General features: G+C 66.0%; 166 protein-coding genes, 2 tRNA genes, 1 other RNA gene and 3 pseudogenes (1 of these 172 only partly in view). 88 read left to right on the top strand and 84 right to left on the bottom strand.

The features are described 5' to 3' along the window. A protein-coding gene (locus AC56LK_RS09560; RefSeq protein ID WP_497184323.1) for an O-antigen ligase family protein crosses the window boundary here: on the top strand, positions 1-925 show its 3' portion. Its footprint begins 338 nt before the window's first position; the window shows 925 of its 1,263 coding nt (coding positions 339-1,263); its start codon lies off the left edge, out of view; it ends in the stop codon at positions 923-925. Continuing rightward, positions 891-2,642, top strand: coding sequence for a lipid A export permease/ATP-binding protein MsbA (gene msbA, locus AC56LK_RS09565; protein WP_497184324.1), 1,752 nt, complete (start codon positions 891-893; stop codon positions 2,640-2,642). Before AC56LK_RS09560 ends, msbA begins: the two co-directional genes overlap by 35 nt. A 41-nt stretch (positions 2,643-2,683) precedes the next feature. Here the strand turns inward: msbA and AC56LK_RS09570 are convergent, their stop codons facing one another. Next, positions 2,684-4,948: a family 1 glycosylhydrolase gene (locus tag AC56LK_RS09570; protein WP_497184325.1), complete on the bottom strand. Its 2,265-nt coding sequence runs from the start codon at positions 4,946-4,948 to the stop codon at positions 2,684-2,686. A gap of 243 nt (positions 4,949-5,191) precedes the next feature. On the opposite strand from AC56LK_RS09570, the gene AC56LK_RS09575 reads away from it, so the two are divergent. Continuing rightward, positions 5,192-5,422 (top strand): hypothetical protein, encoded by a 231-nt coding sequence (locus AC56LK_RS09575; RefSeq protein WP_436104446.1) that lies wholly within the window; start codon positions 5,192-5,194, stop codon positions 5,420-5,422. A gap of 7 nt (positions 5,423-5,429) precedes the next feature. On the opposite strand, the gene AC56LK_RS09580 is transcribed toward AC56LK_RS09575, so the two are convergent. Together AC56LK_RS09580 and AC56LK_RS09585 are read right to left on the bottom strand one after the other, a co-directional pair. Continuing rightward, on the bottom strand, positions 5,430-6,830 hold the full coding sequence (locus AC56LK_RS09580) for a class I adenylate-forming enzyme family protein (protein ID WP_497184326.1): 1,401 nt from the start codon (positions 6,828-6,830) through the stop codon (positions 5,430-5,432). Next, positions 6,827-7,906 (bottom strand): substrate-binding domain-containing protein, encoded by a 1,080-nt coding sequence (locus AC56LK_RS09585; RefSeq protein ID WP_497184327.1) that lies wholly within the window; start codon positions 7,904-7,906, stop codon positions 6,827-6,829. Before AC56LK_RS09585 ends, AC56LK_RS09580 begins: the two co-directional genes overlap by 4 nt. A gap of 118 nt (positions 7,907-8,024) precedes the next feature. Between AC56LK_RS09585 and AC56LK_RS09590 the strand changes: the two genes are divergently transcribed. The 7 genes from AC56LK_RS09590 (at position 8,025) to AC56LK_RS09620 (ending at position 17,291) form a co-directional block, all read left to right on the top strand. After that, positions 8,025-9,665, top strand: a complete 1,641-nt coding sequence (locus AC56LK_RS09590) for an OFA family MFS transporter (protein ID WP_497184328.1) — start codon at positions 8,025-8,027, stop codon at positions 9,663-9,665. A gap of 81 nt (positions 9,666-9,746) precedes the next feature. After that, entirely contained in the window at positions 9,747-11,450 is a 1,704-nt protein-coding gene (locus tag AC56LK_RS09595; protein WP_497184329.1) for an NAD(P)H-dependent oxidoreductase subunit E, read from the top strand. Then, complete coding sequence (fdhF, locus tag AC56LK_RS09600) at positions 11,447-14,248, top strand: formate dehydrogenase subunit alpha (protein WP_497184330.1); 2,802 nt, start codon at positions 11,447-11,449, stop codon at positions 14,246-14,248. Before AC56LK_RS09595 ends, fdhF begins: the two co-directional genes overlap by 4 nt. Next, on the top strand, positions 14,245-15,114 hold the full coding sequence (locus tag AC56LK_RS09605; RefSeq protein ID WP_497184331.1) for a formate dehydrogenase accessory sulfurtransferase FdhD: 870 nt from the start codon (positions 14,245-14,247) through the stop codon (positions 15,112-15,114). The genes fdhF and AC56LK_RS09605 overlap by 4 nt, the downstream gene beginning before the upstream one ends. Continuing rightward, positions 15,111-15,818: an ABC transporter permease gene (locus AC56LK_RS09610; RefSeq protein ID WP_497184332.1), complete on the top strand. Its 708-nt coding sequence runs from the start codon at positions 15,111-15,113 to the stop codon at positions 15,816-15,818. Before AC56LK_RS09605 ends, AC56LK_RS09610 begins: the two co-directional genes overlap by 4 nt. Continuing rightward, positions 15,815-16,468, top strand: coding sequence for an energy-coupling factor ABC transporter ATP-binding protein (locus tag AC56LK_RS09615; protein ID WP_497184333.1), 654 nt, complete (start codon positions 15,815-15,817; stop codon positions 16,466-16,468). The genes AC56LK_RS09610 and AC56LK_RS09615 overlap by 4 nt, the downstream gene beginning before the upstream one ends. Positions 16,469-16,484: 16 nt before the next feature. Further along, complete coding sequence (locus AC56LK_RS09620; RefSeq protein WP_497184334.1) at positions 16,485-17,291, top strand: ABC transporter substrate-binding protein; 807 nt, start codon at positions 16,485-16,487, stop codon at positions 17,289-17,291. Between the two features lie 12 nt (positions 17,292-17,303). Here AC56LK_RS09620 and AC56LK_RS09625 read toward each other — a convergent pair whose 3' ends face one another. The 13 genes from AC56LK_RS09625 to AC56LK_RS09685 all read right to left on the bottom strand — a co-directional run bounded on the left by AC56LK_RS09625 (position 17,304) and on the right by AC56LK_RS09685 (position 29,751). Further along, positions 17,304-18,806: a CYTH and CHAD domain-containing protein gene (locus AC56LK_RS09625; protein WP_497184335.1), complete on the bottom strand. Its 1,503-nt coding sequence runs from the start codon at positions 18,804-18,806 to the stop codon at positions 17,304-17,306. A gap of 75 nt (positions 18,807-18,881) precedes the next feature. Continuing rightward, the gene (locus AC56LK_RS09630; protein WP_497184336.1) at positions 18,882-20,342 is read right to left on the bottom strand and encodes a DUF7125 family protein; all 1,461 of its coding nucleotides are present in this window, start codon (positions 20,340-20,342) and stop codon (positions 18,882-18,884) included. Positions 20,343-20,366: 24 nt separating this feature from the next. After that, on the bottom strand, positions 20,367-20,771 hold the full coding sequence (locus AC56LK_RS09635) for a hypothetical protein (RefSeq protein WP_497184337.1): 405 nt from the start codon (positions 20,769-20,771) through the stop codon (positions 20,367-20,369). A gap of 74 nt (positions 20,772-20,845) precedes the next feature. Then, positions 20,846-21,613: a sensor histidine kinase gene (locus tag AC56LK_RS09640; RefSeq protein ID WP_497184338.1), complete on the bottom strand. Its 768-nt coding sequence runs from the start codon at positions 21,611-21,613 to the stop codon at positions 20,846-20,848. A gap of 219 nt (positions 21,614-21,832) precedes the next feature. Beyond that, entirely contained in the window at positions 21,833-23,305 is a 1,473-nt protein-coding gene (gene rng / locus AC56LK_RS09645) for a ribonuclease G (protein ID WP_436104460.1), read from the bottom strand. Positions 23,306-23,383: 78 nt separating this feature from the next. After that, the gene (locus AC56LK_RS09650) at positions 23,384-24,001 is read right to left on the bottom strand and encodes a Maf family protein (protein ID WP_497184339.1); all 618 of its coding nucleotides are present in this window, start codon (positions 23,999-24,001) and stop codon (positions 23,384-23,386) included. 12 nt (positions 24,002-24,013) lie between these two features. Further along, complete coding sequence (rlmH, locus tag AC56LK_RS09655; RefSeq protein WP_436104462.1) at positions 24,014-24,484, bottom strand: 23S rRNA (pseudouridine(1915)-N(3))-methyltransferase RlmH; 471 nt, start codon at positions 24,482-24,484, stop codon at positions 24,014-24,016. A 7-nt stretch (positions 24,485-24,491) separates the two neighbouring features. Continuing rightward, positions 24,492-25,196, bottom strand: coding sequence for a ribosome silencing factor (gene rsfS, locus AC56LK_RS09660; protein WP_497184340.1), 705 nt, complete (start codon positions 25,194-25,196; stop codon positions 24,492-24,494). Further along, positions 25,196-25,855 (bottom strand): nicotinate (nicotinamide) nucleotide adenylyltransferase, encoded by a 660-nt coding sequence (gene nadD, locus AC56LK_RS09665; RefSeq protein ID WP_497184341.1) that lies wholly within the window; start codon positions 25,853-25,855, stop codon positions 25,196-25,198. The genes rsfS and nadD overlap by 1 nt, the downstream gene beginning before the upstream one ends. After that, on the bottom strand, positions 25,852-26,763 hold the full coding sequence (hemF, locus tag AC56LK_RS09670) for an oxygen-dependent coproporphyrinogen oxidase (protein ID WP_497184342.1): 912 nt from the start codon (positions 26,761-26,763) through the stop codon (positions 25,852-25,854). The genes nadD and hemF overlap by 4 nt, the downstream gene beginning before the upstream one ends. Before the next feature lie 119 nt (positions 26,764-26,882). Continuing rightward, positions 26,883-28,148, bottom strand: a complete 1,266-nt coding sequence (gene purD, locus AC56LK_RS09675) for a phosphoribosylamine--glycine ligase (protein ID WP_497184343.1) — start codon at positions 28,146-28,148, stop codon at positions 26,883-26,885. A 13-nt stretch (positions 28,149-28,161) separates the two neighbouring features. After that, entirely contained in the window at positions 28,162-28,890 is a 729-nt protein-coding gene (locus AC56LK_RS09680) for a YebC/PmpR family DNA-binding transcriptional regulator (protein WP_497184344.1), read from the bottom strand. A 90-nt stretch (positions 28,891-28,980) separates the two neighbouring features. Further along, positions 28,981-29,751, bottom strand: coding sequence for a copper chaperone (locus tag AC56LK_RS09685; RefSeq protein WP_497184345.1), 771 nt, complete (start codon positions 29,749-29,751; stop codon positions 28,981-28,983). Positions 29,752-29,952: 201 nt separating this feature from the next. On the opposite strand from AC56LK_RS09685, the gene AC56LK_RS09690 reads away from it, so the two are divergent. The 4 genes from AC56LK_RS09690 to AC56LK_RS09705 are packed head-to-tail and all read left to right on the top strand — an operon-like array spanning position 29,953 to position 32,375. Further along, on the top strand, positions 29,953-30,873 hold the full coding sequence (locus tag AC56LK_RS09690; protein WP_497184346.1) for a DMT family transporter: 921 nt from the start codon (positions 29,953-29,955) through the stop codon (positions 30,871-30,873). Continuing rightward, positions 30,870-31,268 (top strand): methylglyoxal synthase, encoded by a 399-nt coding sequence (locus tag AC56LK_RS09695; RefSeq protein WP_497184347.1) that lies wholly within the window; start codon positions 30,870-30,872, stop codon positions 31,266-31,268. The genes AC56LK_RS09690 and AC56LK_RS09695 overlap by 4 nt, the downstream gene beginning before the upstream one ends. Positions 31,269-31,281: 13 nt before the next feature. Next, positions 31,282-32,256: a quinone oxidoreductase family protein gene (locus tag AC56LK_RS09700; RefSeq protein ID WP_497184472.1), complete on the top strand. Its 975-nt coding sequence runs from the start codon at positions 31,282-31,284 to the stop codon at positions 32,254-32,256. Further along, positions 32,253-32,375, top strand: coding sequence for a hypothetical protein (locus AC56LK_RS09705; protein WP_497184348.1), 123 nt, complete (start codon positions 32,253-32,255; stop codon positions 32,373-32,375). Before AC56LK_RS09700 ends, AC56LK_RS09705 begins: the two co-directional genes overlap by 4 nt. Positions 32,376-32,391: 16 nt before the next feature. On the opposite strand, the gene AC56LK_RS09710 is transcribed toward AC56LK_RS09705, so the two are convergent. Further along, positions 32,392-33,033: a DUF4136 domain-containing protein gene (locus tag AC56LK_RS09710; protein WP_497184349.1), complete on the bottom strand. Its 642-nt coding sequence runs from the start codon at positions 33,031-33,033 to the stop codon at positions 32,392-32,394. Between the two features lie 191 nt (positions 33,034-33,224). On the opposite strand from AC56LK_RS09710, the gene pepN reads away from it, so the two are divergent. The 4 genes from pepN to AC56LK_RS09730 all read left to right on the top strand — a co-directional run bounded on the left by pepN (position 33,225) and on the right by AC56LK_RS09730 (position 39,124). Further along, entirely contained in the window at positions 33,225-35,870 is a 2,646-nt protein-coding gene (pepN, locus tag AC56LK_RS09715) for an aminopeptidase N (protein ID WP_497184350.1), read from the top strand. Between the two features lie 42 nt (positions 35,871-35,912). Then, positions 35,913-36,914, top strand: a complete 1,002-nt coding sequence (locus tag AC56LK_RS09720) for a class 1 fructose-bisphosphatase (RefSeq protein ID WP_497184351.1) — start codon at positions 35,913-35,915, stop codon at positions 36,912-36,914. 98 nt (positions 36,915-37,012) lie between these two features. After that, a tRNA-Thr gene (locus tag AC56LK_RS09725) sits at positions 37,013-37,088 on the top strand. A gap of 473 nt (positions 37,089-37,561) precedes the next feature. After that, positions 37,562-39,124, top strand: a complete 1,563-nt coding sequence (locus tag AC56LK_RS09730; RefSeq protein WP_497184352.1) for a sensor domain-containing diguanylate cyclase — start codon at positions 37,562-37,564, stop codon at positions 39,122-39,124. 105 nt (positions 39,125-39,229) lie between these two features. Here AC56LK_RS09730 and AC56LK_RS09735 read toward each other — a convergent pair. Next, positions 39,230-39,328: pseudogene (locus AC56LK_RS09735) on the bottom strand (hypothetical protein); the annotation flags it as partial. Between AC56LK_RS09735 and AC56LK_RS09740 the strand changes: the two are divergent. Then, the gene (locus AC56LK_RS09740; RefSeq protein WP_497184479.1) at positions 39,284-39,496 is read left to right on the top strand and encodes a hypothetical protein; all 213 of its coding nucleotides are present in this window, start codon (positions 39,284-39,286) and stop codon (positions 39,494-39,496) included. The pseudogene AC56LK_RS09735 and the gene AC56LK_RS09740 sit on opposite strands and share 45 nt — an antisense overlap. A 4-nt stretch (positions 39,497-39,500) precedes the next feature. Here AC56LK_RS09740 and AC56LK_RS09745 read toward each other — a convergent pair whose 3' ends face one another. Beyond that, positions 39,501-40,682 (bottom strand): DUF2325 domain-containing protein, encoded by a 1,182-nt coding sequence (locus AC56LK_RS09745; protein ID WP_497184353.1) that lies wholly within the window; start codon positions 40,680-40,682, stop codon positions 39,501-39,503. Positions 40,683-41,122: 440 nt separating this feature from the next. On the opposite strand from AC56LK_RS09745, the gene AC56LK_RS09750 reads away from it, so the two are divergent. Next, positions 41,123-41,953 carry a hypothetical protein gene (locus tag AC56LK_RS09750; protein WP_497184354.1) on the top strand — a complete coding sequence of 277 codons (831 nt, stop codon included), beginning with the start codon at positions 41,123-41,125 and terminating at the stop codon, positions 41,951-41,953. A gap of 147 nt (positions 41,954-42,100) precedes the next feature. On the opposite strand, the gene AC56LK_RS09755 is transcribed toward AC56LK_RS09750, so the two are convergent. Further along, positions 42,101-45,223 (bottom strand): efflux RND transporter permease subunit, encoded by a 3,123-nt coding sequence (locus AC56LK_RS09755; protein WP_497184355.1) that lies wholly within the window; start codon positions 45,221-45,223, stop codon positions 42,101-42,103. A 13-nt stretch (positions 45,224-45,236) separates the two neighbouring features. Then, positions 45,237-46,412, bottom strand: coding sequence for an efflux RND transporter periplasmic adaptor subunit (locus tag AC56LK_RS09760; RefSeq protein WP_497184356.1), 1,176 nt, complete (start codon positions 46,410-46,412; stop codon positions 45,237-45,239). Positions 46,413-46,542: 130 nt separating this feature from the next. Here AC56LK_RS09760 and AC56LK_RS09765 point away from each other — a divergent pair, with 130 nt between their 5' ends. Further along, positions 46,543-47,589 carry a DUF1800 family protein gene (locus AC56LK_RS09765; protein WP_497184357.1) on the top strand — a complete coding sequence of 349 codons (1,047 nt, stop codon included), beginning with the start codon at positions 46,543-46,545 and terminating at the stop codon, positions 47,587-47,589. A 204-nt stretch (positions 47,590-47,793) separates the two neighbouring features. Here the strand turns inward: AC56LK_RS09765 and AC56LK_RS09770 are convergent, their stop codons facing one another. From AC56LK_RS09770 to AC56LK_RS09810, 9 genes are all read right to left on the bottom strand, one after another. Further along, a complete protein-coding gene (locus AC56LK_RS09770) occupies positions 47,794-48,546 on the bottom strand; it encodes a 2OG-Fe dioxygenase family protein (protein ID WP_497184358.1) in 753 nt (250 codons plus the stop codon). 51 nt (positions 48,547-48,597) lie between these two features. Beyond that, positions 48,598-50,640: a TonB-dependent receptor gene (locus AC56LK_RS09775; protein WP_497184359.1), complete on the bottom strand. Its 2,043-nt coding sequence runs from the start codon at positions 50,638-50,640 to the stop codon at positions 48,598-48,600. After that, complete coding sequence (locus AC56LK_RS09780) at positions 50,637-51,143, bottom strand: DUF6702 family protein (protein WP_497184360.1); 507 nt, start codon at positions 51,141-51,143, stop codon at positions 50,637-50,639. Before AC56LK_RS09780 ends, AC56LK_RS09775 begins: the two co-directional genes overlap by 4 nt. After that, the gene (locus AC56LK_RS09785) at positions 51,140-53,518 is read right to left on the bottom strand and encodes a M1 family metallopeptidase (RefSeq protein ID WP_497184361.1); all 2,379 of its coding nucleotides are present in this window, start codon (positions 53,516-53,518) and stop codon (positions 51,140-51,142) included. The genes AC56LK_RS09780 and AC56LK_RS09785 overlap by 4 nt, the downstream gene beginning before the upstream one ends. Before the next feature lie 84 nt (positions 53,519-53,602). Continuing rightward, positions 53,603-55,969, bottom strand: coding sequence for a M1 family metallopeptidase (locus AC56LK_RS09790; protein ID WP_497184473.1), 2,367 nt, complete (start codon positions 55,967-55,969; stop codon positions 53,603-53,605). 115 nt (positions 55,970-56,084) lie between these two features. Continuing rightward, the gene (locus tag AC56LK_RS09795; protein ID WP_497184362.1) at positions 56,085-57,245 is read right to left on the bottom strand and encodes a HupE/UreJ family protein; all 1,161 of its coding nucleotides are present in this window, start codon (positions 57,243-57,245) and stop codon (positions 56,085-56,087) included. Next, on the bottom strand, positions 57,242-58,426 hold the full coding sequence (locus AC56LK_RS09800; RefSeq protein ID WP_497184363.1) for a hypothetical protein: 1,185 nt from the start codon (positions 58,424-58,426) through the stop codon (positions 57,242-57,244). The genes AC56LK_RS09795 and AC56LK_RS09800 overlap by 4 nt, the downstream gene beginning before the upstream one ends. Before the next feature lie 57 nt (positions 58,427-58,483). Then, positions 58,484-58,750, bottom strand: coding sequence for a hypothetical protein (locus AC56LK_RS09805; RefSeq protein ID WP_497184364.1), 267 nt, complete (start codon positions 58,748-58,750; stop codon positions 58,484-58,486). A 10-nt stretch (positions 58,751-58,760) separates the two neighbouring features. Beyond that, positions 58,761-60,257, bottom strand: a complete 1,497-nt coding sequence (locus AC56LK_RS09810; protein ID WP_497184365.1) for a DUF4331 domain-containing protein — start codon at positions 60,255-60,257, stop codon at positions 58,761-58,763. 219 nt (positions 60,258-60,476) lie between these two features. Between AC56LK_RS09810 and AC56LK_RS09815 the strand changes: the two genes are divergently transcribed. After that, positions 60,477-61,067, top strand: coding sequence for an RNA polymerase sigma factor (locus AC56LK_RS09815; RefSeq protein ID WP_497184366.1), 591 nt, complete (start codon positions 60,477-60,479; stop codon positions 61,065-61,067). Beyond that, positions 61,064-61,765 (top strand): anti-sigma factor, encoded by a 702-nt coding sequence (locus AC56LK_RS09820; protein WP_497184367.1) that lies wholly within the window; start codon positions 61,064-61,066, stop codon positions 61,763-61,765. The genes AC56LK_RS09815 and AC56LK_RS09820 overlap by 4 nt, the downstream gene beginning before the upstream one ends. A gap of 6 nt (positions 61,766-61,771) precedes the next feature. Here the strand turns inward: AC56LK_RS09820 and AC56LK_RS09825 are convergent, their stop codons facing one another. Then, positions 61,772-62,611 (bottom strand): phytanoyl-CoA dioxygenase family protein, encoded by an 840-nt coding sequence (locus AC56LK_RS09825; protein WP_497184368.1) that lies wholly within the window; start codon positions 62,609-62,611, stop codon positions 61,772-61,774. 331 nt (positions 62,612-62,942) lie between these two features. Between AC56LK_RS09825 and AC56LK_RS09830 the strand changes: the two genes are divergently transcribed. From AC56LK_RS09830 to AC56LK_RS09845, 4 genes are all read left to right on the top strand, one after another. Beyond that, entirely contained in the window at positions 62,943-64,145 is a 1,203-nt protein-coding gene (locus tag AC56LK_RS09830; RefSeq protein WP_497184369.1) for an FRG domain-containing protein, read from the top strand. 382 nt (positions 64,146-64,527) lie between these two features. Then, a complete protein-coding gene (locus tag AC56LK_RS09835; RefSeq protein ID WP_497184370.1) occupies positions 64,528-65,019 on the top strand; it encodes an Hcp family type VI secretion system effector in 492 nt (163 codons plus the stop codon). A 10-nt stretch (positions 65,020-65,029) separates the two neighbouring features. Beyond that, complete coding sequence (locus AC56LK_RS09840) at positions 65,030-65,455, top strand: hypothetical protein (protein WP_497184371.1); 426 nt, start codon at positions 65,030-65,032, stop codon at positions 65,453-65,455. Then, entirely contained in the window at positions 65,452-65,997 is a 546-nt protein-coding gene (locus AC56LK_RS09845; RefSeq protein ID WP_497184372.1) for a hypothetical protein, read from the top strand. The genes AC56LK_RS09840 and AC56LK_RS09845 overlap by 4 nt, the downstream gene beginning before the upstream one ends. Before the next feature lie 45 nt (positions 65,998-66,042). Here AC56LK_RS09845 and AC56LK_RS09850 read toward each other — a convergent pair whose 3' ends face one another. The 4 genes from AC56LK_RS09850 to AC56LK_RS09865 form a co-directional block, all read right to left on the bottom strand. Then, positions 66,043-66,360, bottom strand: a complete 318-nt coding sequence (locus AC56LK_RS09850; protein ID WP_497184373.1) for a hypothetical protein — start codon at positions 66,358-66,360, stop codon at positions 66,043-66,045. A 110-nt stretch (positions 66,361-66,470) separates the two neighbouring features. Then, positions 66,471-67,544 (bottom strand): PEP-CTERM sorting domain-containing protein, encoded by a 1,074-nt coding sequence (locus tag AC56LK_RS09855; protein WP_497184374.1) that lies wholly within the window; start codon positions 67,542-67,544, stop codon positions 66,471-66,473. A gap of 167 nt (positions 67,545-67,711) precedes the next feature. Next, a complete protein-coding gene (locus AC56LK_RS09860; RefSeq protein ID WP_497184375.1) occupies positions 67,712-68,896 on the bottom strand; it encodes a GAF domain-containing sensor histidine kinase in 1,185 nt (394 codons plus the stop codon). A gap of 58 nt (positions 68,897-68,954) precedes the next feature. Beyond that, complete coding sequence (locus AC56LK_RS09865) at positions 68,955-70,016, bottom strand: M29 family metallopeptidase (RefSeq protein ID WP_497184376.1); 1,062 nt, start codon at positions 70,014-70,016, stop codon at positions 68,955-68,957. Positions 70,017-70,240: 224 nt separating this feature from the next. Here AC56LK_RS09865 and AC56LK_RS09870 point away from each other — a divergent pair, with 224 nt between their 5' ends. The 6 genes from AC56LK_RS09870 (at position 70,241) to AC56LK_RS09895 (ending at position 78,515) form a co-directional block, all read left to right on the top strand. Beyond that, complete coding sequence (locus tag AC56LK_RS09870; RefSeq protein WP_497184377.1) at positions 70,241-71,719, top strand: hypothetical protein; 1,479 nt, start codon at positions 70,241-70,243, stop codon at positions 71,717-71,719. Further along, positions 71,716-73,206 carry a hypothetical protein gene (locus AC56LK_RS09875; RefSeq protein ID WP_497184378.1) on the top strand — a complete coding sequence of 497 codons (1,491 nt, stop codon included), beginning with the start codon at positions 71,716-71,718 and terminating at the stop codon, positions 73,204-73,206. Before AC56LK_RS09870 ends, AC56LK_RS09875 begins: the two co-directional genes overlap by 4 nt. Positions 73,207-73,229: 23 nt before the next feature. Then, entirely contained in the window at positions 73,230-73,700 is a 471-nt protein-coding gene (locus AC56LK_RS09880; protein WP_497184379.1) for a hypothetical protein, read from the top strand. 17 nt (positions 73,701-73,717) lie between these two features. Beyond that, the gene (locus tag AC56LK_RS09885; RefSeq protein WP_497184380.1) at positions 73,718-77,371 is read left to right on the top strand and encodes a tubulin-like doman-containing protein; all 3,654 of its coding nucleotides are present in this window, start codon (positions 73,718-73,720) and stop codon (positions 77,369-77,371) included. Between the two features lie 8 nt (positions 77,372-77,379). After that, positions 77,380-78,144, top strand: coding sequence for a hypothetical protein (locus tag AC56LK_RS09890; RefSeq protein ID WP_497184381.1), 765 nt, complete (start codon positions 77,380-77,382; stop codon positions 78,142-78,144). A 74-nt stretch (positions 78,145-78,218) separates the two neighbouring features. Then, positions 78,219-78,515 carry a hypothetical protein gene (locus tag AC56LK_RS09895; RefSeq protein ID WP_497184382.1) on the top strand — a complete coding sequence of 99 codons (297 nt, stop codon included), beginning with the start codon at positions 78,219-78,221 and terminating at the stop codon, positions 78,513-78,515. Positions 78,516-78,524: 9 nt separating this feature from the next. Here the strand turns inward: AC56LK_RS09895 and AC56LK_RS09900 are convergent, their stop codons facing one another. After that, on the bottom strand, positions 78,525-80,561 hold the full coding sequence (locus tag AC56LK_RS09900) for a GGDEF domain-containing protein (RefSeq protein WP_497184383.1): 2,037 nt from the start codon (positions 80,559-80,561) through the stop codon (positions 78,525-78,527). Between the two features lie 239 nt (positions 80,562-80,800). Here AC56LK_RS09900 and AC56LK_RS09905 point away from each other — a divergent pair, with 239 nt between their 5' ends. The 4 genes from AC56LK_RS09905 (at position 80,801) to AC56LK_RS09920 (ending at position 84,864) form a co-directional block, all read left to right on the top strand. Next, entirely contained in the window at positions 80,801-81,670 is an 870-nt protein-coding gene (locus tag AC56LK_RS09905; RefSeq protein WP_497184384.1) for an ABC transporter ATP-binding protein, read from the top strand. Continuing rightward, positions 81,670-83,220 carry a hypothetical protein gene (locus AC56LK_RS09910; protein WP_497184385.1) on the top strand — a complete coding sequence of 517 codons (1,551 nt, stop codon included), beginning with the start codon at positions 81,670-81,672 and terminating at the stop codon, positions 83,218-83,220. Before AC56LK_RS09905 ends, AC56LK_RS09910 begins: the two co-directional genes overlap by 1 nt. An 84-nt stretch (positions 83,221-83,304) precedes the next feature. Continuing rightward, positions 83,305-84,057, top strand: coding sequence for a DUF2243 domain-containing protein (locus AC56LK_RS09915; protein ID WP_497184386.1), 753 nt, complete (start codon positions 83,305-83,307; stop codon positions 84,055-84,057). Positions 84,058-84,069: 12 nt separating this feature from the next. Then, positions 84,070-84,864 carry a hypothetical protein gene (locus tag AC56LK_RS09920; protein ID WP_497184387.1) on the top strand — a complete coding sequence of 265 codons (795 nt, stop codon included), beginning with the start codon at positions 84,070-84,072 and terminating at the stop codon, positions 84,862-84,864. A 1-nt stretch (position 84,865) separates the two neighbouring features. Here AC56LK_RS09920 and AC56LK_RS09925 read toward each other — a convergent pair whose 3' ends face one another. From AC56LK_RS09925 to AC56LK_RS09935, 3 genes are all read right to left on the bottom strand, one after another. After that, positions 84,866-86,623: an ABC transporter ATP-binding protein gene (locus tag AC56LK_RS09925; RefSeq protein ID WP_497184474.1), complete on the bottom strand. Its 1,758-nt coding sequence runs from the start codon at positions 86,621-86,623 to the stop codon at positions 84,866-84,868. A gap of 22 nt (positions 86,624-86,645) precedes the next feature. Continuing rightward, entirely contained in the window at positions 86,646-88,397 is a 1,752-nt protein-coding gene (locus AC56LK_RS09930) for an ABC transporter ATP-binding protein (RefSeq protein ID WP_497184388.1), read from the bottom strand. Between the two features lie 120 nt (positions 88,398-88,517). Continuing rightward, a complete protein-coding gene (locus AC56LK_RS09935) occupies positions 88,518-89,192 on the bottom strand; it encodes a phasin family protein (protein WP_497184389.1) in 675 nt (224 codons plus the stop codon). Positions 89,193-89,391: 199 nt separating this feature from the next. Here AC56LK_RS09935 and AC56LK_RS09940 point away from each other — a divergent pair, with 199 nt between their 5' ends. From AC56LK_RS09940 to AC56LK_RS09955, 4 genes are all read left to right on the top strand, one after another. Beyond that, entirely contained in the window at positions 89,392-90,678 is a 1,287-nt protein-coding gene (locus AC56LK_RS09940) for an amidohydrolase family protein (protein ID WP_497184390.1), read from the top strand. Between the two features lie 108 nt (positions 90,679-90,786). Further along, the gene (locus AC56LK_RS09945; RefSeq protein ID WP_497184391.1) at positions 90,787-91,314 is read left to right on the top strand and encodes a GNAT family N-acetyltransferase; all 528 of its coding nucleotides are present in this window, start codon (positions 90,787-90,789) and stop codon (positions 91,312-91,314) included. Beyond that, positions 91,311-91,832: a GNAT family N-acetyltransferase gene (locus AC56LK_RS09950; protein WP_497184392.1), complete on the top strand. Its 522-nt coding sequence runs from the start codon at positions 91,311-91,313 to the stop codon at positions 91,830-91,832. Before AC56LK_RS09945 ends, AC56LK_RS09950 begins: the two co-directional genes overlap by 4 nt. A gap of 31 nt (positions 91,833-91,863) precedes the next feature. Next, positions 91,864-92,889, top strand: coding sequence for a diacylglycerol/lipid kinase family protein (locus AC56LK_RS09955; protein ID WP_497184393.1), 1,026 nt, complete (start codon positions 91,864-91,866; stop codon positions 92,887-92,889). Positions 92,890-92,891: 2 nt separating this feature from the next. Here the strand turns inward: AC56LK_RS09955 and AC56LK_RS09960 are convergent, their stop codons facing one another. Beyond that, entirely contained in the window at positions 92,892-95,783 is a 2,892-nt protein-coding gene (locus AC56LK_RS09960; protein ID WP_497184394.1) for an MGH1-like glycoside hydrolase domain-containing protein, read from the bottom strand. Continuing rightward, the gene (locus tag AC56LK_RS09965) at positions 95,780-97,651 is read right to left on the bottom strand and encodes a glycoside hydrolase family 13 protein (protein ID WP_497184395.1); all 1,872 of its coding nucleotides are present in this window, start codon (positions 97,649-97,651) and stop codon (positions 95,780-95,782) included. The genes AC56LK_RS09960 and AC56LK_RS09965 overlap by 4 nt, the downstream gene beginning before the upstream one ends. A 554-nt stretch (positions 97,652-98,205) precedes the next feature. On the opposite strand from AC56LK_RS09965, the gene AC56LK_RS09970 reads away from it, so the two are divergent. From AC56LK_RS09970 to AC56LK_RS09980, 3 genes are all read left to right on the top strand, one after another. Then, positions 98,206-101,103: a TonB-dependent receptor gene (locus AC56LK_RS09970; RefSeq protein ID WP_497184396.1), complete on the top strand. Its 2,898-nt coding sequence runs from the start codon at positions 98,206-98,208 to the stop codon at positions 101,101-101,103. Between the two features lie 85 nt (positions 101,104-101,188). Further along, a complete protein-coding gene (locus AC56LK_RS09975) occupies positions 101,189-102,700 on the top strand; it encodes a tryptophan halogenase family protein (RefSeq protein ID WP_497184397.1) in 1,512 nt (503 codons plus the stop codon). A gap of 161 nt (positions 102,701-102,861) precedes the next feature. After that, positions 102,862-104,661, top strand: a complete 1,800-nt coding sequence (locus AC56LK_RS09980) for a DEAD/DEAH box helicase (RefSeq protein ID WP_497184398.1) — start codon at positions 102,862-102,864, stop codon at positions 104,659-104,661. Between the two features lie 35 nt (positions 104,662-104,696). Here the strand turns inward: AC56LK_RS09980 and AC56LK_RS09985 are convergent, their stop codons facing one another. Then, positions 104,697-105,587: an alpha/beta hydrolase gene (locus tag AC56LK_RS09985; RefSeq protein ID WP_497184399.1), complete on the bottom strand. Its 891-nt coding sequence runs from the start codon at positions 105,585-105,587 to the stop codon at positions 104,697-104,699. A 212-nt stretch (positions 105,588-105,799) separates the two neighbouring features. Here AC56LK_RS09985 and AC56LK_RS09990 point away from each other — a divergent pair, with 212 nt between their 5' ends. From AC56LK_RS09990 to AC56LK_RS10030, 9 genes are all read left to right on the top strand, one after another. Beyond that, entirely contained in the window at positions 105,800-107,137 is a 1,338-nt protein-coding gene (locus AC56LK_RS09990) for an MFS transporter (protein ID WP_497184400.1), read from the top strand. Between the two features lie 93 nt (positions 107,138-107,230). Further along, the gene (locus AC56LK_RS09995) at positions 107,231-108,862 is read left to right on the top strand and encodes an alpha-D-glucose phosphate-specific phosphoglucomutase (RefSeq protein WP_497184401.1); all 1,632 of its coding nucleotides are present in this window, start codon (positions 107,231-107,233) and stop codon (positions 108,860-108,862) included. A gap of 27 nt (positions 108,863-108,889) precedes the next feature. Next, positions 108,890-110,554: an alpha-amylase family glycosyl hydrolase gene (locus tag AC56LK_RS10000; RefSeq protein WP_497184402.1), complete on the top strand. Its 1,665-nt coding sequence runs from the start codon at positions 108,890-108,892 to the stop codon at positions 110,552-110,554. 113 nt (positions 110,555-110,667) lie between these two features. Beyond that, positions 110,668-112,530, top strand: a complete 1,863-nt coding sequence (locus AC56LK_RS10005; protein ID WP_497184403.1) for a glucokinase — start codon at positions 110,668-110,670, stop codon at positions 112,528-112,530. A gap of 34 nt (positions 112,531-112,564) precedes the next feature. Beyond that, on the top strand, positions 112,565-113,590 hold the full coding sequence (locus AC56LK_RS10010) for an ABC transporter substrate-binding protein (RefSeq protein ID WP_497184404.1): 1,026 nt from the start codon (positions 112,565-112,567) through the stop codon (positions 113,588-113,590). Further along, complete coding sequence (locus AC56LK_RS10015; RefSeq protein ID WP_497184405.1) at positions 113,587-114,162, top strand: SCO family protein; 576 nt, start codon at positions 113,587-113,589, stop codon at positions 114,160-114,162. The genes AC56LK_RS10010 and AC56LK_RS10015 overlap by 4 nt, the downstream gene beginning before the upstream one ends. Continuing rightward, the gene (locus AC56LK_RS10020; RefSeq protein ID WP_497184406.1) at positions 114,163-114,585 is read left to right on the top strand and encodes a cupredoxin domain-containing protein; all 423 of its coding nucleotides are present in this window, start codon (positions 114,163-114,165) and stop codon (positions 114,583-114,585) included. A 3-nt stretch (positions 114,586-114,588) separates the two neighbouring features. Beyond that, on the top strand, positions 114,589-115,347 hold the full coding sequence (locus tag AC56LK_RS10025) for an ABC transporter permease (protein ID WP_497184407.1): 759 nt from the start codon (positions 114,589-114,591) through the stop codon (positions 115,345-115,347). Continuing rightward, complete coding sequence (locus AC56LK_RS10030) at positions 115,337-116,086, top strand: ABC transporter ATP-binding protein (RefSeq protein WP_497184408.1); 750 nt, start codon at positions 115,337-115,339, stop codon at positions 116,084-116,086. Before AC56LK_RS10025 ends, AC56LK_RS10030 begins: the two co-directional genes overlap by 11 nt. 2 nt (positions 116,087-116,088) lie before the next feature. Here AC56LK_RS10030 and AC56LK_RS10035 read toward each other — a convergent pair whose 3' ends face one another. Next, positions 116,089-116,826, bottom strand: a complete 738-nt coding sequence (locus AC56LK_RS10035; RefSeq protein WP_497184409.1) for a hypothetical protein — start codon at positions 116,824-116,826, stop codon at positions 116,089-116,091. A gap of 134 nt (positions 116,827-116,960) precedes the next feature. Here AC56LK_RS10035 and AC56LK_RS10040 point away from each other — a divergent pair, with 134 nt between their 5' ends. Together AC56LK_RS10040 and AC56LK_RS10045 are read left to right on the top strand one after the other, a co-directional pair. Further along, positions 116,961-118,079 (top strand): TonB C-terminal domain-containing protein, encoded by a 1,119-nt coding sequence (locus AC56LK_RS10040; RefSeq protein ID WP_497184410.1) that lies wholly within the window; start codon positions 116,961-116,963, stop codon positions 118,077-118,079. Between the two features lie 75 nt (positions 118,080-118,154). Further along, a complete protein-coding gene (locus tag AC56LK_RS10045) occupies positions 118,155-118,469 on the top strand; it encodes a hypothetical protein (protein ID WP_497184411.1) in 315 nt (104 codons plus the stop codon). A 4-nt stretch (positions 118,470-118,473) separates the two neighbouring features. Here AC56LK_RS10045 and AC56LK_RS10050 read toward each other — a convergent pair whose 3' ends face one another. Beyond that, positions 118,474-121,185 (bottom strand): alpha-1,6-glucosidase domain-containing protein, encoded by a 2,712-nt coding sequence (locus AC56LK_RS10050; protein WP_497184412.1) that lies wholly within the window; start codon positions 121,183-121,185, stop codon positions 118,474-118,476. Positions 121,186-121,239: 54 nt separating this feature from the next. After that, positions 121,240-122,778, bottom strand: a complete 1,539-nt coding sequence (locus tag AC56LK_RS10055) for a POT-type proton-dependent oligopeptide transporter (protein WP_497184475.1) — start codon at positions 122,776-122,778, stop codon at positions 121,240-121,242. 299 nt (positions 122,779-123,077) lie between these two features. On the opposite strand from AC56LK_RS10055, the gene AC56LK_RS10060 reads away from it, so the two are divergent. From AC56LK_RS10060 to AC56LK_RS10070, 3 genes are read left to right on the top strand one after another with little or no spacing between them, the layout of a single operon-like run. Then, positions 123,078-124,727: an alpha-glucosidase gene (locus tag AC56LK_RS10060; RefSeq protein WP_497184413.1), complete on the top strand. Its 1,650-nt coding sequence runs from the start codon at positions 123,078-123,080 to the stop codon at positions 124,725-124,727. Then, positions 124,727-126,577, top strand: a complete 1,851-nt coding sequence (locus AC56LK_RS10065; RefSeq protein ID WP_497184414.1) for a glucokinase — start codon at positions 124,727-124,729, stop codon at positions 126,575-126,577. The genes AC56LK_RS10060 and AC56LK_RS10065 overlap by 1 nt, the downstream gene beginning before the upstream one ends. Positions 126,578-126,586: 9 nt before the next feature. Then, positions 126,587-127,294 carry a 2'-5' RNA ligase family protein gene (locus AC56LK_RS10070; RefSeq protein WP_497184415.1) on the top strand — a complete coding sequence of 236 codons (708 nt, stop codon included), beginning with the start codon at positions 126,587-126,589 and terminating at the stop codon, positions 127,292-127,294. Here the strand turns inward: AC56LK_RS10070 and AC56LK_RS10075 are convergent. The 5 genes and pseudogenes from AC56LK_RS10075 to AC56LK_RS10095 all read right to left on the bottom strand — a co-directional run bounded on the left by AC56LK_RS10075 (position 127,291) and on the right by AC56LK_RS10095 (position 130,733). Further along, on the bottom strand, positions 127,291-127,755 hold the full coding sequence (locus AC56LK_RS10075; protein ID WP_497184416.1) for a hypothetical protein: 465 nt from the start codon (positions 127,753-127,755) through the stop codon (positions 127,291-127,293). The two genes, AC56LK_RS10070 and AC56LK_RS10075, sit on opposite strands and share 4 nt — an antisense overlap. 57 nt (positions 127,756-127,812) lie before the next feature. Next, positions 127,813-128,493 carry an alpha/beta hydrolase family protein gene (locus tag AC56LK_RS10080; protein WP_497184417.1) on the bottom strand — a complete coding sequence of 227 codons (681 nt, stop codon included), beginning with the start codon at positions 128,491-128,493 and terminating at the stop codon, positions 127,813-127,815. A gap of 397 nt (positions 128,494-128,890) precedes the next feature. Further along, positions 128,891-129,307: pseudogene (locus tag AC56LK_RS10085) on the bottom strand (ATP-binding cassette domain-containing protein); the annotation flags it as partial. Positions 129,308-129,315: 8 nt separating this feature from the next. Then, entirely contained in the window at positions 129,316-129,726 is a 411-nt protein-coding gene (locus AC56LK_RS10090) for a GntR family transcriptional regulator (RefSeq protein ID WP_497184418.1), read from the bottom strand. 92 nt (positions 129,727-129,818) lie between these two features. Further along, a pseudogene (locus tag AC56LK_RS10095) lies at positions 129,819-130,733 on the bottom strand (LysR family transcriptional regulator). A gap of 72 nt (positions 130,734-130,805) precedes the next feature. Between AC56LK_RS10095 and AC56LK_RS10100 the strand changes: the two are divergent. After that, positions 130,806-131,255 (top strand): DoxX family membrane protein, encoded by a 450-nt coding sequence (locus AC56LK_RS10100; protein ID WP_497184419.1) that lies wholly within the window; start codon positions 130,806-130,808, stop codon positions 131,253-131,255. Here AC56LK_RS10100 and AC56LK_RS10105 read toward each other — a convergent pair. From AC56LK_RS10105 to groES, 3 genes are all read right to left on the bottom strand, one after another. Continuing rightward, positions 131,189-131,605, bottom strand: a complete 417-nt coding sequence (locus AC56LK_RS10105) for a hypothetical protein (RefSeq protein WP_497184420.1) — start codon at positions 131,603-131,605, stop codon at positions 131,189-131,191. The two genes, AC56LK_RS10100 and AC56LK_RS10105, sit on opposite strands and share 67 nt — an antisense overlap. Positions 131,606-131,701: 96 nt before the next feature. After that, positions 131,702-133,348, bottom strand: a complete 1,647-nt coding sequence (gene groL, locus AC56LK_RS10110; protein WP_436104543.1) for a chaperonin GroEL — start codon at positions 133,346-133,348, stop codon at positions 131,702-131,704. Between the two features lie 48 nt (positions 133,349-133,396). Then, the gene (groES, locus tag AC56LK_RS10115) at positions 133,397-133,687 is read right to left on the bottom strand and encodes a co-chaperone GroES (RefSeq protein WP_281910124.1); all 291 of its coding nucleotides are present in this window, start codon (positions 133,685-133,687) and stop codon (positions 133,397-133,399) included. A gap of 310 nt (positions 133,688-133,997) precedes the next feature. Between groES and AC56LK_RS10120 the strand changes: the two genes are divergently transcribed. The 6 genes from AC56LK_RS10120 to AC56LK_RS10145 all read left to right on the top strand — a co-directional run bounded on the left by AC56LK_RS10120 (position 133,998) and on the right by AC56LK_RS10145 (position 137,349). Beyond that, the gene (locus AC56LK_RS10120; protein WP_436104544.1) at positions 133,998-134,243 is read left to right on the top strand and encodes a hypothetical protein; all 246 of its coding nucleotides are present in this window, start codon (positions 133,998-134,000) and stop codon (positions 134,241-134,243) included. Continuing rightward, positions 134,240-134,551 (top strand): cell division protein ZapA, encoded by a 312-nt coding sequence (locus AC56LK_RS10125; protein WP_436104545.1) that lies wholly within the window; start codon positions 134,240-134,242, stop codon positions 134,549-134,551. The genes AC56LK_RS10120 and AC56LK_RS10125 overlap by 4 nt, the downstream gene beginning before the upstream one ends. A 57-nt stretch (positions 134,552-134,608) precedes the next feature. Next, positions 134,609-134,789: non-coding RNA, 6S RNA (ssrS, locus tag AC56LK_RS10130), on the top strand. Positions 134,790-134,855: 66 nt separating this feature from the next. Continuing rightward, a complete protein-coding gene (locus AC56LK_RS10135) occupies positions 134,856-135,326 on the top strand; it encodes an EVE domain-containing protein (protein WP_497184421.1) in 471 nt (156 codons plus the stop codon). Continuing rightward, positions 135,326-136,129: a sulfite exporter TauE/SafE family protein gene (locus tag AC56LK_RS10140; protein ID WP_497184422.1), complete on the top strand. Its 804-nt coding sequence runs from the start codon at positions 135,326-135,328 to the stop codon at positions 136,127-136,129. The genes AC56LK_RS10135 and AC56LK_RS10140 overlap by 1 nt, the downstream gene beginning before the upstream one ends. A 56-nt stretch (positions 136,130-136,185) precedes the next feature. Further along, positions 136,186-137,349: a hypothetical protein gene (locus AC56LK_RS10145; RefSeq protein WP_497184423.1), complete on the top strand. Its 1,164-nt coding sequence runs from the start codon at positions 136,186-136,188 to the stop codon at positions 137,347-137,349. On the opposite strand, the gene AC56LK_RS10150 is transcribed toward AC56LK_RS10145, so the two are convergent. From AC56LK_RS10150 to AC56LK_RS10160, 3 genes are read right to left on the bottom strand one after another with little or no spacing between them, the layout of a single operon-like run. Beyond that, positions 137,340-139,550: a xanthine dehydrogenase family protein molybdopterin-binding subunit gene (locus AC56LK_RS10150; RefSeq protein ID WP_497184424.1), complete on the bottom strand. Its 2,211-nt coding sequence runs from the start codon at positions 139,548-139,550 to the stop codon at positions 137,340-137,342. The genes AC56LK_RS10145 and AC56LK_RS10150 overlap by 10 nt on opposite strands. Next, a complete protein-coding gene (locus AC56LK_RS10155; protein ID WP_497184425.1) occupies positions 139,550-140,038 on the bottom strand; it encodes a (2Fe-2S)-binding protein in 489 nt (162 codons plus the stop codon). The genes AC56LK_RS10150 and AC56LK_RS10155 overlap by 1 nt, the downstream gene beginning before the upstream one ends. Beyond that, complete coding sequence (locus AC56LK_RS10160) at positions 140,035-141,333, bottom strand: c-type cytochrome (protein WP_497184426.1); 1,299 nt, start codon at positions 141,331-141,333, stop codon at positions 140,035-140,037. The genes AC56LK_RS10155 and AC56LK_RS10160 overlap by 4 nt, the downstream gene beginning before the upstream one ends. 66 nt (positions 141,334-141,399) lie before the next feature. Between AC56LK_RS10160 and AC56LK_RS10165 the strand changes: the two genes are divergently transcribed. After that, complete coding sequence (locus tag AC56LK_RS10165; protein WP_497184427.1) at positions 141,400-141,615, top strand: DUF4287 domain-containing protein; 216 nt, start codon at positions 141,400-141,402, stop codon at positions 141,613-141,615. Between the two features lie 22 nt (positions 141,616-141,637). Beyond that, complete coding sequence (locus tag AC56LK_RS10170; RefSeq protein ID WP_436104552.1) at positions 141,638-141,982, top strand: hypothetical protein; 345 nt, start codon at positions 141,638-141,640, stop codon at positions 141,980-141,982. Here AC56LK_RS10170 and lgt read toward each other — a convergent pair whose 3' ends face one another. The 3 genes from lgt to AC56LK_RS10185 form a co-directional block, all read right to left on the bottom strand. Then, a complete protein-coding gene (gene lgt, locus AC56LK_RS10175; RefSeq protein ID WP_497184428.1) occupies positions 141,983-142,792 on the bottom strand; it encodes a prolipoprotein diacylglyceryl transferase in 810 nt (269 codons plus the stop codon). Positions 142,793-142,798: 6 nt separating this feature from the next. Continuing rightward, the gene (locus tag AC56LK_RS10180; protein ID WP_497184429.1) at positions 142,799-143,692 is read right to left on the bottom strand and encodes a LysR family transcriptional regulator; all 894 of its coding nucleotides are present in this window, start codon (positions 143,690-143,692) and stop codon (positions 142,799-142,801) included. A gap of 78 nt (positions 143,693-143,770) precedes the next feature. Continuing rightward, positions 143,771-144,001, bottom strand: a complete 231-nt coding sequence (locus AC56LK_RS10185) for a TIGR04438 family Trp-rich protein (RefSeq protein ID WP_497184430.1) — start codon at positions 143,999-144,001, stop codon at positions 143,771-143,773. Between the two features lie 172 nt (positions 144,002-144,173). On the opposite strand from AC56LK_RS10185, the gene AC56LK_RS10190 reads away from it, so the two are divergent. Then, on the top strand, positions 144,174-144,482 hold the full coding sequence (locus AC56LK_RS10190) for a c-type cytochrome (RefSeq protein WP_497184431.1): 309 nt from the start codon (positions 144,174-144,176) through the stop codon (positions 144,480-144,482). Positions 144,483-144,544: 62 nt separating this feature from the next. Here AC56LK_RS10190 and AC56LK_RS10195 read toward each other — a convergent pair whose 3' ends face one another. The 8 genes from AC56LK_RS10195 to folD form a co-directional block, all read right to left on the bottom strand. After that, a complete protein-coding gene (locus AC56LK_RS10195) occupies positions 144,545-145,678 on the bottom strand; it encodes a branched-chain amino acid ABC transporter substrate-binding protein (protein ID WP_497184432.1) in 1,134 nt (377 codons plus the stop codon). Between the two features lie 123 nt (positions 145,679-145,801). Then, complete coding sequence (locus tag AC56LK_RS10200) at positions 145,802-146,530, bottom strand: SIMPL domain-containing protein (RefSeq protein ID WP_497184433.1); 729 nt, start codon at positions 146,528-146,530, stop codon at positions 145,802-145,804. A 99-nt stretch (positions 146,531-146,629) separates the two neighbouring features. Continuing rightward, a complete protein-coding gene (locus AC56LK_RS10205; RefSeq protein WP_497184434.1) occupies positions 146,630-148,174 on the bottom strand; it encodes an FAD-dependent oxidoreductase in 1,545 nt (514 codons plus the stop codon). An 81-nt stretch (positions 148,175-148,255) separates the two neighbouring features. Then, on the bottom strand, positions 148,256-150,415 hold the full coding sequence (locus tag AC56LK_RS10210; RefSeq protein WP_497184435.1) for an NHL repeat-containing protein: 2,160 nt from the start codon (positions 150,413-150,415) through the stop codon (positions 148,256-148,258). A gap of 69 nt (positions 150,416-150,484) precedes the next feature. Then, positions 150,485-150,847: a DUF2486 family protein gene (locus tag AC56LK_RS10215; protein WP_497184436.1), complete on the bottom strand. Its 363-nt coding sequence runs from the start codon at positions 150,845-150,847 to the stop codon at positions 150,485-150,487. Further along, positions 150,844-151,269, bottom strand: a complete 426-nt coding sequence (locus AC56LK_RS10220) for a DNA polymerase III subunit chi (protein ID WP_497184437.1) — start codon at positions 151,267-151,269, stop codon at positions 150,844-150,846. Before AC56LK_RS10220 ends, AC56LK_RS10215 begins: the two co-directional genes overlap by 4 nt. Beyond that, the gene (locus AC56LK_RS10225) at positions 151,266-153,341 is read right to left on the bottom strand and encodes a M3 family metallopeptidase (RefSeq protein WP_497184438.1); all 2,076 of its coding nucleotides are present in this window, start codon (positions 153,339-153,341) and stop codon (positions 151,266-151,268) included. Before AC56LK_RS10225 ends, AC56LK_RS10220 begins: the two co-directional genes overlap by 4 nt. A gap of 16 nt (positions 153,342-153,357) precedes the next feature. Then, entirely contained in the window at positions 153,358-154,266 is a 909-nt protein-coding gene (gene folD, locus AC56LK_RS10230) for a bifunctional methylenetetrahydrofolate dehydrogenase/methenyltetrahydrofolate cyclohydrolase FolD (RefSeq protein WP_497184439.1), read from the bottom strand. Positions 154,267-154,555: 289 nt separating this feature from the next. Between folD and aceE the strand changes: the two genes are divergently transcribed. From aceE to lpdA, 3 genes are all read left to right on the top strand, one after another. Further along, entirely contained in the window at positions 154,556-157,255 is a 2,700-nt protein-coding gene (aceE, locus tag AC56LK_RS10235; RefSeq protein ID WP_497184440.1) for a pyruvate dehydrogenase (acetyl-transferring), homodimeric type, read from the top strand. 77 nt (positions 157,256-157,332) lie between these two features. Further along, positions 157,333-158,958 carry a dihydrolipoyllysine-residue acetyltransferase gene (aceF, locus tag AC56LK_RS10240; RefSeq protein WP_497184441.1) on the top strand — a complete coding sequence of 542 codons (1,626 nt, stop codon included), beginning with the start codon at positions 157,333-157,335 and terminating at the stop codon, positions 158,956-158,958. A 10-nt stretch (positions 158,959-158,968) separates the two neighbouring features. After that, positions 158,969-160,777 carry a dihydrolipoyl dehydrogenase gene (gene lpdA / locus AC56LK_RS10245; RefSeq protein WP_497184442.1) on the top strand — a complete coding sequence of 603 codons (1,809 nt, stop codon included), beginning with the start codon at positions 158,969-158,971 and terminating at the stop codon, positions 160,775-160,777. Positions 160,778-160,840: 63 nt separating this feature from the next. On the opposite strand, the gene AC56LK_RS10250 is transcribed toward lpdA, so the two are convergent. Genes AC56LK_RS10250 through AC56LK_RS10265 form a run of 4 tightly spaced genes read right to left on the bottom strand, consistent with a single transcriptional unit; the run spans position 160,841 to position 164,658 of the window. After that, the gene (locus AC56LK_RS10250) at positions 160,841-161,575 is read right to left on the bottom strand and encodes a LytR/AlgR family response regulator transcription factor (protein ID WP_497184476.1); all 735 of its coding nucleotides are present in this window, start codon (positions 161,573-161,575) and stop codon (positions 160,841-160,843) included. Between the two features lie 20 nt (positions 161,576-161,595). Next, positions 161,596-162,765, bottom strand: coding sequence for a sensor histidine kinase (locus AC56LK_RS10255; protein ID WP_497184443.1), 1,170 nt, complete (start codon positions 162,763-162,765; stop codon positions 161,596-161,598). Further along, positions 162,762-164,234 (bottom strand): carotenoid oxygenase family protein, encoded by a 1,473-nt coding sequence (locus AC56LK_RS10260; protein ID WP_497184444.1) that lies wholly within the window; start codon positions 164,232-164,234, stop codon positions 162,762-162,764. Before AC56LK_RS10260 ends, AC56LK_RS10255 begins: the two co-directional genes overlap by 4 nt. Positions 164,235-164,244: 10 nt before the next feature. Then, positions 164,245-164,658, bottom strand: coding sequence for a DUF2141 domain-containing protein (locus AC56LK_RS10265; RefSeq protein WP_497184445.1), 414 nt, complete (start codon positions 164,656-164,658; stop codon positions 164,245-164,247). Positions 164,659-164,887: 229 nt separating this feature from the next. Between AC56LK_RS10265 and AC56LK_RS10270 the strand changes: the two genes are divergently transcribed. Beyond that, the gene (locus AC56LK_RS10270) at positions 164,888-165,208 is read left to right on the top strand and encodes a hypothetical protein (protein WP_497184446.1); all 321 of its coding nucleotides are present in this window, start codon (positions 164,888-164,890) and stop codon (positions 165,206-165,208) included. A 74-nt stretch (positions 165,209-165,282) separates the two neighbouring features. Here the strand turns inward: AC56LK_RS10270 and AC56LK_RS10275 are convergent, their stop codons facing one another. Together AC56LK_RS10275 and AC56LK_RS10280 are read right to left on the bottom strand one after the other, a co-directional pair. Continuing rightward, positions 165,283-165,468, bottom strand: coding sequence for a hypothetical protein (locus tag AC56LK_RS10275; RefSeq protein ID WP_497184447.1), 186 nt, complete (start codon positions 165,466-165,468; stop codon positions 165,283-165,285). 134 nt (positions 165,469-165,602) lie between these two features. Beyond that, positions 165,603-166,247, bottom strand: a complete 645-nt coding sequence (locus AC56LK_RS10280; RefSeq protein WP_497184448.1) for a TetR/AcrR family transcriptional regulator — start codon at positions 166,245-166,247, stop codon at positions 165,603-165,605. Between the two features lie 113 nt (positions 166,248-166,360). On the opposite strand from AC56LK_RS10280, the gene AC56LK_RS10285 reads away from it, so the two are divergent. The 9 genes from AC56LK_RS10285 to AC56LK_RS10325 all read left to right on the top strand — a co-directional run bounded on the left by AC56LK_RS10285 (position 166,361) and on the right by AC56LK_RS10325 (position 177,648). Then, entirely contained in the window at positions 166,361-167,503 is a 1,143-nt protein-coding gene (locus AC56LK_RS10285) for an HlyD family secretion protein (RefSeq protein ID WP_497184449.1), read from the top strand. A 9-nt stretch (positions 167,504-167,512) separates the two neighbouring features. Further along, complete coding sequence (locus AC56LK_RS10290; RefSeq protein ID WP_497184450.1) at positions 167,513-169,129, top strand: DHA2 family efflux MFS transporter permease subunit; 1,617 nt, start codon at positions 167,513-167,515, stop codon at positions 169,127-169,129. Positions 169,130-169,146: 17 nt separating this feature from the next. Continuing rightward, positions 169,147-170,586 carry an efflux transporter outer membrane subunit gene (locus AC56LK_RS10295; RefSeq protein ID WP_497184451.1) on the top strand — a complete coding sequence of 480 codons (1,440 nt, stop codon included), beginning with the start codon at positions 169,147-169,149 and terminating at the stop codon, positions 170,584-170,586. Positions 170,587-170,658: 72 nt separating this feature from the next. Next, the gene (locus AC56LK_RS10300; RefSeq protein WP_497184452.1) at positions 170,659-171,696 is read left to right on the top strand and encodes a WD40/YVTN/BNR-like repeat-containing protein; all 1,038 of its coding nucleotides are present in this window, start codon (positions 170,659-170,661) and stop codon (positions 171,694-171,696) included. A 42-nt stretch (positions 171,697-171,738) separates the two neighbouring features. Further along, a complete protein-coding gene (locus AC56LK_RS10305) occupies positions 171,739-173,439 on the top strand; it encodes a DUF8614 domain-containing protein (RefSeq protein WP_497184453.1) in 1,701 nt (566 codons plus the stop codon). Between the two features lie 165 nt (positions 173,440-173,604). Beyond that, complete coding sequence (locus AC56LK_RS10310; protein WP_497184454.1) at positions 173,605-174,780, top strand: MCP four helix bundle domain-containing protein; 1,176 nt, start codon at positions 173,605-173,607, stop codon at positions 174,778-174,780. Between the two features lie 104 nt (positions 174,781-174,884). Continuing rightward, complete coding sequence (locus tag AC56LK_RS10315) at positions 174,885-175,571, top strand: hypothetical protein (RefSeq protein ID WP_497184455.1); 687 nt, start codon at positions 174,885-174,887, stop codon at positions 175,569-175,571. A gap of 142 nt (positions 175,572-175,713) precedes the next feature. Next, positions 175,714-176,727, top strand: a complete 1,014-nt coding sequence (locus AC56LK_RS10320) for a BON domain-containing protein (RefSeq protein WP_497184456.1) — start codon at positions 175,714-175,716, stop codon at positions 176,725-176,727. A gap of 93 nt (positions 176,728-176,820) precedes the next feature. Further along, entirely contained in the window at positions 176,821-177,648 is an 828-nt protein-coding gene (locus tag AC56LK_RS10325) for an HDOD domain-containing protein (RefSeq protein WP_497184457.1), read from the top strand. A 154-nt stretch (positions 177,649-177,802) separates the two neighbouring features. On the opposite strand, the gene AC56LK_RS10330 is transcribed toward AC56LK_RS10325, so the two are convergent. From AC56LK_RS10330 to AC56LK_RS10345, 4 genes are all read right to left on the bottom strand, one after another. Then, a complete protein-coding gene (locus AC56LK_RS10330; RefSeq protein ID WP_497184458.1) occupies positions 177,803-178,969 on the bottom strand; it encodes an MFS transporter in 1,167 nt (388 codons plus the stop codon). Between the two features lie 105 nt (positions 178,970-179,074). Next, a complete protein-coding gene (locus AC56LK_RS10335) occupies positions 179,075-179,668 on the bottom strand; it encodes an IMPACT family protein (RefSeq protein ID WP_497184459.1) in 594 nt (197 codons plus the stop codon). Positions 179,669-179,734: 66 nt separating this feature from the next. Beyond that, positions 179,735-181,381: a choice-of-anchor I family protein gene (locus tag AC56LK_RS10340; protein WP_497184460.1), complete on the bottom strand. Its 1,647-nt coding sequence runs from the start codon at positions 181,379-181,381 to the stop codon at positions 179,735-179,737. A gap of 117 nt (positions 181,382-181,498) precedes the next feature. Then, positions 181,499-181,574 (bottom strand) — tRNA-Lys (locus AC56LK_RS10345). Positions 181,575-181,759: 185 nt separating this feature from the next. Between AC56LK_RS10345 and AC56LK_RS10350 the strand changes: the two genes are divergently transcribed. Then, the gene (locus AC56LK_RS10350; protein WP_497184461.1) at positions 181,760-183,013 is read left to right on the top strand and encodes a hypothetical protein; all 1,254 of its coding nucleotides are present in this window, start codon (positions 181,760-181,762) and stop codon (positions 183,011-183,013) included. Between the two features lie 34 nt (positions 183,014-183,047). On the opposite strand, the gene AC56LK_RS10355 is transcribed toward AC56LK_RS10350, so the two are convergent. After that, positions 183,048-183,563 (bottom strand): hypothetical protein, encoded by a 516-nt coding sequence (locus AC56LK_RS10355; RefSeq protein WP_497184462.1) that lies wholly within the window; start codon positions 183,561-183,563, stop codon positions 183,048-183,050. Between the two features lie 165 nt (positions 183,564-183,728). Here AC56LK_RS10355 and AC56LK_RS10360 point away from each other — a divergent pair, with 165 nt between their 5' ends. From AC56LK_RS10360 to AC56LK_RS10380, 5 genes are all read left to right on the top strand, one after another. Continuing rightward, on the top strand, positions 183,729-184,787 hold the full coding sequence (locus tag AC56LK_RS10360) for a type VI secretion system Vgr family protein (RefSeq protein ID WP_497184463.1): 1,059 nt from the start codon (positions 183,729-183,731) through the stop codon (positions 184,785-184,787). Between the two features lie 451 nt (positions 184,788-185,238). Continuing rightward, the gene (locus AC56LK_RS10365; protein WP_497184477.1) at positions 185,239-186,414 is read left to right on the top strand and encodes a type VI secretion system Vgr family protein; all 1,176 of its coding nucleotides are present in this window, start codon (positions 185,239-185,241) and stop codon (positions 186,412-186,414) included. Continuing rightward, the gene (locus tag AC56LK_RS10370) at positions 186,411-186,716 is read left to right on the top strand and encodes a hypothetical protein (RefSeq protein ID WP_497184464.1); all 306 of its coding nucleotides are present in this window, start codon (positions 186,411-186,413) and stop codon (positions 186,714-186,716) included. The genes AC56LK_RS10365 and AC56LK_RS10370 overlap by 4 nt, the downstream gene beginning before the upstream one ends. A gap of 384 nt (positions 186,717-187,100) precedes the next feature. After that, positions 187,101-187,325 carry a hypothetical protein gene (locus AC56LK_RS10375; RefSeq protein ID WP_497184480.1) on the top strand — a complete coding sequence of 75 codons (225 nt, stop codon included), beginning with the start codon at positions 187,101-187,103 and terminating at the stop codon, positions 187,323-187,325. Then, positions 187,291-187,875, top strand: coding sequence for a DUF3304 domain-containing protein (locus AC56LK_RS10380; protein WP_497184465.1), 585 nt, complete (start codon positions 187,291-187,293; stop codon positions 187,873-187,875). Before AC56LK_RS10375 ends, AC56LK_RS10380 begins: the two co-directional genes overlap by 35 nt. 120 nt (positions 187,876-187,995) lie before the next feature. Here AC56LK_RS10380 and AC56LK_RS10385 read toward each other — a convergent pair whose 3' ends face one another. From AC56LK_RS10385 to AC56LK_RS10410, 6 genes are all read right to left on the bottom strand, one after another. Continuing rightward, positions 187,996-190,443, bottom strand: a complete 2,448-nt coding sequence (locus AC56LK_RS10385) for a 3'-5' exonuclease (protein WP_497184466.1) — start codon at positions 190,441-190,443, stop codon at positions 187,996-187,998. Positions 190,444-190,581: 138 nt separating this feature from the next. Further along, the gene (locus AC56LK_RS10390; RefSeq protein WP_497184467.1) at positions 190,582-190,851 is read right to left on the bottom strand and encodes a PAAR domain-containing protein; all 270 of its coding nucleotides are present in this window, start codon (positions 190,849-190,851) and stop codon (positions 190,582-190,584) included. A 53-nt stretch (positions 190,852-190,904) separates the two neighbouring features. Continuing rightward, positions 190,905-192,527, bottom strand: a complete 1,623-nt coding sequence (locus tag AC56LK_RS10395; protein ID WP_497184468.1) for a type VI lipase adapter Tla3 domain-containing protein — start codon at positions 192,525-192,527, stop codon at positions 190,905-190,907. A gap of 74 nt (positions 192,528-192,601) precedes the next feature. Then, complete coding sequence (locus AC56LK_RS10400) at positions 192,602-194,968, bottom strand: T6SS effector phospholipase Tle3 domain-containing protein (protein ID WP_497184469.1); 2,367 nt, start codon at positions 194,966-194,968, stop codon at positions 192,602-192,604. Further along, on the bottom strand, positions 194,965-197,778 hold the full coding sequence (locus AC56LK_RS10405; protein WP_497184470.1) for a type VI secretion system Vgr family protein: 2,814 nt from the start codon (positions 197,776-197,778) through the stop codon (positions 194,965-194,967). Before AC56LK_RS10405 ends, AC56LK_RS10400 begins: the two co-directional genes overlap by 4 nt. 54 nt (positions 197,779-197,832) lie before the next feature. Further along, positions 197,833-198,621 carry an AcrVA2 family anti-CRISPR protein gene (locus AC56LK_RS10410; protein WP_497184471.1) on the bottom strand — a complete coding sequence of 263 codons (789 nt, stop codon included), beginning with the start codon at positions 198,619-198,621 and terminating at the stop codon, positions 197,833-197,835. Positions 198,622-199,266: 645 nt separating this feature from the next. Here AC56LK_RS10410 and AC56LK_RS10415 point away from each other — a divergent pair. After that, positions 199,267-199,367 (top strand): transposase (locus AC56LK_RS10415; protein WP_497184478.1); only part of this gene is annotated, 101 nt, incomplete at its 3' end.

Here is a 199,367-nt window from a genome sequence, read left to right on the forward strand (position 1 = left end):
ACCGCGCGCCGCCCTGTGGTGGGGCGTGATCGCCGGCGCGCTGGCCGCGCTGCCCTTCATCGCCTGGCAGCGCATCGTGCTGGATATCCAGCGGCCGGGCGGCTGGCTTAACTCGATTACCTTCGGCGATATCGCGCTGTGCCTGGCGCTGGTGGCCCTGGCCGCGGCCATCGACTACCGCCACAGCACCCGCAAGGCGATCTTCCCGGCGCTCGGCGCGCTGGCGGGCCTTGGCGCAACCATCCTGAGCGGCACGCGCGGCGGCTGGATCGCACTGGTGCTGGCGGCCATCCTGTTCCTGACCTATGCCAGGCTGCTGCAGAGCCGGCGCGTGCGCCTGCTCCTGATCGGCAGCTTCGCGCTGTTCGCCTCGACCTTCTTCATTCCGGCCTTCGGCGTGCAGGAGCGGGTCGGCCAGGGCGTGCACGACGTGCAGACCTGGCTCGACGGCGGCAGCGCCTTTTCGAATGTCGGCATCCGCCTCGAACTGTGGAAGGGCGCGCGCACCATCATCGCGGAGCATCCGCTGTTCGGACTCGACCCGATGACCGTCCGGGCCGAGATGCGCGCGCTGACCGAGCAGGGCAAGATCCAGGACGTGGTGCTGCCCTTCGAGCACCTGCACAACGACCTGCTGCAGGCGCTGGCCACCGGCGGCGTGTTCGGCCTGCTGGCCTACCTCGGCATCCTGGCGGCGCCCTTCGCCTTCTTCGCGCGCGCGGTCGGGACCGGCGTCCGGCGGGAGATGCCGCAGTTCGCCCCAGCCTTGGCCGGCATGCTGGTGGTGCTCAGTTACTTCGGCTTCGGACTCACCGAAGTCATCTTCTGGTCCCTGAAGGGCAGCATGTTCTACGTGCTCATGGTGACCCTGCTCATGGGCTTCTGCCTGAATGCGAAAGAAATGGATACACAGCGTGGAAAATAAGGTCATCATCAAACGCCTGCTGGCGGTCGTGAAGCCCTACCAGACGCGGTCCTGGCTGGCGCTGCTGTCGATGGCGCTCACCGCCGCCACCCAGCCGCTGCTGGGCAAGGCCTTGCAGCTGCTGCTGGACAAGGGGTTTAAAGAGAAAGTGCCGTTCAGCCTGTGGTGGATCCCGGCCGTGCTGGTCTCGATCTTCATCCTGCGCGGGATCGGCACCTTCTCGACCGCCTACCTGAACAACTGGGTCACCAGCCGCGTGCTGAACGACCTGCGCGCGATGGTCTTCGACCGCGTGCTGCGCCTGCCTGTGGCGCGCTTCCATGAAGAGTCGACCGGCAAGATCATCAACACCGTGGTGGCCGACGTGCGCCAGGTGGTCGACATGCTGCAGTCGGTGTTCGTTGCCTGCGTGCGCGACACCCTGGTGGTGATCGGCCTGCTCGGCACGCTGCTCTACCTGAACTGGAAGCTGACCCTGGTCGCGATCGTGGTGATCCCGCTGACCGCCGTGATCGTGCGCACCACCACCGGCCGCCTGCGCCGCCTGAACCGCGAGAACCAGCGCGTGACGGCCGAGATGACCCAGGTGGTCGAGGAAGCCACGCGCGGACACCAGGTGATCCGGGTGTTCTCCGGCGAGCGCTACGAGCGCGCACGCTTTCACGCCCGCAGCGAGGCGCTGCGCGGCTTCTCGCAGCGCATGACGGTGGCCTTCGCCGCCACCACCCCGATCACCCAGATCGCCACGGCGATGGCGCTGTCGCTGGTGGTGGTGCTGGCGATCCAGGCCGACATGACGGTGGGCGAATTCACCCAGTTCGTGACCATGATGCTGATGCTGCTCACGCCGCTCAAGTCCCTGGCCGAAGTCAATGGCCCGATGCAGCGCGGTATCGCCGCGGCCGAGACGGTGTTCGGCCTAATCGACTCGCCGGCCGAGAACGACACCGGCACGCGCGCACTCGAACGCGCCAGCGGCCACCTGCGCTTCGAGAACGTCTCGTTCCGCTACCCCAACGCGCTGAATCCGGCTTTGCAGGACGTGACGCTGGACGTGCAGCCGGGGCAGACGGTGGCGCTGGTGGGTGTCTCGGGCGGCGGCAAGTCGACCTTCGTCAACCTGGTGACGCGCTTCTACGACCCCGAGGGTGGCCGCCTGCTGCTCGACGGCGTGCCTTACCAGGACATCCGCCTGGCCAGCCTGCGCGCCCAGCTCGCGATGGTGAGCCAGAACGTGGTGCTGTTCGACGACACCCTGGCGGCCAACATCGCCTACGGCGTCGAGAAGATCGACTACGAGCGTCTCGCGGCTGCTGTGAAGGCGGCGCACCTGACCGACGTGGTGGCCAAGCTGGAAGAGGGCGTGGAGACGCGCATCGGCGAAAACGGCATGCGCCTGTCGGGCGGCCAGCGCCAGCGCGTGGCGATCGCGCGCGCGATCTACAAGGATGCGCCGATCCTGATCCTGGACGAAGCCACCTCGGCGCTCGACAATGAATCCGAACGCGCCGTGCAGGCGGCGCTCGAAACCCTGATGGCGGGACGCACCACGATCGTCATCGCGCACCGGCTGTCGACCATCGAGCGGGCCGACCGCATCGTGGTGATGGAGCACGGGCGCATCGTCGAGCAGGGCACGCATGCGGAACTGCTCGATGCGAACGGGATGTATGCGAACCTGTACCGCCTGCAGTTCGTGGCGGCGGATCAGACGTAAAACCGCGTGGGCGGGAAACCCGCCCACGCTACCAAAGCGCTTCAGCTGGCGTAGTGCGCCGCTTCCCCCGGCACCTCCGTATCGCGCCCATGCGCGCGGTCCTGCACCGCCTCCACATAGCGCCGCAATGCATCGTCCAGCGACGGCAGCAGCGAGGCCCGTTCGCTCGACAGCGCACTGAACTCGGGCCGGCGCGCCGCCAGGCCGCAGCTCTCGCTCGACACCGCTTCCAGGCCTGAAGCATCGACCCGCGCCGCATCGCAGGCGCGCCGGGCCAGGTCGGCCCAGCTCAGCGCCTCGGCATTCGTCAGGTGCCAGACGCCGCGCTCGCGGTCGATCAGGAGGTCGAGCGACACGTTCACCAGGTCCGGCACATAGGTCGGCGAGACCACCATGTCGCCGGCCGCCCGGAAGGGCAGGCCGGCTTCCAGCGCGTTGAGCGCCAGCGTGACGAAGTTGTGCTGGTCCCAGGGCCCGAAGAAGGCGCTGGTGCGGATCACCAGGGCCTGCGGGTCGGCGTCCAGCACGCGCTGCTCGGCCTCCATCTTGCTGCGGCCGTAGACGCCCAGCGGATTGAGGACATCCGACTCGACGTAGGGCGCCCCCTTGGTGCCGTCGAACACCAGGTCGGTCGAGAAGGTCATGAAGCGCAGCTGGTGGCGGATGCAGGCCAGCGCCAGTACCGTCGGCCCCAGCGTGTTCTCGCGCATGCAGCGTTCCGCATCGCCCTCGGCCTCGTCCACGCGCACGTAGCCGCCCGCATTGATGATGGCCCACGGTTTGTAGCGCACGATGGCCGCTTCCACCGAAGCGGGATCGGTGATGTCCATCTCCTGGCGCGTCAGCACGTGGTAGGCCAGGTTGCGTTTTTCGCAGATGCGGGCATAGGCCGAGCCCAGGGTGCCGGTGGCGCCGGTGATCAGGATCGGCTGCACCACGTTCGACTTGAACTGGCTGCGGATCGCGATGTCGGCCACCGCGGTACGGGTCGCGACCGGCTTGCACAGGAAGCGGCCCGGGCGGCGCCACCAGCCTTCGCCCTGCAGCACGGGGCTGGACAGCGGGCGTCCCGTCGCCAGTTCGCGCATCAGGGTGGCCACCGCCGTCGGACGTGGCGTGCCGCCGCGCACGTCGAAGGGGCCCGGCTCGTAGTAGCCGCGGCATTCGGTCACCAGGCAGTTCCAGTCGTAGGAGCCGAGCAGGGCCCAGACCGTCACGGCGCGCACGTCCGCGCCCTGCTGTTTCGCCTTCCGGGCGGCGTTCCAGATCTCCACCAGCCAGCGCAGCTGGTCTTCGCGGTTGGCGTCGATATGGGCTTCGGTGATGGCGATCGGCAGGCGGTAGCGTTCCCAGGTTTCCATCAGCAGGGGCGCGATGCCGGGCGTCGGCGTGGCCAGCGCGCGCGGCGTCTCGATGTCGGCATGCGGGACGCCGCGGTAGACATGGCGGTGCGATGCGGGATAGCGTTCCGGCCGGTGGTCGAGCCAGCGTTCGCTGGTGATGTAATAGTTGACGCCGATGACGTCCGGCGGGCAGGGGTTGTCGCGGAACCAGAGCAGCTCCTCTTCGGTGGCCTGGGCCTCGAGCAGGTAGCCCCACAGCGCGTGGTGCTGGTCGACCATCCCGCACAGCAGGTCCCAGGCCAGCCAGCGGCGGTCGTTGAAGAAGCTGGTGATCTCCTCCATCTCGGGCGTGCCGTAGGTCTTGGACAGGTCGTCGGTCTGGACCAGCTTCGCGTCGGGATTCACCGCGCGGATCGCGCGCATCGACAGCACGATCGCACGGCACTGGTTGATGAGGGCGCGGACAAAAGTAGCCTCGTCACTGCCGTGCGGATACCACACGCCCGCCAGGCCGGAGAAGCGCGCCGTGGTCAGCGGTTCGTTGACGGGGGTGTAGTACTCGACCCAGGGATAACGCCGGGCTACCGCGCCCGCATACTCGGCGAGCTTGTCGGGGAAGGAAGGATCGACCAGGCTCGTATGGCGCGGGCCGCTGCCGTGGTGCACCAGGCCGACGATCGGCTGGACGCCCAGCTGCTGCAGGGCCGGCAGGCGCTCGTCGGGCCACGACCAGTCGGCGGACTCGATGCCGTCGGGGGCCGTGCGCTCCCACAGCACCGGGTAGCGGATCGCCTTGATGCCCAATGAGGCGAAGCGTTCGATGTCCTGCAGGCGTTCAGCGTGGCCATTGCGGTCCATCTGGCTGAAGTAGTTGTCGCGCACACGGTTGACCGTGCATTCAAGTCCCCCCCAGAGGTCGAGCTCCGGGGTTTGGTTTGACTGGGAAACCATCTGTGTGTTCATGTTCTGACCCGCTTTTTGTGAAGACAGCCCCTAGCCTAAGCGGCGCGTGCGACGGGTTGTGTGAGTTGGCCCACATATAAAGGCTTTTTCGGACAAATCCTACTTTTTGTAGGTATGTTCCTCATTTCAGGGTCTAACTTCTGCTAACTGGAAATTTCTGCAGGCATCAAACAGCGTGACCGGTGCGCCGTGCGCGGCGTGAAGCGGCGACAATACGCCTAAACAGGAGCTGATGAAATGTACATGGTGTACTGGACAATTGTCGAAGCCGACAAGTGCACGCCCCACGAAAAGCTGTTCGAGACCACGGAAATGGTGGAGGCGATGCAATACATGGAAGTGCTGCGCAAGCGCCAGCGCGAGGGTGAAGGCGTACGCTTCATCACGATGTCGTCCGAGCATCCGGACCTGGTCGGCCATCCTGGCGTGGACGTGACCGGCCCGGAATACAACTGGAAGAAGCGCCGCCGCTGAGCAGTCCTTACGGCAGGCGGCTCTTCAGTATCTTCCCGCTCGGTGCGGCGGGCAGCGCATCCATGAACACGATGCGCGACGGCCGTTTATACGGCGCCAGGCGCGCCCCCAGCCAGTCCTGCAGCGCCGCCGCATCCACTTCGCCCGCGGCCTCCACGAAGGCCACCACTTCTTCCTCGCCATCCGCCACGGGGCGGCCGACCACCGCCGACTGCAGCACGGCCGGATGGCTGTTGAGCGCCGTCTCCACTTCCAGCGGATAGACGTTGAAGCCCGAACGGATGATCAGTTCCTTCAGGCGTCCGGCGATGAAGAGCGCGCCGTCCGCGCCCAGCCTGGCGATGTCGCCGGTGGCGAGCCAGCCGCCGGGATGCAGCGCGGCGGCCGTCTGGACCGGGTCGCGGTAATAGCCCGCCATCACGTTGGGGCCGCGCACCCACAGCTCGCCGGTCGCTTCCACGATGCGCAGCTCGACGCCGGGGATGGGGTGGCCCACCGAGGTGTCGGCGCGCGGCGCGTCCAGGCGGGTCTGGGACACGGTCGGGCCGCTCTCGGTCAGGCCGTAGCCGTTGTGCAGGGGCAGCCCGAACACGCGCTCGACTTCGCGCTTGAGCAGCGGGTCGAGCGGCGAACCGCCGGCGTAGCAGAAGCGCAGGCGCGAGGCGAGCGTCTCGCCGCCGGCGAGCGCCAGCAGGCGCGCATACATGGCCGGGACACCCTGCACGATGGTGAGCACGCCGGCGCGGATCTGCGCCAGCAGCGCCTCGGCGGAGAAACGCGGCATCAGGTGCAGGCAGGCGCCCGCGTACAGCGTGCCGAGCATGACCGAGCTCAAGCCGTAGACGTGCGAGATCGGCAGCACGCCGCTGGCGTGGTCCGATGGCGCAAGGCCGCGCAGGGCGCTCGAGGTGGCGGCGACGAACAGCAGGTTCGCATGGGTCAGCATCACGCCCTTGGGCTGGCCGGTGGTGCCGGTGGTGTACACCAGCGCCGCGACCTGTGCGCCGGCTGGCCCCGGCGGTTCCGCCACGGCGCTTGCGTCAAGCGGCCCCACGCGCACGCGCACGCCCTCGCCGGTGGCGCCGAGCACGCAGCGCGCGCCGCAATGGACGCGGATCGCCGCCAGTTCGCCTTCGCTCAGGCGCGCGTTGACGGTCACGCTCCAGGCGTCGATGCTGGCGATCGCGAAGATCAGGGCCACCTGCGCCACGCAGTTTTCGCTGGCCAGCATGACGCGGTCGCCGGGGCGCACGCCCAGCTCGCGCAGCCGGCCCGCGTGGCGCGCGATCTCGCGGCGCAGTTCGCCGTAGGTCCACACGCGGCCCCCTTCGACCAGGGCGGGGGCGCCGGACGGATGGTGGAGGACGATGTCGCTGATACGCGCGGGAAGGCGGGAGGGATCGATCATGGGGTCTGCAGCGAAAAGGCGTCCGCGATCGACACCAGCTCGCCGGTGCCGCGTGCGTCGTAGCCGGGCAGGGCGTCCACCAGCTTGTGGTACGCGGGAGTGCGCATCAGCTCCAGCAGCTGGCGCATGGCGGGCTCCTCGAGGGCCTCGCGGCGCACGGCGAAATAGTAGACCTCCTTCACCAGCGGCGTGAAATCGAGCTTGAACTGGGCGCTGGCCGCGCGCATGCCGAAGCCGGCGTCGGCCATGCCGCTGGCGATATAGGCCGCCACCGCGGAATGGGTGAACTCGGCGCTGTTGAAGCCCTGGATGGCGTCGGGCGGCGGGCCGTCGGCGGCCAGCATCATCTCGAGCAGCATGCGGGTGCCGGAGCCGGCCTGGCGGTTCACGAAGCGCACGCCGGGGCGCGCCAGGTCGGCCAGCGCATGCAGGCCGAGCGGATTGCCGCGGGCCGCGATCAGGCCCTGCTCGCGTCCCGCCACCCGCACCAGGCAATGCTGCTCCGGGTCGAGCCAGCGCAGGTACCAGGCGGCGGTCGGCGCCTGGAAGCGCCCGATCGGGACGTGGAAGCCGGCCAGGTCGCATTCGCGCCGCGCCAGCGCCGTCACCGCATCGGTGCTGGTGCGGTAGCGCGAATCGAGGGGCAGGGCATCGCGGTCGACACAACTCATCAGCGCCGCCACCGCGAAACCGTGGCTGGCATCGAGCCGCAGCGGACGCAGCGCGACGCCGGTGATGCGCGCCAGTTCCACTTCCAGTTCGGAGGCCAGGGTTTGCAACGTGGGCGACAGGCGCGCGGCGATGCGGCGGTCGGCCCATACCAGTTTTTGCGCCAGCGGCGTGAGCGTGGTGCCGCGCCCGCGCCCGGTCTCCAGTAGCTGTTGGCCGAACAGTTCCTCGGCCGCGCGCAGCAGGCCCCAGGCATAGCGGTAGGACAGCTTGACCGTTTTCGCAGCCTGGGCGATCGAGCCCGTGTCCTGGATTGCCAGCAGCAGGCCAAGCAGGTCGGCGGTGTCGAGCGGGCGCGCGCCATTCAGGCTGATTTCCCAGTGTGGGCGGATAAGGATATTGAGCATTATGCTAAAAATAGCCTATTTCTTAGCAAAAAGCACCATGTTAATCTCGCCGAAATAATAAAATTTGACGAAACAATATGCTTTAAAAAGCATATTTAATCAACTCACTGGAGGGGACATGGCTGGACTACGTTTTCTGGACAAGGAACACACCATCGCAGGACCTGGTTTCAACCGCTGGTTGGTTCCGCCGGCGGCGCTCGCGATCCACTTGTGCATCGGCATGGCCTATGGCTTCTCGGTGTTCTGGCTGCCGCTGTCGAAAGCGCTGGGCATCGGCGAATCGATCGCCTGCCCAGCCGAGATGGGCTTCATGGCGCAGGTGTTCGCTACCACCTGCGACTGGAAGATCTCGATGCTGGGCTGGATGTACACCCTGTTCTTCGTCTTCCTCGGCCTGGCCGCCTGGCTCTTCGGCGGCTGGCTCGAACACGCCGGGCCGCGCAAGGCCGGCCTGGTGTCGGCACTGTGCTGGTGCGGCGGCCTGGTGATCTCAAGCGTGGGCATCTACACCCACCAGATCTGGCTGATGTGGCTCGGCTCCGGCGTCATCGGCGGCATCGGCCTGGGCCTCGGCTACATCTCGCCCGTGTCGACCCTGATCAAGTGGTTCCCCGACCGCCGCGGCATGGCGACCGGCATGGCCATCATGGGTTTCGGCGGCGGCGCCATGATCGGCGCCCCGCTGGCCGACAAGCTGATGAAGTACTTCGCCACCCCGACCTCGGTCGGCGTGTGGGAAACCTTCCTGGCCCTGGCAGCGATCTATTTCGTCTTCATGGTCGCCGGCGCGATGACCTACCGCGTGCCCGCCACCGGCTGGAAGCCGGAAGGCTGGACCCCGCCGGCCAAGTCCGCCAACACCATGATCACCGCGCGCCACGTGCACGCCAGCCGCGTATGGGGCATTCCGCAGTTCTGGCTGATCTGGGGCGTGCTGTTCCTGAACGTCTCGGCCGGCATCGGCATCCTGGGCATGGCCTCGCCGCTGCTGCAGGAAGTATTCGGCGGACGCCTGATCGGCGTCGACGCCGGTTTCAACGATCTCGACGCGGGGCAGAAGGGCCAGATCGCGGCGATCGCCGCCGGCTTCACCGGCCTGCTCTCGCTGTTCAACATCGGCGGCCGCTTCGCCTGGGCCTCGTGCTCCGACTACATCGGCCGCAAGGCGACCTATTTCGTGTTCCTGATCCTCGGCTTCTTCCTGTACGCCTCCATCCCGTCGATGGCGCACAGCGGCCAGCTGGCCCTGTTCGTCGCCTTCATCTGCATCATCCTGTCGATGTACGGCGGCGGCTTCGCGACCGTGCCTGCCTACCTGGCCGACCTGTTCGGCACCCAGATGGTCGGCGCGATCCACGGACGCCTGCTGACCGCCTGGGCCGCCGCCGGGGTGCTCGGCCCGATCCTGATCAACTACATCCGCGAATACCAGATCGCCAACGGCGTACCGAAGGCGCAGGCCTATGACGTCACCATGTACGTGCTGGCCGGCCTGATCGTCGTCGGCATCGTGCTGAACGCGATGATCCGCCCGCTGGCCGACAAGCACTTCATGACCGATGCGGAGCTGGCAGCCGAGAAGAAGCTGGCGCAGGAACGCGACATCAGCGCCTCCTCGTCCGGCATGCGGGGCGGCGCGGTCGCGGTCGCTCCGAGCAACCCGGCCCTGGCCACCTTCGCCTGGGCCGCGGTAGGTATCCCGCTGCTGATCGGCGTGTGGATCACGCTGCAGAAGGCGGTCGTGCTGTTCCAGTAAGCACGCCGGCCCAGGCGGCCATGCCGCCTGGGCTTGCAGTACCATGCGATCATCCCCACTGATTTTTCCGGGTCACCACACATGAACCATCCCGTCATCCCGATTGCCGTCGTTGGCGCCAGCCGCCAGCGCAAGCGCGAAGCCCCCAAGGGCCGCCGCGTCGATCCGCAGGCGCTGGCCGAGGTGCAGGCGCTGCTGGGCCAGGAGTCGCGCCAGCGCGACCTGCTGATCGAGCACCTGCACAAGATCCAGGACCGCTACGGCTGCCTGGCCAGCAGCCACCTGGCCGCGCTGGCGCAGGAGATGCGCCTGGCCCAGGCCGAGGTCTACGAGGTCGCCAGCTTCTACCACCACTTCGACGTGGTCAAAGAGGGCGAGGCCGCGCCCGCCGCGCTGACGGTGCGCGTGTGCGCCGGCCTGTCCTGCGAGATGGCGGGCGCCCGCGAACTGCTCGACCGGCTGCCGGCGCTGCTGGGGCGCGAGCTGAGGGTGCTCGAAGCGCCCTGCGTGGGGCGCTGCGAACAGGCGCCGGTGGCGGTGGTCGGCCAATGCCCGGTACCGCATGCAAGCGCCGAACAGGTGCTGGGCAAGGTCAGCGCCGGCGAGACGCGCGATGCGCTCACCGGCTACACCGGCTATGCTGACTATCGCCGCGACGGCGGCTATGCGCTGCTGCGCAACTGCGTCGCCGGCCGCCACGAGGTCGAGCAGGTCATCGCCACGCTGGAAACCTCGGGCCTGCGCGGCCTCGGCGGCGCCGGTTTCCCGCTGGGCCGCAAATGGCGCATCGTGCGTGCCGAGGCCGGCCCGCGCCTGATGGCGATTAACATCGACGAAGGCGAGCCCGGCACCTTCAAGGACCGGGTCTACCTCGAACGCGACCCGCACCGCTTCCTGGAAGGCGCACTGATCGCCGCCTGGGCGGTCGGCATCGAGGCCATCTACATCTACCTGCGCGATGAATACCACGGCTGCCGCGCCATGCTCGAAGCCGAGCTGGACAGGCTGCGGGCCGACCCGCCGATGCCGAACATGCCGCCGATTCACCTGCGCCGCGGCGCCGGCGCCTACATCTGCGGCGAAGAGTCCGCGATGATCGAATCGATCGAAGGCAAGCGCGGCATGCCGCGCCTGCGTCCGCCCTACGTGGCCCAGGTCGGCCTGTTCGGGCGTCCGACGCTGGAACACAATTTCGAATCGCTGCACTGGGTGCGCGAGATCCTCGAGCGCGGCGGCGACTGGTTCGCCGGACACGGACGCAACGGCCGCCGCGGCCTGCGTTCCTTCTCGGTCTCGGGCCGGGTGCGCGATCCGGGCGTGAAGCTGGCCCCGGCCGGCATCACGATCAAGGAACTCATCGAGGAATACTGCGGCGGCATGCAGGACGGCCAAGATTTCTATGCCTATCTGCCGGGCGGCGCCTCGGGCGGCATCCTGCCGGCCAGCATGGGCGACATCCCGCTCGACTTCGACACCCTGCAGCCCTACGGCTGCTTCATCGGCTCGGCCGCGGTGGTGGTGCTGTCGGATCGCGACAGCGCGGTGGCGGCTGCCCGCAACACCCTGACCTTCTTCAGGGACGAGTCCTGCGGCCAGTGCACGCCCTGCCGCAACGGCACGGCCAAGGCGCTCGACCTGATCCGCCAGCCGCAATGGGACACCGGCCTGCTGGGCGAGCTGTCGCAGGTGATGCGCGACGCCTCGATCTGCGGCCTGGGCCAGGCGGCGCCGAATCCGATCGACTGCGTCATCAAATACTTCCCGCAGGAGTTGGTGCAATCATGAACGCTTCCATCCCTACCGTTTCATTCGAACTCAATGGCCGCACAGTCCACGCGCTGGCGCATGAAAGCCTGATTGAGGTCGCCGCGCGCGAAGGCATCGAGGTGCCGCGCCTGTGCTACAAGGAAGGATTGGCGTCGGTCGGCAACTGCCGCTCCTGCATGGTCGAGATCGACGGCGAGCGTGTGCTGGCGCCATCCTGCTGCCGCCATCCGAGCGCCGGCATGAAGGTCCGTACCGACAGCCCGCGCGCCGTCGCGGCCCAGAAGATGGTGCTGGAACTGCTGCAGGCCGACATGCCGGAAGCCGAGTACACGCGCAGGAACGAAGTCGACCTGTGGGCCGGGAAGCTCGGCGTCGGCAAGCCGCGCTTCGCGGCCACGCGCCGCCAGCCGCAGCGCGACGTCTCCCATGCGGCGATCACCGTCAACCTGGATGCCTGCATCCAGTGCACGCGCTGCGTGCGCGCCTGCCGCGACGAGCAGGTCAACGACGTGATCGGCCTGGCCTTCCGCGGCCAGGAGACCAAGATCGTGTTCGACCAGGACGACCCGATGGGCGCATCCACCTGCGTAGCCTGCGGCGAGTGCGTGCAGGCCTGCCCGACCGGCGCCCTGATGCCGGCGCGCGAGGTGGCGCTGCACATTCCCGACAAGCAGGTCGATTCGGTCTGCCCCTACTGCGGCGTGGGCTGCCAGCTGACCTACAACGTGAAGGACAATAAAATCCTGTATGTGGAGGGCCGCGACGGCCCGGCCAACCAGGGCCGCCTGTGCGTCAAGGGCCGTTACGGCTTCGACTACGCGCACCACCCGCACCGCCTGACCAAGCCGCTGATCCGCCGCGCAGGCATGCCCAAGACCGGCGACTTCACGATGGACCCGACGCGCGTGCTCGAGGTCTTCCGCGAAGCGAGCTGGGAAGAAGCGCTGGCGCTGGGCGGCGGCAAGCTTGCCGCGATCCGCGATACCCACGGCGGCGCGGCCCTGGCCGGCTTCGGCTCGGCCAAGGGCAGCAATGAGGAAGCCTACCTGTTCCAGAAGCTGGTGCGCACCGGCTTCGGCACCAACAACGTCGACCACTGCACCCGCCTGTGCCATGCATCCTCGGTGTCGGCCCTGCTGGAGGGAATCGGCTCGGGCGCGGTGTCGAACCCGGTGATGGACGTGACGCGCGCCGAGGTGATCGTGATCATCGGCGCCAACCCGACCGTCAACCATCCGGTCGCCGCCACCTGGATCAAGAACGCGGTCAAGGCCGGGGCCAAGCTGGTCGTGCTCGACCCGCGCCGCTCGGAACTGGCGCGCCACGCGCACCGCTACCTGCAGTTCAAACCCGATACCGACGTCGCGCTGCTCAACGCCATGATGCACGTGATCGTCACCGAAGGCCTGGTCGATGCCGCTTTCGTGGCCAGCCGCACCATCGGCTACGAAGACCTGGAAAAGAACGTCGCCGAGTACAGTCCGGAAGCGATGGCGCCGATCTGCGGCATCGACGCCGAGACCATCCGCTACGTGGCGCGCCTGTATGCCACCTCGAAGGGCTCGATGATCCTGTGGGGCATGGGCGTGTCGCAGCACGTGCACGGCACCGACAACGCGCGCTGCCTGATCGCGCTGTCCCTGATGACGGGCCAGATCGGCCGTCCGGGCACCGGCCTGCATCCGCTGCGCGGCCAGAACAATGTGCAGGGCGCGTCCGACGCCGGCCTGATCCCGATGATGCTGCCGGACTACCAGCGCGTCGACAACCCGGCCGCACGCGCGAAATTCGAAGCCGCCTGGGGCGCCGCCCTCGACCCGAAACCGGGCCTGACGGTGGTCGAGATCATGGACGCCATCGATGCCGGCCAGGTGCGCGGCATGTACATCATGGGCGAGAACCCGGCCATGTCCGACCCCGACGCCAACCACGCGCGCGCCGCGCTGGCCGCGCTGGAGCACCTGGTGGTGCAGGACATCTTCCTGACCGAGACCGCCTACCTGGCCGACGTCATCCTGCCTGCCTCCGCCTTCCCGGAAAAGACCGGCACGTTCACCAATACCGACCGCCTGGTCCAGCTGGGCCGCCAGGCGATCGATCCGCCGGGCGAAGCGAAGCAGGACCTGTGGATCATCCAGCAGATGGCCAGGCAGCTCGGCCTGCCGTGGAACTACGCTCACGTGTCGGAGGTGTTCGACGAGATGCGCCGCACCATGGCGAGCATCGGCGGCATCACCTGGGAGCGCCTGGAGCGCGAGGGCGCGGTGGTCTATCCCTGCATGAACGAAGGCGACCAGGGCCAGCCGGTGGTGTTCACCGAGCTGTTCCCGCGCGAGGGCGGCAAGGCGCGCTTCGTCCCGGCCGACATCATCCCGGCCGACGAGCGTCCCGATGCCGACTACCCGATGGTCCTGATCACGGGCCGCCAGCTCGAACACTGGCATACCGGCAGCATGACGCGGCGCGCCACCGTGCTGGACGCGATCGAGCCCGATCCGGTCGCGCTGGTGCATCCGCTCGACCTCGAACGCATGGGCATCCAGCCCGGCCAGGCCATCACCATCGCCTCGCGCCGCGGTGAAGTGGTGCTGTATGCGCGCGCCGACGACAGCTCGCCGGTGGGGGCGATCTTCGTGCCCTTCTGTTACTACGAAGCGGCGATCAACCGCCTGACCAATGCGGCGCTCGACCCCTTCGGCAAGATTCCGGAATTCAAGTATTGCGCCATCAAAGTCACGCCGGGCGGGGAGCCCGCACCGCAGGGAAGCTACGGTGGCGGCCAAATCCTGGCCGGCATGGCACAATTGGCAACATGAACTGTCCCGACCTGCCACGCTACCGTCCGGTCCTGTCCGATGCGCGCGCACTCCTCACCCACGAGGTGCGCGCGCTGGACGAGCGTGGCCGCGCATCGGGCATCGCGATCCCGGCCGAGCGCCCGCTGACCGTCTACGTGGACAAGCGCGAGATCGTCACCCTGATGACCCTGGGCGGCGCGCCCGAGGCGCTGACCCTCGGCTACCTGCGCAACCAGCGTCTGGTGCGTACGATCGAGGACATCGTCTCGATCCAGGTCGACTGGGCGGTCGATGCGGTGGCGGTCGTCACCCGCAACGGGATTGCGGACGTGGAGGAGCGCACCGCGAAGAAGGTCGTCACCACCGGCTGCGGGCAGGGCTCGGTGTTCGGCGGACTGATGGACGAGGTGGACCGGATCGTGCTGCCTGCCGACGCGCGCCTGGCGCAGTCGGTCGTCTACCGCATCGTCGAGACCATCCGCACCCAGCAGTCGATCTACAAGCAGGCCGGCTCGGTACATGGCTGCGCGCTGTTCTCGCACGACGGGGAGCTGCTGTATTTCGTGGAAGACGTCGGCCGCCACAACGCGGTGGACGCGATCGCCGGCCTGATGTGGCTCGACGGCCTGGTGGGCGGGGACAAGCTGTTCTACACCACCGGCCGCCTGACCTCCGAAATGGTCATCAAGGGTGCCCAGATGGGCATCCCCTTCCTGCTGTCGCGTTCCGGCACCACCCAGATGGGCCACATGGTGGCGGAAAAGGTCGGCATGTCGCTGCTGGCGCGCTGCTCGGGCAAGCACTTCCTGCTGCTGGCCGGGCATGAGCGCCTGGTGTTCGAGCCCGGACTGCTGGAACCCCTGAACGCACCGCGGATGGCTTGACCGTGCTGGACGCAACGACGCACGCCTTCGCGCTGCTGTTCAGCGGTGACGGGGCGCTGTGGCGCATCGTCTGGGTGTCGCTCAAGACCAGCATCCTCGGACTGCTGCTGGCGGCGCCGCCGGCGATCTTCCTTGGCTACGTCATCGCCATGCACCGCTTCCCCGGACGCCGCATCGCCATCTGGCTGGCCCAGGCCGCGCTCTCGCTGCCGACCGTGCTGATCGGCCTGCTGCTCTACCTGCTGCTGTCGCGGCGCGGCCCGATGGGCGGGCTGGAGTGGCTGTTCACCCAGGAGGGCGTGATCCTCGGCCAGATGGTGATCGGCCTGCCGGTACTGCTGGCCTTCACGCTGGCGGCGGTGCAGGCGGCCGACCCGCGCTATGCCGAAACCGCCGTCGCCCACGGCGCATCAAGGCTGCGCGTGATGGCCACCGTATTGCACGAGGCGCGCTACGGCGTGATGGCGGCCGTGATCAGCGGCTTCGGCCGCGTGATCTCGGAAGTCGGCTGCGCGCTGATGGTGGGCGGGAATATCGAAGGCCAGACCCGCACCATCACCACCGCGATCGCGCTGGAAACCAGCAAGGGCGAGTTCGCGCAGGGCATCGCGCTGGGCATCGTGCTGGTGTCGCTGGCGCTGCTGATGAACGGCGCGCTGGTGCTGCTGCAGGGCGAAGCGCATACGGCGGGAGGACGCTGGTGAACACGCTACTGACGGTGCATGGCCTGCGCAAGCACCACGGCGAGCGCACCCTGTTCGAGATCGACACCTTGACCATCGAGGCGGCCAGGGCCTACGTGCTGACCGGCGTGAACGGCGCCGGCAAGTCGACCCTGCTGCGCACCCTCGCCGGCCTGGAACGCTGCGAGGCCTGCACGGTCGAATTCGACGGGCGCAGCATGCCCCTGCATCCGTATCCATCGGCGCTGCGCCGCGCCATCGTCTTCGTGCACCAGCACCCGATCATGTTCTCGACCAGCGTCTTCCACAACATCGCCTACGGCCTGCTGGCGCGCGGCGACAGCCGGCGCGGCGCGGAGCCGCTGGTCGAGGAAGCGATGGCCTGGGCCGGCGTGGCGCATCTGCGCGATACCGATCCGGCGCGCCTGTCGGGCGGCGAGAAGCAGCGCGTGGCGCTGGCGCGCGCCCGCGTACTGCAGCCGCGCCTGCTGCTGCTCGACGAACCCACGGCCAACCTCGACGGCCCGGCGCGCGAGCAGGTGATGGCACTGATTCCCACTTTGCTCGACCGGGGCAGCAGCGTGGTGATGGCCTGCCACGACCGCGACCTGATCGGGCTGCCCGGCATCCAGCGCCTGAAGCTGCGCGATGGGCGCCTCGAAGTCCGCTGACCACAAGGAGAAAACCATGCAACGTCGTACGTTCAGCACCCTGCTGTTGAGTGCCATCCTGGCCGCGCCGCTGGCGCAGGCGCAGGAAGTGATTCGCCTGTCCACCACCACCAGCACCGAGAACTCGGGCCTGCTCAAGGTACTGTTGCCGGCCTTCGAGGCAAAGACGGGGACCAAGGTCCATGTGATCTCGGTCGGCACCGGCAAGGCCCTCGAACTGGGCAAGAACGGTGACGTCGACGTGACCCTGGTGCATGCGCGCGCTCTCGAAGACAAGTTCGTCGCGGAGGGCTGGGGCATCGACCGCCGTGACGTGATGTACAACGATTTCATCGTGGTCGGCCCTGCCGGCGACCCGGCCGGGGTCAAGGGCAACAAGGACGTGATCGCGGCCTTCCAGAAGATCGCCGCGAGCGGCAACAGGTTCATCTCGCGCGGCGACAATTCCGGCACCGACGTGATGGAGAAGGCCTACTGGCAGCAGGCGGGAACCAAACCGGCCGGCGCCAGCTACGTGTCGGCGGGCCTGGGCATGGGCGAGGTGCTGAACATGGCGGCCGAAATGCGCGCCTACACGCTGACCGACCGCGCCACCTACGGTGCCTACCGCGCCAAGACCGGCCTGGCGGTGCTGGTCGAAGGCGACAAGCGCATGTTCAACCCCTACGGGATCATCGCCGTCAATCCGGCGAAGCACAAGGGCGTGAACTACAAGGGCGCGAAGCAGCTGATCGACTGGATCACCTCTCCTGAAGGACAGGCGAGGATCGCGGCCTTCAGGCCGGAAGGCGAGCAGCTGTTCTTCCCCACGGCGGCACGCTGATCGGGCTGTCGCTCACGCCAGCTTCAGTCGTGCGAGCTTGCCGAGCGCATCGCGCAGCCCGTGGGCGGCGGCCTGCGCCTGTCCGCCGACCCATCCGCGCGCATAGCCGCCGTCGTGCGCATGCCCGCTGTTCTCGAGCACCGGCAGCAGCCTGCCCGCCACCGCCAGGTCGTTCAGGTGGCCGAGCCGGTCCTGCAGCGTCGACAGGCACTTGATGGTGGCCCTGACCTCTTTTTTCGGCAGCAGGTCACGGAAGAATTCAGCCGCATAGCGGGCCTTCTTGGCCGCGATGCGCACCCGGTGCCGGGCCGGCGCATCGTTCTCGTCGAGCGCCTTGATGCGCTTGCGCAGGCGTTTTTGCGCCTTGCGGATGAGCGGCACCAGGCCGTCCAGCGCTGGCTGGGCCAGCGGATCGTCCTTTGGCAGTCCGGAGGCGGGACGCCATTGGCGGCCGCGCAGCCAGCCGTTCATCTGCAGCATGAGCCGGGTGGTGCGCGGCGAGTGCAGCGTGGGCAGCATGTTCCGGTGCAGGATGCGGGCCTGCTCCTTCGCCGCCGCCTGCAGGGCCCCGGTGTGGATGCCGCCGATCGCGGGCAGCGTGGTATCGGCCAGCACGTCCCAGTCCCGGGTGGCGCCCAGTTCGCCGGACAGCCAGTCGAGACCTTCCTGCAGATCGGGTGGCAGCGGCGCCAGGTCGCGGAACATGGCAAGCAGCGCGCGCAGGCGGCGCAGGCCGACCCGCATCTGGTGCAGGCTTTCCGTACTTTGCAGCAGCACGCCGGCGACATTGGATTCGATCTGCGCCATGCAGTTCAGGCCCATGCACTGCAGCGCGTCCTCCATGCGCATCTTGCGGGAAAGCCGTACCCGCCTGGCCTTGAACGGGACCGGCGCCGTATCTTGCAGCAGGGCATAGCCGCGCGCCGCCCGGCTGGCGTTCGCGACTTCCAGCGGAATGTCCTGATGCAGGGCCAGCGCCAGCGCGAACAGCTGTGTCGGGTTGCCGCGCTTGAGGTCCAGTTCGAGCTCCCCGATGTCGACGCTGCGGTCGTTGGCATCGATGCTCCCGCTGTCGATCGCGCACTCGATTAGTTGCCCGCCTGGAAGGACGACGTCCCAGGCCGTGCGCAGGCTGGTGCTGGTGAATACCGGTTGCAACTGCCCGGTGATTGCCGGCGAGCGCAAGACTTCGCTGAGCCGCTGCGGTTTGATCTGCCGCGCCAGGTCCGCCGGGTTCGGTTGCGGGCCGTCGAGCCGGGATTCCCATTCGCCCCGCGCGTGCGGCGTGGGCCATGCGTCCGTCGCCGCCTTGACGACCTGGATCCAGGCATCGCCCTCGCGCCGCACCCGCAGGCTCAGGCCGGCGCGCCACAGGTCCAGCGCCGGGGTGTCGTAATACGTCTCGCTCAGTTCGTACTCGCGGCGCGATGCGGCGGGCGGGTTCGCGAGCAGGGGATGCTCGCGCATGCGCGCCACGTCCGCTGCGGCGATCTGCAGTGTGAGTCCGGTTTCCATCGATGTTCCCTGAATGCCTGGTTCCAGGCCATCATACGGTCCAGCCCGGAAATCGAGCGCGCAGCTGACATGCGGTCAACCGGCCGGGGTGCGCATTCGGGCCGCTCCGTGCAGTATCCCGTCGAAGGGAACAGGTTCTTCTCCGATCACGACGATATCGTCCGTGATGTCGAAGCTGCGGAATTCCCTGCTGTGGCGTGAGCCGCGCACCTTGACCACCGAAATGACCGTGTGCATTGCGCTGTTTGCCTCGACGTAGCGCTGCAGGACGATGGCATCCACCAGCACGCCACTGCCGTTGTTGCCGAGCTGAAGGCTGTCATAGCGGTCCTGCACTTCGCTGGTCATGACCACGGTGATGCCCTTGGTACGCAGCACCGTGGTAAGCCGGTACAGCGCGTCGCGGAAGTCATCGCGGTATTCGAGCGCGATGGCCAGCTCGAAGCCGGTCAGTGAGTCCAGCACGACGCGGGTGGCCCCGGTCGCATCGATCTTTGCCAGAAGTTCATACAGCAGTTCGTCGATCGACAGGTCGAGCTCGCGCACATGCATGACGCTGACCTGGCCCGAGCGCACCAGGCCGTCCAGCTTCAGGTTCATCATCTGGTGCGGGCCCCGCTCGAACAGGGCCACGATGCCGTGCTCGCCGCGCGCTGCGCCGGCAGCCAGGAATTCGGTGGCGAGGATGGTCTTGCCCGACCCTGTCGGCCCGGTCAGCAGCACCGAATAGCCTGCCGGGATGCCTCCGCCAAGCATGTCGTCGAGGACAGGAACACCGCTGGAGAGCCGCGGCAGGCGCGCAGCCGGAGCGTCGCCGGTTGGCTCGACCACGGGCATCATGCGCGGGAACACGGAGATCCCGCCGCGTTCGATGCGGAAGGCGTGCAGGCCGGGACGCTGCTTCTGGCCGCGGATCTTCACCACCTGGATCTTGCGCGACATCGCACTGCGCTCCAGCTGCTGGCTGAGCCAGAAGATGCCGTCCGCCACAGTGAAGATCGGGTTGCGGTCGGCGTCGCTGGTGGTGTACTCGCCGATCAGGAAGCTGGTGGCTTTCCAGGTGCTCATGTGGGCCGCCAGTTGCTGCACGAAAGCCTGCAGCGCCGAGATCTCGCGCTGGTCGCCGCGCGCGCCTTCGATGAAGGAACGGAAGGAATCGATGAAGACCAGGGCCGGCTTGTGCGTACGCACTTCCTCCTGGATCTGGGCCATCACCGCATCGTAGTTGCCTTCCTCGACCTGGGGCGCGAGGGTGATGAAGTTGACGGAGTCGCCCACCTTGTCGAGGTCGAAGAAGCTGAATTGCTGCTGGTAGCGCAGCATCTTGACCGGTGGCTCGCCCATCGCCGTGAAGAACAGCGCCTTGCTCCCTGGACCGGCCAGGCTGAACATGATTTGTTGGGCGAACGTGGTCTTTCCGCTGCCGGGCGCACCGCCGATGATATTGAACGACAGTTCCGGCAGGCCGCCCCCAAGGATGGTGTCGAGTCCCGGTACGCCGGTGGCAAGCGTGCTCAGGTCAAGTTTGTCGGTCATTGCCACATTCTCCAGGATATTTGCTCAGGTATTGTTGTGGACGCAGTCCGGCCCGAAGGCTGTTTGCAGCAGGCGGCTGGCCAGGCTGGCGCCGATCAGGCCGGCCAGTTCGTCCGTGTAAGTTTTCAGCATGGCGCAATTGGCGGCCTCGATGTCGGCCGCCGGCCGTTCGCGCAGGACGCGCACGAAGGCGTCCAGGGCACCGGCGTCGGATTCGGCGCTCATGGCCTGTTCCAGCCACGGAAAGGCTCCCGCATTCAGGATCATGGTGCGTTCGAACAGCAGGCCGGTACTGAGTGGCCCGATCAGCGGACCGAAGCGGTCGAACAGGACGCGCCAGATGCCGGCGGCAGTGGCGGCATCGGCAGGACTCGAGTCCGGCCTGAGCCGCGCAAGAATCGTTGCGAGCAGTTCGGTCTGTATGGGCATGGTGTTCGCGCTTTCGCAGCAGGGCGCCGGCAAATCGCGCGACCGTAGTCGGTTTGGTCGATCAGATGCCGATTCTATCCGATCGCGGGGCCCTCAGGGGCGGCCAGGGGCAGCGACAGGCGGATTACGGTGCCCCGGGCAGGGATGCTGCATACCTCCAGCGTGCCGCCGGCGGCGTTGACCCGCTCCTGCAAGCCGAACAGGCCATATCCCGACCTGTACGGTGCCTCCGGGTCGAAACCGATGCCGTTATCGACGACCGCCATCGAGAGCACGCCATCGGTACTGGCCAGCCTGACGATGACCTGGCTCGCCCGCGAATGACGGGTCACATTGTCGAGGCTTTCCTGCAGCACGCGGTGGGCAGTCAGCACCGTCGCCTCGGACGGCGTCGGCTCATCCGGCACATCGCCATGGAGGACGCAGGCAATGCCGCTGGCGCGTCTGAACTTGTCCACCTCGATTTCGATGGCCGCTTGCAGACCCAGCTCGATACCGGCAGGCTGCAGCTCACCGAGCAGCTGCTTGACCGAAGACAGCGTGAGATCGAGGTTGTCGAGCACGGCGCCGAAGCGCTCGCGCAGGCGATGACGGCGCATGCCGGTGCCCTGACGCAGGGCGGCGATGTCGAGGCGAAGCGCCAGCAGGTTTTGCGCCAAGGAATCATGGAGTTCGCGCGCGATGCGCTGTCGCTCGGCTTCGCGCGCCGCACGCTGATGGGCAAGCAGCTCATGCAACTGGCGTTCGGTATCGCGCAGCGCCTCGGTGGCGCGCGCGTAGGCGAATACCCTGACGGCCAAGGCCTGGTTGACCAGCATCTGGTCCTGCATGCGTTCACGCAAGACTGCGGCGTCCTCATCCGTGGACGGACTGCGGGAGTCGGGAGGGGTAAGCTGGTGCTGGCCCGTTGTCTTGCTGCTGCGGCCTGGAGGATGTGCATGCATATCGTCAGCAGGTTGATTTACCGCAAAACGGCGGATTGCCGGAAGAGGTCGTTAGTAACTCAAAGTTAAATTCGATACCACCGCAAGTCAAGCAGAATCCGAAGCGGGCGGCGTCGGCTACATGAGGATCACGTCGTACTGTTCCTGGTGATAACCCTTCTCCACCTGCAGCGAGATGCGCTTGCCGATGAAGTCGCCCAGCATCGCGAGGTGCTGCGATTCCTCTTCCAGGAACAGGTCGATGACTTCCTGCGAGGCGACGATGCGGAATTCGCGCGGATTGAACTGCTTGGCTTCGCGCAGCAGCTCGCGCAGGATCTCGTAGCAGATCGTGCGCGAGGTTTTCACTTGTCCCTTGCCGCTGCAGGCCGGGCAGGGCTCGCACAGGATGTGGGCCAGCGATTCGCGCGTGCGCTTGCGCGTCATTTCGACCAGGCCGAGGGCCGAGAAGCCGCTCACCGAGACCTTGGTGCGGTCGCGTGCCAGGGTCTTCTTGAGTTCCGCGAGCACGGCGTTGCGGTGCTCGTTGTTCTCCATGTCGATGAAGTCGAGGATGATGATGCCGCCCAGGTTGCGCAGGCGCAGCTGGCGCGCGATGGCGTGGGCCGCTTCCAGGTTGGTCTTGAAGATGGTGTCGGCGAAGTTGCGCCCGCCGACATAGCCGCCGGTGTTGACGTCGATGGTCGTCATCGCCTCGGTCTGGTCGACGATCAGGTAGCCGCCGCTCTTCAGGTCGACGCGGCGGCCCAGTGCGCGCAGGATCTCTTCCTCGACGCCGTACAGGTCGAAGAGCGGGCGCTCGCCGGTGTAGTGCGTCAGGCGCGACAGCACGCTCGGGGTGTAGACCTGCGCGAACTCGACCAGCATATTGTAGTTCTCGCGCGAGTCCACCTGGATGGTCGCGGTCTCGTCGTGCACGAAGTCGCGCAGCACGCGCTGGGCCAGGTTCAGGTCCTGGTAGAGCAGGGAGGTCGGCGGCCGGGTGCGGGCGCCCTGGACGATGGCGGCCCAGGTCTTGCGCAGGTAGTCGACGTCGGCCGCGAGGTCGGCGTCCGAGGCTTCCTCGGCCTGGGTGCGCACGATGTAGCCGCCTTTTTCTTCCTTGGGCAGCAGGTTCTGCAGGCGGGTGCGCAGGTGTTCGCGGTCGGCTTCCTTCTCGATCTTCTGCGAGATGCCGATGTGCTGGTCCTGGGGCAGGTAGACCAGCATGCGGCCGGCGATCGAGATCTGGGTCGACAGGCGCGCACCCTTGGTGCCGATCGGGTCCTTGATGACCTGCACGGTCAGCACCTGGCCGTCGAACAGCAGCTTTTCGATCGGCGTCGGCGGAGCCGAGGCAGCGTTGCCGCCTTCGTGGCTGCGCGCTTCCCAGATGTCGGCCACGTGCAGGAAGGCTGCACGCTCCAGGCCGATGTCGATGAAGGCCGACTGCATGCCGGGCAGGACGCGCACGACCTTGCCGAGATAGACGTTCCCCGCCAACCCGCGCGTGAGGGTGCGCTCGATGTGCAGTTCCTGCACAGCGCCCTGCAGGACCAGCGCCACGCGCGTTTCCTGCGGGGTGATGTTGATGAGGATGTCTTCGTTCATGGCCGGCCGTGCAGTATTGTTCAGAGCGACATCATACACGGTGGGGTGCCACGTCGGCACATGCGGGCCGGGTGAACGCTAGACGGGATAACCGGCCTTGCGGAGAAGCTGTGCCGTCTCGAACAGCGGCAGGCCCATGATGCCGGAATGGCTGCCTTCGATATGCTCGACGAACAGCGCCGCCAGGCCCTGGATGCCGTAGCCGCCGGCCTTGTCGTAGGGTTCCGGTGTGGCGCAGTAGGCCCTGATCTGGGCCGGGGTGAGGGCGGCGAAGCGCACGTTCGACACCTGGGTGATCTGGTCCGCCACGCGCTCGGCATGGATCGCCACCGAGGTCAGCACCTGGTGGGTGCGCCCGGACAGGCGCTCGAGCATCGCGACGGCTTCCGCATTGTCGGCCGGCTTGCCGAGGATCTCGCCGTCGACGGTGACGGTGGTGTCGGCGGTGAGGATGGGGCGCAGCGGCTGGCGCCGCATCTGCAGCATGTTCCAGGCAAAGGCGCCTTTTTCCTTTGCCACCCGGGCCACATAGGTCTGCGGATCCTCGCCCGGCAGCACGTCTTCGCTGACGTCGGAACCGCGCGCCGGATCGCTGCGCAGCATCAGCAGTTCGAACTCCACGCCGACCTGGCGCAGCAGTTCGCGGCGCCGCGGGCTCTTCGAAGCGAGATAGATTTTCTTGTCGGTGAGTTTCATTGGCAGCGTGCTTCAGACGCGGTGGTACGGATGGTTCTGGGTAATCGACCAGGCACGGTACAACTGTTCCGCCAGCATGACGCGCACGATTCCGTGCGGCAGCGTCATGCTGGAGATGCGGATCAGGCCCTCGGCGCGCGCCTTCAGCCCGGGATCGAGCCCATCGGCGCCGCCGATCAGGAAGGCGGTGTCGCGCCCGTCCTGCTGCCAGCTTTCCAGCATCTGCGACAGGCCGACGCTGGTCAGGTCCTTGCCGCGCTCGTCGAGGGCGATGATGCGCACGCCCTTCGGCAGCACGGCTTCGATGCGTTCGCGCTCGAGCGCCATGGCGGTGGCGGCGGTCTTGCTGCCGGAGCGCTCGACCGGCTTGATTTCCTTGAGCACGATGCGCAGCTCGGGAGGCATGCGCTTCGTGTACTCGCCGAAGCCGGCCTCGATCCAGGCCGGCATCTTGTGCCCGACTGCGGCGATGATCAGCTGCATAAAAAGCTTACTCGGCGGCCTTCTTCACGCGGCGGATCACTTTTTTCACCGGTTCGGCATCGGCTGGAGCTGCTGCCTTCGGGGTGCGCTTCGGCGGCTTGGCCTTGGTCGCTTCGACGGCGGCGACTTCGCTCTTGCTCGGCGCCACTTTCACGGTCTTGCCGGTCGGGACCTTCTTGGCGGCCGGCTTCTTGGCGGCGGTGGACTTACCAGCCGCCGCGCTCGTCTTCGACACTGTCGAAGCTCGCTTGGCCGCCGGCTTGCGCTCGTTGATCGGCTTGGCTTCCGGCTCGTCCTTGTTGGCGGCCAGGTGCTTGGACTTGACCTTCGACTCGGCCGCTTCCGCCGCTTCCGGCGTCGACTTGCGCTTGGCCGCGCCCAGCTTGACCGGCTTGTCGCCCCAGATTTCTTCCAGGCGGTAGTACTGGCGGATGGCCGGCTGCATGATGTGCACGATCATGTCGCCGAGGTCGACCAGCACCCATTCGCCGGTGTCTTCGCCTTCGAGGCCGATCACGTCGCCGCCTGCTGCCTTGACCTTGTCGCGCACCGAAGCGGCCAGCGCCTTGGTCTGGCGGTTCGAGGTGCCCGAGACGACCGCGATGCGGTCGAACAGGCTGGTCAGGTGCGTCGTGTCGAACAGGACGATTTCCTGGCCCTTGACATCCTCGAGGGCGTCGACGACGAGCGTTTGCAGTTTCTTGATATCCATTAGCTTTTATATAAGTTGTGTTGTTGAATATAGTCTAGCACTTGCGGCGGAAGGAGCGCGCCAATGTCAGTACCGGTGTCCTTGCCTGTGCCAAGGGCGTTTCGGACTTGAGTGGCGGAAATATCAACCGCCAACGTATGTGCAAGGCATACCTTGCCGAAGGCTGCGGCGCGCACTTCCGCCGGGGTTGCGAGCCGTCCTGCGAGTTCCAGCGCCACTGCGGGCGGCAGCTTGTCCTGGTCCAGGGCATACCCCGGGCGCGCAGCCACGCCCAGGTTGGCCAGCGCGAACAGTTCCTGCCAGTCGCGCCAGGTGTCGAGCTTTTGCAGCTGGTCGGCGCCCATCAGGAACACGATCGAGGCGGCGTCGCCGAGTTCGGCGCGCAGTCCGCGCAGGGTCTCGACCGTATAGGTCGCGCTGCCGCGTTCAATCTCCCGCAGGTCGATCGTGACCTCGAACGGCTGCCCGGAAAACGCCAGTTCGAGCATGGCCACGCGCTGGGCGTCGCTGGCCTGCAGGCTGCTCTTCTGCCATGGCCGTGCAGGCAAAATGCGCAGCTGGTCCGGCTGGAGCAGTTCGGCAAACAGCGCAGCCAGCGCGACGTGGCCGTGGTGCACCGGGTCGAAGCTGCCACCCAGCAGGGCAATACACTGGCTCACAATGCCAGCCAGTCCCGGTGGACGAGGAAGTCGGCATACAGCGCCGCTTCAGGGCTGCCCGGTTCCGGGTGCCAGTCGTAGCGCCATTTCACGACCGGCGGCATCGACATCAGGATCGCTTCGGTGCGGCCGCCCGACTGCAGGCCGAACAGGGTGCCGCGGTCCCACACCAGGTTGAACTCGACGTAGCGCCCGCGGCGGTAAGCCTGGAAGTCGCGTTCGCGCTCGCCGTAGGGCAGGTCCTTGCGCGCCTTCACGATCGGCAGGTAGGCATCGAGGAAGCCGTTGCCGACCTGCTTCACCATCGCGAAGGAAGCGTCGAAGCCGGTTTCGTTGAAGTCGTCGAAGAAGATGCCGCCCACGCCGCGCGGCTCCTTGCGGTGCTTCAGGTAGAAGTACTCGTCGCACCACTTCTTGAAGCGCGGGTGCAGGTCCTCGCCATAGGGCGCCAGGGCGTCGTGGCAGACCTGGTGGAAGTGGCGCGCGTCGTCCTGGTTGCCGTAATACGGCGTCAGGTCCATGCCGCCGCCGAACCACCAGACCGGCTCTTTTCCTTCGGCGGTGGCTTCGAAGAAGCGCACGTTCATGTGCACGGTCGGGACGTAGGGATTCCGCGGGTGCAGCACCAGCGACACACCCATCGCTTCCCATGCACGGCCCGCCAGTTCCGGACGCGCGGCCATGGCTGACGGCGGCAGGCTGGAACCGGTCACGTGCGAGAAGTTCACGCCGCCGCGCTCGAACACATTGCCTTCCTCGATCAGCCGCGAGATGCCGCCACCGCCTTCCGGCCGCTCCCAGGTATCAACCAGGAAGGGTTTGCCGTCGACCGCTTCCAGCGCCTGCACGATGCGGGACTGCAGGTCGAGCAGCCAGGTCTTGATGGCGGATGGGTCGGGGGTGGTCATGCGTGTGGGGTGAGCGGTCGAAAAATGGGTGGATTGTACACCTGCATTCAGCGGTGTACTTATTATTGTGGTGGGCCCCGGCGAAGACCGGGACCAGTCAAGCAAGCCTGGCGCGAAGCTTACTTCACCCCACGCCACCCAATATCACGACGGTACTGCGCGCCGTTGAAGTGGATCTTCTCGACGGTCTCATACGCCTGCTTCTGCGCCATCTTCACGCTGTCGCCCAGGCCGACGACGCACAGCACACGCCCGCCGTTGGTCTGCAGGCTGCCGCCCACCAGCTGGGTGCCCGCGTGGAAGGTGACGCATTCCGGCGTCTCGGCCGGGATGCCGTCGATGATGTCGCCCTTGCGCGGGCTGTCCGGGTAGCCGGCGGCGGCCATCACGACGCCGACCGCGGTGCGGCGGTCCCATTCCAGTTCGACCGCGTCCAGCGTGCCGTTGCACGCGTGCTCCAGCACCGTCAGGAAATCGCTCTTCAGGCGCGCCATGATCGGCTGGGTTTCCGGATCGCCCATGCGGCAGTTGAATTCCAAGGTGCGCGGGTTGCCCTCGCCGTCGATCATCAGGCCGGCATACAGGAAGCCGGTGAAGACGATGCCGTCCTTCGCCATGCCCTGGATGGTCGGGTTGATGATCTCGCGCATCACGCGCGCGTGCATCGACGGGGTCACGATCGGGGCAGGCGAGTAGGCGCCCATGCCGCCGGTGTTCGGGCCTTCGTCGGCGTCCTTCAGGCGCTTGTGGTCCTGGCTGGTGGCCAGCGGCAGCACGCTCTTGCCGTCGCACATGACGATGAAGCTGGCTTCCTCGCCGGCCAGGAATTCCTCGATCACGATGCGCGCGCCGGCGTCGCCGAAGGCGTTATCCGACAGCATGTGGTCGACCGCAGCATGGGCCTCGTCCAGCGACATCGCCACCACCACGCCCTTGCCGGCGGCCAGGCCGTCGGCCTTGATGACGATCGGGGCGCCGTTCGCGTCCACGTAGGCGTGGGCTTGCGCGGCATCGGAGAAGCTCTGGTACTTCGCGGTCGGGATGCCGTGGCGCTCCATGAAGGCCTTGGCGAAGTCCTTCGAGCTTTCCAGCTGCGCCGCTTCCTTCGTCGGTCCGAAGATCTTCAGGCCGCGCGCGCGGAACAGGTTGACGATGCCGGCGGCCAGCGGCGCTTCCGGACCCACCAGGGTCAGGGCGATGTTTTCCGCCACCACGAAGTCGGCCAGCGCCGCGGGGTCGGTGATCTCGAGGTTCACCAGGCGCGCATCGAGCGCGGTGCCGCCGTTGCCCGGGGCGACGAAGACGGTCTGGACGCGCTCCGATTGGGCCAGTTTCCAGGACAGGGCGTGTTCACGGCCGCCAGAGCCGACTACGAGGATTTTCATACGTGCCTTCTGATTACTGCTCTTCAATGATCGCGTTGGTGTAGACATCCTGGACGTCGTCCAGGTTTTCCAGCGCGTCGAGGATCTTCTGCATCTTGATGGCGTCGTCGCCGGTGAGCACGGTCTCGTTGTCCGGCTTCATGATCACTTCCGACACCTCGGCCTTGAACCCGGCCTTTTCCAGCGCTTCCTTCACGCCCGAGTAGGCGAAGGGATCGCACAGCACTTCGAAGCCGCCTTCTTCATCGGCCACCACGTCGTCGGCGCCGGCTTCCAGCGCGGCTTCCATCAGCTTGTCCTCGTCCACGCCCGGCGCGAACTGGAACTGGCCGACGTGCTTGAACATGAAGGCCACCGAACCTTCGGTGCCCATGTTGCCGCCGTATTTGTTGAAGGCATGGCGCACTTCGGCCACGGTACGCACGCGGTTGTCGGTCAGGCAGTCGACGATGATCGCCGCGCCGCCGATGCCGTAGCCTTCGTAGCGGATCTCTTCGTAGTTGACGCCTTCGAGTTCGCCGGCGCCGCGCTGGATCGCACGGGTGACGTTATCCTTCGGCATATTCGCGTCGGCCGCTTTCTCGACCGCCAGGCGCAGGCGCGGGTTCGCGTTGACGTCGCTGCCGCCCATGCGTGCGGCCACGGTGATTTCCTTGATCAGGCGCGTCCAGATCTTGCCGCGCTTGGCGTCGGTGGCGGCCTTCTTATGCTTGATGTTGGCCCATTTGCTGTGTCCAGCCATATCTAATTCTTCCTTAGACGGTATGCAAGAGTGGCCGACATTCTAACATAGGCCCCTCTTGCCAAATCGCCCAAGGCGGTGAGCAAACTGTCACGGAAACAACAATACGGTCCCCCAGGCCACCATCGCCACGCCCGCCGCGCAGGACGCCAGCGCACCCTCCTCGAGCCGCAGTTCGGCCAGCGCCAGCAGCCCCACCGCCGCCACCATGGCCGGATTGCCCGGTCCGCCGCCGAGCAGGAGCAGCACCAGCAGCCAGCAGCAGCCGAGGCAGTTGCGGCCGTGTTCCGCGCCCTGCCACAGCGCGCCCAGGGCGCCGCCGCGCCAGTCGACCAGCACGCCGGGCAGCGGCGTGCGGCAGTGCTGCAGGCAGGCGTGCTTGGCCGGGGTCCATTGCCAGGCGCCGGCCGCGACCAGGGCCAGTCCCAGCACGGCCGGATGGCGCGCCGCCAGTCCATGGTCGAGCAGGCCGGCATCATGCAATGCCCAGTGCAGCAGGGTGGCCAGCGCCGCGAAGCCCGCCCAGGCCAGCAGGCAGCCGCACCCGAACAGGACGGTGCCCAGGCGCGGCCAGCGCTCCGCGGCCCGGCAGCGCGCGACGCGCAGGTAGATGCAGACCGCGGCCGCCGCGGCCGGCAGCATCAGGGCTACGCACAGGCCGGTCCACATCGCGAACAGCAGCACCACTTCGCCGGCCCGCAGCGGCGCCGGCAGGGGGAGGGAAACGCCGGGCGCGGGACGCGGCAGTTCGGCGCCCCGGAACATGAACCAGGCCCAGCAGGCGCAGGCGAGCAGGGCCATCCACGCCAGGCCCAGCGCGACCGGCCGCCCGAGGCGTTCGTCGATGCCGGCCAGGCTCATCGCGGTCTCCCGGCATGCGTGGTCGGGGCTGCTCCGTGCGCAAAGCTTGCGCGCGCACGGGGCTGACCGTGTCGATGGTTTGACGGCTTCGTCATTGGATCTCTCCTCGGTATGGTTGCTCTGCGCTGTTCGACAGCGTGGCGCCGGCTGCGTTCCGGGGGGCTGCCAGCAAACTCGGCAGAACCTTCGTACAATCGTCGGATGAACCCAAGCGCCCCTGCCAACCCTGCTGCTCCTTTAGCACGTGCGGCTCTCGTCGCCGGCTTGTCGATTGCCATCGCCGGTGCCGTCCTGTTTTCCACCAAGGCCGTCGTCGCCAAACTGCTGTATCGCTACCACATCGACGCAGTTACTTTGATCGCGTTCAGGATGCTGTTCTCGTTTCCGGTGTTTGCGGCCGTGGCGATCTGGAAGATGCGGACCGGACCGGCACTCTCGACACAGGACCGCTGGCGCATCGTCGGATTGGGCCTGCTCGGCTACTACCTGTCGAGCTACCTCGACTTCCTCGGCCTGCAGCACATTTCGGTCGGGCTCGAACGGCTGATCCTGTTCCTGACGCCGACCTTCGTGCTGCTGGCGAACGTGTTGGTGTTCAAGCGCCGTATCGGCAGGATGGAATGGGCGGCCCTGGGATTGGCCTATTGCGGCATCGTGCTGGTGTTCGTGCACGACCTCGCGGGCGGTTCCGGCAGCGTGGCCCTGGGCTCGCTGCTGGTGCTGGGTTCGGCCCTGGCCTATGCCGTCTACCTGCTCGGCACCGGCGAGATGGTGAAGCGCATCGGCTCGCTGCGCCTGGTGGCCTATGCCATGTGCGTGTCGAGCGTGGCCTGCATCGGCCAGTTCTTCCTGCTGCGCCCGGCCGGCATGCTGGTGCAGCCGGCCGAGGTTTACTGGCTGTCCCTGGTGAATGGGGTATTCTGTACCATCTTCCCCGTGTTCATGACCATGGCCGCGGTACAGCGCATCGGCGCCGCGACCGCCTCGCAGGCCGGGATGATCGGACCCGTGTCCACGCTGTTCCTCGGCGCGCTGATCCTGGGCGAGCCGATCACCGGCGTGCAGCTGGCCGGCACCGGTCTCGTGCTTGTGGGGATTTATTCTCTCTCGCTGAAAAAATGACGCCAACTAAAAAACCACGGATCGCGCTGATCGCGCACGACAAGAAGAAGGACGACATGATCGCTCTCGCAGGCCAGTACCTCGACTTCCTCAAGGGCTGCACGCTGTCGGCCACCGGCACCACCGGCGGGCGCCTGGCCAACGAACTGGGACTCACGGTCGAGCGCAAGCATTCGGGCCCGGTCGGCGGCGACCTGCAGATCGGCGCCCAGCTGGTGCAGGGCGAGATCGATTGCGTGATCTTCCTGCGCGACCCGATGACGCCCCAGCCGCACGAACCCGACATCAACGCCCTGGTGCGCGCCTGCGACGTGCACGACATCGCCTGCGCCACCAACGTCTCGACCGCGCGCCTGGTGCTGTCGCAGCTGATGGGCGCACAGCCGCAAGCCTGAGGAGAGTCCCATGCTGGCCAAAGCCATCCGCATCGCCGCCACTGGCGGCCCCGAGGTGCTCGACTACCTGGACGTCGAGGTCGGCGAACCGGGGTCGGGCGAGGCGCGCGTGCGCCACCACGCGATCGGCCTGAACTACATCGACACCTACTATCGCAGCGGCCTGTACAAGATGGCCCTGCCGTCCGGCCTGGGCCAGGAAGGCGCGGGCGTGGTCGAGGCGGTGGGCGAGGGCGTGACGCACGTGGCGCCGGGCGACCGCGTCGCCTATGCCGGCGGTCCGCCGGGCGCCTACAGCGAGGTGCGCGTCATGCCGGCGAATATGCTGGTGCGCCTGCCCGATTCGGTCTCCTTCGAGCTAGGGGCCGCCATGATGCTGCAGGGCCTGACGGTGCAGTACCTGTTCACCAGCACCTGCCAGCTGCAGCCGGGCCAGACCATCCTGTTCCATGCGGCGGCCGGCGGCGTCGGACTGATCGCCTGCCAGTGGGCGAAAGCGCTGGGCGTGAACCTGATCGGCACCGTCGGTTCGGACGAGAAGGCGGCGCTGGCGCGCGCCCATGGCGCGGCCCACGTCATCAACTACAACACCGAGGATGTGGTGCAGCGGGTGCTGGAGATCACCGGCGGCGCCAAGCTGCCGGTGGTGTACGACTCGGTCGGCAAGGACACCTTCATCCGCTCGCTCGACTGCCTGCAGCCGCGCGGCCTGATGGTCAGCTTCGGCAATGCCTCCGGCCCGGTGCCGCCCTTCGCGCTGAGCGAACTGGCGTCGCGCGGTTCCCTGTACATCACGCGCCCGACCCTGTTCGCCTATGCCGGCACCCGCCCCGAGCTCGAGGCGATGGCGGCCGATTTGTTCGCGATGGTAGAGAGCGGCAAGGTGAAGATCGAGGTCAAGCAGCGCTTTGCATTGCGTGATGCCGCCGAGGCGCACCGCGCCCTGGAAGGGCGCCGGACCACCGGTTCGACGGTGCTGCTGCCATGAGGGAGTCCGACAAGGAAGACAGCGGCGCCCCGAAGTTCGGGCGCCTGCTGATCGTGCTGGCCCTGGCTATCCTGTTGATCGTGGCGATCACCTTCGGATCGGAGGCGTATTTCTCGTAGGGTAGGCAAAACAGAATCAGCCGTTCTGCTGCTTCAGCTCCACCCTGCGCGCCACGCCGGACGGTCCCGGGAAGCCTTCGAAGGCGCTCTGCACCAGTGCCGGCATCAGGGCCGGGGTCGACAGCTCGCGGCTGGTATTGTGCACGGTGACGTCGAACAGGCGCTTGCCGTCGGCCGCCGCCTTGATGCCGAGCTGCAGTTCGCGGCGGTAGCGGTGCTCGATCGAGACCGAGTAGGCCGGGCTCCAGAACGGATCGTAGAACGGGCTGTACCAGCCGCCCCAGTAGCGGCGGTGGAGGCCGCCGTAGCCGAAGCGCGGCATCGGGCTGTAGAACGGGTGGTAGAACGGCGAAATCGGTTCCACCACGCGCACCGGCACGTCGGTGGTGGTGAAGCGCATCGACACCGTCAGCGCCGGCTTGCCGCTGGCGGCGGCGTCACGGAATCCCAGGCGCGCCAGCTGGCCGCGCACCAGGTCCTGGTAGGCGCGGTACTCGAGCGTATCGTCTTCAACTCTCGGGGCTTCGAACACATAGCTCTTGTCCTCGATCTGTGCCGGCCACTGGTGGAAAGTGGTGACATCGCTGCGGATCGTGGTGGCGCACCCCGTCAGCAGCATCGCGAACGCCGCTCCGGCGGCGATCATCAGGCGTTTCATTGCTTTCTCCCTCGTCAATACGGACTTTTCCGATCGTCTAGATTACTGCCTGTCCAGAAACTCCGGATATTTATTTACACGCAGTTACCGCATGCACATTCTGATACATAAGGAAACGTAACGGCCAGCCGAAAATCTTGTTGGTAAAATAAGCACCTCAGCCAGCCCAACCCGCTTTTTTCGGACTCCCTATGCGCACCGATACGCCCCAGACGATTTACCGGAGTGACTATACCCCGCCGAGCTACCTGGTGGAAACTGTAGAGCTTGGCTTCGACCTCGACCCTGCCCGTACCGTCGTCGCCAACCGCATGACGGTGCGCCGCAATCCCGACAGTGCCCAGCGCGAGATCGAGCTGTACGGGGAAGACATCGAACTGGTGGCGCTGCGCCTGAATGGCCGCCTGCTCGAGGAGCGCGACTATGCAATCAACGGCAACCTGCTGAGCATCCCGAATGCGCCGGACGAAGCCACGCTCGAGATCGAGACCGTGTGCGTGCCGGAGCAGAACACCACGCTGAGCGGCCTGTACACGTCGAACGGCAACTTCTTCACCCAGTGCGAGGCCGAGGGCTTCCGCCGCATCACCTATTTCCCGGACCGCCCGGACGTGATGGCGGTCTACACCGTGATGCTGCGCGCCGACAAGGAGCGCTATCCGGTGCTGCTGTCCAACGGTAACCTGATGGAAGAGGGCGACCTGGGCGACGGCCGCCACTACGCCAAGTGGGAAGACCCATTCAAGAAACCGTCCTACCTGTTCGCCCTGGTCGCGGCGCGGCTGGTGTGCCAGGAAGAGACTTTCCGCCTGGCGGACGGCCGCGACGCGCTGCTGCAGGTATGGGTGGAAGAGGGCAACCTCGACAAGACCGACTACGCGATGCAGTCGCTCAAACACAGCATCCGCTGGGACGAGGAGCGCTACGGCCTCGAACTCGACCTCGACCGTTTCATGATCGTCGCCACCGGCGACTTCAACATGGGCGCGATGGAGAACAAGGGCCTGAACATCTTCAACACCAAGTTCGTGCTGGCCAACCCGCGCGTCGCGACCGACATCGACTTCCAGGGCATCGAGGCGGTGGTGGCGCACGAGTACTTCCACAACTGGACCGGCAACCGCGTGACCTGCCGCGACTGGTTCCAGCTGTCGCTGAAGGAAGGCCTGACGGTGTTCCGCGACCAGGAATTCACGTCCGACATGATCGGCACCGAGCTAGGGCGCGCCATCACCCGCATCGACCAGGTGCGCACCCTGCGCCAGGCCCAGTTCCCCGAGGACGCGGGCCCGATGGCCCACCCGGTGCGCCCCGACTCCTTCGTCGAGATCAACAACTTCTACACCGTCACCGTGTACGAGAAGGGCGCCGAAGTGGTGCGCATGTACCAGACCCTGCTCGGCCGCGAAGGCTTCCGCAAGGGCATGGACCTGTACTTCCAGCGCCATGACGGCCAGGCCGTCACCTGCGACGACTTCCGCAGGGCCATGGCCGACGCCAACGGCCGCGACCTCGACCAGTTCGAGCGCTGGTACGACCAGGCCGGCACCCCGCTGCTGCGCTTCGAGGCGCGCTACGACGAAGGGGCGCAGACCTACGGCATCACCCTGTACCAGACCTGCCCGCCGACCCCGGGCCAGCCGGAGAAGCGCCCCTTCCACATCCCGGTGGCGGTCGGCCTGCTCGACCCCGAGGGCAATGACATGCGCCTGACGCTCGACGGCAAGGACGTCGGCACCACCGTCGTGCTCGAGCTGAAGGAAAGCCGGCAGACCTTCGTCTTCACGGGCGTGAAGGAGCAGCCGGTGCCCTCGGTGCTGCGCGATTTCTCGGCGCCGGTGATCCTGCAGCACGGCTACAGCGACAGCGACCTGCTGCACCTGTTCAGCCACGACAGCGACCCGGTCAACCGCTGGGAAGCCGGCCAGCGCCTGGCGATGGGACGCCTGCTGAAGCTGAGCGGCGAGGCGCCGGTCTCCAGCCGCCTGAGCCTGGACGACACCTTCATCGACGCCATGCGCAAGATGCTGACGGACGAATCGCTCGACCCGGCCTTCCGCGAGCAGGCGCTGCTGCTGCCGTCGGAAACCATGATCGCCGAGCAGCTCAGCGTCGTCGATCCGCTGGCGGTGCACATGGCGCGCCAGTTCATGCGCGCCAACATCGGCGCGCGCCTGCGTACCGAGCTGCTGGCCCAGTACGAAGCCAACCAGACCCCCGGCCCCTACAGCCCGGATGCCGCGTCCGCCGGCAAGCGCGCCCTCAAGAACCTGGCCTTGACCTACCTGAACGCGGCGCCGGACGCCGAGACCATCGCGCTGGCGCTGCGCCAGTGCCGCGAGGCCGACAACATGACCGACCGCGCAGCCAGCCTGGGCGCTCTGATCCATGCCCGCGCCCCGGAAGCGGAAGCCGAGCTGGCGCGCTTCTACGACGAGTTCCAGAGCGAAGCCCTGGTGGTCGACAAGTGGTTCGCGATGCAGGCCTCGGCGCCCACCACCGACATCGCCAAGGTGCGCGAACTGATGCGCCATCCGGCCTTCAACCTGCGCAACCCGAACCGCGCGCGCAGCCTGATCGCGACCTATTGCATGAACAACCCGGTGGAGTTCCACGCGCCGAACGGCAGCGGCTACCTGTTCTGGGCCGAGCACGTGACCCTGCTCGACGCCCTCAACCCGCAGGTCGCCGCGCGCCTGGCACGGGCCATGGACCGCTGGCGCCGTTACACGCCGGCCCTGCAGCAGCACATGAAAACGGCGCTGCAGCAGGTGGCCGGGCAGCAGCGGCTGTCGAACGACGTGCGCGAGATCGTGACCAAGGCACTGGCCAATTAAACGACGATAAAAACCGATTCAAAACCAAACCAAAGGAAGTCCATGAAACGCGTAAGTCTGACGCAGTACCTGGTCGAGGAACAGCGCCTCCACCAGACCATCAATGCCGAACTGCGCCTCCTGATCGAGGTCGTGGCGCGCGCCTGCAAGCGCATCAGCTATTCGGTCAGCAAGGGCGCGCTCGGCGAAGTGCTGGGCAGTGCCGAGACCGAGAACATCCAGGGTGAAGTGCAGAAGAAGCTCGACGTGATCTCGAACGAGATCCTGCTGGAAGCGAACGAGTGGGGCGGCCACCTGGCGGCCATGGCCTCGGAAGAGATGGAAACCATCCGCAAGATCCCGAGCCGTTATCCGAAGGGCGAATTCCTGCTGCTGTTCGACCCGCTCGACGGCTCGTCCAACATCGACGTCAACGTCTCGATCGGCACCATCTTCTCGGTGCTGAAGGCGCCGGAAGGCATGAAGGAACCGAGCGAGCAGGATTTCCTGCAGCCGGGCACCCAGCAGGTGGCGGCCGGCTACGCGGTGTATGGCCCGCAGACCATGCTGGTGCTCACCACCGGCAACGGCGTGCACTGCTTCACCCTCGACCGCGAGATGGGTTCCTGGGTGCTGACCCAGAGCGACATGCAGATCCCCGAAACCACCAAGGAATTCGCGATCAACATGTCGAACAAGCGCCACTGGCATCCGCCGGTGCAGCGCTACGTGGACGAGATGCTGGCGGGTAGCACCGGCCCGCGCGGCAAGGATTTCAACATGCGCTGGATCGCCTCGATGGTGGCCGACGTGCACCGTATCCTGAACCGCGGCGGCATCTTCATGTACCCGGCCGACTTGCGCGACCCGGGCTCGCCGGGCAAGCTGCGCCTGATGTACGAAGCCAACCCGATGGCGATGATCGTCGAGCAGGCCGGCGGCGCCGCCACCGATGGACGCGGGCGCATCATGGAGATCCCGCCGACCAAGCTGCACCAGCGCGTGCCGGTGTTCCTGGGCTCGAAGAGCGAGGTCGAACTGGTCACCCGCTATCACGCGGAGTGATTTTTTGGCAATGACGGCTTGAAATTGCCGAGTCGGACTAGCAAGTTCGTGAACTTGTTTGCTAGAATACGGCTCTTCGTCGGGATCGCCCGCGTAGAGCCGCTGTAGCTCAGTCGGTAGAGCAGCGCATTCGTAATGCGAAGGTCACCAGTTCGATTCCGGTCAGCGGCACCAAGAATTAGTAGTAGGATCAAAGGGTTACAGGCTCCGGCATGTAACCCTTTTTTCTTTTTTCAACTAATTTCGGCTTATGCAACCACTGCATGCGTCGCCTTACCCGGACTTGGCCCAGCCTGCTCTCGTGCGTTTGCGACCTCGATGCGTGCACGATCGATGCTCCACTACCTGCTTCTTCTCATCTGCGAATTTGCGGTAAAGGCGAACAAGAAGACGGACGTCTAGCACTTGGGCGACCCGCTCGACCAACGTGATGTCTGGCGGATAGTTGCGCCGCCAGGGGCAGCCTTGGCTCCACCGTAGAAGAATTCCAACATCGGCATATAGGAAAAGCATCCTTAAATGCTGAAATTGAGGATTTGCTGGACTTGTTTTTGTACCGCAACTATGATTCCACAGAGAATTGTCACTAAATCCCACAAATTCGGCATCTCATGGCTCCACTATCGATACAGCGTCAACTGCAGTCCTTGAGCGACAAGAAACGGCCTGCTGCACGTCTGGTCGCAGCCCTGCTTTTTCTCTCATGTTTTTTGGTCTGCATGCTGACGGGCTGGGAGGTATGGACGTCGCGGCGCGATATGTTGCGTGAGGCCGAGGTCTCGACCACCAACATGGCGCGCGCCCTTGCTCTTCATGCGGAGACCACAATGAAGGTCGCCGATCTTGTGCTGGAAGACATGGTTGAGCGTGCGGAACGCGATGGACTGGCGTCCGCGAGCGGGGAGCGCCTGCGCGAGCACCTCGAGCATATGGCCGGGAAGGCGCGTGAACTTCATGGCTTGTTCATCTATGACGCGCGCGGCGAGTGGATCGCGACGTCGCTAGGCCGGGTCCACAAGGGAAATAACTCTGATCGTGAGTACTTCAAGCATCATCGGCAAACCCCTGGTCGCTCGACATACATCGGGTCGCCCATCCGCAGCCGGTCGACCGGAGTCTGGATCGTTCCGATATCCCGCAGGATCGAGCATGCTGACGGTAGCTTCGCGGGTGTCGCTTTGGTGACCATGCGGGTCGACTTCTTCGAGAAGGCCTATAGCAAGCTGGACGTGGGCAACAGCGGCACGATCCTGTTTGCACTCGATACCGGCACCTTGTACTACCGCCGGCCTTTCGTTGAAAGCATCATTGGGCTGGACATATCGTCTGGCCCACTCATGCAACTGTATCGCCGGACGGGTCGAGTAGGGACGGCCATGTTCACGTCCAAGGTCGATGGCGTCAGGCGTCTCTACAGTTACAGGCACCTCGACGGCTTTCCCCTGATCGTCGCCGCAGCCTTGTCGGCCGAGGAAATCTATGCCCCGTGGTGGACTTCATTGCTGCAGTTGGCAGGTGGGCTGGTTTTCTTTATCACCGTCCTGCTCTGGCTTGGTAAGAGGCTGTTGCGGCAGCTCGCGATCCGTGAACGCCTCGAGGAGCAGCTTCATCTCGTCAGCGCCGGACTCGCCCAAGCCAACGCCGAGCTGTCCTCACTCGCCCTAGAAGACGGTTTGACCCAACTCGCGAACCGTCGTGCCTTTGACGAAGCAGTACAGCGCGAACTGGCGCGCGCACGGCGAGAAGGTACGAGCGTTTCGTTGCTGATGCTGGACGTTGACCATTTCAAGAAGTTTAACGACAACTATGGACACCCGGCGGGTGATGCTTGCCTGCGCCGGATCGCCAGTGCGATTGCCAGCCAGGTGACACGACCGGCCGACCTGTCAGCCCGCTATGGTGGGGAAGAGTTCGTCGTTTTGTTACCTGCGACTAGCCCTCACGGCGTCGCAACGGTTGCGGAGCGTATCAGGAAGGCGGTGGCGGCCCTGGCGATCCTCCATTCTTACAGCGGCGAAGGAATTGTGACAGTAAGTATTGGCGGTGCGACAGTAGACCCTGGCCCCGGTGGTGGCGGTGCCGCGAATCTGATTGCTGCCGCCGACAAGGCGCTGTATGACGCAAAGAGAGAAGGGCGTAACCGGTTCAAGTTGCAACCGGGTTTAGAAATAACCGGTATGAACATGCAGAATCAGGAAGCGCATGCTTGAGTCCAGCGTAACGCCAATAACCCGACGCAGGATCCCGTTTGCCTAGTTCACCAGTTCGATTCCGGTCAGCGGCACCAGAACAGCGGCAAAAAGGGCAGCCATCGAGCCTTCAAGCTGCTCGCCGAAGTATTCGACCATGTCGTTGCGCTCGGCTTCTCCATGCACCAGCACGTCCAGGCCCAGCGCTTCCTGCTCGCGCACGCTGCGCTGGTGACGGACTTCGCGCCCCAGCTGCGCCTGCGCACCCTGCGCCTGGGCGAGCAGGGTATCCAGAAGGACATCCACCTGGGCGCGCGCGAGTCGGAGCACGCGATCGACTACCTGGAAGCCTTCATCGCCCTGGCGCGCCAGACCGGCCGCCATCCGGAGTGAGCGCTCAGGCCGGCGTGACCGCTTCCTGCAGTCCGCGCACGAGACTCGATACGCTCGGGTTGTCGACGAAGATGCAGCGCTTGCCCGTGCGCTTGCAATGGTCCTTCACGCGCCAGTAGGCATGGTGGCTGATGCAGCCGGTCTGGCAGATGACCAGGTCGGCCGCCGCCAGGCTGGCGTCGAGCTGGCCGGCGCTGTCTTCCAGCCCGCCGTCATGGTGCGCGAACTGTGCGCCGACGCGCTCGACGACGTCACGGTAGACCGGGACGCTGCCGCTGCGTCCACCCACGCACAGCACGCTGCGGTTGAACAGGCGTACCGGCACTTCGACCGGGGCGCTCGGCGCGGCCGCGCAGGGCTGCTGCATCGTTTCCGCCACGGCCAGCGCCGCGCGCGCCGCGTCGCGTTCCGCCTTGAGTGCGGCGACATGGCCGCGCAGGGCCTGTTCGCGCGCCTCCAGTTGTGCAAGCCGGTTGGCCAGGCGCTTGCGCGTGTCCAGTTCCGGTACCTCCGCCTGCAGCTGCGCCAGTTCCGTGCGCAGGTTGTGGATGTCGGTGTCCTTCGCGATCGCCGTGGCGCGTGCCGCCATCAGCTGCTGCTCGAAGCGCTCTGCCTGCGCGGCCTTGTCCTGCATCAGGGACTGGCAGCGTCCCTGGGTCCTGGCCAGTTCGCGCACGAGGCGGGCGTTGTCGGCGACCAGCGTGTTGTACTTGTCCATGTCGGCGCGCACGCAGGCGCCTGCCTGGTGCTGCACCATATGGATGTCACGGCACATGCGCTGCTCGAGGTCGGGCGTGCAGCGCGCATGCGTCAGGCCGGCCCAGAAGGCGCCCGGCACATTCCCCGCGGCGACCGCGCGGTCCCACAGCGCGCCCACTTCCTGGGTGGTCCTGGCGGCGCGGAAGCGGGCGACATCGCCGGCATAGCGCCGCTCCAGCTCCTTCTGCAGGGCTTCCGACAGCGGATTGCGCAGGGCGCACTCGCTGACCGCGCCGACGTGGATATCGTAGTCGTCGTGCAGCAGCTTGCCGCCCGTGACCCGTTCCACCAGCTTGGGCAGGGCGTTCAGGGGCAGGGCGACGCCGATCAGCGGGCAATGGCTGGTCTGGCCGAGTTCCCAGACGCGGCGGCGGCGCGAACCCCGTTGCGCGGCGTCGGAAGCCGGCGGAGCGTGTTTGTCGCACATGCGTCCTTATCCTTTCAATTTTTGAATGAGAATCATTATCATTAATATGATAACGCAGATGAGATGGAACGCAAGCGGGAATCGCCGTGCCCGGCCGTGGATGCCTTAGCTCTGTTAGTCAACGCACGGTCCCGGAAGCAGGGACGTTATATTTTTTGTATCGCGACGCAGTTGTCCGATACTGCGCGCGATTCGGACCGCCACAGGCGACCGCCCCAGCAGCGGCGAGATGGCATCGACGCTAACGGTGGAACTTTTGCGCTCGCTTTAGGTCACGACAACGAAGGCGTGACCTAAGGTAAGTGACCGAGTTCTACCTTGATGTAGCGCAGGTCAATCTTGTCCCTTCATTCTGTTTCAGGCGGAATCGAGGAAGAATGTGGTGATAGTCGAGTTTCGGTCTACTTCGCGTTGGTCTACATTTTTACGAGGGATACATCATGGATAATCAGAAATCTACCGAGGGAAAAGGCAGCGACGCAAGCCGCGAGGGCGCAGGTTCGAGCATCGGTAAAAGCCAGAGTTCCGGCCTGAACCAGGGCAGCAGCGCTTCGAGCAGCAGCCAGAGCAGCTCGTCGGGCAGCCTCGGCAGCGCCAACGCTTCGCCGAGCACTGCCAAACCGGCCACCGGCAGCAGCAATGCCGGCAGCCAGCAGAGCGGCACGCAGGGCTCGGGCAACCTGGGTAGCAGCTCGCCGAGTTCGAGCGTGGGCGGCAGCAGCAGCCTGCAAAGCGGCAGCACCCTGGGCTCGAGCGCAGCCGGCAGCAGCGGCAGCATGAGCGGTTCCAGCAGCGGCAACAGCGCCCTGGGTTCGAGCGGCAGCACCACCGGCACCAGCTCCGGCACCACCGGCAGCATGGGCGGCGCCAGCTCGCAGTCGTCGGACATGTCGTCCTCGGGCGGCGACCAGTCGCAGTCGCAGGGCGGCATCAAGGGCGCCATGGCCAACATGTCGCCGGACAAGGTGCACCAGAAGATCGACCAGGTCGCGCAAGGTGCGCAGCCGCTGGTCGACCGCCTGGTCAGCACCGCACATGCCGGCGTCGACCGCCTGACCGGCATGCTGAGCGGCGCCTCGGAAAGCCTGGGCCAGCGCAAGGGCCAGCTGGGCGAGACCTACCAGACCTACTCGACCAAGAGCACCGAGTACGTCAAGACCAACCCGGGCACCGCCCTGCTGGTCGCAGCGGGCGTCGGCTTCCTGCTGGCCAAGCTGCTGGGCAGCTCGAACACCACCGAGCGCAAAGAGTACCGCTACTACCGCGACTGATTGACCGAGCGGTAAAACAAAACCCGGCAGGCGCGAGCCTGGCCGGGTTTTTTTGTAGTTCAACGAACGGCGAAATGGCCGATGTGCGTCAGATCACGATCGATTTGAACGCGCGGACGGCGAAGCCGTCCACCCTATGCCACACACTCACTTGACCGGATCGCTCACGCTTTCCTTCACCGGCGCATGCACCGGCTTGCGCCGCATCCTGGCCATCTGGCGCTTCATGAAATGCTCGAAGTCGTCCACGTAGGTGAACACCGCCGGCACCACCAGCAGGCTCAGCAGCGTCGACGTGATCAGGCCGCCGATCACGGCGATCGCCATCGGCGCGCGGAAGCTCGGGTCGCCCGACAGGCCGAGGGCGAGCGGCATCATGCCGGCGCCCATGGCGATGGTGGTCATCACGATCGGGCGCGAACGCTTGTGGCAGGCATCGACCAGGGCGTCGAAGCGGTTCATGCCGGCCTGGCGTGCCAGGATCGCGTAGTCCACCAGCAGGATCGAGTTCTTGGTCACGATCCCCATCAGCATGATCAGGCCGATCATGGTCGGCATCGACAGCGCGCTCTGGGTCAGCAGCAGGGCCACGAAGGCGCCGCCGATCGACAGCGGCAGTGCGGCCAGGATGGTCACCGGCTGCATGAAGTCGTTGAACAGCAGCACCAGCACGCCGTAGATGCACAGCACGCCGATCAGCATCGCCACGCCGAAGCTGGCGAACAGCGCCTGCATCTCCTGGGCGTCGCCCAGTTCCGCGATCTGCACGTTGGGCGGCAGCTTCTGGAACACGGGCAGGGCGCGCGCTTCGGTATTCACTTCACCCAGCGAGCGGCCCTGCAGCTCGACGTCGAGGGTGACGTTGCGGGTGCGGTTCAGGCGGTCGATCTGGGCCGGGCCGCTTTCCATCGTGATGCTCACGACGTTGGCCAGCAGTACCGGGCCACGCGAACCCGGCACCGTCAGGCGGCCCAGGGCGTCCAGGTCGGCGCGCACGGCGTCCGGCAGCTTGACGCGGATCGGCACCTGGCGCTCGGCCAGGTTCATCTTGGCCAGCGAGATGTCGTAGTCGCCGGCGGTGGCGACGCGCACGGTCTCGCCGATCGCCGCGGCGGTCACGCCCAGGTCGGCCGCGCGCGCGAAGTCCGGGCGCACGATGATCTCCGGACGCACCAGCGAGGCGCTCGAGCTGACGTTGCCGACGTTCTGCAGGGTGCGCAGTTCGCGTTCGGCCTGGCGGGCGATGGTGGTCAGCGCTTCCGGGTCTTCGCTGCGCAGCACCAGCTGCATCTTGGTGCCAGTGTCGTTGGCGCCGACGTTGAAGCGCGCGCCCGGGATCTGCCCCATCTTCTCGCGCAGCGCGCGTTCGATGTCGGACAGACCGACGTCGCGGTCGTGGCGGTCCACGGTGGTCACGGTCAGCACCGCACGCCGCGCTTCGGCCGCGGCGCCCGGGGCGAAGGCGTCGCCGCTGGAACCCCCGCCGATCGAGCTGAAGATGCTCTTCACGCCCGCCACCTGCATGGCGGCCAGGCGCGCCTGTTCGGCCACACGATGCGTTTCAAGCAAAGTGGAACCGGGCGGCAATTCGACGGTGATCAGGGTCTGCGAGCGGTCGGCCGGCGGCACGAAGCCGGTCGGCAGCAGCGGCACCAGGGCGATCGAGCCGATGAAGAACAGGGCGGAACCGATCGCGGTCACCATGCGGTGGCGCAGGCACCACTGCATCGCCGTCATGTAGCGGCGCATCAGCGGGCCATCCTTTTCTTCGCCATGGTGCTTGGCCGGCTTGAGGAGGTAGGCCGCCATCATCGGCGTCAGCAAACGCGCCACCACCAGCGAAGCGAGGATCGCGATCACCGCGGTCCAGCCGAACTGCTTGAAGAATTTACCCGGGATGCCGCCCATGAAGGCGGTCGGCAGGAACACCGCGACCAGGGCGAAGGTGGTGGCGATCACCGCCATCCCGATCTCGTCGGCCGCTTCCAGCGCCGCCTGCATCGGGGTCTTCCCCATGCGCAGATGGCGCGAGATGTTCTCGATCTCGACGATCGCATCGTCGACCAGCACGCCGATCACCAGGGCCAGCGACAGCAGGGTCACCATGTTCAGCGTGTAGCCGAACAGGTACTGGCCCAGGAAGGCCGGAATCGCCGACAGCGGCAGCGCGGCCGCGGCCACCAGGGTGGCGCGCCAGTCGCGCAGGAACCACCACACCACCAGCACCGCCAGCACCGCGCCTTCGTACAGCATCTCCATCGAGGCGTCGAAGTTTTCCTGCACCGGGGCCGAGTTGTCGATCACCTCGCGCAGCACCACGTTCGGGTGTTCCTTCTGCAGCGCGGCGACCGCGGCGCGCGCGCCTTCGGCCACGTCGACCTCGCCCGCGCCGCGGGTGCGGAAGACTTCGAAGCCGACCACCTTGCGGCCATCCTGCTCGGCCAGCGAGCGCGGTTCGGCCACCGTGTCGCTCACGGTGGCCACCTGCTCGAGCTTGACGTGGCGGCCGTCCGGCAGCGGGATGTCCATCTGTGCCAGTTCCTGGGCCGACTGCACGGTGGCGATGGTGCGCACCGACTGCTCGGCGCCGCTGACGTCGCCGCGTCCGCCCGGCGCCTCGCGCTGTACGTTGCGCAGCTGGCGCGACACGTCCAGCGCCGATACCTGCAGCGCGGCCATGCGCGCATCGTCGAGTTCCACCCGCACTTCGCGGGTGACGCCGCCGACCCGCTTGACCGAACCGAGGCCCGGTACGCTCAGCAGGCGCTTGGCCACGTCGTTGTCGACGAACCAGCTCAGCGCCTGGTCGTCCATGGCGCTGCCGGCCGTTTTACTCGGCTCGGCGGTGAAGGTCGCGACCACGCGGCCGGCGGTGGCGGCCTTGGTCACGCTCGGGTCGCGCATCTCGGGCGGCAGGTCGGCGCGCACGCGCGCCACGGCGTCGCGCACGTCGTTGACCGCCTCGGACAGGTCTTTCTCCAGGATGAATTCGACGGTGACGGTGGCTACGCCGTCGAGCACCTTGGTATAGATGTTCTTGACGCCCTGCAGGGTGGCGACCGAATCCTCGATCTTGCGCGCCACCTCGGTCTCCAACTGCGCCGGCGCCGCGCCTTCCAGCGTGGCGGCGACGGTCACGATCGGCAGTTCGATGTCGGGGAAGTCCTGGATCTTGTTGGCCTTGAAGGCCAGCAGCCCCGCCAGCGTGAGCAGGGCGAACAGCATGATCGCCGGGATCGGGTTACGGATCGATAAAGCGGAAAAGTTCATGGATGGGCTCCGCTCAGCGCGCCGCGGTCTGGCGCGGTGCAGCCTTGGCCGGCGCCGGGACCGGGGTTGGTACGTTTCGTACCAGATCCCCATCGTTCAGGAAGCCGGCGCCGCTGACCACGATCGGGGTGCCGGCCGCCAGTCCGCCGACGATCTCGACGCGGTCGCCGAGGCGGCGTCCGGTGCTGACCTTCAGCTGGCTCACGCGGCTGTCGCGGTTCAGGCGGAACACGTAGCTGAAGCCGTCGCGCACGGCCACGGCCTGCTGCGGCACGGTGAGGGCCGTGGTGGCGCCCAGTTCGAAGCGGCCGCTGGCGAACATGCCGGCCTTGAGCGGCGCATTCGCCGACAGCGAAGGCGGCAGGTCGACATAGACCAGCGCCAGCCGGGTCTGGGGATCGACGGTCGGCGCCACCGTGCGCACCTTGCCGGTGATCTCGCTGCCGCTGGCGGCGCGCACGGCCGCGCGCATGCCCGGCTTGATGCGGCCCAGGTCGTTCGAGGTGACTTCGGCGCGCCATTCCAGGCGGCCCTGGCGGATCATGCGGAACAGCTCCGTGCCCGGTCCTGCCACGGCGCCGACGGTGGCGCTGCGTGCCGAGATGATGCCGCTGTCCGGCGCGACCACGGTGGCCTGGCGCAGGCGCAGCTGCTGCTGGGCCAGCGTCGCCTTGGCCGCGCTCACGCGCGCCTGCGCGGTGCGCTCGGCGGTCAGGAGCTGGGTTACCTGCTGTTCGCTCAAGGCGCCGGAACTGCGCAAGGCACGGGCGCGGTCGGCATCGAGCTTGGCCGCGCTGGCATTGGCCTGCGCTTCCTGCAGCGCAGCTTTGGCCTGCTCGACGTCGGCGCCCACCGTCTCGCTGGCAAACACGGCCAGGGTCTCTCCCTTCTTGACCACGTCGCCCACGTTGACCCGGACATCGCTCAGGCGCAGGCCATTCGATTCGCTGCTGATGAGCGCTTCCTGCCAGGCGGCGACGCTGCCGTTGGCGGTCAGTCCCACCGGCAGGGAGGTGCTGGCCGGCTGGCCGGTGGTTACGGTCAGGGCCGGCGTCGGTGCCGCCAGCTTCTCGTCCTCGGCGGTGGCGCGCTTCGGCACGGCCAGGGCCAGGGCGAAGCAGAGCGTTGCGCCGGCGGCGGCGACCAGGGGGACGGGGACATTCAGGGAGAGGCGGGGGAGGGTTGGCATCTTCGTCGATAAGCGTCGGTTCAAGCTGCCAAGTGTAGCAAAATTGCAATGGTCTGCGTACGATTCGCGCGCTTACAAATATTTACCAAAAGGGTGCAGGTGGATGCCGGCGCAGGTATATAACAGGGGCATGGACGTCCTGAACCATCTGCTCCGCCGCGCCGCGCTGGCGCTGCTTGTCCTGGGGGTGGCCGCGCCCTTGCAGGCGCAGGCGCAGGCCGGCACGCCGATGGACCAACGGCAGGCGCAGCACCTGTTGAACCGGCTGGGCTACGGCCCCACGCCTGGCGAAGTCGCGCGGGTGCGCGCCATGGGCGTCCACGCCTATGTCGACAGCCAGCTTGCGCCACCGCCCCTGCCGCCCCGCCTGGAAGCACGCCTGCGCGAGTTGGCCGACCCGGGCACCCCGGCCGCCGAGGCCAGCCTGCTGCGCGCCATCGCCAGCCCGCGCCAGCTGGAAGAAGTGCTGACGGCGTTCTGGCTGGCGCACTTCATGGACGGGCAAGCTGGCGATGCGGAAGCCGGCGCGGCATTGCGTCCGCACGTGCTGGGCCACTACGCCGCACTGCGCGCGGCCGTCCGTCCAACCCTGCGCGCGCGGGGCCGGCCGCACGCCGGCGGCAGCGGCCGCGATGCCCTCGGGGCGCTGGTCCGGCATGTCGTCTCCGCGCCCTCGGCAGGTCTGTACCGGTCAATGGAGCGGGTATGGGACAAGACGGGGGGCGACCAGCGCGCGGTGCTGCGCGCCTTGCTGACCAGCCGCGAATTCCTGGCGCCGGCCCAGTGGAACAGCAAACGGAAGGATGACTTCCGCTTTGTCGTCTCGGCGGTCCGGGCATCCGGTGTGGCGGTGGAGAATGTCGCCCCGCTGGCGGAACTCCTGCGGGATCCGATGGCGCCCGGCGAGCGCGCGGCTTTCGTGGAACAGCTGGCGGGCGGGCGGCTGGCGCTGGCCCAGGCGCCGCCGCAGGCGCACCGCTACGCATCCTCGGCGCCGCCGATGCGGGCCGCCGTCGAGGGCGCGCCGCCCCAGGGGAAGGTGGCCCAGCCGGGCCCGGTGCTGATGGAAGCGCCGACGCCCTCGGCAGCCGCGATGGCGGCAGCGGCGCGCAGCCAGCCGCCTGACGCCGAGCGCCTGCGCGCACTGCTGCGCAGCGAGGATTTCCAGCGTTATTGATACAGGGAAGTGAATATTGCGCAGTGCAACATTCGGCTCCGGAGTGTCTGTTTTTGGAAACGCTTCCCTGGCAACGCAGGCACCGTAGTTCTACTGTATTGCGGTGCACAAAAAATCGCGCTATATTGGAACCGTCTCCTCCAGTTTTCTCCGAAAATTGGATTATCGCCCGCCAGCCGCAAGGTTCGCGGGCGCTTTTTTTGTTTAAACCGCGTCGGCGCCTTGGAATGAGCCGGAGCGCCAGGTCAGCACCAGGGTATCGCGGTGCCCGTGTTCGCCAAGCGGCTGGATCGGCGTCGATTCGTGGATGACGGCGGCGTCGTCGAGCAGCAGCAGGGTCCACGGTTCCAGCATCGTGAATCGCTTGCCGGCCGGTCCGTCGGCCTCGAACACCCGGGTTTCCCCGCCCTTGATGCCGCTGCGGCCGATCAGGATCACGGCGACGAAGTCGACGCCGTCGCGGTGTGCGCCTTCCGGCGTCGGGCGGCCGATGCCGTCGGCGGTGTCGATGCGGAACTGGTGCGCTTCCACATACCAGGTCCGGCGACCCCGTACCGCGGAGCAGGCGTCCCCCAGTGCGCGCAGCAGGCGCCCCCAGGCCGGGTTGGCGATGGTCGCGGTTTCGATCGGCGCGAACAGGCGGTGCATGCCGCCGTGCAGGGCGTTGTACTCGACCGGTTGCCAGTGCGGGCGGTGCGCGACCTGCACCAGGGCATGGCCGGCGGCGTCGCTCTCGTCGATGAAGCAGGAATGGCGGCGGCGCCGGTAGCGGCTGCCGTCCTTGAGGTAGTTGTCGAGTTCGAGCCGGTCCCAGCCCGGCACGAGCGATTCCAGCTCGTCGAGGCTGCAGCCCGCGAGGCGGGCCACGTCCTGGGGACGCAGCAGGGCATAGCCCTCGCTGCGTACGGCGTTCGCCAGCTGCGACGGGTCGGTGTAGGGTAATTCGCGTGTGGTCATCCGGTTAGCGTAGCATTTTTCCACGCTACCGGCGTGACCCAGGGCAATTCCTTACCAGTTCTTAGTAAAGCTGAGGCGGAAGGAACGCGGCTCGATCGGGTGGAAGTGGATGTCGTCGACGGCTTCCGCTTCGTTCGCCAGGCGCGAAGCATAATAGTAGTCGATCGCCGAATCGCGCCGGTTGCCCAGGTTGAAGCCTTCCAGCTCGATGTGCATGTCCTTGCCGATCCGGTAGGCGACGCGGCCGTTCAGGGTGATGCTGGCGCGCGAGCGCACGCTGTCGTCCTCGATCAGCGGACGCGGGCCGAAGTAGCGCAGGCGCAGCGCACCCGACCACGGACCCACGCGGTCCACCGTCAGGCCGAGCTGGGCCACGCCTTCGACGGCGCCCGGGATACGATCGCCTGCGGGATTGCCGCCGCGCGAACGCGCCCGCGCATAGGCCGCGTCGAAATCCACCGACAGCCATTTGTTGGCCTTGTAGCTGTTCGACACTTCGATACCGTAGCGCCGGCTCGGGTCTCCCGCCTCGGTGTTGCCGGCGTCGCCAATGTAGCTCAGCTCGGAATCGAAATCCAGGCGGTACAGCGCCAGCGTGGTTTCCATTTTCGGGATCGCCACCGTGCGCAGGCCCAGTTCGATGCCACGCGAGCGTACCAGGCCGGGCGTGCGGTCCACCGGATCGAGCGTTTTCGGATCGATCGCCGCCACCGTGCCGCGCGCATCGTTGCTGTGGAAGCCGTGGCCATAATTGAAGTACAACTCGCTGTGCTTCCACGGACCATAGGCGACGTTGAGCGTCGGCGTGGCCAGGGTATCGCGGGCGCGGCCCGCGTTCTCCTGGCGGTCGCTCTCGACACGGAAGCGGTAGGCGTTGGCCCGCACGCCGACGACGGTGCGCAGGGCTTCGCTCCAGCGCGTCGCGTTTTCCAGGTAGACGCCCAGGCTGGATTCGACGATATGGTCTTCGCGGGTGGTGGCCAGGCGTCGGCGCGCACGGGTGTCGTACAGGCCGTTGAAGACGTTGTCGTTCTGGACCTGCAGGCCGGCCGTGAGGTCCGAGCCCATCTCGCCCTTGCGGAAGACGTGCCAGGTATGGCTGCCGTCCAGGCCCGTGGTGACGCGCCGGTCCGGCTGGCTGAACTGGTCGCCGTTTACCGGGTCGTTCATGAAATACGTGAAGTTCGAATACAGGTCGCCCTGGTTGCGGATCACGTAGGCGCTCAGGCTCGATGCGGTGTCGGCGGCGGTCTTGCGCCAAACACCGGACAGGCTGCTGCGCTGGGCTTCGCCGCCGTCGCTCAGGTCGATCGTGTCGTAGCGGCCCAGCCGGCCGGAGGCAACCGCGCGCAGCGGCACCTGGTCGGTCGCGTTCCAGTGGCCGCGGTAGTGCATCGCGCTGACGCTCCAGCCGTTGTTGGCGAAGCCGCGGCTGTAGCGCAGCACCGCATTGATCTTGCGGTAGCCGTCCGGGCGCGTCCACGGGCCGTCATTCTTCAGCAGCTCCAGCGCGTACAGCAGGCTGCCGCCGGCCAGGTCGGGCGATCCGGCCAGTACGCCGCGTCCATAGCCACCCGGGCCCGCGGTCAGCGAAGCCAGCGGCGCTACCAGCCGGTTGGCGTAGACCAGCGAGGCCTTGCCGGCCGAGGAGAAATCGCCCTCGGCCGACGAGTAGGGGCCCTTGCGGTAATCGAGGCGGGCGACCAGTTCCGGGATGAGGAAATTCAGATCGGTCCAGCCCTGGCCGTGCGCATGGCTGCGCTGGTTGACCGGCATGCCATCCACCCAGGTGGCGAGATCGGTGCCGTGGTCGAGGTTGAAGCCGCGCAGATAGAACTGGTTGGCCTTCCCCTCGCCGCTGTGCTGGCTGGCGATCAGGCCCGGCGTGGCCTCGAGCAGCTCGCCGGGACGGTACACGATGCGCTGGGCCAGTTCCTTGCCGCTGACGCTGCCGGCGCTGGCCGAGTCGGTGAGCCCGATCTGCCTGGCGCGCGAGCCTTCGACCAGCACCCGCTGAAGGACGAAATCGTCGGCCAGGGCAGGTGCCTGGGCCAGCAGCGCGGCCAGCGCACAGGGAAGGGGGCGGAGCGTCATGGGCGGTTTCCTCGGGTCGGCTGCTCGAGCGCCGCCTGGGTGAAGGTCAGCGAGCGGACCGTGCCAGCCTCGTTCAGGTTGACGGTGTTGACCTGGTCCGGCAGGAAGTCGATCAAGACGCCCTGGTGGATCGCGGCGGTCTTCGACAGCGGCGCGTTCTCCATCTCCTGGTAGATGACCACGCTCTGCGAGTCGGCGGTCATGCCGACCCAGCGGACGGGCAGGCGCGTCTTGTCCTGGCCCATGAGCCAGAAGCGCCCTTCGACGTACTTGCGCAGCACGGCCTGGTCTTCCGGATCGCCCAGGTCGAACTGGCGCCCGTACAGGTTCATCAGGAGTGCCTCTACGTCGTGCGCCATGTAGGTGTGGACGATTTCCGTGCTCCTGGTGCGCTCGTTGTAGGCGACCTCGGTGATCCCCATGTGGAAGCGGTGTGCGCCCGCCGCCGCGCTCACGAACAGGAGCGTGGCGGCGAACAGCAGCTTGAAGCGGCGCAGGATCATTGTTCTGCCTTCTTTGCAGGTTCAGGCGCTTTCGGCGGCGCCAGTTTGGTGTTGAAGTCGCGCATCAGGTTGCCCGTGGCCGGATCACGCTCGGTCTTGAACAGCTCAAGGCGCGACGGGACCGGCTTGGCCGGCCAGCTGTTGTTGCTCACGTCGATGTCGGCGGTTTCCCAGTACGGGTCCTGGGTCAGGCCCACGATCGGCTCGTCGGTAACGAACAGCTTGGTGATCTTCCTGGGCGAGTAGCGCCATACTTCGGCCGGGATGCGCTCGATGTATTTTTTTCTGCTCTTGGTTTCGATCTCGACGATCAGCGGCATGACCAGCCCACCCTTGTTCGAGAAGTCCACCAGGTACAGGTGCTTGCCTTCCTTGAGCAGGTTCTTTTCCCAGTCTTCCAGGCCGGCCATCGTCTCGTTGAACTTGTTGCGGTCCTTGTTGGTGACGGTGAAGTCGTCGTTCTGGTTGTAGAAGTCCTTCAGCTCCGGGAAGCGGTCGACGCGACGCTCCATGCCCTTGTTGCGCTGGTCGGTGACCGAGATCGGCTCTTCCTGCTTGCGGGCTCTAGCCCAGGCCTTCTCGATTTCCGGATCCTTGCTGCTGACCGTGTACTCGGTGATGCCGTCCACGCTGATGTCGACCGCGTCGGTGGTGTAGAACCAGCCGCGCCAGAACCAGTCGAGGTCCGTTCCGGAGGCATCTTCCATGGTGCGGAAGAAGTCGGCCGGGGTCGGGCGCTTGAACTTCCAGCGCTCGGCGTATTCCTTGAAGGCGAAGTCGAACAGCTCGCGGCCCAGGATGGTTTCGCGCAGCACGTTCAGTGCGGTGGCCGGCTTGGCATAGGCATTGTTGCCGCGCTGTATGGTCGATTCGGCATTCGTCATCACGGGCACCTGGTTGGTGCTGCGCATGTAGTCGACGATGTGGCGCGCTTCGCCGCGGCGCGCCGGGTAGTTGTCTTCCCAGGCTTCCTCGGCCAGGAACTGCAGGAAGCTGTTCATGCCCTCGTCCATCCAGGTCCACTGGCGCTCGTCCGAGTTGACGATCATCGGGAAGTAGTTGTGGCCCACCTCATGGATGATCACGCTGATCAGGCCGTACTTGGTGCTCTTCGCATAGGTGAGTTCGCCGGTCTTCTTGTCCTTGACCGGACGGCCCGCGTTGAACGAGATCATCGGGTATTCCATGCCGCCGATCGACCCGTTCACCGAGATGGCAGTCGGGTAGGGATAGTCGAAGGAATACTTGTTGTACTGCTCGATGGTGTGGATCACGGCCGCCGTCGAATAGCGCTCCCACAGCGGGTTGCCTTCCTTCGGGTAGTAGGACATCGCCAGCACGTCCTTGTCGCCGCTCTTGATGCCCTGGGCGTCCCAGATGAACTTGCGGCTCGAGGCGAAGGCGAAGTCGCGCACGTCGCGCGCCTTGAAGTGCCAGGTCCTGGTCGCTTTCGAACGCGTTTTCTCGGCGGCTTCCGCTTCCGCCTGGGTGACGATGACCACCGGCTTCTGCGCGCTGCGCGCCTGGCGCAGGCGCTCGCGCTGGGCCGGGGTGAGTACCGCATCGGCGTTTTGCAGTTCGCCGGTCGAGGCGACCACGTGGTCGGCCGGGACGGTGATCTGCACGTCGTAGTCGCCGAACTCCAGCGTGAACTCGCCGTCGCCCATGTACTGCTTGTTCTGCCAGCCCTTGACGTCGTAGTAGGCCGCCATGCGCGGGAACCACTGGGCGCTCAGGTAGATATCGTTGCCGTCGTCGAACTTCTCGAAGCCCGTGCGGCGGCCGACGACGTTCGCTTCGGGGATGTTGATGGTCCAGGCCATGTTGAAGGAGGCGCGCGCGCCCGGCTTGAGCGGCTGCGGCAGGTCGATCCGCATCATGGTCTTGTTGACCGTATGGCGCAAGGCGCGGCCGTCGCTGCCGGTCACGCTGGTGACCTGGATACCGCCTTCGAAGCGCCGCTGTTCCAGCGTGGCCTTCAGGGTGTCGAACTTGACGCCGTCGTTGCCTCGCGCCTGCCAGGCTTCGCGCGAGGGCAGGGTGGCGATGCGGCGGTTGTCCGAATCCGCGCGGAACATGTTCTGGTCCAGCTGCACCCACAGGTAGGACAGCGTGTCCGGCGAATTGTTGTGATAGGTGACGGTACCCGAGCCGCTGACGGTGCGCATGTTCTCGTCCAAGGTGGCGCGCAGGCGGTAGTCGGCGCGCTGCTGCCAGTAGCGGTGGCCCGGCGCACCGGAGGCGGTGCGGGTGTCGGTGGCGGTCGGCAGCAGCTCGTCGAGCTGGCGGAACTTGTCGTCGAAAGCCGGTGCGGCCTGCGCGGCGGTGGTCAGGAACACAGCGACAATCGCCGCCTGCAGTTGTTTCATTTTCATGCTCGGTCGTCTTCAATAAAGAAACGGCAGGGCGCGCAGCCCTGCCGGTGGTGGGCGCCAGGCGCCCACGGGTAATACGAGTCCTTACTCGGCCTTCGGCGCTTCTTCCTTCTGGCCGGCCGCTTTCGGCGGCGCCAGTTTGGTGTTGAAGTCGCGCATCAGGTTGTTCATCGGTTCACGCTCGGACTTGAACAGCTCCAGGCGCGACGGGACCGGCTTGGCCGGCCAGCTGTTGTTGCTCACGTCGATGTCGGCGGTTTCCCAGTACGGGTCCTGGGTCAGGCCCACGATCGGCTCGTCGGTAACGAACAGCTTGGTGATTTTCCTGGGCGAGTAGCGCCATACTTCGGCCGGGATGCGCTCGATGTATTTTTTTCCGCTCTTGGTTTCGATCTCGACGATCAGCGGCATGACCAGCCCACCCTTGTTCGAGAAGTCCACCAGGTACAGGTGCTTGCCTTCCTTGAGCAGGTTCTTTTCCCAGTCTTCCAGGCCGGCCATCGTCTCGTTGAACTTGTTGCGGTCCTTGTTGGTGACGGTGAAGTCGTCGTTCTGGTTGTAGAAGTCCTTCAGCTCCGGGAAGCGGTCGACGCGACGCTCCATGCCCTTGTTGCGCTGATCGGTGACCGAGATCGGCTCTTCCTGCTTGCGTGCGCGTGCCCAGGCCTTCTCGATTTCCGGATCCTTGGTGCTCACCGTGTACTCGGTGATGCCGTCCACGCTGATGTCGACCGCGTCGGTGGTGTAGAACCAGCCGCGCCAGAACCAGTCGAGGTCCGTTCCGGAGGCATCTTCCATGGTGCGGAAGAAGTCGGCCGGGGTCGGGCGCTTGAACTTCCAGCGCTCGGCGTATTCCTTGAAGGCGAAGTCGAACAGCTCGCGGCCCAGGATGGTTTCGCGCAGCACGTTCAGTGCGGCGGCCGGCTTGGCATAGGCATTGTTGCCGAACTGGAGCAGCGACTCCGAGTTGGTCATGATCGGCACCTGGTTCTGGCTGCGCATGTAGCCGACGATCGAACGCGGGTGGCCGCGCATTTCATCCCAGTCTTCTTCCCAGGCTTCCTGGGCCAGCGACTGCACGAAGGAGTTCAGGCCCTCGTCCATCCAGGTCCACTGGCGCTCGTCCGAGTTGACGATCATCGGGAAGTAGTTGTGGCCGACTTCGTGGATGATCACGCCGATCAGGCCGTACTTGGTACGCTTCGAGTAGGTCAGCTCGCCGGTCTTCTTGTCCTTCACCGGACGCGGGCCGTTGAAGGTGATCATCGGGTATTCCATGCCGCCCACCGGGCCGTTCACGGAAATCGAGACCGGGTACGGGTAGTCGAACGAGTACTTGTTGTACTGCTCGATGGTGTGGACGATCGCGTGGGTCGAGTAGCGCTCCCACAGCGGGTTGCCTTCCTTCGGGTAGTAGGACATGGCCATCACGTCCTGCTTGCCCGACTTGATGCCCTGCGCATCCCAGATGAACTTGCGGCTCGACGCGAACGCGAAGTCACGCACGTTCTTGGCCTTGAAGTGCCAGGTCTTGGTGGTGGTGGCGCGCTTCTTCTCGGCCGCTTCGGCTTCGGCCTGGGTCACGATGATGACCGGCTTCTTGGCGTTGCGGGCCTGCTGCAGGCGCTCGCGCTGGGCGGCGGTGAGCACGTCGTTCGGGTTCTGCAGTTCGCCGGTGGAGGCGACGATGTGGTCGGCCGGCACGGTGATCTGCACGTCGTAGTCGCCGAACTCCAGCGTGAACTCGCCGGCGCCCAGGAACTGCTTGTGCTGCCAGCCGTAGACGTCGTAGTAGGCGGCCATGCGTGGGAACCACAGGGCGATCTCGAAAAGGTCGTTACCGTCCTCGAACTTCTCGTAGCCCGAACGGCCACCGAGCACCTTCTGCTCGTTGATGTTGTAGTTCCAGTCGAGGCTGAACGAGACGCGCGCACCCGGCTTGAGCGGCTGCGGCAGGTCGATGCGCATCATGGTGCCGTTGATGGTGTACTTCAGCTGGCCGCCGCCGCTGTCGCGCACGTTGCGGATGTTGAAGCCGCCCTGGAAGGCGTTCCCTTCCAGGACGTTGCGCAGGGCGTCGAACTTCACACCATCGGTGCCGCGCGCCTGCCAGGCTTCGCGCGAGGGCAGGACGGCAGTGCTGCGGGCAGCAGAATCCGGCTTGTAGATGTTCTCGTCCAGCTGCAGCCAGAGATACTTCAGCGTGTCAGGGGAATTGTTGTGGTACGTGATGGTGCCGGAGCCCGTGAGCGCCCGCTTGTTCTCGTCGAGCGTGGCGCGCATCTTGTAGTCGGCGCGCTGCTGCCAGTAAGCGTGGCCCGGTGCGCCCGACGCGGTGCGCACGGCGCCCGGCGTCGGCAGCAATTCGTCCAGCTGGCGGAATTTGTCGTCGAAAGGCGGCGCAGCGAAAACGGTGGCACTGAGGCATAACGCAGCCAATCCGATGGGCATACGGATCATATTTCCCCTGAAATTTGTGTGGAATAGGAAAAAGTATTTTATCTTTACCTAAAATCAATTGCTCAGAGGATTTGTAAAAAAACTGATACATGATGCATATGTATGCCTATGCCAGGCCCCAGAACGGCAGCTCCAGATCGAGCGCGCGTTCCAGCAGCCAGACGGCCGCCACCAGCGCGATCGCGGCTGAGCCGCCCAGCATCACCACGCGCCGGTAGAAGAATCCCTTGCGCAGCCACCAGGCCAGCGGCAGGAACACGGCGACGATGGCCAGCTGGCCGAGTTCGACGCCCACATTGAAGCCGACCAGGGAAAGCAGCAGCGCGTCTTTCGGCAGGCCGAGTTCGGCCAGCACGCTGGCGAAACCGAAACCGTGCAGCAGGCCGAAGCCGAAGGCGAACAGGACCCTTCCGCGCTGGTACAGGGGCCGCAGGTTGTTCAGCGCCGCCACGATGACCGAGGCGGCGATCGCCGATTCGACCAGGCGCGAGGGCAATGCCAGCACCCCCAGCGCCGCCAGAGTCAGGGTCAGCGAGTGCGCCAGCGTGAAGGCGGTGACGACCCGCACCACGTCCATCCCGGCGCTGCGGAAGCCTTCCCGGCCGACCCACTGCCGGTCGCGATAGAGCAGCACGGCCGGCAGCAGCAGCGACAGCAGGAACAGGATGTGGTCGAAGCCGATCCAGATGTGCCACACACCCTGTTTCACGTAGTCGGCGAACTGGCGCCAGTGCGCCGGCTCGGCCAGGCGCAGCTGCTGTTGTGGATTGTCCGGGCCGAGGATGGCGGTGGAGGTGGCGCTGCTGCCCGCGTCCGCACCTGCCTTGCGCAGGGCGAGCAGGCCGCGGTGTTGCGGGTCGAGTTCCGCCAGCAGCGTGTATCCCACCGCCAGCGTGTCTACCGGCGCGGCGCAGGCGCCGCGCAGCATCAACACCGTATAAGCGCCATCGGTGTGGCTGTCGACCAGCTGCTGCGTCACCTGCAACGGGCAGGCGGCGCCGCCTGAGGCCAGTTTCAGGTGGCTGAGCGCATAGGCTTCGATGGCGCCGTGGCGGGCGCGTACCTCGTCCCAGGTCAGCTGGCCGTCGCCATCGGCGTCCAGGCCGACGGCCAGTTCGAGGTCGCGCAGGGCGATGTCCCAGCGGCCTTCGATGCGCGCACCGTCGACGGCGAGGTTCAGGTAGCTGTCGCTGGCCTTGTGGGCGAATGCCGCAGGGGAGCATGACAGCGCCAGCGCGGCCAGCAGGGCAAGCAGGGTCCGCATCATGTCCTGGCTCCCGCGTTCTGCGCGACGGCGTCGAGCGTACGGTCCTCGAGCCTGCTGTGGCGCAGCCAGTCGCGTACCAGGCGCGCGGCCTCGGCGTCGCCGCTGGCGGCCGCGGCGCGCGCCAGGATGCGCAGGTCGGCCGGTTCCTTCTGCACCGCCCAGTTGAGTTTCGCAAGCCGCACCGCCTCGGCCGGATCCCGGGCAAGCTCCAGCGCGAAGCGCGCTTCCTCGCGCCGGTGGACCGTGTCGCCGCGGCGCCGCGCGGCTTCGAAGCGGGCGCGCAGCGCCGCGCTCTGGCGCGCCGCATCGGGGGCGCCAAGTCTGGAAAGCGCGAGCGCATGGCGCAGCAGCAGGGCGTCGGCCTGGGTGCGTGTCCCGAGCAGGCGCACGACTTCCTGCGCACGGCCGCGTTCGAGCAGGAAATCGGCATAGGCGGCCAGCAGATACGTGTCCTGCTGATCGATGCTCAGGGCGCTGCGGAAGTGGGTGTCGGCCGCCGCATGGTCGCCGAGCCGTTCGGCCATTTCGGCCAGCAGGGTGGCGGACCAGGCGCGCAGCGGCGCCGGGCTGTCGGCACGGGCGGCGAGGGTGCGCTCCAGCCGCAGGTAGCTGGGGCGGGCCTGGCCGTTCAGGCTGCCCACCGAGGCCAGGCAGGTCTGCACCACGAGCTCGGGTGCGCGTCCGAACAGGCGCGCGCAGCTGGCGCGTGCGCCGGCATGGTCGCCCGTCACTTGCTGAATGGTGGCGCGGGTGAGCCAGGCCTGGGCATTGCCGGCGTCGCGCCGCACCACCTCGTCGAGATCGGCGAGGGCCTCGCCGAAGGAATGGGTGCTCTGGACGAGGGTGGCGCGCAGCACCAGCACCTCGGCCGGGGCACGTTCGCGCGGCTGTTTCCACCACGGCGCCAGGGCGGCCTGGGCATAGCCGAGGTAGCGCGGGTCGCCATCGTGGCGGGCCTGCTCGATATAGCGGCGCGCCAGCGCGGCGGCGCGTGCCAGGTCGGACGGGTTGGCGGCCAGTTCGGTGCGCATGCGCGCCAGCTCGCGCCGGGTCGCGTCCATGCGGCCCGGCAGGCGCTCGAGCACCTGGGCGCCGCTGGCCGGGGTGTAAGGCGCGGCGGCGGCGGGCGCGGACAGCGCCGGCAAGCCCGCCAGCAAAAGGAGGAAGAACATCGGGTTCATCGGGGCTCCAGGCAAGGCGGGACGCGGTGGGCCGCGTCCCGCCTTGCGGTCGTGCTGTTACTGCACCGGATCGGGCTCGGTGTTCTCGGGCGCGGTGGCGGCGATGGCGTCGACCTGTACCGGTTCCTCGACGTCGGTCATCGCAAAGAAGTTCGCGCTGATCGTGTTGAAGAACGCGTCGCCGACGGGCGGCGGCGGGGTGGTAGCGACCGGCGGCGGGGTCTGCGAGCTGTCATTGTCGCTGCTGCTGCCACAGGCGCTCAGCAGCAGGGCCAGCGGCACCAGCAGCGCGCCCTGGCGCATGCGGCGGATGATGGATGTCATGGCGTCCTCCTTACTGGTTGCCCGGCAGCGGCGTGTTCAGGTAGGGGAAGGTCGGCCTGTACGCCGCCGCGTTCTTGCGCACGCCGTCGGTCAGGGCCAGGCCGCCGGCCGGCGCGTCGGCCGGCTTGCAGCCGACGCCGAGGGCGTCGCTGGCGCCAGTCAGCACGCACAGGGCGCCCATCGACACGCGCAGCGCGATGTCGGTGACGTCGTCGGCCGGACGGCGGCCGTTCGGGAAGCCGGCATTGTCGCCACCCGCCACGCCCATCGGGTTCTGCGCCGCCAGCGCGGTCGGTGCGATGCTGGTGTTCAGGCGCAGCATCTCGGAGGCGACCACGTTCTTCGGCTGGTTCACGCCCGGCAGGCCTTTCAGGAAGGCGGTGACCAGGTCGTTGCGCGGGAAGTTGGTCGGGGCCTTGGCCGACGGGAACAGGGTCTCGATCAGGGCCGGCAGCGTCGGATTGGTGACGTAGTTGATGAACTGGCCGTCATCCTTCGGCTTCGAGGTATTGAAGCGGTCCTTGTCGTCCATGCCGATGATGACTTCGTTCACCAGCGGCATGCCCAGGCGCGACACCTGGGTCCAGGCGCCGCCTTCCTTGGCGGCGTTGTTGATGCCGCTGGCCGGGGCCGGATTGAGCAGGCGGCCCTGGCGCATGCTGGCGGTTGCATAGGCGCCGATGACCGGTTCACCGGCCGCCACCACGCAGCTGATCGGCACTTCGATCGCGATCGCGCTGACGTTCTTGTTCTCGAGGTCGTTCTTGTTGCCGTTGACTTCGGCGCCCAGCGGGTTCAGGTTGACCAGGTCGAAGATCTTGCCGACCGCGATGTAGAAGGATTCCTTGCGCTGGCCGACGAAGACACGGCCGGTACCGCAGCCGGGGATGTTGACGTCGTGGATGTGCTGGTTGGCATAGGTTTCGTAGCCGGTGGCGCTGCCGAAGGTCTTGTCGCCGATGTTGTCGACCGGCTTGTCGAATTCGGTAGCGCCGCCGGTGGCCGCGGCCAGGCGGGTGCGGGTGCCGGCGCGGCGGTCGCCCTTGACCATGTCGATGGTGAAGGTTTCGCGCACGTTGAGCGCGGCCGGGTTGACGCCGCTGATCGTGTTCGAATTGATCAGGGGGATCAGGACCTGCTTGCCGCCCACATTCAGGGCGGTGCGCTTCGAAGTGCTCTTGAAGCGGAACTGGAAGGAGATGTCTTCCTTGGCGTCGCCGTTGTTGTCGACGTGGATTTCATACAGGGCGTTGTTGTCGAACTGGTAGAAGTTCGGGCCGCCCTGCGGATCCTGGAAGGGGATGAAGTTGGCGATCATGGTCACGAAGCCTTCGCGTCCCGGCGCGTAGCTGCGGAACATGTAGAAGTCGGTCCCGTCGACCTTGGGCACATTGGTCAGGAACGGGGCTTCGCGGTGGCTCGAGGCCGCGGCGGGCAAGGCCAGTGCGGCCAGGACCGCGCCCGATAGCAGGGCGACGGCCCAAGGGTGTTGCTTAACAGATTGCATGGTGATCTCCTCATTGATGTTGTGGTCCCCTTCAGGGGAGTTGGGCGAGCTTGCGGGGACGACAGGACCCTGCGCGGCACGGCTACCCAGGCATATACGCAGGCCGCACCTTATCGGATTCAAAATATTTTTTTCTTGCATTGCCATCGCGTAAATATGCTAAGTTCTTGATTTCGTGGCAAAATCGTCAAAAATATCTTCGATACGGAAGGCGCTCCCGTGCTTCAGTCGTCAAATTCGCTAAATCCATTACAACTCAATACTTGGTTACGTGGCGCCGCGCAGAAAGATGCGCTCGCTTTCCGTCAGTTATACGAGGCGAGTTCGCCGCGGCTGTACGGTTTGGCGCTGCGTATCCTGCGCCGCCGAGAGCTGGCCGAGGAAGCCTTGCAGGAAAGCTTCGTCTCGATCTGGCACCACGCCAACGATTACCAGGCCGGCCTGTCGGCGCCGATGACCTGGATGACGACCATCGTCCGCAACAAGTCCTTCGACCTGTTGCGACGCCTGCATTCGGATGTCGAGATCGATGGCGCGGATTTCGACGAGCGGGTGCTTGCCTGCCTGCGCGACCCGGCAGCCAACCCGGCCGAGGCCCTCGAGCTGAGCAGCGAAGCGAAGGCGCTGGCGACCTGCATGTCCGCGCTCGAGGAAAAACACCGGAACGTGGTCGGCCTGGCCTTTTTCCATGACCTGTCGTATAGCGATGTGGCGCAGAAGCTCGCATTGCCGATCGGGACGGTGAAGACCTGGATCCGGCGCAGCCTGGCGCGCCTGCAGGCCTGCCTGACGGGCGGGAGGACGGCATGAATCTGCGCGGCAAGGACACATTGCGCGACCGCCTCGCGGCCGAATATGTACTGGGGACGCTGCGCGGACGGGCGCGCCGCCGCTTCGAGGGCTATCTGCACGGCGACGCCGCGCTGCGCCGCACGGTGGCCGAATGGCGCGACCGGATCGGCGCCATGGCCGAATTCGTGCCTGCGGCGACTCCGCGCATGCAGGTATGGCGCGCCATCGAGGCGCGCCTCGAACTGCGTGCGCCGGCGCCGGCCTGGCAGTTCTGGCGCCACGGCACGCTCGGCTACTGGCGCACGCTTGGCGTGAGCGCGAGCATGGTGGCGGCGCTGCTGCTGGTGGCCGTGATGCAGGAACGCAGCGAGCCGACCTACAGCGACATCGCCACCCTGACCGACGAGCAGGCCCGCACCGCGCTGCTGGTGCTGGCCGACCGCGAGCGCCAGCTCCTGAGCGTGCGCCTGGTCGAGGCCCGGCCGGTCAGCGCGGCGCAGGCGCTGCAACTGTGGGCGGTGCCGCTACAGGGCAAGCCGCGTTCGCTCGGCGTGCTGGGCGCGGGACGCGAGCTGACGCTGCCGCTCACGCGCCAGGCGCTCGGCGCCGACGTGGCGCTGCTCGCGGTCAGCCTGGAGCCGAAGGGCGGCTCGCCCGATCCGAACGGGCCGACCGGGCCGATCCTCTACAAGGGGGGCTGGGTCAGGGTGATGTAGGGAGTTTTAGTCGAAGCTGCGTACGGGGAAGCCGGCATCGCGCTGGATCCAGTTGCGTGGCGAGTAGGCCGAGCGCGCATCGGTGGCATGCAGCGTGAACGCATGGCGCGACACCGGCGAGCGGTTCGGCGCGCTGTAGTGCGGCAGCAGGCCGTGGAAGCAGACCAGGGTGCCGGCTTTTGCCTCCAATGGCACGGCGGTACTGTCGTCGGGCCAGGGCGTGGCATCCAGCTTTTCCATGCTGATGCTGTCGCCGTCGCGCAGGAAGCGTTCGCGCAGCGGGCCGCGATGGCCGCCCGGTTCGGCCCACAGGCAGCCGTTGTCCACGGTCGCATCTTCCAGCGCGAACCAAAAGGTGGTCACGGTGATCGGGTCGCTGTCGAAGAAGGTGGCGTCCTGGTGCCAGCGCACCTCGCCGCCGATGCCCGGCTGCTTGAAGATGTACATCGACTGCCAGACCTGCGGCTGCTCGAGGCCGAGATCGCGCGCGACGGCGGCCAGTTTGGGGTCGCGCGTGAAGGCATTGAACACCGGATCGAGGTCGTGCATCGCGTGGCCGATCTTGTTGATCGACAGGGCCTTGGCCTGGCGCAGCTGGCCGTCTGCACCGAATGCTTCCTCTTCGAAGAAGCAGCGCACCGTGTTGTCCGAGCCAAGGAACCAGGCGTCGCTGGCGCGTTCCTGGTCTTTGGTGGTGAAGATGGCCCGGGATTCGGTGGGGTCGAAGGCGTCGACGATCTCCTCGGCGCGGCGGCGCAGCGCGGCGATCTCATCGAGGCTTTTGAAGCCGGGGATGACGAGGAAACCGTCACGCTGGTACTGGTCGCGCTGTTCTGTTGTCAGCATGGTGGAACGTCCAGGACAAAACGCCATTCTAGCGCGCCGCAGGCATCGCGGATCAGGCCAGTGCGTCGGCCGTCATCGGGAACGTAAACGAGGTAGACCCGGCTCGACCCGACCTCCGGACAAAAGCTCGGTCACAAAAGCTGGGTCAGGTTCGAGATTCGGACACACTGCGTGAAAATCATTGTACTTGAGTTGGGCTCGTGTCCAAGTGTCAGACCTGACCCTGCGCTGCCTGGATAGAGAGCTCTTCAAAGCAATCTAGAGATCAAATTCGGTCACGTTTTGATTCTTGCACTGTAAGATATTGCATTTGGCGACGACTGAGGCAACCATGGAATTGCAGTACTTCGGAACGATTCAAACTGGCGAACTTGTGCTAGACGCAATGCTGTGCAGAGATATAGACAAACCTGCAGAAGCAATGGTCCACGTCTGGTCGAATGAGATTAGAAGAGCGTTCCTCTGTGACTGCGAAATTAAACCGGGTTCATGTCTTCTGGTACCGCGCGCTTTCTTCTCGGTGAATCAACAAGGCGGTCTTTATTCATCAGAAATACCACAAGAAATAAAGTCTAACTTCTACACGACTCGCGCTACATTGGCACTTAATCCAGATGGCTGCTACTGGGGATCGTGGACAAATGGTTGTGGCGAAACTGGGGTAATTACTTTTGAACCAAGTAGGAAGGCAGAAATAGCAGCGACTGACTGCGACACATGGATGGACTTCCAAGAGTGGAGCCAAAGGATGCGCCGAGAGAAAAACGCTACGTTTTTCCGAGGACATGGGTCAAACAAGTTCCAGCTTGAGACTACTCTGCAACGGAATGGCCGACATCGACTAGAACGCTATTGTGCTGAGACGCTACAACAGTTCCACCGTCATGCTGAGGCTGCGCTAAACGTTCGCATCGATATGACCAATGGCGACGACTACTCTATGTTACTTGGTCTAGCACAGCACTATGGATTACCTACTCCGCTTCTTGATTGGTCGGCTTCACCATACGTCGCTGCCTTCTTTGCCTTTGCTGACGCCTTAGAAAACCGGAATGCTCGTAAAGAAGTTACCAAGGTACGCATCTTTGCACTTACTGCGCAGTTCGTTCAGTCACACACTACTCAGACTGTCGTGCTTCCTTACTTTAAGCCATACATTTCTCCATTAGAAATGTCTTTTCGTAATAATCCACGTCTGTATGCGCAGAAAGGATGTTTTACAGTTACAAATACATCTAATTTCGCTAGCCTCATCCAGAAAATCGAAGCGGAACAAAAGCAAGAGCACCTTTTTGCTGCGGATTTACCAGCTCGTCTTGCGGTAGAGGTATTGGAAGACTTGGCGTATATGGGTTTGTCGGGCGCTACGCTTTTCCCTGGCCTTGAAGGAGTAAGCCGTATGCTAAAGCATGAAATGGCTTTTGGGCACGCTGCGCTGGAAGTAATAAGCCAACCAGAGCATGTCAGCACAGATGGCAAAGCCCCTAGTGAAGAATGTATTGAAGCGCCATCCAGGACAAGCGATAGCAACTAAGCTACCCCATCAGTACTTGAAGGAAAAAGCTGGGGTCAGGTCCGATAGTCGGACATACTGCGTGAAAATCATTGTACTAGAGCTGGGCTCGTGTCCAAATATCAGACCTGACCCTGCTCTGCGCTGCTCTGCTCGTGACCCTGCTCTGCTCGCGGACCAGAAGGTCGTCACGGCGATGGGTGAGCCGCCCTCTCGCCCTTGATACCGTTCTGACTTGTCCGGCCTAGTCAGCAGGAAGGGCAATCTCCCGAAATTTTCTAGTAGAAGCAAATTCAGCCCTGGGACTGCTTTTTGATCTATCTCCCTTCGATTCCTGACTCTCGCCAACCTTACCCCTGTTCAGTCGGGCAAGAATCCACGTTCGACCTACAACGGGGGCAGCATGGCGAACGACGCATATTTGCAGATCGACGGGATCAAGGGTGAATCGACGGACCAGAAACACAAGGATTGGATTGAGGTTAGTAACGTCATTTATGCAGTCAACCAGCCAAGAGCCGAAACGGTATCGACTGCCGGGGGCATGACAAGCGGTCGGGCCGATCTTTTCCCAATCAGCTTTAAGAAGCTTGCCGACATCGCCAGTCCGGTTCTGCTGCAAACTTGTGCAGCCGGGAAGACGATTCCAAAGGCGGCTTTCGAGTTCATGCGGGCAGATAGCAATGGAAACCCGATTCCATACTTCAGGATCGAGCTAGAACATCTTCTGATTGCAACCATCACACCTGACAGCGGCAATAGCGGGATCATCACTGAACTGGTTCATTTGGCCTATTCACGAATCAAGTGGAACTACATCAGGCAGTCCATCAGAGGCGGGACTCAAGGTAACACATTAGGCGGCTGGGATTGCAGCGCCAACCGAGTGTGCTAAAGCAGAGGCGATGATGTCCGAACCATATGAAGGCGACATACTGGTCCAATGCCCGATCAAGCCGTTCGACTTTCAGCATACTCGTGCTGTTATCGTAACAGGCACCCCCCCCAATTTCTGCGGACACGCGCTGCTCTACACCGGTAGCGGGTGGTATTTTCATGTGGCCGGCGGTTACAAAGTTCCCAAGTTCATGCGTGAGGCCGGCTACATGCGTTATCTGAAAGAAAACGACAAGCGCGAGATTCGGCGCTGGATCGTTAAGATTCCTGACCCTGTTGGCGCTCATGCGAAACTGGTACAACTGCTATCGAAGCAATGGCTGTGGTTGGGTGTATATAACAACTGCGTATCGTTTGTAGAGGAAGTCGTGGAGGCTGGCGGTAGCAAGGCCGGGATGTACCTGAATTGCCCCGCAGTGGAGCCTTTCGCATGAAAGCGCTCATCTCCCTTGGTGTCGCCTTCTTTGTGACCGTGCTTAACTTGTTAATAGGGCACCAACTCACCCCTGCCTTGAACGTGGAAATGGCGGGTAACATTCTCTTCATAACGTTCATTAGCACGGCGGTCATCACATACCTTGCCCTAAAGTATCGGCGACGCCACACGGCGATGATTCGACTGATTCCAATCTCACTAGGGGTCGGGATGGTCGAATTCGCGTTTCTGTACGTGACCTGTGTCGTTCCCAGTCCTTGGGCGCTTGGCAAGGATGCGACCATAGATATGGGTGTTTCTTCATTTCTCGCATCGGCAGTCACATTTGTTCTTCTTTTTTTGCCGACACCACTCTCTAACGAATGGCGTAGAGCGATCATTTCGCTCAGCGTTGCCTTCTTTGCAGCCGTGCTTGTTGCGCTATCCGTCTTCGATAACGACATGGCCTACGAAACATGGATGAGCATATCTGCTGGAGTGTTCATCAGCTCGGCCATCCTCACAGCACTGGTGTTGAGGCTACGCGGCAGTCACGGCTAGTGCGGCATTAGAGGAAGTGCCTAGGGGGGCAAAGCGCCAGAAGTCCTACATCGACTGCCAGACCTGCGGCTGCTCGAGGCCGAGATCGCGCGCGACGGCGGCCAGTTTGGGGTCGCGCGTGAAGGCATTGAACACCGGATCGAGGTCGTGCATCGCGTGGCCGATCTTGTTGATCGACAGGGCCTTGGCCTGGCGCAGCTGGCCGTCTGCACCGAATGCTTCCTCTTCGAAGAAGCAGCGCACCGTGTTGTCCGAGCCAAGGAACCAGGCGTCGCTGGCGCGTTCCTGGTCTTTGGTGGTTAAGATGGCCCGGGATTCGGTGGGGTCGAAGGCGTCGACGATCTCCTCGGCGCGGCGGCGCACGCTGGTACTGGTCGCGCTGTATGTTGGAAAGCATGCGACGTATTCTAATCCAAGGCAGGGCAGGAAAAAAAGCCCGCGCGCGGCGGGCTTGGATGGTGCTGAAGCGCTGCTTACTTCCGGGATTTCCGACGGGACGAAGCGAAGCCGAGCAGGCCCAGGGCGAGCAGCGCCAGGCTTCCCGGCTCAGGCACGTCGGCCATCGCTTGCGTATTGTCGACAGCGATACCGTTCACTCCCGCCGCGGCCTTGACGGCGGAGCTGCGTGGCGTGTTGCCATCCAGGTTGAGCGAGGCGCCGGCCGCGCCGCCACTGACGTCGATGCTGAAATTCGCACCGAAATCGGCCATGCCACTGAGGAGGACATATCCACCGCCGCCACCGCCGCCACCATTGCCATATGCCGAGCCGGGGTTTGGCTGGCCGATGTAGCTGGCGCCGTTCCCGCCCGATGCGTCGATCAAGCCATTGAGGAAAAGCACGCCAGACAGCTTGACCGTGCCGCCGGCCCCGCCCCCGCCGCCGCTTGCCGGATACTGGCCGGCGACGCCCTGGAAGCCATGCATGCCGTCTGCCAGAATCGATCCAGTCAGGAACAAGGCGTTGAACGCATTCAGCGTGATGCTTCCACCGCCGGCGCCACCAGCGCCACCCCTTCCGCCACCGTTAACATTACCGCAGCATCCGTGGTTGCCAGCGCCGCCGCCGCCTGAACCCATCGCGGCCGCATTCGCGACGCCGCCGGCCGAAATGCCAGGAGAGGAGCCGAACGAGGATCCGCCGGAGCCACCCGCGCCGCGATTGCCACCGCCAGCTCCGCCGGAGGCGTGGACGGCGCCACCGTACAGGCCACCCGCGCCGGCGCCCGGGCCTGTGCCCGCCTTGCCGTCAGTGCCGTTGGCACCGCCTGCATAACCAGCGCCCCGGCCGTTCAGGATGCCATTGATGTCGATGCGCTGGGCAGAGACGGACAGGGGCGAACCACCCGCGATGTAAATGGTCGCTGCGGTGGGAATGATAAAGCTGCCAATGTTGGTGAAGCTGCCGGAAATAACGTCGCCATGTTGCAGCGACAAATTCGCGCCTGCGTAATCGGCGCCCGTGATCACGGCTGCAGAGGAAGGCTGCGCGAGCGCGAGCAGGATGGATGCTGCCAATGCATGGCGGGTAAGCTGCGAAAGTTTCATGGAATCCCTTTGGTTTGGTTTGCAAAGGGAAAAGCAATTATCGTGCCCGTAGTTGCATGAATGCATTACGTATTTATAATCAACAACTTATGTTGGGATGCCGAAAGCAGTGTTAGCGTACTGTAAATATTCTCGACAGAAAGCACCGGCGCGCCGGATGGAGGAAATCAGGCCGGCGCGTCCGCCGCCATCGTGAAGGTGAACGAGGTGGAACCGGCGCTCGACCCGATCTCGATCGCGCCGCCGTGGCCGCGCGCGATCTGGTCGACGATGTACAGGCCGAGCCCGAGGCCTTCGCTGCCGGCGCGCGAGGCAGCGCGCCAGTAGGGTTTCAGGAGCTGGTCGATGACGGCGGGGCCGAGGTCCGGTCCGCCATTGGTGACGCGCAGCGTGAAGCGGCCGTCGCGCACATGGGCGACCACGGACACGGGATGCTGCTCGCTGCCGTGCACCAGGGCGTTCTTCAATAGATTCGACAGCAGCTGCGCCAGCCGCTCCGGGTCGCAATGCAGCGACATGCCGGGCTGGATCGCGGTATCGATCACGCGCTCCGGATACAGTCCCGAGAGCTCGTCCACGACCTCGTACAGGCGCAGGTCGGCGCCCTTCACCGGCCGCAGGTCGAGCGGAATGCCGCCGCCCATGCGGCCGCGCGTGAAGTCCACCACGTCCTCGACCAGGGCCGCCATGCGCCGGGTGCTGCGCCGGATCCGTTCCACCACCTGGCGGGTGGATGGGTCCTGGTGCTTCAGCAGCAGGATCTCGGTGCCCGACAGGACGGAGCCGAGCGGGGTGCGCAGGTCGTGCCCGAGCACGGCGACGAACTGCTCGCGCAGTTCGGCCGTCTCGCGTTCGTCGAGCAGGGCGGCGCGGACTTCACCCAGCGAGCGCTCGCTCTCGAGCTGTTTGGCGATCAGTTCGGTGAACAGCTGCAGGGTCGAGACGGTGACGGCGTCGGTCAGGCGCGCCGGCTCCGGGTCGAGGCCGCACAGGGTGCCGAAATACTGGCCGTCGGGCCGGAACACGGGAATCGAGAAGTAGCTCTGGAAGCCGTAGATGCGCGGGGTGTGGTGCTCGCAGTACTGCGCACTTTCGCGTACGTGGTCGATGATCACTGCGGCGCCGGTATCACGGACTTCCTCGCACAGGGTGGTGGTGACGTCGAGCGGGTCACCCGGCTTGAGGCCGAATTCCAGCTTGTCGAGGACCGCGCAGGCGGTCCAGGAATCCCGGGTGACGTGGGCGATGCACACGAAGCGCAGGCCGGTCATGGCAGCCACGGTTTCGAGGATCTTCGGGACGGCGCCGATCGCCTGGATCTCGTCGACGCAAGTGTGTGTGCTGCCAGCCATGGACCGCCCCACGAAAATAATTATCCGGGCATGGTAGCACCTGTGAAGGCCGCACCGCTCAGCTGTTACAAATCCAGCGCCCGTCCGCGTAAACACATTCCTCGCCGAGGTAGACCGCATCAGTCACCGCGAACACGTCGATGTGGTAGCGCGCGTCCTTGCGCTTGAAGCCCGGCTTCGGGTACACCCCGTGCTTGGCGCCCAGCGACAGGTGGATGCCGCACATGCGCTCGTAGGTGCCGATGTCGTCCACGCGGCGTTCGCGCGTGAAGGCGCGGTTCATGCCGAAGCCCAGCTCGCGTACCCAGACCTCGCCCTCGTCCGCGGTGATGTTGTCCAGCACCTGCTGGAAGGCCGGCGTCGCGTTCTCGGTGCCGACCACGCGCCCGCGTTCGACGACCAGGGTGACCGGGACATCGGGGCGGTTGGAGCGGTAATTGGTGTCGCCGAAGACGTGCACCTGCACCCGGCCGTGCACCGCCTCCAGGTCGCGCGCTTCCGTGAACACCTCGCCGATCGGGAACTGGCCGCCGACGTTATGCATCTCGCTGTAGTCGCCCACGTTCAGCTTGGCCGGCTCGAGGGGCGAACTGAAATGCAGGGTTTCGCCGCCGCCGACCACGCGCGCATGCGGCGCCGCGTCGATCCGCGCCTTCAGGGCGCGCCCGGTGCCGCGGAAATAGGCCGGGTCGTAGGCCAGCGCCTCGATGTAGTGCGCCGACTGCGGGCCCGGCATGCGCGACAGGTGCACGTGCTCGATCACCTTCAGCTCCAGCTTGAACAGTTCGACCCGGATGCGGAAGCCGTCGAGGCGGAAGTTGGTGGACTGCACCAGCACCACCAGGTCCTTCGGCCCCATCGCGCGGAAGGCGGCCAGCACGGCGTCGGGCGTGGCGCTGTCGAAGTCGACGAAGCGCGCGTCCGGGAGGTTGCGGCGGTAGCCCTCGGCCAGGGCGCGCGCCAGCGCGGTGCGTTCGTCGTAGACGACCAGCGCCTGCTGTCCGGGCCCGTGTTCGAGCGCGATCGCCAGGATGTCGCGCAGGTGCGCGGTGGCGGCGTCGATGGCGGTCGCGGGCAGGTCGTCCTGCTGGGGGAGGGCGGTCGAATCTGGGGTGTGCATGTTGCGGGGAAATGGAAGGGAAATCGCCGCCATTATACGTACGTTGGAAGGAAGTTCCCCGCATCAGCCCGTTTTTGTCTCATCTATCGATCCCTGAGGGGTCAGGGCGCGCTACCCGGTGTACGGCGCGCCGCGCGGCAGTGGCCGGCGCTATGATTTGAGCAACAACAAGGGCCGCGCCAGGCCCGATGTCGATCAATGTAATCAAGGCACAAGGCGACGAGATGGCATACCGATGGGAAACGCCTGCCAGTGTCTGGCAGGAGGATGAGGGAGGGCAGTTTGCGTTGCTGGCCAGCGAAGGGCTCGGCCGCATCGATTGGCAGGCGCATGCGCCCGGCCGACTGCGTGACGTCGCCCGCCTGCTCGGCGCCTCGCTGCCTACCGGTTGCGGCTGTGCCCCCATCTACCCCGAAGGCTTTGCTTTCTGCCCCAACTGCGGCAAGCCGCTGCAGCGCCTGCCGGGCACGCCGTCGCGCCAGACCGGCTGGTGGGGCCCGGGCGGCGACGCCATGCTGCCGCGCCACGTGCCCCATGGCTTGCCGGTGACCTCGCTGCCGCTCGGCGACAGCCTGGAAGAACGCCCGGCCGCGCCGCATCCCGGCCGCAGCGAGCGCACGATGCCGGTGCCGCCGAATGCCTGCTGCGTGTTTGCTGCCGCCCACTATGGCTTTCCCGAACAGCGCCTGCTGGCGCTGGCCCACACCCGCGGCGTGCTGCAATACTGGGACCCGGTGGCCGGCCTGTGGCATGTGATGACCCCGGAAGAAGGCGCCGCCGGCCTGGCCTTCACGGTGTCCGCGTATGCATGGCTGCCGGTGCTGGAGCCGCGCCGCGGCGAAGTCGCCATCGTGCCGACCAACGGCGGCCTGCAGCGCCTGTGGATCAATCCCGTCAGCGAGACCTACCGCCTCCAACCCGTGCTGGAGGCGCCGCTCGCCGCCGCGCCGGGCGCCATGCGCCGCCACATCGCCTGCCTGCTGGCGCCGGACGGCGCGGTCCGTTTGTGGAGCACGCGCGCCGATACCGGTGAGGTCGAGGAATTCGCCTGTCCGGACGTGCCGGCACACGGCTGGTCGCGCCCGATCGGCTACGACGGCCGCCTGTTCTGGCTGCACGAAGAAGGCCAGCTCGCCTGGCGTCCGGGCGAGCCGCCGCTGTTCACGCCCTGGCCGCCGGGCTGGCAGCCGCGCCTTGCCTTCGGCGGCCCGACCCAGAGCCGCGACGGCCGGCTGTGGCACATCGGCCATGACGGGCAAGGCTACTCCTTCCTCGAACTCGGCAGCGAACGGCCCGAGGCTGCGCCGATCGACGGCGCGCGCCTGGGCTTCGCCAATTTCCTGTTCCGGCGCGGCCACCCGGTGGTCGACGAACCCTGGTCGGGCGAGCACGTCGAAGACCTCAACCAGGACGAGACCCTGGTGCTGCCGCTGCTGCGCGCCTTCAACAACAACCGCAGCCAGCCGAGCGGACTGGTGCTGCGCATGCACAAGTACACCGGCCGTGCCGAAGACGCGCTCGAGAACCGCGTGATCGCGCGCACCACGATCGAATGGATCGGCCGGCGCAACGTGATCCTCGACGAGGTGGTGCGCCTGGCGCGCCCGCTCGATTGCGTCCCCTTCGTGTATGACGGCTGCCTGTGGCTGCACCATCCTGACTGGAATGCCGTGCGCGGCTGGCGCCTGGAAGAGCAGGCATGAGGGCGCTGGCGCGGCACATCGCCATCGCGCTGGCGCTGCTGTTCGCGGCAGCCGGCGCCTGGGCCACGCCACACGTGTTCCTGGTGCAGAACTCGGGCTGGATGGAACCCTTCTACAGCGACCCGAACAGCCAGTTCAAGCCGCTCGTCGGCGCCCTCGCCGGCGCGGTCGTGCAGCCGGGCGACGCACTGGTGCTGGCCGCCTTCAACCAGTCGCTGCCGGGAGCGCCGTCCCCACGGGCGCTGGCCTCGTTCAAGGCGGACGGCAAGACCGTGCGCAGCCGCGTCGACGCGGCCCTGGCCGGCCTCGACACGGCGCGCAAGCCGAACAGCAGTGCGCTGGCCGACACCGACCTCGGCGAAGCGGTGCAGGCCGCGATTTCCACCGCGCTGGGCGGCAAGCCGGGCATCGTCTGGCTGGTGACCAACAACCGCAACAGCCCCAACAACGACCAGGCCACGGCCGTGCGCAACCGCGAATTTTATGCGTTGATCCACCGCGGCCAGGCCATCGACAAGGTGGTGGCCTTCCCGCTGCGCATGCCGGTCCAGGGCAAGCACTATGGGGCGAATGGACTGATGGTGTACGCCTTCGCCGTCGGCAGGGAAGGCAGCCGCGCCCTCGACGGCCTGCTGGCGTCCGGCCGCATTGCCCGCGTGATCACCGAACAGCCGGCGCGCCTGAAGCCGCTCGACCGCGACACCGTGCGCCTGGTGCCGGCCCAGGTCGAGGATGCGCCCGGCGTGGCCTTCTCGCAGGCCCCGGGCGGCGCCCTGCGCGCCGACGTCGACCCGGATGCGCGCACGCCGCGCGCCAGCGTGCGCTGGCAACTCGAGAACACCATGTACCCGTACACCATCGTCTCGGCCACGCTCGGCGCCCGCTCGATGCTGGCCGGCGAAGACCGCAAGATCGCCCTGGCCAGCAGCCGCGTGGAGAACCTGGCGCCAGGCAAGCCGCTGCCGCTCGGCTCGACGATGCAGCTGCCGGTGGCCCAGCTTCCCGACAAATGGTCGATGGCGGCCCTCAAGTCGGCCGGCGCGGCCTATGTGCTGCCGGGCCGGATCGAGCTGCACCTGGCGAACCAGCGCCTGGCCCTGTCGCAGGACTTCCGCCAGCGCATGGCGGCGCTGTTCCCGGGCGACCCGCTTCCCGACATCTTCACGCCGCCGCCCAGCATCCAGGCCTCGACCGCCGTGCTGCCGCTCGAAGTGCGGGTGCATTACGGCATGGGACCGCTGGCGGCGCTGGGCGGGCTGGCAGCGGCGCTGTTGGCCGCGGCGGGCGCCGTGGCCTGGGCCTATGGCAGGCCACGCGTGGCCCAGGTCACCGTGGAAGACGAACTGCGCACGATGCGGGCCCGCCCCGGCACCACGCAAGCGATTTACGACAAGGCCGGACAACAGGTGGCGATGCTCAAGACCACCCTGTTCGGCCATGAGTTGACCGACCTGCGCGAAGGCGCCCAGGTCCGGCTCGGCCGCTAACAATAACAAAGAAAGGAAACCCCATGCAAGGCACCCAGAAACCATCCGCCCCGTCCCCAGCCGATCCCGGCTTCAAGCTGCCGGAAGAATCGGCCTCCACCCAGGACACGCTGCCCCAGACCCAGCCGGAGGCTCAGCCGATGAGCGCCGGCCGTCCGGTCGAGGTAGTGCCCGGCACGGCGACTGCGCCGGTGCCGGCCACCGACACCTCGTCGCGCGACCTGGCGATCGGCGCCGCGGTGTTCGTGGTGCTGCTGGTGGTGTACTTCTTCGTGCGTAACGCCTACGTGCACCACCTGGTGGTGCGGCGGGTCGCGCCCTCGTCGGCGGGCAGCGCCGGCTGGCTGCTGTTCGTCGGTCTGGCCTTCCTGTCGGCCGCCGCGGTACTGGCCATCGTCAACGCCAGCAAATTCCTGACCTTCGCGGTCACCGGCCCCCTGGTGGCGGTGGGCGTGGTGGCGCTGGTCGCGGCCCTGTTCGTCGGCCGCCGGTAATCCATTGAAAGACTGATATGGCAGATTTCCCCAATCCCGCAGCCGTGAACGCCAAGGCAGAATTAAAAGTCGACCTGCGTCCGACCCTGTTCATCGGCGCCGGCGGCACCGGCATGGAAGTGATGATGCGCATCCGCCGCCGCATCCTGTCGGCGGTCTGGAACCGGCACAATCCGACCCGGGTCGAGTCGATCGCCGACTTCCCGGTGGCGCGCTTCCTGCACTTCGACCTCGACAACAATGCCGTCATCGACGAGGGCAAGTCGCAGCGCACCGACCCCTGGTACGAACTGGTCAAGCTGACCGACGAAGAGCGCCTGGTCGAGCCGCTCGACCTGCCGCAGTATCACGAATCCGACGACAGCCTGGCGCGCTTCCCGTTGATCGAAAGCTGGATGCCGCTGCGTCCGAAAAAACTGCGCTCGCTCGGCATCGATCCCTCGAAAGGGGCAGGGCAGATCCGCGCGCTGGCGCGGCTCTACCTGTACGACAAATACCCCAAGCTGCGCGGCCGCATCAAGGGCGCGCTGAACTTCCTGAGCAGTAATGCGGGCATCGAGCGCAAGGAGAACTACCAGCGTCTCGGCCTGCAGGTCGATACCTCGAAGTTCCGCATCGTCGTCATCGCCTCATGTGCGGGCGGCACCGGCGCCGGCAGCGTGCTGGACCTGGGCTGGCTGTCGAAAGCGATCGCGCGCCAGGAAGTCTCGGACAGCCAGGTCGACCTGGTGCTCCTGATGCCGGGCGGCTTCGCCAAGGCCAACAAGGAACGCACCGAGGCCAATGCCTACGCCACGCTGATGGAACTGGAAACGGCGATGCGCGACATGAACGCGCAAGTCCACTGGATGGACCCGGACAGCATCCAGGGACGCGGCGCGCCCTTCGACGACGTCTACTTCGTCGACACCGCCAACCTCGCCAACAAGGCCACGCTCGACGTCAAGGACGTGTACCAGATGGTGGCCGACACCCTGTTCGAAGATTTCGCCTCGGCCGATTTCGCCAACCGCAAGCGCTCGGTCGCGGTCAACCAGCAGCAGCACAAGCTGGGACCCTACAACCCGCGCGTGCCGGAGCAGCGCTTCGGCGACATGCGCCTGTCGTATTCCAAGGTCTATTCTGCCTTCGGCCAGGCCGTGCTCGACACCCAGCAGAGCCTGCGCGACGATATCCGCGCCTATGAGCTGGCCGGGCTGATGGTGAAGGCCTTCTTCGGCCTGGTCGGGACCGATGGCATGGCGGCACGCCGTGCCGGCGACGCCGAACGCGACAGCTTCATGCGCGAGCACATGGAGATGGCCGAGCGCCCCTTCGACACTTTCCCGGACTTCCGCAAGGGGACGGTGGACCTCACGCCCTTCCCGGAATACGCGCTGACCAACACCCTCCTGCTCGACAAGGACGGCCGCTCGCTGCTGGAGCGCGTCGAGAGCAAGGTGCAGCTCGAGGTCGACCGCCTGATGGCGTCCTACGACATCCGCCAGTGGCGCGAGAAGGTGGCCGAGCTGCTGCCGCAGCTCGAGCGCGACGCCATCCGCGAAGCCGGCGCCACCGCCGAGACCAGCGAAGACCGCATCAAGCGCCACACGGGAGAATTGACAGGACGCCTGAAGACCCGGGTGCGCGAGCGCCTGTACGCGCTGCTCGACGACCGCAAGCAGGGCGGCCTGGAATTCGTCTTGTCGCTGCTGGAGCAGGTCAAGGCGCGCCTGTCGCAGCGCGACCTGGCCAACGCCGAGCGCAACGGCCGCCGCTACCGCGACATCCGCGACGCGCTGCGCACCCGCCAGGTGGAGGAATCGCTGAACAACCTGTCGCAGGCCGCCGGCCGCATGTTCGGCAAGGAGCCGCAGGCGCGCGAAGTGATGAACCATCTCAAGCGCGACATCGCCGACTACCTGCGCTTCCACCTGCTGGCGGTGGCGGCCGGCCAGTCGATCGAAGTGATGCGCAACATGTCGGCCTGGCTGGGCGAGCCGCAGTCCACCGACGAACACGGGAATGCCCAGTGGAGCGGCATCGCCGGCGAATTCCAGGAAGGGCGGCGCATGGTGCAGGCGATGCTGGTGGCGGCCGACCAGCGCATCGGCCAGCTGCGCGCCGATGCGCGCCAGGAGCACGCCACCTACATCAAGCTGGCCAGCGACGTGCTGCCGCCGCCGGTGCGCCTCACCGGCGACGTCAGCGCCTGGAGCGAGGAAGTGCTGCTGGAGTTCGGCGGCTCGGCGCGCCTGTTCCCGCAACTGGGCGACGAGCGCCTGCGCGCCGACCTGCTGCTCAAGCTGTTCCGCCGCGCCCAGCTGCAGCTATCAAGCCAGGAGCTGGAGCAGCCGGAGCCGGTCGATCCGCTGCTGGAGCGCCTGTCCTCGATGACGCCGCAGGAGCGCCAGCGCGTGTTCGCCGAATGGATCCGCAGCGCCATGCCCTGGGTGAACGCACGCTTCTCGGCCGAGTTCACGCCGAATGCCGACCAGTTCAAGTGCTTCATCGGCGTCGGCGACGTCGGCGCCTGGCGCAGGATGGAAGCGGAGCTGCGCGCCGCGGTGCCGACCGGTTACTTCCACGGCGAGCTGCTCTCGGTGGTCAACACCGGCATCGCCGGCAAGGCGGTCTGCTACATCGAGCTGTCGGGCTACCCGATGACCGTGCTGCGCGGCCTGCCGACCTGGCGCGCCTCGTACCAGATCGAGAACCCGAAGATCCCGACCCACCTGCATTTCGACGCCACCCGCTTCCGCCATCCGCTGTCGCCCTCGATGGATGAACTGAACCGCCTGGCCGACGACTACGAATGGTTCCTGCAGGCGATCGCGCTCGGCGTCATCCGCCGCAAGGCCGACCTGGGCGACCGCGAGGCCAGCTTCCAGCCGCGCGGCCAGTACTTGTTCGAAGTCGAGCCGGGATCGGGCGAGTGGCTCCAGATCGGCAACGAGTATGCGATCCGCTCGAACGGCTTGCCGCCGTATTACCGCGATGGCGTGATCGGCGCGGTGCGGCACCGCCTGGCGAACGTGGGACCGCACCAGCTGGTGCTGCTGGCGGCCCTGATGCGCTACTACCAGCTGCGCGTATACGAACCGCGCCTGGAAGTCGACGAGACCGGGGCCCAGCTGCCTTCGCCCTCGCTGCCGAACATCACCGCGCGGCGCCTGTACGACGGCTGGATCCGCCGCGCCGCCGCGCTCGACCCGACCCTGTCCCCAAGCCAGATCGAGACCGCGCTGGCGGGCATCCAGGGCTGGACCGAGGCGGTCCCGGATTCCGCCGGCGACGCCTACAGCTGGGAAGTCGAGCGGCCGGTGGACAAGCGCGTGATCCTGCCCGAGGTCCTGGCCAGCGACGAGCGCGCCGCCGCGGTGCTGCAGCGCCGCCCAGCCGGCGGCGTTGAGCCGGCAAAAGCGCCGGTGCAGGTGGTTCAGCCGCGCTACAAGCTGTTCGTGCAGGGCGCCCAGCGCGGCCCGTTCACGATCGACGAGATCGCCCGCCAGGCGGCGCGCGGCGAGATCGATGCCGCAACGCGCGCCTGGAACATGGCCTGGAACCCGAAGCTCGACAAATGGAGCACGGTCGGCGCCTTGCCCGAGCTGGCGGCGGTGCTGGGCGATGCGATCCCGGATCCCGACGATGCGCCGGGCGGTGCCGGCGACGGCGTCCCTGACCCCGAATGAAGGACGGCATGGTGCAAGACGACGCGGTCTACCGCTGCATCGGCCCGCACTGCGGGCGCCTGATGCCGAGGCGGGTGAATTTCTGTCCCTGGTGCGGCACGGCCCAGCAGGCCGTGCAGCCGGCTGCCGTGCCGCCGGTGCTGGCCAAGCCGCCTGTGGAGCCGGCGCCGCCGCAGTCGCCGCCACAGTCGCCGCCACAGTCGCCGCCACAGTCGCCGCCACAAGCGCAGCAACAAGCGCAGCAACAACGCGAGCCCGGCATCCCGCCGCCGCCGGGCGTCGGCCGCGGCGCCGCGTCTGGCCCATCGCCGGCGCCACCGCCGCGCCGCGCGCCGATACGGCTGCGCTGGTGGATCGCCGCGCTGGTCGCGTTGTGGCTCATCTGGATGACCGTGCGTCCCGAAGGCACCCGGATCGAGCGGCGCATGGAGCGCGCCGTGGCCCTGGCCGTCGAATGCAAGGCCAAGCAAGCGCAGGACGAACTGATCGCCCTGCGCGATACCCGCGCCACCCCCGAGCAGCTGCGTCAGGTGCAAGCTTCGCTGAACAAGGCGGCGGCCGACTGCACCCGCGCCGAGCAGCGCGCCAGGGCCTGGCGCGAGACCACCGGCGCGGTCCAGAAGCTGCGCCGGGCGCGCACCTACGACAAGGCGCTGGCCCGGCTGGCCGTGTTCACCAGGCGCTGGGGCGAGGACGAGCAGACCCGCGCGCTGAAGCTGGAGATCAACGACGAGCGCGAACATCCGCTGGCCGACCCGACCCGGGGCGAATGAACGGGGTCAAGCGTCAGCCGCGTTTTCCGGCGCGGGTGTATGCTGGTCGGCAAGCAGACAGCCAGGAGGCGGACATGAAAACGAGCATGTTGGGCACGCTGCTGCTGCTTGCCGCGCTGGCAGGCTGCAGCCGTGAAGAAGAAGCGATGGGACCGGCCCAGCGCGCCGGCAAGGCGCTGGACGACGCCGGCGCAAAGGTCAGCCGCCAGGTGGACAACGAGCTGGCCAAGGCCGACCGCGCCGCCGAGGAAGCGCGCGAGAAGATCAAGGATGCGACCAAGGATGCCAGGCACGGCCTGGAGAAGGCCACCGAAAAGGTCGGCGAGAAAGTGGAAGATGCCGGGGAGAAGATCCAGGACGCGGCGGATTAATCCGACACCTCAGGCGCTGGCCCGCAACTCCTGCGGGCTTCCCGGCACCACGGACAGCTTCACCTGCCCCGCGCGCCATGCGCGTTCCAGGTTCTGTTCGATCTCTTCCACGCAGACCTGGGCCGGATCGCCGAAGCCCTGCACCCCGTAGGCCCGGTTGCGGCCATGCGCCTTGGCCAGGTACAGCGCCATGTCCACCATATTGACCGCGCGTTCCCACGGCAGTAGCTGCCCGCCGCAGCACAGCGGGAAGGGCGCGAAGCCGATCGACACGTTCACCGTCAGGCTGTGGCCGCCGTGCGCGATCCGCACCGCCGAGATGCCGGCCAGGATGCGCTGCGCGACTTCGTCCAGGCCCGCGCGCGGAATACTGGGAAGGAAGGCCAGGAATTCCTCGCCGCCCCAGCGCACGATCATGTCGGTCTCGCGCAGGATCTCGCGCAGGCTGGCGGAAATGGCGGTCAGCACCGCGTCGCCGGCCGCATGGCCCCAGGTATCGTTGATGTGCTTGAAGTGGTCGACGTCCAGCAGGAAGAGGGCGCCGCACTGCTCGGCGGCGGCCGCCTGCAGGCCGGGCTCGGGCATCGCGCGCATGTACTCCAGGAAGTGGCGGCGGTTGTACAGCCCGGTCAGCGGGTCGAGCACGCTCTGCTGCTTGAGTTCCCTGTTCTTTTCGAAGAGTTTGGCGTTGGCCTGGCGCACCTTGCGGTACAGGAGGCCGACCACCACCGAGGCCAGGCCGAAGACTGCCGCCAGCAGCCACCAGACGCGCTGCTGCAGGAGGTGGACTTCGTTTTCGCTGCGCAGCAGCTCGATCTGGCGCTGCTTCTTCTCGGTCTCGTACTTTTCCTGCAGGTCGAGCACCGCGCGCTGGCGGCGCTTCTCGAACAGCGCATTCGAAATCTTGCGTTCGCGGTGGTAGGCGCGCAGCGCGCCCGGCAGGTCGCCGGCGCGTTCGAGCGCCTGGCCGTATTCGACCAGTACCGCCTGCAGCTCCGGCTGGTCGCCCAGGTTTTCGTAGGCCGTCATGCCGGCTTCGATATGGCGCTTGCCCTCGGCCAGGCGGCCGGTGGCGAGATAGGCCTGCCCAAGGTTCAGGCGCGCGGTCGCCTCCAGTCCGGCGTCGTTCAGCGCACGCGCCGCCGTGACGGTCTGCTCGGCATACAGCGCGGCATTGCGGTAGTCGCGCAGCTTGAGGTAGCAATCCGACAGGTTCACCAGCGAATAGGCGGCGGTCGCGTGGGCGCCGAGCGAGCGCTCGATCGCCAGGCTCTCGAGCAGGGCCTTCAGGCCGCGCTGGTACTGGCCGGTGGCGGCCGCCAGGCCGTATTCGGCGTGCTTGAGGGTCGATACGCGTCCCGGCGAATTCGTTTTTTGGACCGCCTCGATGGCTTCGGCCAGTGCTTCGAAGCCCTTGTCGTACTCGCGCATCTGCTCGTAGAGGCCGATCAGGGCATTCAGCGACATGACGATCTGGGTCGGGTCGCCGTGCTTGCGCGCCAGCGCGGCGGCCGCCTGCAGGCGCTCGAGCGCCTTGGGGAAATTGCCTTCTTCGGTAAAGGAATCGCCCGACGAGATCGTCGCGCGCACCTGCAGGTCGATGTCGTCCGTGGCGTAGGCCAGCCGCTCGGCTTCCCAGGCCAACTGGTGCGAGGTCGCCAGTTCCGAGCGGCGGTAGGCCATGTAGGCCTTGCGCAGCAGCCCCTTGGCTAGCGCCACCTTGTTGTTCTGGCTGCGTCCGATAGCCACCAGCTCGTCGGCGACGGCGCCGGCTTCCGCGAGCTTGCCGAGGCCGTCGTAGCCGTGCGACAGCTGGTTGAGGAATTCGATGCGCTCCGGCAGCGCTGCGGCCCGCCCTTCCCGCTCCATCGCGAGCAGGACCGGCAGGGCGCGTTCAGGAACATACTTGTTGAGTTCACGGATTTCCGCCAGCCGCCTGGCCAGGGGCGTCGTCCCCTCGGCCGCCGCCACCGGGGCAAGGCAGAGCGCCGCGGCGAGTGCGAGGCACCGGGCGAGCGCTGGGAGGCGGGGGTGGATAGAGACCATGGGAAGGTGTCTGAACGCTGGCGAAATCATTCCGTTGATGTCGATCGATTATATGCCTGTTGCACAAGAGAAATTAGAATTCTCTTCAATTGTCACTAAAATGACACATCGGTTCAGGGGCAAGCGAAGGCTTCGTCCCCCGCGTTCATCCCCTTTTATTGACCGCTTGTCGCAAAGCGCTGGAGCCGGCGCCAGCCCTTTCCTATAGTCGGACCCAACAACAACACGAGGGGGAAGACATGCTGGAACTGCGCGCGGTAAGCAAACAATTCGGCAAGGACCTGAAGGCGGTGGACGACGTGACGCTGTCGCTGGGCCAGGGCGTGGTCGGCCTGATCGGCCACAACGGCGCCGGCAAGTCGACCCTGATGGGAATGATCGCCACCCTGGCGCGTCCCAGCGCAGGCCAGATCTTGTTCGACGGCATCGACATCGTGCGCAAGCCCGACGCGATCCGACGCCGCCTGGGCTACCTGCCCCAGGATTTCGGCGTCTACCCCAACCTCAGCGCGCTCGAATTCATGCAGTACTTCGCGGCCCTGAAGGGCGTGCGCGACGCGGCCCGCATCCGCCGGCTGCTGGCACTGGTCAACCTGCACGAGCAGGCGCAGCGGCCGGCCGCCTCGTTCTCGGGCGGCATGAAGCGCCGCCTCGGCATCGCCCAGGCGCTGCTGAACGATCCCGACATCCTGGTGGTGGACGAACCGACCGCCGGGCTCGACCCGGAAGAACGGCTGCGCTTCCGTAACCTGCTGGCGGAGCTCGGGCTGGGCAAGCTGGTGATCCTGTCGACCCACATCGTGTCCGACGTGGAGAGCATCGCGACCGAACTGGCGATCATGCGGGCGGGGCGGCTGGTTGCGCACGAGACGCCGGACGCGGTGCTGCGCCGCGCCCGTGGCCAGGTCTGGAGCGTCAGCGTGCTCGAAGCAGATTGTGCGGCGCTGCGCGAACGCGTGCACGTGCTGCAGGCCCAGCGCCAGGACGGCCGCATGCTGCTGCGTATCGCGCACCCCGAGCTGCCCTGCCTGGGCGCGCGCGAGGCCGACCCGAGCCTGGAAGAAGCCCTGATGGCGCAGCGCTATGCCCTGCCGGCGGAGGCGGCATGATGGCGCATCCGCTATTCCATCTGGCCGGCAGCGAAGTGCGGCTGCGCCTGCGCCGCCTGTCCACCCTGGTGGCGGTGCTGGCCGTGGTGGCGCTCACCTGGGCCATGATCGAGGACGTGTCCACCGGCCGGACCCTGATCGTGCTGAACGACGCGCGGGTGCTGTACACCAGTTCCGCGCTGGCGGTCGGCAGCGCCACCATGGCCAGCCTCCTGTTCAGCCTCGCCGGCTTCTACCTGGCGCGCGGGCGCACCGGCGAAGACCTGCGCAGCGGGATCGGCGGCGTGATCGGCGCCACGCCGGCAGGCGACGTCCTGCTGGTCGCCAGCCGCTGGCTGGGTGCCGCTGCCTGGCTGGTGCTGCTGCTCTGCGCCTTCATGCTGACCACCTTCGCCTGCCACCTGCTGCGCGGCGACGGCCCGCTGCAGCCCCTGGTCTACCTGCAGACCTACGCGCTGCTGTTGCTGCCGATGGCCTTCTTCGCCGCCAGCTGCGCGGTGCTGTGTGACAGCTGGAGCCCGCTGATGGGCAAGGGCGGCGACATCCTGTATTTCATGATCTGGGTGGCGCAGCTGTCGGTCGGGGGGGCGGTGGAGGAGGGCGGAGCGCCGGCCTGGCTCACCCTGGTCGATTTCACCGGCATGTCGAATGCGATCATGGGCCTGCGCCACCATGCCGACACGGCGGCCATGGGCGTCGGCATGATGCCCTTCAAGGCCGCGCTGCCCCCGGTCGAACTGCCGCAATGGCTGTGGAGCGGGGCCATGGCGCGCGAGCGCATGCTCTCCTGCGGGCTGGCCCTGCTGCCGTTGCTGCCGGCCGTGTTGCTGTTCCACCGCTTTTCGCCGGACCGCGTCAAGGCCGGCAAGGCGCGCCAGCGGCGCTCGCCGCTGGCGCTGCTCAACGGCTGGCTGCGTCCGCTGGCGCGGACCGTGCAGCCCCTGATGCGGCTGGCCGCGCGCCTGCCGGGGCCGGCGGGCCAGGTGCTGGCCGACGCCGGCCTGGTGCTGATGTCGGCGCCCAGCGCGATCCTGGCGCTCGCCGCCTGCCTGGCCGGCGGCCTGCTGCTGCCGGCAAGTGTCCTGCCCGGCCTGCTGGCGGGGGCGCTGGCCTTCTGGGGCATCCTGTGCAGCGACAGCAGCACCCGCGACACCAGCGCCGGCTGCGACGGCCTGAGCGCCGCCGTGCCGGGCGGAATCCGGCGCCGCTTCCTGCGCCAGTGGGCGGCCGCACTGCTGCTCGGCCTGCTGTTCATGGGAAGCGTCGGGCTGCGCTGGAGCCTCGACGAGCCGGTGCGCGCGTTCGCGCTGCTGGCCGGCATCGTGGGCCTGTCCGGCTGCGCCGCGCTGTTCGGACAACTGAGCCGCACGCCGCGGCTGTTCCTCGGCCTGTTCCTGTTCGGCTTCTACGTGATGATCCAGGCCAAGGGCATGGCGATGATGGACGTGGTCGGCTTCCACGGCGACGCCACGCTGCAGACGGCCGCCGGCTTCCTCGCGGCCGGCCTGGCGGCGGTAGCGGCGGGCACCGCCTGGAGCCGGCGCAGCTAGCGCCTTCCATGACGAATGGTGCGTCGGCCGGCATGGCGGCTTGGCTATACTCGGCCAGGTCATGTCCTGCTCGGGAGGAAGGCGATGTGGAACACACCGTGGGCGCGCTGGGGCGCCGTACTCGGTTTCGCGCTGGGCGGTTTCTTCGACGGCATCCTGCTGCACCAGATCCTGCAATGGCACCATCTGCTCAGCCTGGTGCCTGGCATCGATGACCTGCGCCTGCAGGTGCTGTGGGACGGCTGGTTCCATGCGCTGATGTACCTGATCGCGCTGGCCGGCCTGGCCGGCCTGTGGCGCTTGCACCGGCGCGGCGCGGGACAGTGGGGCTGGCCGCTGGCGGGCGCGGTGCTGCTCGGCTTCGGCCTCTGGCACCTGGTCGACGCCGTGCTCTCGCACTGGCTGCTCGGGATCCACCGTATCCGCATCGACAGCGAGGCGCCGCTGCTGTGGGACCTGCTGTGGCTGGCGCTGTTCGGCCTGCTGCCGCTGGCGCTCGGCCTGCGCCTGCGGCGCAAGGGCGGCGGTCCGGGCCTGCAGGGCGGCGCGGCGATGCTGGCGCTGGCGGCCGTCACCTCCGGCGCCGGTGCCTGGGCCCTGGTTCCACCGGCGCAGACCGGCTTCGCCACCGTGGTGTTCCAGCCCGGCGCCGGTCCGCGCGAGGTGTTCGCGGCCCTCGACGCCCTCGACGCGCGCCTGGTCTGGAGCGACCGCGCGATGGGCGTGGTCGTGGTGGCCGTGCCCGAGGAGCGGCGCTGGGGCTTCTACCGGCATGGCGCGCTGCTGGTGAGCGGGGCAGGGGTGCCGGCGGCTTGCTTCAACTGGAGCAGGGCCTGATAAGATGCCGACATGCGGATTCGTGAGATCGCCATTGGCGCCGTGCTGAGTGCAGTGCTGGCCGGCGTCGTGGTATGGACCATGCCTTCCCCGGCACCTGTCAAGCTGGCCGTGCCCGCGCCGGGCCCGGTGTCACCGCCGGCCGCGACGCCATTGCCGGCGGCCCACACTGCCGCCACAGCGCCGGCCGTCGAACAGCACCCGGCGCCATCCTGGCGCGACATGCACGCGAAACTGGTAAACGCCCGGAGCCTGCGCGTATTCTTCTACGAGGCTATGCGCAAGCCCGGTGACGGTGCCTATTTCTATGCGACGAACGTCCTCGAGACCTGCCGCCGCGCCCTGGAAAAAACAAGGTCCGACCTGCCGGCCCCGCGCCGCGCAGCCGCCGGGGAACTGCAGCGGCGCTGCGACTTCACTCCCGAAGGACTGGCGGATGCCGAACGCGAGCTCCACGCGGCCAGGCACCTGGACCTGGCCACCGACCCGCTATTGGGCAGCATGTTCGACTACCTGGCCGCCGATGGTCCGGAAGGCCGGATGCGGATGCTGCTGGTCTCCTTCGAGCAGGGCAATCCCGAGGTCATCGCTTCCCTCGTCGTCCCGGTCATCCAGGAACGCGCGCCGGTGCGCGACGAACAGGACTCGACCGCACGCGGCATTCCCTTCGGCGCCGCGCTGGTCGCCTGCCGCCTGGGCGCCGACAGCGTCCCGGCGGCCCTGCAGCAGGGCCTGGGCCCGCATTTCGCGGCGCTCGACCGGCTCGCCACCCAGGTCGTGAACGACATCCGGCGCCGGCAGGGTTAAGCTAGACCGCGATCTGCTGCAGCAGGTAGAGGCGCTGGTACAAACCGCCCTCGATCCGCATCAGCTCCTCGTGCGAACCGGCCTCGCTGATGCGGCCGTGGTTCAGCACGATGATGCGGTCGGCCGCGCGGATGGTCGACAGGCGGTGCGCGATCGCGATGATGGTCACCTTGCCGCGCAATTCCTCCAGCGCTTCCTGCACGATCTGCTCGGTGGCGCTGTCGATGCGCGAGGTCGCTTCGTCCAGCAGCAGGATGCGCGGCTCGCCCGCCAGTGCGCGCGCGATCGCCACCAGCTGTTTCTGGCCCGAGGACAGGCGCGAGCCGCCTTCGCCCAGCTGGGTCTCGTAGCCCTGTTCCAGCGCCGCGATGAAGCCGTGCGCGTGCGCGGCGCGGGCTGCCGCCTCGATGCGATCGAGCGGCAGCCCGCGACCCATGTCGATGTTCTCGCGCGCCGTCGCGGCCAGGATGAAGGGATCCTGCGGCACCAGGCCTACTTCGTTGCGGAAGCGCTCGTTGCCGATCGAGGCCAGCGGGAGGCCGCCGATCTCGATGCTGCCCTCGTCCGCCGTGTAGTAGCGCAGCAGCAGCGAGAGCAGGGTGGACTTGCCGCTGCCGGTGTGGCCGACGATGCCGAAGAAGGCGCCTTGCGGAATGTCGAGCGACAGGTCGTGCAGCACGCGCTGGCCTGCCACGTAGGCGAAGTTCAGGCCGCGCACGCGCACCGCCGGCGCCTGCGGATCGAAGGCCGCCTCGTTGCCCACGCGCCCAAGGGCATGTTCGGCCGCGCCGGTCTCGTCGAGCAGGCTGGAGACGCGCGCCGTGGCCACCACCGCCTGCTGCAGGCCGCTGAACTGCATGGTGATCTGGATCAGGGGTTCGACCACGCGCGCGATATAGCTGATGAAGGCGTACAGCACGCCCACTTCGACGGCGTTCATCGGGCGCTGGCCGAAGCCATAGATCACGATGGTCAGCAGCACCACGTTGAGCAGGTCCAGGGCAGGGCGCAGCAGGAAGGCATTCGCCTTCAGCTCGGCCAGGCGCGCCTTGCGGTGCGCGCGGTTGGTGTGCAGGAAGCGCTCGCCGAAGCGCAGCTGGGCGTTGCTGGCCTGGAGGACGCTCATGCCGCCGATCGATTCGGCCATCTGGCCGTTGATGTCGCTGCGCAGGGCGCGGGCGCGCGTCACGGCCGGCGCCGACAGGCGCTGGTAGAGCCAGACGATGCCGACCACCGCCGGCACCAGGGCCAGCACCACCAGCATCAGGCGCCAGTCGAGCCAGGCCATCGCCGCCAGCGTCCCGACCAGCACGATGCTCGAGTCGAGCATCACGAACAGCACCTGGATATAGAGGGTCTTGACGGCCTCGGTGTCGTTGGTCACGCGGCTGACCAGCTGGCCGGTGATGGCGCGATCGAAGAAGGCCATCGGCAGGCGCAGCACATGGCCGTAGACCCATTCGCGCAGGCGTCGCACCGAACGCATCGCCAGGCCCGAGAGGCGGATCAGCTGCAGGTAGCGGATCCAGGACGAGGCCCAGCCGGTGACCACCAGGCCGCCGAGCAGCAGCGACATGCGGGTCCAGTCCAGATTGCGGGTCAACAGGTGGTCGTCGATCAGCGCCTTGCCCAGCAAGGGGCCGAGCACTTCGAGGCCGGCGGCGATGGCGAGCCAGAACGTGGCCCAATATAAGTGACGCTTCTCCGGGGCGGCGGCGCGGCGCAGCAGGCCGGCCGCCTGCCTGGCCTGGGTGCGCATATCCTTGGTGTCGAGTTTGGGTTCAGTCGGCGTCAATGCTGGCCTCCAGTTGCTGGTAGCGCCACTGGCTGGCATACCAGCCGTCCAGCAGCAGCAATTCGTCGTGGGTGCCGGATTCGGTGATGCGGCCGTCGCGCAGCACCACGATGCGGTCGGCGCCGGCCACGCTCGACAGGCGGTGGCTGGCGATGATGGCGGCGCGTTCGGGGCGCGCTGCACGCAATTCCTCGAGGTGTTCGAGGATGCGGGTTTCGGTGCCGGTGTCCACCGCCGACAGGGCGTCGTCGAGCAGCAGCAGTGCGCTGTCGGCCAGCAGGGCGCGCGCGATGGCGACGCGCTGGCGCTGGCCGCCCGAGAGCGTGATGCCTTTCTCGCCCACCGGCGTGTCGTAGCCCTGCGGGAAGCGCAGGATGTCGTCGTGGATCGAGGCCATCCGCGCCGCCCCTTCGATCTCCGCACGCGAGGCGCCCGGACGCGCCAGCGCGATGTTCTCCGCGATGGTCGCCGAGAACAGGAAGGATTCCTGCGGTACCCAGCTCATGGCCCCGCGCAGGGCTTCCAGCCGGTAGTGCTCGATCGGGTGGCCGGCCCAGGCGACCGTCCCCTGCTGCGGCGTGGCCTGGCGCAGCAGCACGCGCAGCAGGGTCGACTTGCCGGCGCCGGTGGGGCCGACCAGGCCCAGGGTCTGGCCCGGCTCCAGGCGCACCGAGACCTCGCTCAGCGCCGGCCGCTCGGCATCCTGGTAGGCGTAGCCGACCCGGTCCAGCACCAGCGGGCCGCGCCCGACCGCGTCCAGCCTGCCCTTGTCCTCGACGCTCAAGGGAGCATCGAGCAGCGGCTGCAGGCGCGCCAGGCCCGCGCGTCCGCGTTCGATCAGCGACAGCACCCAGCCGGCCGCGAACATCGGCCAGATCAGCTGGCCCAGGTACATCGAGAAGCTGGTCAGGGCGCCGACCGTCAGCTCATTGTTCCAGACCAGGTAGCCGCCCAGGCCCAGGGTCAGGCCGGTGGCGGCGGTCAGGGTCAGGCCGACCGCGGGTTCGTAGGCGGCTTCCCAGCGCTGGGCGCTGAGGCTGGCGGCGGCCGCATTGCCCGCCAGTTCGCTGAACTGGGCGCTGCTGCGCGCTTCCAGGCCGAGCGCACGCAGGGTGCGCACGCCGGACAGGGATTCCTGCACGTGGTCGTTGAGGGCCGAGAAACGCTTCAGCGCATCGGCTTCGGCCGTGTGGACCTGGCTCGAGATGCGCCAGAACGCGAAGGCCATCAGCGGGAAGGGCAGCAGGGCGATCCCGGCCAGGCGCGGGTCGACGCCGAGCGTCATGATGCCCAGCACCATGACCAGGGTGAGGGTGCCGTCGAAACCGGCCAGCATGGCTTCGCCGGCCGCCATCTCGATGGCGTCGATGTCGTTGGTGGCCAGGGCCATCAGGTCGCCGGTGCGCTGGCGCTGGTAGAAGGCCGGCCCCTGGCTCGACAGGCGCGCGTACAGGCGGGTGCGCAGCTCGACGCCGAGGTTGTAGGCGGCCGAATACAGGCGGATGCGCCAGCCCACGCGCAGCACGTAGATGGCGACCCCGAGGCCGAGCAGCTGGGCCAGGCCGAGCAGCAGCGCGCGCTGGTCCAGGCTGTGCGCCGCCAGGCCGTCGATCAGGGCGCCAACCTTGCGCGGAATCAATACCGTGCAGATGGCGACGCCGGCCAGCATGAAGGCCGACGAGACATAGGCGGGCCAATGCCGGCGGACGAACCCGCCGATCAGGCTTGCAAGACTCATACAGTTTCCTTGGAGATCTTTGCGGCCCGATTTTTGCGTCCAGAAACGACTAGCGGGCCGAAGCCCGCTAGTGTAGTCGCTTTGCCAATCGGATGCTCGTGCGCACCCGGCAGAGAGCGCTTACTTCCTCCGTTTGGAAGACGGGCGTGCGATCTCGACCTTCGGCAGTTCGACGCTGTCCGCGGCGGCCACCGGAGCGGCGTCCGGGTGCGGGGCCACGGCGGCGTAGGGCGTGCCCTTGCCGGCGGCCTTGGCGATGGCCGTCGGCTCGGCGGCGGGCGCGGGTTCGGTCACGGCGGCCAGCGGCTCAGGCGCCGGCTCGGCCAGGACGACGGGTTCGGCGTCGGCGGCGACAGCCGCGGCAGGCTCCGCGCTCACGGCAGCTTCCGCTACCGGTTCAGGCAGGGCTTCTGCGGCAGCCTCGGCTGCATGCTCGACCACCTCGACGGTCTCGATGGCCTGCTGCCGCGCCTGCGCGAGTGCCTGCGGAAGCGCGGCATAGGGGCGCACGCCGCTGGCGATGCCGAGCAGTTCACGGCCATAGTCGAACAGGTGACGCACCTGCTCTTCGGCCTGGCCGCCGAGGGTGAAGACGTCGCGCGGATCGCGCGCGTTCAGCAGTGCGAAACCGGTGCCGAGCGAACGCTGGACCGCGTCGCGCGATACCGCCAGGTTGAGGGCGGCCACGCGGCTGGCGCTCTCGAACGCCTGGGTGGTCATGGAATTGAAGAAATCGAACTGTGCTTCGAACTGGGCCTTGCGTACTGCGGAAAACTGGTCGCTGAGTGAAGTCATGAGGTTTCCTTGTCAGTCATTTATGGCGCACTGCAATATCACTAGTGTATCCATGAAAGGCGCGTGTTGCCAACTACTTATTTTGTCCTTGTAGAGCTGAAATATTGCGTTGCAGCATCACAGGTCATCGTGGATTTTGCTTGGCCGTGCAATCCGGCAGGAAATGGTTACAATCAGCCAGACAATAGGAGGAGCGCGCATGGATCTCGTGATTCGCAATGCCACCCTGCCCGACGGCAGCCGCGGCATCGACATCGGCATCAGCGGCGGCCGCATCGCCGCCGTGGAAAAGCGGCTGGCTGCGCAGGGCGCGCGCGAGATCGACGCCGAGGGCGACCTGGTGAGTCCACCCTTCGTGGACGCGCACTTCCACATGGATTCGACCCTCAGCTACGGCCTGCCGCGCGTGAACCGCAGCGGCACCCTGCTGGAAGGAATCCGCCTGTGGGGAGAGCTCAAGCCCCAGCTGGCCCAGGATGCGCTGGTCGAGCGCGCGCTGCGCTATTGCGACTGGGCGGTGGCGCGCGGGCTGCTGGCGATCCGTACCCACGTCGACATCTGCGACGACCGCCTGCTGGCGGTCGAGGCGCTGCTGGACGTGCGCAAGCAGGTGGCGCCCTACCTCGACCTGCAGCTGGTCGCCTTCCCCCAGGACGGCCTGCTGCGCAGTCCCGGCGCCTTCGACAACCTGAAGCGCGCCATTGCGATGGGCGTCGACGTGGTCGGCGGCATCCCCCACTTCGAACGCACCATGGCGGATGGCGCCGAATCGATCCGCCTGCTGTGCGAGTTCGCGGCGCAACACGACCGGCGCGTGGACATGCACTGCGACGAGACCGACGACCCGATGTCGCGCCACATCGAGACCCTGGCGGCGCAGACCCAGCGCCTCGGCCTGCAGGGCCTGGTGGCCGGCTCGCACCTGACCTCGATGCACTCGATGGACAACTATTATGTGAGCAAGCTGCTGCCCCTGATCGCCGAGAGCGGCGTCGCCGCCATCGCCAACCCCCTGATCAACATCACGCTGCAGGGCCGCCACGACAGCTACCCGAAACGGCGCGGCATGACCCGCGTGCCGGAGCTGCTCGCGGCCGGCGTCGACGTCGCCTTCGGCCACGACTGCGTGCTCGACCCCTGGTACGGCATGGGCTCGGGCGACATGCTGGAGGTGGCGCACATGGGATTGCACGTGGCCCAGATGACGGGCGTGGAGGCGATGCACCAGTGCTTCCTGGCGGTGACCGAGACCCCGGCGCGCATCCTGGGCCTCGAAGGCTACGGGCTGGCGCCGGGCTGCCATGCCGACCTGGTGCTGCTGGACGCCGGCTCCACGGTGGAAGCGATCCGCCTGCGCGCCCCGCGCAGGCTGGTGGTGCGGCGCGGCGCCGTGGTGGCCGAGGCGCCGTCGGCGCGGGTGACCCTGCACCTGCCGGGGCGGCCGGCCGGCACCGATTTCAGGATGCCGCCTGCTGTAGGTGCTTAGTAGGCGGAATGACAATGCCGACAAAAAGGGCGGCACGATACGTGAAATCTTGTCCAGTTTGAGGCTAGAATAGAACGCTTTCAAGTTCAGCAACGCCCTCCGACTGCCGTGAAAGACATCCAGATCCGCCGCGCCGGCGAGCACGATTTCGATGCGATGTGGAGCATCTTCTGCGCCCACGTCGCCGCCGGCGAAACCTATCCGTTCACCACCGCAATCTCGCGCGAGGCGGGCCATGCCTACTGGCTCGGGCCCGAGGTGTCGAGCTTCGTCGCGACCTCCAGCGGCGAGCGCGTGCTCGGCATGTACCGCCTGGTGCCGAACCAGGTCGGGCGCGGGCACCACGTGGCCAACGCTTCCTACATGGTCAGCCCTTCGGCCCAGGGCGCCGGAGTGGGGCGCCTGCTCGGCGAGCACAGCCTGGCCGAGGCGCGCCGCCTGCAATTTCTTGCCATGCAGTTCAACTACGTCGTGAGCACCAATACCGCCGCCATCCGGATGTGGAAGAGACTCGGTTTCTCGATCGTCGGCACCCTGCCCAAGGCCTACCGCCACAAGCGCCTCGGCTACGTCGACGCCTACGTCATGTACCAACTGCTGCAAGACCCGGATCACTGGCCGACGGTGGACGCATGACGGAGGTGGCCCGTACCGATCGCCTGCGCCTGCGCCTGGTCGATGCGCGCGACGCCGCCGTCTACCTCGAGATCCTCAACGACCCGGCCTTCATCGAACATATCGGCGACCGCGGCGTGCGCACCCTCGACGACGCCGTCAAATCGATCGAGGACGGCCCGGTGGCGATGCAGCGCACGCGCGGCCACTCGATGTACATGGTGGAGCTGCTCGAGGGTGGGGTAGCGGTCGGCCTGTCCGGCCTGATCAAGCGCGATACCCTCGAGGACGTCGATATCGGCTACGCCTTCCTGGCGCGCCATCGCGGGCAGGGCTATGCCTTCGAAGCCGCCCAGGCCGTGGTGGCGCATGCGCGCACGCTCGGCATCCCGCGGCTGGTGGCCATCACCACGCCGGGCAACGCGTCCTCGATCGGGCTGCTGCTCAGGCTGGGAATGGGTTTCGAAGGCAGGCGCTCCCTGGTGGCGGACGAACCCGCGCTCAACCTCTACGGCATGACCCTGTCCCGCGAGTGCTAGCGCACCGTGGCGCCGCGCCGGTGGTGGTAGGATGGCGTCGCTGATCCACCAACCGAGCACGCCATCGATGCCGACCACCGAGCCGAGCCCCGACGCACCGTTCTATATTGTCCTCAACGCCGGATCGGGCCACTCCGAAACGGCGCTGCGGCGCTCGACCATCGAAACCGTGCTGGCGGCCGCCGGGCGCAGCTGCCACCTGGAGCTGGTCGACGATCCGGCCGAGCTGGCCGCAAAAGCGCATGACCTGGCGGCGCGCGCCGCCGGCAGCGGCGGCATCCTGGTGGCGGCGGGCGGCGACGGCACCATCAACACGGTCGCCCACGAAGCGGTGCTGGCCGGCTGTCCCTTCGGTGTCTTGCCGCAAGGAACGTTCAACTATTTCGGCCGCACCCACGGCATTCCCGAAGACCTGGAAGAGGCCGTCTATGCCCTGCTGCGCGCGAAGGTGCAGCCGGTGCAGGTGGGCTTGCTCAACAACAAGATCTTCCTCGTCAACGCCAGCGTCGGGCTCTACCCGAAGATGCTGGAAGCGCGCGAAGAGGACAAGCGCCAGTATGGCCGCAGCCGCGTCGTCGCCTTCTTTTCTGCAATCAAGATCGCGCTGCGGCCGCACCGTCACCTGCGCATCACGCTCGAACTCGACGGCAAGGAACGCCGCCTACGCACCACGACTTTGTTCATAGGAAATAACCGCCTGCAGCTGGAGCAGGTCGGCATGCGCGACGGCCTGATCGAGGCGGTGGAAGAGGGGCAGCTGGTCGGCATCGCGCCCAGGCCGATGGGCAAGCTCGGCCTGCTGCGCCTGCTCGTGCGCGGCATGCTGGGACGGCTGGGCGACGATGACGAGGTGGAAGCCTTCGCCTTCAAACGCCTGCTGGTGCGCACGCCCTCGGTGTACGGCCGCAAGCGCATGAAGGTGGCGGCCGACGGCGAAGTGGCGACGGTGACCATGCCGCTGGAATTCCGCGTGCTGGAAGGGCGCCTGCTCCTGATGGCCCAGGGGCCGTCGCGCAAGGAAGCGCGGCCGGTCCCGGGCGATACCGAGGCTGCCTGAACTCAGTTGGTACGCAGCAGGCGTACTCCGTAGATATCGAAACGGTTGGACGGTCCGGCCAGCCCGCCGGCCGCGCTGAAGCTGCTGTTGCTGTCGAGATAGCTCATATTGTAGAAGTCGCTCATCTCGATGCGGTAGGACCCGCGCTCCAGGCGCGCCGCAAGCGGCGTCGAATACACGGTCGGGGTATCCGCCTTCGCCAGCGGCGCATGCGGCAACCCCACGACGCCCTGGGCCACGACCCGGCCGCGCCCATCCTTTACGGCCAGCCATTTCACCCCACCGCTGATGCCCAGGTTCACCTGGTTGGCGGCATTGTGGTAGCGCAGCTGGACCTGGTAGCTGCCGGCCGCCGGCACCGCGATGCGCTCGACCGTGTAGCGGTCGCCGGGCTGGCCCCAGCCGGCCAGGTGGGACGCGGCGAAGCGCGCATTCGGCGGGCTGGGCTTGATGTTGGAGACCGTGCGCGGATCGGTGACGGCGACCTCGATGCCGGCATCGGCGCAGCGCGGCGCGCTGTGGTGGCTGCGGTTTCCCGTCGCACCGAAGCGTGCTTCGACCGCATAGCAGGCGAAGGCGCTGCCCGCGCGGTCGGCCCAGGTCCCGGCCTGTACGCCATCGGCCACGCGCTTGCCGTCGCGGTAGACGCTGTAGCTCAGGTCCTGCTCCTTGCCGCTGCCGGCGATCTGCAGCGTGACGCCCTCGGCATCGCGCTGCAATGCCGTGATGGCCGGCTCGCGCGGACCGAAGGTGGCGCCGTCGGCGGCATAGGGATCGTCGGATACGCGCCGGATGTCCTGCTGCCCGGGCAGCAGCTTGCCGAGCACGATCTCGACCTGGTTGTCGGCCTTCAGCTGCGCCAGGCGCAGCGTCTGCCCGGCCGGCTTGCCGTTCAGGAGCACGCGCTCGACCGCGTAATAGCCGTTGTCATGGCTCACGGCGGGCAGGCGCAGGCGCAGGTCGATGCGCTTGCCGTGCAGGCGCAGGTCGTGCAGGGAGACCTCGCTGCCGGCGCCGAACATCTCGCGCCGCAGCCTGGCGGTTACGAAAGGACGCAGGGCGATGCCGTCGTCCCGCACCGACACCCCGAACACCTCGCCCACCACCATCCCGAGGTAGGCGCCGACCGACCATAGCTGGCGGCGCGAATTGATCACCGGCCCGATCAGCTTCGGATGGCGTTCGTCGAGCAGCAGCGGCTGGCCGGACAGCCACTCGAGGTTCTCCATGTTCGACATGTTCAGCGCGGCGCCGCGCAGCAGCGAATCGTAGGCCGCATCGGCCACCGCCACGTTCCCGCTCTGCGTGGCGGCACGCAGGCCATAGGCCGTCACGAAGGGCCACAGCGCGCGGTTGTGGTAGACCGGCATGTCCGGCTGCTGCGGCCAGATCACGGGCGCAGCCATCGGCCCGTGCGGATAGCGCGCCAGGATCGAGCGCGCGCGCTCCTCGCCGGCGATGCCGCTGAGGATGGCGAGCGACTGGCCGAGCCAGTCGAACTTGTGCAGCGGTGCGCCGTCGAGGTGGCCGGCGGTCAGGCTGCTGTACATGCCGGCATCGGGCAGCCACAGTTCGCGGTTGATGGCGCGCTTGAGCGCCGCCGCCCAATGGTCGTAGCGCTTGCCGCGGGACGTGTCGCCGTGCTCGCGCGCCAGTTGCGCGGCCAGGCGCAAGGCCTGGTAATGGCCGACGTTGGTCGACAGCGACTTCGAGGTCGACATCGAGGCCAGCTCGCTCGGGATCCACGCGGCATAGCTCTGGTCGCGCCAGTCGAGGAAGGACTGTTCGCCCATGTACAGGCCGGTCTTCGCGTCGAAGGCTGCGATGCGGTCGTTCTCGATGGTGTTCGTCAGCGCCGTTAGCGCGCGCCGGGCGAAGGGGGCGCGCTCAAGCGCGGGCAGGGTACGCAGGGTTTCCTCGGCTGCGAAGGCCCAGGTGACGCGGTCGGTGCTGACCGGCCAGCTGCCGCCGCTGCCGGTGTCCTGCACGATCTGCAGGCCATCCGCCGTCCCCGCCACCGGCGGAGCAATCGGGATGCCCTTGCGCCAGCCGGACAGCTTGAAGTCGAGCGAGTTACGCACCCGCTGCGGGTCGAGCAGGGCCAGGCCCAGGTCGGCCGCATACGACAGGTCGCGGGTCCAGACGTAATGCCACTTCTCGCCGGTGGCGAAACACTCGCAGGGAATCGCGGCGCCGCCCTTGTAATTGCCGTCGCGGATATGGCTGACCGAATCGAGGCGCATCTCGGCGCCGGCCAGCGCGAACAGCGCGTCATAGGCCAGGTTGCCGGTCCGGATGCGCGGCAGGCCGGCGTCCTCGCGGTAGTCGCTGTGCTGGGGCCCCGGGTCGCGCAGGCTCAGGGTGGTCGAGTGCGTGTACGTGCGCAGCGGCGCCATCGCGTCCGGCGACGAGATGCGGACCGTTTCCTGCTTGCCGTCCCAGGTCGGCCAGGCGAGCGCGGCGACGGCCTTGCGTCCCGCATGCGGATCGGGCGCGGCGGCCGCCTGCGGCGTCTCGAGGCGCACGATGCGCAGGCTCGGCGCGGCCGGATCGGAAGCATCCACCGTGAAACGGTAGCTGCCGGTGCGGCGCACGAACAGGTAGTCTTCCGGACCGGCCTGGGTCGCCAGGCGGTAGGGCGTGTCCGGCGCCACCGTCACGCTCTGGTTGGCATCAAGCACCCATTCCTCGGCCCAGTCGCGGCTGCCCACCTTGAAGGCATGGTTGCCGGGGCTGACCAGGATGTCGGCTTCATACACGCCCCTGCCCTTGTGGACCAGGGCATTGTCGGTGCCCCAGCCGTTGAAGGCGCCGCGGATGTACAGTTCCCTATCCTGGGCCGATGCGGACAGGCAGGCGAGGAGGGCGGCGGCCGCCAGCAGGGAGCGCTTCATCGCGCGGCGTCCAGTTCGAGGATCAGGCTGGCCTTCGCCGGCAGCCGCAATTCCCTGGTGAGGTCGAAGCGCCTGCCGCTCAGGACATCGGTGCCGCCGGCGACGCCAGCCAGCATCTCGCGGAAGCGCTGAGTCTCCAGCACCATCTCCTTCGGGTTGTTGTTGAAGGCGACCAGCACCTTCTTCTTGTCGCGCTGGTTATCGAAATAGCGGAAATAGACCCAGGTGTTGTCGCGCGGTCCGTAGTGCATCAGCTTCCCGTGGTGGATCACCGGCTGGCCCTTGCGCCAGTTGGCCAGCTTGCGCACCAGCTCCTGCGCGGCGCGCTGCTGGCCCGTGAGACCCTTGCCGGCGAAGGCATCGACCTTGTCGCCGGCCCAGCCGCCCGGGAAGTCGCTGCGGTAGCTGACGTCGTTGCGTTCCTTGGTCGCGCTGGTCATCAGGATTTCGTCGCCCACGTAGAACTGCGGGATGCGCGGCATCGTCATCAGGAACACCTGGGCCATGCGGTAGCGGTCGAAGTCTTCGCCCACCACGCTCCAGATGCGCGACATGTCGTGGTTGTCCGAGAACAGCACCAGATTGGTCGGTTCCGGGTACAGGTAGTCGAGCGAGAGGGTCTCGTACACGTCGCCGAAGACGTTATGGCCTTCCCTGGCGGCCAGCGCCGTGCGCATGGCCTCGGCCAGCGGAAAGTCCATCAGGCTCGGGGTGGAGGCGCGGTAGCCGTCGAAGTTGTCCTTGCCGCGCTGCCAGCGCGCGACGACCGGGACCAGCTTGCTCCATTCCTCGCCCACCATGTTCAGCTTCGGGTATTCGGCCATCAGGCGCTGCGTGTACGCGGACAGGAAGGCGCCGTCCGAATAGCCGAAGGTGTCGATGCGCAGCCCCGACAGGCCGGCGTACTCGATCCACCAGATGTTGTTCTGGATGAGGTAGTTCGCGACCAGCGGGTTGGACTGGTTCAGGTCGGGCATGCTCTCGACGAACCAGCCGCGCGTGAAGTTGTCGGCGTCTTCCTTCGAGGCGTAGGGGTCCTGCACGGCGGTGCGGTGGTGCTGGGTCGGCACGAACTTGCCATAGTTGACCCAGTCCGGGGTCGGCAAGTCCTTCATCCACCAGTGACCGCTGCCGATGTGCGACAGTACCACGTCCTGGATCAGGCCGATGCCGCGCTTCTTCGCCTCGAGCGACAGGCGGCGGAAGTCCTCGTTGCTGCCGTAGCGCGGGTCGATGCGGTAGTGGTCGGTGGCGGCATAGCCGTGGTAGGAGTAGGCCGGCATGTCGTTCACGACCAGCGGCGTCGGCCACAGCTGGGTGAAGCCCATGCCCTTGATGTAGTCGAGGCGGTCGATGATGCCCTGGATGTCGCCGCCGTGGCGCCCCGAGCCGTTGGCGCGGTTGGCCTTTTCCAGCGTGTCCGGGGTGCTGTCGTTGTCCGGATTGCCGTTGGCGAAGCGGTCCGGCATCACCTGGTAGATCGCGTCGCTGCCGTTGAAGCCGATCCGCTGCGCCGAGCCGGGCGCGCGCGCCAGCAACTGGTAGGTGTAACTGGCCTGGCGGCCGGCACCCTTGAAGGCGATGTCGAACTTGCCCGGCCGCGCTTGCGCGCCGATCTCCAGGTCGATGAACAGGTAATTCCTGCCGGGTACCCGCGTGACCGAGACGATGCGCACGCCGGGGTAGGCCAGGCTTGGCTCCAGGTCGGCGATGCGCTCGCCATGCACCATCAGCTGCAGGCCCTGGTGCTGCATGCCGGTCCACCAGAAAGGCGGTTCCATGTGGGCAATGGCAGGGGGCTGGGCGTGGGCGGCAAGCGGGAGCAGGGCGGCGCTGCCGATCAGGATGCTGGCGAGGACGTGTCTCATGGGGATATCGGGCGTTTCCTTGTTCCCGGTGGCCACACTCGGCGCTTTTACGTAGTCAGACTACAGACGCGGTATGACTCCTGGTACAAAGAGAATGCCGTGCTTGGTTGAGTTGCAGCGAGAATACTATGGATCGGCCATTGCGGACAAACGGATTGCCGCTCAAATATCTAGTCAAAGTACAGGTCGTTCTGTTGAAGATTTCCATTTCTGTGGTGCATCTATTCGTCTATAAGGACGGGCTGGCCAACTTGATGCACCAAGTTGGTGCATTTTGAGTCAATTATGCAACATCGATGGGCGTTTGTAGTCCGACTACAGACGTCTGTATCGGATCCTGTAGCCCAAATACAACGGAAAACCCGTGCTCTGCTGCCGATTCTCGGAAAAACATGCCATTATCGTAGTAACAAGCAACTCCCGTTGACAGTGCATCTAGTTTTAATACAGAATCCTTGACAGAACGTTCAAAACCGTTTGCTTGAGGCTGCCGTGCAGCTGGCTGTCGCGCTGTAGTTTCGGGAAAAAATTATTAGTCTTTATTGAGGGGACAAATGAGCATCTTCGCAACCAAGCGCACCGGCGAGCCGGTCCGCAACGCATTTCAGCTGAGCCCGGTTGCCGCCGGCTGCGCAGTCTTCCTGTCCGTGTTCGCCGGCAGCGCCTACGCGCAAGCCACGACCCAGGACACCACCAGCGCCACCTCGAGCGTTGCTACCCAGCCGGCATCGGCCGAGCAGGCCGCCGCCGCCGCCGAGCCGACCCCGCCGGGCGCTACCCCGGCTCCGGGCGTCGCCACCGTCCAGGTGACCGGTATCCGCCGCGGCATCGAAGCGGCGATCTCGATCAAGAAGAATTCCAGCTCGATCGTCGAAGCCATCTCGGCCGAAGACATCGGCAAGCTGCCGGACCAGAGCGTCGCCGAATCGATCTCGCGCCTGCCGGGCGTGTCGGCCCAGCGTGGCCGCAGCTCGGGTCGTGCCGCCGACATCTCGGTGCGCGGCCTGTCGCCGAGCTTCAACGGTACCCTGCTGAACGGCCGCGAAATGGCCTCGACCGGCAATGCCCGTTCGCCTGAGTTCGACCTGTTCCCGGCCGAACTGATGGGTTCCATCGTCATCTACAAGACCCCGGACGCCAGCGTCATCGGCCAGGGCCTGGCTTCGACCATCGACCTGCGCACCGTGCAGCCGCTCGACTTCGGCAAGCGCACCGTCGCCGTCAGCTACAAGAAGACCCGCCTCGGCGTGAAGCACCCGGACGGCCTGCCGGAAGGCGACGGCAAGCGCGCCACCCTGTCGTACATCGACCAGTTCGCGAACCGCACCATCGGCGTGGCAATGGGCTTCACCCGCTACGAAGAAACCGGCGGCGGCCAGACGACCTTCAATTCCTGGGGTACCGCGGACATGACGTTCAATGGCGCGTCGGTGAAGACCCCGGGTGGCTTCGGCTACGACACCGTGGTCGACTCGCACGAACGCGACGGCGCCTTCGCCTCGCTGCAGTTCCGTCCCAACAAGAACTTCAAGTCGACCGTCGACCTGTTCTACTCGGCCGGCGAAACCGGCCAGAAGAAGACCGGCTTCGAAGGCGGCGTGGCCTTTAATGCCGGCGGCGCCTACGAGCTGCCGCACGTGCTGAGCGCAGCGACCGTGTCGAACGGCGTCGCTACCAGCGGCACCATCAGCAACTGGAAGGGCGTGGTGCGTAACCACTACGAGGGCGCCAAGGATGACCTCAAGACCATCGGCTGGAACAGCGAGCTGAAGATCGCCGACTGGACCACCGCGGCCGACCTGACCTGGTCGAAGGCCACCAAGCTGTCCTCGCGCTACGAAACCACCGCCGGTATCCCGGGCCGCGCCCAGGACACCCTGAAGTACACCAACTTCAATGGCAGCAACGTCAGCGAGGTGAAGTACACCCCGGGCAGCAACTACGCAGACCGCGGCGTCGCGCGCCTGACCGACGTGATGGGCTGGTCGGGCGGTGAAACCTCGCCGCAGGCAGGCTACCTGGCCCAGCCGTACATCGAAGACCAGGTCAAGGCCGTGCGCCTGACCGCCAAGCGCGCCATCGAGTTCGGCCCGCTGGTCGGTTCCAGCTTCGGCTTCAACCACACCTCGCGCGACAAGTCGCGTACCGGCGACGAAGGCCGCCTGGTGATCAAGGGTGGTGCCGGCCCGTACGCGGCCGTGGCCGTGCCGGGCAGCGACGTTGCCCAGGCTGGCGCTTCGGGCTTCAACGTGGTGTCCTGGGATCCGCGCGGCTCGCTCGGTTCGGTCTACGAACTGGCCGGCAAGGTCGACGCCGACATCTACAACAAGTTCTGGGACGTGCGCGAGCGCATCAATACCGCCTACGTCATGGGCGACATGGAGGGCGCGCTGTTCGGCCTGAACTACACCGGTAACGTCGGCCTGCAGGCGATCCACACCAACCAGACCGGTGGCGGCTACGTGATCGACAAGGCCCGTTGCGTCGGCAACACCGCCCAGACCTGCCCGGCGCAGCGCGTGGCGGAGACCGACAGCTACTGGGATGTCCTGCCGAGCCTGAACATGTCCTTCGACCTGAAGAACGAGCAGAAAGTGCGCCTGGGCCTGGCCAAGGTGGTCTCGCGCGCGAACCTGGACGACCTGCGTGCCGGCGGCAACTTCGGCCTGGCGACCCAGGGCGTGTCGATCCTGACCGGCAGCGCCGGCAACCCGCAGCTGAAGCCGTTCCGCGCCAAGGCCTTCGACCTGTCGTACGAGAAGTACTTCGGCAACAAGGGTTATGTGAGCGCCGCCTACTTCTACAAGAAGCTGGACAGCTACATCATCCGTGCGCCACGCGCCTTCGACTTCGGCCCGTTCGTGACCCCGACCACCCCGCTGCCGCTGACCGGCCCGTACAAGGGTTCGACCCAGGGCCTGCTGACCCAGCCGACCAACGGCGACGGCGGCAACCTGAAGGGCTGGGAGCTGGCGGTGAACGTGCCGTTCTCGATGATGACCCAGTACCTGGATGGCTTCGGCGTGATGGTCAACCATTCGGACACCAAGAGCAGCGTGAACCTGCCGGAGAGCGGTTTCGCCAACGTGAACGGCGACATGACCAGCATTCCGCTGCCGGGCCTGTCGCGCAAGGTGACCAACCTGCGCCTGTACTACGAGAAGAACGGCTTCCAGATCGCCGCCGCGGCGCGCAAGCGTTCGAGCTTCCTGGGCCAGGTGTCGGACTTCCAGGACAACGCGCAGCTCACCTTCATCAAGGGTGAGACCATCGTCGACCTGCAGGCTTCGTACGAGATCCAGCGCGGCTGGCTGAAGGGCGTGAGCCTGTATGCCCAGGCGCAGAACTGGAACAACGCACCGTTCCTCGAGTACACCACGGACGAGAACAACCCGTCCAACCGCCGCGCCTACGGCCGTACCTACCACTTCGGCGCAACCTACAAGTTCTAAGCTGACCTGAACTAAGGTAAAGTAACGACCCCTGCCGGGCCTGCGCCTGCCAGGGGTCGTTTTTTTGACCTCCGGGCGAATACACATGCACAACGAACCAATCAAGGACATCGTCATCGTCGGCGGCGGCACTGCCGGCTGGATGACGGCGGCGGCGCTGTCCACCATGCTGAATGGCCGCTACAACATCCGCCTCGTGGAGTCGGACGAGATCGGCATCGTCGGCGTCGGCGAAGCCACCATCCCGATGATCCAGCGCTTCAACCGCGTGCTCGGCATCGACGAGCACGAGTTCATGCGCGAGACCCAGGGCAGCTTCAAGCTCGGCGTCGAGTTCGTCAACTGGGGCAGGCTGGGCGACCGCTATATGCATGGTTTCGGACGCCTGGGCCAGGACCTGGCCACGGTACCCTTCGACCAGTACTGGCAGAAGATGCGCATGCTGGGAAAGGCCGCGCCGCTCGAGGAATACTCGATCACGCGCATGGCCGCCAAGGCCAACAAGTTCATGCCGCCGCGTTTCGACGTGCAGAATTCGCCGCTGCGCGACATCAACTACGCCTATCACTTCGACGCCGGCCTGTACGCCAAATTCCTGCGCAAGCTGGCCGAGGCGCGCGGCGTGTCCCGCATCGAAGGCAAGATCGCGCGCGCCACCCGGCGCGAACCGGATGGCCACATCGATGCCGTGGAACTGGAAAACGGCAGCCGCGTCGAGGGCGAGCTGTTCATTGACTGCTCGGGCTTCCGCGGCCTGCTGATCGAACAGGCCCTGGAGACGGGCTACGAGGACTGGACCCGCTGGTTGCCGGCCGACCGCGCGCTGGCCGTGCCCTGCGAATCGGTGTCCGTGATGACGCCCTATACCCGCGCGACCGCGCACAAGTCGGGCTGGCAGTGGCGCATCCCGCTGCAGCACCGCACCGGCAACGGCCACGTCTACTGCAGCCGCTTCATCAGCGACGACGAGGCGGCCGGCACCCTGCTGGCCAACCTGGATGGCAAGCCGCTGGCCGACCCGCGCCTGATCAAGTTCCAGACCGGCATGCGCAAGCAGGCCTGGAACAAGAACGTGGTGGCGATCGGCCTGGCCGGCGGCTTCCTCGAGCCGATCGAGTCGACCAGCATCCACCTGATCCAGTCCTCGATCCAGCGCCTGATCGACTTCTTCCCGGACCGCCGCTTCAGCCCGGTGGACCGCGAGGAATACAACCGCCAGGCGCGCTTCGAGTACGAACGGATCCGCGACTTCATCGTCCTGCACTACCACCTGAACCAGCGCAGCGATTCGGACTACTGGAAAGAATGCGCCAACATGGCCATCCCGGACAGCCTGCGCCACAAGATGGACATGTACCGCTCGCACGGCCGCGTGGTCCGGGTCGACAACGAGCTGTTCTCGGAGGTCGGCTGGATCCAGGTGTTCGAAGGGCAGAACATGCCGATCGACGGCTACCACCCGCTGGCAGATACCCAGTCCGAGGCCGACATCGCGGACTACCTTGCCAGCGTGCGCGAGGTGATCGCCAAGTGCGTGGACGTGATGCCTTCGCATAACGACTACATCGCGAAGATGTGCCCGGCGAAGAAGATGTAAGCACGATCCTGTATCATGCGCGGCCCCAATCGTGAAGGCGCATGGGGCCGTTTTCATTATTTGCCATTTGGTAAAAAAGCAACTTCCGTTCCAAATTGTGCCCGCCATCCCTGCCCGAAAGAGTAAACTGCGGGTTTAGTATCAATATCGAAAGTTTTTCTATGTCAGACACCCCCCTCCCGACGTTTGCCGAACTGAATCTCTCCGCGCCCGTGCTCAAGGCGCTGAAGGATGTCGGCTACGAAACCCCGTCGCCGATTCAGGCCGCAACCATCCCGCTGCTGCTGACCAACCGTGACGTACTCGGGCAGGCCCAGACTGGCACTGGCAAGACCGCGGCCTTTGCATTGCCGATCCTGTCGCGCATCGACATCAAGCAGGCCACGCCCCAGGCACTGGTGCTGGCGCCGACGCGCGAACTGGCGATCCAGGTTGCCGAGGCCTTCCAGACCTACGCCAGCCACATCAAGGGCTTCCACGTACTGCCGATCTACGGCGGCCAGAGCTACGGCCCGCAGCTGCAGGCGCTGCGCCGCGGTGTCCATGTCGTGGTCGGCACGCCGGGCCGCGTCATCGACCACCTCGAAAAAGGCTCGCTCGACCTCTCCCAGCTGAAAACGCTTGTGTTGGACGAAGCCGACGAGATGCTTCGCATGGGCTTCATCGACGACGTCGAGCAGATCCTGCAAAAGACCCCGGCCGAGCGCCAGACCACGCTGTTCTCGGCCACCATGCCGCCGGCGATCAAGCGCATTGCCAAGACTTACTTGCGCGATCCGCAGGAAATCACGGTCGCCGCCAAGACCGGCACCGCCGAGAACATCAACCAGCGCTACTGGCTGGTGGCCGGCATGCAAAAGCTCGATGCGCTGACCCGCATCCTGGAAGCCGAGCCTTTCGACGGCATGATCATTTTCGCCCGCACCAAGCTCGGCACCGAGGAGCTGGCGACCAAGCTGCAGGCGCGCGGCTTCGCGGCCGTCGCCATCAACGGCGACATGGCCCAGCAGGCACGCGAGCGCACCATCGAGCAGCTCAAGAGCGGCAAGATCGACATCCTGGTGGCGACCGACGTCGCCGCGCGCGGCCTCGACGTCGAGCGCATTAGCCACGTGATCAACTACGACGTGCCGTCCGACCCGGAAAGCTACACCCACCGCATTGGCCGCACTGGCCGCGCGGGCCGCAGCGGCCAGGCGATCCTGTTCATCACGCCGCGCGAGCGCGGGCTGCTGAAGGCGATCGAGCGCGCCACGCGCCAGCCGGTGGCGCCACTGTCGCTGCCGACCGTGAAGGCGGTAAACGACGTGCGTATCGCGAAGTTCAAGGAACAAATCACCGAGATGCTGGCAGCCGGCGGCCTGGACCAATACCGCTCGCTGGTCGAGGAATACGAGCGCGAACAGAACGTGCCGGCGGTGGACATCGCCGCGGCGCTGGCGAAGCTGGGCCGGGGCGACGTGCCACTGCTGATCGAGAAGCCGGACCGCGAGGCGCGTCCGGAACGTGCAGACTTCGTGCCACGCGAGGGCGCCTGGGAAGACCGCCCGGCGCGTCCGCCACGTGAGCCGCGCGAGCCGGCCTTCAAGAAGGAGCGCGTCGAGCGCGCACCGGAGCCGGGCATGGCGACCTTCCGCATCGAAGTCGGCCACCAGCACGGCGTCAAGCCGGGCAACATCGTCGGCGCGATCGCCAACGAAGCCGACATGCCGGCCAAGTACATGGGCCGCATCGAGATCTACGACGACTACAGCACCATCGACCTGCCGGACGACATGACGCAGGAGCTGATCGACCACCTCAAGACGGTGTGGGTGGCCGGGCAGCAGCTGAACCTGACGCGTGACGGCCAGGAGGCGCCGATCGTCACGGCGCCGAAGAAGAAAGCCTTTGCGAAGCCGGGCGCCGACCGGCGCTTGGCGGATAAGGCGGGCGGCAAGAAGCCGCACCGCAAGGGCTGAGGTATGCGCTAAGGTGGGCGGCCTGGCCGCCCACTTTACCGTGTGCGGCTGCTGGCGACCTTGGTCTCCGGCGCCGCAAACATCCACAGCAGCGCCTCACGCAGTTCCCCCGCCCAGAACGCCTCGTTGTGCTCCGCCCCCGGCACGATCTTCAGCACCGTGTTGGCCGCCGGATGCCCGGTCTTGCCCACCACCTTGGCCATCTTCTTCACGTCCCCGTTCATCTGCGGCCCTTCCTTCCCGCCCATCAGCATGAACACGCGCGCATCCTTCGGCACCGGTTTCGATGCCACGAAGTCGAAGGCCGGCTTGGCCGTCCAGTAGGCCGGCGAGAACACGCCCGCCTTGCTGAACACCTGCGGATACTGCACCAGTGCGTAGTGGGAGGCCAGGCCGCCCATCGAGCTGCCCATGATCGCCGTATGCTCGCGCCCCGGCAGGGTGCGGTACTGCTTGTCGATCAGCGGCTTGACGGTCTTGACGATGAAGTCGGTGTAGGCGCGGCCTTCGCCCTTGCCGGCGTCCTTGAAGTCCCAGGCGTTCAGCTCCGTCATGCGCGTTTCCTGGCCGTTGTCGATGCCGACCACGATCAGTTCCAGCTTGCCTTCCCTGGCCAGCGCATCGAGGGTCTCGTCCACCTTCCATTCGCCCGCATAGGCGGTCGCGTTGTCGAACAGGTTCTGGCCGTCGTGCATGTAGAGCACCGGGTAGCGCTTGTTGGAGGTCGCGTAGCCCGGCGGCAGGTAGAGGCGCAACTGGCGCTTGCGCTCGAGGCCCGGCATCTCGAGCGGCGCGCCCAGCAGGCTGACGCCGGGCAGGGCGGTCGACGGTTTCATGGAGTCGGCCGGCTTGTCGGCGGCGCCCGCGGATGCACACAGCAGGGCAGCCAGCAGGAAGGGGAGGGAAGCGTGGCGAAGCGAGGGCATGGGAAGGTCTCCTTGATCGATTTTTTATGTTGTTTGACTACAGAGCTGTGCTATTCACCCACCTCTGTTGTGCTGATTCTACTATGACAGCTCTTCGATTGACACCCAGAAATCGCCATGTTATTTTGCTACAGCTACCTGTAGGTCGGCCTCATCCGGGCTGCCTGCATCACACGAGAGCCCGGACTGTCCGGGCCAGATTGGGGACCACCATGGATATGCAAACCGGCGCGATCAAGCCACGCCTGTCGTTCTGGCAGCTCTGGAACATGAGCTTCGGCTTCTTCGGCATCCAGTTCGGCTTCGCACTGCAGAACGCCAACACCAGCCGCATCTTCTCGACGCTCGGCGCCGACCCCGACAACCTGGCCCTGTACTGGCTCGCCGCGCCCGTGACGGGCCTGCTGGTGCAGCCGGTGATCGGCTACCTGAGCGACAATACCTGGCACCCGAAATGGGGCCGCCGCCGTCCCTTCTTCTTCATCGGCGCCGTGCTGGCCGCCATCGCCCTGTTCCTGATGCCGAATTCCGCCGCATTGTGGATGGCCGTGGCCGTGCTGTGGATGATGGATGCCGCCATCAACGTGTCGATGGAACCCTTCCGCGCCTTCGTCGGCGACAAGCTGGACGCCTCGCAGCAGACCGCCGGTTATGCGATGCAGACCTTCTTCATCGGCTGCGGCGCGGTGATCGCCTCGCTGCTGCCGGTGTTCTTCGAATCGATGGGCGTGTCGAACGAAGCGGTGGGCGGCATGATTCCGGAAACCGTGCGCTACTCCTTCTATGCCGGCGGCGCGATCTTCTTCCTGGCCGTGCTGTGGACCGTCGTCAGCGCCGACGAATTGCCGCCTGCCGACATGGACGCCTTCAACGCCGAGCGCAAGCACGCGCGCAGCCTGGGCGTGGCCCTGACCGAGATCGTCGGCGGCTTCGCCCGGATGCCGAAGACCATGGTGCAGCTGGCCTTCGTGCAGTTCTTCACCTGGATCGCGCTGTTCGCGATGTGGATCTATACCGGCTCGGCGATCGCCGACAACGTCTTCGGCACCACCGATGCGCAGTCGTCCGACTTCCAGGCCGCCGGCAGCTTCGTCGGCATCATGTTCGCGGTGTACAGCGGCGTCTCGGCGCTGGCCGCCTTCATCCTGCCGGTGTTTGCGCGGGCTACCTCCCGCAAGACCGTGCACGCCACCTGCCTCGCGATCGGCGGCCTGAGCCTGGCCAGCATCTACCTGATCACCGACAAGAACATGCTGATGCTGCCGATGATCGGCGTCGGCCTGGCCTGGGCCTCGATCCTGACCATGCCCTACGCCATCCTGGCGGGTGCGCTGCCGGCCAAGCGCATGGGCTACTTCATGGGCCTGTTCAACTTCTTCGTCGTGATCCCGCAGATCTGCAGCGGCCTGCTGCTGGGCGGCGTGACCAAGCACTTCTTCGGCGGCCATACCGTGATGACGGTGGCGCTGGGCGGCGCCTGCATGCTGGTCGCGGCCGTGCTGACCCTGTTCGTCACCGACCGCGCTGCGCCGGTCAAGGCAGGCATCTGATCCCCGCGCGCCAGTGATTTCGCGCCTGTCGTATCGTAACGTTTTACCAACATCTGCCGATGTTGCATTACGTTATTACGACAGGAGCGAAGCATGAGCATCCAGAACGTCCCGACCACGCCCTTCGCCGGACAGCGGCCCGGCACTTCGGGCCTGCGCAAGAAGGTGACCGAGTTCCAGCAGCCCGGCTACCTCGAGAATTTTGTCGAAGCGATCTTCCTGACCCTGGGCAAGAGCGTGGGCCACACCCTGGTCGTCGGCGGCGACGGCCGCTATTTCAACCGCGAAGCGATCCAGACCATCCTGCGCATGGCCGCCGCCCACGGCGTGGCGCGCGTGCTGGTGGGGCGCGGCGGCATCCTGTCCACGCCGGCCGTCAGCTGCGTGATCCGCAAGCATGCGGCCTTCGGCGGCATCGTGCTCTCGGCCAGCCACAATCCCGGCGGCCCGGACGGCGACTTCGGCATCAAGTACAACATCGGGAACGGCGGCCCCGCGCCGGAAAAGATCACCGAGGCGATCTTCGCCAACACCCAGGCATTGACGGCCTACCGGATCAGCGATGCCGGCCCGGTCGACCTCGACCTGCCGGGGCGCACGCATCTCGAGCACATGGTGGTCGAGGTCATCGATCCGGTGGCCGACTACAGCGAGCTGATGGCGCGCCTGTTCGACTTCGGCGCCATCCGCGCGCTGTTCGCCGGTGGCTTCCGCATGCGCTTCGACGCCATGCACGCGGTGTCCGGCCCCTATGCGAAAGCCATCCTCGAGGGCATGCTCGGCGCCCCCGCGGGCACGGTGGTGAACTGCGAACCGCTGGAAGACTTCGGCGGCGGCCACCCGGACCCGAACCCGGTCAACGCGGCCGACCTGATCGCCCACATGAACGGCCCCGAGGCACCCGACTTCGGCGCCGCTTCCGACGGCGATGGCGACCGCAACATGATCGTCGGCCGCAATCTGGCCGTGACGCCTTCGGACAGCCTGGCCATCATCGCCGCCAACGCCACCGTGGCGCCGGGCTACGCGGGGGGCATCACCGGCATCGCGCGCTCGATGCCCACCTCGCAGGCGGCCGACCGCGTGGCGGAAGCCCTTGGCATCACCTGCTTCGAGACCCCGACCGGCTGGAAGTACTTCGGCAACCTGATGGACGCCAACCTGGCCACCCTGTGCGGCGAAGAGAGCTACGGCACCGGTTCGCACCACATCCGCGAGAAGGACGGCCTGTGGGCCGTGCTGTTCTGGCTGAACCTGCTGGCCGTGCGCAAGCAATCCGTGAACGAGATCGTGCGCGAACACTGGGCCCGTTTCGGCCGCAACTACTACTCGCGCCATGACTACGAAGCGGTCGACGCCGGCGCCGCCGACGCCATGATGACGGCGCTGCGCGCCAGGCTGCCGGAACTGGCCGGCCGCACGCTGGGCAGCTTCCGCGTGGCGGAGGCCGACGATTTCGTCTACAACGACCCGGTCGACGGCTCGGTGGCGACCCGCCAGGGCATCCGGATCATCATGGCGGACGGCTCGCGCATCGTGTTCCGCCTGTCCGGCACCGGCACCGAAGGCGCCACCATCCGCCTCTACCTCGAACGCTATGAGGCCGACCCGGCGCGCCATGCGCTCGACACCCAGCAAGCCCTTTCCGAACTGATCGCCATCGCCGACGACGTGGCCGAGCTGCGCCGGCGTACCGGCCGGGACACCCCGACCGTGATCACCTGACCATCCCCCACCCACACAGGAACCCGCATGAAACTTCCCGTCCTTGCCGCCTCCCTGCTGCTTGCCTTCGCCACCCAGGCCGGCGCACAGACACCCGCCGCCAGCAAGCCTTTCGTCTGGGAGAACGCCACCGTCTACTTCCTGCTGACGGACCGCTTCAACAACGGCGACAAGGCGAACGACCATGCCTACGGGCGCAAGGACGATTCGGCCAAGCTGCGCGGTTTCATGGGCGGCGACCTGGCTGGCATCACGGCCAAGATCAAGGACGGCTATTTCAAGGAGCTGGGCGTGAACGCGATCTGGCTCACGCCGCCCGTCGAGCAGATCCATGCCTCGACCGACGAAGGCACCGGCAATTCCTACGGTTTCCACGGCTACTGGGCCAGGGATTTCACCGCGGTCGACGCCAACCTCGGGACCGGGAAGGACTTCCGCACGTTTGTCGAAACCGCGCATGCCAATGGCATCCGCGTGATCCTGGACGTGGTGATGAACCATACCGGCCCGGTGACGAGGATGGACCCGGTGTGGCCGTCGGACTGGGTGCGCACCAAGCCGAAATGTACCTACAAGGACGTGCCGACCACGGTCGACTGCACCCTGGTGGACAACCTGCCGGACTTCCTCACCAACAGCAACGAGAACGTCGCGCTGCCTCCGGTCCTGGTGGCGAAGTGGAAGAAGGAAGGGCGCTACGAGCGCGAGGTGAAGGAGCTGGACGCCTTCTTCAAGCGCACCGGCTATCCGCGCGCGCCGCGCTATTACCTGATCAAGTGGCATGCCGACTGGGTGCGCAAGTATGGTGTCGACGGCTTCCGCGCCGACACCGTCAAGCACACCGAACCGGGCGTGTGGAAGGAACTCAAGCAGGAAGCCAGCCTGGCCTATGAAGCGTGGAAGCGCGCCAATCCGGCCAAGCGCCTCGGCAATCTGCCCTTCTTCATGACCTCGGAAGTCTACGGCTATTCGATCAACCATGCCCGCAGCTTCGACATGGGCGGCGGCGTCAAGGTCGATTGGCTCGCCAACGGTTTCGACAGCATGATCAACTTCAGCATGAAGTCGGATGCGGGCCAGGGCTACGAGAAGCTGTTCTCGGATTACTCGCAGGCCCTGCACGGTCCGATGAAGGGCTATTCGGTGCTGAACTACATCAGCTCGCACGACGACGGCAGCCCCTTCGACCCGGCGCGCCAGCGCCCGCTCGAATCGGCCAACAAGCTGATGCTGGCGCCGGGCTCGGCCCAGATCTACTACGGCGACGAGACCGCGCGGCGGCTGGACGTCGAGGGCGCGGAGGGTGACGCCAAGCTGCGCTCCTTCATGAACTGGGACGAGCTGGCATTCAACGCGCAGCGTGGCATGCACCGGGTGGCCGAGGTGCGCGAGCACTGGGCCAGGCTGGGCCGCTTCCGCGCCGCGCATCCGGCGGTGGGCGCGGGCCTGCACCAGATGATCGCTTCCAGCCCCTACACCTTCAAGCGCACCTGGGAAAAGGATGGAGTGAGCGACCGCGTGGTAGTGGCGCTCGACCTGCCGAAGGACAAGGCGCTGCCGATCCAGGTGGCCGGCGTGTTCAACGACGGCCAGACGGTGCGTGACTGGTACTCGGGCAAGAGGGCGGTGGTCAAGGACGGCAAGGTGCAGTTCGATGCCGCGGCGCCGGTGGCGCTGATCGCCCAGGACTGAGCCGCCCAGGTGCTGGTGGAGGGGAGGGAAGCAGGCGGGCGTATTTTTGCCATTCGATCAATGGTATCCTAGCGCGATCCGGGACCGTCGTCCCGCCCCCCGAAGCGATCGTAATGACTGTTGAACCCGACACCGAACTGAAACCCTCCCGCGCCGCATTCGCCGATGGCCCGCGCCTGCTCGCGGACATCGGCGCCACGCACGCGCGCTTCGGCCTCGAGACCGCGCCCGGCGTGCTGCGCCAGGTCGCGGTGCTGCGCTGCGACGACTACACCGGCATCGTGCCGCTGCTGCACGCCTACCTGGCCCAGGCCGGCGGGGTGCGCATCAACCACGCCGCCTTCGCGCTGGCCAATCCGATCAGCGGCGACTACATCCGCATGACCAACCGCGACTGGCAATTCTCGACCGACGAGGTGCGCCGCACCCTCGGCCTGTCGACCCTGCTGATCGTGAACGATTTCACGGCGCTGGCGATGGCGCTGCCGGGCTTCGAGCCGAAGGACCTGCTGCAGGTCGGCGGCGGCGCCCCGCAGAGCCATGCGGTGGCCGGCGTGCTCGGTCCGGGCACCGGCCTGGGCGTATCGGGCGTGATCCCCACCATCGACGGTTTCGTCACCCTCGGCAGCGAGGGCGGGCACGTGAATTTCGCCCCGGCCGACGAGCGCGAGTTCGCGATCCTGCAGTACGCCTGGAAGGAATGGCCGCACGTGTCGAACGAGCGCCTGATCTCCGGCCCCGGCATCGAACTGATGTACCGCGCGCTGGCGCAGAGGAATGGCGTGCAGGTCCAGGCGCGCAGCACCGCCGAGATCGTGAGCGGCGCGCTCGAGGGCGGCGATGCGCTCTGCCTCGAAACCCTGGAAAGCTTCGCCGGCATGCTGGGCAGCGCGGCCGCCAACCTGGCGGTGACCCTGGGCGCCTTCGGCGGCATCTTCATCGGCGGCGGCATCGTGCCGCGCATCGCCGAGTGGTTCGCGACCTCTCCCTTCCGCGCCCGATTCGAGGCCAAGGGCCGCTTTACCGAGTACATCGCGCAGATTCCGACCTACGTCATCATGACGCCGAATCCGGCGCTGTACGGCGTCGCGCGCATCCTGTCCGAGCACCTGCGCGGCCGCAGCGGCGCCAACACCCTGATGGACCGCGTGCAGCAGCTGCGCCACGAACTCTCGCCGGCCGAGCAGCGCGTCGCCGCCCTGGTGCTGGAGCACCCGCGCAAGGTGCTGTCCGAGCCGATCGCCGAGATCGCGCGCCTGGCCGACGTCAGCCAGCCGACCGTGATCCGCTTCTGCCGTTCGCTCGGCTTCCAGGGCCTGGCCGATTTCAAGCTCAAGTTCGCCGGCAGCCTCACCGGGACCATCCCGGTGCGCCACAGCCAGGTGCGCCTGAGCGACAGCACCCACGACCTGTCGGCGAAAGTCATCGACAACACGGTGTCGGCGATCCTGAAGTTCCGCGACCAGCTCGACGTGCATGCGATCGACCGCGCCATCGAATTGCTGCGCCGCGCGCGCCGCGTCGAGTTCTACGCGATGGGCAATGCGCGCGCGGTGGCGCTGGACGGCCAGCACAAGTTTTTCCGCTTCCGCATTCCCGCCGCGCTGTACGGCGACTCGCACCTGTTTACGCTGGCCGCCGGCCTGCTGGGACCGGGCGACGTGGTGATCGCGATCTCCACCGGCGGCCAACTGCCGGAGCTGCTCGAAGCGGTCGACACGGCACGCGCCACCGGGGCCGACGTCATCGCCATCACCAGCAGCAAGTCGGCGCTGGCCAAGAAAGCCACCGTCTGCCTGGCGGTCGACCACAGCGAGGACAGCACGACCTTCCTGTCGATGATCTCGCGCATCCTGCAGCTGCTGCTCATCGACATCATGTCGGTCGGGATTTCGCTCGGCAACCAGGGCGGCAACGGCGAAGCGGGCGAGGGCGATGCGGAACGCAGGCTGCTGATCTCTCACCTGGACATGTAAGGCCTGTCCACCCAACGATTTTCGAGGCGGTTCCATGTACGAACATTCCCCGCGCCGGCGCCAACTGCTTGGTGGCGCAATGGCCCTGCCGCTGGTCGGCATGGGCGCAGGCACGCGCGCAGCGGTGGCCGACAGGCCGCTGCGCGTGGGTGGATTGCCGGTCACCTGCAACCTGACGCTGCCGATTGCCTGCAAGGCCAGGGCGGCTGCCGACGGCAAGCCGGAGGCGTCCTTCACCGCTTTCGAGTACAACAAGTTCTCGGGTTGGCCGGAGATCAAGGAATCCCTGATGACGGGCCGCATCCAGGCCGCCTACATGCTGGCGCCGCTGGTGATGGACCTGACCGATTGGCGCATCCCACTGAAGATCGTCTCGCTGGGACACCGTTCGGGCGCCGTCATCATGGTGCGCACCGATTCGCCCTTCCGGAAGTTTGCCGACCTGCGCGGCAAGAGCATCGCCATCCCCAGCCGCTTCGCGGTGGACTATCTGTTCCTGCGCAAGATGCTGGCGCGCGAAGGCATGAGCGCGAAGGACATCGAGATCATCGAGATGGCGCCGCCGGACATGCCGGCCGCGCTGTACGCCCGCGCCGTCGACGCCTACTGCACCGGCGAGCCTTTCGGGGCCGCGGCCCAGCGCGCCGGCTATGCGCGGCCGTTGTCGATGACGCGCGACCACTGGCGCAACTACATCTGCTGCGTGCTGACCGTGCGCCAGGAACTCATCGACACCAATCGTCCGCTGGTGCAGGACCTGGTCAACTACGTGCAGGCGGCCGGCAACTGGCTCGATGCGTCGCCGGCCAACCGCGACAAGGCGGCCGTGATCGCCGCCAACCGAAAATTCTTCAACCAGGACCCGAACATCATCCGCTTCGTCATGAACAATCCCGCGGACCGCGTGACCTATGGCGACCTGCGCATGTTGCGCGCCGAGTTCGACGAACTGATGCAGCTGTCGGTGCAGGCGGGCACGCTCAAGCGCCCGGTGCGCTACGAACAATACGTGGACGAGAGCTTCGTGAAAAACATCCGGCCGGTGAAGGTGGGCTTATGAAGCGCATCCTGCTTGCGGCACTGCTGCCGGCAGCCCTTGCCGCGCAGGCCGCCCCGGTGCTGAAATCGGGTAGCTTCTCACCGGCACGGCCGGCGCCCGAGATCGCGCAGCAGGCCGCGGACGGCAGCGGCTTCCGCCTGTCCGCGCTGCGCGGCAAGGTGGTGGTGCTGGAGTTCGGCTTTACCCATTGCCCGGCCGTGTGCCCGGCCTCGCTGGCCACGCTGGCGCAGGCGCGCCAGAAGCTCGGCCCGCACGCCGACCGGCTGCAGGTGGTGTTCGTCTCGGTCGACCCGGAGCGCGACACGCCGGCACGGCTGAAGTCTTACCTGGTGCAGTTCGACAAAAGCTTTATCGGCCTGACCGGCACGCCCGAGCAGATGGCGGCCATCCGCAAGGACTACGGCATCACGGCGACCAGGTTCCCTGCCCCCCCGGGCCAGGGCGGCTACCAGATGGGACACTCGTCCTACCTGTATTTCATCGACAGGAAGGGCATGCTGCGCGCCCTGATGCCCTTCGGCCGTCCGGCCGACGAGATCGTGCACGACGTGAACGTGCTGGCGGCCGAGTAGATGAAAAAACGGATCGGTATCGCCGTCATGGTGGCGCTGGCGGCAGCATCGCTGGCATGGGCCGCGTTCGCACCGCTGCATGCGGCCTCGCGCGACCAGCTGTTCGAGATCCCGAAGGGCAACTGGGAGCGCCGCATGAAAGGCGACAAGACCAGCATCCTGCCGGAGCACATCACCCTGACCCTGGGCCTGCGCGACGTGCTCCTGCTGCGCAACAGCGATACGGTGCCGCAGATGTTCGGCCCGGTCCTGATCATGCCGGGACAGGACTTCCGCCTGCCCTTCGGCCAGGCCGGCGAGCACCCCTTCGACTGCACCGCCCACGCCAGCGGCAGGATGACGGTGCTGGTCGAGGAAGCGCCTGCCGCCGGCCTGCCGCGCCTGAAGTGGCGCCTGCAATCCCTACTGAACCGCAACGTATAAGCTATGGATAGATTGAACCGGATTTGGCCCCCGCTGCTGGTGATCGCCGCCATCGTGCTCCTGTGGTGGGCCGCGATCGCGGCCAGCGGCAGCCTGATCTTCCCGTCGCCGCAGCAGGTGGCCAGCGGCATGCTGGAGCTGGCCAGGGACGGCACGCTGTGGCAGCACATCATCGCCTCGCTGGTGCGGGTGGCCACCGGCTTCCTGCTGGCGCTGGTGGTCGCGCTGCCGCTCGGCCTGTGGATGGGGCGGGTGGACGGCGCCTACCGCACGCTCAATCCGGTTTTCCAGATCATGCGCCCGATCTCGCCGATCGCCTGGATCCCGATCGCGATCCTGTGGTTCGGCGTGGGCGACGTCGCGCCGGTATTCCTGATCTTCCTGGCCGCGGTGTTCCCGCTGATCGTGCAGACCTCGGCGGGCGTGCACGCCATCGACGGGCGCTACCTGCGCGCGGCCGAGAACTTCGGCGTCCCGCGCGCCAAGCTGTTCCGCCAGGTGATCGTGCCGGCCGTGCTGCCCGAAGTCCTGACCGGCATGCGCATCGCCCTCGGCGTGGCCTGGCTGGTGGTGGTGGCCGCCGAGATGATCGTGCGCAGCTCCGGGCTGGGTTTCCTGATCATGGACGCGCGCAATGCCGGCAACCGCTACGACCTGGTGGTGGCGGCCATGATCATCATCGGTCTCATCGGCCTGGGGCTGGACGCGCTGATGCGCCGCCTCGAAGGTCTCAAACAGGTAAGGTGGCGCTATGGACGCTAAGGTCGAATCCAAAATCGCGATCCGCGCCCTGCGCAAGGGTTTCAAATCGCTGCAGGTGGTGGATGGCATCGACCTGGACGTCGCGCCGGGCGAGTTCATCGCCATCGTCGGACCCTCCGGCTGCGGCAAGTCGACCCTCATGAAGCTGCTGTCGGGCTTCGAGCATCCCGACAGCGGGGCGGTGGCGATAGACGGCGTGCAGGTCACGCGGCCCTCGCCGAATGCGATCGTGATCTCGCAGCACGGTTCGGTCTTCCCCTGGCTGACGGTGCGCGAGAACCTGATGTTCGGCCTGTCGGGCAGGGACGATGCCGCCAGGGCGGCGACCGCCGACCACTACGCCGAGGTGGTGGGACTGAAGGGTTTCGAGAAGTCCTACCCGCACGAGCTCTCGGGCGGCATGCTCAAACGCGTCGAGATCGCGCGCGCGCTGGCGGTGAAGCCCGACATCCTGCTGATGGACGAGCCCTTCTCGGCGCTCGACGCGCTCACCGCGCTGAAGATGCGCAACGAGCTGCTGCGCGTGCTGCGCGAAGAGAATCATACGGTCATCCTGATCACGCACGACGTGGAAGAGGCGCTCTACCTGGCCGACCGCGTGGTGGTGCTGTCGCCACGCCCGGCCACGATCCGCTCGGTGTTCCCGGTCGCGCAGCCGCATCCGCGCAAGGTGTCGGACCCGGCGCTGCAACAGATGAAGGATGCGATCCTGGAGCAGCTCGGGCTCTCCTTCGCCTGACCTCAGTCGCGCGCCGTGCGCCATTCCTGGCGCTTGGCAGGCGTCTCGGGCGCAGGACAGTTGGTCAGCCTGATCTTGCCGTGCATTTCAATCATTTCGACGTTGGTGACGGGTGAGCGCTCGGTGATGCAGTAGGTGCGCCGGCCCGAGATGACGCGCGTGCGGCGCGCGCCGTCGCCGGTGTTGTTCACCAGTTCCTCGACCTTCGGCGCTTCGAACAGGCGCGGCGGCGCCAGCGCGTGGGCCTGTTCCATGCCCGCGCGCATGCGCAGTTGCGGACTGTCCGGCGGCGCCACGATGAGGGGCTTGCTTTCCTTGCGCAGGGCGCGATCGATGCTGCCGACGCTGCGCCGGGCGTTTTCAAGGATGGCGGCGGCGCTGGGCCGGGCCGGCGGCTCCGCTGCTGCCGGCTCCGGTGCGGGTTCCTGGACGATGGGTGCAGCCGGCTCCGGCGCGGCGGGCGCGGCCGGCGCCCGCGGGGCGCGTGCGGGACGGCCGGGCCGGGGTGTCTCCACGGCCCTCGGTACGGGCGCCGGAACAGGGGCCGGTACCAAGGGCGGCAAGTCGACCCATTGCATGAGCGCTGCCTCTTGCTGCTGCGCCGGCGGCTGCGTGCGCGTCATTTGCCAGGCCATGAGCAGTGCCGCATGGACCAGGACCGTGGCGAGGACGCCGGCCAGGCGGCGGTCGGCTGCGAAGCCTGCGGCCGGGACCGCGGAGGGAAGGGGGATGCTGGGCATATTCCCGGAGTATAGCGAATGGCATGCGCTGCATATCCACCAATTCTCTCTTTGCAAGTTCAATCGCTCAGCCGCCGATGTTGTTGTGCTAGCATCAACGGATTCCTTGTCCCGTCGGCACCTGCCATCCTTTCTTGAGCACGCTTCCCTACCCGCCGCGTTTTCCATGGCGCCTGCGCATGGCGGTGCTGGGCTCCTTGCTGGCGCATGCACTGTTCCTGAGCCTGAGCCTCGGCGGCGATGCGTTGGGACTTCCCGGCTTGCGCTTTCCCTGGGAAGAACGGCGTCTCGCCGCACATGACTTGCGTGTCGTGCTCGAAACCGCAGCGCCGGCGCCGGCGCCTGTGCCCGCCGACCTGCCGCTTCCCCTGGTCGAAGCTGGCGCCGCGGTCCGTCCCGCGCCGCTTCCCCGTCCGGTGCCGGCACCGGACGCAACTGAAAGCATCAAGCCGGATCTGGAGACCAGACAGGAAGAAAGCAAACCCGTGCCGGCGCAGGCCACGCTCGCGCCCGAGACACAGGATGCGCAGCAGCGCCAGGCAGAACTGATCGCGCTCGCGCAGCGGGAAGCGGCGCGCCAGGAAGGATTGCGGCAGGAGGCCTTCCGCGTCGAGCAGGCCGCAAGGGACGAGGCGGCGCGGGTGGAAGCCGGGCGCCTGGATGCGGCAAGGCGCGAGCAGGAAAGGCTGGACGCGGCACGCCAGGAGCAGGCGAAGCAGGAGCTGGCAAGGCAGGAGCTCGCGAAACAGGAGCAGGCCCGCCAGGAACAGGCAAGGCAGGAGCAGGCCAGGAAAGAACAGGCCAGGCTGGAGAAGGCCGAGCAAGAGGCCAGGCGCGAGGAGCGCCTGCGCGCGATCGGCCGGCAGCTCGACCAGGAGGCGGCCCAGCGCAATGCCGGCGGCCTGCGCCGCGGCTGGTTGTTCGGACGCGCCGACCCGAACGCCGACCTGGTCCAGTACGCGCAAGCCATGGGCCGCAAGATCGAGCTGAACATGAGCTTCGACATGGTGCGCGAGCTGGTCAGGCAGCCGCACGTCCGGCCGGTGGTGACGGTGGCGGTGCGCGCCGACGGCAGCGTGGAAAAGGTGACGTTCGTGAGCTCCAGCGGCGTGGCCGCGCTCGACGAGGCGGTGCGCAAGGTGATCGCCAGCCAGGCGCCCTACGGTGCCTTCCCGCCGGCCCTGGCGCGCCAGTACGACGTCATCGAAATCCGCCGCACCTGGGTCTTCGACATGGCCATCCGGCTGGAGTGAGGCTGCGGCCTGTTGTGCGTCGGCGCTGCCGGGCTTCTGATAAGGTTTGCCGGACATGACACCAGAGGAGCCGGCATGGAACGATACCTGATCGTTTACCGCGGATCGACCGTCGACGAGTCGGAAGGGCCGCAGCACGACCCGCAGCGCTGGGCGGAATGGTTCGAGATGCTCGGCGCCACGCTGGTGGACCGCGGCGGGCTGTCGCACAGCAGCGTCGAGGTGCCGAGCCGCCTGCTCGGCCCGAAACTCAACAGCGCCTCGCTCTCGGGTTACTGCGTCATCACGGCCGCCGACTTCAACGAGGCGGTCAGCGTGGCCGAGGAATGCCCGATCTTCGACGAGAAGGGTTCGGTGGAGATCGCCCGCCTGCTTGGGCCGACGGGCTGAATCTTCATTCCGCGACGAAGACCACGGCGGTGCGCGGCGGCACCGTGAAGCTGCCGCTCGCGCTGTCGAAGCGTGCCTGCGCGGCGCGCTTGTCGGCCGCACCCGCCGCCGCATGCACCGGATGCAGCCTCAGGCGCTTGCCGCGCAGCGCCGCATCGCTCACCGTGTGCGCCACCTTGTCCACGTTCACCAGGTAGCTGATGCCGGCGAAGCGCGCGCCCGGATAGCCCTTGCCGTCGATCCAGGCCGCCAGCACGGTGGCCTGCTGCTGCGGTCCCGTGTTGAAGAAGCGCAGGCGCTCGACGATGTCGGCGCTGGAGCGCAGGCGGAACAGGGTCGAGCTGGCGCGGATCGCCAGCAGGTCGCGGAAGGCGTCGCGGGCGAAGGCGATGTCGGACGGCTGGGGCCTGATCGCCGCGGCCCTGGCCAGGTAGGGCTTGAGCAGGGGCCAGTCCTTGCCGTTGTCGTCGCTCTGCGGCAGGCCGGTGCCGAAGTAGTTGTCCTGGTAGCTCCAGTCGATGCGGTTGAACCAGTCGCCCGAATTGAAGCTGTTCTTGTCCAGCGACTTCGAACGCAGGGTATCGATGCCGGCGTGGTAGTAGGCCACGCCCTGGCTGAAGGCGTTGATCGCCATGCCCAGCACCTGCACGCGGGCGCGCTCGGCCGGCGGGGTGTCCACCGGCAGCTTGAGCACGTTGATGTCGAACAGGGTTTGGTTGTCGTGGTTCTCGACGTAGTTCACCACTTCGCCCGGCTGGCTGGCATAGCCGGCCGGCTGCTTGCCGTAGGCGATGTCGTCCAGCTTGCGCAGCTGGCCTTCGAAGGTCTGGAAGGCGTAGGGGCGCACCGAGCCGGCCAGTCCGACGCGGATCATGTCGGCAGCGCGCAGCAAATCGACCTGCTTGTGTTCGCCGCCTTGCGCGTTTGGATCATAGACCAGGCCATTGATGTAGCCCTGGCGCCGCACCATTGCTTCGCCCGAGTCGCCGGCCGAGCCGCCGCGTACCGCGTCGCGCGCGCGGTCGCTGAAGGTGCCGATGCCGGAACCGTTCAGCGACAGTTGCGAGGCCTGCACGAAGCGCGCGCCATCGGCCACCTCGCCGAAGTTCCAGCCTTCGCCGATCAGCTGCACGTGGCGGCCGGCAGCCTTGTCGACCCGCTTCTGCAGGGCTTCCATCGCCGCGCGCGGCTGGTGGCCCATCAGGTCGAAGCGGAAGGAATCGATCTTGTAGTGGCGGGTCCACAGCTCGGCCGAGTCGATCATCAGCTTGGCCATCATGCGGTTCTCGGTGGCCGTGTTGTCGCAGCAGGTCGAGCGCTCGATGCCGCCCGTCGCGTTGAGGCGGTGGTAGTAGCCTGGCACCACGCGGTCCAGCACCGACTTCTCGTTCTGGCCGGCGATGAAGGTGTGGTTGTAGACCACGTCGGTGCCCACCCGCAGGCCGGCGCGGTGCAGGTCCATCACCATCTGGCGGAATTCGAGGATGCGGCGCGCGCCGTCCGCAGGGTCGCTCGCGTAGCTGCCTTCCGGCGCGCTGTAGTGGTAGGGATCGTAGCCCCAGTTGAAGCAATCCAGATCGGCGGTCTTGCGGGTGAGGGCCTGCTGGCTCTCGCCGTCCGGCGTGCCCGATGGCTGCGGTACCGCGCAATCCTTTTCCGGCACACTGCCCAGGTCATAGACCGGCAGCAGGTGGATGTCGGTCAGGCCGGCCTTGGCCAGGGCCTTCAGGTGGCGCATGCCGTTCGAGCTGCCTTCGCCGAAAGCCGTGTACTTGCCGCGTTTCTCCGCCGGCACGCTCGGATCGTTGATCGAGAAGTCGCGCACGTGCAGCTCGTAGATCACCATGTCGGTCTGGGCCTTGACCGTGTCCGGTGGACGCGTCGCGTCCCAGCCCTTCGGCTTCAGGCTTGCCGCACCGAGGTCGGCGACGTAGCTGCGCTTCGAGTCGGTGGTGAGGCTGACCGAATACGGATCGGTCACCAGGTTGCGCACCAGGCCCATGCCGTCGACCGCCACGTCCACCGCGTAGCGGTAGTAGCTGCCTGACAGGTCGCGCGCCACCTGCGTGTTCCAGGCGCCGGTACGCGCGTCGAAGGCCATCTGGTGCACTGCGCTGGCCTTGCCGGTGGCGCTGTCGTAGCTGCAGACGGCGGCCGTGCGCGCGGTCGGCGCCCACAGGCGGAAACCGGTGCGGCCCTTCTTCGGCGTGGCGCCGAGGTCGGAGATGGCTTCGGCGGCGGCATACAGGTCGTCCAGCGCGCCCGCTACCTGGATGCGGGTCGCCGCGCGCACCGTGCCGTCCGCGGCTTCCTGCACCAGCACCAGCTGGCCGCGGTGCAGGTCCTTCATGCGCGCCAGGTCGGCCGCGCGCACCGACAGGACCGGCCCGGCCGCCACGTACTTGAAGCGGACCGGCAGTGTTGCGTCGGAAGCCTCGAGCGCCAATGCGCCATCGGCGCCTTCCACTTTGGCGCCCGGCCTGGCGACGATGGAGGCCTTGGCCGAGTGATAGAGGCGGAAGGCGGCGCCCGCGTCGGCGCCGGGCCAGGTCAGGAGGCGGCGGTCGAGCCAGACGGCGCGCGCGTCGAAGCTGGCGCTGGAGGCATGCAAGACCTGCTGGAACGCAGGGTCGTTGCAGGTCTCGAGGGGGACCGCGGCGTGGGCGGACGAGGCGAAAGCGGCGGCCGCAAGGGCCGCGTAATGGAGTCGGGTCATCGTGGCGAGGGAAGTGGGTGAAGCAGGGCGGGCCGCGGCCCGCCCATGGAAAAATCAGGCGCGGTAGTGATCGACCATCTTGTAGCGCCTGGCGTACAGGCCGAAGGCCAGCGCGGCCAGCAGCGCGAAGGCGGCGAAGAAATACATCTGGAAGGCGATCACGCCCACGCCGGAGTTTTCGATGTGGGCGATCACGGCCCCGTTCTTCACGCCCGCGTTCACGATCAGCACCCACAGGTTGCCGACCGTGACCGCCAGGTACCACAGCGCCATGATCACGCCCTTCATCGATGCCGGAGCCTGGCTGTAGGCGAATTCGAGGCCGGTGGCCGAGACCAGCACCTCGCCCAGGGTCAGCAGCGCATACGGCAGGATCTGCCATGCGATCGACACCGTGTCGCCGCCGTCGAGCTGTACCTGCAGATTGCCGACCACGATCCAGGCCAGCGCCGAAAACGCGATGCCGGCGGTCATGCGGCGCAGGGCGGTCGGCACCAGGCCCATCTTGTTCAGCAGCGGGAACAGCACCAGGTTGTTGAAGGGGATGAGCAGCATCACCAGCAGCGGATTCAGCGCCTGCATCTGGGCCGGGATGACGTTGAAGGTCCAGCCCAGCAGGTTCACTTCGGTGGACATGGCGTTGGCCTGCACGATCCAGGTCGAGGCCTTCTGGTCAAACAGCGACCAGAACGGGGTCACCAGGCCGAACACGATCAGGATGCGCAGCACGGCACGCACGCCGTCAACGGCGGCGTCGGGGTGGACGCCGCGGGCGCGGTCCAGCTGCATCGAGGCGCCGATGCCGACGCAGGCCAGCAGCAGCACCAGCGCGGTGCAGGCGGCGATGACGAAACCCCAGCTTGGGATGTTCGCCAGCGAGAAGAGGGCGCCGACCATGCCGATCACGGCGACGATCAGTCCCGGACGGCCCGCCCCGGGCTGCCTTGCCAGCACGGCGGTGCGCACCACGCGCAGGAAGGAGTGCGGATCGCTCGGCGCCGGCGGGACGTGCACGTATTTCTTCTTGCCGCTCCACAGGACCATGGTGGCGATGAACATCAGGATGCCCGGGATGCCGAAGGCGACCGAGGGGCCGTAGTCGCGCAGGAAAATCGGCATCAGTGCCGATGCGAAGAAGGAGCCGAAGTTGATGATCCAGTAGAAGGCGTCGAACACCACCTTCGCCTTGTCCTTGTTGGTCTTGTCGAACTGGTCGCCCACGAAGGACGCCACCAGCGGCTTGATGCCGCCGGAACCGAAGGCGATCAGGAAGAGGCCGAAATAGAAGCCATTGACGCTGTCCTCGAAAATGGCCAGGCAGGCGTGGCCGGCGCAATAGATCAGGCTGAACCAGAAGATGGTGTTGTACTTCCCGAAGAAACGGTCGGCCAGCCAGCCGCCCAGCAAGGGGAAGAAATACACGCCCATCATGAAGGTGTGGAACACGTGCTTGGCTTCGCTGGGGCGATGGGCCTCGGCCACGAACAGCAGCAAGGTCGAGATCAGGAAGGGCGTCAGGATGTTGCGCATGCCGTAGAAGCTGAAGCGCTCGCAGCCCTCGTTGGCGATGATGTAGGGGATCTGCCGCGGCATGCGGCCGGTGCTCTTCACTTCGGTTGCTGGAGCATTCATGGCTTCCTCGGAAAACGATACAGACGCGATCCTATGCCGAGGCTCAGTTACTTTGCAATAAAAATATCGTCGCGAAACATTACCGATACAAATGACCCGTAGTTTAGCTACTTTTTGTTTGGATCCATCACGCGGAGGTTTTTGTTAAGTGCTTGAAATAAAAGGGAATAGCGGTTGAGTGGCGCATGATTGACCGATTGTAAAGTTTTTTCTCATCCTGTATATTGCCTAGAATTCTGACCTATCCTCACGGACCTGCCATGACCCAGATCTCGACGACCGACAACCCGAACTGGTGGAAAGAAGCCATCATCTACCAGGTCTATCCGCGCAGCTACCTCGACACCAATGGCGACGGCGTGGGCGACCTGGCGGGCATCACCGAGAAGCTCGACTACATCGCGAGCCTGGGCGTGGACATCGTCTGGCTGTCGCCCTTCTTCAAGTCGCCGATGAAGGACTTCGGCTACGACATCGCCGACTACTGCGACGTCGACCCGCTGTTCGGCACCCTGGACGACTTCGACAAACTGGTCGCCAAGGCGCACGGCCTGGGCCTGAAGATCATGATCGACCAGGTGATGTCGCACACCGCCGACACCCATCCCTGGTTCGCCGAAAGCCGCAAGAGGCGCGACAATCCGAAGTCGGACTGGTATGTGTGGGCCGATCCGCTCCCGGACGGCTGCCCGCCGAATAACTGGCTGTCGGTGTTCGGCGGTTCGGCCTGGCAGTGGGATACCCGCCGCAAGCAGTACTACATGCACAACTTCCTGGTCAGCCAGCCGCAGCTGAACTTCCACAACCCGGAAGTGCAGCAAGCCCACCTGGATGCGCAGCGCTTCTGGCTGGCGCGCGGCGTGGACGGCGTGCGCATGGACGCCTGCGTGTTCCACTTCCACGACCGCCAGTTGCGCAGCAACCCGCCGGCCCTGGTGCGCGACACCTCGACCGTGACCGACGTGAACCCCTACGGCATGCAGGCCCACCTGTACGACAAGACCCAGCCGGAGAACATCGCCTTCCTGCAGCGCGTGCGCGCCCAGCTGAACGAGTTCGGCGCGGTCTCGATCGGCGAGGTCAGCTCCGATGACGCGCTGGCGCAGATGGCCGAGTACACCGAGGGCGGCGACAAGCTGCACATGGCCTACAGCTTCAACCTGCTCACGCCGCAGTTCACGGCTGCCCATATCCGCAAGCAGGTCGAGGATTTCAGGGAGCGCGTGAAGGATGGCTGGGCCTCCTGGTCGGTCGGCAACCACGACGCCATCCGCGTTGTCACCCGCTGGGGCGGCGCGGAAGGTCAAAGCGCGACCCCGGCCTTGGCCAAGCTGGTGCTGGCCATGCAGCTCTCGCTCAAGGGTACCCCTTGCCTGTACCAGGGCGACGAGCTGGCCTTGAGCGAAGCGGAGGTGCCGTATGAGCTGCTGCAGGACCCCTACGGCATCACCTTCTGGCCCGAGTTCAAGGGCCGCGACGGCTGCCGCACCCCGATGCCCTGGACGCGTGAGGCGCCGCATGCCGGCTTCACCACCGGCACCCCGTGGCTGCCGGTGGCCGAGCCGCACCGCGCGGCCAGCGTCGCGCAGCAGGACCGCGATCCGGCGTCGATGCTGAACTTCCAGCGCCGCTTCATTGCCTGGCGCCGCAGCATGCCGCAGCTGACCCGCGGCGAGATCGCCTTCTTCGATGCGCCGGAGCCGGTGCTGGCCCTGCGCCGCGACGTGGCAGGCATGGACAGCGTGCTGGCCGCCTTCAACCTCTCGAACCGTGAAGTCAGCTTCGACTGGCCGGAAAGCGCGGCGGCGCAGGGGCTGGATGCGCATGGGCTGCCGGGGCAGGCAGTTGGCGGCAAAGTCACCCTCCCGCCCTACGGCGCCTGGTTCGGCAGTATCCCGGGCGCTCGGTAATGGAGAGCGCGGGGGAGCTCGACAAGTCCGCGCGCAGCGCCTTCGCCGACGGAGCGCGCCTGCTGGCCGACATCGGCGCCACCCACGCGCGCTTCGCCCTGCAGACCGCGCCCGGCGTGTTCAGCGCCGTGCGCGTGCTCAAGTGCGAGGATTTCGACGGCATCGTCCCGCTGCTGCGCCACTACCTGCAAGACCATGGCGGCGTCAAGCTGCACCACGCGGCCCTGGCGGTGGCCAACCCGATCAGCGGCGACTTCGTCCGCATGACCAACCGCGACTGGCAGTTCTCGACCGACGCGGTGCGGCGCGAGCTGGGCTTGAGCACCCTCCTGATCGTCAACGACTTCACCGCGCTGGCGATGGCCATCCCCGGCTTCGCTCCGGCCGACCTGATGCAGGTGGGGCAGGGCGCGCCGGCGCCGAACGCCGTGGTCGGCGTGCTGGGGCCGGGTACGGGCCTGGGCGTGTCGGGCGTGATCCCGACCGCCGACGGTGTCGTCACCCTCGGCAGCGAAGGGGGGCATGTCAACTTCGCCCCGGCCGACGAGCGCGAGTTCGCCATCCTGCAGACCGCATGGAAGGAGTGGCAGCACGTCTCGAACGAACGCCTGATCTCCGGCCCCGGCATGGAAATCATCCACCGCGCGCTGGCCGAGCGTAACAACATCGCAGCGCCGCAGCGCAAGGCGGCCGACATCATCGCCTGCGCGCTCGACCAGCAGGACCCGCTGTGCCTGGAAACCCTGGAATGCTTTTGCGGCATGCTGGGCGGCGCCGCCGCCAACCTGGCGGTGACGCTGGGCGCTTTTGGGGGCATCTTCATCGGCGGCGGCATCGTGCCGCGCATGGGCGAATGGTTTGCCGGCTCGCCCTTCCGCGCCCGCTTCGAGGCCAAGGGCCGCTTTTCACGCTACCTGGCCGGCATCCCGACCTATGTCATCACCGCGCCCAACCCGGCCTTGCGCGGGGTGGCGAGCATCCTTGCCGAGCACCTGCGCGGCCGCAGCGGCGCCAACACCCTGATGGAACGGGTCCAGCAGCTGCGCCACGCCCTCAGTCCGGCCGAGCAGCGCGTGGCGGCCCTGGTGCTGGAACAGCCGCGCCTGGTGCTGAACGAGCCGATCGCCGAGATCGCGCGCCTGGCGGTTGTGAGCCAGCCGACCGTGATCCGTTTCTGCCGCTCGCTCGGCTTCCAGGGCCTGGCCGACTTCAAGCTGAAATTCGCGAGCAGCCTGACCGGCTCGATCCCGGTGCGCCACAGCCAGGTGCGTTTCAGCGACAGCACCCACGACCTGTCGGCCAAGGTGATCGACAACACGGTGTCGGCGATCCTGCGCTTCCGCGACCAGCTCGACGTGCGCGCGCTCGACCGCGCCATCGAACTGGTGAGCCGGGCGCGCCGCGTCGAGTTCTTCGCGATGGGGAATTCGCGCGCGGTGGCGCTGGACGGACAGCACAAATTCTTCCGCTTCCGTATTCCGACCTCGCTGTACGGCGACTCGCACCTGTTCCGCCTCGCGGCCGAACTGCTGCAACCGGGCGACGTCGTCATTGCCGTGTCGAATTCGGGCAGCATCGCCGAATTGCTGGAGGCGGTGGACATCGCCCGCGCCGCCGGCGCCGACGTGATCGCCATCAGCAACAGCCAGTCGCCTTTGGCACGCAAGGCCACGGTCTGCCTGGCGGTGGACCATGCGGAAGACAGCACCAGCTTCCTGTCGATGATCTCGCGCATCCTGCAGCTGCTGCTGATCGACATCCTGGCGGTGGGGATCTCGGTGGATGGCCAGCACGGTGAAGCGCAGGACATCGAACAGCGCAGGCTGTTGATCTCGCACCTGGATAGCTGAGCCGGCGGCATGACGAACAGTCCGCCTTCGTCCGACCTGCACGCCCATTACGCCGCCATGTGGGAGCGCGCTTATGGCGCGATCGCCGCCGGCGACATCGACCGCGACGAGCGCCTCGCCGCCGGACCCGATACGCGCCGCGGCCTGACCCTGGTCGCGCGTCCCGGCGCGGCGCTGGCGGCGCGTTTCGATGCGCTGCTCGGCCGGCTGGCCGCCGCCGAACCGGATCAGTACCGCCATCCCCCTGCCGACATGCACCTCACCGTCCTGTCCCTGTTCACCGCCACGGAAGATCCGGCCGCCCAGGTGGGCAGGTTGGAGGAGTACCGCGCTGCCGTGCATGCGGCGCTGGACGGCATGGCGGCCTTCGAGATCGACTTCGACGGCATCGCGCTGTCGCGCGGCGCGGTGCTGGCGCGCGGTGTTCCCCGCGGCCCGGCGCTGGAAGGCTTGCGTGAACGCCTGCGCGGCGAATTGCTGGCGCGCGGCCTGGCCGGCACGCTCGACCAGCGCTACCGCCTGGTGACCGCCCATGCGACCCTGTTCCGCTTTGCCGCGCCCTTGCGGAACCCGTCCCGCTTTGCGGCGCTGCTGGCGGAACTGCGCGACGAGCCGCTGGGCAGCATGCGGGTGGACCAGCTGGAACTGGTGATCAACGACTGGTATATGTCGAGCGCGCAGCTGGAGCGGGTGGAGGTGTTGCGCCTGCCGGCCTAGTCTGCGCTCTTGAGCTCGACCCGCTCGATCCTGCGCCGCCATTCCTGCAGTGTGAGCAGCGTATCTGCCTCGGCATCTTCCACCAGGATCTCGTCCCCCTGCTGCGAAACGAGGAAGCTTTCGCGGCGGCGCACGTCGGCGGCGCGGTTTTCGACGAAGCTCAGCTGGTAATACTTCTTGCCGCTGATCTCGCGCGGCACCGGATCGTCCTCGATGACCGCGCCGTGGGCCTTGCCCTTCGAGCGCTTCTCGATCTGCTCGGACCAGGCCTTCAGTTCCGGCACGGCGAGCAGGGCCGTCATTGCCTGCTCCTTGCTGCGCAGCGGCGCTTCCTTGACGACCGCGGGTGCCGGCTTCGCTTCCTCGCGCTCGGCGCGCTTGCAGCCGGTGGCCGCCAGGGCCACGACCAGGGCAGCGGCCAGCAGGGACAGGGAAGGACGGATTGCAGCGCGTGTCGACATGGAGTGCCTCGTAGTGTGAGCTGCAAGTCTACACGCCGTGTGTTGCAGCGGCAACAATCACTGGCCCAGGGCAGCATCGGCCCGCAAGTTGCGGGCGAGGTAGCGCGCCAGGTCGGCCCCTGGGGCCGGCGGCGGCGGGGCGCCCAGGTAACGATGCAGCATCCGCAGCAGCAGGTGCATCTGCGCCTTGCGCGCCAGCGGGTTGCGGGCATTGTGGCCTTCCTCGGGATCGACCAGCAGGCTGACCGGCTTGCCCAGTTCCTGCAGGCGGGCGACATAGTCGGCGACCGCCTCCACCTCGACCAGTTCGTCCTTGCCGCCGGCGATCACCAGCAGCGGTGTGCGCACCTGCGCGGCCAGGCGCACGGGCGCGGCGCGCGCTATCGGCTGCATCTGCGCCGGATCGTCCGGGTCGATGCCCACTGCCGCCAGCACCCGGCGCAGCGGCCGCTCGCCCGGCCTGGCCGGCGCCGCTGCCGACACCCGCATGTTGCGGGCGAAGTCGGTGGGCGGCTGGCCCGCCAGGCCGAAGCGGAACATGTCCGGTGTATGGCTCAGCGCCAGCAGGGTGGCATAGCCGCCGAAGGACGAACCCGCGATGCCGAGGCGCCGCGGATCGCCGACGCCCTGGGCCAGCAGCCAGCGCACGCCGTCGATGATGTCGGCCTGCACGCGGCCGTTGCCGTAGTCGGCGCCCGGCGCGCCCGCATATAGCGTTCGCCGTAGCCGGTCGTGCACCCATCAGGCGCAGGCGGTGGCCGAAATCGATGCCGCCGTCGAACACCACCAGGTGGGTCAGGCCGTCGATCACGCGCATCTCGAGCACGCCGGGCAGGTGGGCGGCTTCGGGTTGGCGGAAGGGGAAGTCGGCGATCCACAGGCTGACCCGCTCGCAGAAGTCGCCGGGCGGCGACATGTGGCGCAGCAGGCCGCGCTCGAGGATCACGAGGTTGTCGGCGACGCGCTCGATCTCTTCCATCTGGTGCGAGCAGTAGACGACGGTGGCGCCGTCGTCCAGGCTGGTCTGCAGCAGGGCGTCGAGGAAGGCGCGCTTGGCCACGACGTCCAGGCCGAGCGTGGGTTCGTCGAGGATCAGCAGTTCCGGCCCCTGCGCCAGGGCGAGGGCCAGGCTGACGCCGGCGCGTTCGCCGCGCGACAGCTCGGCGATCCGCTGGCGGTCGGCGACGTTGAAGTTGGCCAGCACCTGGCGGTAGCGCGCATCGTTCCACAGCGGGTAGAGACGGCGCTGCATGTTGGCCAGTTCCGCGACCCGCATCCAGGCCGGCAGGGTGTGCTCTTCATTGACGAAGCCGATGCGCGAGCGCAGCTGCGGGGATAGGAGGCGGCTGTCGCAGCCCAGCACCGAGGCGGAGCCGCTGTCGGCGCAGGCGAAGCCGAGCAGCACGCGGAACAGGGTGGACTTGCCGGCGCCGTTGGCGCCGACGATGGCATGCACGCCGCCGCGCGGCAGGTGCAGGCTCAGGTGGTCGAGGGCTTGCTTGCCCTTGTAGGACAGGCACAGCCGGTCGGTCGAGATGACGAAGTCGTTCATGCTAATCCTTATGCGAGCTTGCGCGGCAGGCAGGCGGCCAGCTCGCCGGCAACACGGTCGAGCACTTCGTCGTTGGTATAGCCCAGGCCGATGACGTCGCCGGTGAAGCGGTCGACCGCCTCGCCCAGGCGGCGTTCGCGCTCGGCATCCGACAGCAGCTGGCGTGGCGGCAGCACGAACAAGCCGAGGCCCGCGCGCGCTTCGACCCAGCCTTCGGCGGCCAGTTCGCCGTAGGCCTTGGCCACGGTGTTCGGATTGATCGACAGCTGCTGGGCCAGGCCGCGCACGCTGGGCAGGGCGGCGCCCACCGGCAGCTCGCCGCCGGCGATCAGGCGGCGTACGCCGTCGACGATCTGGCGGTTGATCGGGCGGGTGTCGCCGGTGGCGATGTTGAGCATCAGGGGTGTTCGGCGGCTCATGCGGTCTCCAGACTGTACTAGTACGGTTAGTACAGTAGCATCGCGCCAGGACCCCGTCAATACCCAGTGCATGGGAGGGGAGGTGGCGCCCGTCAGGACAGGCGCGTGCCGGCCTCGGGCAAGGCGATGGACGTGCGCAGGAAATCGAACATGGCCTTCATCCGCCCGAGGTAGCGGGTATCGGGATGGGCCAGCGCCCACAGGCCGATGTCCAGCCCGGGCAAGGGATCGCCGATCATCTCCACCTGCGGATGCCCGCGCATCACCGCCAGTGGCACCACCCCGACGCCCAGGCCGTTCACCACGGCGCCCGCGACCGCCAGCAGGTTGCCGACCTTGTAGCGTGGCGTCACCGCCGGCAGGGCCTCGCGGCGCCATAGCTGCGAGGGGTGCTCCGCCAGGCTGTCGTCCAGGGCGATCCAGTCCATCTCCACGAGCTGGCGGTCGGCCGGCTGCGCGGCCAGGTAATCCCTGCCGCCCCACAGCGCCGAGCGCATGGTGCCGAGCCGGATGCCGACCAGGTGTTCCGGCGGCGCATTGGTGACGCGGATGGCGATATCGGCCTCGCGCTACCCCAGGTTGGCGATCGCATTCGAGGTCACCAGCTCGAGGGCGATGCGCGGAAAGGCGGCGCTGAAGCGCGGCAGCACCGGCAACAGCACGGTGTGGAACAGGGTCTCGGTGAGCGTGATGCGCAGCAGGCCGGAAGGCTCGGCGTCCTGGTTGAAGGCGGTCTCGCGCGCTTCCTCGAGCTGTCGTTCGATGCGCTCCGCATGCGCGGCGAGGGCGCGTCCGAGCGTGGTGGCGGCATAGCCGTGGCGGCCGCGATCGAACAGCAGTTCGCCGATGTCCTTCTCGATGCGCCGGATCGCGCGAAATACCGTGGACGCATCCACCTGCATCCGTTCGGCAGCCCGCGCCAGGGTACGGCCGCGGTGCAGGGCCAGGATGATTTCGAGGTCCGGCAGGCCCAGCTTCGCTTGCATGTTTGCAGGGGGTGGTTTCATGGCTGCTTATTTTAATGGAGGCCCTGCATGGCTAGAGTGAACGCACTTCCAACCACTTTGCAAAGGCAGATCATGAAACGCTACAGCATCGCCCCTTACGCCGCATTGCTGCTGCGCCTCGCGCTCGGCGCCACCTGGCTGTCGCACGCCTTCCTGAAGCTGGCGGCCTTCAGTATGCCCGCACTTGCCGCCTTCCTCAATGCGCAAGGCATGCCCACGCCGATCGCGTGGCCGGTCGCGCTGCTGGAACTGGCGGGCGGCGTCCTGATCATCCTCGGCATCCATGGTCGCGTGGCCTCGCTGGCATTGCTGCCCCTGCTGGCCGGCGCCCTGGTCGCGCACACCGGCAATGGCTGGACGGCGATGGTTCCCGGCGGCGGCTGGCTGTACCCGTCCTTCCTGATGATGGCGACACTGCTCCACCTCAGGGTAGGGGATGGCGCCGCCGCGCTGCGTCAGGAACCCAGCTGCAAGCCCTTGGCTTCGCACCATGCGCGCAGGGCAGCCACGGTGCGCTCCTGACGGAAGGCATGCCAGGCGGCGAGCAGGCCGCGTTCCTGCGCCAGCCTGGCAAAACGTTCGAAGCCGCCCGCGCCGCGCAGCATCGCGCCCACCGTATCCTCTTCGCCGGGCAGGTGCCGGCGCACGAAATCGAGCACGAGGGCCTGGCCCAGGCCGAGGCGGCTGCACCCGGGCACCGGGATGTATTTTGCGTCGTTGTGGATATCCTCCGGCAACGGCGTGTGGCTGCCCACCATGTCGGCCTTGACCAGCACTGCGCCGGTGGCAGGGCAGACCCAGGCCCTGCCGGCGCGCGGCGGATCGGCCAGGATCACCGCATTCTCGAGTTCGTCCGCATTCACGCTTGCCATGCTCGCCTCCAAAAGAAAAAAGCCTGCAAGGCGTTAACCTTACAGGCTTTCTCGAGGTGGACGGCGCCGGAACGAACCGGCGCCTGGCCAGCACAATTACATCATGCCGTCCATGCCGCCCATGCCGCCCATGCCACCCATGCCGCCCATGCCGCCGGCCGGCTTGTCTTCGGTGACTTCCGAGACCATGCAGTCGGTGGTCAGCATCAGGCCGGCGATCGACGCTGCGTTCTGCAGGGCCGAACGGGTGACCTTGGCCGGATCCAGCACGCCCATTTCGACCATGTCGCCGTAGGTGCCGTTGGCGGCGTTGTAGCCGTAGTTGCCGGTGCCGGCGATGACGGCTGCCACCACGACCGACGGCTCGTCGCCGGCGTTCTGGACGATCATGCGCAGCGGCTCTTCCATGGCGCGCAGGACGATCTTGATGCCTGCGTCCTGGTCAGGGTTGTCGCCCTTGATGTCGATGTTCGAACGCGCGCGCAGCAGGGCCACGCCGCCGCCCGGGACGATGCCTTCTTCCACGGCAGCGCGGGTAGCGTGCAGCGCGTCTTCCACGCGTGCCTTCTTCTCTTTCATCTCGACTTCGGTGGCTGCACCGACGCGGATCACGGCAACGCCGCCGGCCAGCTTGGCCACGCGCTCTTGCAGTTTTTCGCGGTCGTAGTCCGAGGTCGCTTCTTCGATCTGGACGCGGACCATCTTGACGCGTGCTTCGATCGCTTCAGCGGCGCCGGCGCCGTCGATGATGATGGTGTTTTCCTTGCCCACTTCGACGCGCTTGGCCTGGCCCAGTTCGTTCAGCGTGACCTTTTCCAGGGTCAGGCCGACTTCTTCGGCGATCACCTGGCCACCGGTCAGGATGGCGATGTCTTCCAGCATGGCCTTGCGGCGGTCGCCGAAGCCAGGCGCCTTGACGGCGACGGTCTTCAGGATGCCACGGATGTTGTTGACCACCAGGGTCGCCAGCGCTTCGCCTTCGATGTCTTCGGCGACGATCACCAGCGGACGGCCGGCCTTGGCGACTTGCTCGAGCACCGGCAGCAGGTCACGGATGTTCGAGATCTTCTTGTCGCACAGCAGGATGAACGGGTTCTCGTGAACGGCGACCTGCTTGTCCGGGTTGTTGATGAAGTACGGCGACAGGTAGCCGCGGTCGAACTGCATGCCTTCCACGATGTCCAGCTCGTCGTTCAGCGACTTGCCGTCTTCGACGGTGATGACGCCTTCCTTGCCGACTTTTTCCATTGCCTCGGCAATGCGCTCGCCGATCGAGGTTTCCGAGTTGGCCGAGATGGCGCCGACTTGTGCGATCTCTTTCGAGGTCGTGGTCGGCTTGGCGATCTTCTTCAGTTCTTCGACGGTGGCGGCGACGGCCTTGTCGATGCCGCGCTTCAGGTCCATCGGGTTCATGCCGGCGGCAACGAACTTCATGCCTTCGCGGACGATGGCTTGTGCCAGCACGGTCGCGGTGGTGGTGCCGTCACCGGCGTTGTCGCTGGTCTTCGAAGCGACTTCCTTGACCATCTGCGCGCCCATGTTCTGGAGCTTGTCCTTCAGTTCGATCTCTTTCGCGACCGAGACGCCGTCCTTGGTGACGGTCGGGGCGCCGAACGAGCGCTCCAGCACGACGTTGCGGCCTTTCGGGCCCAGGGTGACCTTGACTGCGTTGGCGAGGATGTTGACGCCTTCAACCATCTTGGCGCGCGCTGCGTCGCCGAAAATTACTTCTTTAGCTGCCATGTCTTGTTTCTCCGAATGGTTTCGAGGGTATTGAGGGAGGATGCGAGATTACAGGGCCACGACGGCCATGATGTCTTCTTCGCGCATGACCAGCAGTTCCTGGCCATCGACCTTGACGGCCTGGCCCGAGTACTTGCCGAACAGGACGCGGTCGCCGACCTTCACTTCCAGCGGACGGACCTGGCCGTTTTCCTGCACCTTGCCGTTACCGACGGCGAGGATTTCACCCTGGTCCGGCTTCTCGGCGGCTGCATCAGGAATGATCAGGCCGGATGCAGTTTTGGTTTCCTGGTCGAGACGCTTCACGATTACGCGATCGTGCAAAGGACGAAGGTTCATGCAAAACTCCTTATTTTTCAGTGGTTTGACTAGCGATTCAGTGCCGCCGCCAGGTGGCGTCGGCTTCGAAAGAGTTGTTAGCACTCTCTGCTAACGAGTGCTAATTATAGGGATCATAACATCTCATTTCAAGACGCTGTGTGTGTCCGCGTACCGACTTTTTTGACGAAGACCAATGTAATGGAGGGCTGAGCAGGGTTTTGCCGTGGTCTCGCCGACAACAGCCGGGCAGGGTACACTGGATGCCAAGGCCGTGACGCGCGCTTGCGATTCGGTTGACGGAAAAACCATCTCAGTCCTATAGTGTCGAATGATTTCCGAATTCCAAGACCTCTCCGACAAAATCGACCGGCTCGCCCAGCTGACCCAGTCGCTGCGTGCCGAGAACTACCTGCTGCGCCAGGCCAACAGCCTGCTGAGCGCCGAGAATCTCGCGTTCAAGGAGCGACTGAACGAGGCCCAGCGCCGCGTCGAGGCGTTGCTCGAGCAGTTTCCCGCACCGGAGGAACCCGAGGCGCCCGAAGCCGACGGCGAAGCCAGCGAGGCCACCCAATGATCCATCTCGATTGCACCATCATGGGCCAGCCTTACCGCCTGGCCTGCCGCGAAGGCGAGGAGCGCACCCTGCGCGAAGCGGTCAGCTACCTGGACGGCAAGATGTGCGCGCTGCGCGACTCGGGCAAGGTCAAGGGCACCGACCGCATCGCGGTCATGGCGGCGCTCAGCGTGGCGGCCGAATTCCTGTCGGTGAAATCGCCCCAGGGCCCGCTGTCCGACATGTCGATCCTCGAAGTCAAGCAGAAGCTGGAAGCGATGCACACCGTCCTCGACAAGGCCTTGGCGCCGCAGGAAAACCTGTCCTGAATGTCGGGATTGAATTCGGAATCGGTTGACATGCTCGGCCAACAGAGTAAACTGCGCTCTACCCTGCGGTGTTCGAGATTTGTCATATATTCCTTGAACCATTCTTTCGCATAGGTTGTGGGACATGCTTGGTGGGCGCGAGCGTCACTAGTCTGACGAACCCGAAATTGAGCTGACTGCGACCACCTTGAGCCTTTTGGTTCGGGATGCCGGCAATAACGACACAGGCGGGGCTACACACACGAGCGGTTGCGCACCTTGGTACGCAGCCGCTTTTTTTATGGGGCGATGTGATGGAGATGCGATGCGCTATTGGTTGATGAAATCCGAACCGGACGAAGTCAGTTTCGACGACGTGCTGGCGGCGCCCGCGAAGACCGTGTCCTGGTTCGGGGTGCGCAACTACCAGGCGCGCAACTTCATGCGCGACGCCATGTCGGCCGGCGACGGCATCCTGTTCTACCACTCCAGCTGCGCGGTGCCCGGCGTGGCCGGCATCGCCGAAGTGGCCAGCGCCCCCTATCCGGACGCCACCCAGTTCGATCCATCCTCCCCCTACCACGACCCCAAGGCGAAGCAGGAAGAACCGCGCTGGATCTCGGTCGACGTGCGCGCGCTGGAAGCGGGGCGCTACCTGCCGCTGGCCGAACTGCGCGCCACGCCGGGGCTGGAAGACATGGTGCTGCTGCAGAAGGGCAGCCGGCTGTCGGTGTCGCCGGTGACGCAGGCGGAGTGGAACACCATCGTCGCCCTGGTGCGCGAAGGGAAGCGCTGATGGACATCGGCCTGATCCTGGCCCTGCTGGCCATGGGCGCCTTCGGCGGCTTCGCGGCCGGGCTGCTCGGCATCGGCGGCGGCATGATCCTGGTGCCATTCATCACGATGATCTTCACGGCGCGCGGCATTGCGCCGGAGCTGACCATCCACATGGTGATCGCGACCTCGCTCGCGACCATCCTGTTCACCTCCCTGTCCTCGGTGCGCGCCCACCACCAGCACGGCGCGGTGCTGTGGCCCGTGGTGAAGCTGCTGGCGCCTGGCATCCTGGTCGGTTCCTGGATCGGTCCCTGGATCGGCAAGCAGATGGATTCCTCGGTACTGGCGGCCTTCTTCGGCGTCTTCGTCGCCTTCTCGGCCACCCAGATGCTGATCTGGAAAAAGCCGGCGGCCGCCCGTGCACTGCCGGGGACGGCGGGGATGTTCGCCACCGGCGGCTTCATCGGCACGCTGTCGGGCATCGTCGGCGCCGGCGGCGGCTTCGTGTCGGTGCCCTTCATGACCTGGTGCGGAGTAAGCATCCACAATGCGGTCGCCACCAGCGCGGCGCTGGGCTTCCCGATCGCACTGTCGGGGACCATCTCGAATATTTATTTCGGCTGGGGCGAGCCCGGGCTGCCGGAATACGCGCTCGGCTTCATCTACCTGCCGGCGCTGGCCATCATCGTGCTGGCCAGCGTGACGATGGCGCCGGTCGGCGCACGCACCGCGCACCGGATGCCGGTGCGCCGGCTGCAGCAGGTGTTCGCGGTGATCCTGTATGCGCTGGCGGCCTACATGTTCTGGAAAGCGTTCAACTAGGCCGTGCATACATGTTGACGCGGCGGCGCGGCTTCGGTACCGTCGCATACACACATATGTCAGCCGATACCATCCGCCTTCTTCAAGCAGCGTCGCCCGCCGGGCAGGGCGCGATGTCGCGTGTCGCGGCGGGCTTCCTGCTGTTCGCCTTCTTCTGGATCGTGGCGGCGGCCGCCTTCTCGGGCTTTGCCGGCAAGTGGGGACTGCGCGACGGCGATCCGCGCTTCGGCGTCTCGGCCATGCTCGAGATGGGGGCGCACAAGCCCTTCGTCTACCGCCAGCTGCTGCCGGACCTGGCGCGCCGCCTCGATGCCCTCGCCCCGGAGCGCCTCAAGGAGCGGGTCGCCAGACGCTTCCGTCCCGAAGAGGTCTTCGCCAAGAGCCATCCCGGCAGCACGGACGGCGAGCGCTTCCGCTACGCGGTCGTGTACTACCTCAGCTTCCTCGCGCTGCTGGGCAGCCTGTTCGTGCTGCGCCGGATCCTGCTGCACTTTAACGTCTCGCCGCTGGCCGCGGTGCTGGCGCCGACCGCCTTCGCATTGAGTTTCCCCTACCTGCAGACCGTGGGCGGCTACTTCTACGACACGGTCGAACTGCTGTTCGCCAGCCTGGCCTTCCTGCTGGCCCTGCGCGCCCGGCTGCTGGCGCTGGCGGCGCTGGTGCTGGTGGCAACCCTGAACAAGGAGACCTTCTTCTTCGTGCTGCCGGCCTTGTATCCGCTGCTGCGCAGCCGGCTGTCGCGCCGCACGGCCTGGCTGGCGATCGGCCTGCTGGTGCTGCTGGCCGGCCTGATGAACCTGGCGCTGAAGGCGGCCTACCTCGACGCCTTCGGCGGCGCGCTCGAATTCCACCTGCAGGCGAACGTCGCGGCCTATTTGTCGGGCAATCCCTACTTCCGCCTCGAGACCACCTATGGCCTGGTGGGTCCGTCGCGCGCCTTCGTCGGCACCCTGGCGGTGCTGGGGATCGTGCTGTGGCGCGCCTGGCCGCTGGCGCCGCGCGTGCTGCGCCGCCACCTGGCGCTCTGCGCGCTGGTCAACCTGCCGCTGTTCCTGGCCTTTTGCGCCACCGGAGAATTGCGCAACCTGAGCACGACCTTCACCGGCCTGGTGCTGCTGGTGGCCTTCCTGATCGATCGCGAGGCCAGCCTGCGCAGCGGCCTGCGCGCGCTGGCCCCCGCAATCGGCGAGGGTGCAAGGCTGGCCTCGCGTCAGGCCTGAAGCCGGCGCATGCGCGCGCGGTCCAGCGGCAGGTCGCGCACGCGCAGGCCGCAGGCATCCGCCACCGCGTTCGCCAGCGCCGCCGCGGCCGGTCCCTGGGCCGCTTCGCCGGTGCCCAGGAAGGGCTGGCCCGGCCGGTCCAGCAGGTGCACGGCGAGGCGGTCCGGCACCCCGTTGAAACGCAGGATCGGATAGCCGGCCCAGTCCTGGCTCAGCACCCGGCCGGCATCGAAGCGCACCGCTTCCAGCAGGGTCCAGCTGGCCGACTGGAGGATGCCGCCCTCGATCTGGTTGCGCACGCCGTCGGGGCTGACCACCTCGCCGCAATCGACCGCCGCATCGCCGCGCACGATGCGCACGAAGCCCGTCTCCAGCGCCACCTCGACTTCCAGCGCCACGGCGCAGTAGGCCGCCGAGTTCTTGTAGCGGGCGAAGGCGAAGCCGCGGCCGCGCCGCGGCGTCTTCTTGTAGGCATCCCAGCCGAACCTGGCCGCCGCCAGCTTCGCAACCTCGATGGCGCGCGGATCGGCCAGGTGGCGCAGGCGGAAGGCCACCGGGTCGGCGCGCGCGGCGCGCGCCAGCTCGTCCATGAAGCTTTCGATCGCGAACACGTTGCAGTAGGCGCCGAGCGAGCGCAGCGCCGAGGTGCGGAAGGGGCCGGCCGGCTGGAAATGGTGGGTCACGCGCGCGTTCGGCAGCGCGTAGTAGGGAATCGCATTGCGGTCGCCGCCGCCTTCCGGCTGCGGGATCGGCTTCGGCGCGGGCGGCGCAAATGGACGTGCCAGCAGGGTGGCGGCCAGCAGGTTGCCGGCCTTGCCGGGGCGGGTGGCATGGGCCTGGCTCCAGACCTCGTAGTGCCAGTCGACGATGGCGCCGGCCGCATCCAGGGTCGCCCGCACCTCCGCCACCATCGCCGGGCCGAAAGGTTCCCAGGCGTGTTCGTCCTCGCGCATCCACTGCACCCGCACCGGCAGGTCGGGGAAGGCGCGCGCCAGCAGCACCGCGTCGGCCGCGACGTCGTCGGCGCCGTTGTGGCCGTAGCAGCCGGACCCTTCGGCATGGATGCAGCGCACCGCTTCCTCGGGCGCGCCCAGCAGCTCGGCCAGCGCGGTGCGCAGCGGGTAGACGCCCTGTGAATGCGTCCACACCGTATAGCGGCCGCCTTCCAGCAGGGCGATCGCACACGAAGGGCCGATCGAGGCGTGCAGCTGATAGGGGCGGGTGTAACGCGCGCGCAGGCTGCGGCCCGCCGTTCCCGGCACGCCGCGCGCCAGCACCTGCTGCGGCGCGGAGGGCAGGCTGCGCACCTGGGCGGCGACGTCGCGGCCGGCCGGCAGGGTCGCCGGCGGCTTTGCCAGCACCTCCCAGCGCGCCGCCTGCGCCAGGGCCTTGGCCGCCTTCACGGCGCGGTACTCCTCGTCCGCGATCACGGCCAGGAAGCGGCCGTCCTGCACCACTTCCAGCACGCCGGGCAGGCGCGCCACCGCCGCCCTGTCGACGCCGAGCAGGCGCGCATCGGGGGAAGGCGGGCGCACCACGCGGCCATGCATCATGGCCGGCAGGCGGATGTCCTGCAGGTAGGCCAGTTGCCCTTTCAGCTTGCCGGGGATGTCGACCCGCGGCAGCGTGACCCCGATATGGCGCCGCGCGTTCGCCATGCGCGGCGGCAGGGCATCGGTCGCGCGCACGTGCTGCTCGCTGCCCGCCACCAGTTCGCTGAAGCTCACGCGGCGCCCGTCCGGCGCCCGGAACACGCTGTTGTCCTGGGCCAGCGATGCGGCCGGCACCTGCAGGCGCGCCGCGGCCCGTTGGTGCAGCAGGGCGCGCACCTGGGCCGCCGCGTGGCGGATTGCGGTGGCGCTGTCCTGCATCGAGTGGCTGCCGGCCGTATAGCCTTCATCGGGCGTGCGTTCGGTGTCGGCGGTGATCAGGATCAGGCGCCCCGGATCGATCTGCAGTTCGTGCGCGGCCACCTGCAGCAGCGCGGTCTTGATGCCCTGGCCCAGCTCCACCTTGCCGGTGAAGACCGTGACCCGGTTGTCGGCGCCGACCCGGATCCAGGCATCCAGCCAGGGCTGGTCCGCCAGGCTGCCGGGCAGCGCGCCTGGCGCGGCGCGCAAGGGCAGCGCGAAGGACAGGGTCAGGGCGCCGCCGCTTGCCAGGAAGCGGCGCCGGCCGGGATGCTGGAGGGCCTGGTCCATCAGTAGTTCCGGATCGGCTGGGCCGCCAGCACGTCGGCGGCGCGGCGCACCGCGCGCAGGATGCGCAGGTGGGTGCCGCAGCGGCACAGGTTCGGCTGCATCCAGCTGCGGATCTGGGCGTCGGTGGGCGAGGCCACCTGCTCGAACAGGGCGGTGGCACGCATGATCATGCCGGCGATGCAGTAGCCGCACTGCGCCGCCTGCTCGTCGACAAAGGCCTGCTGCAGCACCGAACTCGGCACCCAGCGCGTGCCGCCCGACTCCACCGTACGCACGGCGCGGCTTCCCACCATCGACACCGGCAGCAGGCAGGACATCACCGCCTCCTTGTCGAGCATCACGGTGCAGGAGCCGCACTGGCCCAGGCCGCAGCCGAACTTGGCGCCGTTGAGTTTCAGGTCGTTGCGCAGCACGTAGAGCAGCGGGGTGTCGGCATCGACGTCGACGGTGTGCGGCTTGCCGTTGACCTGCAGGGTGTATGTGCTCATGGTTGCTTTGCTTTCTTCACCGTCTCGTCGAGCCCTGGCCAGGGCTCGGCCTGCGCGCCATAGCGCCGCAGGTAAGCCGCCAGCGCCGTAAGCTGTTCATCGCCCAGCAGCGTGGCGAAGCCCGGCATCCAGCGCCCCGCTTCGCCCTCGGGCGGCACGATGCCCTCGCGTACGATGCGGACCAGGCTGCGCGGGACGGGGTCGTACAGGGCCACCGCCTTCTGCAGCTGCAGCGCCGCGCCGGAACTCAGGCCGCGCCCCGCGTCGTGGCAGCTGGCGCAGGCCATCGTATAGGTCTCGTAGCCGAGGCGCATGCGCGCCAGGTCGGGGTCCTTGTCGGCAGGGGCGGGCAGGGGGCCGTCCCGGCGTGCCGGCGTGACGCGCTCCGGCGCCTGTTTCAGGAAGCCGTGGATGTAGATGGCGATGGCGGCGACGTCGGCCTCGTCGGCCTGTCCGAACTGGACCACCACGTCCTGCATCGGGCCGCCCGCGATGGCGTGGCCGGGCGCGATGCCGGTACGCAGGTACTGCGTGAGCTGCGCGCGCGTCCACGGCAGCGGCGTCTGGGATCGCGCATTCAGCGCCGGTGCATACCAGTCCTCGGCCTCGCCGCCGTCGAGCTGGCGCTTGACATCGGGGCCGCCGAACGCGTTGCGCGGCGTGTGGCATGCCGTGCAGTGTGCGAGCGTGTTGGCCAGGTAGGCGCCGCGGTTCCAGGCGGCCGGCTGCCGCGGGTCGGTCTTCCAGGGCGTTTCGTCGAGGTAGAGCAGGTTCCAGAACGCCAGCAGCGGGCGGAAGCCGAAGGGGAAGCGCATCCGGTTCTCGCGCGCCGGCGCCGCGAGGGCAGGGCGCGTCATGAAGTAGGCGTACAGGGCGAGCATGTCGTCCTGCGCCAGTTTCGTGTAGTGGTTGTAGGGGAAGGCGGGGTAGAGCAGGCGGCCGTCGCGCGAGACGCCCTGGCGCATGGAGCGGTCGAAGGCCTCCAGGCTCCAGCCGCCGATGCCGGTGCCGGCATGGGGCGTGATGTTGGTGCTGAAGACGGTGCCGAAGGGCGTTGTCAAGGCCAGGCCGCCGGCGAAGGGCTTGATTGGGTCGGCCGTGTGGCAGGACGCGCACATGCCCAGCGTCGCCAGCCTGGCGCCGCGCGCAACCAGAGCCTGGTCGAAGCGGGCCGGCGCGGCCTGCGGCGCGAGCGCAGGGCGCCAGCTGATGAAGAAGGCGGCGAGCGCCAGCACGGCGAACACCGCCAGTGCCACCCACCATCCAAGCCGCCTGGTTTTTTTCTTTGTCTGCATGTCGATTTCCGCACCCGCCGATCGTCGAGACAGGCAAGCACCTCTCATCAACGCACGGAGAATAACATGAGCGAATCGACAACACCGAAGGGCCCGGCCTCCTACTTCCCCTCGATCGAGAAAAAGTACGGCCAGCCGGTCGCGCACTGGTTCGGCCTACTGGCCGGCAAGCCGGGCATGAAGCACATGGAGCTGGTCGGCTGGCTCAAGGACGAGCATGGCCTGGGACACGGCCACGCCAACGCCCTGGTCGCCCACCACCTTGCGGCGCGCGCCTCCTGAAAGGTGGTGGTATGCTGGTGCCATGACTACCGATTCCGACATCGAGCTGTCCGGCCCCTTCCAGGCCAAGGACGGCAACGGCCGTACCCTCGACGTCAAGGCGATCCGCATCTTCGACGAGGGCTACGGGATCATCGACGTGTACGTCGACTTCAAGGACAGGCTGGAGCCCGGCGCGTTCAGGGACACGGTGCTGGTGCGCCAGCTCGTCGACCGCCTGCGCGCGCTCGGCTACAAGGGCCCGGACTTCGGGCACAGCGACCCGGGCCTGCAGGAGAGCAAACTGATCGTGCTCGAGGCGCCCGAGGAGTTCACCGCCTTCGCCAAGAGCCGCGGCTGGAAAAACCTGGCCGAAGACTTCGAATAGTCAGGCGGTTGCCGGGCGCCCGTTCGGCTGGCGGTAAGCCCAGGCCAGCATGATGAGGGCGCCGACGATCATCGGCAGCGACAGCATCTGGCCCGAAGTGACCGGCACGCCAAGCACGCTGACTTCCCAGTCGGGAACCCGGAAGTATTCGGTGGTGAAACGCGCGCAGCCGTACAGCAGGGTGAACATGGCGCCCACCGCCAGGCGTGGACGCTGCTTGCGCGCGTAGGGCCACAGGATCAGGAACACGACGATCCCGTCCAGCAGCATCTGGTACAGCGGCGACGGGTGGCGCGGACCTTCGACGCCCGGCCACAGCATGGCCCAGGGCAGGCTGGGGTCGGCGATGCGCCCCGGCAGTTCGGCATTGATGAAGTTGCCCAGGCGGCCGGCGGCATACCCGAGCGGCACCATCGGCGCGATGAAGTCGTAGACGTCGAGCAGGTTGCGCTTAGCTTTGCGCGCCCACAGGGCCATGGCGATCAGCACGCCGAGAAAGCCGCCGTGGAAGGACATGCCGCCGCGCCAGACCATGAAGATCTCGAGCGGGTGGTCGAAGAAGTAGGCCGGCTGGTAGAACAGCACTTCGCCCAGGCGGCCGCCCAGCACCACGCCGAGCATGCCGTAGAACAGCATGTCGTCCAGGTCCTCGGCCTTCCAGCCTTGCGCGGCGATGTGGGGCTGGCGGATGCGGACCCGGCCCAGGATCAGGAACAGGGCGAAGGCCACCACGTACATCAGGCCATACCAGTGGATCTGCACCGGTCCGATGGCAAAGGCGATGGGATCCGGCTGCGGATGAATCAGCATAATGAATTAGTCTTTCTCGAGTAGTTCCAGGAAGCCCCTGAGCACGGGTGAGTCATGATCGCGGCGCCAGGCCAGGCCGGTTTCGGCCAGCGGCGTGGGATCGAGCAGGGCACGGTATTCCACGCCTACGCGCATCAGGTTCGACACGGATTGTGGCACAAGTGCCAATCCCATGCCGCCGGAAACCAGGCTGACGATGGTCTGCATCTGCAGCGCTTCCTGGCCGATGACCGGGGTGATGCCGGCCGCGCGGAAGCACGACAGGATGGCGTCGTGCAGGGCCGGCGCCGCGGTGCGCGGGAAGATCACCAGCGGCAGCGGCGGCAGGTCGCGCAGGCGTACCGGCCCGGTGCCGCGCAAGGCATCCAGCCCGGCGGGGGCGCACAGGATCAGCGGTTCTTCCAGCACCTTCATGTAATCGAGGGCGGCATCGGCATGGCCGGGCAGCGGCGGGATCACGAAGCCGGCGTCGATGCGGCCGCTCAGCAGTTCCTCGGCCTGCACGTCGGAGGTCGCTTCGCGCAGCACCAGTCCCACGTCCGGGAAGGCGGCGCGGTAGCGCTGCAGGATCGCGGGCAGCACGCTGTAGTCGGCGGTGGAGACGAAGGCCAGCGTCAGGCGGCCCGCTTCGCCCGCGGCGACCCGGCGCACCAGGGCCGGCAGGGCGCCGGCGTCTTCCAGGATGCGGCGCGCTTCCGGCAGCAGGGCGCCGCCGGCGGCGGTGAGGGCCACCTGGCGGCGATTACGCAGGAACAGCGGGGCGCCGAGCAGTTCTTCCAGCCCGGCGATGCTTTGCGACAGCGGCGGCTGCGTCATGTGCAGGCGCTCGGCGGCGCGGCCGAAATGCAGTTCTTCGGCGACCGTCACGAAATGGCGGAGCTGGCGGAGTTCGAGGTTCATTGATACGCGTGGTGTATGGATCAGGCCCGGTGATATGTAGAACATATCACACTACACGCGGCGTATCGGCGGAGAAGATCAGGTCTTGCGGCGTTTGGTGAAGGTCTGCCTGACGCGCGCTTCGCGGTGGATGTCGAGGACCTTGTGTTCCTTCTTCTTGTCGAGCCCGAGCGCCTTTTCGATGAACTCGAACCAGACGAAGGCGCACACCATCAGGGCGGAGATGGTCCACCAGGACAGTTCGGCAAAACGCCAGACTTCGAACAGGCGCAGCACGCACAGGGCGGCAATGATCAGGATGAGCGGCATGGAAGACTCCTTCAGCATGCATATTACAAACAAAACGTTTCTGTGTGGAAAAATTTTACAATTTGTGGAAATTCGTCAACGTCCTGCCGCCTCTTGGTTACAGAGTGTATCCCTGCATGAAGCCAGCGAAAAACCACGGTAGAATGAGCTTGTCATGAACCTGGAGAAACAAATGAAACGGTCTTTGTTGTTGTGTGTGGTGATGTCGGCCTTCGCTTCCACCAGCGCGTTCGCACAAGCCGACCTGGCGAAAGCCAAGAACTGCATGGCTTGCCACGCCGTGGCCAACAAGCTGGTCGGCCCCGCCTACAAGGACGTTGCCGCCAAGTACAATGGCCAGAAGGGCGCCGAGGACAAGCTGGTGCAGAAGGTCATGAAAGGCGGCGCAGGCGTCTGGGGCCCGGTCCCGATGCCGGCCAACCCGCAGGTGAGCGAGGCCGAAGCCCGCAGCCTGGTGAAATGGGTGATGGCGCAGAAATAAATCTGCCGCTGAAACAAGAAGCGCGCCTGCGTGAGCAAGGCGCGCTTTTTTTCGGCGATCGCTCAGCGGATCACGTCGATCCGGCTGCGCTTGCCGCCTTTGTAGGTGAACAGCGTCAACGCGCCGTTCTGGATGTCGCCGAATCCGTCGAACTGGATGGTCCCGGTCACGCCTTCGTACCTGATCTTCTTCAGCTCCGGCAGGTACTTCGCGGGCTCGGCCGACTTCGCGTTCTGCATCGCGGCCGCCATCACCATCACCGCGTCGTACACGTAGGGTGCGTAGAGCTGCACGTCGGCCCCGGTCTTCTGGCGGAAGCGGGCGCGGAAGTCGGTCATGACCTGCTCCTGCGCGCCTTTCACGCCGCCGGCTTCGGCGCACACTACCTTTCCTTCACCCACCGCGTCGCCCGCGAGCCGGCCCAGCGCTTCGGTGCAGATGCCGTCGCCGCCCATGAACTTCGCCGTGATGCCGAGGGTCTTCATCTGCTTGAGCATCGGCCCGGCCACCGAATCCATGCCGCCGAAGAAAATCAGGTCGGGCTTCGCGCCGCGGATCTTGGTCAGGATGGCGGTGTAGTCGGTGGCGGTCGAGGTGGTGAACTCCTTGGCGACGATGCGCACCCCCGGTCCCTTCGCACCGCGCGCGAATTCCTGCGCCACGCCCTGGCCGTAGGTGGTGCGGTCGTCGATGATGGCGATGTTCTTGGCCTTCAGGGTGTCGACCGCGTAGCGGCCCAGGGTGCCGCCCAGCTTGGCGTCGTTGGCGACCACGCGGAAGGCGCCCGGGAATTTCTGCTTCGTGTATTGCGTGGCGGTGGTGGCGGGCGAGATCTGCACCAGCCCGGCGTCGTGGTAGATCTTCGAGGCCGGCACCGTGGTGCCCGAATTCAAGTGGCCGACGATGCCGTTGACCTTGGCGTCGACCAGCTTCTGGGCCACCGCCGTTCCCTGCTTCGGATCGCTGCCGTCGTCCTCGGCCAGCAGCTGCAAGCGTACTTTCTGGCCGCCGAGCGTGAAGCCCTTGGCGTTGAGTTCGTCGATCGCCATGCGTGCGGCGTTCTCGTTGTCCTTGCCGAGGTGGGCGTTGGGGCCGGAGACCGGCCCGACGTGGCCGATCTTGACGACCTGCTGTGCGTGTACGCTGCCGGTGGCAAGTGCGGCGGCGAGTGCGATGAGCTTGATGCTGGGCTGCATGTGGGGTCTCCTGGCTAGATAGTAAAGACAGTTCCACCGCACAAGTTACAACAGATTGCCGGCGCCGAACAGCGATGATCGCGGCTGTTTGCGCCGCCGCACCAGGACGGTGCGATTTTCCGCTTATTTGCCGCCGATCCGGTAGATCACATCGACACCCTGCGCCAGCCGCATCGCCTGGACCAGCGCCATGTCCGACCTCGGCGGGGTGCGCCGGTCGCCGATATTGCGCGCGTTCGGATCGCTTGCCATGCCCATCGAATGGGACAGGTTCTTCAGCGGTCCCGGCGACACGCCGGTTGCCGGCCCCAGCCTGGCACCAAGGCCGCGCGCGATGTTCTGCGCCTTGAGCTTGGCCGACCCCAGCGCCTGCATGAGGAGCTCGGTTTCGATCTTGTCGCGGTCGCTGCGGTTGAAGGACACCGCCAGCGATTCGAGGTCCTTCATGACCAGCAGGGCGCGCAGCATGGGCGTCCACTGGCCCAGGTCGCGCACGGTCACGTGCAGCGCGACCCGGGTCTCCATCGGCACCGGCTGGCCTTCGGGCAGGACCTCGACCTTGCGCGGACGGCGCACGATATCCTGCACGGAGATGTCCTCCGCCGCGACGCCATGCTGGGCGAACAGCGCGCGGCTGGCATCGAGCCGCTCGTTGACCAGCTTCCAGGCGGCATCGGCATCGGGTTCGAGCGACACGATGTCGATGTCGATTTCACCGATGTCGGGCATCACGTGGAATTCGGCGCCGCCGCTCACGTGGATGAAGGGGTGGTTGGGCAGGTCGGCCGCCATGCCGGGAAGGGTGGCGGCGGCGGCGGCCAGCAGCAGGGCGGCGGCGAATCGTTTCAGCATGCGGGGCACTCCGGGATCGTTGAGGAATGCCCCGACAATAAACTTGGTAGACAAGTATGTCTACAATATTCCAATGCATATACGCATCTTATGCCGGCGTCATAGCGTAGCCGGCTGGCACTGGCGGAAGCGCCGGTAGTCGAGCTCGCAGAAATAGTCTTCCAGCCCCTGCGCCGAGGCGCCCGGGTCGCATAGCGCCACATAGCCGTCCGGCCGCAGCAGGTAGCCGGCATTACGCGCGAAACCGGCTTCATCGTGTTCGGCGCCCCAGTCGAACTCGCGCAACATCATGCCGTGGCGCTCGCACCAGGCGCGCAGGTCCGGGTAGGCCTCGCCGTAGACGTGGACCTGCCAGTCGATCCGTCCCGGCGGCGCGTAATTGTCGAGGTCTTCGCGCAGCACCCAGGGCAGGCGGTCGCCGCCGTGCACGCGGCCGGCCACGCCGCTCGAGAGCGGACTGTCGTGGTAGCTGATCGTGGTTTGCGACAGGATCCGGAAGATCATCTCGCGCACCGGCCCGATGCCGTAGGCGGCGCTGGCGAACATCGGCGCGATGCGCGTGCGCATGAAGTCGGCGAAACCGCTTTCCGCGGTGACGAAGCTGAACAGGCGGTCGGTGGTGTCGACCAGCTTGCGCGCGAAGGCGATCCGCTCCTGCTCGTAGGTGTCGAGCAGGCTGTCGGAGGCGTCGCCGCGCACCACGGCGGCCAGCTTCCAGGCCAGGTTGACGGCGTCGCCGATGCCGGTATTCATGCCCTGGCCGCCGGCCGGACTGTGCACGTGGGCGGCGTCGCCCAGCAGGAAGGCGCGTCCCTTGCGGTAGTGGTCGGTCACGCGGTGGTGCACGCGGTAGGTCGAGAACCAGTGCACCTGCTCGACTTCCAGCCCGAGGCTGGTCATCGCCCGGTGGCTGACGTCCTTGAAGCCCAGTGCATCGGCATCGCCGTGACCTTCTCGAATGGTACCGACCAGGCGCCCGCGCCCGGCGTCGTCGTAAGCCAGGAAGATGACGAAGTCGGAAGTCTCGAGCGACAGGTGGATCTCGCCGTTGGCGGCCTGGCCGTGCGACTGGACGTCGGCGACGTAGAAGATGTGGTCGTAGGTGCCGCCGCCGAACCCGGTGCCGAGCTGGCGCCGCACGAAGGACCGGGCGCCATCGCAGCCGGCCAGGTAGCGCGCCTCGACCTGCAGGTCGTCGCCGCTGGCGCGGCGCAGCCGGGCCAGCACGTGGTCTTGCTTCTCTTCGAAGCCGGCCAGCTCGGTGCGGCGGAGAATCACCACGCCGGCGGCCTCGAGGTGGCGCACCAGCAACTGCTCGTGCGCGTCCTGCGGATAGATCAGCACGTAGGGGTAGGGTGTCAGGCGGGCGCCGGCGTCGCGCAGCGACAGCTGGGCGCGGCGCTTGCCGCGGACCCACAGGTTGATGCAGGGGTTGGGCCGCCCGGCGGCAGCCACTTCCTCGGCCAGCCCGAGCGGACGGTACAGCTCCAGCGTGCGCGCCTGCACCGCCATGGCGCGCGAGGTGGTGCCGGGACCGTCGGCCTTGTCGACGATGCAGACCCGGATGCCCTGCTTTGCCAGCGACAGCGCCAGCACCATGCCGGTCGGGCCTGCGCCGGCGATGAGTACGTCATATCGGTCCATGATGACCTCCTGTGGCAAGTCTTGCCTTGCACAGATGCCGCCGCGGCCCGAATGTGCCGCAGCCCGATATTCATTGTAGGCTCACTCGATAACGAGCGATAGGTCGCGGCCTTCGAGCGCGACCTGGCCGGCATAGTCGGCCGCGTAGATGCGCAGGATGTATTCGCCCGGCGCAACGTTGCCGAGCTGCCAGCTCCCGGTTTCCACCTCGCCATCCTGTAAGCGGCTGTGCAGCGCATAGGCGAAGTGGGTGGCCTTGCTGCCGTACACGGTGATCCCGCTGTTGGGCGCGTAGACGGCCTTGACCGCGTCCGGGTTGCGCGGCAGGCGATCGTAGACCTGGGTGATCAGCGGGCGCTCGTGGCCCGGCATCGGCGTGCCGTCGGCGCGCAGCAGCTGGTAGCCGAGCTTGTACAGGCCGAGGCGGCGCCGCGCCAGGTTGCCGTCCACCTGGTCGTAGGCATCGACCACGATGTTCACTTCGCCCAGCGAACGGGGCAGGCGCAGGCGCTTGTCCGCGACCGGGCGCTTGCGCGTACCGCTTGGCGGGCGCAGGCGCTTGCCGGTGCTGTCGAACAGGGCGATGCTGTTGATGCGCGGCGCCACGGTGTCGGTGAAGCCGACGAAAGGCAGGCTGAGCGGATTGATCACCGCGCCGCCCTGGTAATAGTCGAGGTGGACGTGGGCCATCGCATTGATGGTGCCGAGCGGGTCGCCCACGGCGAAGCGGGTACCGCGCGGCACCCGCACGCGCTCGGCCTTGCCGCGTTCGCCGGTCAACACCTGGAAGCGCGGGTCGAGCGGCCGGCCGCGGGTATCGCGGCCGACCCGCATGTGGATATAGGACAGCGGTCCGACGCTGATGCCTTCGCTGAGCGAGTCGAAGCCCCAGTTGGCATACGGATCCGATACCTTGGACGGGAACACCGCCAGCACCTTCGAGCCGACGTCGGCGCGCACGTCGAGGCCGGCGTGGAAGTGGTCGCGGCTGTCGCCGTTGTAGCTGCCGCGCACCTCGCCCATTACCCCGACCACCTCGTGCACCATGTCCTGCGGGCCGACCGGCCAGGGCATCGGTTCCTGGCGCCGCACCGCCACCGGCTGCGGCCGGGCCGGCGCCGCTTCGCCGGCGCGCGGGCTGGACAGGCGGTGCAGGCGGTGCGCCTGGGCGTCGGCCACCACCAGGCTGCCGTCGCGCTCGACCGCGATGCCGCGCGGGCCGTAGAGCTGCACGCTGCCGTCGGGACCGAAGCCGTCGCTCGCGGCCGGGACGTCGGCGTCCGGCAAGGGGCGCAGCTCGCCGCCGGGCGTGAGCTGCAGGATGCGGCCGCCCGAATTGGCGGCAATGTAGAGGTAGCCGTCGCGCGTAAGGGCCAGCCCGACCGGGCGGCGCAGCGGCGCGCGCCGTTCGCCTTCGGCGGGCGCGGCAATGGTCGTGACCGTGCCGTCGGCGACGACGCGGCGGATCGCGTTGTTGCCGGTGTCGGCCACGTAGAGCGTGCCGAAGGCCGTCACCGCGATGGCGCTCGGGGTATCGAAGCTGGCGGCGGTGCCGATGCCGTCCGTATTGCCGGGCTTGGCGCCGGCGATGGTCGTCACCGTGCCGTCGCGGCCGATGCGGCGGATGCGGTCGTTGTAGGTGTCGGCCACGTAGACGATGCCGGCGTCGTCTACCGCGAGGCCGACCGGGCCGTTGAACTGCGCGGCCCGGCCGATGCCGTCGGCCTCACCCGGCGTGCCGTTGCCGGCCAGCGTGCTCACCGTGCCGTCTTTCGCGATCTTGCGGATCGCGTGGTTGCCGGTGTCGGCCACGTACAGGTTGCCTTCGTGGTCGAAGGCGATGGCGGACGGGGTGTGGAAGGCGGCTGCGCTGCCGATGCCGTCAAGGAAGCCTTCCTTGCTGCCGGCGAAAGTGGCGACCGTGCCGTCGGGCGCGATCCTGCGGATGCGGTTGCTGTTGCCGGCGTCGGCGATGTAGACCGTGCCGCGGCTGTCGAGGGCGACGCCGAAGGGGTCGTCGAAGCGGCTCGTCGCGGCCGGGCCGTCCACGGCGCCGGGGACGCCGTCGCCGGCCAGGGTGGTGAGGCGCGCAGGCCAGAACGGCAGCGTCTTCGCGGCCTTGGGCGTGAGCACGGCCAGCGCGCCCGGCTGGCGTCCGATGATGTCGGTGAAGGTGAGAACGGCGCCTGCGATGGCAAGGCCTGCGGCCACGAGCGCCGCGATGAGGATCTTTCGGTTCACAAGGGACGCTTGGTAAATTGCAGAGGCTGCAATCTTAGCGGAACCCGACGACCCGTGTCGTACATCGATTTATTTGCCGAGCGTTTGAAGATGCTCGATTTCCTGGCTGACTGCCTTGCTGACGATCTCGCCCAGCGCGGCGTGCAGGCCTTCGCGCAGGTCGGCGGTGAAGATCTCGAGGGTGCGCTGCATGGCGTCGGCCATGGCGTCGCGTACGCGCTGCTCGAGCACGAAGTCGACCCGGCCCTGCAGCTGCTGGAGCACGCGCTCGGTGACGCGGCGTTCCAGCACGCTCCATTCCTCGCCGGTCCAGCGTTCGGTGGCGCGGCGTTCCAGCTGTTCGGCAACCGGCGCAGGCGCTGGCGCCACCGGCTCGCTGACGACTTCGGTCAGCACCGGAATGCTCGGGTCGAATGCGGGATTCTGGCTCATGACTGTCCTGCGACGAAGTGGGTCAGGGGATAGTTCTGCTTCTTGTAGGCGGCGTAGCGCTGGCGCCCGGCCGCCGCATCGTCTTCGTCGATCGAAATGATCTCGAACACGCGCGCGAATTGCGCCAGTGTAGCGGGCTGGCGGCGGGTGAGGTTGACCAGCATCTCATGATGGGGCAGCTCCTCTCCTTCGTCGACGGTGATGATGACCGGCGTTTCGCTTGCCAGCGGATCGCCGGCCGGCACGTGCGGAATGAAGTCGGTATCCGATACCGTCCACAGCGCCGCGTTCAGTGTTTCGGCCTGGGCGGCGTCCTCGGCCAGCACCACCACCCTGGCCTTGGCGGCATACGCCTTGCGGGCCAGGCGGCAGGCATAGGCCAGCTTGTCCGGGATATTGGTATGGAAGTCGATGCGGGTCATGCGTTCATGCCGCTATGGCGCAGCAGCGCGTCGATCGAAGGCTCGCGGCCGCGGAAGGCCTTGAAGGATTCCAGCGCCGGGCGCGAGCCGCCCACCGCCAGGATCTCCTGCTGGAAACGCTTGCCGGTTTCCTGCAGCTTGCCGCTGTCGATCACCTCTTCGAAGGCCGCGTAGGCGTCGGCGGACAGCACCTCGGCCCACTTGTAGCTGTAGTAGCCGGCCGCGTAGCCGCCCGAGAAGATGTGGCCGAAGGAATGCTGGAAGCGGTTGAAGCTCGGCGGGATCATGACCGAGAACTGCTTGCGGATGTCGTCGATCAGCCCCTGCACGGTGCGCTCGCTTTGCGGATCGAAGTCGTAATGCAGGTGCATGTCGATCAGCGAGAACTCGACCTGGCGCAGGGTCATCATCCCGGACTGGAAATTTTTCGCCGCCAGCATCTTGTCGTAGAGCGCGCGCGGCAGCGGTTCGCCCGTCTTCACGTGGGCGGTCATCTGCTGCAGCTTGTCCCACTCCCAGCAGAAGTTTTCCATGAACTGGGACGGCAGCTCCACCGCATCCCATTCCACGCCCGAGATGCCCGACACCGACAGTTCCTCGACCTCGGTCAGCATGTGGTGCAGGCCGTGACCGAATTCATGGAACAGGGTGATGACTTCGTCGTGCGTGAACAGCGAAGGCTGCTGCTTGCCGTCCACCGTGGCCGGTGGGGTGAAGTTGCAGGTCAGGTAGGCGATCGGCGTCTGCACGATGCCTCCAAACGTCACGCGGCGGCCGCGCGCATCGTCCATCCAGGCGCCCTGGTTCTTGCCGGGACGCGCGTACAGGTCGAGGTAGAACTGGCCGATCAGCTCATTGCCACGCTCGATGCGGAAGAAGCGCACGTCCGGATGCCACACGGGCGCCTGGTCCGGCTTGATCTCGACGTCGAACAGGTCCTGGATGACGGTGAACAGGCCCTGCACGACCTTCGGCTCGGGGAAGTATTCCTTCACTTCCTTCTCGGAGAAGGCATAGCGCTGCTCGCGCAGTTTCTCGGACGCATAGGCCACGTCCCAGGACTGCAGCTCGTCGATGCCCAGCTCGGTTCTAGCGAAGCTGCGCAGCTCTTCCAGGTCTTTCTCGGCGAAGGGGCGGGCGCGCTTCGCGAGGTCTTCGAGGAACTCGACCACGTGCTGCGGGCTTTCCGCCATCTTCGGCACCAGCGAGACTTCGGCGAAGTTGGCGTACTCCAGCAGCTGGGCTTCTTCATGGCGCAGCTGCAGCAGCTTGACGATGTTCGCGGTGTTGTCCCACCGGGCAGCGTCGCTGAACATGGTGCCGGCGTCCGAAGCCTTGGTGGCGCTGGCGCGGTAGATGGTCTCGCGCAGCTTGCGGTTGTCGCAGAACTGCAGCACCGGGTAATAGGACGGGAAGTGCAGGGTGAACTGCCAGCCGGCCTTGCCGTCCTTCTCGGCCAGGGCGCGGGCGGCGGCTTTCACGTCGTCCGGGATGCCCGACAGTTCCGCTTCGTCCTCCACCAGCAGCTTGTAGTCGTTGGTGGCGTCCAGCACGTTCTGCGAGAAGTTGGTCGAGGTCGCGGCCTGCTGTTCCTGGATCTCGGCGAAGCGCTGCTTTTGATCGTCCGGCAGCTCGGCGCCGCCCAGGCGGAAGTCGCGCAGCGCGTTCTCGACGATGCGCTTGCGGGCCGGGCTCAGGCTCGCGTATTCAGCGCCGGCACGCAGCGCCTTGTACTTGGCGAACAAGGCCTCGTTCTGGCCCAGCGCAGTCCAGAATTCGGTGACCTTGGGCTGGTTCTCGTTGTAGGTGGCGCGCAGCTCGGGCGTGTCCACCACGTGGTTCAGGTGGTTGACCACGCCCCATGCGCGCCCCAGGCGCTCGGTGGCTTCCTCGAGCGGCACCACGAAGCTGTCCCAGGTGACTTGATCGGCAGGCGCTTCCAGCCGGGCGACCACATCGGATGCGTCCTTGATCAGCTGCTCGATGGCCGGCGTCACGTGCTCCGGCTTGACCAGGTCGAACCGGGTCAGGCCCGAGAAATCGAGGAGGGGATTGCTGGTGTCGATGGTCATGGTCTTCCTTTCGGGTTCAGGCCAGGCCGGTCTTCGGTTCCATTCCCGATGCCTGGCCAGGCAACAATTGGCTGCTGGAGTGCACACGCTCTGCGGACTCCACGGTATTCATCAACAGCATGGTGATCGTCATCGGACCGACGCCGCCCGGCACCGGGGTGATGTGCGACGCGACTTCGCGCACGCCGGCGTAGTCGACGTCGCCGCACAGCTTGCCCGCGTCGTCGCGGTTCATGCCGACGTCGATCACGACCGCGCCCGGCTTGACCATGTCGGCGGTCAGGGTATTGCGGCGGCCGACGGCGGCCACCACCACGTCGGCCTGGCGGGTGTACAGGCCCAGGTCCGGGGTCGCGCTATGGCAGATGGTGACGGTGGCATTGGCTTGCAAGAGCAGCAGGGCCATTGGCTTGCCGACCGTGTTCGAGCGGCCGATCACGACGGCGTGTTTGCCGCGCAGGTCGATGCCGGTGGTCTCGATCAGCTTCATGCAGCCGTACGGGGTGCAGGGGCGGAAGCCCGGCAGGTTGGCGACCAGTTCGCCGGCCGACAGCACCGAGTAGCCGTCGACGTCCTTGCTGGTGGCGATCGCCTCGATGACCTTGCTCGGGTTGATGTGTTTCGGCAGCGGCATCTGCACCAGGATGCCGTGGATGGCCGGGTCGGCGTTCAGGGCGGCGATGCGGTCGAGCAGGGCCTGCTCGCTCAGGTCGGCGTCGTATTTTTCCAGCACCGAGTGGAAGCCGACGTCGCCGCAGGCCTTGACCTTGTTGCGCACGTAGACGTGGCTCGCCGGGTCCTCGCCGACCAGGATGACCGCCAGGCCGGGCTGCCGGCCGCTTGCGGTGAGTTTGGCGGCGCGCTGGGCGATTTCGCCGCGCAGTTGTTGGGAAAGGAGGACTCCGTCGATATTCTGGGCTGGCATGTTTGGGCTCACGGCTAGGCAAAAATGAAATTATAAGGCCGACGTCCATATCGCGCGCCGCAGCCGGCGAAGCATTGTCATATTTGTCAGCTGTCACCGCCTGTGCTGCGGCAGGAATGTGCACTTGCAGCATGATATTCCACAATATGAAATGACATATCGCAATTTGAAAAACCCAAAGTCCGCTGGTAGAATCGAAGAGTTTATTTTCAGATATTTGAAATTTCACCATACCGCCACCAGCCATTTCTAGGGATAGGTCGGGGCGCACACTCAAGGAGACGCATTAATGTCAGCTCAACTCGACCAGTTGACGGCACAAGCTGCCAACGACCCGGACACGCTCGAAACCCAGGAATGGCTGGATGCGCTGGAAGCGGTAATCGAACATGAAGGCACCGACCGCGCGCACTACCTGATGGAGCGCATGGTCGACCTGGCGCGCCGTCGCGGCGCCCACATTCCGTTCTCGAGCAACACCGCCTACGTGAACACCATCCCGGCCCACCTGAACGTGAACTGCCCGGGCAACCTCGAATACGAAGAGCGCCTGCGCTCGTGGATGCGCTGGAACGCGATGGCGATGGTGGTCAAGGCCAACCGCGCCGACGGCGACCTGGGCGGCCACATCTCATCCTTCGCCTCGCTGGCGAACATGCTGGGCATCGGCTTCAACCACTTCTGGCACGCCCCGACCGAAGAACACGGCGGCGACCTGCTGTACATCCAGGGCCACTCCTCGCCGGGCATCTATGCACGCGCCTACCTGGAAGGCCGCATCACCGAAGAACAGATGCTGAACTTCCGCCGTGAAGTCGACGGCAAGGGCCTGTCTTCCTACCCGCACCCGAAACTGATGCCGGACTTCTGGCAGTTCCCGACCGTGTCGATGGGCTTAGGGCCACTGATGGCGATCTACCAGGCGCGCTTCCTGAAGTACCTGCACGCACGCGGCATCGCCGATACCGAGAACCGCAAGGTCTGGGTCTTCTGCGGCGACGGCGAGATGGACGAGCCGGAATCGATGGGCGCGATCGGCATGGCCGCGCGCGAGCGCCTCGACAACCTGGTCATGGTCGTCAACTGCAACCTGCAGCGCCTGGACGGTCCGGTGCGCGGCAACGGCAAGATCATCCAGGAACTCGAAGCCGATTTCCGCGGCGCCGGCTGGAACGTGGTCAAGGTCATCTGGGGCTCGCAGTGGGACGCCCTGCTGTCGAAGGACAAGGACGGCATCCTGCAGCGCGTGATGATGGAAACCGTCGACGGCGAATACCAGAACTACAAGGCCAAGGACGGCGCCTATGTGCGCAAGCACTTCTTCGGCAAGCATCCGGAGCTGCTCAAGATGGTCGCCAACATGAGCGACGACGACATCTGGCGCCTGACCCGCGGCGGCCATGACCCGCACAAGATCTACGCCGCCTTCAAGAACGCGCAGGAGAACAAGGGTTCGCCGACCGTGCTGCTGGTGAAGACCGTCAAGGGCTTCGGCATGGGCAAGTCGGGCGAGGCGCGCAACACCGCGCACCAGACCAAGAAGCTGGACGACGCCGCCATCCGCGAGATGCGCGACCGCTTCAACATCCCGATCCCGGACGACAAGCTGGCCGAGATCCCGTTCTTCAAGCCGTCCGACGACGCGCCGGAAATGCAGTACCTGCACGAGCGCCGCAAGGCCCTCGGCGGCTACCTGCCGCAGCGCCGCTCGAAGTCCGACGAAGCCCTGGTGGTGCCGAAGCTGGACACCTTCAAGGCCGTGCTCGAGCCGACCGCGGAAGGCCGCGAGATCTCGACCACCCAGTCCTACGTGCGCGTGATCACCAGCCTGCTGAAGGATCCGAGCATCGGCCAGCGCATCGTGCCGATCCTGGTCGACGAATCGCGTACCTTCGGCATGGAAGGCCTGTTCCGCCAGATCGGCATCTTCAACCAGCAGGGCCAGCTGTACGAGCCGGTCGACCGCGACCAGGTGATGTACTACCGTGAAGACAAGGCCGGCCAGATCCTGCAGGAAGGTATCAACGAAGCGGGCGGCATGAGCTCGTGGATCGCCGCGGCGACCTCGTACTCGTCGAACAACCGCACCATGATCCCGTTCTACACCTTCTACTCGATGTTCGGCATGCAGCGCGTGGGCGACCTGGTCTGGCTGGCGGGCGACATCCGTGCGCGCGGCTTCCTGATGGGCGGCACCGCCGGCCGCACCACGCTGAACGGCGAAGGCCTGCAGCACGAGGACGGCCACAGCCACATCATCGCGGCCACGGTCCCGAACTGCCTCCCCTACGATCCGACCTTCGGCCATGAAGTGGCCGTGATCATCCAGGACGGCCTGCGCCGCATGGTGGAAGAACAGGAAGACGTGTTCTACTACATCACCATCATGAACGAGAACTACGCGCATCCGGGCATCAAGCCGGGCCAGGAAGAGGGCATCCTGAAGGGCATGTACCTGCTCCAGGAAGGCGCTGCCGCCTCGCAGGCGCCGCGCGTCCAGCTGATCGGCTGCGGCACCATCCTGCGCGAGTCGATCGCAGCAAGCCAGCTGCTGAAGAACGACTGGGGCGTGGATGCGGACGTGTGGTCGGCCCCGTCGCTGACCCTGCTGGCCCGCGACGGCCAGGATGCCGAGCGCTGGAACATGGTCAACCCGGAGCAGGAACAGCGCGTGCCTTACGTGACTTCGCTGCTGCAGAACACCTCGGGCCCGATCATTGCGACCACCGACTACATGCGCATGTTCGCCGAGCAGATCCGCGCCTTCATGCCGAAGGACCGCACTTATAAAGTGCTGGGCACCGACGGCTTCGGCCGCTCGGATTCGCGCGTCAAGCTGCGCGAGTTCTTCGAAGTGAACCGTTACTATGTGACCGTGGCGGCACTGCGTTCGCTGGCCGACGAAGGCAAGATCGACCGCGCCATCGTGTCGCAGGCGATCGCCAAGTACGGCATCGACCAGAACAAGCCGAATCCTGTGACCCAGTAAATGCTCGAAGCCCGCCGCCCCGTCGATGCGGGGCGGCGGCTTAAGCGCTAACTCAAAGAACAAACGGAGCTAACACTATGAGCATTGTGGAAGTCAAAGTCCCGGACATCGGCGACTTCAAGGAAGTGGAAGTCATCGAACTGATGGTCAAGCCGGGCGACACGATCAAGGTCGACCAGTCGCTGGTCACCGTCGAGTCGGACAAGGCGAGCATGGAAATCCCGTCCAGCCACGCCGGCGTCGTGAAGGAAATCAAGATCAAGGTCGGCGACAAGGTTGCCGAAGGTTCGCTGGTGCTGCTGCTGGAAGAAGCCGGCGGCGCCGCTGCCGCACCGGCTGCTGCTGCACCTGCGCCGGCGGCCGCTGCACCGGCCGCTGAAGCTGCACCCGCACCTGCTGCCCCCGCAGCAGCGGGCGGCATCGTCGAAGTCACCGTGCCGGACATCGGCGACTTCAAGGAAGTCGAAGTCATCGAACTGATGGTCAAGCCGGGCGACCAGATCAAGGTCGACCAGTCGCTGATCACCGTCGAATCGGACAAGGCGAGCATGGAGATCCCCTCCAGCCACGCCGGTACCGTCAAGGAAATCAAGGTCAAGGTGGGCGACAAGGTCGCCAAGGGTTCGCTGGTGCTGCTGGTCGAGTCGACCGGTGGCGCATCTGCCGCCGCACCTGCACAAGCTGCTGCGCCGGCCGCTGCCGCGCCGGCCGCCGCGCCTGCACCTGCCGCAGCACCTGCGCCGGCAGCCGCAGCCCCGGCCCAGGGCGTGACCGGCTCCAAGGCCCACGCCTCGCCGTCGATCCGCAAGTTCGCGCGCGAACTGGGCGTCGACCTGGGCCGCGTGCCGGGCACCGGCCCGAAAGGCCGCATCACCCAGCAGGACGTGCAGAACTTCGTCAAGGGTGTGATGGCTGCGCCGGCCGCCGCCCCGGCAAAAGCCGGCGGCAGCGGCGTGGGCCTGGACCTGTTGCCATGGCCTTCGCTCGACTTCTCGAAGTTCGGTCCGACCGAACTGCTGCCGCTGTCGCGCATCAAGAAGATCTCCGGCCCGAACCTGCACCGCAACTGGGTCATGATCCCGCACGTCACGACCTTCGACGAAGCCGACGTCACCGACCTGGAACAGTTCCGCGTCGATTCGAACGCCGCGCTGGCCAAGCAGAAGTCGACCGTCAAGCTGACCATGCTGGCCTTCGTCATCAAGGCATCCGTCGCCGCGCTGAAGAAGTTCCCGCAATTTAATGCCTCGCTCAGCGAAGACGGTGCGAACCTGATCCTGAAGCAGTATTACAACATCGGCTTCGCAGCCGACACCCCGAACGGCCTGGTGGTCCCGGTGGTGAAGGATGCGGACAAGAAGACGGTGTCGCAGATCGCTACCGAAATGGGTGAGCTCTCGAGCGCGGCACGCGACGGCAAGCTGTCGCCGGCGAACATGCAGGGTGCGACGTTCACGATTTCCTCGCTCGGCGGCATTGGCGGTACCGCCTTCACGCCGATCATCAATGCGCCGGAACTGGCGATCCTGGGCCTGTCGAAGTCGGCGATGAAACCGGTGTGGGACGGCTCGGCATTCCAGCCGCGCCTGATGCTGCCGCTGTCGCTGTCCTACGACCACCGCGTGATCGACGGCGCCGGCGCAGCACGCTTCGCCGCCTACCTGGCCGAGGTCCTGGCCGACCTGCGCAAGACCCTTCTGTAAGGAGCCGAGCATGAGCACTGTTGAAGTGAAGGTTCCGAACATCGGCGACTTCAAGGACGTCGAGATCATCGAACTGCTGGTCAAACCGGGCGACACCATCAAGGTCGACCAGTCCCTGGTCACCGTCGAGTCGGACAAGGCCAGCATGGAGATCCCGTCGACGAACGCCGGCGTGGTCAAGGAAGTCAAAGTGAAAGTCGGCGACAAGGTGAACGAAGGTTCGCTGCTGCTGCTGATCGAGGAGTCCGGTGCGGCCGCGGCTGCACCTGAGGCCAAGCCGGCCGCGCCGACGGCGGCGTCCATGCCGACCGATTCGTATGCACCGGCCCATCCGGCGCCGGCCGCCAGCCCGGCCGCCGCACCGGCACCGGGCGCGGCCAGCTACAGCGGCCAGGTCGACATCGAATGCGAGATGATGGTGCTGGGCGCCGGCCCGGGCGGCTACTCGGCCGCCTTCCGCGCGGCCGACCTGGGCATGAACACCGTGCTGGTCGAGAAGTACGCGACCCTCGGCGGCGTCTGCCTGAACGTGGGCTGCATCCCGTCCAAGGCGCTGCTGCACGTGGCCCACATCATGGACGAGACCGCGCACATGGCCGACCTGGGCGTGAGCTTCGCCAAGCCCGACGTCGACATCGACAAGCTGCGCGCCTATAAAGATGGCGTGATCAAGAAGATGACCGGCGGCCTGAATTTCATGGCCAAGGCGCGCAAGGTCAATGTGGTGCAGGGCGTGGGCCAATTCCTGAGCCCGAACCACATCGAAGTCACTGCCGGTGACGGCAGCAAGAAAGTCATCAAGTTCCAGAAGGCGATCATCGCCGCCGGTTCCGCGGTGGTGAAGCTGCCCTTCGTGCCGGAAGATCCGCGCATCGTCGATTCGACCGGCGCGCTGGAACTGCGCCAGGTGCCGAAGCGCATGCTGGTGATCGGCGGCGGCATCATCGGCCTCGAAATGGCGACCGTGTACTCGACCCTGGGTGCACGCATCGACGTGGTCGAGATGATGGATGGCCTGATGCAGGGCGCCGACCGCGAGGCCGTCAAGGTCTGGCAGAAGTACAACGCCCACCGCTTCGACAACATCATGTTGAAGACCAAAACCGTCGGCGTGGAAGCGCTGCCGGAAGGGATCAAGGTCACGTTCGAAGCAGCGGAAGCCGGCGCCACCGCACCCCCACCGCAGCTCTACGATCTGGTGCTGGTGGCCGTGGGCCGCAGCCCGAACGGCAAGAAGATCGCTGCCGAGAAGGCCGGCGTGGTCGTGAGCGACCGCGGCTTCATCGGCGTGGACGGCCAGATGCGTACCAACGTGCCGCACATCTTCGCCATCGGCGACCTGGTGGGCCAGCCGATGCTGGCGCACAAGGCAGTGCATGAAGCCCACGTGGCGGCCGAAGCGGCGCACGGCGAGAAGGCCTTCTTCGACGCGAAAGTGATTCCGTCGGTGGCCTACACCGATCCGGAAGTGGCCTGGGTCGGCCTGACCGAAGACGAAGCCAAGCAGAAGGGCATCGCGGTCGAGAAGGGCCACTTCCCGTGGAACGCCAGCGGCCGCGCGGTCGCCAACGGCCGCGACGAAGGCTTCACCAAGCTGCTGTTCGACAAGGAAAGCAAGCGCATCATCGGCGGCACCATCGTCGGCACCAATGCCGGCGACATGATCGGCGAAGTGGCGCTGGCCATCGAGATGGGCGCGGACGGCGTGGACATCGGCAAGACCATCCACCCGCACCCGACCCTGGGCGAATCGATCGGCATGGCGGCGGAAGCCTACAAGGGCGTCTGCACCGACCTGCCGCCGGCACGCAAGAAGTGATCGCTGTCTAGCCTGGCGTAGCGAAAGGGGACCATCATGGTCCCCTTTCTTTTTGCGTGCACACTACATCTGCTTGAACAAATCCACGTAATTCCGGCTCACCACCAGCTGTTCCTCGCGTCCCTTGAGCCGCACGTGCAGGCGTCCGCGAAAGTCCGTGCGCGTGCCCGCCACGTGCCGCGCCGCGACGATCACGCCGCGATGGATCTGCCAGAACTGCTGGGGATCCAGCTGCTCCTTCAGCTTGCTCAGCGGCGTGCGGATCAGGCTTTCGCCATCCGCCAGGTACACGCTGGTGTACTTGTCGTTGCTCTGGAAGTAGATCACCTCGTCGATCGCGATCAGCCGCGTCTCCTGTCCCCTGGCGGCCCGGATCCACTGCAAGGGCGCGGGCGCCGGCGTCGCCGCGCCCAGCTGGCGCAGCAGCACCTGCAGGACGTCAAGCGCCGGCGCCGGCGCAGGCGCGGACGTGGCCAGCGCCGTCTTCAGCCGCGCCACCGTGCGCGCCAGCCGTTCCAGCCCGATCGGCTTGAGCAGGTAGTCGAAGGCCGCGTGCTCGAAGGCCTGCAGCGTGTAGTGGTCGTAGGCCGTGGTGAACACGACGCGCGGTGGATTGCCGCCTTCGCACAGGCGCGCCGCCAGCTCGATGCCGTTCAGGCCGGGCATCTGGATGTCGAGGAAGACCACCTGCGGCGCCAGCGCGTCGATGAGTTCCAGCGCCTGCACGCCGTTGGCGGCGCGCGTGACGCGCAGTTCGGGCCAGGCAAGCGCCAGCTGCGATTCCAGGTAGTCGAGCAGGTGCGGCTCGTCGTCCGCGATCAGGGCGTGGGGATGGTCGATGATGGCACCAGGAGAGGAAGCAGCAGGCGCGCGGTGACGCCGCCCGTGGGGTTTTCGATGAGCTGCAGTTGCGCGTCAGTGCCGTACAGCTGGCGCAGGCGCTCGCGCAGGTTGGACAGGCCGACACCGCCGCCGGGACGGGGCGGCATCATGCGCAAGCCGAGGCCGCTGTCGCACACTTCGACGCACAGCATGTCGTCGTTCAAGCGGGCGCGCACGACGATCTCGCCGCCTTCCAGCTTCGGTTCGATGCCGTGCATGATCGCGTTCTCGACCACGGGCTGCAGCAGCATCGGCGCCACCGGCAGCGCGCGCATGGCGGCGTCGAGCTCGAAGCGCCAGCGCAGGCGGCCCTCCATGCGCACGCCGAGCACGTCGAGGTAGGCGCCGATCAGATCGACCTCGCTGCCGAGTGTCGCATGCTCGGCGCGGCTGGCCGACAGGCTGGCGCGCAGGTAGTCGATGAAGCGTTCCAGCATGCGCCTGGCCTTGGCCGGCTGGCTGTCGATCAGGCTGACGACGTTGGCCAGGGTGTTGTACAGGAAGTGCGGCTCGATCTGGGCCTGCAGGGCGCGCAGCCGCGCCTCGGCCAGCAGGCGGCCGGCGGCGGCGAACTGTTCCTGCTGGCGCGCTGCTTCGGCTTCGCGCCGCATGCGCCGTTCACCGGCGGACAACACCAGGACCATCAACAGGGCCGTCATCAGGCCGAAGGCCAGCAGGAACACGAGGGTGGTGCTGGTCTGGTAGAAGCGCAGCGGGCTCCTGCCGGCCACCAGCGCATTCCCGAAGGGGATGCCGATCACGCTGGCCGCCGCGATGGCCAGCACCTGCGCGCTGCGGAACAGCAGCATGTTCTCGTGCGGGAAATGGCGTTCGAGCAGGTGCAGGGCGCCATGGATCAGGAAGCCGATCAGGTTGCTGATGACGAGGGTCGCGAACAGCAGCCGCGCAAACGACATGCTGCTGCGGCCGAACAGTTTCTGCAGTACGGTCAGGAGCAGGGCGATCGCAGAGCTCCAGATCGCCGTATAGACGAGGTTGCGCAGGAGCGAGGGCGGCCAGCGCCGGAACAGGGGGATCAGTTCCAGCGGGTGGCCGCGCTCGCGCGCGGTGTCGCAGCGTTTGGGGGAGGGAGTAGCGGTGATCATGCAGTTAAGAAATTACCATGAAAGCAGTGCGGCGTGCGATAGGGCAGTCTGGCCAGCGCCAGTGGACCGGCGGATACGCGCGCCGCATCGAATACCGTCAGCACGCCGACGCCCTTGCGCAGGTCCTGGACCACGCCGACCAGGTAGCCGTCGGACTCGCTGCGCGCATGGTGGCGCGGGACCAGCACGTGCTCCTCGACTTGCCAGCCCGCGCCGAAGTCGTGGCCATCCACCTTGCCGCTGTCGGTGTCGACCAGGTTGACCGAGGATAGCAGGGCGTCGCCGCCGAGCAGCACCAGCTTGCGGTGGCGCCGGCCGACGACCTGCGGTGCGACGCGCGGGAACTCGCTGCTGCCGAACATGCGGCTGGTCCGCGCCGTGCCGCCGGCATAGTCGAGGCAGACCTGCAAGGCTTCGCTGCGCGCCCCAAGCTGGCGTTCACCGGCCATCAGGCCGCCCAGTCCGGCCAGCACGTCGCCTTCGTGCAGCACCACGTCGAAACGGGTGCAGCCGCCGTCTTCCCAGGCGTTCCCGAAGTGGAACACCATGCGCGGCGGCAGTTCGAACACCTGGCGCACGGTCAGCGTGTCCTTGGCCACCACGACGACGCGTAGCGGCCGCGCATCCGGACCGCTGCCGGCCCAGGCGTGGCGCTCGGCGAAGCTCATGCTGCTGCCGGGCTGCAGGTCGTAGGGAGGGACCAGGAAGACCAAGTGCTTCGCGCTGACGGCGAAGTCATGCACCATTGCCTGCCGGGGCACCGGGACCAGGGCCGTGCGCAGGACCTGTCCGTCCGCGCCAATCTGGTAGACGGCGATGCGATCGGAACCGGGCAGGGCGCCGAAATTCCACATGCCGCCCTGCGGATCCACTTTCGGATGGGCCGAGAAGGGCATCGCGCGCAGGTCCTCGCGCCAGGTCTTGACGCCGATCGTCGCCAGGGTGTCCGGATCGACCTCCGTTGCCGAGCCGCCTTCCCACAACGCATACAGGCGGCCGTTGAAGGGCAGCAGGTTGGTATTGGCCGCGTTCATGGTGTCGTTGTCGCGGAAACCGCGGCGCAGCACGTGGGTGCCGAAGGATGGGTAGAGGAACTGCCCGGCTTGCGACTCGTCGAGGAAGCGCCGCGTCTCGACGAAGCGGCCCTGGTGGCAGACCTTGCCGCCGGCGATGGTCCAGCGCTGGGCGAAACCGTCGCCGTCGAACCAGTGGTGGTAGCGCTCGCCGCCCAGTTCGAAACGGCCGGGGCCGTTGCGGTAGAAGCTGCCCGCCAGGTCGCCCGGGATGCGGCCGCTGAGCGCGGCGTCGCCGGCCTGGCTGCCGACCGTGTCGGCATACACGGCGAGGGAAGGATCGCGGGCCAGGGCGGCGTGGAAGCGGCGCCGGGTTTCCCGGTCGGCGCGGGCGGCGCCTGCCAGCGCGAGCGCACCAAGGCCCAGTCCGGCTTCCAGAAAGCGGCGGCGGTCCATGGCGCCGTCCTCAGCGCAGGCTGATGGTGGTGGTGGCGCCGGCCGCCGGCACGGTGAACTTCACCTGCTCGAAGCTTGGCGGGCCCATGACGCCGCGGGCGTTGTTGCTGAAGGCGTAGTCTTCCGACGGGATGCCCATCGCATTGCGGTCCATCTTGCCGTTGCCGTTGGCGTCGTGGAACAGGGCGATCCCGTATTCGCCCGCCGGCAAGTCCTTGATGAGCATCGTGACGAGTCCCTCGGCGGCGACCGCATGGGCGGCCTTGGCCGGGCGCTTCAGGAAGCCGTCGGCGGAATCGTAGATGGCGACCATGAGCTTGCCCTGTGCCGCCCTGACGTCGTCGACGCGGACGGTCAGGTCGGCTGCGCCGGCGGCGCCGGTAGCGAACAGGATCAAGGCAGCTGCGGTATGGATGGGTTTCATCTTGGTCTCCTTGTGGTGGATTGGTGGAGCCATTCTGGCGCGCCCGCCGGGACGGTGCGGGTGCTTGCGACGAAGCGGCGGCGGCCGGCGCGAAATGCATGCCGGCGGCGCGAACTGCGCGAGACAAATTTCAATCGTGACAGGGTCTGGCGCTGTATTGATTGCTATGATGGGGACGTGTGGCGGCAAGCCATGCCGCCATCGCGTGCCAGGCTACAGGGAGACTGCTATGTACGAACACGGCAATGAATACATCGGGACGGTATTCGTACTGCCCGAAACACGCTGCTTCGAGCTCAGGACCATGGTCCACGGCGAAGTCCATCTCGTTCACGGCACCATTTCCCAGCAGCTCGCGGCGCGCTTCCTCGAGGGCGCACCCGACTTCATCGACCCGCGCCAGCTGTCGCTCCAGCCGCGCCGGGTCGAAGTCATGACCCGCGAGATCCACGAACGCCACCGCGCTCCGCGCAAGGTGTATTGCCTGAGCCGGCTGTTCGACTTCGAACCGCAGTCGCAGGGCAATCCGGCCCCGGCCATGGCTGGCTGAGGCAGCCTCCCGCCGGTCTGGACAAAAAAATAGCCGCCCGGCTTGCGCGGGGCGGCGGTTCGGTGTCGGATGGTTCAGGTAAATGCGATAAAGCGTTGCGGAATGTCGATGGTGCCGGCCTGGGCGGCGGCGGCATAGGCACGCATTTCTGCAACGACCGCTTCCAGCTGTTCGTTGCCAGGATTCTGCAGGAAACCTTTCATACGCTCTTGCAACGCGGCCTGCTGGTCGCGCCATTCGTATCGGGAAGACTTGCTCATGCTTCCTCCTCGCGGCGGACAGCCGCTGTCGTTTTTTTGTTCATGACATCCTCCATAATCAAGGATGTCAGATTGACACAAGTACTTGGTCCAAGTCGGTGCGATCACGCACAGACCGCTGTTTGACCATGTGGTCAAAGAATGCTGCGGTAAAACAACTCTAAACGCTCGGCAAGCAGCCGACGTGCTTCTTCGGACCCCAGTGCGCGTTCTGGGAAGAGGTAGCGCACCACCGGGTCGCCAATGATGCAGGCGATCAGGTAGGAGGGTAGCTGGGAGACAGGGGCATCGGGACGCAGCTGGGCGCGGACGTCGGGACGGGCGAAGTAGCGTTCCAGCATCTCGCGGGTCATGCGCGGCCCGCCTTCATAAAAGGCTTCGGCCAGCTCCGGATTGCTGGCGGCTTCCGCGATCACCATGCGCTGCAGGGTCATCGCGTCCGGTTCGCACAGCATGTCATAGAGATAGTGGCCAAACTCGTCAATGACTTGGCGCAGCGGGCGCTCGTCGACGTCCATCTTCCCGACCGGGAAAAAGCGCTCGCGCCGCGCCGCCAGCACGGCCTTGAGCAGGCCGGCCTTGCCGCCGAACTTCACGTAGATGGTACGCACCGCCACCCTTGCCTTGCGGGCAATGGTCTCCAGGCTGACGCCGGCATAGCCGTGCTTCAGGAACAGGCAGCCGGCGGCATCGATCAATTCCTGGGTGCGTGCCTCGACCTCCGAGGCTTTTGGGCGGCCGGCCGACTTGGCCGGTGTAGCAGGGGGCGCTTTCGTCATGCGCCCATTTTAATGCATAAGAAATGAAATGCAATCGTTTCATTTCTTGACTTTTGACCGGTGGCCGGAAAATAATGCGCATGACCCATTTCATTTTTACCGGAGTTTGACCCATGGCAGAATCGCACATCCCGGCCGCCACCCAGCCAGCCATCCACACGCCCGTGCCTGCGGCGCCGGGCAAAACCCCTCCCAACAAGCGCGTGCTGGGCGTGGTGGCACTGATCGCCCTGGTCGCCCTCGGCGCGGGCGGGCGCATGTGGTACCGCAGCCACCACTATGTCGAGACCGAGAACGCCTACCTCACCGGCCGGGTGCACCCGGTATCGAGCCGCGTGCCCGGCGTGGTCACCCGCGTGCTGGTGGACGACAACCAGCTGGTGAAGGCGGGCGAGGTCATCGCCGAGCTGGATCCGGCCGACCACCACGTGCGCGTCGAGCAGATCGAGGCGCAGATCGCATCAAGCGAGCAGCAGATCGCCCAGGCCGGCGCCCAGGTGGCGCAGGTGCGGGCCCAGGCCGCTGCCGCCGGCTCCCAGGTGAAGCAGGCCGAAGCCCAACTGCTGCGTGCGCGCCAGGATGCCGAGCGTTTCGGCCAGCTCTATAACGAGACCATGAAGGCGGTGTCCAAGGCGGAAGTCGATGCTTCCGCCGCCGCGCGCAGCGCCGCCGGCGCCGACGTGGCCGCGCGCCGCGACAACGCCGCCGCTGCCCTGGCCCAGGTGGCCGCCGCCGATGCCGGCCGCGAAGTACTGAAAGCCCAGGTCAAGGTGCTGCAGGCCCAGTTGAAAGACGCGCGCCAGCAGCTGGCCTACAACCGGATCGTGGCGCCGGTGGCCGGCCGCATCGGCAAGCGCAGCATCGAAGTCGGCGCCCGCGTGCAGCCGGGCCAGCAACTGCTGGCCGTGGTGGAGGACGAGGTCTGGGTCACCGCCAACTTCAAGGAAACCCAGCTTGCCGGCCTGGAGCCGGGCCAGAAGGTCGAACTGGAAGTCGATGCGCTGCCGGGCAAGCACCTGGTGGGCCGCGTGCACAGCGTCTCGCCTGCCTCGGGCAACCAGTTCGCCCTGCTGCCGGCCGATAACGCGACCGGCAACTTCACCAAGATCGTCCAGCGCGTGCCGGTCAAGATCGTGCTCGACCCGGCGGACGTCAGGAAATACGCGGGCCGCCTGGTGCCGGGCATGTCGGTGGTGGCCGAGGTCGAACTGGGCCAGGAGCCGGCCCCTGTGCAAACCGCCGCCGCCGCGCACTAAGGACTTGCGATGACCAGCCTTACCAAGGCCGCAGCGCCCATGGCTGCAGTGGGCACCTTCGCGGGTGCGCCGGCCGACGGCGTCCGCGTCGACGCCCGCACCTGGATCGCGGTGGCCGCCGGCATGCTGGGCGCCTTCATGGCGGTGCTCGACATCCAGATCACCAATTCCTCGCTGCGCGACATCCTCGGTTCGCTGTCGGCGACGCAGGAAGAGGGCTCGTGGATCTCGACCGCCTACCTGTGCGCCGAGATCGTCGTGATCCCGATGACGGCCCTGTTCACCCGCGCGCTCGGCGCGCGCACCTACATGATCGGCACCACGGCGCTGTTCCTGGTGTTCTCGACCCTGTGCGGCGCGGCCTGGAACCTGGAAAGCATGATCGTGTTCCGCATGCTGCAGGGCTTCACCGGCGGCGCCCTGATTCCGATGGCGATGACGCTGGTGATGACGCGCCTGCCGGCCTCGAAGCGCGCGGCCGGCATGGCGATCTTCGGCCTCACCGCCACCCTGGCGCCGGCCATGGGCCCGACCCTGGGCGGCTACCTGTCCGAGCTGTACGGCTGGCCCTCGATCTTCTACATCAACTGGATCCCGGGCGTGCTCCTGATCGCCGGCATGTGGTGGGGGCTGGACAAGGAGAAGGCGAATGTCAAGACCTTGCTGAACGCCGACTGGCTCGGCATCGGCCTGATGGCGATGGGCCTGGCCTGCCTGACCATCTTCCTGGAAGAGGGCAATTCGAAGGACTGGTTCGAGTCCTCGTTCATCGTCAGCTTCGCCTCGCTGTCCCTGGTGGGCATCCTGGGCTGGGTCGCGGTCAGCTTCACCAAGCCCGAACCCTTCGTGAACCTGCGCCTCTACAGCCAGCGCAACTTCCTGGTCGCGACCGTGCTGTCGGCGGTGACCGGCATGGGGCTGTACGGCTCCTCCTTCCTGCTGCCGCTCTACCTGGGCCAGATCGCCGGCTACACGCCGATGCAGATCGGCGAAGTGATCGCCTGGGTCGGCCTGCCGCAGCTGCTCGTGATGCCTTTTGCTGCGGCGCTGTCCTCGAAGGTGGACAACCGCATCCTGTGCTCCTTCGGCCTGCTGCTGTTCGGCGGCTCCTGCCTGATGAACGCCTTCATGGATGCCGGCACCGGCTACGACCAGCTGATGCTCACGCAAGTCATCCGCGCGATCGGCCAGCCCTTCGTGATGCTGACCCTGTCGAATTTCGCGATGCAGGGCGTGGCGCCGAAGGACATGCCCTCGGCCTCGAGCCTGTTCAACATGACGCGCAACCTCGGCGGCTCGATCGGCATCGCGCTGCTGGCCACGGCGCTGACCAAGCGCGAGCACTTCCACTCGGCGCGCCTGGGCGAGGCGGTGTCGAGCTTCGCACCGGCGACCCAGCAGCGGCTGGACGGGCTGACCCAGGGCTTCATCGCCGGCGGCATGGACCCGGCAAGCGCAGCGAACCAGGCGCTGGCGGTGCTCGACCGCATCGTGCGGCGCGAGTCCTACGTGATGGCCTACAACGACGCCTTCTGGATCGTTGGCCTGGTGCTGATCTGCTGCATCGCCGCGATCTGGCTGGCGGACAAGGTGAAGTCGCCGGGCGGTGCCTCGGGCGCACATTGATATTGAAGAGAATGACTATGCTGAAGAATTTCGTACTCGTCTCCGCGCTGGCCGCTGCCCTCGGCGGCTGCGCCACCGTCGGCCCCGACTTCAAGGCGCCGGCCGGCGCGCCGGATGCGGCTTTCCGTCACGCGGCATCGGCGCATGAAGCTGCGCAGCTGCCGGTCCAGTGGTGGACCGTGTTCGGCGACACCACCCTGGATGGACTCGAAGAGCGCGCCCTGCGCGACAATCCCGGCGTCAAGGCCGCGGCGCAGCGCTTGCTGCAGGCCCAGGCCCAGCTGGGCGTGGTGCGTGCCGGCCAGGCGCCGAACCTGGCCGTGAGCACGGGCGTGTCGAATACCCGCAGCTCGAGCGAGACCGCGCAGGGCATCGCGCTCGGCGGACGCTCGATCGAAGGCAACAACTTCAGCCTGGGCGCCTCGCTGTCGTATGAGCTCGACCTCTGGGGCCGCGTGCGCCGTGTGGTGGAAGCGGCCGATGCGCAAGCCCTGGCGGCGCAGGACGACCGTGACGGCGTGCTGCTGATGCTGTCGAGCCAGGTGGCCCAGTCTTACTGGCAGCTGCGCGGCCTGGACGCCGAGCTGGCGATCCTGCGCAATGCCCTGGATGCGCGCCGCGAAGCCTCGGCGCTGGTGGAGGCCCGCTTCAAGGCCGGCCTGTCGAACGAACTGGACGTCTCGCGCGCCCGCATCGAGCGCGCCAATGCCGAAGCCGACCTGCACGAGGTGCAGCGCCAGCGCAATACGGTCGAACACGCGCTGGCCACGCTGGTGGGCGCCTCGCCGAGCGCGCCGCTGCTGGCCGCTGCGCAGGGCGCGCAGCTGCCGCAGCCCCCGGGCATCCCGGTCGGCCTGCCGGCCAGCCTGGTGGGACAGCGTCCCGACCTGGCGGCCAGCGTGGCCCAGCTGAAGGCGGCCAATGCGCAGGTGGGCGTGGCCGAAGGCGCCTTCTACCCCTCCTTGTCGCTGACCTCGAACTTCGGCTTTGCCTCCGAACACCTGCGCGACCTCGCGAGCGGCGGCGCACGCGCGTTCTCGGCCGGTCCGCTGGCGCTGTCGCTGCCGGTCTTCGACGGCGGCCGCAACCGCGCCAACCTGGCGCTCTCGAAAGCGCGCTACGAAGAAGCGGTGGCGAACCACCAGACCCGCCTCCTGACGGCCCTGCGCGAAGTCGAGGACGCGCTGTCCGACCTGCAGGGCCGCGCACAGCAGGGCGAGGTGCAGGCGCAGTCGCAGCAGGCCGCGGCGCGCGCCCTGCTGGTGGCGCAGGCGCGCTACGAGCGCGGCGTGTCGACCTACCTCGACGTCACGGATGCCCAGCGCACCTCGCTGGCGGCGGACCGGGCGGCGGCGCAGATCCGCACCCAGCGCCTGCTGGCCACGGTGGCCGTGGTGCGCGCCCTCGGCGGCGGCTGGCGGCAGGGCGAGGCGCTCGCCACGATCGCGCGACCCTGATATCCGGCAGCGGGCCGGGAACTGCAGGCTACAATGCGGCATCGTTACTCAACCATGAGAGGATCCGCATCCATGTCCCTGTCCGCACGTGCCCTGTTCATCGCCGCCCTGCTGGTCTCAAACGCGGCCGCCGCCCAATCCTGGCAAGCCACCCCCAGCGGTACGGGCGCCGAGCTGCGCGGCCTGTCCGTCGTCAGCGACAAGGTGGCCTGGGCCAGCGGCGCCAAGGGCACCGTGCTGCGCACCGTCGATGGCAGCAACTGGCAGGCGATGCAGGTGCCGGAGGCCGACAAGATCGACTTCCGCGACATCCAGGCCTTCGATGCGAAGACCGCCGTCGTGATGGGGGCGGGGCCCGGCGCGACCTCGCGCATCTACCGCACGACCGACGGTGGCGCCAGCTGGCAGCTGGTCGTCACGAACGGCGTGGCCGAGGGCTTCTGGGACGCGATGGCGTTCTGGGACAAGGACAACGGCATCCTGTTCGGCGATCCGGTCAAGGGCAGCTTCCAGGTCTACACCACCGGCGACGGCGGCAAGACCTGGCAGGAAGTCGCGGCCAAGGGCATCGAAGCGATGCCGAACGAGGGCGCCTTCGCCGCCAGCGGCACCTGCCTGAGCGTGGCCGGCGCCAATGACGCCTGGATCGCCACCGGCGGCAGCGCCACCGCGCGCGTCTTCCACTCCGCCGACCGCGGCAAGACCTGGCGCCCGGCGTCGACCCCGATCCCGGCCGGCGCGCCCGCCCGCGGCGTGTTCTCGGTCGCCTTCCTGAACACGAAAGAGGGCTTCGCCGCCGGCGGCGATTACAAGGAAACCCGCATGGCGGGCGTCAACGGCGCCTACAGCCAGGATGGCGGCGCCAGCTGGACGCCGGTCGAGGTGGCCCCAAGCGGCTACATGTCGGTGGTGGTGCCGGTGCCCGGTGCGCCGCGCGCCCTGGTGGCGGCCGGCCTGGCCGGATCGGGTTATTCGCTGAACGGCGGCCGCAGCTGGACTGAACTGGATAAGACGCCGATGAACACGGTCGGCTTCTCCGGCCCGACGCGGGGCTGGGCGGTGGGGCCGAAAGGTTTGCTGATGAAGTACACGGGGCCTGCGCTGCGCTGAAGAGATTACAATCGCCGGACAATAACCATTCTCAGAGACATCATGACGAAACTCCTTGCTCCTCTCGTGTTGTTTGCGGCTATCGCCAGTGCGTATGCCGAACCCGCCACCGTCACCCAGCTCACCGCCATGAGCAAGCGCTTCGCGCCTGTCGAGCTGAAGGCCGACACCTCGAAGCTGTCGAAAGGCGACCGCGCCGCCATGGTCAAGCTGATCGAGGCCGCCAAGATCGTCGACACCCTGCAGCTGCGCCAGCGCTGGTCCGGTAACGAAGCCCTGTGGGCCGCGCTGCAGAAAGACACAAGCGAACTCGGCCGCGCGCGCCAGAACGCCTTCTGGCTGAACAAGGGCCCGTGGTCGGGCATCGACGACAACACCTCCTTCATGCCCGCGGAGTATGCCGGCATCAAGATCCCGGCCAAGAAGCCGCTGGGCGCCAACTTCTATCCTGAGAATGCGAGCAAGGAAGCCCTGGAAAGCTGGATGAATGGCTTACCTGGCGCACAGAAGGCCGATGCGCAATGGTTCTTCACCGTGATCCGCCCAGGTGCGGACGGTAAGTTCCGCACCGTGAAGTATTCGGATGAATACCGCCCTGACCTGGAAAAGCTGGCCAAGCTGCTGCGCGAAGCCGCCGCACTCACCGACAACGCCTCGCTCAAGAAATTCCTGAGCCTGCGCGCCGACGCCTTCCTCTCCAATGATTACCTGGCCTCGGACTTCGCCTGGATGGACCTGGATTCGCCGGTGGACGTCACGATCGGCCCGTACGAAACCTATAACGACGAGCTGTTCGGCTACAAGGCCGCCTTCGAAGCCTACGTCAGCATCCGCGACCAGAAGGAAACCCAGAAGCTGGCCTTCTTCGGCCAGCACCTGCAGGAACTGGAAGACAACCTGCCGCTCGACAAGCAGTACCGCAACCCGAAGGTCGGCGCGATCGCCCCGATGGTGGTGGTGAACGAAGTCTATGGCGCCGGCGACGGCAACATGGGCGTGCAGACCGCCGCCTACAACCTGCCGAACGACGAACGCGTGATCCGCGAGCGTGGCTCCAAGCGCGTGATGCTCAAGAACGTGCAGGAAGCGAAGTTCGAATCGACCCTGAAGCCGATCTCGAAGCTGGTGCTGCGCCCGGCCGACCAGAAGGACCTCGACTTCGACTCCTTCTTCACCCACATCCTCGCGCACGAGATCATGCACGGCCTGGGCCCGCACCATACCAAGCAGGACGGCAAGGAATCGACCCCGCGCCAGGACCTGAAGGACACCTATTCCACCATCGAGGAAGCCAAGGCCGACATCACCGGCCTGTGGGCGCTGGGCTACATGATGGAAAAGGGCATGCTGAAGGACACGCTAGGGCAGGGCGCGCTTGCCGAGCGCAAGCTGTACAACACCTTCCTGGCGTCCAGCTTCCGCACCCTGCACTTCGGCCTGACCTCCTCGCACGCACGCGGCATGGCGATCCAGGTCAACTACCTGCTCGACAAGGGCGGCTTCGTCGCCAACAGCGACGGGACCTTTTCGGTGAACTTCAAGAAGATCAAGCAGGCCGTCATCGATCTCGACCGCGAGTTCCTGAGCATCGAAGCCACCGGCGACTACGCGCGTGCCAAGGCGATGATGACCAAGTACGTGGTGATCCGTCCGGAAGTGCAGAAGGCGCTCGACCGCCTCAAGCCGACCGTGCCGAACGACATCCGCCCGAGCTTCGTGACGGCGGCATCGCTGACGAAATAAGCGGGGACTGGCGGCGCGATTGGCATCGACGCAACACTTGCCGCCAGATTTACTTAACTTAAACTGAAGGCTTCGTCAATCCATACAGGGCCATGTTATAGTCGCTGCATTGCTTAGGGGAAAGAATTTGCGCCATGGGCGCCTCCCGCTACCAACGACAAAAACATGACGACGAAGCCCCTTTCCACTGGCGCCCGGCTGGCCATCGGCTACGGCGCCGTGATCCTCCTGATGATCGCGCTGGCCGTGCTGGCGGCCGCGCGTGCGGGGCAGATCGAGCAGCTGCTGTACCGCATCGACGAGGTCGGCGGCATCAAGCAGCGCTACGCCTTCGAACTGCGCAGTAGCGTACGCGACCGTGCAATCGCGGTGCGCGACGTCGCACTCGCTCCTGATCCCGCCGCCGCCGCCGCGCCCATCGGCCGTCTCAAGACCCTGGCCGACGCCTATGCGCGCGCGGCTTCGCCGCTGGATGCGCTGTTCCAGGAACTGCCGGGCATCCTGCCCGCGGAACGTGAAGCGCTGGCCGCCATCAAGGAACAGGAAAGACGCACCCGTCCGCTGGTCGAGCGCGTGATCGCCCTGCACGCCGAAGGGCAGGCGCAGGAAGCGGCCATCCTGCTGTCGCAGCAGGCGGGGCCGGCGTTCGAAGACTGGCTTGCCAGCCTCACGCGCTTCATCGAACTCGAACAGAAACTGGCGACCGACGACATGGCGGCGGCACGCGGCCTGTCTTCCGGTTTCGCCCAGTGGATCGTGCTGCTGTGCGCCGCTGCGGTGGCTGCGGCCGTGTGCGCTACCTGGTACGTCGTGCGCGGGCTGCCGCGTCCGCCCGCCGCGGCAGCGTCCGACGCCAGCCCGGCGGCCCCTATTGAAGAGAGCGCCGCACCCAAGCGCGTCGACGATATCGTCGGCGCGATCGATGGCCTGGCCTTCCGCGCCAACATCCTGGCGCTGGATGCCGCCGTGCAGGCGTTGCGCACCGGTGAGCACGACGAAGGCCAGACCGCCGTCGTCCAGGAACTGCAGGCGCTGGCGCTGCGCTCGACCGCCGTGGTGAAGGACATCCGCGACCTGGTCGGCAGTCCGGTGGCGCACATGGAAGATGCCGGCGCCCTGCAGGCCATCGCGAACGCGGTGGCCCGGGTGACCGCGGTGACGGCCTCGATCGGCCTCGACGAAGGCCCGGCGCAGGGACAGACCGAAAGCTCGCGCCGCACCACGGCCCTGCTGCAGGCGTCGACCGCCGCGGCCGCCATGGAAGCCGAAGCGCAACGCCTCGCCGCCATGCTGGCGCCGGTGCTGCCTGCCGCCGAATCTGCGTCGGACAGGCAAAACTGACAAGCTTGCCGTTCTCAAAACGGCGAAATATTTTCCCTCAAGATGGGCTTGATCCCGGGCTAGAATTGCCGATAGGCATCTTATTGTCCTTGAGGGAAATCGCCATGTTCAAGCCCCTGCTGTTCGCCACGCTCGTGTTGGCACCGGCACTTCACGCCGCCGAACTGACCGCGCTGGAAAAGCGCTGGCTCAGCGCCGCCGGACCGGTCCTGGCCTATTCCCAGCAACTCAAGCTTCCGCTCGACATCACCGTCCAGCCCCGGCCGCGCCCGGGCGACGTGCCGCTGGCGATGGGCTTCGACAAGGGCCGCTGCAAGCTGGTCATGTCCCTGCGTAACAACCCCGATGCCGAAACCGTGCTGGCCGGCATTCCTGAAGCAGAGCAGGGTGCGCTGATCGAAGCCATGGCCGCCCACGAGATCGCGCACTGCTGGCGCTATGCGCAGGGCGCCTGGCATGCGCTGCCGGCCGGTTTCGTGGAAGTGAATGAAGAGCGTGCCGCGGATGCCTCGCTGCTGGCGGCATCGAAAGCCATGCGCGAGACGCGCCGCGAGGAAGGCTTCGCCGACCTGGCAGCCCTGGCCTGGACCCGGCGCAGCAAGCCGGACGATTACGCGCGGGTCTACCGCTGGCTGGCCGGCGTGCGCGACAAGGTCGCGGTGCCGCGCAGCGGCCACGACACGCGCGTCTGGGTGCGCCTGGCGGGCGACGGCGCTGCCTTCGGCGCGGCTGCGGCGCCCTTCGACGATGTCGACGAACTCTGGCGCGAAGGCTTGCTGGCAGCGGAATGAGCCCGGCGGCGGCGTTTCAGCAACGGCGGACGCCGCCAGAACGACAAGGAACACGTTCAGTGTTCGTTGTCGCACAGATGCTGTCGGGTGTGGAGCGTCTAATGATGATGTCATCACAACAACCAACACAAGGGACACCATCATGAACCGACTCCTCGCCGCCCTGCTGGCAAGCGCCGCCGGCGCCACCATTGCCGCCGCTCCCGCATTTGCCCAGAACGACAGCCCGGCTTATCGCCAGGCCATGGACAAGATCGCGGCCGACCACAAGGCCGCCAAGCAGAAATGCGATGCCCTCAAGGAAGAAGACGTCTGTGAGGAACAGGCCGACGTCGCCCGCGCACGCGCCGAACTGGCTGCCGTGCAGAAGCACGACAAGAACAATACGGCCAACCGCGATGCGGCGCGCCGCAAGCTGGCCGAAGCCGAGTACGAGCTGGCTGAAGAGAAATGCGATGCCATGAACGGCAACGCCAAGGACAGCTGCATGAACAATGCCAAGTCGGTGCGCACCGCCGCGCTGGCCAAGCTCGGCGGCACCCGCGATGCCGCCGATGCCCGCGACACCCGTACTACCGTGGGCGGTACCGGCAGCACGGCCGCCACCGCCGGCGCCGCCGGCAGCGCCGGCCTGATCGCCTCGACCGACACCAAGGATCCGGTGAAAGCGGCGGCCGTCGAGAAGTGTGACGAACGGGGCAACAAGACCGCCTGCCTGGTCGAGAACAAGGACCAGCCGGATACCGCCCTCGAGCGCGCCGGCGAGAAAACCCGCAATGCGGTCGCGGGCGTTGTCGACAAGACCAAGGAAGCCGGCCGTAACGTGGCCGACAAGACCCGCGAAGTGACCGGCGGCGCCGCAGCCCGCACCGAGCGCAGCGTCGAGAACGTCGGCGACAAGACCGAAAGGGCCACCGAGCGCGCCGGCTCGCGCACCGCGTCCAACCTGTCGGATACCGCGATCACCGCCAAGGTCAAGGCCGGCCTGGCCGCCGAACCGGATACCAGCGCGCTGGCGGTCAAGGTCGAGACCGAGAAGGGCGTCGTCATGCTGAGCGGCTTCGTCGATTCGAAGGCCGAGGCCCAGCGCGCCGAGAAAGTCGCCAAGAGCGTCGAGGGCGTCACCCGCGTGAAGAGCACGATCAAGGTGAAGTAAGCGCCTGCTTTCTTGCTGTCACCGAAGCCCGCAGGCTTGCCCTGCGGGCTTTTTACTGTCGGGCAGGCGCGGGGGCGGGGGTATAATTCCCGTGTGAACAAACTCGAAGCCTTCGGATACATTGCCGCCCAGGCCGCGCGCGGGGACATCAGCTTCCCCACCAGCGTGAACGCCGTGCTGCGCCTGCAGCTGGCGCTGGATGAGCCGGATTGCCATGTGGACGAGGCAATCCGCCTGGTGCTGTCCGAACCGCAACTGGCCGCGCGCACCGTGGCGCTGGCGAACACCGCCGCGTACGGGGCCGCCAACGGCGTGCAGGTGAACAATGTGCGCGCTGCCGTGCTGCGCATCGGCTACCGCCGCCTGCGCGGCCTGGTCGCGGCCCTGATGGTGCGCCAGTTTGGCCACCGTATCGCCGATCCGCTGCTGCGCGCCAAGGCCGAGCAGCTGTGGAACCACAGCGCCCAGGTGGCGGCCCTGGCGCAGGCGCTGGCGCGCCACGTCACCAAGGTCGATCCCGACACCGCCCTGTTCGCCGGCATCGTGCACGAGGTCGGCGGCTTCTACCTGCTGTCGCGCGCCGACGAATTTCCCGGCCTGCTGGAAGACGATACCGAGAACTGGGGCGTGCTGGTCGAGGACGTGGCCAGCCTGGAAATCATGCGCAAGCTGGCGATCCCGGCGGACGTGGCGCAAGCCATCGGCACCCTGCGCGACGGCGTCCTGAACCCGGAACCGCACACCCTGCTCGACACCCTGCTGCTGGCGAACCGCTACGCCCTGGTCGATTCGCCCCTGGGCGGCGCGGCGGAACGCCCGGACGACACCGAGCCCGGTCCGCTCGACGCGGCCACGCTGCAGGTCTTGCGCAACGAGGCTGCCGAGACCGTCCAGGCGCTCGGCGACCCTACCCTCGTTTAATCCCACCCGATGATGCTGGCGCGACCTTCGAGGGTACCGGTCCGGACGGCCGCCATTACACGGCCGAGCAGATGCACGACGCGGCCCTGGCCAGCCTGCATGGCGAATTTGCCACCGTACTGTGGTCGGAGGAGCTGCTGGCAGCCCTCGGGCCTCAGGCGACGGCGCGTGCCTGAACCCGGCCCTGCGCCAGCATCGTCGCAGCCAGCACGACACCCGCCAGCGCGAGCCCGGCCGCGACCCACTGCGGCGAAGCATACGAATAGCCGAGGGTGAGCGGGATGCCGCCCAGGAAGGCTCCCAGGGCGTTGCCGATATTGAAGCCCGACTGGCCCAGCGAGGAGCCCAGCATTTCCGCCTCGCGCGAATGCTCGATCAGCAGCATCTGGATTGGCGGCCCCAGGGCCAGCGCATTGGCGCCGGTGGCGAAGGCCAGCAGCAGCATGGCCGGCTGCGACCCGGCGAACAGGCCATTGCACAGCAGCAGGGTGGTCATGCTGGCCAGCAGCAGCAGGATCGCCTGCAGCGGCGGTACCCGGTCCGCCAGCCTGCCGCCCAGCAGCACGCCGACCGTCATGCCGACGCCGACCACGGTCATCACCATCGGGATGCTCGCCGGCCGGAACTGCGTGACCTCGGTCAGCAAGGGCGCGATATAGCTGAAGAAGGCGAAGAAGCCGCCGGTGCCGATCGAGGTGATGGCCAGCGCCAGCCACAGGGCGGGGCTGCGGAAGATGCGCAGGTCCTGCATCAGGCTGGTGCGCGTCTTCGCCTCGATGTGCGGTACCAGCTGGCGCAGGGCCAGCACGGTCAGCAGGCCGATCGCCGCCACCACCAGGAACACTGCGCGCCAGCTCATGTTGTGGCCGAGCCAGGTGCCGGCCGGCACGCCCACCACATTGGCCAGGGTCAGGCCGGTGAACATGGTCGCCAGTGCGGCGGCCACCTTGCCCTCGTCGGCCAGGCGGCTGGCAACGACGGCGCCGACGCCGAAGAAGGCGCCGTGCGGCAGGCCGGCCATGAAGCGCGACAGCATCATCACCTCGAAGTTCGGCGCGAAGGCCGACATCGCATTGAACAGCGTGAACATCGCCATGAACCACATCAGTACGCTGCGCGGCGGGCGGTGCGCCATCAGGCTGACCAGGGTCGGCGCGCCGACCACGACGCCGAGGGCGTAGGCGGTAATGAGGTAGCCGGCCTGCGGGATGCTGACGTGCAGGCCGCCGGCGACCTCGGGCAGGATGCCCATGATGACGAATTCGGTCATGCCGATGCCGAAGCCGCCAAGGGCGAGGGGAACGAGGCTTTTCTTGATCAAGGTGCGCAGACGTGGCAGGGAGGACCGGCCACTATAGCGGCTTGCGCGCGTCCAGTCCGCTTTCGTGTCGTGATGACAGGTATAGCGGGCCGATATGAAATACGCTTAGCCCTCGGCCTTCGGCCAGGCAATCCGTCCGTGCCCCGCGTTGTCGAGGCGGGTGCGCAGCGCGCCGGCATCCTGCGCGGGGAGGCTGAAGTCGAACAGCACGTCGTCGCCGTGGGAAACCTCAGTCAGCTTGGCGCCGGCGCCGTCGAGCTCGCGGCGTACCAGGCCTTCGAGCGCATAGGGCGCGCTACAACGCAGCTGTTGCAGTTTAATGATCGGCACCTTCTGCGCCTGCAGCAGGGCCTGTGCCACGCTGTCGGTATAGGCGCGCACCAGCCCGCCCGCACCCAGCTTGACCCCGCCGAAGTAGCGGACCACGGTGGCCAGCACGCCCTCCAGGTCCTGGTGGCGCAGCACGTCGAGCATCGGGCGCCCCGCGGTGCCGCTCGGCTCGCCGTCATCGACCGCCGCCGACTGGCCACCGGCCAGCAACGCCCAGCACACGTGGGCGGCACCGGAATGTTCGGCGCGCAGGCCGGCGACGACCTGCTGGGCGCCGGCCCGGTCGGGCATCGGCTGGACGCAAGCGAGGAAACGGCTCTTCTTGATGATGAGTTCGAAGTGGACGGGAGCGGCGATGGAGTAGGGCATGGGGCCGATTATCGGCGGCGCGGGAGGAAATGCCAACCGTCGTGGCTGGCATTTCCTTTTTCGGACTTAGTAGCTCAGATTGATCTGGAGGATGGCGGTAGTGCCGCTCACCTCATTGCCGACCACCAGCAGCGGTTTGTTGTTCGGCGACTTGTCCGCCGGGATGAAGGCCAGGCCTTCCGGACCCAGGTCGCCGGTGTCGTTGGTACGGGTATTGAGGTAGGTGACGAAGCTCGCCGCCGCAGGCTTGCTGACGTCGTAGACCATCACGCCGCCGACACGCTCGAGGCCGATGAAGGCATAGGTCTTGCTGCCGAAGCGGCCGACCACCACGCCTTCCGGCTCCGGACCCTTGGACGCGCTGCGGCCATCAAGCTCGTTGTTGTCGTTGCTGGCGTTGAAGCGGGCATTCGGCAGCGATACGGTCTTCTGCTCGAACTCGTCGCCCGAGTCGTAGACGCGGTTCAGGTTGGTGTCCCAGATCGAGAACGAACGGGCGCCGAAGGTGTACAGCTCGGTGCACTGGCCGGCCGCGTTCTTGCCGGTGCTGCCGCCGTTCGGCGCGGTGGTAATGCGCAGGCGGCCGAGGTTCGAGTCGAAGACCAGGCTGGCGGCATTGCCGAACACGGCCGGGTCGAGGCCGCCGCTGCAGTGAGCACGTACTCGCGTCTCTTCGTTGAAGCCCGGCCAGTCGGCGCGCGCATCGCCTTCGTTGGCGGTGATCAGGTAAGCCGTGCCGTCCACCGTGAAGCGGGCGATCGCGTCCGGCAGGTACATGCCCTTCACCGGCTGCGGGGCAATCCTGACCGCCGGGCTGCCGCTGTTGGTATTGGTGCCGCCGTCTTCGTCGGAAGCGTCCATGCCCATGCCGGCCACATTGTGGTTCTTGGTGCCGAGCGGCTTGAGCGCCGTGACCTTGGCGGTGGCAATGTCGACGATGGCGACCGCATTGTTCTCCTGCAGCGTCACGTAGGCGGTGCGGCCGTCTTCGCTGGTAGCGATGTATTCCGGCTCCAGGTCCTGGGCGGCGCTGGCGCCCGGGCCGTAGAGGCGGATGCCTTGGGAGCGCAGCGCGGCTTCCTGGCCGTTGAAGGCGCGGAAGTCGGCGGTGGCGACCGTCGGCGTGCCGCCGCGGTTGACGGTGATCACGCTGACCGCGCCTTCCGGATCGGCGGAATCCGCCTGGCCATAACTGTTCGGCTCGCCTTCGTTGGCGACCAGCAGGGTGCGGCCGTCCGGGGTGAAGGTGAGCATGTCGGGCAGGGCGCCGACTTTCACGCTGTTGACCAGTTTCAGGTCGGCCGCATTGTAGAAGGCGACCGTGCCGGGATTGGTTTTGGGTGAGGATTCGATGGCCAGCGCGACCAGGCCGTCATGGATGGCGACGCTGTTCACACCACTGCCGAGGCCGGCCACGCTGATGGTGCCGGCCAGTTTCGGCGCGGAGGGCGTGGCGAGGTCGAGCACGTCGACTGTGCCGTTGGCGCCGTTGACCACGAACAGGCGCTTGCTGGCGGCGTCGAAGGCGGTGATTTCCGCCGCGCCGGCCTTGCCACCGTTGTAGCTGCCGATCTTTTCCATCGTCAGCGTCTTTGGCGTCAGGTCTTCATCGTCGTCGCTGCTGCCGCAACCGGCGAGGATGCCGGCGGCAAGCATGGCGGCGCCCAGGACGCGCAGGGTGGTCGGTAGAGCGGCGTGGTCGAGAAACGGCATTGTCGGTTTTCCTAGTTGAAGAACCGACAGCATAGGAGGCGGGGATGACAGCACGATGACGTGCAAAAAACAAAAAAGGCGTCACGATTTCTCATGACGCCTTCCTTGCTGAATCTTTGGTAGGCCGTGCGGGATTCGAACCTGCGACCAACGGATTAAAAGTCCGCTGCTCTACCAGCTGAGCTAACGACCCGAAGAAGCCAAGATTATAGCGACGTTTGCGCGAATATCCAAGTGCTTCGTGCCAATTTTGTTGGCGCTAGAGGCAATCATGCGCCCAATGCGCCAACTTCCCCCTCCCGGGGGGATGGGCTGGACACGGACCTGCCAGCAAACTAGCCGCTTCCGGATACCCATACCACATCATAGAAAGCTTCCATGTTCTCGCCAAGACACCTAGCACTTGCCATCTCGGGCATGTTTGTCCTCCCTTCCGTGCTCGCTGCGCAGCCGGTGCAGAAGGTCAAGCCACCCGTCAGCCAGGCGTATATCGATCTGGCGACTTTTTCCGGCGGCATGTCGATGCCCGATGCGAACGGCGGCTTGAACAACACCTTCGGCATGACCCAGGCCCAGAGCCCGGGCCGCTGGATGGATGTCACACTCCTGACTCGCAACAACAGCAAGCTGACGACGGCGACGCAAAGCGTGCCGGCCGGCTCGAAGCTGGGGCCGGTGCTGAACCTGCTGGCACCGGGGCAGGGGCCGGCAGACCTGCCCAGCCCGGAAGACATGGACCCGGAACCGCCAAAGTTCGAGATGCCGAAAGGGAAAATGTATTTGTATTGGGGCTGCGGGACGGAGGTGCGCAAAGGACAGCCGCTGGTCATCGATCTCGCCAAGCTGGATCCAGCGCAATTCGGCAAATTCTTCCAGAATCGCAGCGCTACTTCTCGCGTGCCGCAGCCGGCGCCTGGCCGCCCGGCCTGGCCCAACAAGAGCGATACCCGCCGCTTGCCGGATGGTGCGTCGCTGGTGGGGGAGCACGCCTTTGCTGGCGATGGCGTAGTGGACGGCTTCAAGTTCAACATCGACGCGCAGCACGACCTGATGCCGGCCGTCGAGGCAAGCCGCAACGATGAAGGTCAGGGTGTGCTGTTCAAGTGGAAGCCGATGCAGCAGGCCAGCGGATGGTTCGTGCAGGCGATGGGCATGCGTGATCTAGGCAAGGGTGACGCTGGGGACATGGAAATGGTGTACTGGACCTCGAGCGAGTTGCCGGACATGGGAATGGGCCTGGTGAACTACCAGCCGAACGGCTCCATCAGCAAGTGGCAAAAGGAAAAGGTGCTGCTGCCAGCCGGGGCGACCGAGTGCATGGCACCGAAAGAGGCGGTCAGCGCCATGTCCATGTCGAGTGTCATCGCCTATGGCGATGAGCTGAATATGGCGTATCCGCCGCGGCCGAAGGATCCGAAGATCACTTGGGAACCGCAATGGAACCTCAAGGTCCGTCTGAAGTCGGTCGCGTCGCTGGCGCCGGGCATGGGTGCGGCAATGCATGCCGTCATGGTGGAACAGGACCGGCCATCGGAAGAGAAAACGGCCCCCGCTCCCGTCAAAGGGGCAATGACGGAAGCCGTGACCAAAGGTGTGGTCGATGCGCTGACCCGGGGACTGTTCGGCCGATAACGCCTGCGAACTGCTGTTTTTGCTTGTGTACCGCTCAGGTTGCGATTTCCTTGTCCTCGGCCTGGACCTCGTGCATCGAATGCGGTTCGAGCTTCTCGGCATCGACATTCATGCGCACGAACAGGCCCCAGGTGGCGAGGATCGCGGCCGCGGCCAGGCCGACAGAAGCGGCATGGACCAAAAATTCCGGTCGGCCATGCATGAACTGGAAGACGCCGATCAGGCATTCGATCGACAGCGATACCACCACCACGATCAGGAAGCGCGACAGGAAGCGGCGCACGCGGGTAGGGGAACTGATGTTGACCGAGCGCTGCACTTCTTCTTCCAGCACGGTCTGGCCCAGTTCCAGCGAGGCGACCGCGATCGTCAGCAGGCCCACACATTCCAGGATGAGTTCGAAACGCTGCCTTACCTTGAGCCCAGCACCGGGATTGAGCGCGCTCCAGGTTTCCACGGCGGCAAGAACGATCAGGCCCAGGCCGCACACGAAGAACAGGGCGACGATCAACATGTACCCGACCAGGAAGATGTTCTGGATGTATTTCACGACAGGCGCCAGGTGAAGGAGTTGTAAATATTTTAACAATATTCGGATAAGGGGCGCGTTCGGTTCAGCCCGGGTCTCTAACTGATGACACGGCGCAAGAATTGACGCTCGGACTGCTTATATCGTAGTGCCTTCGCTGCGAGCCCACGAGGAATCAATACGGTCATGAGCACGACGCTGACGGATCAGATCTTTGCCGCCCTGGCTGAGTTCAGCAGTGCAAGCCGGCTGTATGAACTCATGATTGGCGAAGGTGAGGAGGCCGGCCTGCTGGTCGAAGCATTTCTTGCCGACGAAGCCCTGCAGGAGGTCGGCACGCGTGACGTGATTGCCTTGTCGACTGACGCCTTCGTGGCGCTGGAGACGCTGCTGGGCAAGCTGGCGGTGCTGGAAATCTGCCTGGCGGACGGTGCGCGTGAGCGCTTCGCCGGCGAGATCTGCGAAGCCGCGATGCTCGGCAGCGATGGCGGGCTGGCACGCTACCGTGTCCGGATCTCGTCCTGGCTATGGCGGCTGGAGCAGGTGCGCAATAGCCGGGTTTGGCAGGACAAGAGCGTGGTCGAGATCGTCGATGCGGTGTTCGAAGCGTATCAGCCACTGGCGCGCTGGCGCTGGAGCGATGATGTCGGGCCCTTCCTGGCGGACGTCTCGCCGCGCAGCTACTGCTGCCAGTACCGCGAATCCGACCTCGATTTCGTGCGCCGCTTGCTTGCCGAGGAGGGCCTGAGCTGGCGGCTCGAGCTGACCGATGAGGGGCCGGGACTGGTGTTGTTTGCGGATAGCAGCCAGCTGTGCGCCGTGTCGGAAGATGCCGGCCGTGAAGCGCTCGGCGGCATCCGCTTCCATGGCGCCCGTTCGGTGGAGGAGTCGGACAGTATCCAGGCGCTGTCGGCGCAACGGCGGCTGCACGCTTCGCTGACGACGGTGCTCAGTGTCGATTACAAGGCCAAACAGGCCGTCGGGGGCAGTTCGCCGTCGCACACCACCTACGGCAAGCTGCCGGCGCTGGAGGAGTATGAGGTGCCGGGGCAGTATGCCTATGCCGATTGGCAGCAGGCGCAGCATTATGCGGACCTGCGCATGCAGGAGCGGGAAGCGCAAGGACAGTTGTGGCGTGGGCGCTCGACCGTGCGGACGCTGCGGGCGGGGACGCGGGTGCAGGTCACCGGCGCGCTGCAGCAGCAGTTGCGTGAGTCGGCTTCCTTTACCGTGCTGCGGTCCTGAGTATCGGTGTCAACAACATGCCGCCGCAGGCGCAGCATGCGCTGGCCGAATTGTTTGGGCCGATTCCAGAGTTGCTGGAGGAACTTGCTCGCGCGGATATGCCTGAGGAGCTGGGTCTGGCGGTTGCGCGGGCGCGGGAGACTGGGTATGCCAACTGTTTCAGCGCGGTGGCGACAGAGATCGTTTGGCGTCCGAAGTTGACGGCTTTCGAAGGACGCGCATATCCGAAGCCGGTCGCGTTCGGGGCGCAGAGTGCCATCGTCGTGGGGGCGGATGGCAACGACCAGCCGAGTGGCGCGGATGAGCTGTATTGCGACAGGCTGGGGCGGATACGCATCCGGTTTCATTGGCAGGACAGTGGGACGCGACGTGCTGGGTGCGCGTTGCACAGCGTTCGGCGGGTGGAGGGATGGGGCAGCAGTTCTTGCCGCGCATTGGGCAGGAGGTGTTGGTGCAGTTCCTCGAGAACGATATCGATCGGCCGATTGTCGTTGGCGCGCTCTATAACGGGCAGGGTGAAGGGGGAGTCGTTGCAACGCCTGGCGGGCGTCGCGATAGGGGGGCTGACCTTTCCTGTTTTGAAGCTGCGCATGACCACGCGGTATCGGGGCAGGCAAACCTCAGTGGCGGGAATAGTCCAGTGTGGCACGGTGCGTCGGCTGATAGCGCAGGACACCGGAATCCAACATCTCAGTGGGGAATTCGCAGCAAGGAATTCGGGGGCTATGGATATTCTCAGCTGTTGTTCGATGACATAGATGGCCAAAGTCGGGTGCAGTTCAAAAGCACGCAGGTTGGAAGCGAAATAAATTTAGGTCATTTGATTCACGCGGCCGATAACTATAGAGGTAGTTTTCGAGGAACTGGTGCAGAGCTTCGTACGGATGCGTACGGCGTCGTGCGGGCTGGGGCGGGATTGTTCGTATCAAGTTACAGGACCGCACACAACACGTCAGTTCGAGATGCCGCTGGCGATAACGCTGCTGGAGTTGCACTAATGAAGCAGCTCGGAAAGATGATAATAACATTTAGCTCTGCAGCGACGACCCATCGAACGGTAGACCTTGCAACACTTACCGGGACGATCAAGTCAAATGGAAGTGTGCTCGACAATAATGCAGCCCCATTGAGTGCAATGCTCACCGCAGTGTCGAGCATGGTGGACAAATGTAGCGTCGAAGGCGCAATGACCCACGCCCGTACTAAGGATACCGCTCCCAGCGACAGCAAGATTCCATACCCATGTGACCAGATTATCGAGATCTCAGCGCACAATGGCTACGCGATGAATGCTGGTAAAAGCCTGCAATTGTCGAATGGCGAGACAGTTACTCCTGTAAGCGGGCAGGACACTCAAGTCGTCATCGGCAGGCAGTTATGGGCAAACACTCGACAGGCTATCGGCGTGCTTGGTAGCGCAATCCAAACCGGCGATGAAGGACCCGGCGTTGAGCTAATTGCAGCAAAAGATGTGATCAGCATTTTTGCCTTGGGTGATCAGCTTTCTATACAGGCTCGGGACAACATAGAGTTCACCTCATACCCGATTCCTACTCTACCTACGAGCATTTGCGTCGAGTGCTTAATAAAAGGGCACAATGCGGGATTCCTTTTGAGGTCCGCATGAGTGCTTATATTGATTTTCGTGCTGCTGCAGATGAGTTTCTTTCTGCACATTCAACATCCAATATATATTTCTTACTTGACGGCGGCGGATTGTCGGGAGTGCATTTGGAATTATCAAAGAGCTCACTGCAGTGGGGAAGTCTGTTTGACCAAGCACGGGAAGCCAACGCAATTGCTGCAGCGCCGGTTGTCATTATGGCCGGAAGTCATGGTCGCTTGAAAATGCCTAGGCTTCTATGTGACTGGATATCGAAAAACGGTACTTATACTTCCACTGTCCTCATGTTGTGCTCACCTCTGTAAATTGCGCCTTTGATCGAAAGATTGAAGGTGCGTATGAATGTTATGCTTTCTGGAGATATGGAAGCAATGCTACGTTTCTTTGATCCAAGAATATTTGAGAGCTTAACGAACGTCCTGAGTGCCGAGCAGTCGATTAAGTTTTTTAGTCCCGCCGAGGCCTGACAATATGTTGATCGGGCAGGAAAATTGGTACTTATAACTTCCGACTTCAGCACCCAAGACGATTTTTCGGCACCATTGATACTTAGTCAAAATCAAGAGTCGGAGCTTCTAGATGCGTCTGAGGTTGACCAAGTACTGGATTTGCTTCGTTCAAATCTAGCTAACGTGTTGGCAAAAATTCCGCCTCACAGTCATTATGAAATCGCCGCACGGAGAATAAAATTGGCAAAAGAAGTTGGGTTGAACTCTATCATGAAGTTTGCAATTTACATTGCGGTCCGACAAATGAAAGGTGATGAATTCATCGAAAGCCCTCTAGGGCAGCGTCTTCTAACAAAATTGAAGCAGGGCGACTTGAACATGTCTGAAGTTTTGTTTCCAACGATTGATTTGCGATTGCCGAACGCCAATCATGAACGTTTCATCGAATCTTCCGAGAAACTATAGGATTTCGCTTCGATTTCTGTGCCCGGCCGCCTTATTATTGGCGTCCTCCTGCCAAGCTCGCCATGCCGAGGAATTTACTCCAGATAAAAATAGCGACGAATACGTTCTGCTGGGTCTAGTTGGATATAACTATACAAACCGCCATATATCAGAGTGTAGCGTCAACAGTGCTAGTGGCGGGCACGTCAATTTAAGTTCATCTACGAGCGGAGGGAGCGGTGTTACTTGCTGCGTCAGGATGCGAAAGAAGAATTCAGAGGCAATCCAAGTTAGAGTTCGGTGGCAAGTAGATGGGTGCTTGCAATTGGAGAGAAATCCGAGAACAGGCGCCACGGCCGAGACAATAATATTTTATTACAAAGAAGCGTATGTTAGCGTGCAATCTGCTCCCAAAGATAATATCAACTATATTGAAACACACTTTTATCCCGATGGCACGGTTCAGGTGAAATTAACAGAGCACGGATCGAATCCACTGCTTGCGCTCGATGAAAACCGGCCAGATAAAACTAATTTTTCGAAATGCAAAAATGGTAAAAACGGTAAATAGCAGCCAAGTTGGCGATGCTAAATCGTCGCCATTGCAGGCAAACGAATCTGCTCTGAGAGGGGGAGCTGAATACGTATTCTGTAGGCCTCGGCTTCTCGTCGGCGCGATCTTCGACGTTCGTCATCTCCACTTAGTATTCAGCCACTCAGCAAATGGTTCAGCCGACTGTCCAGGAACCAGATAGAACACTTTCCTGGTTCTGTCCCAGTGCGCGCCCAGTGCTTTCGCCCTTGCCCAGTCATCGCCGTTCGCCCGGAACTCAGTACGCATCGCCGGGCTGTTGCGCTGGGCATTACGCGTTAATGCCGACTCTGCCCGTACCTTGTTGCGTCCGAGCTCCAAGCGCGCAACAAACGGGCTGCGCAGGTTGGCGTCGGCTGGACTGATCAGCGTTAGGGCCGAGATGGCACGTGTGATTGCGACGTAGAACAGGTTTTCTTCCTCACCGCGATCCGCTCTGATAAAAGGGAATTCACCCTGTTCAAGGAATGGCAAGATCACATGGTCAAACTCTTTTCCCTTTGCATTGCGAACGCAATCGAGCTGAACACAACGCGCACCGCGCTTACCCGATCCGTAGCGGTCGGCGGCCGCAATCCACTCTGCAAACTGCCGCAGGTTCATACGCATGTCTTGTGCAGCTTTGATGAATCCAGCGATCGATTTGCTGACGACATGGGCCTCGTGCGGATGCACGTATAAGCGTTTAGCGAGCGCTTCGATATCCATCAGCTTACAAATATGTTGCAGTACTTCATTGGCGGGTGCGTCTGGCGCAAGTTCACGCATGTAGGCAATCATTCCTGCCATTCGCTGTTTGACGTCGCGAGCAACAAGCTGGTTGACCGTCGCAAGCAAGGTCAGCAGGTAATTGCGCATTATGTTTAGTAGGTCCTGCGCGTCAATGAGCATCACGCTGCGTTCCAGATGAGCGACCATCGTCGTCACGGTCTGCGCGACTTCGGTTGCAATCCGCCCCAGTGCAGTATCGGTGTCGTGCGCGGTTTCTGGCTGTACGAACTCCAACAGGCTGCTCAGTTGCTGGCGTAATGTCCCGAGGACGAGATCCGGCTCCTGGCTGCGCGCGGCGCGCTGCATCTCGTCAGCCACGCTCCTGACCCGCTCACGAACATCGATTGAACCTCGCTGATCGACGCGGCCCGAAAACAGCCACGCCAAGGCAACCGGTTCGTCGATCACCGCCTGGCGAAGTTGAGCATATTCGCCGCTTGCAAAACTCACTTCGGCAAAGGTTGCTACGGCGTCGAAAATGGGACCCCGCTTGGTCTTATCGGTATCCTCGAAATTGTTCAGCGCAATGGATATCATGCCGCGCAAGAACATGATTTCTTCGCGATCGAGGTAGCGCGGCATTTCCAGCGTCCTGTATGGGATATTTGCCTGCATCAGAGCATTTTCGATGTCAATTGCCTGATGTGGTTCCCGGACCAGGATCGTGCATTCTTCGGCGCCTCTTCCGGATTCGGTCCAACGCTTGACGCTTGCGACGACTTGTTTGGAACAGCTCAAACCCGTCGCGTCATAGTGCAGCTCATCGATTTCAGTGTGCAGCGGCAGGAGAGAGTCAGCCGGCTTGTTCTTGAATGCGCCCGCTGCGTAAGCCAAGAAAGGACCATGCCGGAAACTGTGCGTCAGGGGATACGATACTGCGGACCGGAACGCCGAATTGAAGCGGCTGTACATGAATTCTTCTCTGGCACCCAACTTGGAGTGGATGACCTGGTCGACGTCGCCGGCACCGATGAAATAAGTGTAATTTGACTCGATCAGGTGCAGGAGCAGGTGGAATGATGCTTCGTTCAGGTCGTGCAGTTCGTCGCACAATATGATACGCGCGCGTGGCAACTCTGATCGCATCGCGGGGTCGCGATCGAGCATACAGGCCAGGTCATAGGTCGCATCGAACGGTCCACGAAACAGCACATCAGCGTGGCCCCTTAAACGAATTTGTTCGTATTCCCTGATGGTCAAGGCAGTGGAATAGCTTACCCCAAGCGCATCGCTGATCTCATCTTCGCTGAGGTCTTCAAGATCGGCCTGCAGGCGCAATGTCGCCTTCAGTTCAAGCTGCGCATGGAAGAATTGGCTCAAGGCCGACGTCGAGGTGTCCGATACTAGGTACTCCACTTTGCCACTGTACGTGTCGCTGACATTCTGTAACGCTTCATCGACATAGGGTTTGAGCCCCTTGATATGCTCGATTTGCGTGACCTTGCCTTGCTCAAGCTGCTCCAGGGATTCGATTGCGTACTGTTCGAACGTGGCCACACGTAATTGCGCCGCAGTGGAGGCGGGAATGCCGATTTCGAGCAGACGACGCTTTAGCACATCGCGTGCTTCCGACGTGAACGTCAGCGCCAGTATGTGTTCGGGCCCAAGCCCGCGAGCAATCGCTTCGCCGATACGAAGCGCTAACGTTGTGGTTTTGGCGGCCCCGGCGTTGGCCCTGATGACGACAACTCTATCTTTTGAGACCTGGATCGCAGTCTGCTCGTCGGTCGGAGTGAAATTCCCAGGTGTAAAGCGTGGTGCATCAGGTGGATTCATAAATCTCCAAGAAGAATAAGCTGGCGTTCCAAATCCGCTGTCTCTTTCGACAAGAGAACAATTTTACTGTTTCCCTCTGGAGATAGGTGGGTTATCGACACGATCTTAGCTCGCGAGTACGGACGATCCTGACTGGCCCTACCTACTGGTACTGAAGTGCTTGAAGCTTGAGATAAGCGTTGCCCCACAGCTGAGACTGTCGCCATCAAAGGCGATGCTCTTCCCGCTGACCTTGTGATGCGGAGAGCCGGTTGTAATCGTACAGCCCGCATGGCCAGGGATGGGACAACTGCATGTGTCCCCCACGCAGGCCACAGCAATTCCTTGCACCGTGAAGTGGGTGGCGCTGGCGCTGATCACCTTGCCGCCATGCGACGTGGCGTCGCCTAGCTTGATGACGTTTTTCATGGAAGGAATGCCTTGGTTTTTTAATGCGAACGGAAATCCAAAGGTGCATATTTCTACCGGGTCTCCGGCACGGCATAGTTTGCTGGATCGACCGCCATCGATTTGATCGGCCGGAACACATCACCACGTGACTGTTGGGCCTTGCGCTTTTCCTCTGAGGGCGGGCTGATGAAGATGAAAGTGGCCTCGTGCGGGTCGCGCAGGTTGACCGCCAGGCTTGGGCCGCCGGCGCGATAACTCCCCATGACGCCGATCGCCATCTCCATGAACAAGGTGGCGGTGCCGGTGTTGCCGAGGCGCCGGTCGATATTGATGAATTGGTCGAGCTTGCCGCTGTCGATCTCGGGGCCGCCCTGCGCAGCGTACTGGTGCAGCATGCCCTCAAGAGCGACCAGTTGTTCGGTCTGGCTGTTGGTTGCGGCGATCACGCGGGCTGGTGCCTTGGGCCGTTCAGCCTCGGGCAAGGTGCGTAGGGCTTCCTGCAAACCTTCGAGGAGCGCTTTCTGGCGCGCGTCGCGCCGGGCCAGCGGCTTGCCGTGTTCGTCGGTGGTTTTTACGAAGACGGGGCGGTGGATGTAGCCGAGCGTGGCCATCTTGTCGAATTGCTCAAGTTGTGTTTTGCTCCAGGGGACCGGGAACCATGGGGTTGGCTTCCAATCCAGAGGCGGCCGGTGCCTGGCGTTCAGCTCACGGTCGAGGAAGCTGACCGCGCCGGTGCCGCGGATGTCGGGACGCACGCTGAATTTTGCGGCGAAATCCAGCCATTCGGCGATGGTTGGGGGGCGGCCGACGGAGCTCTTATATGAAATCGGCACTGACTTCTGTAGCTCGAGATGGCCGAGGTAGAGCCGCCGCGCGACGCCATCGCGATTGAGCACGTCCATGGGGACGTCGTAGTCGTCAATGTCGTCGAAAGCAAACGGCCGGATCGAGTCGACTCGTTCGCGACGGGCCAGGATGAACAGCGCTGCCGAGTCGGGCATTTCGGGAACGTAGTAACCGTCCTTGACGAGCGGCGACGCTCCACGAGGTTGCGAGCGTTCCCGAGTGGACATCCCATCAGTGGAGTTCAGCACGATATATGGCAGATCCGGGTTGGCATCGAAGAAGTCGAACACGTCCTCGAGGATGCGGTCAGGCCGCTCTGCGAAGCGGCGCGGACCGGCGACGAACAGACTGTCCGACATGCCCTCTCCCTCTGCGCCTGCAGCCAATCCCATAATTGGCGATAATGGGCTATCTGGAATTTCGCCAAAGTCAGGTGGATTCGCATTGAAGACTGGAGTACCCCAGTAGCTCACCGAATAGCCGGCGCCATTGAGCAAAGCATCGAGAAGCCGGCCACCGCTCATGCCGAGCTTGTCAGTGTCTGCCCAGGGGTACTTCTTCGGATCATGCTCGCGCAGCGAGGCGTACGGATTGCCGGACTGGAGCGCCTCCCACAGCTTGCCCTGCCGGTACTTGTCGAGAGTTACCCCCAAACCGATTATCTCGAGTACGTACTCGCGCCGTCCTTGCTCAGTGCTGGCCACTGCAAGCTGCTCGCGCGCTTTGGACGCTGCCCCCTCGGCCTGTGCCTGGCGCGCATCGGCTTCGCGCGCCGCCAGCACCCAGCGCCCTCCGAGGAGCAGTCCAATTCCGAGCAGGACCGCCAGGGGCCACCATAGTTTACTCATCGTAACCTCCGTTTGGTTGCTTGCTGCGAAAACGTTTCCAGATATCATGAAGAGCAATGCTGGTAGCAATCGGTTCATGAAGTCACCCGTTCGGTTTTCCCCACTTGTCCCGACATCGATTCAACGACGAGGGCGGGTGGAAGTCCCTCTGGCGGAAGTGGCAGGTCGGCAGGCAGTTTGCCGGTGGAGTAATACTCTTTCGTGCCTTCGATCAGTGCCTTGCGCCATGGGCGTTCGTCTGCCCAGTACGCCGCATACAACGTCTGGAATTTTTTCCAAGTGAGAATGCCAGGGCGAATTTCTTCGCCCTGGCGTGGTTCCTTCAACCGCCAGTCCGCCACCGCGCACAGGTATCTGTAGAACTGCGGATCGGTTGGCGCCTTCCCGCCGCCGATTGCCACGTCGTAGGCGGTCACATGGCTGTGGTTCTTGCGCCCACCGTAAATCGCGCTGTGGAACGAGCGCGATACAGCAGTCTTCTGCCAGCGCAGGCGTGCCTCGTTCGGCGTCTCGGTCCGTTCGATCAACAGCTTGGGCGGATTAAGGAGACGGTCGAACTCCAGGCAGGCATACACATTCTTCACCTGGCACTTGTCCTCGTTTTTCTTGTCGCGGTTGAGCGCCTCCGTTAATGCCGCACGATACTCGCTGCATTTCGCCACCTTGCCCTTGTGCAGGGTGGGACGCGGGCTCGGAACCGGTTGATAGCCGCGCAGGGTCGCCGCGATACCGCCCGGGTCCGCGATGCACTCCCAGTAGCTTTCGTTAATACCGTAATCGCTAGTAACGGAAACCGCAGCGTCGATCTGGTCGACGTTCTCGCTGGCGCCGTAGCGCTTCTGCGCATCGGGGAAGGCGCCATCGCCCATACTGGCAATAATCGGCTTCGGCAGTGCCTCGCCGGTGATACGGCGCAGCCCGAATCGCGCCCGCTCTTCGGGAGAAGCGTCGCTGGGTGCGTCGTCTAGAGCGGGTAAGCGCTCCCGCAAGAAATGATTGCTTGTAAGCGAGTCGCTGGCGGCTGTGTGTGCGTGATCGTCTTCATCGGGAACCCGTAGTGCGAAGTCGTGAGGCGGTTGCCCGACCATGGCAAACTGGCCGTTTCGGAAGTTCGGGCGGCGCTTTAGAGTAAAAACGCGCTGAAAGAAGCCACTGCCCAGCTCCGAAAGCGGTTTGCGTGTTGTCTGCGTCGGCGCTGCTGCCGTTTTGGCGTGCTGTGGTGCGAAATCCTTAAACGATGCACGCGCACTCACCTGACGAGCCTCGAGTCTGTGGCCGCGCAAGAGTTCTGGTACGCCTTGCCAGCCTATCCCCGCGACGCCAGCGAATGCCACCGTCATGTCTTCCGGCGAAAAGTACAGGTAGACCTTGCCTCGATTGTCGCGGTCTTTCGCGGCCGTCCATTTGGGGCCGACTGCGCCGACATGCTTTTTTGTATCGGTCAGTTCCGCCAGCGCAGGGGTTTGGTGCTTCTTGGCGTGGACCCCTTTGACAATGTTCGCCAGCGTGGTCAAACGGGCGTGCAAGGTTTGTCCACCGCTGATGTATTGGTAGCGGTTCTTGTTCCCTGCCGTCATCAGCGCATCTCCGCCCGCATAACCGTCGGCCAGGGCTGCGGTCGTCGGCAGTTCGTCGATCAGGCTGTACGGGGGATTGCACAGGATCAGTGTGTCGGCCGGGCGCCCCCCCGGCTGCTCCTTCTGCATGTTCGGGTCGAGTAGGAACGCTTGGGCAAGTAGGCTGAGAAGGCAACCTTGGCTATGCGCGACGATCGAGACCGTTTCGTTTTCGTCGTAGTCGCGGATCATCGAAATGAGTGCGGCGAGCCGGCGGGCTGCCAGGATCATGTAGAGCCGGCCCGGGTTTTTCAGGAGGGGGTGGGTTGCATCACGCGCTGCCATGTCAATGGCCCCCATGGCGTTGCCTTTGCCCCGGTTCCACATTTCCGGAAGCGAGGACGTTGCGTTGGCAAACGGTCCCCCTTCCTTTGAGAAATCCCTGTCGAGCCGATTTCCGTAACGGTCGGTTGCCTGGCCATGCGGTGTCGTCTTCCAGTGGCGCACATGCGCCGCTTCTTCCCGGAAGCCCCAGTAGAACGGAATGACCGGGCTATGGGTTTCGTCGGTGATCTTGCGCTTGTAGAAAACGGCGTCCGGATCTTCCTCCAGCTTGTTTCGGTCTGTGGTTTGGGGCATCCGGTAAGTAGCTGGTGTCAAATCACCGCACAGGCGTTCGGCCAGGCCTTCGCACAGGCCCGATTCGACAGCGTCGTAACTCACTCCTATGTCATTCACGCCATGTACGATGATGATCGAGCCGGGCAGGTTGTGTCTTACCCCGACAATCCTTTTGTTCCCTTTCTTCGGCAGGGTTACGCCTTCCCCGGTGCCTCTGCCGAAAGGCAGTTTTTTGTAAAGCCCAGAGCTCTTTGCTTTGCTCATGACTGCCCTTTCTCCTCGAAATGAATACGCGCAGCGTGCATCTGTTCGTGCTCTAAAATCGTGGTTTTGCCCGCAGCGTCCGTTTCACCCTCGCTGCTTCCGGCAGGCGACTCGATCTTGTAAACCAGTCCGGCTGCGGGTACGCCGCCGTCGAGATGGGGGTAGAGGCGCGGTTCAAAGGCAAGATCGGTTCCGTCCTTCTTGAATACGGGGAGCTCGGCGTTCATGGTCTCGGGGCCCTCCCAGATAAAATCCGGCGCATGGAACTTCAGCGCTTGCTTGCTCCCCAGGACTGGCGATCCTTCACCCAGTTTGAGAAATGAGCCGTCTGCCGTCACAAACAGGATGCTTTTGGCTGCGACGGTAATCGCGCCTTCATTGGCAGTTACCTGGATGTCCTTCGCCGAGTTGACAGCGATGTCGTCGTGCTGGCTCTGCAGCAGCAGCGTGCCGGTGTGTGCGATCGCATTGAGCCCGCCACTGCGGGCAAAAAACGAGACGCCGTTGCCGGCATTGACTGCGAAGCGTTGACCTGCGGTGAGCTGCAGATGTTGTTGTGCGGCCGTGTCAATGTTGCTGGCCGAGTAGCTCACGATGGCTCTGGAACTCGCGAAACCAATCCCGGCGGGTGAGGTCATCGCGATTACCGGTTCCCTTGGCTCGGGGCTTTCCGGCGCGGTGTTGCTGCCTTCCTCCCACTGCTTGAACCGTGCAAGCAGGGCTTCCTGCTCCTTGGTGTCGAACTCCAGGCCCTTGTGTTCCGCGGCGTAGCTACCGAGGGAAGTGCACAGCTCGCCGCACTCGCGCAGAAGGTTCAGGTAGTCGTCGCGTGCCAACTGCGGGCCTTTGGTGCCGGCGCCGCCGAGCAGCTTCCAGGCGCTGATCAGGATCCCGCGCGCAGCCCGCAACGCGATTGCTTCGTCTGTACGCAACTCCGCGCCTTCGCCGCGGGGGCGGGCGCCATCCTGCCGCCGCGGTTCCGTGAGGTATCCCAGGTTCAGTTCACTCACACCGTGGTCGCTCGCCAACTGCGCGCTGATCTGACCGGTGGTGTCGTCCAGCCTGAGCTGGTTGCCGCGCTGGCCGCGCACTTCCCGGCTACGCAAACCGGATTGGTAGCGGGTATCTGGGAGCCCATCTTCCCGTACAAATGCCGGGGGCGGGGCTGCGCCGTTGTACACCTGGCCCATGATGATCGGCTTATCCGGGTCGCCGCCGGCGAAGGCGATCAGTACCTCCGTGCCGACGGGCGGCAACAGGCGCGCGCCACACTGACCACTGTTGCCCGGTCCGTCGCCAGCCCAATTGGAAGCTACCCGTACCCAGGCCGAGTCGCGATCCGAATCCGAACTTCCGGCGCCGGCCGCGTGTGCATGGTCCTCCGGCCGTGTAGCGAGAAACCGGACTTTGACGCGGCCGAGATGATCGCACCAGACCACTTCGTTTTCGGGGCCAACCACGATCGCACTCTGCAGTTGGGGAGGTAGCGTGACAGGTCGTGGCGGGACAATACGGACGTGCCGCCGGACGCACTCAAAACAGGTCTTGAAGCGTAGCGGTTCACCGTCGCACGCTGCGGTGAGCGTTGCTGCGTCTCGGGGCCAACCACTGCGTTCGAACAGCCGCTCTACACGTGCACCGATCTCTACCGGCAGATTGTTCTCGGCGGTGATGTGCTGTGACGTGACGACGAACTCGCGCTCGCTGCTGGGGTGGGTGTCGATTTCCGGATGGCCTTCCAAGCTGAACCACTCGCCAACGGCCAGGTCGCGCACTCCGCCTTCGCCCCTGAACCGTTTGCTTGCGTATTCATGGTGCGCCATCCGCGTATAGCCCAATTCCATGAGGTCGCGCGGGCTGTCACCAAGGTGTGGGGCGCCGGCCTGATAGTGATCCAGTCCGGCGGCTAACTGGTTGCCACGCTCTCCCTGGTCTGCTTGCGATGCCGCTTTGGCCGTCATAAACATCGTGTTGCGCGGCTGGAGGTAATCCCAGCTGTGCAACGAGCCGGTGCCCGGCTGGAGCCTGCGTACTGCGCTCCAGCCAGTGATGGCGTCGCGCTGTTCGGTGGCCGCGTCCCGATGAAAACGCACACTACCGGCCGCGTTCTGGCCGAGCCTGCTGGAATCGTCGAACAGGACCAGGGTGTGGCCAATACTGGATGTTTGCTCGCTACCGGCGGAATTTCTTGCGTTCGTCAGGCCCGAACGGAAGAACCAGGCGATGCCCCGCCGCTGCATCAGCCGCCGGATGAAGCCGGCGTCTGACTCATTGTGCTGCATGATGAGCTGGCGTTGGGGGTGTTGACGGCTGTCGAGGCTCGGATCAATGTGCAGGTCAAAAGTACCCGCCAGGACCGGCATACTTTTTTGCCATTCACTGACAAGTATCTGGATAATGTCCAGTTCGTTCTTGTCCCGGAAAACCCGGGTGTTAAGCCGGCTTTCCAGTACCGACAGCGCGTCACGCATGGTCAGTTGGTAGGTCGCGAGGCCACCATCGCTTTGGCCCGACGCAGCTTCCGTCACGATGCCGCAAATGCGCCGCAGTTGCCCACGGTCGGTGACGACCTGCAGCTCGCAAGGCACGCCGATGAAGTTCTTGAGCGGCAGTGTTGCGCTTTCGGATACGCAAAGGATCTGGAACTCCAAGCCACCGCAGACCGCTTCACTGCCAATTATCCGTTGAGGAAGTAGCGATTCGTCATCGGCTCCGTCCGCGCCTTCCAGAATCAGGCGAAGCGTGCGGTTGCGCGTCGCGAGCTTGTACTGAGCGAGGCCGAGCGCGTTCGCTATGTCGTTATCTGCCATCTGTCCATTCCAATCAGGTTGAGTACGCTGCTATGACGTGGTTCCCGCCACAGGTCATGGTCGGGCCCGGCCTGTTGTGAGTTCGTACGCTTTCGGTGGCGGGGCATGGTCACCCAACCGGTCGGCATGGATCAGGATCGGTGCAACGAAGATCAGCTTGCGAGAACTGCGGGCCGGGCCACATGGCTGTTTGCGGAAATGGCCGCGCCGCAAGTGCGGCGCCTTGGTGCCGGCAGTGCCTGGCGCTGGCAATATCGGCGGGACGCTGACAGGACCGATCGTAATGCGGTCATAGAGAGAATCCAGACGACGCTGCAGTTTCGCCTGCTTCTTTGGTCCTGTTCCGGCCAAGCGCTTGAGTGCGGCGCTGTAATCAGTATTTATCGTTTTGCGCGCGTCCTTCAGGCCGAGGTACAGGAACACTTTCACGATATTGTTGATCAGCTTCATCAGCACTTCGTCTTGCGGCGTGCGCTGTCCACGGTGCGGCGTCAAGATCCCATTGACCCACTCGGTGACGGGCTGGTCCGGCGCGATCAAGGGGCCACGAAGCAGATGCCCGCTGATGCCGTTGTCGTTCGAGCCGTAGATGATCACCAGCTCAATCACCGTGATGAAGTCGTTGCGATCGTCGGACGGGCTTGGCCTACTCACATAACAGAAGATGCCGTCGATCCAGCGTCCATCGGCGCGATCCTTGGCTGTTCTGAAATTTTCTGCCGTGGCGCGATTCAGTTGCAGGTACTGCGCACCGAATGGTGGCGAGAACAAGCGCATCGGCATTGTGTCGTCAATGTCCGAATGCATCAGAAGCGTGTCGAGCGCTGGGATCGTCTCGATCACAGCGCCGCGTTGCCGTTCGAAGTGTATATTGGCGGCCCACCTGACTACGGTGGCAAACGTAGCGTCAGCCCAGCCAGGTGGTCGCCCGTAACGCGAATGTCGTTCAAGGTGCTGGTCGACTTGCCAACACAGCTCGTTGATGCAGTCGAGGCAGGTGGCCCGTGGCTTGGCCCACTCATCCCACATCCACTGGCCCCACTCATGCGCATTGAACAGGCATTGCCATTTGTCCAGTGCGCCTTGATTCCGGAACCTGACCGGATAGGGGAGGCCATCCAAGGTCACTACTGTGCTCGCCCGTATGGCTGGCTCGAGTGCTCCCAGAACGTCCCGCTTAACTCTGTCGCGGAGAGCCTTGTAACCAGCGTATGCGGTAGCGGGGACGCTGGCTTGAGGCACAAGTTCTACTCCAGGGGCGCGAAACGCGGTATCTACGATAGTAACCATCTGCGGTTGAGAACTCTTCCACTTGAGGCCAAGAAAACCTTGATTATTCAAGGGCAGGCATAAGTGGAACTTGAGCAAACGCAATTTATTGATGGTAGTGAAGGCCGGCGATTGATGCCTGAATGGGGTAATCCCCCCCCCCACAAAAAGAGCGCGATCAGAAGTAGAATTTTCTACTTAAGACACAGAAAGCTCTACATGAAGACGTCCCGCTTTACCGACAGCCAGATCATCGCCATCCTCAAGCAGGCCGAAGCCGGCAGCCCAGTACCAGAGCTGTGCCGCGAGCACGGCATCAG

The sequence above is a fragment of the Telluria sp. ZB4P36 genome (assembly GCF_059685865.1).

Excerpts from the sequence above, each read along its gene's own strand:
- AC56LK_RS09960 (WP_497184394.1), bottom strand. The coding sequence starts at position 95,783 with ATGAAGCGCTCCCTGCTGGCGGCCGCCGCCCTCCTCGCCTGCCTGTCC.
- AC56LK_RS09685 (WP_497184345.1), bottom strand. The coding sequence starts at position 29,751 with ATGAGCCTGGCCGGCATCGACGAACGCCTCGGGCGGCCGGTCGCGCTG.
- AC56LK_RS10010 (WP_497184404.1), top strand. The coding sequence starts at position 112,565 with ATGTACGAACATTCCCCGCGCCGGCGCCAACTGCTTGGTGGCGCAATG.
- AC56LK_RS10055 (WP_497184475.1), bottom strand. The coding sequence starts at position 122,778 with ATGCCGCGGCAGATCCCCTACATCATCGCCAACGAGGGCTGCGAGCGC.
- AC56LK_RS10320 (WP_497184456.1), top strand. The coding sequence starts at position 175,714 with ATGAACCGACTCCTCGCCGCCCTGCTGGCAAGCGCCGCCGGCGCCACC.
- aceF (WP_497184441.1), top strand. The coding sequence starts at position 157,333 with ATGAGCATTGTGGAAGTCAAAGTCCCGGACATCGGCGACTTCAAGGAA.
- AC56LK_RS09805 (WP_497184364.1), bottom strand. The coding sequence starts at position 58,750 with ATGACATCCATCATCCGCCGCATGCGCCAGGGCGCGCTGCTGGTGCCG.
- AC56LK_RS10000 (WP_497184402.1), top strand. The coding sequence starts at position 108,890 with ATGAAACTTCCCGTCCTTGCCGCCTCCCTGCTGCTTGCCTTCGCCACC.
- AC56LK_RS09770 (WP_497184358.1), bottom strand. The coding sequence starts at position 48,546 with ATGACCACACGCGAATTACCCTACACCGACCCGTCGCAGCTGGCGAAC.
- AC56LK_RS09880 (WP_497184379.1), top strand. The coding sequence starts at position 73,230 with ATGCAAGGCACCCAGAAACCATCCGCCCCGTCCCCAGCCGATCCCGGC.
- AC56LK_RS09810 (WP_497184365.1), bottom strand. The coding sequence starts at position 60,257 with ATGCAATCTGTTAAGCAACACCCTTGGGCCGTCGCCCTGCTATCGGGC.
- AC56LK_RS09745 (WP_497184353.1), bottom strand. The coding sequence starts at position 40,682 with ATGTGCGACAAACACGCTCCGCCGGCTTCCGACGCCGCGCAACGGGGT.
- AC56LK_RS09910 (WP_497184385.1), top strand. The coding sequence starts at position 81,670 with ATGGCGCATCCGCTATTCCATCTGGCCGGCAGCGAAGTGCGGCTGCGC.
- AC56LK_RS09930 (WP_497184388.1), bottom strand. The coding sequence starts at position 88,397 with ATGAGTCTTGCAAGCCTGATCGGCGGGTTCGTCCGCCGGCATTGGCCC.
- AC56LK_RS09585 (WP_497184327.1), bottom strand. The coding sequence starts at position 7,906 with ATGCTCAATATCCTTATCCGCCCACACTGGGAAATCAGCCTGAATGGC.
- AC56LK_RS10020 (WP_497184406.1), top strand. The coding sequence starts at position 114,163 with ATGAAAAAACGGATCGGTATCGCCGTCATGGTGGCGCTGGCGGCAGCA.
- AC56LK_RS10070 (WP_497184415.1), top strand. The coding sequence starts at position 126,587 with ATGACGAACAGTCCGCCTTCGTCCGACCTGCACGCCCATTACGCCGCC.
- AC56LK_RS09695 (WP_497184347.1), top strand. The coding sequence starts at position 30,870 with ATGACGCCAACTAAAAAACCACGGATCGCGCTGATCGCGCACGACAAG.
- lgt (WP_497184428.1), bottom strand. The coding sequence starts at position 142,792 with ATGCTGATTCATCCGCAGCCGGATCCCATCGCCTTTGCCATCGGACCG.
- AC56LK_RS10265 (WP_497184445.1), bottom strand. The coding sequence starts at position 164,658 with ATGAAACCCATCCATACCGCAGCTGCCTTGATCCTGTTCGCTACCGGC.
- AC56LK_RS09845 (WP_497184372.1), top strand. The coding sequence starts at position 65,452 with ATGAAAGCGCTCATCTCCCTTGGTGTCGCCTTCTTTGTGACCGTGCTT.
- AC56LK_RS09785 (WP_497184361.1), bottom strand. The coding sequence starts at position 53,518 with ATGAAAATGAAACAACTGCAGGCGGCGATTGTCGCTGTGTTCCTGACC.
- AC56LK_RS09570 (WP_497184325.1), bottom strand. The coding sequence starts at position 4,948 with ATGAACACACAGATGGTTTCCCAGTCAAACCAAACCCCGGAGCTCGAC.
- AC56LK_RS10135 (WP_497184421.1), top strand. The coding sequence starts at position 134,856 with ATGCGCTATTGGTTGATGAAATCCGAACCGGACGAAGTCAGTTTCGAC.
- aceE (WP_497184440.1), top strand. The coding sequence starts at position 154,556 with ATGTCAGCTCAACTCGACCAGTTGACGGCACAAGCTGCCAACGACCCG.
- AC56LK_RS09885 (WP_497184380.1), top strand. The coding sequence starts at position 73,718 with ATGGCAGATTTCCCCAATCCCGCAGCCGTGAACGCCAAGGCAGAATTA.
- AC56LK_RS09650 (WP_497184339.1), bottom strand. The coding sequence starts at position 24,001 with ATGAAACTCACCGACAAGAAAATCTATCTCGCTTCGAAGAGCCCGCGG.
- folD (WP_497184439.1), bottom strand. The coding sequence starts at position 154,266 with ATGCCAGCCCAGAATATCGACGGAGTCCTCCTTTCCCAACAACTGCGC.
- AC56LK_RS09875 (WP_497184378.1), top strand. The coding sequence starts at position 71,716 with ATGAGGGCGCTGGCGCGGCACATCGCCATCGCGCTGGCGCTGCTGTTC.
- AC56LK_RS09860 (WP_497184375.1), bottom strand. The coding sequence starts at position 68,896 with ATGGCTGGCAGCACACACACTTGCGTCGACGAGATCCAGGCGATCGGC.
- AC56LK_RS09920 (WP_497184387.1), top strand. The coding sequence starts at position 84,070 with ATGCGGATTCGTGAGATCGCCATTGGCGCCGTGCTGAGTGCAGTGCTG.
- AC56LK_RS09895 (WP_497184382.1), top strand. The coding sequence starts at position 78,219 with ATGAAAACGAGCATGTTGGGCACGCTGCTGCTGCTTGCCGCGCTGGCA.
- rng (WP_436104460.1), bottom strand. The coding sequence starts at position 23,305 with ATGAACGAAGACATCCTCATCAACATCACCCCGCAGGAAACGCGCGTG.
- AC56LK_RS10340 (WP_497184460.1), bottom strand. The coding sequence starts at position 181,381 with ATGCCGTTTCTCGACCACGCCGCTCTACCGACCACCCTGCGCGTCCTG.
- AC56LK_RS10400 (WP_497184469.1), bottom strand. The coding sequence starts at position 194,968 with ATGAGCAAAGCAAAGAGCTCTGGGCTTTACAAAAAACTGCCTTTCGGC.
- AC56LK_RS10290 (WP_497184450.1), top strand. The coding sequence starts at position 167,513 with ATGACCAGCCTTACCAAGGCCGCAGCGCCCATGGCTGCAGTGGGCACC.
- AC56LK_RS10050 (WP_497184412.1), bottom strand. The coding sequence starts at position 121,185 with ATGACCCGACTCCATTACGCGGCCCTTGCGGCCGCCGCTTTCGCCTCG.
- lpdA (WP_497184442.1), top strand. The coding sequence starts at position 158,969 with ATGAGCACTGTTGAAGTGAAGGTTCCGAACATCGGCGACTTCAAGGAC.
- groES (WP_281910124.1), bottom strand. The coding sequence starts at position 133,687 with ATGAACCTTCGTCCTTTGCACGATCGCGTAATCGTGAAGCGTCTCGAC.
- AC56LK_RS09820 (WP_497184367.1), top strand. The coding sequence starts at position 61,064 with ATGAATCTGCGCGGCAAGGACACATTGCGCGACCGCCTCGCGGCCGAA.
- AC56LK_RS10185 (WP_497184430.1), bottom strand. The coding sequence starts at position 144,001 with ATGCCGCTCATCCTGATCATTGCCGCCCTGTGCGTGCTGCGCCTGTTC.
- AC56LK_RS10015 (WP_497184405.1), top strand. The coding sequence starts at position 113,587 with ATGAAGCGCATCCTGCTTGCGGCACTGCTGCCGGCAGCCCTTGCCGCG.
- AC56LK_RS10385 (WP_497184466.1), bottom strand. The coding sequence starts at position 190,443 with ATGAATCCACCTGATGCACCACGCTTTACACCTGGGAATTTCACTCCG.
- AC56LK_RS10180 (WP_497184429.1), bottom strand. The coding sequence starts at position 143,692 with ATGAACCTCGAACTCCGCCAGCTCCGCCATTTCGTGACGGTCGCCGAA.
- AC56LK_RS09575 (WP_436104446.1), top strand. The coding sequence starts at position 5,192 with ATGGTGTACTGGACAATTGTCGAAGCCGACAAGTGCACGCCCCACGAA.
- AC56LK_RS10220 (WP_497184437.1), bottom strand. The coding sequence starts at position 151,269 with ATGACCCGCATCGACTTCCATACCAATATCCCGGACAAGCTGGCCTAT.
- AC56LK_RS09995 (WP_497184401.1), top strand. The coding sequence starts at position 107,231 with ATGAGCATCCAGAACGTCCCGACCACGCCCTTCGCCGGACAGCGGCCC.
- AC56LK_RS10065 (WP_497184414.1), top strand. The coding sequence starts at position 124,727 with ATGGAGAGCGCGGGGGAGCTCGACAAGTCCGCGCGCAGCGCCTTCGCC.
- AC56LK_RS10120 (WP_436104544.1), top strand. The coding sequence starts at position 133,998 with ATGATTTCCGAATTCCAAGACCTCTCCGACAAAATCGACCGGCTCGCC.
- AC56LK_RS10030 (WP_497184408.1), top strand. The coding sequence starts at position 115,337 with ATGGACGCTAAGGTCGAATCCAAAATCGCGATCCGCGCCCTGCGCAAG.
- AC56LK_RS10405 (WP_497184470.1), bottom strand. The coding sequence starts at position 197,778 with ATGGCAGATAACGACATAGCGAACGCGCTCGGCCTCGCTCAGTACAAG.
- AC56LK_RS10165 (WP_497184427.1), top strand. The coding sequence starts at position 141,400 with ATGAGCGAATCGACAACACCGAAGGGCCCGGCCTCCTACTTCCCCTCG.
- hemF (WP_497184342.1), bottom strand. The coding sequence starts at position 26,763 with ATGACCACCCCCGACCCATCCGCCATCAAGACCTGGCTGCTCGACCTG.
- AC56LK_RS10045 (WP_497184411.1), top strand. The coding sequence starts at position 118,155 with ATGGAACGATACCTGATCGTTTACCGCGGATCGACCGTCGACGAGTCG.
- AC56LK_RS09605 (WP_497184331.1), top strand. The coding sequence starts at position 14,245 with ATGAACTGTCCCGACCTGCCACGCTACCGTCCGGTCCTGTCCGATGCG.
- AC56LK_RS09750 (WP_497184354.1), top strand. The coding sequence starts at position 41,123 with ATGGATAATCAGAAATCTACCGAGGGAAAAGGCAGCGACGCAAGCCGC.
- rlmH (WP_436104462.1), bottom strand. The coding sequence starts at position 24,484 with ATGCAGCTGATCATCGCCGCAGTCGGGCACAAGATGCCGGCCTGGATC.
- AC56LK_RS09690 (WP_497184346.1), top strand. The coding sequence starts at position 29,953 with ATGAACCCAAGCGCCCCTGCCAACCCTGCTGCTCCTTTAGCACGTGCG.
- AC56LK_RS09620 (WP_497184334.1), top strand. The coding sequence starts at position 16,485 with ATGCAACGTCGTACGTTCAGCACCCTGCTGTTGAGTGCCATCCTGGCC.
- AC56LK_RS09905 (WP_497184384.1), top strand. The coding sequence starts at position 80,801 with ATGCTGGAACTGCGCGCGGTAAGCAAACAATTCGGCAAGGACCTGAAG.
- AC56LK_RS09870 (WP_497184377.1), top strand. The coding sequence starts at position 70,241 with ATGGCATACCGATGGGAAACGCCTGCCAGTGTCTGGCAGGAGGATGAG.
- AC56LK_RS09765 (WP_497184357.1), top strand. The coding sequence starts at position 46,543 with ATGGACGTCCTGAACCATCTGCTCCGCCGCGCCGCGCTGGCGCTGCTT.
- AC56LK_RS09710 (WP_497184349.1), bottom strand. The coding sequence starts at position 33,033 with ATGAAACGCCTGATGATCGCCGCCGGAGCGGCGTTCGCGATGCTGCTG.
- AC56LK_RS09630 (WP_497184336.1), bottom strand. The coding sequence starts at position 20,342 with ATGACCGACAAACTTGACCTGAGCACGCTTGCCACCGGCGTACCGGGA.
- rsfS (WP_497184340.1), bottom strand. The coding sequence starts at position 25,196 with ATGGATATCAAGAAACTGCAAACGCTCGTCGTCGACGCCCTCGAGGAT.
- purD (WP_497184343.1), bottom strand. The coding sequence starts at position 28,148 with ATGAAAATCCTCGTAGTCGGCTCTGGCGGCCGTGAACACGCCCTGTCC.
- AC56LK_RS09980 (WP_497184398.1), top strand. The coding sequence starts at position 102,862 with ATGTCAGACACCCCCCTCCCGACGTTTGCCGAACTGAATCTCTCCGCG.
- AC56LK_RS10215 (WP_497184436.1), bottom strand. The coding sequence starts at position 150,847 with ATGAGCCAGAATCCCGCATTCGACCCGAGCATTCCGGTGCTGACCGAA.
- AC56LK_RS09705 (WP_497184348.1), top strand. The coding sequence starts at position 32,253 with ATGAGGGAGTCCGACAAGGAAGACAGCGGCGCCCCGAAGTTCGGGCGC.
- AC56LK_RS09625 (WP_497184335.1), bottom strand. The coding sequence starts at position 18,806 with ATGGAAACCGGACTCACACTGCAGATCGCCGCAGCGGACGTGGCGCGC.
- AC56LK_RS10140 (WP_497184422.1), top strand. The coding sequence starts at position 135,326 with ATGGACATCGGCCTGATCCTGGCCCTGCTGGCCATGGGCGCCTTCGGC.
- msbA (WP_497184324.1), top strand. The coding sequence starts at position 891 with ATGCGAAAGAAATGGATACACAGCGTGGAAAATAAGGTCATCATCAAA.
- AC56LK_RS09775 (WP_497184359.1), bottom strand. The coding sequence starts at position 50,640 with ATGACGCTCCGCCCCCTTCCCTGTGCGCTGGCCGCGCTGCTGGCCCAG.
- AC56LK_RS10105 (WP_497184420.1), bottom strand. The coding sequence starts at position 131,605 with ATGGCAAGCGTGAATGCGGACGAACTCGAGAATGCGGTGATCCTGGCC.
- AC56LK_RS09965 (WP_497184395.1), bottom strand. The coding sequence starts at position 97,651 with ATGAGACACGTCCTCGCCAGCATCCTGATCGGCAGCGCCGCCCTGCTC.
- AC56LK_RS10150 (WP_497184424.1), bottom strand. The coding sequence starts at position 139,550 with ATGGACCAGGCCCTCCAGCATCCCGGCCGGCGCCGCTTCCTGGCAAGC.
- pepN (WP_497184350.1), top strand. The coding sequence starts at position 33,225 with ATGCGCACCGATACGCCCCAGACGATTTACCGGAGTGACTATACCCCG.
- AC56LK_RS09720 (WP_497184351.1), top strand. The coding sequence starts at position 35,913 with ATGAAACGCGTAAGTCTGACGCAGTACCTGGTCGAGGAACAGCGCCTC.
- AC56LK_RS10090 (WP_497184418.1), bottom strand. The coding sequence starts at position 129,726 with ATGAGCCGCCGAACACCCCTGATGCTCAACATCGCCACCGGCGACACC.
- AC56LK_RS09790 (WP_497184473.1), bottom strand. The coding sequence starts at position 55,969 with ATGCCCATCGGATTGGCTGCGTTATGCCTCAGTGCCACCGTTTTCGCT.
- AC56LK_RS10195 (WP_497184432.1), bottom strand. The coding sequence starts at position 145,678 with ATGCAGCCCAGCATCAAGCTCATCGCACTCGCCGCCGCACTTGCCACC.
- AC56LK_RS10305 (WP_497184453.1), top strand. The coding sequence starts at position 171,739 with ATGACGAAACTCCTTGCTCCTCTCGTGTTGTTTGCGGCTATCGCCAGT.
- AC56LK_RS10125 (WP_436104545.1), top strand. The coding sequence starts at position 134,240 with ATGATCCATCTCGATTGCACCATCATGGGCCAGCCTTACCGCCTGGCC.
- AC56LK_RS10060 (WP_497184413.1), top strand. The coding sequence starts at position 123,078 with ATGACCCAGATCTCGACGACCGACAACCCGAACTGGTGGAAAGAAGCC.
- AC56LK_RS10075 (WP_497184416.1), bottom strand. The coding sequence starts at position 127,755 with ATGTCGACACGCGCTGCAATCCGTCCTTCCCTGTCCCTGCTGGCCGCT.
- AC56LK_RS10360 (WP_497184463.1), top strand. The coding sequence starts at position 183,729 with ATGAGCACGACGCTGACGGATCAGATCTTTGCCGCCCTGGCTGAGTTC.
- AC56LK_RS10335 (WP_497184459.1), bottom strand. The coding sequence starts at position 179,668 with ATGCCCTACTCCATCGCCGCTCCCGTCCACTTCGAACTCATCATCAAG.
- AC56LK_RS09865 (WP_497184376.1), bottom strand. The coding sequence starts at position 70,016 with ATGCACACCCCAGATTCGACCGCCCTCCCCCAGCAGGACGACCTGCCC.
- AC56LK_RS10380 (WP_497184465.1), top strand. The coding sequence starts at position 187,291 with ATGAACGTTTCATCGAATCTTCCGAGAAACTATAGGATTTCGCTTCGA.
- AC56LK_RS10270 (WP_497184446.1), top strand. The coding sequence starts at position 164,888 with ATGTACGAACACGGCAATGAATACATCGGGACGGTATTCGTACTGCCC.
- AC56LK_RS09780 (WP_497184360.1), bottom strand. The coding sequence starts at position 51,143 with ATGATCCTGCGCCGCTTCAAGCTGCTGTTCGCCGCCACGCTCCTGTTC.
- AC56LK_RS10005 (WP_497184403.1), top strand. The coding sequence starts at position 110,668 with ATGACTGTTGAACCCGACACCGAACTGAAACCCTCCCGCGCCGCATTC.
- AC56LK_RS10160 (WP_497184426.1), bottom strand. The coding sequence starts at position 141,333 with ATGCAGACAAAGAAAAAAACCAGGCGGCTTGGATGGTGGGTGGCACTG.
- AC56LK_RS10260 (WP_497184444.1), bottom strand. The coding sequence starts at position 164,234 with ATGGACCGCCGCCGCTTTCTGGAAGCCGGACTGGGCCTTGGTGCGCTC.
- AC56LK_RS10255 (WP_497184443.1), bottom strand. The coding sequence starts at position 162,765 with ATGATCACCGCTACTCCCTCCCCCAAACGCTGCGACACCGCGCGCGAG.
- AC56LK_RS09760 (WP_497184356.1), bottom strand. The coding sequence starts at position 46,412 with ATGCCAACCCTCCCCCGCCTCTCCCTGAATGTCCCCGTCCCCCTGGTC.
- AC56LK_RS09830 (WP_497184369.1), top strand. The coding sequence starts at position 62,943 with ATGGAATTGCAGTACTTCGGAACGATTCAAACTGGCGAACTTGTGCTA.
- AC56LK_RS09680 (WP_497184344.1), bottom strand. The coding sequence starts at position 28,890 with ATGGCTGGACACAGCAAATGGGCCAACATCAAGCATAAGAAGGCCGCC.
- AC56LK_RS10205 (WP_497184434.1), bottom strand. The coding sequence starts at position 148,174 with ATGGACCGATATGACGTACTCATCGCCGGCGCAGGCCCGACCGGCATG.
- AC56LK_RS09955 (WP_497184393.1), top strand. The coding sequence starts at position 91,864 with ATGGCGTCGCTGATCCACCAACCGAGCACGCCATCGATGCCGACCACC.
- AC56LK_RS10300 (WP_497184452.1), top strand. The coding sequence starts at position 170,659 with ATGTCCCTGTCCGCACGTGCCCTGTTCATCGCCGCCCTGCTGGTCTCA.
- AC56LK_RS09940 (WP_497184390.1), top strand. The coding sequence starts at position 89,392 with ATGGATCTCGTGATTCGCAATGCCACCCTGCCCGACGGCAGCCGCGGC.
- AC56LK_RS10035 (WP_497184409.1), bottom strand. The coding sequence starts at position 116,826 with ATGCCCAGCATCCCCCTTCCCTCCGCGGTCCCGGCCGCAGGCTTCGCA.
- AC56LK_RS09825 (WP_497184368.1), bottom strand. The coding sequence starts at position 62,611 with ATGCTGACAACAGAACAGCGCGACCAGTACCAGCGTGACGGTTTCCTC.
- AC56LK_RS10170 (WP_436104552.1), top strand. The coding sequence starts at position 141,638 with ATGACTACCGATTCCGACATCGAGCTGTCCGGCCCCTTCCAGGCCAAG.
- AC56LK_RS10025 (WP_497184407.1), top strand. The coding sequence starts at position 114,589 with ATGGATAGATTGAACCGGATTTGGCCCCCGCTGCTGGTGATCGCCGCC.
- AC56LK_RS10285 (WP_497184449.1), top strand. The coding sequence starts at position 166,361 with ATGGCAGAATCGCACATCCCGGCCGCCACCCAGCCAGCCATCCACACG.
- AC56LK_RS10155 (WP_497184425.1), bottom strand. The coding sequence starts at position 140,038 with ATGAGCACATACACCCTGCAGGTCAACGGCAAGCCGCACACCGTCGAC.
- AC56LK_RS09580 (WP_497184326.1), bottom strand. The coding sequence starts at position 6,830 with ATGATCGATCCCTCCCGCCTTCCCGCGCGTATCAGCGACATCGTCCTC.
- AC56LK_RS09590 (WP_497184328.1), top strand. The coding sequence starts at position 8,025 with ATGGCTGGACTACGTTTTCTGGACAAGGAACACACCATCGCAGGACCT.
- fdhF (WP_497184330.1), top strand. The coding sequence starts at position 11,447 with ATGAACGCTTCCATCCCTACCGTTTCATTCGAACTCAATGGCCGCACA.
- AC56LK_RS10370 (WP_497184464.1), top strand. The coding sequence starts at position 186,411 with ATGAGTGCTTATATTGATTTTCGTGCTGCTGCAGATGAGTTTCTTTCT.
- groL (WP_436104543.1), bottom strand. The coding sequence starts at position 133,348 with ATGGCAGCTAAAGAAGTAATTTTCGGCGACGCAGCGCGCGCCAAGATG.
- AC56LK_RS09795 (WP_497184362.1), bottom strand. The coding sequence starts at position 57,245 with ATGATGCGGACCCTGCTTGCCCTGCTGGCCGCGCTGGCGCTGTCATGC.
- AC56LK_RS09835 (WP_497184370.1), top strand. The coding sequence starts at position 64,528 with ATGGCGAACGACGCATATTTGCAGATCGACGGGATCAAGGGTGAATCG.
- AC56LK_RS10225 (WP_497184438.1), bottom strand. The coding sequence starts at position 153,341 with ATGACCATCGACACCAGCAATCCCCTCCTCGATTTCTCGGGCCTGACC.
- AC56LK_RS09935 (WP_497184389.1), bottom strand. The coding sequence starts at position 89,192 with ATGACTTCACTCAGCGACCAGTTTTCCGCAGTACGCAAGGCCCAGTTC.
- AC56LK_RS09970 (WP_497184396.1), top strand. The coding sequence starts at position 98,206 with ATGAGCATCTTCGCAACCAAGCGCACCGGCGAGCCGGTCCGCAACGCA.
- AC56LK_RS10280 (WP_497184448.1), bottom strand. The coding sequence starts at position 166,247 with ATGACGAAAGCGCCCCCTGCTACACCGGCCAAGTCGGCCGGCCGCCCA.
- AC56LK_RS09840 (WP_497184371.1), top strand. The coding sequence starts at position 65,030 with ATGATGTCCGAACCATATGAAGGCGACATACTGGTCCAATGCCCGATC.
- AC56LK_RS09890 (WP_497184381.1), top strand. The coding sequence starts at position 77,380 with ATGGTGCAAGACGACGCGGTCTACCGCTGCATCGGCCCGCACTGCGGG.
- AC56LK_RS09985 (WP_497184399.1), bottom strand. The coding sequence starts at position 105,587 with ATGCCCTCGCTTCGCCACGCTTCCCTCCCCTTCCTGCTGGCTGCCCTG.
- AC56LK_RS10390 (WP_497184467.1), bottom strand. The coding sequence starts at position 190,851 with ATGAAAAACGTCATCAAGCTAGGCGACGCCACGTCGCATGGCGGCAAG.
- AC56LK_RS09915 (WP_497184386.1), top strand. The coding sequence starts at position 83,305 with ATGTGGAACACACCGTGGGCGCGCTGGGGCGCCGTACTCGGTTTCGCG.
- AC56LK_RS10200 (WP_497184433.1), bottom strand. The coding sequence starts at position 146,530 with ATGCTGAAACGATTCGCCGCCGCCCTGCTGCTGGCCGCCGCCGCCGCC.
- AC56LK_RS10295 (WP_497184451.1), top strand. The coding sequence starts at position 169,147 with ATGCTGAAGAATTTCGTACTCGTCTCCGCGCTGGCCGCTGCCCTCGGC.
- AC56LK_RS09800 (WP_497184363.1), bottom strand. The coding sequence starts at position 58,426 with ATGAACCCGATGTTCTTCCTCCTTTTGCTGGCGGGCTTGCCGGCGCTG.
- AC56LK_RS10100 (WP_497184419.1), top strand. The coding sequence starts at position 130,806 with ATGAAACGCTACAGCATCGCCCCTTACGCCGCATTGCTGCTGCGCCTC.
- AC56LK_RS10145 (WP_497184423.1), top strand. The coding sequence starts at position 136,186 with ATGTCAGCCGATACCATCCGCCTTCTTCAAGCAGCGTCGCCCGCCGGG.
- AC56LK_RS09755 (WP_497184355.1), bottom strand. The coding sequence starts at position 45,223 with ATGAACTTTTCCGCTTTATCGATCCGTAACCCGATCCCGGCGATCATG.
- AC56LK_RS09900 (WP_497184383.1), bottom strand. The coding sequence starts at position 80,561 with ATGGTCTCTATCCACCCCCGCCTCCCAGCGCTCGCCCGGTGCCTCGCA.
- AC56LK_RS09855 (WP_497184374.1), bottom strand. The coding sequence starts at position 67,544 with ATGAAACTTTCGCAGCTTACCCGCCATGCATTGGCAGCATCCATCCTG.
- AC56LK_RS09950 (WP_497184392.1), top strand. The coding sequence starts at position 91,311 with ATGACGGAGGTGGCCCGTACCGATCGCCTGCGCCTGCGCCTGGTCGAT.
- AC56LK_RS09990 (WP_497184400.1), top strand. The coding sequence starts at position 105,800 with ATGGATATGCAAACCGGCGCGATCAAGCCACGCCTGTCGTTCTGGCAG.
- AC56LK_RS09635 (WP_497184337.1), bottom strand. The coding sequence starts at position 20,771 with ATGCCCATACAGACCGAACTGCTCGCAACGATTCTTGCGCGGCTCAGG.
- AC56LK_RS10395 (WP_497184468.1), bottom strand. The coding sequence starts at position 192,527 with ATGAGTAAACTATGGTGGCCCCTGGCGGTCCTGCTCGGAATTGGACTG.
- AC56LK_RS10275 (WP_497184447.1), bottom strand. The coding sequence starts at position 165,468 with ATGAGCAAGTCTTCCCGATACGAATGGCGCGACCAGCAGGCCGCGTTG.
- AC56LK_RS10190 (WP_497184431.1), top strand. The coding sequence starts at position 144,174 with ATGAAACGGTCTTTGTTGTTGTGTGTGGTGATGTCGGCCTTCGCTTCC.
- AC56LK_RS09740 (WP_497184479.1), top strand. The coding sequence starts at position 39,284 with ATGCACCAGCACGTCCAGGCCCAGCGCTTCCTGCTCGCGCACGCTGCG.
- AC56LK_RS09975 (WP_497184397.1), top strand. The coding sequence starts at position 101,189 with ATGCACAACGAACCAATCAAGGACATCGTCATCGTCGGCGGCGGCACT.
- AC56LK_RS10350 (WP_497184461.1), top strand. The coding sequence starts at position 181,760 with ATGTTCTCGCCAAGACACCTAGCACTTGCCATCTCGGGCATGTTTGTC.
- AC56LK_RS09925 (WP_497184474.1), bottom strand. The coding sequence starts at position 86,623 with ATGCGCACCCAGGCCAGGCAGGCGGCCGGCCTGCTGCGCCGCGCCGCC.
- AC56LK_RS10310 (WP_497184454.1), top strand. The coding sequence starts at position 173,605 with ATGACGACGAAGCCCCTTTCCACTGGCGCCCGGCTGGCCATCGGCTAC.
- AC56LK_RS10315 (WP_497184455.1), top strand. The coding sequence starts at position 174,885 with ATGTTCAAGCCCCTGCTGTTCGCCACGCTCGTGTTGGCACCGGCACTT.
- AC56LK_RS09595 (WP_497184329.1), top strand. The coding sequence starts at position 9,747 with ATGAACCATCCCGTCATCCCGATTGCCGTCGTTGGCGCCAGCCGCCAG.